Genomic DNA, 230686 nt, shown 5'->3' on the forward strand with positions numbered 1-230686 from the left:
TAATCATTATGTTAATTCACCTTTCAACACAATCTGCCAGCCCAGTCTGGGGCGAAAATGCGTTGCTGAGTTTTTCCAATGACGAAGGCACGGTTCATATCAAACAAAACGCCCCAAATTCTGACCGCACTTTAATTCAGAAAGCCGCGCGCAAATTACGTAATCAAGGCATTAAAGAGGTAGAATTAGTCGGTGAAGATTGGGATCTAGAAAACTGTTGGGCATTTTATCAAGGTTTTTATTCCGCAAAGCAAGATTACGCCATTGAATTTCCTCATTTAGATGACGAACCGCAAGCAGAACTATTTGCCCGTATTCAGTGCGGTGATTTTGTTAGAGAAATCATTAACTTACCCTCTGATGTGATCACCCCAAAAAAATTGGCTGAGCGATCTGCACAATTTATTGCCGAACTTGCTGCGGGATACGCCAGTGAAAGTGCGGTAAGTTTTGAGATTATTTCTGCGGAAGCCTTATTAGAGAAAAATTATCAAGGCATTTGGAATGTAGGTAAAGCGTCTAGCCATAAGCCTGCGATGCTACAACTGGATTTTAATCCAAGCCAAGATCCGAATGCCCCCGTTTTAGCCTGTTTAGTGGGGAAAGGCATCACATTTGACAGTGGCGGATATAGCTTAAAACCGAGTGATTCAATGTCCACAATGCGTACGGATATGGGCGGTGCAGCGTTAGTGACGGGCGCATTAGGTATGGCGATTGCAGGAGGGTTAAACCAACGGGTGAAACTCTATCTCTGCTGTGCCGAAAATATGGTAAGTGCCGAAGCGATGAAATTAGGGGATATTATCACTTATCGTAATGGCATCACTGCCGAAGTGCTGAATACCGATGCTGAAGGGCGTTTAGTACTAGCCGATGGTTTAATCGATGCCGATAAACAAAATCCGCAATTTATTATTGATTGTGCCACCTTAACGGGAGCGGCAAAAATCGCCGTAGGAAATGATTACCACTCGGTGCTTTCAATGGATAACGAACTTGTTGCTGACCTCTTTAATGCGGCACAAATCAGCAATGAGCCATTCTGGCGTTTGCCTTTTGAAGAATTCCACCGTCATCAAATTTCATCATCATTTGCGCAAATTGCCAATATCGGTACCGTGCCAGTGGGCGCAGGTGCAAGCACGGCAACGGCGTTTTTATCCTATTTCGTGAAGAATTATCAACAACATTGGTTGCATATTGATTGCTCTGCCACTTATCGTAAATCAGCCAGTGATTTATGGGCTGCGGGTGCAACAGGCATTGGTGTGCAAACACTCGCTCATTTACTCTTAAACAAAGCAAATTCATAGGAGGAAAGATGGAACGTACATTATCTATCATTAAACCGGATGCGGTAGAACGTAACTTAATTGGTAAAATTCTTAACCGTTTAGAAAGTGAAGGTTTCCGCATCATTGCAATGAAAATGGTACATTTAACCCAAACACAAGCAGAAGGGTTTTACGCAGAACATCAAGGCAAACCATTTTTTACTGATTTAGTCGATTATATGACTTCCGCCCCTGTGGTGGTTTCCGTACTAGAAAAAGAAAATGCGATTAAAAATTACCGCACTTTAATGGGGGCAACAGATCCAGAAAAAGCAGAAGAAGGGACAATACGTAAGCAATTTGCACTTAGCCAACAACAAAACTGCGTACACGGTTCTGATAGCCCTGAAAGCGCTGCCCGTGAAATTGCCTATTTCTTTGTCGAGGGGGAAATTTGCTCGAGAGCAGAATAATTTTGTTATTTCAAAACGCAAAAGAGCCAATAAAAATTGGCTCTTTTTATATGGATAAAATTGAGGAAATTAATCCAAACGTGCCGCCATTTTCAACCAGTCCGCTTTAAATTCACGGCGCATATTATTGATCGCATCAATAATATCGTGATGCACAAGCTGCTCATTTTGAATACCTACGCAGTAACCGCCTTTACCTTGTAATAACAGATCTACCGCATAAACACCCATACGAGAAGCTAAAATACGGTCAAACGCACAAGGTGTACCACCACGTTGAATATGACCTAATACTGTTGCACGCGTTTCGTGTTTAACGCGTGCTTCAATTTCTTTGGCAAGTTCATTCACATCACAGATTAATTCTGTAATTGCAATAATCGCGTGACGTTTTCCTTTGATGATACTGCGTTCAATTTGTTGAATAAGCTCTTCACGGTTAAATTCCACCTCAGAAGCCACAATATATTCACAACCACCAGCAATCCCTGCCGAAATAGTCAGATCACTACAATGTCTACCCATAATTTCTACGATTGAAATACGTTGGTGAGAGCTTGAAGTATCACGCAAGCGGTCAATCGCTGTTACCGCCGTTTCTAATGCGGTTTGATAACCGATGGTGTAGTCTGTTCCTGCCACATCATTATCAATCGTCCCCGGGATACCTACACAAGGGAAACCGTGTTCTTCGGTGAGCAATTTTGCTCCCATATAGGAACCATCTCCCCCAATCACGACTAAGGCATCAATACCGTGTGAGCGTAAAATTTCCGCACATTTTGCCCGTACTTCAGGTTTCTTAAATTCAGGGAAACGTGCTGATCCCAAGAAAGTTCCCCCGCGGTTAATCACATCGGATACGCTATAACGCGTTAATTGCTTAATTTTATTGTTATACAACCCGTGGTAACCATCATAGATACCATACACTTCTAAACCTTCTCCTAAGGCTGAACGAACGACGCCACGGATCGCAGCATTCATTCCCGGTGCATCACCACCACTGGTTAATACGGCAATTTTTTTAATCATAATAGTCAATACCTTTATTCAACGTTAATAATATAAAAACTGTGCGTAGCTTACACTATTCACCAAATCCGCTCTAGAAAAATTTCGTGAATTCTATCACATTTTGATTTAGGTCTAATTATTTTGCTGTAAGCTATCAGCTTGCGCCTGTTCTATTTGTACCACACTGGTCGGTTCGTGATGAATCACAATATCCACCTGTGGGAAACACTGGCGTAAACGTTGTTCAAGATGATCGGTAATTTGATGCGCTTCCACAAAAGAAAGATGATCATCTAATTCTAAATGGAATTGAATAAAACGAATCGCCCCTGAGCGACGAGTACGCAAATCGTGAAAGCCTAAAATATTCGGTTGTGATCGGATAACCTGTTCAATTTGCTCAATTTCTGCTGGGGGTAAAGCTTGATCGAGCAACAACTGAATGGCATTGTAAAACATTTTTGCTGCATTCAATAAAATATATAACGCAATAAAAATAGCAAACACTGCATCCGCCCACAGTACGCCCCATAAGCTCAAGCCTAAAGAACATAAAATCGCCATATTCATTAGTAAATCTGTTTGATAGTGCAAACGATCCGCCTTAATCGCGGGGCTATCCGTTTGTTTTATAATATGGCTTTGATAAAGTACCAGTAACAATGTTGCCACAATGGAAAACAGCGTTACCATAATGCCGAGAGCGGTTTGATTTAACGGCTGTGCTGAGGTTAAACGGTAAATACCTTGTAATAAAAGGAAAATCGCACTGCCTGAAATAAACGCACTTTGAATAAGTGAGGCGAGAGATTCTGCTTTGCCGTGTCCAAAAGAATGATTATGATCTGCTGGCATTAAAGCAAAACGCAAGATCAGCATATTCATAAAAGAGGCTAATAAATCTAGTGTCGAATCTGTAATAGAAGCCAGCATACTGACAGAATCCGTTTTCCACCACGCGAAGCCTTTCACTAAAATTAATAGCAACGCGGTGAAAATCGCACAGTTTGCTGCCCGCTTCACCTGTTTGGAATAGACTTCTTGCATTAACTATTACAGCTCCAAGCGAAAGGGGTACGGTTTAATTTTTGCATTTCTTTATCAACAATATATTTTTTCAAATAACGAATTACTCTGCGATGCGCCATATTCATCAATTTGCGATCCTTGGCAATTTTCACAGAATATTGATATTGTACAAACCCACAAAATGGAATGTTTTTACCCCGCGCCACATTTACCTGCCAATCTGGATTTTGTGCGCTAGGATCATAAATCACAAAAGCAAAAAGTTCATTTTTTCTTGTGTAAATATCAAAATGTTGCACGCCAGTATTACGATAAACACGTTTACGCAAGGCAATGCGATCGGCTAAAGAAAGCTTATCCTTATTGCGGTCTTGCAACAGCTCAATGGCACTGTGCCATTGCTCAGCAGTTTCACCTTTTGGGACATAAACATAGCGTGCAATCGTACCGAGATCCTGCTGCGAAGCAAGATAATAAGTTTGCCCTCCGTGATTAATCGCTTCTGACACAGCAAGCTGCGGGGAAATGCTGCACGCCGTAATACTCAGCGCGGTGAAAAAAATACCCATTTTTTTTACCGCACTTCTCTTTTCCTTAATCCATTGAATTAGCGCTTTCATTTTATTCACTCAAATCGCGTTTAAACACGAATTCCTTTTCTGTTGATGAAGTGGCATCAAACCAGTAACCTGCGAGATCGAACGCTTTTAATTGTTCTACTTGGGTGAGCCGATTTTGAATGAGGTAGCGACACATCAAACCGCGCGCTTTTTTCGCATAAAAGCTGATGACTTTATATTTCCCATTTTTATTGTCTAAAAAAACTGGTTTCACAATATGTGCATTCAATTCACTTTCGTTGACGGATTTATAGTACTCATCCGAAGCAAGATTAATCAACACATTATCCCCTTGTTGATCTAACGCGTGTTGTAGCGTCGTCGTGATAATATTACCCCAAAAATGATATAAATCTTTGCCTTTCGGGTTGGCTAATTTCGTTCCCATTTCTAAACGGTAAGGCTGCATTAAATCTAAAGGGCGTAACAAACCATATAAGCCTGACAACATTCTCAAATGCTGTTGCGCGAATAAAATATCCTCACGAGATAAATGTTCTGCATCTAACCCCGTGTACACATCGCCTTTGAAAGCAAGAATCGCCGGGCGTGAGTTTTGTTCGTGGTGAACCTTATCCCATTGGGCAAAACGAGCCACATTCAATGCGGCTAATTTATCGCTAATTGACATTAAAGACGCCACCTCATTTGGTGCAAGCTGGCGACAAATATCAATAAGCTGTTCGCTATATTGCGTTAAATCAGGCTGAGAAACGTCAAATTTTTCTACCGCACTTTCAAAATCAAGGGTTTTAGCGGGAGAGATAATTGCTAACATAATGAAATCCTTATAAATATGCTAAACCATTAAGGGGAGCTGCCATTCAATTGGCGATAATTGATGTTGTTGTAAATAGGCATTCGCTTGAGAAAAATGCTTACAGCCAAAAAAACCACGATGTGCCGATAAAGGTGAGGGATGGGGTGCTGTGAGAACACAGTGTTTTTGTCGATCAATAAACTGCCCCTTTTTCTGTGCGTGACTGCCCCATAAGAGAAACACAAGATTTTCTCGCTGTTCATTCAAGGCTGAAATAACACGATCAGTAAAGGTTTCCCAACCAAAGTTTGAATGGGAATGGGCTTTGCCTTGTTCCACCGTTAAAACCGTGTTCAATAATAGCACGCCTTGTTCCGCCCAGCTAACTAAATAGCCGTGCTGAGGAATTTGAAAGCCCACATCATTGGCTAATTCTTTATAAATATTCACTAACGAAGGGGGAGGCGCAACACCGGGCTTCACCGAAAAAGATAGCCCGTGCGCTTGATTTGGACCGTGGTAAGGGTCTTGCCCTAAAATCACCACTTTCACTTGATCAAATTCGGTTAATTTGAAAGCATTGAAAATCTCATTCGTTGGCGGATACACAATTTTACCCACCGCTTTTTCACGCTGGATTTGCTGTAAAATTTGCTGAAAATAAGGCTGGCTTTTCTCGCCACCAATCACATCTTTCCACGTTTTCATTTTGTTTTCCTCAGCGTTAAACTTAGAATGAGATTATAAATAACCTCCCCCCAAATTAACAGCCTCTATTTTGATTTAATTATTTAACCATTCTTTAAATAAATGTTAATTAAATGTTAAATTTAAAATCATGATTTCATTTTATTTTTGATGTATATCAATTTCACTATTTTTGTTTGGCAAATTCAATCTGATCCATATCAAAATAATTGAATTGGTCAAATTTTTTGATAAAATCCCTACCAACTTATGATTAATTAACAAACAAATTTAGGAGTTCTTATGATTAAAGGTATTCAAATCACTCAAGCTGCCAATGACAATCTTTTAAACTCATTTTGGCTATTAGACAGTGAAAAAGGTGAAGCACGTTGTTTATGTGCAAAAGGTGATTTCACAGAAGATCAAATCGTAGCAGTCAGCGAATTAGGTCAAATCGAATATCGTGAATTACCTGTTGATGTTGCTCCAACTGTAAAAGTAGAAGGCGGTCAGCATTTAAACGTAAACGTTTTACGTCGTGAAACATTAGAAGATGCGGTTAAAAACCCTGAAAAATACCCACAATTAACAATCCGTGTTTCTGGTTATGCAGTACGTTTTAATTCATTAACACCAGAACAACAACGTGATGTAATTACTCGTACTTTCACTGAAAGTTTATAATTTATCTGATTGTAGTTTAGACGCAAAAAATCGCCCTATACTTTAGGGCGATTTTTTTCTAACTGTATTACTTTCAAATAATTTTCAAAAAACTCAAGGGAATAAAAAATCTTTTTATCCCTTTCCCCAAAAAACTTTGTTGAGATAAAATTATTTATCTCCACAAAATTTTTATTCAAAAGTAAAACAGATACGGGAGATTTTAAAATGTTCTTCTAGTGAGAAATGTTATGCATTGGCGATATTTCCACGCTAAGAACGCTCCACTTCTAATCTTTCAAATACTAGCACTTTGTTTTCTAACTTGCGTAATAATAATGTCGCAATGCCTGTGATGGCAAGGTAGATAACACCTGCAATTCCATAAATAGTGAGTGCATCATATTCTGTGCCGTAAAGTTGTCTTGCGTAACCCATAATATCCAAAATGGTAATGGTTGACGCAAGAGACGTGCCTTTAAACACCAAAATGATTTCATTGCTGTAAGAGGGCAAAGCACGTTTTAAGGCATAAGGAATTAAAATTTTGAGAGTTTGCCAACGAGTTAATCCAAGTGCCGCACAACTTTCCCACTGCCCTTTGGAAATCGCTTTGACTGCGCCATAAAATAACTGTGTAGAATAAGCCGCACTGTTTAAAGCAAGTGTGAGCATTGCACAAAACCACGCATTAGACAATAGCGCCCAAGCTGGGCTTTCTACGATCCATTGGAATTGTCCGGGGCCGTAATAAATTAAGAAAAATTGCACTAATAGCGGTGTGCCGGTGAATAAAGTGAGGAAAATATTTACCGCACTTTTTAATAGTTTATTTTCCATAGCAAGAATAAAGGTCAATGCAATGGCTAAAATAAACGCCAAAAAGAGGGCCGAAATGGTAAGCAATAAGCTTGTTGGAATGCCTTGTGCGATGGTGATGAAATAATCGTGAATCATTATTCCACTCCTCTTTCAAAACGGGTGAAGCGCCATTCAAGCTTGCGGATTAGCACTTGGCTGATTAGCGTAATCACTAAATACATCAATGCGGCAAAGCCATACCAAGTGAACGGTTCGTGTGTTCTTGTGTTGATCAATTCAGCTTGACGCATTAAATCGTGTACCCCAATTAATGAAACTAAGGCAGTATCTTTCAATAGCACTAACCATTGATTACTCAACCCCGGTAAGGCGTGTCGCCAAACTTGTGGCATAATGATATGCAAAAAGGTGTAACCACGGCTTAAACCAAGGGCAGCGCCCGATTCCCATTGTCCTAATGGAATTGCTTTAATTGCCCCACGCAGAGACTGTGAAGCATAAGCAGCAAAAATGATAGAAAGTGCAAGCACGCCACAAAAGAACGGGCTAAGTTCTAAATATTTTCCTGTGATTAATTCCAAAACTTCGGGAATACCAAAATAAATTAAGAACACCACGAGAATTTCAGGTAAGCCGCGCAATAACGTGATCACAATAGCACTCGGTTTACGCACAGATTGCCATTTGCTCATTTCTAAGCTAACAAAAATGAGTGATAAAATCAGCCCGAAGAATAAAGAACACACCGCTAACCCTAAGGTCATTAGGGTTGCGGTGTACATTAAAGGAAGATAATCCACAAACATAGCGATTATTTAGTCATCCATTTGTCGTAAATTTTTTGGTATTCACCGTTTGCTTTAATGGCTTCGATACCTTTGTTTAAACTTTCCACTAAAGCTGTGTTAGATTTATTTACGGCGATACCTAAACCATTGTTAAAGTAACGCTTATCCGTAACACGCTCGCCCACAAAAGTTAACTCTGGATTTTTCTCGAACATATCACGCAATACATCGGTATCACCGAAGATCAAATCAATACGTCCATTTTTTAAGTCTAAAACCGCATCTTGCAAGCTTGCGTAAGATTTTGTTGTGTATTGTTTTGCCTCAGCATTGGCATATTGTTGATAAGTTGTCCCATTTTGCACGCCAACGGTTTTCGCTGTGGCTAAATCTGCTTTCCCTTTCACCGCGATAAAGCTTGCAGAGCTTTCATAGTAAGGCTGGCTAAATGCCACTTGCTTAGCGCGTGCTTCCGTAATATCAATGGCGGAAATTGCTGCATCAAACCCACGTCCTTTAATTAGACTTGGAATTAACGCATCAAAAGCTTGGCTTTTAAAATGGCAAGTGGCTTCAATTTCTTTACAAATTGCGTTAGCAATATCGACATCAAAGCCCACAATTTCGCCTTTTTCATTAGTTAATTCAAAGGGTGGATAGCTCGGTTCCATTGCAAAGGTAATATCTTGTGCTTGCACCATTGCGGCTGAACTTGCTAAAAGTGTAGCTAAAAGTAATTTTTTCATTGTGTAATTCCTTAATGTGAATGAGATAAGTATTGTTTAAATTGTTCCGTTTTCGGTTGGGTGAAACAGCTTGCATCGCCCATTTCAATGATATGACCTTTTTCCATATACACCACTTTGGTTGCAACTTTCTGTGCCACAGAAACTTCGTGCGTTACGATCACTTGAGTAATGCCTGTTTGTTGCAGTTCCTGAATAATTGACACCACTTGCGCGGTGATTTCAGGATCTAGCGCTGCCGTAGGTTCATCAAATAATAAAACCTGTGGTTTCATCATTAATGCACGTGCAATCGCCACACGCTGTTGTTGCCCGCCAGAAAGGTGTAATGGAAAGCGCTCAGCAAATTCTTCCAAGCGTAAACGGGCAAGCAATTCAAGCGCTTGTTTTTTCGCGGTTTCTTTATCCAAACCTAGCACTTTTACGGGGGCTTCAATCAAATTTTCAATCACGCTTAAATGTGGCCATAAATTGTACTGCTGAAATACCATCCCCACATCTTGGCGTAATTGACGCATTTGTTTTGGGTTTGCCCTTGCCGCAGAAAGATCAAATTTATTATTGGCAATAACGAGTTCGCCTGATTTTGGCACTTCTAGTAGGTTTAAAGTACGAATCAGTGTACTTTTTCCTGCACCACTTGGCCCTAATAAAACCACGGTATCACCATCTTCCGCCGTTAAATTAATGTCAAACAGGGCTTGTGATGAACCGTAGAAAAAATTGAGATTTTTTACACTAATGGTCATTTTTGTTGTTAGCTCTACATTCAAAGTTGAAATAATATTAATATTTTTTGCATAAGTATGCAAATAAAAAGTTAAAAATTTTCACCGCACTTTTGTTTTAAGGGGAAAATTCGCTTAACTTTGTCCCGCACTTTCATCAGAAGGCCAAGAATGCACCACTGCTTTGACTAAAGTAGCAAGGGGGATCGCAAAAAACACGCCCCAGAAGCCCCATAATCCACCAAAAATAAGTACGGCAACAATGATAGTCAGTGGATTGAGGTTTACCGCTTCAGAAAATAAAAATGGCACAAGCAGGTTTCCATCTAAAATTTGACTTACCACATAAGCAGCGATTAATGACCAAAAAGTCGGCGTAATACCAAATTGCGACATCGCCACTAAAGCTACCGGAATACTCACTAACACCGCCCCCACATAAGGCACAAGGACAGAAAGCCCCACGGTAACAGCAAGCAATAAGGCATAACGCAGATCAAAAAAGAGGAAGATTGCATAAGTAATCACACCAACGACAAGAATTTCAATAATTTTGCCACGAATATAATTGGCAATTTGTTTTTGCATTTCTTGCCATACTTCATCAGCCAGTTTGCGATTGCGAGGTAAAAATCCGCTGATATAAGTGAGTAATTCTTGTTTATCCTTTAATAAGAAAAATACCATTAATGGTACAAGGAAAGCATAGATGCCCAAGCTAACAAGGCTGATAATAGAAGAAATTGAAAGTTTGAGCGCCGATTCGCCAAAGCCTAAAATTTTGCTTTTCACACTGGTGAAAAAGCTGTCGATCATTTGATAATCCACCACTTCAGGATAATGTTCCGGCAAAGAAAGTAGCCAATCGTTAAGGGAATTAAACATATGTGGTAATTCACTGAACAAATTAATCGTTTGATTCACTAAGGTGGGAATGAGTACCAGCGCAATAATCAGCACAATGCTAATAAAGCCACCAAGCACAAGAAGGGTTGCCAGTAAGCGAGGGAATTTGAGTTTTTCATTTAACACGCGAATAGGCATTTCCAACAAATAAGCCAATACGATCGCCACCAACAACGGCGCAAGTAAATCACTAAAAAAATAAATGGCGATAAAACCAAACAGCAAAATGGCAAGTAATGCCATCGCCTGCGGATCACTAAATCGGCGTTTGTACCAATTTTTCAACATTTCTAACATAAAGCCTCCTTTCAGTGAGAATTTGTGCCGATTATAAGGTAAAATCAGGGGGATTTATATTAGGGGCTGTTGATAATTTATTGTACATTTGAGTTATCGTTTAAAATTAGCACAATTGCAGTGGCGTTCAAAATCAAGAATGCTTTCCTTGATAAGAGCGACAGCAAAAAGTGTGCTAATCTAATACAGCCCCAAATGAATTCTCAACAGCCCCTAATAAAAGGAATTTTCTATGACCGTCAAAATTTATCACAACCCACGTTGTTCAAAAAGTCGCGAAACCCTTGCATTATTACAACAGCAGGGCATTGAGCCGGAAATTGAGCTTTATTTAGAAAAGCAATATTCCGTTGATTTCTTGCAGCAATTAGCACAAAAGTTACAGCTAAACAGTGTGCGAGAAATGATGAGAACGAAAGATGAGTTATACCGCACATTGCATTTGGATTCACACACCGTTACGGAAACGCAGTTACTTGAAGCAATCGCACAGCATTCCGCCTTGCTTGAACGTCCGATTGTAGTCAATGGAGAAAAAGCAAAGATTGGTCGCCCACCAGAAAGTGTTTTAGCAATTTTATAATTTCTTCGCTATAATAACGCCCGCTCCGCCATAATCATTGAGCGGGCATTATTTTTACCCATTTTATTTATTAAGAGGCAATGATGAAAAAGAAAAAATCTTTTGCGCCCGTTGCTGAGGTGCAAGGTTGCACCACCTATCAGCATAACAAAGGGACAATTCGAGATAACGCCATTCAGGCATTATTATCCGATAAATTATTTCGCCAACGCATTGAAAAGAAACGAAAAGGCAAAGGCAGCTATCAGCGTAAGGCAAAACATCAAGGGAAATATATTGAAAAGCCCGATTATCAAGTTTTTGGCAACAGAGATTTTATAATCGGGTTTTTCTTAACAAAAATAGCAAATAGAGGAAGTCATTATGTCAATCAGAACAGAATGTTTATTTAGCAACGAATGGAACGTACGCATTAGCGATCCCGGTGAAGAAGGCGCCCACAGTCATTTTTTTGAGAAAATTTATATCACCCTTGATGCCCATATTGAAGGCGAACATATCACCTATGAATTTACACGCAAAGTAGAAGATCAAGTAAACATTAATCGCACTTTCACCGAATTAAGCGAATTATTCAAATTTTTAGGCGAATACCTTGATCCCGTAGCGCTAGGATTTTTAGGGGTAAAAATAGGCAATCTTGGAATTACATCTTAAATCGCCTAAATAGAAATCATCACCAGTACCAATACTCAAATTTATTTAATTCCATCTAGAACATTGTTTTATTGTTATCCCGCAATAAAACAATGCTCCTTTCAATAATTATGTATTCAATACAGACGAGATGGCCAAAATTTTCAGATACCGCTTTATTGTACCTGCATTATTATAGTGATGTTCAAGCTGTCATTACTTATCAAAGTGCGGTGCTTTTTCATTCATTATTTATTCGCCAAAATCACCGCTCTTTTTGGGGCAGGATAGCCTTCAATCGTTTTGCTGTGATCTTGTGGATCAAGGAAATCAATCAGGCTTTCGTTTTCTAGCCATTCGGTTTTACGTTGTTCTTCAAGGCGGGTTACAGCCACATCAACACAACGCACATTGTGAAATCCACTCTTTTCTAGCCATAAAATCAAAGCATTGACAGAAGGAATAAAATAGACGTTTTTCATTTTTGCGTAACGATCTTGCGGTACAAGTACGGTTTTTTCATCACCATCAATGACTAACGTTTCAAGTACTAATTCCCCACCTGCCCTTAGCTGATTTTTCAATTGAGCGAAATGCTCAAAAGGGGATTTGCGATGATACAACACCCCCATTGAAAACACGGTATCAAATACCCCTAAAGGTTGCATTTGTTCAATACCAAGGGGAATTAAATTGGCTCGGCGATCATTATTTAACAATTTACGCACGGCCTCAAATTGGCATAAAAAGAGTTCTGTTGGATCAATGCCTACCACCATTTTGGCACCTTCACCTAGCATTCGCCACATATGATAGCCGCTGCCACAGCCCACATCTAAAATTAAGCGATCTTTTAATGGTGCAAGGTGAGGTAGCACGCGATCCCATTTGAAATCAGAACGCCATTCGCAATCAATATGAATACCAAAAAGGTGATAAGGCCCTTTGCGCCAAGGCATTAATTGCTTAAGATGATACACAATGCGCTGACGCTCGCCTGCGCTAAGTTCAAAATCGCCCTCAGATTGCACCGCACTTTTTAAATTAATTTGGTTGGCGTGTAAATCAGGTAGAAAATCCACAATTTTTGCCCACTTGGTATAATCGCCGTGGGTTTGTTTTTCCCATTGTTTAAGTTGAGCGGGGAGCGTTTCAAGCCAAGCTGAAAGTGGGCTTGTGGCAATTTGTTGGTAAAAAGGACGAAAATCGATCATAATTTATAAACGGAACATTCCAAAAGAAAAGGTTAAAATTTGAGAAAGGTCATATTTTACCTGATTTGGTACTGTTATTCTATTTCCCTTTTCGTTAGACTAGCCAACAGAAAAACAAGCAAACAAGATTAATATGGAAACCGTAGAATTATTAGTTAATGTAACGCCGAGTGAAACGCGTATTGCCCTTGTAGATACAGGAATCTTGAAAGAAGTACATATAGAACGGCAAGCTAAACGTGGCATTGTTGGCAATATTTATAAAGGTCGTGTAACCCGAGTATTGCCGGGAATGCAATCCGCTTTTGTGGATATTGGTTTGGAGAAGGCAGCCTTTTTGCACGCCTCTGACATTGTTTCACACACAGAATGTGTGGATGAAAACGAGAAAAAACAGTTTATCGTGAAAGATATTGCAGAGCTAGTGCGTGAAGGGCAAGATATTGTGGTGCAGGTGGTGAAAGATCCCCTTGGCACAAAAGGAGCAAGACTGACTACGGATATTACTCTGCCCTCTCGCTACCTCGTGTTTATGCCAGAAAACAGCCACGTTGGGGTGTCGCAACGTATTGAAAGTGAAGAGGAACGTGCGCGATTAAAAGATCTGGTATTGCCTTTTTGTGATGAATTAGGTGGTTTTATTATCCGTACCGCGGCGGAAGGCGCAAAGGAAGAAGAACTTTTACAAGATGCAGAATTTTTAAAACGCTTATGGCGTAAAGTAATGGAACGCCGTGCAAAATATCCAACACGTTCAATGCTTTATGGCGAACTTGCGCTTCCGCAACGTATTTTGCGCGACTTTATCGGTGTTGATTTAGAAAAAATCCGCATTGATTCTAATCTTTGTTTTAATGAAGTGAAAGAATTTACCGAAGAATTTATCCCGAGTTTAACAGAAAAATTAGTACTTCATTCTGGTAATCAACCACTATTTGATGTGTATGGGGTAGAAAATGCCATTCATACCGCATTAGATAAGCGCGTTAATTTGAAATCGGGCGGTTATCTTATCATTGAGCAAACGGAAGCAATGACCACCATTGATATTAATACGGGGGCATTCGTAGGGCATCGTAACCTTGAAGAAACGATTTTTAATACCAATATTGAAGCAACTAAAGCGATCGCCCAACAGCTTCAACTGCGCAATCTGGGGGGCATTATCATCATTGATTTTATTGATATGCAGTCAGAAGAGCATCAAATTCGTGTATTAGAATCGTTGCAAGAAGCCTTAGCGAAAGATCGTGTCAAAACCAGTGTAAATGGCTTTACCCAGCTCGGTTTAGTGGAAATGACACGCAAACGAACTCGTGAGAGCTTAGAACACGTTTTATGTGATGAATGTCCCGAATGTAGCGGACGTGGACGAGTGAAAACCGTAGAAACTATTTGCTACGAAATTATGCGTGAAATTATCCGCGTGCATCATCTTTTTGATAGCGAAAAATTTGTCGTATATGCCTCAAGAGCAGTTGCAGACTATTTAATTAATGAAGAAAGCCACGGATTAATTGCAGAATTAGAAGTCTTTTTGGGTAAACAAATTCAAATTAAGACCGAGGTTTTTTACCATCAGGAACAATTTGATGTTGTGGTAATGTAAAACTTCACTAAAAAGCACCGCACTTTGCTTGCAAGGTAGATTAAGGCAGAGTAAAGTGCGGTCTTTTTTTACGAATTTTTTCGCTATAAGTCCAGCGGAATCTGCATTCCCTTCTTGCACGATTTACGAAACTCGCGTAAATTATCAACGTATCATTTGATGATACATTGAATGTTTTGTGAAAGTGAGTAAAGCAATGAACATCAAAGTTGAAATCAAACACTGGGGAAATAGTAAAGCCATTCGTTTGCCAAAGGATTTTGTCGCTGCAATGAATTTAAACGCAGGAGATATGTTGGAATTTGCACAAGTTGATGAAAAAACCATCAAGGTTGTTGTATTACCCAATCCAAGCAAGATAAAGAAAAAAAGATTAAGCCTTGTGGAACGTATCGCAATGACTTCTCATAAAACGCTGCCAGTTTGCGATGAATGGGATTCAATTGAACCGGTGGGAGGTGAAGTTTAATATGGTAAAATCGCCCTTTGATCGTGGTGATATTATCTCGGTATGTTTAAATCCTACTGTTGGCAAAGAAATTCAAGGAGAACGCAGACCTGCATTAGTGCTGAGTAGTCGTGCTTTTCATCAATTGGGTTTTATGAAAATTGCGCCGATTACACAAGGGAATGCAGAGATTGCGAGAGAAAATGGCTTTGCCGTTACCTTAAGTGGTACAGGCTGTAAAACACAAGGGATTATTCTGGCTTATCAAACAAGAACGATTGATTTTAGAAATCGAGATGCGAAGAAATTAGAATCTGTGCCAGATTATATTGTGTCAGAAGTTCAAGATATTGTGGAATCCATACTCAGAGATTAATGTGATAATCTAGGGCTGTTAACTTGACTAACAGCTTTTTTATTTTTAATGATTTTATTTAAAACGAGAAAACAATGCTAAACAAAGTAACCCAATCCCTACTTACACCAAGCCAGTTGGCGACGCAAGATTTAATAAATGTCTTTAACCTTATGGATCACCGCAATATTGATTATGCCGATTTATATTTCCAACTTAGCCAAGATGAAAGCTGGGTGTTAGAAGACGGTATTATTAAAGAAGGCGGTTTTCATATTGATCGCGGGGTAGGCGTGCGCGCAGTGAGTGGCGAGAAAACAGGTTTTGCCTATGCCGATCAAATTAACTTAGCAAGTTTACAACAATGTGCCAACGCAGTGAAAGGCATCGCTCAGCCTATGCAGCAAAGTTTTATTTTGCCACAGCCGTTTACGCCAGTTTCTGCGGTGCAGCGCTATGCAGCGATTAATCCACTGGAAAGCCTAAGCAAAGAAAAGAAAATTGAATTATTGCATCTGGTGGATCGTACTGCGCGTTCGGCTGATCCGCGCGTCACCAAAGTTTCCGCTAGTTTAAGTGCCATTTATGAAGAAGTACTTATTGCCGCAACAGATGGCACATTCGCCGCGGATATTCGCCCTTTAGTGCGTTTGTCTATTTCTGTATTAGTTGAAGAAAATGGCAAGCGTGAACGTGGTAGTGCAGGTTGTGGGGGGCGTTTTGGGTTAGATTGGTTTTTTGAGATAGATAACGGTGAAATGCGCGCAGTAGCGTTTGCAAAAGAGGCAGTCCGTCAAGCCTTAGTCAATCTTAACGCCATTCCAGCCCCCGCTGGATTGATGCCCGTTGTGCTTGGCGCTGGTTGGCCCGGTGTGCTATTGCACGAAGCGGTCGGACACGGTTTAGAAGGCGATTTCAATCGAAAAGAAAGCTCTTTGTTTACTGGAAAAATTGGTGAATTAGTCACTTCCCCACTTTGCACTATTGTTGATGATGGTACACTGCCAAATCGCCGAGGTTCGCTCACCATTGATGATGAGGGGGTGCCGAGCCAATGTAACGTATTGATTAAAGAGGGGATTTTACAAGGCTATATGCAAGATAAAATGAATGCGCGTTTAATGGGCGTTGCCCCTACGGGCAATGGTCGCCGTGAAAGTTATGCCCATTTACCTATGCCAAGAATGACCAACACTTATATGCTAGCTGGTAAAAGTAAATTTGATGATCTTATAGCTTCCGTAGATCGTGGGATTTTTGCACCGCACTTTGGTGGAGGGCAAGTGGATATCACTTCAGGAAAATTTGTGTTCTCAACTTCGGAAGCTTATTTGATCGAAAATGGCAAAATTACGAAACCCGTAAAAGGGGCAACGCTAATTGGTAGTGGTATTGATGTGATGCAAAATATTTCAATGGTCGCCGACAGCGTAGAAATCGACCACGGCATTGGCGTATGTGGAAAAGAGGGGCAAAGCGTCCCTGTTGGGGTTGGTCAGCCCGCATTAAAAATCGAACAAATTACGGTGGGCGGAACGAACTAACGCCTTTGTGGTAAAAAACCTAGCGATTATGCTAGGTTTTTTATTGACTATTTATTAACGTTAAATGCTTCTAAGGCTCTTAATGAATAAGTATAAGCTGCACCCGCGTTAAGGGCGATGGCGGTGGCTAATGCTGCAGCAACTTCTTCTTCCGTCGCACCTGCTTTGACTGCTTCATCTGCGTGTACTGCAATGCAACTTTCGCAACGTGTGGTAACAGCAACAGCAAGGGCGATGAGTTCACGTGTTTTAGCATCTAGTGCTGAGGCTTCCATTGCACTTGATAATGCACCGTATGCCTGTAACATTTTCGGATATTTTTTACCAAGTTCACCGAAAGATTGCTTAACGTGGGTCTTTTCTTGTTTCCAGTCTTTAAACATTGTTTACTCCTATTTAATCAAATCATCTCTGTTTAGTTTGTATTATTATGAGATGATTTATTCGGGCTATCTTGTAAAATCATCTCAATTTGTGGTTAAAAAGTCTAACAAAATACTTTATGATGATTGCTTAATAATCGTGAGGTAAAAATATTGGATATTTTAGATCATTTAATTGAGTTGGCGCAGATTAAAGGGGAAATTCATACCCATTGTTTATTTCAAGGTGAGTGGCAATCAGTTCAGCCAAGTGCGGCACAAAATATGGGCGTTTTCCATATTATCGTGCTGGGGGAATGTGAAGTGATTGTAAATAAAGAAAAAATTTTCCTAAAAGCCGGGGATATTTTCTTTTTACCGGAGGGAGATTTGCACTATATTCAAAGCCGACAATTTGCAGAAAAGACACCAGCGTCAATTGAAAAGCGTGAAAATGGCTTATTTCAACGGGCAAGTAATGGCTTAGATAAAAGTGATTTTGAAATGTTCTGTGGGGCGTTTTATTATGATAAACAGTCTATTTTATTCAAAATTCTGCCGCATATTTTGCATTTTTCGATATATCAAACACCAATTGAACAACTTATGGCATTATTCCGTTTTGAGGCAGAAGGGGATACACAATTTGCTGGCAGATCGATTATTAATGCCCTTTCATCTGTGCTGTTTTCTTACATTTTACGCGATTATATTGAAAAACACGAAAGCAAAATGGGGCTACTTGCTGTATTGCAAGATAAACGTTTATCCGTCGCGGTGCGTACAATTTTGCAGCAGCCTGAGCAGAATTGGAATATGGGAAATCTTGCGAAAATTGCGAATATGTCGCGCGCCAATTTTATTCGCGTTTTTCAAAAGAAAATGGCGATTACGCCGGGAAAATTTCTGGCTCAAGTTCGTATGCAACAGGCATCAATGTTACTCAAAACGACGCAGAAAAACATTCTGACTATTGCTTTAGAGATAGGCTATCAGTCAGAGGCTTATTTTAGTCGCGTTTTCAAGCAATATTATGGCATTTCGCCAAATCAATATCGTAAACAAGGAGAAACGAATGGCTGATCCACATATTCAATCACCGATGGATTGGTGTGATTATTTTACGGTCATCATTTATCGTTGCGGTTTTGTCTTAGCGGCAATAATGACGGCACTGTTACCTTATTTTCCAGAAATTGCCTATTTAGGCTTACTCTGTGCGGCGTTATGTTGTGCCTCATCATTGCATATCTATCTGAAAAATATCCGTTTTCTATTGCAATTTGCCACTTGGACAGCATTGTTATGCCATTTAGTTGGAATGCCACAATTAGCAATAGGCGGCGCGTTGCTGACACTGGGTGGGTTATCATTTAAAGAGTATTTTTGTTTTCGTATTTTTGGATTAAATTTGCAACCTCTCTTTCTCGCTTTATTGTGGCTTGCGGAAGTCTTAAATTATTCCTTACTTCTCAATGGGTTATCAGTGATTTCTGCATTACTTTTTGCACTGCTTGCCATTCAAAAATGGCGAATGCCATTACATTTTGATATTGGGGATAAGACTAAATATCAAATTTAATCGTCGGCAACATCAAAGCAGCGAGAAATTTTATTTGCCAAGAGATGATTGTCTTGTCTGATTTCGCATTATAGAATTGAGAAACCTCATTCTTGCTTTTATAAAAGCAGGATTTTATTGATATTTTTATGAATAGGATAAAACCGTGATTTCACCTGAAAGCCAAGTGCTAGAACGCCATCTTTCTTTATTTGAAAATCGAAATGTATTATTTACTGGGGCGTTGAATGATGATTTTCCACAACAATTATGTAGCAGCGCAAAATCGGTGCATTGTTGGACGTGGTATTTTGATTATGCAAAAAACAAAAGTGCGGTGGATTTTTCCGTCGATTTTGTGCCGACCGCGGATATTATTGTTTATTACTGGACAAAAAACAAACAAGAAAATCAGTTGCAATTAATGCAGCTTTTATCACAATGCTCACCTGAGCAAGAAGTATTGATTATTGGCGAAAACCGTAGCGGTGTGCGTTCAGCGGAAAAAATACTTTCTCCGTTTGGTGAAATTGGCAAGATTGATAGTGCAAGACGTTGTGGGCTTTATCATTTTTGTCTGAAAAAATCACCGCACTTTGATTTAGCTAAATATTGGAAATCCTATCAGCACGCTCAATTGGGTGATCTAACCATTTTCAGTTTACCCGGGGTGTTTAGTGCAACGGAGTTAGATGTGGGAACGGCATTATTGATTTCTACATTAGATCACCCAATTAAAGGTCGTGTGCTAGATATGGGCTGTGGAGCAGGGGTAATCGGGAGCTATATTAAGCAACATAATCCAACGGTTGCACTGACAATGACGGACATTCACGCTTTAGCGGTTGCCTCAGCCCAGCGGACTTTCTTAGAAAATAATTTGCAGGCAGAGATTTTTGCAAGTGATGTCTTTTCTCAAATTGAAGGAAAATTTGATTTGATCATTTCTAATCCGCCTTTCCACGATGGGGTGGATACCGCATTTCGTGCCGTGTCAGAACTTATTTCACAAGCTAAATGGCATTTAAACGAAGGGGGAGAGCTGCGCATTGTGGCAAATGCTTTCTTACCTTATGCGGATTTATTGGATCAGCATTTTGGTTCGCACCAAGTGTTAGCCAAAACGAATAAATTTAAAGTTTATTCTGTTTATTATTAAGATAAAGTGCGGTAGAAAAATTTCAAATTTTCCACCGCACTTTGGTTTTGCGAGTGATTCCTTGCGCTACATTTCTTTTTTCAGTAAGAACACGCCATAGTCAGCAAAATGCACATAGGCTTGGCTGATGGTGGGATCAAAACTATCTGGCTGGCAATTAATGAGTAACGGCTTCTCGCCCCATAGTGCGACAATTTCCCAGTGATTGCCCATATACACCGCACTTTGAATTTCACAGCGTTGTGTTGCCTCTCCTTGTTGCGAAAGACGTACCGCTTCAGGGCGAATACCGACTAAGCATTCCCCGTCTGCTAAACCGAAAGATTGCACATTGGGTAAGGAAAATGCATATTGATTGACGGTGATTGTGCCGTTTTCAAGTTTTCCGTCAAAAATGCTACTTTCCCCCATAAAATTCGCTAAAAATAATGAGTTAGGGTGTTGATAAAGTTCTTTCGCGGACGCTTTTTGCATAATTTTCCCCTTGTGCATTACGATCACTTCATCAGACACCGCAAAAGCTTCGCTTTGATCGTGAGTCACATAAAGGGAGGTAATGCCAAGGCGTTGTTGCAGTTCGCGGATTTTTTCACGCATACTACGGCGTAAATTCGCATCAAGATTGCTCAGTGGTTCATCAAATAATAGCACTTTCGGCTTTAATACGAGGGCGCGAGCTAAGGCAACGCGTTGCTGCTGACCGCCCGAGATTTGATCCACATAACGATCTTCAAAGCCGGCTAAATCGACCAATTCCAACGCTTCTTTAACACGTTGTTTGCGCTCAGCCGATCCGACGCCTTGCATACGTAACCCGTATCCCACATTATCGCCAATAGACATATGTGGGAACAGCGCGTAGGATTGAAACACGATACAAATATCACGGTTTTGAATGGAAGATTTGGTTACATCTTCGCCATCAATAAAAATCTGCCCTGAAGTTGGGCTTTCCAACCCCGCTACAAGGCGCAGCACGGTGGTTTTGCCGCAGCCAGAAGGCCCAAGTAAGGTAACCATTGAGCCTTGTTTTATGGAAAGATTGAGATCATCGATTACCACCGCGTTACCAAAGGATTTGGTGACATTTTTTAATACTAAAAAATCATTATTCTTCATTTTGACAACCTAATTAATTCATTTTTTTCGCTTTAGAACGTGCAATGCGTGTATCGCCCACTAACCAATCAAATAACAAGATAATCGCCATCATTACTACGATTAAAATTGAGCCATAAGCAATGGCAACACCGTATTCACCATCTTCTACACGGTTCAAAATATAAGAGGTCGCCACTCTTGTATCTGCGGTCACTAAGAATACGATCGCACTAACTGTGGTCATTGCTCGTACGAAACTTGTTACTAATGCAGATAATAAGGCGGGTTTAAGTAATGGAAAGACAATATACCAAATGGTTTTTAATGAGCTTCCTTTTAAGGAAAGTGATGCTTCATCAAGGGATTTATCAAGCTGTCCTAAACCTGCCACTGCGGCGCGCATCCCCACAGGCATATTACGCATAACCATTGATAGTACAATGATAATGCTCGTTCCTGTAAGGTAAATTGGGGCATTGTTAAAGGCAAGAATATAGGAAACCCCTGCCACGGTTCCGGGAACGGCAAAACAAAGTAAGGTTAAAAACTCAAGGGTTTTCTTTCCTTTAAAATCACGGCGTACCGTAATGTAGGCAATCAGCAAACCAAAAATTGCGGTGATAGGGGCGGCGGTGGCGGCAAAAATCACTGTATGAATAAGTGATGGCCAAGCACCGTCACTAAAGCCTTGCCCAAACAAGGTGAGATAGTGTTTAAAGGTGAAGGTGTAATCCACTCCCCAGTTCATTGTGAAACTGCCGTAGAAAATACTGCCATATAACACCGCATTAAACAGTACCCAGAAAGCAAGGGTAAAAATAATGAAAAATTTCATCGCACTTGGTAAATCTTGCACATCGCCACGATAAGATTTACCCGAAACCGTAACGTATGAACGATTACCTATCCACAAATATTGGATAATAAAAATACCTAAGGAAAAAATTAATAAGAGACTTCCTAAAGTACTCGCTGAAGCATAATCTAACTGTGAACCTGCAATATAGAAATAAATTTGTGAAGAAATCACATCAAAACTACCGCCTAATACAAGTGGGGTACTAAAATCGGCCAAAGATTGGATTGCGACCACTAAAAACGCATTGGCGAGTGCAGGTTTGAGTAGGGGAAAAATAATATTAAAAAAGGCTTGGTAGCGATTCGAGCGTAGCGTGTAAGCTGCCTCTTCAATAGAGGGATGAATAGATTTTAGCGCACCTTCTAAAATCATAAATGCCATAGGTGTCAGCGCGAGAGTATGAGCAATGATAATCCCGGTAAACCCATATAACCAGTTGCTACTAAAGCCAAAATATTCTACCAAAAATTCAGTTACATAACCTGAACGCCCAAGCATTAAGGTTACGCCTAACCCTACCACGAAAGGCGGGGTAACAATGGGCAAAATGGAGAAAATTTTTCCGATGACTGCGGTGCGTTTCGCAATACGTGTCGTATAAAGGGCGAAAATTAAACCAAATAATGTCGCTAAAATCCCCACAGTGATTGCCACACTGAGCGAGTTACCGATAATCCGAATAATATAAGGTTTTTCGATAATGCTGATCACTTGACTTGGCACAAAGTCCCCATTGTCATAAAACATTGAGACAAAAATTGCCAAAGTGGGATAAACAATAAAAAAGAAAATCAGCAAGACAATGCTAATTAGTGAGGCGATGATAAATTTATCCCCTTGCATCACCTTCATTTTTGCTAAACTTTGAGTTGCAAGAGCAATTAGGCTTAACATTAGAATAAAAATAGCATAGCCGAGATTGAATTTTTCTATGGTAGCAGAAATAAATACGAACAGGAAAATCACTAAAACTGCTATAAATTCGGCAATGCCCTGTTGCCGTTCGCCTTTTCCTTTGAAAATAGCTGAAAAGATGGGTACGAATGCTAATGACGCAAACCAAAACCAACTTAAATTAAAGCTTGCCCAGCCCATTGCTTCATAAATTTCATCCGCAGTAGATTCTGCTAAGCCATAATACAATGCCATCGAAGGCAAGCAGATAAAACCCAACAGCGCTAGCAAAATCCAAAATAGGCTACAATTAAACATCTGTGACAGCTTTTTCATAACATCTCCGTGAAACACCTATTATTTCGCCAATTTTACTTCATTTACCCATCTGTCAATGAGATGACGACGTGTTTCGTTTGAACCAAATTTATCAAAATTATAATCGATCAAATTCAAATCAGCAGGTTTAAGTGCATAAGGTGAAGGTTCAGCATTAATGTTTGTCGCAACGTGATGAGATTGGGCTTCTTTCCAAGATAATTCTTGCGCCTCTTTTGACATTACCCAATCAGCAAATCGTTGTGCATTTTTTAGGTTACGTGCATTTTTGATAATACTTACACCCCCTAACTCATAGCCCGTTCCTTCGCAAGGTACGATCAGTTCAATTGGCGCACCTTGTTGTTTTTCAAAAGAATAATTTTGTAAAAAACCAATACCAATCGCGGTTTCACCTCTTGCTGTGTTGCGTGAAGGGGCTGTCCCTGCTTTTGGATATTGTGAAATATTTTGATGGATTTGTTTGAGGTAATCAAAGGCTTTATCTTCTCCCCAAAGCTGTGTAAAAGTCGCTATTGCCGTATAAGCCGTGCCAGAGCTTTGTGGATCAGCAATTTGCACTTCATTTTTTAGGCGAGGATCTAATAGGTCTTTCCAACACTTTGGTATTTCTGTGATGCCTAGTTTTTTCAAACGTTCTGTATTAACGCCAAAACCTAAAACCCCCATATAAATAATAGAACTTTTTCCATTCCCAAGTTTTTGGAATTGTGTCATTACTTCATTGCGTTTTGGAAAATCATAAGGCGCAATTAAGCCCAACTCTCCCGCTTGGAGGTGTGTATCAAAAGGGCCTCCAACCCAAACATCGGCTTGAGGATTATTTTTTTCAGCCTCCATTTTAGCAAGCGTGCTGCCAGAGCTATTGCGAATAAAAGAGGTTTTTACCTTGTATTTCTGCGAAAATCCTTGCACCGCTTTTTCGCATACAATATTTTGTGCGCTACAATAAACCACTAAGCGCCCCTCAGCAAAAGCCCGATTAGAAAGACTTAATCCTGCTAGTAATAGACTAGATAAAATTAGATTGGACGTTACTTTTTTCATTACCCACCTCACTATACTAAGGCTAAATTACTGTGCTAATTTCACTTCATTCACCCATTTGTTAATTAGGCGTTTGCGTTCTTCTGAGGCACCGTATTTTTCAAAATCATAATTGATTAAATTAAGTTTAGTTGGATCAAACGCCGTAGGGGATTGTTCTGCGGTGATATTCGTGAGGGTTTGGAAAGCACGTCCTTTTTTCCAGGCTAATTCTTGACCTTCTTTCGACAAGGCCCAATCCACAAATAATTTGGCGTTATCCAAGTTGCGCGCACCTTTTAAGATACTCACACCGCCTAGTTCGTAACCTGTTCCTTCGCAAGGGACAACTAATTCAATTGGCGCACCTTGTTGTTTTTCAAGGGCATAGTCGTGTAAGAATCCTATCCCTACGGTGGTTTCGCCTCTTGCCGTATTGCGTGAAGGTGTGATGCCCGATTTGGTATATTGGGAGATGTTCGGATGAAGTTGTTTAAAGAAATTGAAAGTTTGATCTTCTCCCCATAATTGTACAAAGGTCGCAATTGCTGTGTAAGCTGTACCTGAGCTTTGTGGGTCAGCCACTTGAATTTCACCTTTTAAGCGAGGATCGGTCAAGTCTTTCCAGCATTTAGGGACATCTTTGATGCCTAATTTTTTCAAGCGTTCAGTATTCACACCAAAACCTAAAATACCCATATAAATCGCAGAGGTATAATTGCCTTTGACTTTCGCGGGATCTTGGAATTTTGGCATAATTTGCTCGACATTCGGTGAACGATAGGCTTCTAATAAACCAAGTTCTCCTGCTTGAGATTGCGGATCAAGCGTACCACCGTACCATACGTCCGCTTGAGGATTTTTCTTCTCGGCTTCAATTTTGGCAAAGGTGCTGCCTGAACCATTACGGATAAAAGAGGTTTTAACATCATATTTTTGACCAAAAGCTTGGGTTTCAGCCTCACACATTTCATTCGTTGCACTACAATATACCACTAAGCGTCCTTTGGCTTGTGCTTGCACACTGAATATTAAGGCTGACGTGGCAAGTGCGGTGGAAATTGCGAGAGAAATTGCGTTACCTTTCATTGTCGTACTCCTTATGGTTTGTCGAGAAAATCGGCTATCTTATTGATTAATCTTAATTAAATGCGGTTAATCCTATCTGAATGGGATAAAAAATGCTGTGAGCAACATCACAAAATAGAAGATTTCTTTCGTTTTATTTCATTAAAAGGGGGAAACTATTATCAAAAAGTGAATTTTTTCTTTATAATTCGCAAATTACTCATTCGCTTAATTGAATCCTATTATGTCAGATCAAGATTGCATTATTATTGCTATTGCAGGAGCTTCCGCATCAGGAAAAAGCCTTATTGCTTCGACCATTCATAAAGAACTTCGTGATGAACTCAGTTGTGAAGACATCGGCATCATTTCCGAAGATAGCTACTACAAAGATCAAAGCCACCTTGCTTTTGAAGAGCGTATTAAAACCAATTACGACCACCCAAATTCAATGGATCGTGATTTATTATTACAACATTTGCGCGCATTAAAAGCAGGCAAGGCGGTAGATATTCCCGTTTATAGCTATGTGGAACACACGCGTACTGGTGAGACTACCCATTTCAAACCAAAGAAAGTGATTATTTTAGAAGGGATTTTGTTGCTCACAGATGAACGCATTCGCCAAGAGGCGAGCATTTCTGTGTTTGTTGATGCACCATTAGATATTTGTTTTATCCGTCGTTTAAAACGCGATATGGAAGAACGTGGTCGTTCTTTACAATCGGTCGTGGATCAATACCGAGCAACGGTTCGTCCAATGTTCTTGCAATTTATCGAACCGTCGAAACAATATGCGGATATTGTTGTTCCTCGTGGTGGGAAAAACCGTATTGCAATCAATATGTTAAAAGCACAGATTTTGCATCTACTGAAAGGCAAATAGGGGATAACAATGAGATTATGTGATACTGACATTGAACGTTATTTAGATCAAGGTATTATCAGCTTAACGCCACGCCCAGATAATGACAAAATCAATGGTGCAACCGTTGATGTACGCTTAGGCAATTCTTTCCGTGTATTTCGTGAGCATACAGCGCCTTATATTGATTTAAGTGGCAAAAAAGAAGAGGTTTCCGCCCAGCTTGAAGCGGTGATGAGTGATGAAATTCTCATTGATGACGGTGAGGCATTCTTTCTTCACCCGGGGGAACTTGCCCTTGCGACCACTTTTGAAGCCGTATCTTTGCCCGCAAATATTATCGGTTGGCTAGATGGACGCTCTTCCCTTGCTCGTCTAGGATTGATGGTTCACGTTACAGCACATCGCATTGATCCGGGTTGGAATGGGCGAATCGTGTTGGAATTTTATAATTCAGGTAAATTGCCTTTAGCACTGCGTCCAAAAATGGTGATTGGCGCATTAAGTTTTGAAGTGCTAAGTGGTGAGGCTGCCCGTCCTTATAATCGTCGTCAAGATGCGAAATATAAAGATCAGCAAAATGCGGTAGCCAGCCGTATTGATAAGGATAAATAAGCAATGAAAAAGAAAATAATATGGCTAATCGCACTGTTGTGCGTTGGGCTATGTTTTCTTTTTTGGCAGAAATCACGTTTAACCGCACAACTTTCTGCACAGCTTGCGCAACATCATATCCAAGTGGCGAAAGTAGAAAGTCAGCTTTTCCCTACTCAATTATCCTTACATCAAGTTAAGTTTCAACAAAAAGCGCGGTGGTTTTTTTTCGAAAAAATTGTGCTTGAATTCAATCCTATCACCTTGCTTAGTGGTCAGCTTACGCTGAATGAGCTTCAGTTGCATAATGGCAAAATGGCAGGTTCTCAATGGCAAGGGCTAAATGTTAGTCTAACGCCTAGCGCACTTGCTTGGCAGGATATTTCCCATTTATTCAATGCGTTATCACAAAATGCCTCATTGAATTTAACCTCTCCTTTGCAAATGGCGTTTAGCGCACGGGCAACACGAAATGAAAGTCAACTCCATTTACAAGGAAACTTACAACTTTCCAATAATGGCTTAACTTTTCAGCAAATTGCCGGGCTGTGGCAGTTTGAACAGCCGCTTTATGGCGATGTGAATACAGTGGTATTGCAATTAGCACAAGGGAATTTACACAGTGAAACCCAAAACCAAACTCAGCATTACCAACTTGATTTTACGGATCTTAGCATTAATCAAATACCGTTTTCGCAAGGAAAAATTTTGCTTAAATTTCAACCGCACTTTATAAATGGCAATCTCGCCTTGTTATCACAAGGGAATATGAACTTCCAATTTAATCAAGAATCACAACGCTTGCAGTTTTCCGCGCAGAATATCGCCATAGAACAATGGCTAGCATTATTGAAATTACCCGTATTGGCAACAGGGCAGGCTCAATTAAAAGGGGAAATGGAACTGGTTGCACAGAAAATCAAAAAAGGGCAGGCGAGTTTACAGATTACCAATGGCAAAGCGAAAAATGTCAATCTGTTAGCCATTGTGGCACAACGTTTGCCGATCAATTATGATACAGAACGCTTGCAAAATATGGATTCGCCTTTTGAACTGTTGAGTACCCAATTAATCTGGGATCAGCAAACAATGCAATGGCAAAATTTACAATTACACGATGCTTATTTTCAACTGGCAGGCGAAGGAACAGTGGATCAAGTCAGCCAGCAATGCGATTTTCGCGTTAATCTCAATTTGCGTGAGAAAAAATATCAACAGATCCAACTGCCGTTACATTTCTTTGGTGATTGCTATTCGCCACAATATCACATTGAGTCCACGCAAGGATTAAAAAAACAACTTAAAGCGCTATTGAAACAACATTTTTCCCATTGAGAAAAACCCAAACTTCTATGATAAAATAGCCCCCTTTTTTGCTAACCCCAATTAACAATGTTATCTCCCAAAATTGTTCGCCGTGTAAAATTATGGCGCGTTATTTGTATGGCGTTTTCCGCGTTTATTTTCAACACCACCGAGTTTATCCCAGTGGCACTATTATCGGATATCGCGAAAAGTTTCCAAATGCCCGTCAGCCAAACTGGGCTGATGATCACCATTTATGCGTGGATTGTTTCCCTGCTTTCCTTGCCCTTTATGCTGCTTACCGCCAAGCTAGAACGGCGTAGCTTGCTGATTAAACTATTTATTCTGTTTATCTTGAGCCACATACTGTCCTGCGTGGCGTGGAATTTTCACGTATTGCTGATTTCTCGCATTGGCATTGCGATCTCTCATTCCGTGTTCTGGGCAATTACCGCCTCGCTTACAGTACGCCTTGCACCGAAAGATAAAAAAGCACAAGCGCTCGGTTTGTTAGCAATGGGCAGTGCATTAGCAATGGTGTTAGGTTTACCTTTAGGGCGTATTATTGGACAATGGCTGGGTTGGCGAACCACCTTTGGCGTGATTGGTGTGGTGGCATTTATCGTATTGATTTTTCTCTATAAATTATTACCGCACTTAGTGAGTAAAAATGCCGGTTCATTGAAAAGTGTTCCGATTTTATTTAAACGTCCATTGTTAGTCGGATTATTTGTTCTTACCGCCATTGTGATTTCAGCTCATTTCACCGCATATAGCTATGTTGAACCTTTTATGATCCAAGAAGTGACTATTGCGCCAACAGAAACGACCCTAATTTTATTGCTGTTTGGTTGTGCTGGAATGATCGCAAGTTTTTTATTTGGTCGCTTTCATCGCTTTGGGCCCGCAAAATTTTTACTTATTGCAATGGTAAGTCTAAGCCTTTCCTTGTTTTCATTGCTATTATTAAAACAGCATTCTGCCTTTACCTATCCATTAATTTTATTATGGGGAATAGGTATTGCAGGGATTGGATTAAGTTTACAGATCCGTATTTTACAACTTGCTCCCGATGCAACAGATGTCGCAATGGCAATATTTTCAGGAATTTATAATATCGGCATTGGTGGCGGCGCATTATTAGGGAACCAAGTGATGCAACATTTGGGATTATCTTATATCGGCGTGGTTGGTGGAATACTGGCATTATTTAGTATGCTGTTATTTTTATTTATTCATTTACGTTATCGTTATTTGCCTGTTAATCTAAAATCAGCATAAAGTTGAAAGATTTAGGGCAAATCTACCTCAGCCCCAACTTTTTCTTCAATGATAAAAGATGTATTGGAACTGTAAAGTGTTCGTCTAATGACAAATCGTATTACGGTTAGATATATAATGAGTTGCGAATAAACTCACGTTAAACAAATTGAGTTCGGTAATAATACCGAACTCAATATTTAACTTGCTAAATGTCTAGGACTTGAGGGGAAATCAAAGTGCGGTGTTTTTTCTCTTAGTTTTCATACCATTGCCATTGCCCATTGACTGCACTGCCTAGCACTTTAAAATCATTATTGAACAATGTCAGGTTAGCAATTTTCCCTTCGGCAATATCCCCTAGATGATCATCCACACCAATGGCTTTTGCTGGGTAGTAATTGCACATTCTTAGGGTTTCATCGAGTGGAATCCCCACGTGTTTTACCGCATTTTCTACCGATTCAATCATTGTGATCGCAGAGCCGCCGAGCGTACCATTTTCATCATAGCATTTACCATTACGCACATACACGGTTTTCCCCACAAAATCGAAAGATGTGATATTCGCACCAGCGGCAGCAGTGGCGTCTGTCACGATACACAATTTATCGCCTTTGACTTTTTTATCAATTTTGATATTGCCGAATTCAACGTGCAAACCATCCACGATAATACCTGTGTAAATATCGCTATCTAACACCGCACCGACAACCCCCATTTCCCGCCCTGAACTAATCGGTGACATTGCATTATGCAAGTGTGTAGCGAAAGTTGCACCATTGACAATCGCCTGTTTTGCCACATCATAAGTGGCGTTGGAATGCCCGATGGAAACCACAATGCCACTTTGTACAAAATCACCAATGTATTTCGCTGTTGGGTTTTCAGGCGCCAGTGTAATCTTGCTAATCACCGAGGAATTTTGGCATAGAAAATCTTTCATTTCAGAACTAATCGCACGAATATATTCCACCTGATGCACGCCTTTCTTTTCTACGCTTAAGTAAGGGCCTTCCAAATGCAAACCAAGTGCTTGGTTTTTATGCTTTTTAAGGTACTCGCCCATCACTGAAACAGCCTGCTTAATGCCTTCATCATCTGCCGTGATAAACGTGGGCAAATAACTTGTCGTGCCTGAACGCAAATTGGTTTGCTGCATAATTTCAAGGGTTTTCACTGAAGTATCGCCATTAAACATAACGCCACCGCAGCCATTTAATTGCAGATCAATAAACCCTGCTGTTAGATTATTCCCTTTTAAATCAATTTGTTGCAATCCTTCAGGCAGATTTTCTTGTGGCATAATCGCCACAATTCTCTCCCCATCGACGATCACTGCTTGCCCATACTGCACGCTTTGCGAGGTATAAACGACCCCGTTTACTAATGCATAACTCATTTTTTACCTTCTCTATAAGACACTATGAATTGCTTTAGCTTCTAACTCAGTAAAATATTTGACAGTTTTTACTTTTAGCTCTTGTGTAGCAGGTTCATCACAAACAAAAATTGCGTGGCGGTGTAGTTGTAACGCACTGATCGTCCAAAAATGATTTACGCTCCCCTCCACGCCTGCTTGCAACGCAAGGGCTTTGTTATGTCCCGTAACTAAAAGCATCACTTCTGCCGCATCTAATAAGGTTGCAACCCCAATCGTTAGGGCGTATTTCGGTACTTTATTAACATCATTATCAAAAAAGCGCGAGTTTGCAATTAAGGTATCTTCTGTCAATGTTTTAATTCGAGTACGAGACGCTAAAGATGAGGCAGGTTCATTAAACGCAATATGTCCATCCACGCCTACTCCGCCCATAAATAAATTCACTTTGCCATAAGATTTCATTTTTTCTTCGTAACGGCGACATTCTTCATCCAGATCAGGGGCATTGCCATCTAGTAAATTAATATTTTTTTCTTGAATATCAACGTGATCGAAGAAGTTTTTATACATAAAAGTGCGGTAACTTTCAGGATGATCTTTAGGCAATCCTACATATTCATCCATATTAAAGGTAACCACATTTTTAAAGCTCACTTCCCCTGCCTGATACAGTTTAATTAATTCTTTATAAGTTGCTAAGGGAGTACCACCTGTTGGCAATCCAAGCACAAAAGGCCGCGCTTCTGTTGGATTAAATTCATTAATACGATCAACAATATGACGAGCTGCCCATTTGCTGACTTGTTCGGAAGTTTGTAAAGGAATTAAACGCATAGCTCTCTCCTATTTGCTATTTTGAAGTATCATTTCATAATTTTGATTATAAAATAAAATTAACTTCAAAGGAAAATAGAATTTTATTGAAAAGAAAAAATCGTGATCTACATCACAAAGAAAAATTCGCAAAAATAATACCGCTCTATTAAAAAGCGGTATTATTCTGGAATTAGGAATAAATGTTAGAAAATTAAGCCTTGCCCCAAACTTCCTCAACAATTTCACGGATAAAATCCAGTTTATTCCATTGCTGCTCTTCCGTCAGAATATTGCCTTCCTCCGTTGAAGCAAACCCACATTGTGGGCTTAAACAGAGTTGGTTGATATCCACATATTGTGCGGCTTCTTGAATGCGTTTAATGATTTCATTCTTATCTTCAAGGTTACCATCTTTTGACGTAATTAAGCCAAGTACCACTTGCTGATCTTTAATAAAGCGCAATGGTTTGAAATCGCCCGAGCGATCACTATCGTACTCAAGGAAGAAACCATCTACATTGCAATTGCCAAATAAGATTTCAGCTACAGGCTCATAGCCCCCTGATGAGAACCACGTTGAACGGAAATTGCCACGACAAATGTGCATCGTTATTGTCATATCTTCAGGTTTAACAGCAATAATACGATTGACCATATACACATAATCTTTCGCCAGCTGTTCGAGATCAAAGCCACGCGCTTGATAAGCTTGGCGTTTTTCTTCAGAACATAGTTCGCCCCAGCTTGTGTCATCTAATTGCAAGTTGCGACAGCCCAACGCATAGAATTTTTGCATTGCACGAATATAAGCCTCAGCAATATCATCAAGTAGCTGTTGATTATTGTTTTTATAACGCTCAATGGGTTGATACGCCGTTTCACGCACCGTACAAATTAAATGTAGCATTGACGGTGATGGAATGGTGAATTTCACAGGATAATCCCCTGCAATTTGCTGTAAAGAACGGTAATGTTCAAGGAATGGATGATGATCGGAAAAACCAATTTTATCGACAATTTTCAACGTTTTAGGACGAACATTATGGTGTTTAAATTGAACAGAAAATTTTTCTGCTTCAACTTCTTCCACGCCTTCTAAAGCACTTAAAAAATCCAAATGCCAAAAAGTACGGCGAAATTCGCCATCAGTTACCGCAGGCAAGCCTACTGCTTTTTGTTTAGCCACCAAATTGGCAATTTCTTTGTCTTCCACTTCGCTCAGATCTGCACAAGAAATATCACCACAGCTACATTGTTGGCGTGCTTGTTTTAAGCTTTCAGGACGTAAAAAACTCCCCACAATATCAAAACGATAAGGGGCATTATCTCTAAGTTGTGCATTAGGAAATAGTTTGCTCATAATCACTCTCTTTTAGTTATAGTTAGATAGGAAGCAACGATTTTAACAAAAAATTCACACATATCCTAAAAAATGCGAAAAAAACCACCGCACTTATAAAACGAAAAAATTCTTACGATCGGGATCTCAAAACTGCGGTTAATTTTCCACGATGGCAGAAAAGTCGCTTAATATCCGAACAAGTTTTTATATGGGAGAAAAATGATGTCTTATATTATGCGTAGTTTGTTCACCTTATTCACACTCTGTTCACTTTTTGCTTATGCCGAGCCACCTGATTTAATGTTGCTTGGTACTTACCATAATCAAAACGTGCAAGGTTGGGTGATGAGCGAAAAATTAGACGGCATCAGAGGATATTGGGATGGTAAGCAGCTTTTTACAAGGCAGAATAAAATCCTCACACCGCCTGCTTATTTTATTAAAGATTTTCCTCCTTTTGCCATTGATGGTGAACTGTTTAGTCAGCGTAATGAATTTGAGCAAATTTCCTCCATTGTGCGTTCACAAAAAGACAAAGGCTGGGAAAAATTAAAGCTCTATGTATTTGATGTCCCCAATGCCAAGGGCAATCTATTTGAACGTTTAGCAGTGTTAGAAAATTATCTAGCACAGCATCCTAGCCAACATATTGAAATTATTAAACAAATTCCCATTAAGGATTATTCTCAAGTACAAGATTTTCTGCACCAAGTAGAACAAAATCAAGGGGAAGGTTTAGTGTTGCGTAATCCTAATGCCCCTTATGAAAAGAAACGTAGCAACCAAATATTGAAATTAAAGACCGCACTTGATGAAGAATGTGAAGTGATTGCACATCATAAAGGCAATGGGCAATTTGTCGATAAGCTCGGTGCCATTACCTGTAAAAATCAGCGTGGCGAATTCCGTATCGGGTCAGGTTTTAAATTGACAGATAGAGAAAATCCGCCACCAATTGGGTCAATCATTACCTATAAATATCGTGGTTTAACGCAAAAAGGGTTGCCGAGATTTGCCACTTATTGGCGGAAGAAAGAATAAAAAAATCCCCTTAAAATCAAGGGGATTAATAAAGTGCGGTGGAAATTAAGCCAAAATTTTATCTAATTCTGCGCTCACCTCTTCCACTTTTTGGGTACCGTCTAAGCGGAAATATTTCGTATTCCCCGCTTTAGCTTCTGCTTGGTAGTAATCCACCAGTGGCTTGGTGGTATTGTGATACACTTTCAAGCGATCTAATACCGTTTCAGGCTTATCATCAGCACGAATAATTAACGCTTCACCTGTCACATCGTCTTTTCCTTCCACTTTTGGTGGGTTATACACAATGTGGTAAGTACGCCCTGACGCTTGGTGAACACGGCGACCGCTCATACGTTCTACGATGACCTCATCTGGCACATCAAATTCCAGCACATAATCAATGCTAATACCCGCACTTTTTAAGGCATCAGCTTGTGGAATGGTGCGTGGGAAGCCGTCTAATAAAAAGCCTTTTGCACAATCATCTTGCGCAACACGCTCTTTTACTAAAGAAATAATTAAATCATCTGGCACAAGTTGCCCTGCATCCATTAAGGTTTTCGCTTGTTTACCTAATTCCGTCCCCGCTTTAATCGCCGCACGCAACATATCACCGGTTGAAATTTGCGGAATACCAAATTTGTTCATAATGAATTGTGCTTGCGTCCCCTTACCAGCACCGGGCGCACCTAAAAGAATAATTTTCATAGTAACCTCATTTTTAGAAAAATTTGCCTTACCATACCGTTAATAACGTTAAAACTCAATACTCAACAAATGATGAACATTAAATTTGTACTATTTAATGAAAAATTAAGCAAAAAATGACCGCACTTTCACTTTAGTTCACTTCATCAATGTTGATTTGTTTAATTTGTTCTAAATGTTGTGGTGATTTACGGTATTTATCTAGCCATAATAAAAAATTAGCATAGACAGTCCCTGCCACAGAATGCCACACACAAGCAACAGCACAAACCACCGCAGATTCTGGAATGGTTGGGAAGAATTTCATACTTAAGCCCGTGGCTAAACCTGCATTTTGCACGCCAACTTCCAAGGAAATGGTTTTCTTTTTGGCTAAGCTCATACCAAATAATTTCCCTGCGGAATAACCTAGCGCATAGCCAATCACATTATGTAGCACAATACAAAGTAAGATCATTAAACCTGACTGTAAAAAATAATTGCCATAAACGGCCACAACGCCTCCCACAATAAAGGCAAAATTTATCACCGCAACGCCGGGCATTAAGGCTTTAATATCTTGGAACCATTGTTTACGATGTAAAGTAATATTTAAAATTGACCCCACTGCCACAGGTAATACCGTAACCAAAAGCATAAATTTGAACATTGCCCAAGCATTCATTTCTACGCTTTGCCCAACAAGGTAGTTAAGTAACAAGGGTGTCATTACTGGGGCAAGCAAGGTTGAAACCGTGGTCATTCCCACTGAAAATGCCACGTCGCCTTTACATAAAAAAGTCATAATGTTAGATGCCACGCCACCGGGGCAAGATCCCACAAGCACTAAACCAAGCGTCAAGGCAGGCGAAAGATCAAAACTTTTTGCAATGGCAATGGCGACAAAAGGCATAACGGTATATTGCACAAGGGTGCCAATTAAAATATCCAAAGGGCGTTGCGCAAGCACCTGATAATCTTGCTTACCTAAGGTCATTCCCATTGAAAGCATAATAATACTGATGATGAAAACTTGTGTATCGCCTTTAACCCAAGTAAATAAACTTGGTTGATAAAAGGTAATCAGTGATAGCACAATAATAAAAAGTGCGGTGAATTTTGCTAATAAAAAACTGAGCTTCTTCAAAAATTGCATTACTTTCTCCTACATTTCTCTATCAATAAACGCGCTAGCTCCCCTCATTCCAAGGGGCAACTTTGACTAAGCATAACATACCGGGGATTGCCAGCCAGAAACAAAGCCAGAAATAATCATAGTAGCCTAGCCAATCGATCAATGCCCCCGCTTGGGTATTGAGCGTAGCCCTTGGTAATGCGGCAAGGCTGGTGAATAAGGCAAGCTGAGTGGCGGTGTAAAGTGGGTTGGTTTCCCTTGCCATAAAGGCAACAAAGGCAGCGGTACCTAAGCCGATGCCGATATATTCCGCCGCCACAACAAGGGAAAGCGACCACAAGGCACGGCTATCTACAAGCTCAAAAGGCCCTTGTTTAGCTAGCCACGCAAAGCCAAGAATGGTGATAATTTGCACTAAACCAAATGACCATAAGGCACGGTTAATACCAACTTTCAGCATTAAAATCCCGCCTAAAATGCTCGCGATGACCATTGGCCACAAAGAAGCGTTTTTCACGACCAAGCCAATCTGCGTTTTGCTAAATCCCATATCTAAATAAAAAGGCGAAATTAACGCCGTTGCCATACTGTCGCCCAATTTATACAGAAAAATAAACGCTAAGATCCCTAAGGCAGACCAGACGCCTTTGCGTTGAAAAAATTCACTAAAAGGGTCAATCACACTTTCTTTTAAAGTGCGGTGCTTTTTGAGTGTGATTTTAGGTTCTGTACTTAAAAATAGACACATTAAAATCCCCGGCAACATAAACATCGCGGTGATAATAAATACCGTTTGCCACGGAAAATGATCAGCCAAAATTAGTGAAAGCGAACCGGGAACAAGCCCAGCTATACGGTAAGCATTAACATGGATAGAATTACCTAAACCTAATTCCTTATCGGTTAAAATTTCTCGTCGATACGCATCTAGCACAATGTCTTGCGTAGCAGAAAAAAACGCACAAAGCACGCCCAAGGCTGCAATCAAACTCAACCCAGCCTGCTTGCTTGGATCTAAAAAGCCAAATAATGCAAGACTGATTAATAATAAAATTTGTGAAATAAACATCCAGCCACGACGACGTCCTAAGAAAGGCGGCACAAAACGATCGAGCAACGGCGCCCAAACAAATTTCCACGAGAACGGAAGCATCATCAGGGTGAAATAGCCTAAGGTTTTAAGATCCACATTTTCTGCACGCAACCAAATAGGTAATAAAGACACAAGAACATAAAGAGGCAAGCCTGAGCTAAATCCGGTAAATAGACAGATCAGCATATTACGGCTGAAAATTTGTGAAAATAAGTGAGTTTGTGTAGTCATAGCCATCGAGTGCGGGGTATTTTTCAAACAAATTGTGCTGTAAGTTTCCTTACAGCACAATGATATTAAGGATTAATCACGGTACCCTTGAGGGTTCTTTTTCTGCCAATTCCACGTATCCTGCATCATTTCCGTTAAGCCACGTTCTGCTTTCCAGCCTAATTCTTTTGCGGCAAGCGATGGATCGGAATAACAAGTCGCAATATCCCCCGGACGACGCGCCACTAACTGATAAGGAATGTGAATATTATTGGCTTGTTCAAAGGCATTCACCATATCTAACACAGAATAACCTGTGCCTATGCCAAGGTTATAGATGTGTAATCCTGCATCGTTTTGGTGACGATCTAAGGCTTTCAAATGCCCAATGGCAAGATCCACAACGTGAATATAATCGCGTACCCCTGTGCCATCGTGCGTGTCGTAATCGCTACCAAATACAGAAAGTTGCGGTAATTTACCAATTGCCACTTGGCTAATATAAGGCAATAAATTATTTGGAATACCTGTTGGATCTTCACCAATTAGCCCGCTGTGGTGCGCCCCTACTGGGTTGAAATAACGCAAAATAGTAAAACTAAATTTGTCTTCTGCTTTAGCAGCATCCGTTAAAATTTGTTCCACCATTAATTTGGACGTGCCGTAAGGATTGGTTGTGCCGCCTACTTTGCACTGTTCGGTGATTGGCACAATTTCAGGATCGCCATAGACGGTTGCCGATGAGCTAAAGACCAAATTCCACACACCTGCCTTACGCATTTCATCGACTAAGACTAACGAGCCAGTGACATTATTCATATAATATTCAATCGGTTTACGAACGCTTTCGCCCACTGCTTTCAAACCAGCAAAATGAATCACGGCGTCAATGTGATTCTCCGAAAAGATTTGCTGCAACATTGCCCGATCTAACACATCGCCTTGATAGAATTTCACCGCTTTGCCTGTGATTTCCTCAACACGCTGTAAGGATTTCGCCGAAGAATTGGATAAATTATCCAGTACCACCACGTCTTTTCCCACATTTAATAATTCTACAACAGTATGAGAGCCAATGTAGCCCGCACCGCCAGTGACTAAAATCGCCATTTTTTTCCTCACTTAGGTTATTTGTATTATTTGCCGGCATTATAAACCATTTGTAAAACAAGCCCAAAAACTTCCGCAAAAATCACCGCACTTTCTATCAAGCCAAACGTTTACTATTCTTTTCTTTTCTGTAAAATAGCGCCATTTTTATTTCAACAAGGCTTTTTATTTTAACTTCATTAACGAAAGGAAATTTATGTTCGCAGAAAAATTTTTTGAGATCACCAAACGTGGCTCAACGGTACGCCAAGAAATTATTGCGGGTCTCACCACCTTCTTGGCAATGGTGTATTCCGTGATTGTGGTACCAAATATGTTGAGTGCCGCCGGCTTCCCGCCAGAAAGCGTATTTATCGCCACTTGCTTGGTATCAGGCTTAGGCTCTATTCTTATTGGCTTATGGGCAAACGCACCAATGGCAATTGGTTGCGCCATTTCATTAACCGCCTTTACGGCATTCAGCCTTGTACTAGGGCAAGGCGTGAGCGTTCCTGTTGCACTGGGTGCAGTATTTTTTATGGGGCTTGTTTTTACCTTAATCTCTGCAACAGGCATTCGTGCGTGGATTTTACGCAACTTGCCTGCAAGCATTGCGCAAGGTGCGGGAATTGGGATTGGTTTATTTTTATTATTAATCGCAGCCAATGGCGTGGGGATTGTGGTTGGCAACCAAGCTGGTTTGCCGGTAAAACTCGGTGATTTCACCACATTCCCTGTGCTAATCTCTCTTGCGGGGTTAGCGGCAATCATCGGCTTAGAAAAAATGCAAATCAAAGGTGGCATTTTGTGGGTAATTATTGCCATCACGCTTATCGGTTTAGTGATTGATCCAAATGTAAAATTTAGTGGTGAATTATTCAAAATCCCCACTTTTGGTGAACAATCCTTATTCCTTGAGCTGGATTTAATGGGCGCATTACAACCTGCGATCTTGCCTGTTGTTTTTGCCTTAGTGATGACCGCCGTTTTTGATGCCACTGGCACAATCCGTGCCGTAGCAGGGCAAGCAAACTTGTTAGATAAAGATGGGCAAATCATCAATGGCGGCAAAGCCCTCACTTCAGATTCAGTGAGTAGCTTATTTTCAGGTTTATTTGGAACAGCGCCAGCAGCGGTATATATTGAATCCGCCGCTGGTACCGCAGCGGGCGGTAAAACAGGGATCAGCGCGATTGTTGTGGGTCTCTTATTCCTTTTAATGCTCTTTTTCCAACCCCTTGCCAGCCTTGTGCCTAGCTACGCCACGGCACCTGCGTTAATGTATGTCGGCTTGCTAATGTTAAGCAACGTAAACAAATTAGATTTTTCTGATTTTATTGGTGCGATGAGCGGCTTAGTTTGTGCGGTATTTATTGTACTAACTGCAAATATCGTAACAGGCATTATGCTAGGTTTTGCCACACTGGTGATCGGACGAATTATCAGCGGTGAAGTGAAAAAACTGAATATCGGTACGGTATTAATCGCCGTGGCATTATTAGCCTTCTATTTAGGCGGCTGGAATATTTAATTTCTTACTAAAAAGAAGTGCGGTGGAAATTTTTTGATTTTTTCACCGCACTTAAATTTGCACATCTTACCCGTTTAATTGACTTCCACCGGCTTTACAATCTCACTTGGATAGCAGCCAAGTATTTTAAGATAATTACTATATTCTCTTAACTCCTCTAGCGCTTGTTGTACGGCAGGATTATGGATATTCGCATCAATTTCCAAATAAAACATTTCATCCCAAGGCTGGCCATAAATCGGACGAGATTCTAACTTCGTCATATTAATATTGTGCTTTTTAAATACCAATAACGCGTCCACCAATGACCCCGCTTGTCGTTTATTGGTTGTCATCAGCAATAAGGTTTTTGCCTGAATTTGAGACGATACCGCAACAGGTGCTTTCGCTAATACAATAAACCTTGTAATGTTATTTTCTTGGTTGGCAATGTTATTTTTGAGTACACGCAAGCCGTACAGATGACCGCCATCTTCATTACCTAACGCAGCAATATTTGGCTTGTTCAGGCTCGCTACAAGCTGCATTGCGTGAGAGCTACTTTCGCAATATTCAATATGCACACGGTCAAGGCGACGAATAAATTGACTACATTGTTGGATAACTTGCGGGTGGCTGTATAACGTGTCAATTTGGCTTAATTCCCCCTGCTCTGTGGCTAATACACAATGTTTTATCGGATACGCTAATTCTCCGATTAAAGAAAGATCCGTATGTTGCAATAAATCGTAAACTTCATTAATTGAGCCTGATGTGGTGTTCTCTAGCGGTAAAATACCGTAATCCGCCTCGCCATTTTGCACTTTTTCAAAGACTTGCTCAAAAGAACTACAACTTAGTTCAATAAATGGTTTTTGATAGCGTGTTGCGTAACTACGCGCCGCAAGGTGAGAATAAGAACCGCGTTTACCTAAGAATGCAATATGGCTATTTTGCTCACGCTGTTCATTGAGTTTCTTTTGTAGATAAGCTTGTTGAGTGAGTACAGAATCTTCAATAATTTTTTGGAAAATTTGCGTAATATATTGCGGATCAAGCTGATAATTTTGTGTTTCTGCAAACTGAATCAGCTCTTGTAATAATTGCTGTTCACGTTCTACATCACGCAACGCTTTTTGTGTGATTTCCTTACTACGCACAACATCATAAGCTAAACGATGACGTTCCGAAAGCAGTTTTAATAAACTGCGGTCAATTTGAGTGATCTGTTGTCTGATTTCTGCTAAATCCAATGCCATTTTATTCTCTCAGTTGTGGGGAATGGAGCTAGGATAAACAAGATTGTCAAGGAGATCAAATGAATATCGTATTGCGCACAATAAAATTGCCAGTATCCAGTATAATGCTTTTACGATGATGGCTTTTCCCACATTTCTTATGAGAGATATTCCCGATACTTTTTTAACGTATTCACCTACCTATTCAGCACTAAAAATTATTTAATCCAGAACCCTAGAGGTTACGCATTTTTCACCGCACTTTTTCTTATCAGGAAAAAGATCATTTCTAAAATGCCGATTGTTTGGGAGGAGGGGGAAATTTATAATTGGCGAAAATTTCCCCTAATGTATTGAGGTTATAATAATGAACATTTCGCTGATTATTGGCAGTTTAAGCAAACAATCTATTAATCGAAGTATTGCAAATTACATCGTTGCTCAGTTTCCTGCTGAGGTAAAGGTGCAGGAAGTACGCATTGATGATTTGCCTCTTTACACACAAGATCGCGATAAGGAAAGCGTGGCAGAATATGATCGCGTGCGTGAGCAAATTAAAATGGCTGATGCAGTACTCATTGTTAGCCCTGAACATAATCGCGCAATACCTGCAGCCACGAAAAATATCATTGATATTGCTTCTCGACCTTATGGACAAAATTTATGGCAAGGTAAGAAAGTGGCTATTGTTACTGCCTCACCGGGCGCTTATGGCGGGATTAATGCGGGTCTGCAAATTCGTCAAAGTTTACAAAGCATTGGTGCGAATGTGCTGATTTCTCCAGAAATTTTTCTTAGCCGTGCGACGCAAGCACTTAATGAACAAGGGGAAGTAGCAGATGAACGCACCGCGGGTTTTTTAAGTAAGTTTGCACAAACTTTTATTCAATGGGCGAAAGCATAAGGCAATAAACTAAAGCATAAGGAACGAAAATGAGCGTAGATAAATTAAATGCAATAACCAAAGATGTCGGTGGCATTCCTGTAGCGCGTTTGTTACCACAAGCGGGTAAGCGTACCATTGGGGCGTGGTGTTTTCTTGATCACGCGGGGCCATCAGAATTTACCGATGATAATGCGGGCTTGCAAGTCGGTGCGCATCCACATACCAATTTACAGACGTTTACGTGGATGCTTGAAGGGGAAGTTTGGCATCAAGATAGCCTTGGTTATCGTCAATTAATTAAGCCCAAACAAGTGAATTTAATGACTGCTGGCACTGGTAGCCAGCGTGGCATTAGCCATACGGAACAAACCCCTGAAGGCGTGCATCAACTTCACGCGGTACAGCTTTGGATTGCGCTCCCAATGGATCAAGAGATTGAGCCAAATTTTCAACATTATCCTCAATTGCCTGAATGGCAGGAAAATGGCGTAAATTATATTTTAACCACCGGTAGCTATCAAGGCAGAACCGCACCAACACAGCAATATAGCCCGTTAGTTGGCGTAGATATTCAATTTCAACAGTCCCAAACACTGCGTATAGAACAGCAACCAAACTTTGAATATGGCGTACTGGTACTGAAAGGCAACGTAGAGATTGAGGGGCATATTTACCAACAAGATCAACTGGTTAGTTTAACGGATTGCCAAGCCCACGAATTTAACATCAAAGGGGAAGCGGGCAGCCATATTATGCTGCTCGGGGGAGAACCGCTCACACATAAAACCTTAGTGTGGTGGAATTTTGTCGCAGATAGTCAAGCGGCTTTGCGTCAAGCTGTGGAGGATTGGAATAATGGGCATTCGCGTTTTGGACATATTGATCTGGAAGGTACGCGCTTACGTCGCTTAATTGCGCCTGAAATGCCTGCCAAATTAGTGGAATAAACGAACGTTACGCTTAAGCCCTTTGTAAAAAGGGCTTTCTTTTAGAATAAAAAGTTGTGAAAAAAACACCGCACTTTTCTATTTTAGTTTCTAGCACAATTAGGCTTCCACAAAAGCTAAAGCCTGTTCCACGACATTAATACCAGCCCCCGTTTTATGGGCGTTTTCGCTGAGATGTCTGCGCCATTGACGGGCGCCTTTACAATGTTGGAATGCGCCAAGCATATGGCGGGTGATGTGATTAAGATGAACGCCTTGTGCAAGCTGTTGTTCGATATAGGGGAACATTTTTTCCACTGCCTCTTTGGGATGAATAATGGGGCATTGTGGATCAAACAAGGCGTGGTCAATATAGCCTAATAAACTCGGGTTTTGATAAGCTTCACGCCCAACCATCACGCCATCCACATAACGCAGATGTTGTTGCATTTCTTCAATGGTTTTAATCCCGCCATTAATGCTGATTAAAAGTTGTGGAAAATCCCGTTTTAGCTGATAAACACGCTCATAATCAAGGGGGGGAATTTCACGATTTTCCTTCGGGCTTAATCCACTGAGCCACGCTTTGCGTGCGTGGACGATCAATTCTTGACAGCCTGCTTGTGTCACTTTCTGCACGAAATCACAGAGAAATTCATAGCTATCAAGATCATCAATGCCAATACGGGTTTTTACCGTGACAGGAATATCCACCACAGACTGCATACGCTGTACACAATCTGCAACTAAATCCGCTTTCGCCATCAGGCAAGCACCAAACATTCCGTTTTGCACGCGATCAGACGGGCAGCCCACGTTTAAATTAATTTCTTGATAACCACGCTCGGCGGCAAGTTTTGCACAATGCTGTAATTGTTCGGGATCACTCCCGCCAAGTTGAAGTGCCACAGGGTTTTCTGCCAGATCAAATTCCAAATGATCGTACTTGGCGTGAATAATTGCACCTGTGGTGATCATTTCCGTATAAAGCAATGCGTGCTGACTGAATTGGCGATGGAAATAACGGCAATGGCGCGTTGTCCAATCAAGCATTGGAGCAACAGAAAATCGCCCACGATAAAAGTGCGGTGTGTTTTTTATTAATTTTTGTTGGGTCATTATTTGCTTTCTTCTTGTACGGCTTTTGGCTGTTCTTGCTGCTTTAACTCAGCTTGTTTTGCCTGCTCTTGAATACGCTGGCGGAAACGCCCTGCGGCAAAATGATAGAACGGTTTCGCATTAAACTGGCGTGAAATGATAGAAGCGATAAGACTACAAATCAAGAGCCAAAATAGTACAGGTTCACTGGATGTCATTTCCATTACTACCACGCTTGCTGTTACAGGGGATTGTGTTGCCCCGGCTAAGAACGCCGCCATACATAATAAAACCAGTAAACGTTGATCTACAATGCCCCCTGTAAGCGACCAGATTTGTACACCAATGCCCGCTCCCGTGGTTAATGATGGGGTGAAAATCCCCCCAGCCGTGCCTGTCCAATAAGTTGCAACGGTGGCGAATAGTTTACTTATGCCTACTTCACTCCCTATTTCGACACCACTCAATGCTTGAGTAACCACTTCATAGCCTGTGCCATAAGTTTGTCCGTGGGTGAATGTGCCAAGCCCCGCAAGGATTAAGCCTAAAATAAAGGCGGTATAAATAGGGTGACGGCGAATCCACCCGCGAATTTTAGCCGGTGCAGTGCCAGCCACCCCTTTAGCTAATAAGCGAGCAAAAATACCGCCTAAAATGCCACTTACTATGCCACATAATGCAACCCATAAGAACATATAAGGCACGGAAGTTTCCCCTTGATAATTGGGAAAATAGGGGTTATTGCCCTCAATGGCGACCAAAATAAACCCTGCGGTGAGTACCCCGAGTAGCACACGGCGTTCCCAACGGAGCAAAATGCCACGCCCTAATTCTTCAATCGCAAAAATCACCCCAGCCAGAGGGGCATTAAATGCTGCTGCCAGTCCACCTGCCGCACCCGTTGCCATTAATTCATTGGCATTTAAGCCTTTAAATGCCAAACCGTGGCGACGACACACGTTGCCCCACGCATACATTACCGCCGCGCCCACTTGTACAGAAGGCCCTTCGCGCCCCACTGATGCACCAAATAACATCGCTAAAAAGGTGAGTGGGATTTTCCACAGCGTTTGTCCAAAGGCAATGAGCTTACTTTTATTGGCGCTATACGGCATATCAATTGAAGCGATCACTTGTGGAATGCCACTGCCCGAAACATAAGGGGTGTATTTAGCGGTAAACCACGCCAAAAAAGCCAGTCCTAAAGGCAGTACAATCCATACGGCATAAGGATATTTGGCACTCCAGTGGGCATTCCAATGTAAGGCTAAATCGGCAAATTTGGCAAAACCAAGGGAGAATAAGGATACCAACGCTGCACCGATTAACAGACAGGAAAATTCAATGGTTTTACGCGAAATGCGATAGCTTTGGCGTAATTTTCGATGAATAAAATGACGAATTTTTTGGGTAAATCGCATTAACATTTTAGCTAGCAGAGATGAAAATGAATTGAGGGAAATTATAGCAATATTTTCTTATGCAAAATATGCCAAGGATCAATAAGATGAAAAATTGCTAAAAAAACACCGCACTTAGTTTCCCGTACGGTGTGATTTCATTAGGGATTAAGCCTGATCACCAAGCAATACACTTTCTAACGCAATTTCAATCATTTCATTGAAAGTCAGTTGGCGTTCTTCCGCGCTCGTTTGCTCGTGGGTACGGATATGGTCTGATACCGTACAAATGGTTAAGGCTTTTGCGCCAAATTCTGCCGCAACACCGTAGATGCCCGCTGCTTCCATTTCTACGCCTAAAATGCCGTATTTTTCCATCACATCAAACATTTCAACATCAGGGGTATAGAAAAGATCAGCCGAATAAAGGTTACCCACACGCACGTTGATGCCTTTATTTTTTGCTGCTTGTACGGCAGCTTGGGTCATTTCAAAGTCGGCAATGGCAGCAAAGTCATTATCTTTAAAACGAATACGATTGACTTTTGAATCGGTACAAGCACCTAATCCAATAATCACATCGCGTAGTTTCACATCAGCACGTACTGCACCACACGACCCGACGCGGATAATTTTTTTCACACCATAATCGGTAATTAATTCTTTGGCGTAAATGGAACAAGAGGGAATTCCCATTCCGTGTCCCATTACCGAAATTTTTCGCCCTTTGTAAGTGCCTGTGTAGCCTAACATATTACGCACATTGGTAACTTCTTTGGCATCTTCCAGGAAGGTTTCCGCAATGTATTTGGCACGCAATGGATCGCCGGGCATTAATACTACATCAGCAAAAGCACCTGCTGGGGCGTTGATATGTGGAGTCATAATAAAGTCCTCTTATATTGATTAATCTTGGTCGTTAAAATTAAGGATTGATTTACCGTAATCCATTGGTGATAAGCCAAAATAGTCGGCAATAGTTTGCCCTACATCAGCAAAGGTTTCACGTTTGCCTAAAAAGGCTTTTGGTACTTGTGAGCCATAAAGCAATACGGGAATATGCTCACGAGTATGATCCGTGCCGTGCCAAGTTGGATCGCAACCGTGGTCGGCAGTGAAAATAAGCAAATCACCTTCATTCATTAAGGCTAATAGTTCTGGGATACGGCTGTCGAAATATTCTAATGCAGCGGCATAACCTGCGACATCACGGCGGTGGCCGAAATCAGAGTCAAAGTTTACAAAGTTAGTGAAAACGATGGCATTTTCGCCCGCTCTTTTGACTTCTATAAGGGTTTTATCGAATAATTCTGCCAAGCCTGTGGCTTTGACTTTTTCGGTAATGCCCGTATGGGCGTAAATATCAGCAATTTTGCCGATAGAAATCACATCCCCTTGTTTTTCTTCGACTAATTTCTGTAATACGGTTTTCGCGGGTGGCTCAATGGCATAGTCTTTACGGTTACCGGTACGAGAAAATTCGCCAGCTTTATTGCCAATAAACGGGCGAGCAATGACACGCCCAATGTTGTAATCGGCTAATTCTTCACGCACAATTTCGCATAATTCGTACAGCTTGTCTAAGCCGTAGGTTTCTTCGTGGCAGGCAATTTGGAAGACGGAATCTGCCGAGGTGTAGAAAATAGGTTTACCTGTTTTCATATGTTCTTCGCCCAGTTGATCTAAAATCACGGTACCAGATGAATGGCAGTTGCCAAGGTAACCTTCTAAGCCCGCACGTTCGACAATACGATCTAATAAAACCTGTGGAAAGCTGTTTTCGTGATCGGGGAAATAGCCCCAATCGAATAATACTGGCACACCTGCGATTTCCCAATGCCCTGACGGGGTGTCTTTACCTGATGAAATTTCTTTCGCATAAGCATACCCACCAATCAATGCGGGGCTTGGATTAAAACCGGCTGGCAATTCGCTGCAAGATTCTTTGGCGGCTAAGCCTAAGCCCAGTTTTTCAAAATTAGGCAAATGAAGTGAACCTTTGCGCCCGTTTTTGTCTTCCAGCCCTTCGGCGCAGCGTTGTGCAATATGACCTAAGGTATTTGCGCCTTTATCGCCAAATTTTTCCGCATCTTCACTTGAACCGATACCGAAAGAGTCTAACATCATTATAAATACGCGTTTCATTTTAAGCTCCTTAATTATTGAACTCTGTGTTTGGGCGACAGAATGTTTGCTTTATTTGGAAGCGGAAAATGCTCATTGCTTCCTTATTGGAGAAATCCTAATCTCCTTGTAACATAATGGTAGCAAACGTTTTCTTTGCCTTAATATGACAACACCACGAACAATGTCGTGGCGTTATCGAAAAAATGTGATGAAATTTTACCGCACTTTACAGCGCCGCACCACTTAAACCGATAAATAAACCGGCTATGGTTGCACTCATCAGATTAGCTAATGAACCTGCAATTACCGCTTTAATACCAAGACGTGCAATATCACCACGGCGACTTGGTGCCATTCCACCTAAGCCTCCAATTAAGATCGCGATAGAACTGAAATTTGCAAAACCACAAAGGGCGAAGGTAATAATTGCTTTTGTTTTATCGCTTAATTGTACCGCTGCATCCGCTGCAAGGTAAGGGGCAAATTCTAAGTAGCCAACAAATTCGTTCACCGCTAATTTAATCCCGATCATTTGACCTGCAATGCCCGCTTCGTTCCAAGGTACACCGATTACCCAAGCTAATGGGCGGAAAATCCAACCTAAAATTAAGCCAAGAGAAAGTTCTGGCATACCGAACCATTCGCCAATGCCACCTAATAAGCCATTCACTAAGGCAATTAATGCGACGAATGCAATTAACATCGCGCCCACATTCATTGCTAATTGCATACCAGATGACGCCCCTGCTGCGGCAGCATCAAGGATATTTGATGGCTGTTCTAAATCAACTTTTTCAATGTCATCGTTGAATTTTTCTGTTTGAGGCACGATTAATTTTGCAAACAATAAGCCAGCTGGTGCAGCCATAAAGGATGCTGCGATTAAGTATGGCAATGGCACGCCTAAGCCGGCATAACCAGCTAATACTGAACCTGCGATAGACGCCAATCCACCACACATCACGGCAAATAATTCTGACTCAGTCATTTTACTGATATAAGGTTTGACAACGAGAGGCGCTTCCGTTTGTCCAACAAAGATGTTTGCGGCAGCAGACATTGATTCCGCTTTGGAAGTGCCTAATGCTTTTTGTAAGCCACCACCAATAATTTTAATAATCCACTGCATTACGCCAATGTAATAAAGTAAGGAAATCAACGCAGAGAAGAACACAATAATCGGTAACACACGAATAGCAAAAATAAATCCGTCATTACCAAAAGCTTTAAATGATGCATCAGTTGCTAAACCACCGAAGACAAATTTAACCCCTTCATTTCCGTAATTTATCACTTTGCTTACGCCATTGGATAAGGCAAGCAAAATATCACGTCCAACTGGCACATAAAGAATAAATGCACCAATCAGAATTTGAATTAACAACGCCCCACCGACTGTGCGCAAACTAATTGCACGGCGATTACTTGATAACAGAACGGCAATAGCAAGAAGTACAACAATGCCCAGCACACTTATTAAGCTACTCATATTAGAATTTCCTTAAATGTAAAATTGAGATAAAAACGCAAACGCATTTTACTGTTTTTTGTAACGAAATGCTTGCAAAAATGTACAAAAATGTGAAGGCAAGCGATTGCTTTGCGGTAAAAATGCGCAATTTCTTAAACATTTTAGCTATATGTTATAGAGATTAAGCAGTTGGGATTTAGGTAAATTTCCTTTATCATCATATCTCAAAGTGCGGTGCAAATTTACGATCAATTTATCTATGAAAAATCAATTTAACGTGCTTCCTCAAACGCCTTGGACAGCAAAAAAACATTGGTCAATTGAGTATCATTCCCTAGTAATGTTGATTATTTCTTTAACCATTTTAGGTATGGGGGAAGGCTTACTTTTACTGGCAAATTTAGGTTCAGCCCCTTGGACTGTGCTTTCGCAAGGTGTGGCATTACAAGCGGGCTTTAATGTTGGTTGGGCATCACTTATTATCAGTGCCATTGTTATGCTGATGTGGTTTCCACTTAAACTTCGCGCAGGTTTAGGAACGGTGTTAAATACCTTATTGGTTGCCTTGTCTTTAGGTATCACGGTGGACTTTATTTCCGTTCCTCACTCTATGCTACTTCGCTTTACTTATGCCTTACTAGGTATTCTCTTATTTGGCATAGCTTCCGCATTTTATCTCACTTGTCATCAAGGGGCAGGCCCTCGTGATGGGCTAATGGTTGGCTTATGTCAGCGATGGCATTGCAAAGTAGGCATAGTCAGAACCCTAATAGAGATTACTGTTTGTGCTATTGGCTTTTGTCTTGGGGGGACGGTAGGAATTGGAACATTACTCTTTGCATTTAGTATTGGCTGGGTTGTGCAATTAACATTAAATACCATTGGTTATTGTCTTAGGTTAAAAAAATAGTGCGGTACTTTTTTGAATACTTTTTCTTTTGTGAGAAGATCTATTACACTTAGCAAAAAAGTAATTGAATAAGGATGAAATTATGCCAACAATCAGCGTTGCAATGATTATAAAAAATGAACAGCAAGATCTTGCACAATGTTTAGAAAGCGTGAAAGATTGGGTGGATGAGATTGTCATTTTAGACTCAGGTAGTACCGATAAGAGCAAAGAAATCGCGCTACAATATGGGGCTAAATTCTATGAGAATCGCGATTGGCAAGGCTTCGGCAAACAACGCCAACTGGCACAGCAATACGTAACCTCTGATTATGTGTTATGGTTAGATGCTGATGAGCGTGTTACAGATGAGCTGAAACAACAAATTCAGCAAGCTGTGGAGAAAAATTTGCCTAATGTGGTGTACGATATTCCACGTATCAGCGAAGTTTTCGGGCGTTTAATTCGTCATTCAAGCTGGTATCCCGATTATGTTGTGCGATTGTATCAAACCCAATATGCAGGCTATAACGATGCCTTGGTTCACGAAAAAGTGATCTACCCAGAAAATACGACAGTGCAAAAACTAACGGGAAATTTGCTTCATTATCCTTATAAAAATTTACATCATTATCTGGTTAAATCAGCCAATTATGCCAGCGCGTGGGCAGAACAACGGGCAAAACAAGGAAAAAAAGCCACATTATTTCAAGGCATTACCCACGCAATCGGGTGTTTTGTCAAAATGTATCTCGTAAAAGCCGGTTTTTTAGACGGCAAACAGGGATTTTTATTGGCAGTGCTTTCTGCATTTTCTGTTTTTTCCAAATATGCTCAACTATGGTCAAAAAATATCTCTTCCCTAAATAATGATTAAAGGTGATTATATGAATAATGTTAAACCGGCGATTTTATTTATTAATATGGCAAAAGGCTTTGGCGGCGGGGAATTCCAAACCGAGCAATTAATGTTAATGTTACCTGACTATCAAGTTTACTTTTTTGGAAAAAAGAAGGGTAAATTTATCCAGAAATTAAAAGCATACAAAAATATTACTATTTTGAATTTTTTTCAGCTTATTAAACTTGTACTTAGTAAAAAAGCACTGATTATTCATGCTCAAGATGGTAGAGGTGCGCACATTGCAGGTTTCCTTAAATTGATTTCAGGTAAGCCTGTTGTAATAACAAGACATGTTGCATTTCCATTTAAACATAAGTCATCCACAAGATCTTATAAAAATGCTGATGTTTTAGTCGGTGTTAGCGAACAAGTCAGCCATAACTTAAAGGCGTTGAACAGTAATGTTAAAACAATTTATGGCTGTATAAAGCCTTTATTAGAGAATAATGAATTTGAGCAAACGTTTTTTTCAGAGAAAAAAGGGAAATTATCTATCGCTCATATTGGTAATTTACAAAAAGTGAAAAATTTTGAATTAACGATTGAGCTAGCAAAAAGCTTGCCTGAAATATTATTTTATATCGTTGGTTCAGGTGAATTAGAACAAGCCTTAAAAGAACAAGCAAAAGATTCAAATAACATTATTTTTATCCCTTTTACACCTTATATTGGTTCTGTATTTAAGCATATCAATTTGCAAATTATTCCTTCTCATTCTGAAGGTTTGGGGGCAGTAATATTAGAAGGGTACCAATATGGCGTTCCTGCACTAGCAAATTCTGTTGGTGGCATACCTGATATCATTGCAAATAACAAGACAGGCTATTTAATCAAACATAATACAATAGAATCTTATCAGTACGTTTTAACAGAATTACTTAATGCTCCAGAAAAACTTATTGAGCTAAAAGAGAATATCAAGATGTATATGCAACATAATGATTTTTCAGCACAAAATATGGCAAGACAGTATGTTGAAATTTATCGCGTTCTCTTAAAAGAGAAATCCTAGTCATTGTCGGCTATACAACAGCGAATATTTGTTGCCTTTTTAGCGAGAAAGAGTATAATCCACAGGCTTTTTGTCTATATATACAGAGAAAAAAGTAAGCATTCCCACTCCTTCGATGTGGGTTTTCTTTTTGTTTATTAAATTAGAGGAAGGTTATGGTAACCATTCGTTTATCTCGTGGCGGAGCTAAAAAACGCCCATTTTATCAAATTGTTGTCGCTGACAGCCGTTGCCCTCGTGATGGTCGTTTTATTGAGCGTGTTGGCTTTTTTAACCCATTAGCAGCAGGTAAAGCTGAACGTTTACGCATTAATTTAGAGCGCGTAAATGCTTGGGTTGAAAAAGGGGCGACATTATCTGATCGCGTTAGCTCTTTAGTAAAAGAAGCGCAAAAAGCTGCTTAATTGCAGATTTTTCAGATTAATAGGTGAATAAAATGACACAACAGAGAATTGAAGTAGTTGGGAAATTAGGTTCAACATACGGAATTCGTGGTTGGTTACGTATTTATTCATCAACAGAACAAGCTGAAAGCATTTTTGATTATCAGCCTTGGTTTTTAAAAATTAAAGGTCAATGGCAAGCAACAGAATTAGAGAGCTGGAAACATCATAATCACGAGCTTATTGTTAAATTAAAAGGTATCAATGATCGTGAAATGGCGCAAACCCTCGCAAATATTGAAATCGGTGTTGATTTAAGTGTATTCCCTCAGTTAGAAGAAGGGGATTATTATTGGCACGATTTAATTGGCTGTGATGTTGTGAATTTACAAGGTTACAAAATGGGTAAAGTGGCAGAAATGATGGAAACTGGTTCAAATGATGTCTTAGTTGTGCGAGCAAATAGCAAAGATGCTTTTGGTAAACAAGAACGGTTAATTCCGTTTTTGTATGGACAAGTAGTTAAAAGAGTAGATCTCACTACCAAGACTATTGACGTGGAGTGGGACGCTGGTTTCTAAACTCAGGCATACAGTGAGCTTTAGGTTGTAGCATTTCGAGCCTACAAATTAGGAAAATAACAATGTGGATTGGTCTTGTATCATTGTTCCCCGAAATGTTTAAAGCGATTACTGAGTATGGGGTAACGGGGCGAGCCGTAAAACAAAATCTCTTGCAAGTACAGTGTTGGAATCCACGGGATTTTACCACGGATAAACATCAAACCGTTGATGACCGCCCTTATGGCGGTGGGCCCGGAATGTTGATGATGGTGCAACCATTACGAGATGCAATCCACGCCGCTAAAACGGCCGCAGGAGAAGGGGTAAAGGTAATTTATCTTTCACCACAAGGTCGCAAGCTCGATCAAAATGGTGTAACAGAATTGGCAAAAAATCGAAAATTGATTTTAGTCTGTGGTCGTTACGAAGGCATTGATGAACGAGTGATTGAAACGGAGATTGACGAAGAATGGTCAATCGGTGATTACGTTTTAACGGGTGGTGAATTACCCGCAATGACATTAATTGATGCCGTTGCACGCTTTATTCCCGGTGTATTAGGCAAACAAGCTTCCGCACAAGAAGATTCTTTTGCGGAAGGATTGCTTGACTGTCCCCACTATACTCGCCCAGAGGTACTCGATGGAATGTCAGTACCTGCGGTGTTGATGTCAGGTAACCACGCAGAAATTCGCAAATGGCGATTAAAACAATCGTTATTACGAACGTGGTTAAGACGCCCTGAGCTATTGGAAAGCCTAGCTCTGACTGACGAACAACGGAAATTGCTGGCGCAAGTAAAACTTGAACAGCAAGCAAATAAAGTTGATTAGTTGATCGCGAAATGGCTTTGTCCAGTTTCGTGAAATCATCAGTTAATACTAGGATCTTAGAAGGATTACACAATGAGTAACATCATTAAACAAATTGAACAAGAACAATTAAAACAAAACGTACCTAGCTTCCGTCCGGGTGATACTTTAGAAGTTAAAGTATGGGTTGTTGAAGGGAGCAAACGTCGTCTGCAAGCATTCGAAGGCGTGGTTATTGCAATTCGTAACCGTGGCTTGCACAGCGCATTCACTTTACGTAAAGTATCTAACGGTGTAGGCGTTGAGCGTGTATTCCAAACTCACTCACCTGTTGTAGAAAGCATCGCCGTTAAACGTAAAGGTGCGGTTCGTAAAGCGAAACTTTACTACTTACGTGAGCGTTCAGGTAAATCTGCACGTATTAAAGAGCGTCTTGGCGATTAATTTTCCAAGCAGAAATAAGAAAGGCTTGAGAGGCATTCTCAAGCCTTTTTTGTTTATTATTTGTTTGGTGTAATAGACAAAAATACCGGATTTTTATCTATTTGGACTTCAAATGAATAAAAGTGTGAGGTTTAATTATTTCAATATTATAGTCACTTAAAATAAGAACAAGACAACAGTGTATTATTGCATTGAGCAGAATCAGGTAATACAGCAGACTTATATAGCAAAACCCAATTAAATACGCTACAAGAGATCGCATACTCTCAAGATTACCGACAAATGATCCTAGCCAAATTTGGAGGTATCAATCTTTACGACTTACCTATAATTACCTTACCAATAATGCTTTTGCAGATTTATTGACAATACTAATGATTCAGATAGAATAAGCGCAATTTTAACGCGCGACCAAAATATGAACAAAATCCAAGAACAAGGCATAGCAAGCAAGCAAGCAAGCAAGCAAGCAAGCAAGCAAGCAAGCAAGCAAGCAAGCAAGCAAGCAAGCAAGCAAGCAAGCAAGCAAGCAAGCAAGCAAGCAAGCAAGCAAGCAAGCAAGCAAGCAAGCAAGCAAGCAAGCAGACATCAATATTTAGTTGATGTCAAGGCTTATTTTGCCTATTTTTCTGTCTCTTTTTCTCTCTCTTTTTTCCTTTTCTTTGTTCTCAAGTTAGCCCCTTTATTTCACGTTTTCTGGTGGGATTTCCCAACCTGTTGCGTGCGTTTTTTCTTACAAGAACAAGGCGTTTTCAATAAACATGATGACCTTAATCCCGTGCGAGCATTACGCACACGCCTATTTTTTGCACAATCAAAAACCTTAACACCCATTTTAAATCGTGAGACGGGGGATAACGTTCCCCCATCTCTGCCCCCTTGCCATCGCGTTCATTCTATTTATAGCAATCAACGCGGGCATTTTCCTTTTGGCCCTACGCAACCTCTGACTCTCTCGCGCAAGGTCTTTTTTATTCACACACTTATTCAAACAAACACCGCGCTATACAAAGTGCGGTGCTGGATGAATACATTTTTAAACCACAACCTTAAGAGGATATTCTTATGAAAAATACAGTCATTATCAATGTCTTATCGAAAGATACCATTGTATTGCCTTTCAGTTACTCAAGCGTAAAACAAACGCAACGCCAAGGGGATAACCTTGTCATCACCTTAGACAATGGCAACACCATTGAACTCGACGGCTTTTTTAAATCGCCACACAATCTGTTATTAAAAGCAGAAAATGGTGTCGGCTTTGACCAACTTATCATCAATGAAAATGGCTTTGTAACTCAAGCCGCTCACCTCTCCAATGCTGAAGCCGATGCCTTATTAGGGTCTGATGCCTTATCTGCCTTAGCAAAACAATCTACCGATGCCGTATTATTAAATGCCGTTGCCCCAGCAGCCGAAGCAGGTGGCGCTATTACTGATGCCACGCCATTATATGTCGGGGCGGCAAGCTTAGGGATTTTAGGGGGAATGTTCGCCCTTGCAGACAAAAACGGTTCTTCAGGTAGTTCTGCTGCCGCACCTATCACGGAAACCAACACTCATCCTGATGGTTCAACCACCACAAGAGAAAGAAAAGATACCGATGGTGATGGGAAATTCGATACCACAATCACCACCGAAAAAGATAGTAAGGGTAACACCACAAAAGAAACCACTACGGTTGATATGAATGAAGATGGTAAGCCGGAAGAAACCACAGAGGTAATCAATCACCCAGATGGTTCTACCACCACGACCATAACCAAAGATAAGGATGGGGATGGCAATGCAGATGCCCGAACCTCGGAAACCAAAGATAAATACGACAACACTACGGGTAGCAGCGAAACCACCATCAAACGTAATGAAGACGGCTCAATAACAGAAGACACCGTAAACAAAGATGCATACGGTAACACCACCGGTAGCACAGAAACCACCACAAAACAAAATGCGGATGGTTCAACTACCGAAACAGCCGTAAACAAAGATGCACACGGTAACACCACCGGTAGCACAGAAACCACCACAAAACAAAATGCAGATGGTTCAACTACCGAAACAGCCGTAAACAAAGATGCGCACGGTAACACCACCGGTAGCACAGAAACCACCACAAAACAAAATGAAGATGGTTCAACTACCGAAACAGCCGTAAACAAAGATGCAAGCGGTAAAACCACGGGTAGTACAGAAACCACCACAAAACAAAATGAGGATGGTTCAACCACGGAAACGACCGAAAACAAAGACGCAAGCGGTCACACCACGGGTAGTACGGAAACCACCACTAAGCCAACTGAAGAGGGTAATGTTGTAAAAACTATCATCAAAGACGAAAATGGCAATAAAATCGGTAGCACCGAAGCCACAACCAAACAAAATGAGGACGGTTCAAGCACAACTACAACCATTGCCAAAGACAAAGATGACAATGTAACCGGCAGCACCGAAGCCACAACTAAACAAAATGAGGACGGTTCAACCACGACTACAACCATTGCCAAAGACAAAGACGATCATGTCACCGGTAGCACCGAGGCGACAACGGTCAAAAATGAAAATGGCTCAACAACCACGGTGAAAGAAAAAGACAGCAACGGTCAAACTGTTTCAACCACCAAAGAAACCACAACCACAGAAGATGATGGTTCAACCACCACGGTAACAGAAAAAAATAAAGATGCCGATGAACACGTAGATGAAAAAACGACCGTGAACACAAAAGCAGACGGTTCAACCACAACTACTGTGGAAACCTCTAGCAAGGATAATGGCGTGATGGATTCAACGGAAACCACAGAAAGAAACCCAGCTGGGGAAGCCACTTCCACCACCAAACAATCCACCACCACTGGAGACAACGGCGCTACCACCACCGTAACGGAAAACGATAAAGATGCCGACGGTCATGTAGATGAAAAAACGACCGTGAACACAAAAGCAGACGGTTCAAGCACAACTACCGTGGAAACTTCTAGCAAGGATAATGGTGTGATGGATTCAACGGAAACCACAGAAAGAAATCCAGAAGGAAAAGCCACTTCCACCACCAAAGAAAGCACCACCGCTGGAGACAACGGCGCTACCACCACCGTAACGGAAAACGATAAAGATGCCGACGGTCATGTAGATGAAAAAACGACCGTGAACACAAAAGCAGACGGTTCAACCACAACCACTGTGGAAACCTCTAGCAAGGATGATGGCGTGATGGATTCAACGGTCACCACAGAAAAAACGGCAGACAATAAAGTCACACATGAAACCGCCACAACCACACAAGATGGCACCACAACCACCGTGGACACAAAAGATGCGAATACCAACGGTCATATGGAAGAAAAAACCACCACTACCCTCAACGCAAATGGCTCAAAAACCGTGAGAACGGAGCTTGACACCAACGATGATGGCAAAGTGGACCAAATCACCGAAGCCACTTATGACAAGGCTACTGACGAACACCCATCTTTAGTGGAACACATTGATGTGGATACGGGGAAAGTTATTCAACGTGATATTGACGCCGACAAAAATGGCTTTATTGACCGTAAAGAATACGACGCTAATGGCGATGGTCACGATGAAAAAGTCGAAACCTTTGACAACAAAGGCAACAATCCATCCAACATCACTAAAGTGGAAATTGATGCGGACAGCAACGGGCGTGTGGAAACCATTAAATACAATGGAAATGGTAACGCGTTCTTTGAGAAGATTGAACACTTCGACAATAATGACTCAGCCAATACTACACCAATCAAAACAGAGTATGACGAAACCCCTGAAGATGGTAACCCTGACCTCATTATCACAGATGGGAATGAACGTCTCACCAAAAAGATTGAATATCAAAACGGTAAACCACATACTATCAGCTATGACAACAATGGTAGCGGTGATGTTGAACGCAAAGACACCCTTGGTAACAGCGGTAACGAAACCGACGTGGTAGAACGCGTGCTGGATATTAACGACGACGGCAATGCAGATGCCAAAATCACCTACGAGGGCAATAAAGCCTTTACCGTCACCAATGAAAACGGCGAAACTGAAATCGTTTACAAACCAACCAAAGCCAGCTTCAATGACAACTACAACAACGGTGCAGACAACACCATTGACCATATTGAAACCTATCAATATGACAACAAAGGCAATGTCACCGAAACCAAGTTCTTCAACGATGGAAATGATGCCAACAATAACGGCAAAGCAGACCGTATTGAAACCAACATCTACAATGCAGAAGGTCAGCTCACCACTAAATACATCAATGCTGATGGTGAAACCTCTACAGGCAAAGATAAAGTGGTTGACGGTAAATCAGTGAAAGGAGTAGATATCATTGAAACCTATGAGTACAACCCTGAAGGGCTAGTCAGCAAAAAATCCATTGATGGGGACGCGGATGGCAACGATGACCGTACTGAAAGCTATGACTATAACGACAAGGGGCAAGTAGAACGTATCACTTATAATGACAATAATGATGACACGCCAGACCGCATTGAAGTAAACAAATACGATGGCAACGGCAACCTTATCCAAACCAGCTTCTTCAACGATGGGAATGAAACCAACAACAAGGGCAAAGCGGACAAAGTTGAAACATACCGTTACAACGAATTTGGTCAAATGAAAGGCAAAGACATTGATGCGAATGGGGATGGTATGATTGATAGTGTTGAAGACTATCAGTTAGATAACGCAGGCCACATCATCAAAACCACACACTCTGAACCTATCGGTGCAGACAAAACTGGTCGATATACAGGTAAAACAACGCTGAGTGAAGATTACTTTGTATTAGACAGTAATGGTAATGTTGTTAAGAAATACACCAATGCGGATGCTAAAGAGGGTACAGGTCGTGCCGTTGAGGTAACAGGCTTTGGTAATGTGAGTGGTATTGACAGTATTGAAAAATACACCAACAATGCTAAGGGCCAAACGATTAAAACAGAATATAACTTGAATGCGGATAACAAGGTCGATAAGACGGTATATTTTGAGCGTGATGCGAACGGTAATATCACTAAGAAATATACTGACTTCGATAACAGCACCAGCACAGGTAAACAATCCGCGGTAGCAGATCAAGGCAATATCCAAGGGATTGATCTTATCGAAACCTATACACTCAATGCGAAAGGCAAAACCCTAAAAGCAGAATACGATTTTAATGCGGATACCAAAGCCGATAAAATCGACTATTGGGAAGTAAATGCTACTGGTCTTGCCACGAACAAATACACCAATAATGATCCCAATGCAACCGTGCAAACAGGTCATTCCTTAACCATTAACAATGAAAAAGTTAATGGCATTGATGCATCTGAAACCCGTTATTTCGATGAAAATAACCGCACTTACAAAGTGGAATACAGCAATGACTCAGGCTCGAACCATAAAGTGGAATACTTGATTTATGACGATAATGGTAATGTGGTAGACAAACTGATAAATACAGATGGTTCAAATAACACGGGTGAAACCAAAACCATTTTGATCAATGGTGTTCCTACCCAAGTGGCTGGCATTGATAAGACAGAGCATTACACCAATAATGCGAAAGGTGCCTCATTAGTTGTGGAATACAATAAGGATGCTGATGGTGCCACAACAAGCGATGGCAGTGACGGCGTGAAAGATGCCATCACTTATATTGTTCGTGATGCAAATGGTAACCAAATTGCTCGCTACTTCAATAAAGATGGTAAAGATAGCGGTGAAGCAATTACCGTGGAAATTGACGGCAAACTCACCACCTTAAAAGGTATTGATAGCTTTGAGCGTTACACCTTAGATGCCTATGGTAACACTATCCAAACAGATAAAAACTTTGATGCCAAAGGCAATTTTGAAGAAATTACCTACATCGCGCGTGATGTAACAGGTCGCATCATTGGGCTATACACGGATATTGACAACAATAAAACCACAGGTACTGGCAATGACAATGTTGAAAAAATCACCCTTGCTGACGGCCGTGTATTAGCCGGTGTGGATAAATATGAAACTTACACCCTCAACGCAAACGGTCAAACTATCCAAACGAATTACAACGATGATGCCAAAGGGCTAAGCGAAAGAATTCAATATATAGATATTGACTCTGCCACAGGAGAAAGCAAAGGGGTTTACGATAACCTTGATGCAGACCAAAAAGACGGCGTTGCCCTAAAAACCCCAACAGGTGAAACCATTACATTAAGTGATGGACGTCACGTCGTGGGCGTGGATAAATATGTTACCTATGAGCGTGATAGCAATAATTTTGTTATTCAAGAAAATTATAATCTTGATGGCAAAGGAGACGTCGATCGTGTGATTTACTTCACTCGTGATGCGAATGGTTATACAACAGGACGCTATGATAACCTTGATAATGACACCACCTTAGTGAATGGGGCAAAGACCGTTACCGGGCAAACAATCGAATTAGCAGATGGACGTACAGTCAATGGCATTGAACGTTTTTATCTTTATGAAAGAGATGCAAATGGCAGCTTAATCAAAGAAGAGCGAAACTTAGATGGCAAAGATAATGCAGAAATCCAGATCTATAACGTTGTTAATGAACAAGGGCAAATCGTGGCTATTTACCAAAACACGGATAACAACACAAATACAGGTCATCAGTACACCATTAACGGACAAGTGGTAGCGGGAATCGATCGCATTACTCGCATTACGCGTAATGCTAACGGTGCAGTAGAAAAAAATGAAATCAATCAAACGGGAGAACCGGGAGACTCAGCCTTTACAATCACTGAGACTAATAAACTTGACGACTATAACCGTGTTATAGAGTATAAAAAAATAGTAACGACAGAAAATGGGCCAGAACAACAAATCCATCATGCATACAAGTATGACCCGTATGGCAATGAAACGACCCGTTTAATTGATAATAAACCAAATGAAGGAGATAGTAACGGTTTTGATCGAGTGGAAACGTACCATAGAGATGCTTACGGTAATGTCATTCGTGTAGATCGCAACAATCATAATACTGATACAGATATTATTGATGAATATACAACATACAAAAATGACTTATACAACAAAGCAAAAGAGACTAATACCTATGATGCGGAGAACCATCTCACTCGATATATTAAAAAAGAGTTCAATCAATATGGTTATGAATCTAAGTCAGAGGATAATAATCAAATTATAACCATAGCCCAACAAGATGCCTATGGCCGTTCACTTCGTATTGAATATGATAAGAATAAGAGCGGAGAATTAGACAAAGGAGATGTCATCTATGAATATACTTATGACAATGCAACAGGTCTCTTCAAATCAAATAAAGTATCTTTCTATAAATCTAACACTGAAGTAGATGTTACCAATTATAAATACAGTTACGATGGATTGAATAGGAGAATAGCAAGCCATCAAGATACAAATGATGATGGACTTGTCAATAACGGTGAAAGAGTTGATAAAAGCTATTACTATGATAATACATCAAAACTAGATTATATCGAGATTTACTCAGGCGATCAGTTAGTATCTAAAGATAAATTCTTTTATCTCAACGGAGGATCGGCCTTTTTAGGTAGAGTACAACAACTCAAAGGTGATGCACCGAATACCTACAGCAGAATTTACTACGATGGATATGGTTCTCAAAAAAATTCTGTTGAAGATTATACAGATGAGCAACATCAAAGTTGGATCGAGCAAATTGGGGGAAATATTAATCGTATTACATTAACATCTAAATCAAGTTCCACAGAGATTACGTTGGATAGCCAAACGATAGCCAAACTCAGTGAAAATGCTACGGGGAATACTCTCAAAATTGAGGGCGATAGTACCGATAGTATCAACTTAAAAGACGCTTCGGACTTTGCTAAAGGTGAAGATGTTAATCAATCCAATAATACTTATCATTCATTTACCACAACGGTAGAAGGTAAGCAATATACATTATTGGTTGATACAGATATCAATCTATTAGATGCAGATGGTCACTCAGTGATTGGTGGTTAATTCTCATATAAAATCTAACCCATACCCGATACCTTTGGTGTCGGGTATTTTCCTCGGGTTTTCATTATTTCTCTCAAAGGATTTCCTATGCAATTTGATGATAACGCACGCAACGCCTTACGAGGCTTTCGATTTAATACCCTTTTCGCCCTGTTAAGCACCACGCTATTAGTAGGTTGCCAACACCCAGCCACACACCCTATTCAACACAATAGCGACAAACACCCAATACAAGCCCAAATAGAGCAAGTGAAAATGGGCAACCTGCTGGCTTCCGCTTCAACGGTGGCAAATCCTCATAACGAAGCCCACACCACTCAACCCGCTCAATACAATAGTGACAATCACCCAACACAAGCCTCAATAGAACAAGTGAAGCTGGGTAAGGTGATAACCGCATCAACTGCCACTTCTGCGAAAACGGCTACCGCTACGGCTTCTACCTCGCCATCAACACCACCTCAGCCCGAGCCACAACGCTATTCCTTAGCCCCACTTCAGCTCACCAACCCCGTGCCAACCACACAGAGCAATGCTACTGCCCCTGTTGCGGTGCAACCCCTTGTGATGCAAATCATTGCCTCTTCCCGGGAAGGCAAACCCGTCCAAGCCATTTTGCAATCGGCACTCACCTATTTCGATAATCACGCCTCTGCCGATGCTTTAATCGCCCAACGCCAAGCCGAAACCACTGCCACCGAACGCCAAGCCTATCCCGATATTCGCCCCGTGGCAGGCGTAGGCAAAAACCACACTGCCCAATTCGGCTTGGAAGTCAATTACACCCTCTTTGACTTTGGGCAAAACGACACCCAAGTCACCCAACGCCAATTAACCACTGAGAGTGCCATCATCAACAAACACCTCGAGCAAACCAAACGCCTCAGTGAAACCTTAATCAAACTCGGCGAAGTGGCGGAACGCCAAGCCCGCATTGCCCTCACCCAAAACACCTTAGCCAATATCAATCAACTGTTACAATTAGCCCAAAGTCGTCAGGCTTCCGGTGTAGATAACGGTTCCGATGAAATGCTATTAAGCATTAAATCCGCTGAACTCACCACCGAAATCCAAACCCTTAAAAAACAGCTGGATTTATCCCTTTCCCTGTTATCGCGTCAGCTCATTCGCCCGATTTCACTTAACGACGTTCCTACACTGACTCAATTATTGGCGGTGATTAATACCCCTGTTGCAGACTTAAACCAAGCGCCTCAGCTACAACAAGCGGAAAAATTCATTGAACGCGCCAAAGCCGCCGTAGAAGCCGAGAAAAAAAGCCTTTACCCTAAAGTGGTAGTGACGGCAGGTGGATATAAAAATGTCAAAGGACAAAGCGACACCCAATTGAATGTCAGCCTACAAGCCCCTACGGGAATTTTTGCCGGCTCAGCCCGTGTAAACGCCCAAGAGGCAGCCCTTTTGGCGGCACAACGCGACTATGAACGATTAGCCGATGATATTCGCACCGAACGCTCGCGTCTTGATTTAGAGACAGACCGTTTACAACAAAACCTACAAACCTTTGATGCTTTCATCGCCCAAACACAGCGTTCTATCGACTTATTTAACCGCCAATTTGAAATCTCCCAAGCCTCTATCGCCGATGGCATCAGCCCATACAGCACCTTACTCCGCACCAAAATTGAGCGTAACAATGCCTTACTCGAGCTTATCCGCATCAAAGCCAACCGCTTACCCTTGGTGTTACCCAGCACATTAGCGGAAAAATAAGAAGAAACGGGAAAAATGAGATGAGATAAAAAAAGGATAATAAAAATAAAAATAGAAATAGAAATAAATAAAGAAAAAATAAAGAAAAAAGAATAAAAACCACCGCACTTAATAATGCATTGAGATACCCAAACCACAAAAGGAAAAGGATAACTAAATATAAAATTACCACTAAAAGATGAAAAGAAAGTATATAAATAACCGAACAGAAATCAGTAAATGAACAAAATCAATAAATGGAAGAATAAAAAATCCGTATTACCACGCAACCAGAACGGGAGAGAAACAATAGCCTTGTAACGACAAATAAAATCATAAAAAATACCGCACTTATAATAAGTCGAAATACCTAAACCACAAAAAGGGAAAAAAATAATTGAATATAGCAACCACTACCAAAAGAAGAAAAAAATATGCAAGAGAAAATAAAAATGAATAAACAAAGCTCAACTAAGACAAAAAGAAAAAATAGTAAATAGAAGAAAAAATATACAAATGAACGAACAAAAAATTAATAAACGAACAAAATCAATAAATGGAAAAATAGAAAAAAGCCGTCTTGTCTGCCAAACAGAATGAGACAAAAAAAGCAAGGCTCTTATAACGAAAATAAAAACACCGCACTTATAATAAGTCGGAATATCTAAACCACAAAAAGAGAAAGGGATAACTAAATATGAAATTACCACTAAAAGATGAAAAGAAAATATGTAAACAACCGAACAGAAAATCAATAAATGGAAAAAATAAAAGATAAACAAAGAAAACAATAAAAAAACAGCCAACCCACCAAACAGGATGGAAAAATAAAAAAGGCAACCCCCTTAATAACAGCAAATAAAAACCATAAAAAAAAACCACCGCACTTATAATAAGTCGGAATACCTAAACCACAAAAAGGGAAAGAATAATTGAATATAGAAACTGCTACAAAGGAAGAAAAGAAAATATGCAAGAGAAAATAAAAATAAATAAACAAAACTCAACTAAGACCAAAATAAAAAAATAATAAATAGAAGAAAAAATATACAAATGGACGAACAAAAAAATTAGTAAATGAACAAAATCAATAAATGGAAAAAAAATAAAAGATAAGCAAAGAAAACGATAAAAAAAACGCCACACTACCCGCCCAACAGGACAGGGAAATAAAAAAAGGCAATCCCCTTAATAACAGCAAATAAAAATTATAAAAAAACCACCGCACTTAATGCGTTGGAATACCTAAACAACAAAAAAGAAGGACTAATTACGTATGATAATTTCCACTGAACGCCTGAACACCTTAGCTGAACGTTGCTTGCTTCCCTTTGACGAAGCCCTTGCACAACAAGCTTATGCCATCGGTTTACCCCTTTCTAATGCCGATATTGACTTCGCATTAAATACGATGACATCGCCAAATCAGAAAGGGCAAGGCAACCCTGTTGCGATGTCAGTCGCCACAGCCGAACACCTCGCTGGCACAGGAAAAATGTCATCCTCTACCCCGACGACACCAAGCTCGCCTACTGCACCCACTCCGTCTTTACACCAACGTCGCGCTGCCGCATTACAAGCCTTATTGCTGGATGAACAACTTGACCTCACCCATCATCCCTTGGCTTCCGAAGAAAAAAAACAATGGGCATCACTGTCTGCCCCTTGTGTGGTGACGGTCAATGCTGAACAAGCCCTTGTGGTATTAGCGAAAAACCCAAACACCTCGCACGCTCGCCAACCTATCGCAAGGGTGAAAACCACCCGTTCAGGGAAAAAAGGCAGTGAGCAAACCCTTTTACTTTATGCCCGTCATTCAGACCCCATTGAACTCACCATCGCAGAATGGCACGCCTTGTTGCACACGCTCACCCAAGCACCACAGAAAAAGGCTAACACTCACGCAAATGCCAATGTGCCCCCTCACTTGAATACAACTGGGCAAGCTCTCGCGAACGACAATGGGCAAACAAAGGCACAGGCACACCTCAGCCATAACGCCAAAGAAAACCGCAATGCCGATGCGAACGCTGATGTGACCCCTCACTTAAATACAACTGGGCAAGCTCTCGCGAACGACAATGGACAAACAAACGCACAAGCACACGTTAGCCATAACGCGAAAGAAAACCGCAATGCCGATGACACGCGCCCCCATTACTATCAACTGCGTAAAACCCTTTCCCGTATTCAACAAGAAAATGCCGTTGAACAGGAAAATGGGCATTGGTTTTGGCGGCTCTTTCGTGCAGAAAAAGGCATCTTCTACCGTGTCCTCATTGCCTCGCTCTTTGCTAACCTCTTGTCGGCGATTTCCTCTTTCTTTTCGCTGCAAGTCTATGACCGTGTTATCCCCAATAAATCCGAAGAAACCCTCTGGGCATTGTTAATGGGGGTGTCCATTGCCTTTTTACTCGAGGGGCTGTTGCGTATTTTCCGCTCTCATTTGTTAGATTACAGCGGGAAACGCATTGATGTGCAGGCAACGGCACTGTTATTACGTCGTTTAATGGGCTTACGTTTGTCTCACCAAACCCCTTCCCCTAATCGCCTTAATCAACAAATGCGGGAATTTAATTCTGTCCGTGAGTTCTTCACGGAAGCCGCTGTGGGTTCGTTTGTTGATATTCCCTTTGCGGTGATATTTTTAGCCGTTATTTACCTGCTCGGTGGACCGGTCGTGTTTGTCCCGCTCTTTGCCTTGCTGTTAATGGTGCTTCCCGCACTGCTTTATCGCAAAAAAATGTTGCGTATTGTGAAGTCTTATCTCGGCTCACACGCCGCGGCAAACCGTTTATATAATGAAGTCAGTTATCATTTAGAAACCGTGAAAAATGCCAATGCTGGACGTTTTTTTGAACAACAATGGAATGACATTAGTTATTTAGTGGCGACTGTTTCGATGCAACAACGCCACCTCGTCACGTTTCTCACCCAATGGGCGGCGTCTATCCAACAATTTGCCTATGCGATGACCATTACCGTAGCAGCCTATCAGGTCTTTGAAGGGCATTTTACGATGGGGGCAATGATTGCCTTGAGTATTTTAACCTCTCGCGCCCTTGCCCCTTTTGCCCGTTTAAGTTCGTTGTTAATCCGTTGGCAACAAATCAAATCCTCTTTGGCGGATTTAGATACCATTGCAAATGGCGAACAAGATGACCCCATTGAACAACGTAAATTACGCCGCACCCAATTAAGCGGGCATATTCACTTAAAACACTTGCAATTTAGCTATGAAGCGAAAGCGCGCCCTGCCCTCAATATTCAACAACTTGTTATTCGTCCGGGTGAGAAAATTGGCATTTTAGGCCCCAATGGCTCGGGCAAATCCACCTTATTAAAACTGTTAGCCGGGCTTTATTTACCGCAACAAGGCGAACTGAAATTTGATGGCATTGATGGCAGACAGATTGCGGCAAAAGATTTACGCCGTGCCATTGCCTATAACACCCAAGAAGCCCAGCTGTTTAATGGCACACTACGTGATAATCTGACCTTTGGTGACAGACGTATCCGTGATGAACAATTACTGGCTGTCTTACAGCAGACTGGTTTAGCGGAATTAATTCAATCTCACCCTTATGGCTTGGATTTACCCATTCGTGATGGCGGTGCAGGGTTATCGGTTGGGCAAAAACACAGTGTGCAATTAGCCCGTGTCTTTTTAAGTCAAGCCAATGTGGTGCTATTAGATGAACCGACGGCAAGTTTTGACCCACAAGTGGAACAGCACGTTATCCATCATATTCAACGTTTTACTCGTGATAAAACCTTTATTGTGGTGACCCACCGCACCCCGATTTTATCTATGGTGGACAGAATTATTGTGATGGCACAAGGACAGATTATTGCTGACGGTCCAAGAGATGTGATTTTACAGAAAATTGAGCAAGCACAAGCCGCACAATCCGCTTAGGCTTAGGCTTAGGCTTAGGCTTAGGCTTAGGCTTAGGCTTAGGCTTAGGCAAAATAGCCTAACCCAAACCAAACAACATAACACAAGAAAAGAGAACCATCTTATGCGTGATTTAACCCAAGAAATGACTCAACCAACACAGACAAAACGCTATCTGACCTTAATTAGCTTGCTGCTTACCGCCCTGCTGATTTGGTCGTATATTACCCCCTTTAGCCGTGTGGTGCGTGCCAATGGCGAACTGGTTTCCGCCGCGCGTACCCAAGTGGTCCAAAACCTTGAAGGCGGTATCATTCAAGCAATTAATGTGGAAGAAGGACAAATCGTCAAAAAAGGACAAGTTCTGCTCCATTTTGATACCACCCGTTTTCAAAGTGCGGTGGAAGAATTAGACAAAAAACTGGCCTCGCTCACCTTTAAACGTCAGCGCCTACAACAAGAGCTTAAACTGCCCCTTACCCCTGAGACGCAAATTATCCCGTTGATATTTCCAGAAAAACTGGCTCAACTCTACCCAACAATGGCGGAAGCTGAGCAGGCACTCTATCAAACTCGCTTGCAAGAGTTTATGAGTAAAGCCAAACACTTTCAGCGCTTAATTGCGCTTAAAGAACAGCAACTGAATAACATCAAGCCCTTTATTAAAAGTGGCGCAGTCTCAAAACAGGAATTACTCACCACCGAACAACAACTTGCTGCCCTTTATTCTGAACGCGATGCGTTTTTTTCGGATGTGCGTAAACGTCAATCAACCGAGCTGTCGGAGACCATCAGCGAACAATCCTTACTGGAAGAAAAACGGAAAGCCAACTTAGACCAACTGGAACGTACCACCGTCAAATCCCCCGCTGATGGCACCGTCAATCAACTGTTTTTCTCTACCGTTGGCGCGGTGGTCAGCCCCGGGCAACCCATTTTAGATATTGTTCCCAAAGACGATAGCCTTGTTGCCGAAGTGCGTGTGTTACCAAAAGACATCGGCTATGTTGTGCCCAATATGAACGCCAATTTAAAACTCACCGCTTATGATTACAGTATTTACGGCACCTTACAGGGTAAAGTAACGAAAATCGGCGCCGATACCGTCCCTGATAAACACAGACGCGATGCCCCGCCAAGTTATGTGGTCACCATCACCTTAACCCCCGAATCCCTTCAAAAATGGCAACAACGCCACTTAGACATTCGTAATGGGATGGTGGTTGATGCGGAGCTTGAAGCCAATAAAATGCGAATCATTGACTACCTCCTCCGCCCAATTCTTAAAACACGTGATGCGTTAAAGACGATTTAGACAAGACAACACCTTGGCAGGCGGTATCGACATTAAACGCCAGCCCGCGAGTATCTTCGTTATGACAACGAAAAACAAAGACAATTAAAAGGAAATGGATTGAGGCGGATACACTATCCTACGCAATCCGTTTTTAAATCCGTCTCCTTTTGGGGTTAGCGCATTTCGTGGAAAGCTTTTTATTAAAATTTAGAAAAAAAAGCACCGCACTTTAGTTTGGTAATTCTGGGAATAGCATTTTAATCACGTCCAAGGTGAGGCGACGAGATTTTCCTGAATAAGGGAAAATGTGCATCATCATCATTGGGTTAAAGTTCGCTTCGATCACGCCCCAAGATTGCAAACTTGCTTCCGCGGGTTTGTGCAGATCAGGAATGATGAGATCCACGCCACAGACTACTGCCCCCATTGCTTTGGTTATACCAACAGCAAGTGCTTTATAGCTTCTTTATCTTCACGAAAGGCGATTTCAATGGCTTTCGCAAAATCTTCACGGTTATTTTATTATATGAACGCTAAAATTCGCTGCTCTAACGCCTCTCTTTCCTGTTGCGACAATGCCTTCCCTTCGCGATTGGTTAAAATAAAGAAATCCTCCGCTTTTTCACCAATTGTAGTAATTTTAGCGTTTTGGATATTTAACTGAAGTGCGGTGAAAATTTGGCTGATTTCTGCTAACAACCCTGCTTTATCAAGGGCAAACAGTTCCATTTCTGTGTGTGTGCTTTTCGCTAAATGCAAGAAGCGTACTTCGGTTTTTACACGAAATGGCTTAAGCTGATGGTTTTTCATTGTGCTGATTTTCGCGATTTTGTTCGCACTCAGTGTCTTTTGCAAGGCTTGCTCTAGCTCGCGGCGGCGATCAAATTTCGCGAGTGTTCCATCTAATTCAGTAACAATAAAACTGTCAAACACCTTGCCGTCTTCAGCGGTGAGAATTTGTGCATCGTGGATACTAAAACATTTTGCACCGATGGTGCTGACAACTTTATGGAATAAATTGTCTTGATCTTCACAATGAATAAAGATTTCCGTCCCCCCTGCAGAAAAGCGGTTACTGATTTTTACCACATTTTGCACCGCACTTTGTTTTCGACTTTCCGCAATGAGTGCGCTATGCCAGCAAATTTGCTTTGGATTATTGCGTAAGAAATAATCTTGTGGGAACGTTTGCCACAAGCACTGAATAGCTTCTTGCAGAAGATCGGGCTTCTCTTGTTGTAATAATGCCAGTGCCTGATTTTTATGCTGTGCGATTTTGTTCTGATTATCCAACAGGTTTGCCATTCCTAGGCTAAATTGCTCGGTAGTAGATTGATAAAGCTTTGTTAATAAAGAACGTTTCCAACTATTCCAAAGGGTTTCATTAGTCGCACAAATATCTGCCACCGTTAAGCAAGTGAGCAAATCAAGGCGTTGTTGAGTCGTAACTTCCTCAGCAAATGCAAGGACGATATTGGGATCATCAATATCTCGCCGTTGTGCCGTTACCGACATCAATAAATGCTGAGCGACTAACCATTGCATTAATTCACTGTCTTGAGCAGAAAAACCGTGTAACGCGGCAAAATCTGCAATGTCTTTTGCACCAAGCTCGGCGTGCTCACCTCCCCGCCCCTTGGCGATATCGTGAAATAGCCCTGCAAGATAAAGCAAAGCACGCTGTGATAATTGAGCAAAAATGCCATAGCAGATGGGGTGTGCAGATTGGCTTTCGGGCTGGGTAAAACGTTCTAATTTTAGCATCACGCGCAAGGTATGCTCATCAACGGTATAGCTATGGAATAAATCAAATTGCATTAATCCTTCAATGGCTTGCCATTGTGGTAAATAGATGCGTAACACGCCATATTGATGCATTGGCAAAAATGCTCGTTGCACGCAATTTGGTTGTTGAAATAAGCGGAGAAATTTTTCTCTCGCTTGTGAATTTTCACTTAAATAGCCTTGAAATGTTTCAATCGTGCGGATTAATTGGCGTAGCGTGCTGGAATGAATTTCTGCTGTTGGGTATTGAGTGAGATAGAAAAACAAATCTAAAATACTGTCTGGCTGTTGTTGAAAACAGTCTTTTTGCGTTAAGCAAATGGCATTATTCGAAACGTGAAAATGGCGATCTAACGGAAAACAGGTTTGCTGACTTGGCTTGTCTATAAAATGTTCACGATAATGTTTCGTTAAGCTATGCGTCAGGGTCGCAATCGTTTGTAAAGATTGAAAAAATGCTTTCATCATTTTTTCTACGGCTTCATTACCTTCCCCTTGATAGCCAAGCAATTGACTCACTTTTACTTGGCGATCAAATAATAGTCGGTTATCGTAACGTTTTAAAATGAGGTGCAAAGCAAAGCGCATTTTAAACAAAAAATGTTGCTTTTCTTGCAATAACGCATACTCTTCGGGGTAAATAAAGCCCGTTTGTAAAATATCCTGCAAGTTTTTTGCCCCGGTATGCCGTAGGGCGAGCCAATAGAGCAAATGTAAATCACGCAAACCGCCCGGGCTGTATTTGATATCCGGTTCAAGGTTATAGCTGGTGTTGTTATAACGTTGATAACGCACATTTTTTTCTTCCATCTTGGCCTGATAAAAATCCGCCAAGCGCCAGAAATCGGACTGTTTTAAAAGTGCGGTGAGTTTTTCAAATAATTTTTCATTTCCGCATAAGTAGCGACTTTCGAGCAAATTAGTGGCAATAGAAATATCTTCTCGGCCAGCTTGTTCACATTCCTCCAAAGTACGAACAGAATGCCCCACTTCAAACCCACAGTCCCATAAAAACTGAACAAATTGACGGAGTTGCAACTGAATTTCTTCACTAGGTTGCGATTGTGCCAAAATCAAAAAATCTAAATCAGATAGAGGGAACATTTCCCCTCGTCCATAGCCACCTACTGCAATTAGGCTCAGATCTGGTTGTTGATCAAGCTGAAAATGTTGCCAAAGGTGTTGCAATATATCGTCATAAAATGTTGTGCGATTTTCTAGTAATTGATAGATAGAAGCTTGTTGAAATTCAGCGAGTTCAAGGTTTTTGAGTTGATCTTTTTGCGCTTTGACAGATTGTATTGTGAACGGCGTTGCGCGACTGTAAGTAAACATTTTGGATCAGATTCCTTTTCGGCTATCAGCTTCAGGCAGACACATAGGTCTGCCCCTACATTAATTATAATAGAGAACAAACATTGCCATTTTTAATCTATTATTCCAACCTATGCTAGGAAAAACGATGTATTCGTCCGTATTTCATATCATTTTTCTGTAGGGATGGCCTATGTGTCCGTCCGTATAATCATTAATTTTTCAGGTAAACACATAGGTCTGCCCGTACATTACATTGGTGATTTAATAAATCGTAGCAACTGTATTCCGCTAAAAAGCCAAAATACAAATTCGTTAATTAAAGTGCGTAAGCATCCCACTGTGAACCATCGCGGACAATCGCATTTAAAATGATTCGTAAAAAGTTGATATGCTGATGCCGTAGATTTTTAGAAAATCTACGATTCGCTCTGCTTTTTTGGCTTTTTCTATGATTTTTTTACGGAGATGTACAGGATAGGTCATATTGCACTCTATTTTGTTTTTTTTGGAATTTTACTATAAAACAAGGGGCTGTCCTAGATAACGACTAAAAACTCTGTTTAGGTTAAAATGACCAAATGAGAAAAAATCGCTTAAGTCAGCATAAAAAAATAAACTCATTGAGCTGTTTGTCGCAGGTGTTACTGCAAGAACAGCAGTCGAGTGAGTAAATGTAAACAAAACGACAGCAGTGTATTACTTTCATCGCTTACGATTACTTATTTATCAAAACAGCTCCCATTTGGAAATGTTCGATGGCGAAATTGAAGCTGATGAAAGCGATTTCGGTGGCATTCGCAAAGACAAACGAGGGCTAGGTGAAGCAGGTAAAACGGCTGTATTTGGGCTTTTAAAACGCAATGGTAAGGTTTACACCATCGTGCTGCCAAATACTCAATCTGCGACATTGTTGCCAATCATTCGCGAGCAAGTAAAGCCTGATAGTATTGTTTACATTGATTTCTACCGAAGTTATGATGTACTTGACGTGAGTGAATTTAACCATTTTCGCATCAATCACAGTACACACTTTGCAGAAAAACAAAATCACATTAACGGAATTGAGAACTTTTGGAATCAAGTGAAACGCCATTTACGCAAGTTTAACGGTATTCCTAAAGCGCATTTTGAGCTTTATTTGAAGGAATGCGAATGGCGTTTTAATAACAGTAACTTAAAATCTCAAATTTCTATTTTAAAACAATTAGTTAAAGGAAATTTAGCCTAGTTATCTAGGACAGCCCCTAAAACAATATAAACCAATACTGTTTTGGTTGAGTTAATTCGTTAACTCAAGTAAAATGCCACTCTTTTTTGAATTTTAAACAAAACTACCCGTTTACAATTTCTTAGGGGCTGCAGTAGATCAGTCCCTATTTTAAAATAACTGTTTCATTTAATGCTAAGGAGCAATTAAAGATGAATAAAATTTATAAAGTGATTTTTAATCGAGTACTTAACAGGCTGACCGTGGTTTCAGAAATTACGCGAGGAAACAAACAAACAAACAAACAAACAAACAAACAAACAAACAAACAAACAAACAAACAAACAAAATAATAAAATACAAAACGTCCTTTCACCACATTTTTTAAATGCTATTGTACTCACCACAATGCTAAGTGCTACGGGAAATGTGCTTGCTACAAATCCCGACAGCGGTAAAGATGTACTCTGTGGCGCTGACGGAGAACACACAGAATCAACCAATGGGATGGGTGAAGTTGCTTGTGGTTTAAATGCAAATGCCGCAGGCGCAGCCAGCATTGCTATTGGTACCAGCAGTAAAGCGAGCGGGAAAAATGCAATTGCACAAGGTAATAACGCGCAAGGCTTGGCTGAAGGCTCGATTGCTTTAGGAAGAAATGCGTCTGTTTCTGGCGATGTCGGCTGGTATGTAGGGCAAGAGGGTACTTTTAAAGCTGACGGCTCTACAAACAGTATTGCTATCGGAACAAATGCCTCAATTGCAGAAGGTGGTCCAAATTCAGTAGCGATTGGCTCTGGCGCTAAAATTAATTACACCCGCGATTTAAATGCTTATTATCACGATAGTGCAGGCAGTGTGGCAATTGGTTATAATGCTGAAATACTTGCTAATGATGCAAGCCAAGGGGCAGTTGCCTATACTGATAAACTTCCGGGGGATAATTGGGGTAGTTATGGAGGTGCAACAGCTGTTGGGCATAATGCGAAAACGTCCGTGGGGGCTGCAACGGCATTAGGAGCTGCACGTGCGAATGCGATTCGTAGTATTGCTATTGGGGCGTGGGGGAACACATCTTTGGGCAAGCTCTATGCAGAAACGCGTTCTGAAGGTTCTTTTGCCATTGGCGATCAAGCACTAGTAGATGAGAACTCGCGTGGAGCTCAAGCAGTGGGGCGAGGTGCGATGATTATCCCAAATAGTCTTGGCGCAATTGCTTTCGGGCAGGGAACAATCGCTCAGGGTAATGGGGCAGTCGCAATTGGCGGCAGTACTGATGTATCAGACACTGAGCTGAATGCTAACTTGAAAGTGCCACGCGATAATGCCGCTGTAGCAGGGGCAGAATATGCCGTAGCGTTGGCTGCAAAAGCGAAAGTATATAAAGACTCTACCGCAGGGATTGCCATTGGTAAAGATGCGGAAGTCGGTGCAGGTGCGGTGGAGGCAGATAGCACCACTCTTGTTCCCAATAAGGTTACAGGCACGATAATTGCCGAAAATGGTATAGCGATTGGTATGAATGCAAAAGCGCTTGCCAATAATGCCATTTCCATTGGTACAGGCAATATCGTACGGGGACAAAACTCGGGAGCGTTGGGTGATCCGAGCTATATTAGTGGTTCTGGCACTTATACCATTGGTAATAATAATGGTACAAAAGACAGTCCGATTGCAGGCGACAATGCTGGTGCTTTTGGTAACAATAATACCCTGACAGGCAATAACAGCCGTATTGTGGGTAACCAAAATAATGTTAATGTTGAAAATACCTTTGTAATGGGTAATGGCGTTACTGCTAGCCAAGCCAATAGTGTCATTTTGGGTAATGAATCTGATGACCGCGAAGCAACCACCGAAAATACCGCCTTGGTTGGTCACCTTACTTACAGCGGTTTTGCAGGTCAGGGATCTGCGGACAAAGGCGTACTAAGTGTAGGTGCTTCGGACAAAGAGCGCCAAATTATCAATGTCGCTGCAGGTAAAATTTCTTCCGATTCAACTGATGCCATTAATGGTTCACAACTTTATGCTGTGGCAAAAGAGTTTGATAATATTCCTGTGGTTTATACCACCACCGATGGCACAAAAGTTTATAAAGTGGGAGACAAATTCTACACTACCCCAACGCCAAATTTAGATCCTAATAACGGCAAAGTTACTGATGCCTTAAATGCCAAAGATGTAGTGGCATCTGTTCAGAATATTGATGGGGATGCCAATAAGCCAACTGTATTAAGAAATGTAAGTAGTGGCTTAAATACGATTACAACAGATGGTAATACTAAGGGCTTATTAGATCTGACTAAACCAGCCACAGGCGGTGTGGCAGATACCACCGTTGCCACCGTAGGCGATTTACGCAATATGGGCTTTGTAGTGAGCAGTGATAAAACAACGGGTGATTTAAGCACCGCCTTTAGCTCACAAGTGAAAAATGCCGGTGAAGTCAAGTTTGTGGGAACCGGCGGCGCTACCGTTTCCGGCAAAACAGAAAATGGCGTAAACACCATTACCGTTGCCGTTGATGTCCAAAGTGTGGCAGAAAATGCCCAACTTCCAGTGGTTTACACGAAAAATGATGGCACGAAGGTGTATAAACTTGCTAATGGCACATTCAACACTCAAGCTGATGGAAAGGGTGAAAGTGTAAACGCAGAAAATGTTGTGGCTTCGATGCAAAATGCCGATGGCTCAACAAACAAGCCAACCACGCTGGCTAATATCGCAAGTGGTATCGGTGGCAATGTAGGGAATGGTGCAGGCTCAGCTAACACGCTTAATCAAACTGCTGGCACAAATAGCTTTATTGATAACCTAACTAACGCAAAAGGTAACACGCTGAACAAAGCTAGTACAGTGGGCGATTTAAAAAATCTCGCCGATACGCCAATGTTCTTTAGTGGTGATAACGCGAATAAGACGTTTGCACGCAAACTCAGCCAAGAAGTGAAAATTCAAGGGGGGCAAACGGACGAAAGCAAGCTAACCGATAATAATATTGGTGTGGTCTCTAATGGCACCGATACATTAACGGTTAAATTAGCTAAGAATATTGATTTGGGTCAGGATGGTAGCGTTACAACGGGGGCAACAGTAGTAAATAAGGATGGCGTTAAAATTACTGCAACAGATCCGAACAACACAGTATCCTTAACCAATCAAGGACTAAGCAATGGCGGTAATCAAATCACGAATGTTGCCAGTGGCTTATCGGGAGGCGATTTAGCCAGTGCAACAGGCGCTACGCTAACCAATGCTGCCAATATCGGTGATTTAAAAAATGTGGTTAGCAATATTACCAATGCCAAGGATGGTGGCGGTTTTGGACTGAAAGACAGTGCGGGTAATGAAGCTAAGCAAAACTTAGGTAAAACCATTACCATCAAAGGTGAGTTAGCCAATAACGCAGCTGCCTCAGCGAAAAATATTCGTGTGGATGTTGCAAACAATGAAGTTATCGTGAAATTGGCTGAAGATTTAACCGATCTCAATAGTGTAACCATTGGTAAGGGCAATAACACAACGAAACTCACTAGCACAGCAAATGGCTTGGATGTTGGTGGTGATAAGATTACCAATGTGGCAAGTGGTTTTGGTAGCAGAACACCTGATGAGATCAAACAAGCGATCGCGAACGGGGATATTTCACCTGCTGAAAAAACCAATGCCGCCAATATTGGTGATTTATTAGCCTTACAAAATGCAGTACAAAATAATGTAACGAATGTAACCAATAACTATCAAAATACCCTTGGCAACATTTATGTTGATAACACAGGTAAATTGACAGAGAAGGGGAAAGAGGTATTAGTGACTTATGAAATATCTGGTCAAAAAGAAAGAGAAAATACCTCAGTAATTGATGCGTTAGTCCAAGTGAAAGAGCAAGGAACGAAATATTTCCACGTCAATGGCGGACAACGTGTTGAAGGGACTAAAACCAACAGTGAAGATGCGAGTGCTTCTGGTGCCAAATCAACCGCAATCGGCTATAGAGCAGATGCGCAAGGTGAGAATGCCATCGCTATGGGCAATGGTGCCAAAGCAACGGGTAAAAATAGTATTGCTATTGGTACCGGTAATACCGTATCAGGGGAAGGATCTGGGGCATTTGGTGACCCAACTATTATTAATGGTGATAGCAGTTATTCTGTGGGGAATAACAATAATATTCAAACAAATAGCACTTATGCGTTTGGTAGTAATATTACTCAAACCATTGAAAACTCTGTATTCTTAGGCGATCGTTCATCTTCCAACGGAATACATACTACGGCAAATGGTGGAAATTATACCTATGCAGGTGCGAATGACGCGAATGTTGCCGGTGTAGATAATGTGAAAGGCGTGGTTTCTGTGGGTAATGCCAATGAAACGCGTCAAATTCAGCACGTTGCCGCCGGGGTGGTTTCAGCAAATAGCACTGATGCCATCAATGGTAGCCAGCTTTATGATACACATCGGGTGATTAATCACCTCAACCAAAATGTCCATAAGATGGATAAAGATCTACGTGCAGGTATTGCTGGCGCAGCAGCATTGGGTATGCAACCTCAACCAACCCGTCCGGGCAAATCAATGGTTTCCGTAGGTGGTACTTCATATCGCAACCAAAGTGCGGTTGCGTTAGGGGTATCCCGTGTTTCTGATAATGAAAAATGGGTCATTAAAGTGGGTGCCTCAGCGGATACCCGTAAAAATTATATTGTCGGTGGTGCAGTAGGTTATCAATTCTAACGCAACGGGACTAATATAAGCTAAAAATAAATAAGCCTACGTTTTCTGCGTAGGCTTATTTTTATATCATCGTTTAAAATAAAAATAAGACAAGCTGACTGCCGTGTACAAGTAGCCCATAAGGGAGCTGACAACACCGTATTATCTACACTGTTTGCAAATGAAACCTCGCCTTATTTAATCTATTGAGGATTTCAACTTCTCTTAAATCACAGGAACAGAAAACAGCCTTGCTAAGCAATCACCTAAAATGTAAAAAAATCTCTCAAAAAACCACCGCACTTGATTTTAATCACAAAACGTCACTAGAAGCGAGGAAAGAAACAACGTACAATCATCACGCTTTTAGTGAACATCAAAAGGAGAAAAAATGGATAGACGACATTTCTTACGCGTAGGGGCATTAAGTTTATTTGCGGTAAATACAGTCAAATTCCTAAAAAACCGAAACAATTGTTAAAATCCAAAAAAATAAAGCATCAACACAATCAAGCCGCCATTGTTTTCTCAGACTTTTAACCCAAGCCCATGTTTTTTGAATTGGATTTAAGTCAGGGCTATAAGGCGGCAGTCATAAAATCTTATGTTCTGTCTGGTCAACGGCTTCGATAATATCTTGTCGTTTATGGAATGCGGCATTATCCATCACGATAACTGTCGGCTTCTCAAGCTCTGGTAACAATGCTTCGGTCAGCCAAACATAAAAAATATCACTGTCAATCGGACAGTCAAATAATCTGAGTGCAAATAAATTCCCCTCTCGAATAGCGCCGATTGCATTGGTTCGAGTAGCCATTTTCTGCCAGTTGTGTGTAGCTGGGCATTTCTCTCCAACAGGCGCATAGCCGTGAGTGCGAAAAGTCTGCTTCTCAAATCCACTTTCGTCTAAATAAACAACGTCATATCCCGCTTCAGAATAAGCTGTCAGCGCTTCTTTAAAGTTCTGTCTTTTCTGTTCGTCCGCCTGAGGGTGGTGCAGTGTTTTTTTTTACGGCTGATTTTCAGACGGCGCAACGCTTTGCAGATAGCACTCTGCGTTGTGCCTATGCGTGCAGCTCTTTCAGCCTGAGTGGCATCGGGGAAGCGTTTAACATCGTTTAGCAATGCTTTATTATTGATGGTTCTTGGCTTTTTTTGGTGTCCCTTTTTCGATTGGATTTCTTTCTTCCATTCGTAAAAAGTGGATGTACTGATGCCGTAGATTTTTAGAAAATCTACAATTCGCTCTGCTTTTTTGCTTGTTCTATGATTTTTTACGGAAATGTACGGGATAAGTCATGTTGTGCTCTGTTTTGGCTTTTGGGGAATTTTACTATAAGTTAACACTGAAATCGCGTAAATACTCAATGGTATGCGCAATCCCTTTCGGGTTGTTGGTTTCAGTCTTTGTTCGTTTTTGGTTAGAAAGCCCAATTACGAAATGACGTTTAGCAATATCAATACCACAATAAGTTTGTTTATTCATCATTAACCTGCCTTGCATTCGGGGTTAAGTCTGGCAACTGTTCGGTTTTTTGGTGAAATGTTATCTGCTCTCATTACTACAACTCGGTTTGTTGCTTGGGGCGAACTCGAGATGCAGATAACGGGGTTTTGTTGCTATTTTATATTAATCTTAATATACAAGGGGCGAACCGATGTGTTCGCCCGTAGATTATACATTCACCATAAACCGCTGAATGCGTCCTGCTTTTTCTTCTTCCTCGCGAATTGTCATTACTTCACAACCCTTTGCGGTAACCACAATTTGATGCTCAAATTGCGCAGAATGGCTGCGATCTTTAGTTTTTACCGTCCATCCATCGCCCATTAAACGCACTTCACGCTTGCCTGCGTTGATCATCGGCTCAATGGTGAAAACCATTCCCTCTTTCAAGATCACACCGCCATCATCTCCGTCATAATGTAACACTTGGGGATCATTATGAAATTCGGTACCAATGCCGTGTCCACAATATTCACGCACAACGCTAAAGCCTTGCGACTCTGCATATTTTTGGATCGCTTTGCCAATTTCTCTTAAACGAATCCCCGGTTTTACCGTACGCAAGCCGATATATAATGCTTCTTGTGTTACGTCCACCAATTTTTTGCTACGGATATTTGTCTCGCCAACGATAAACATTTTAGAATTATCGCCATAGTAGCCATCTTTAATCACCGTGACATCAATGTTCACAATATCACCATTTTTTAGCTGTTTTCCTTCACTGGGAATACCGTGACACACCACTTCGTTAATGGAAATACAGGTTGCTTTAGGAAAACCGTGATAACCTAAGCAAGCGGGGATCACCTTTTGTTGTTCCACCATATACTCGTGGCACAGGCGATCTAACTCGCCAGTGGTAACACCCGCTTTTACATAAGGTTCGATCATCACTAACACATCAGAGGCTAATTTACAGGCCTCACGCAGTTTTTCAATTTCTTGTTCTGTTCTAATTGGAATTGCCATAACTTCTCCTTGACAAAAATTTGTGCGGCATTTTACCACCTTTCCGTTGAAAAATCCTTGATAAATTCTTGAATGGTTTACTTGGTTATTAGATAATAGCCAACTTAAAATTGACAAGGATACAAGCGAGATAAATTATGACAGAGATGGCAATTCCTTTAACCTTTACCGATGCGGCTGCCAATAAAGTAAAAGCCTTGATCACAGAAGAAGAAAATAGCGAGCTTAAATTACGCGTTTATATCACAGGCGGCGGTTGTAGCGGTTTCCAATATGGCTTTACTTTTGATGAAAAAGTAAACGAGGGTGATCTCACCATTGAAAATTCTGGCGTGCAGTTAGTGATTGATCCAATGAGTTTGCAATATTTAATTGGCGGCACGGTGGATTACACGGAAGGACTAGAAGGCTCTCGTTTCGTGGTAAATAACCCTAATGCGACAACGACTTGTGGTTGCGGTTCATCGTTCAGTATCTAACCTAATCACTCAAAATGGATTATCAATTTTTTGCCCAAGGCGGACAAATTTCAGCCAAATGTTCAATGGGACACGAGGCTTTAGCCAATTGGTTAAATACCGAAGTGCGGTCAAATTCTCAGCTAATTTCCACCGCACTTTCTCTTATCAATCAAGCTCGCCAAGCGCCAACACAGGATTTCAAATTACTTGGCGCTGAATATAGCCTATTTGTCAGTGCTGATGAAGTGATGATTCGTGCGAATAATCTTGCTATTGATGAACAACAAGAACTTGAGCCAGATTTTCATTACTATGATGAAGAAAGCCTCGCTTTCTGTGGCTTGGAAGATTTTGAACAGTTTTTACAATCTTATTTATCCTTTAAGCGCTAAAATTCGTGCCAGATCACTAGGTATAATGTGTAATGTCAGAAAGCAATCCTACACCAGAAACAAAAGAAACAGCCTCCCCTTCGCGAAAAAAGCGTTTTCGTCATTTTTTGCTTAAAATCGCGTTTGTGCTGGCTTGTTACGTTACTTTTTACGGAATTTATTTAGATGGGCAAATCCGCGCCAAAATGGATGGGCAAATCTGGCAGTTACCCGCGGAAGTTTATAGCAAAATAGATACCATTAAATTATCTGATGAACTAAGCCTCAATGAGGTCAAACAACGTTTATTAGAAAACGATTATCGTCAAACCACAATGGTTGCCGCCCCAGGTGATTTCAAAATTGAAGACAATACCCTCGTTTTGTTGCGTGGCGCCTTTCCATTCCCTGTTCACCCTGAAGCCCAGCGGGTTTTCCGTTTACGCTTTAAAGACAACAAATTAGCGGTAATAGAAGATTTAGTTAATGTAAAAGCCATTGATGAATTTTCTCTCGCCCCCAAATTAATTGCAATGTTGCAATCAGAAAATGAAGAACGCTTAACCCTTTCTTTACAAAATTATCCTAGATTATTGATTGATACCTTGCTTTTAACTGAAGATCGCCGATTTTATGAACACGACGGGATAAGCCCTTTAGGTATTGCAAGAGCCATTGTGGCAAACCTACAAGCAGGCCATCGCGTGCAAGGGGGAAGTACCTTAACGCAGCAATTGGTTAAAAATCTTTTCCTTTCTAACGAACGTACATTCACAAGAAAAATCAATGAAGCGCTAATGGCACTCATTTTAGATTGGCGTTACGACAAAAACCGTATTTTGGAAACCTATCTTAATGAAATTTATCTTGGACAAAACGGCAATACGCAAATCCACGGTTTTGAATTAGCAAGCCATTTTTATTTTGGCCGTTCAATTCGTGAGATCAATTTAGATCAAATTGCCTTATTAGTAGGAATGGTAAAAGGCCCTTCGCTATATAATCCTTGGCGCAATCCTGAAAATGCGCTTGAGCGCCGTAATGTGGTGTTACGTTTATTACTTGAACACAAAGTAATTGGGCAAGAGCTGTATGAGATGTTGAGCAAACGTCCGCTTGGCGTGCAAAAACGGGGACAAATTAACCGTAAATATCCTGCTTTTATTCAAACCTTGCAAGCCGAACTTCGCCAGCAATTAGGCGAAAATCGTGCAAGTAGTTTATCTGGCACACGCATTTTCTCTACGTTAGATATTAAACAGCAACATTATGCTGAACAAGCAGTGATTAATGCCGCTTCTGAATTACAGTTGAAATATAAAAATCCTTATTTAGAGTCTGCAATGATCGTGGCAGATTATCATTCAGGTGAAATCAAAGCCATTGTGGGTGGTTTGCAAACCAACTATGCGGGTTTTAACCGTGCATTAAATGCGAGACGTCAAATTGGCTCACTGGTAAAACCTTCTATTTATTTAACCGCACTTACTGAACCTAGCGAATTTCGTTTAAATACGCCAATTAAAAATCAGCCGATTACCATTCATACTAAAGGTAGTCCGCCTTGGCAACCGCGAAATTATGATCGTCGTTATAGTGGCTCTGTAATGTTAATGGATGCACTTGCACGATCGTTAAATATTCCTACGGTAAATATTGGAATGAAAGTAGGACTAAGCAAAGTGATTGAAACCCAAAAAGCGATGGGCTGGGATAAAGTAAAAATTCCTAAAGTCCCGGCAATGTTATTGGGATCTTACTCAATTTCCCCCTATGAAGTGACGAAATTATTCCAAACAATTGCCAATCAAGGAGCAACCATTCCCCTTGCAACAGTAAATAGCATTACAAATCAAAAAGGGGAATTAATTTATCAGCGAAATACGCAACCAAACCAAGTTGTTCCGGCACAAGCGGCTTATGAAACGCTTTTTGCTATGCAACAAACAGTTGAACGCGGCACTGCACGCAGTTTGCAAAACCAATTCGCCCATTTACATTTAGCAGGAAAAACGGGAACCACAAACTCTGCGCGCGATACTTGGTTTGTGGGGATTGACGGCGAAAATGTCGCCACGGTTTGGCTTGGACGTGATGACAATGGCGAAACAAGATTAACAGGAGCAACGGGGGCATTGCAGGTATATAAAAACTATCTACAACGCACACAGGCGAAAACCTTGCATCCATCCACGCCAGAAGGCATTAAATGGGTTGGTATTAATAGTTATGGAGGTTGGGATTGTGGCAATGCACGGCAAATTCCTGTATGGACAGATGGTAACCAATCTTTCTGTTCATCCCCTCGCGAAGTTGCACCAGAACCGAAACAGCCGAGCTTGTGGGATGTATTAAAACCCTCCGCTTTAGGCTCTCAGCCAGCCCCCGTGGAAGAAGCTGCACCTGCCAATTAATTTTTATCGAGGGATAAGATGAAATTGATTTTTATTGATTATGAAAATATCCAACCGACAACATTAGAGCATTTATCTCCAAATGATCATTTTATTGTGCTTTGTATTGGTGAAAATCAAAAATCCCTGCCTGTTACATTGGTAACCTCTTTGATAAGATTCGAAAAAAATTGCCGTATTATTGAATGTCCGAAATCAGGAAAAAATGCATTAGATTTTATTATTGTTGATGAGATGGCGCGTATCACAACAGAATATCAATTTAATTCCCTTTATATTATTTCTAAAGATAAAGGGTTCGATTCGATCATTCATTATTACCTCATAAAAGATCGGATCAAACAGGCTAAGCGATTAGACAGCATAAATGACATTCTAAGTAATCCGAATCCAAGAGATAATAGCCAAACTAAAAATATGGTTGAATTTGCCTCAACAATACAAAAGCACATTGATAAAATAAATGCGATTTCTCCCAGAAGCTTACCGAAAAAACCGCAAAGTCAATATAATTGTATCAATGCGTTATTAAAATCAGAAAATCTTGCTGAAAAAGAGATTAAAGCCCTGATCAAAATGGTAGATTTTTCCCCTGCCCAATCAACAGAATTAAAAATCTATATTGCTCGTGCTAAAGCAAAATTAAATAGCCTAGAAAAAAGGCATCACCCGAATAAACTCGAAACGCAAACGAACTGGCTCAAGAGCTTTTTTAACGGTGATGGTTTAAATGCCTCGCAAATTAGCAAAATTAGGGAAATGATTTTTACAACGTGATTTCACTTTCCTCTGATGTTAATACTCCCGCTTTAAATCCTTGCTATAAATCACATTGGTTGGATTTTGCCGATCAATACCTTGCAAATTAGGGCTAAGATAAATGGGAGTGGTATACTGAAACACGGGTAAAACCACATTATCTTGTTGTAATAATTGAGTTACTTGCTGATAAAGTGCGGTGCGTTTTTGCGTAGAAATAGGCTGTAAACTCTGTTCTAGTAATGCGTCCACTTTTTCATTGTGATACGCGGATTTATTGTCTGGATTTTTGGAATAAAAATTCATTAAAAATGCCGAAGGATCATTGTAATCCGCACACCAGCCCGAACGAATAATTTGGAAATCACCTTTAGCACGTCTTTCCAATAAGGTTTGCCAAGGCACAGGATCGGCTTGGATATGAATGAGATCAGATTGCGACCACATTTGCACTAAACGCTGCCCAATGGTGTGATTAATCCCTTCTTGGTCAAAGGTTAAACGCAACACGAGGGGCGATTTTTCGGTAATCCCGTTTTGCTGTAAAAGCTGTTCCACTAACACGGGCGACCACGCATTCTCTGGCTCACCTTGCATTGAAATGGGAAGAAAATGATTACTCGCCAGACGAGCCTGCGGTTCACCCCGCACTAAGTTACGGGCTGAAGCTAAAAAAACAAGAGATTTTCGTACCGCACTTTTAGCCAGCCTTGGATCATTAAAATTAAATTCATAATAATAAGTGCAAAGTTTCGGAAAATACGTCACTTGTACATTGCGATGCGTTGGATTAACAACAATATCAATCCCCGTCAGTTCTTGATTTGGCGCGAGTTTTTTATAATCAACCAAAGAGAATGCCACATTCTCACCTTGCCAATAATAAGGATTTTGTGCCAGATGAATTTCATCCCCTTGCTGATTTTTCACATAATAAGCCCCATTGCTCACAAAGCCTTGCTGTTCGGCAAAAGACTGCGGTAATAGCACAGGGTGCGCCAACATTGCGGGTAAATAGGGGATCGCTTTTTCTAAAGTGATTTGTAATTGCTGTGGAGACAGGGCTTGTACGCCTAATTGAGCAGCATCCGCTTCCCCTTGTATCACAGAGGTCGCGTGCTGAATATTGATAAAAGCTAAGTATTTTTTCAGTGGATTATTTGAAGTCGCTAATTTTCGCCAGCTTTGTACAAAATCTTCGGCGGTAACAGGTAAGCCATTTGACCATTTTGCCGCTTCGCGCAAAGTAAATATCCAAGTTTTATTATCTTTGGTTTGCCAGCTTTCAGCAACGGCAGGAATCACATTGCCGTGCGGATCGTAAATTACCAAGCCTTCTAGAATATCACGCAAAAAAGTGGCTTGTTCATCATTTTGTAGTTTGTCTGGCGAAATCACTAAATCACCATAAACGCCACGCACTAAGCGAGGAATACGCACTTCAGGCTCAGTTGGTGTTGTCGTGGTTTGTGCAGGATGAGGCGTGGTAACCTGCTGTGGCTTATCGCAACCGGTTAATCCGAAAATAACGCAAAAAAACACCGCACTTGGTAAAATTGTTGAAATGTTCAATGATGGCATTGGCTTAAAAACTCAGGTAAAAGTAGGGGCATTATACAAAAATGCCCCTTTATTACCAATCATTCTTTCTTTAATAACGGGTTATTCTTTCAGCGTTTTAATCCAAAAGAAAAACACCCAATAGTGAATGATCAAACCGAGTAAAATGGCGATTTTACCAAAAATGGTAGGGGTAAAATAAAACCCAATTGCCAGCATTGTGGTGGATAAAATAAGAATCCGAATTTTAGTTTTTAACGTTAATGCACGCTGTTCACTGAAAGACTGCAAATGCTTTTTATAAAGTTCCGTGTGAATGATCCAATTATGTAAACGTTCAGAACCTTGCGCAAAGCAAAATACCGTGAGTAATAAAAAAGGTGTCGTCGGTAGTAAGGGCAAAAATGCGCCAATAATGCCGAGTGCTAACGAAATAAATCCTAAAATGATGTAAATAGCTTTCATTTTTCTTTCCAAATAAAAATAATTCTCAATTATCCATATTTTTTTAGATTTCTCAACCTTGATATTATAAAATCGCCCCTTATTTGTTATGCAATGAAAAACACTATAAAAAGCAAGGAGCTGTTATGCCAAATCCGCTATTAAGCGAAACGACCTTACCGCAATTTTCGCACATCAAACCTGAACATATTCAACCTGCAATTAGCCAATTAATTCAAGAAAATCGAGATACCGTCGCGCAAGTTTTAAAACAACCGCACTTAACGTGGCAGAATTTTATTGAACCACTCACTGAAAATGGTGATCGCCTAAGTAAAGCGTGGTCACCAGTCAGCCACTTAAATGCGGTAAAAAATAGCCCTGAATTGCGTGAAGCCTATCAAGCCTGCTTGCCATTGCTTTCCGAATATAGCACTTGGTTAGGGCAACACGAAGGTTTATATCAAGCCTATTTACAACTCAAAAACAGCCCAGAATATGCAACTTATACCGTGGCACAGAAAAAAGCCATTGATAATGCCTTACGTGATTTCAAACTCTCGGGCATTTCCCTTCCAACAGAAAAACAAAAACGCTATGGGGAAATCGTGGCGCGTTTATCTGAATTAAGCTCGCAATTTAGCAATAATGTGCTAGATGCCACAATGGGCTGGGATAAAGTAATCACAGATAAAAATGAATTAGCTGGTTTGCCAGAAAGTGCTTTACAAGCCGCAAAACAATCCGCAGAAAGCAAAGGGCGAGAAGGTTATCGCTTTACCCTTGAGTTTCCAAGCTATTTGCCAGTGATGACGTATTGTGAAAATCGCCAATTGCGTGAAGAAATGTACCGCGCGTTCGTTACGCGCGCTTCAGAGCAAGGCCCAAATGCCGGCAAATGGGATAACTCTGCCATTATGCAAGAGATCTTAACCTTGCGTGTGGAATTAGCAAAATTGCTTGATTTTGAGCATTACACCGAACTTTCCCTTGCCACCAAAATGGCTGAAAATCCGCAACAAGTATTGGATTTCCTTGAGAATTTAGCAAGCCGTTCAAAAGCGCAAGGACAGCAAGAATTAGCCGAATTAGACGCATTTTGTAAAACGCACTTTAATATCACCGCACTTGAACCTTGGGATATTGCGTTTTATAGCGAAAAACAAAAACAACATTTATATGCGATTAATGATGAAGCACTTCGCCCTTATTTTCCTGAAGATCGTGTACTGACGGGCTTATTTGAGCTGATTAAACGTTTATTTAATATTCGTGCCGTTGAGCGTTTTGATGTGGAAACTTGGCATAATGATGTACGTTTCTTTGATCTGATTGATAGCCAAGATCAACTGCGTGGTAGCTTTTATTTAGATCTCTACGCTCGTGAAAATAAACGTGGCGGGGCGTGGATGGATGATTGCGTCGGTCGTCGCCGTAAATCAGACGGCACTATTCAGCATCCTGTGGCTTATCTTACTTGTAACTTTAATGCGCCTGTGGGTGATAAACCTGCTCTCTTTACCCACGATGAAGTGACCACATTATTCCACGAATTTGGACACGGTATTCATCATATGCTAACACAAATTGATGTAGCCGATGTGGCAGGGATCAATGGTGTACCTTGGGATGCCGTGGAATTACCAAGTCAATTCTTAGAAAACTGGTGCTGGGAAGAAGATGCCCTTGCCTTTATTTCAGGACATTATGAAACCGGTGAGCCTCTACCAAAAGAAAAATTGCAACAGCTACTCAAAGCGAAAAACTTCCAAGCAGCAATGTTTGTATTACGACAACTTGAATTTGGCTTATTTGATTTCCGTTTACATCATTATTTTGATGCGAACCAAGAGAATCAAATTTTAGAGATATTACAGCAAGTGAAAAAAGAAGTTGCGGTGCTGAAAGGTGTTGAGTGGGCAAGAAACCCACATAGCTTTAGCCATATTTTTGCTGGAGGCTATGCCGCTGGTTATTACAGTTATTTATGGGCCGAAGTGCTATCAGCCGATGCATTTTCTCGTTTTGAAGAAGAAGGCATCTTTAACCCACAAACAGGGCAATCTTTCTTAGATGAAATTCTTACCCGTGGTGGTTCGGAAGAGCCAATGGCATTATTTAAACGCTTTAGAGGGCGTGAGCCTAAACTCGATGCTTTATTAAGGCATAAAGGGATTGCAACCTCATAATATTCATTTCCCTTTTTGGTGCATAGCTCTTTCGCTATGCACCTTACTCAACTATCCATAGATTGCATAATGTAATCTTAAAAGCGTATACCATTACCTTACCCATCATACCTTTTTATTTCTGAAGTTTAGTAATTGCTCCCTATATGTACACACAAAATTTAGCGTTGAGTAGTTCTTGGAACATTAACTCAAGATGGTATGCCGGCATTTCCGTTGATATAGGTAAAAAATATGCTACCGCTTATCCACAAGATCGGTATATAAAATATCGGGCGAATCTCAATATAGGCTATCAAAACGAAAATATTGGTACCCGTTTACGCCTTACTCGTGAACAAAAATACTACAAAGCACCATTTTATTGGGGGTTAAGTGGTAATGCCAAACGGCAAGATCGAGAAACACAATTCTCAACATCCATCTGGTCACCCCGTATTCAATTCATGGGAATAGTGCCAACATTAAGCTATAACTATCAACGGGTGAACAGCAATAGCTTAAATATTCCTTATCACAAACATAGCATCACATTGGAAATACAAAAAATATTTTAATATAAGTTCTCCTTTAGTACCTATCATTCTTAGCTTGACTGGCTAAGATGCTAAAAATAAAAAAGGAGAGCGTTCGATCTATAATTAATTAAAATAAAACCACTCATTAGTGCAACCATAAAATTTCCTATCTCAGGCAACACTTTTCTTAGCCTATGTTTTTTCAATTGGATTTAAGTCAGGGCTATAAGGCGGCAGCCATAAAATCTTATGTTCTGTCTGATCAATGGCTTCGATAATATCTCGTCGTTTATGGAACACGGCATTATCCATCACGATAATCCTCGGCTTCTCAAGCTCTGGTAACAATGCTTCGATCAGCCAAACATAAAAAATATCGCTGTCAATCGGACAGTCAAATAATCCGAGTGCAAATAAATTCCCTTCTCGAATGGCGCCGATTGCATTGGTTCTCACTGATGCTTCTCTGCTTTCATTTCCTAAAAAACAAAAAACGCCACTGAGTTCCCTCAATGGCGTTCTTCTTTCATTCAAAATCTGGCGGTGCCCTACTCTCACATGGGAAGCTCCCACACTACCATCGGCGTTACAGCGTTTCACTTCTAAGTTCGGCATGGATTTAGGTGGGTCCACTGCACTAACGCCGCCAAGATAATTCTTTCGCTTATCTAAAGCTTATCTCTTTTCTTTACAGACTTCAAAGCATTCCGCTCTAAAATCCCTACTCTTTCAATCAAAAACAAGCCAAAACCCTTGAGTGTTGTATAGTTAAGCCTCTCGGGCAATTAGTACTGGTTAGCTCAACGACTCACATCGCTTACACACCCAGCCTATCTACGTCTTAGTCTCAAACAACCCTTACCAACTTAAAGTCGGGGAGAACTCATCTTAAGGCAAGTTTCGTGCTTAGATGCTTTCAGCACTTATCTCTTCCGCATTTAGCTACCCAGCAATGCCTCTGGCGAGACAACTGGTACACCAGTGATGCGTCCACTCCGGTCCTCTCGTACTAGGAGCAGCCCCTCTCAATTCTCCAACGCCCACGGCAGATAGGGACCGAACTGTCTCACGACGTTCTAAACCCAGCTCGCGTACCACTTTAAATGGCGAACAGCCATACCCTTGGGACCTACTTCAGCCCCAGGATGTGATGAGCCGACATCGAGGTGCCAAACACCGCCGTCGATATGAACTCTTGGGCGGTATCAGCCTGTTATCCCCGGAGTACCTTTTATCCGTTGAGCGATGGCCCTTCCATTCAGAACCACCGGATCACTATGACCTGCTTTCGCACCTGCTCGACTTGTCTGTCTCGCAGTTAAGCTTGCTTATACCATTGCACTAACCTGACGATGTCCGACCGTCATTAGCAAACCTTCGTGCTCCTCCGTTACGCTTTGGGAGGAGACCGCCCCAGTCAAACTACCCACCAGACACTGTCCGAACACCCGTTTCAGGCGCTTCGTTAGAACATCAAACGTTAAAGGGTGGTATTTCAACAACGACTCCACGATAACTGGCGTTACCGCTTCATAGTCTCCCACCTATCCTACACATCAAAATTCAAGGTTCAGTGTCAAGCTATAGTAAAGGTTCACGGGGTCTTTCCGTCTAGCCGCGGGTACACCGCATCTTCACGGCGATTTCAATTTCACTGAGTCTCGGGTGGAGACAGCCTGGCCATCATTATGCCATTCGTGCAGGTCGGAACTTACCCGACAAGGAATTTCGCTACCTTAGGACCGTTATAGTTACGGCCGCCGTTTACTGGGGCTTCGATCAGGCGCTTCTCTTTCGATTACACCATCAATTAACCTTCCAGCACCGGGCAGGCATCACACCCTATACGTCCACTTTCGTGTTTGCAGAGTGCTGTGTTTTTAATAAACAGTTGCAGCCAGCTGGTATCTTCGACTGGTTCATGCTCCATTCGCAAAGAACTTCACACTACGCCAGCGCACCTTCTCCCGAAGTTACGGTGCTATTTTGCCTAGTTCCTTCACCCGAGTTCTCTCAAGCGCCTGAGTATTCTCTACCTGACCACCTGTGTCGGTTTTCAGTACGGTTTAGTAAAGCCTGAAGCTTAGTGGCTTTTCCTGGAAGTGTGGTATCAGTTACTTCAGCTCCTTAGAGCCTCGTCATCATCTCTCTGTGTTCACAGTAGACCGGATTTGCCTAGTCTACCCACCTACCAACTTAAACGTACATCTCCAACAGTACGCTAACCTAACCTTCTCCGTCCCCACATCGCAGCTTTACCAAGTACGGGAATATTAACCCGTTTCCCATCGACTACGCTTTTCAGCCTCGCCTTAGGGGCCGACTCACCCTGCCCCGATTAACGTTGGACAGGAACCCTTGGTCTTCCGGCGAACGGGTTTTTCACCCGTTTTATCGTTACTTATGTCAGCATTCGCACTTGCGATACGTCCAGCAAACCTCTCAATTCACCTTCTTCCGCTTACACAACGCTCCCCTACCCAACAGGCGTATCACTAATCCTCTCTACTTCTCCTTCACTCAACGTGTTGGACGCTTAACCGACTTGCTTCGCAAGTCGTTAATCGTAAAGGCGTATTAGTGATACGCCTGATGCCGCAGCTTCGGTACTATATTTTAGCCCCGTTACATCTTCCGCGCAGGCCGACTCGACTAGTGAGCTATTACGCTTTCTTTAAATGGTGGCTGCTTCTAAGCCAACATCCTAGCTGTCTAAGCCTTCCCACTTCGTTTCCCACTTAATATAGATTTTGGGACCTTAGCTGGCGGTCTGGGTTGTTTCCCTCTCCACGACGGACGTTAGCACCCGCCGTGTGTCTCCTGTGCATTACTCTTTGGTATTCGGAGTTTGCATCGGTTTGGTAACCCGGGATGGGCCCCTAGCCGAAACAGTGCTCTACCCCCAAAGGTATTCACACAAGGCTCTACCTAAATAGATTTCGGGGAGAACCAGCTATCTCCCGGTTTGATTGGCCTTTCACCCCCAGCCACAGGTCATCCGCTAATTTTTCAACATTAGTCGGTTCGGTCCTCCAGTTAGTGTTACCCAACCTTCAACCTGCCCATGGCTAGATCACCGGGTTTCGGGTCTATACCTTGCAACTAGCCGCCCAGTTAAGACTCGGTTTCCCTTCGGCTCCCTTATTCAGTTAACCTCGCTACAAAATATAAGTCGCTGACCCATTATACAAAAGGTACGCAGTCACCCCAAAGGGCTCCCACTGCTTGTACGTACAGGGTTTCAGGTTCTATTTCACTCCCCTCACCGGGGTTCTTTTCGCCTTTCCTTCACAGTACTGGTTCACTATCGGTCAATCAGGAGTATTTAGCCTTGGAGGATGGTCCCCCCATCTTCAAACAGGATTCCTCGTGTCCCGCCCTACTTCTCGTAAGCTTAGTACCACACGCGATTTTTTAGATACGGGGCTATCACCCTGTTTCGCTTGACTTCCCAGTCAATTCTCCTAAATCACTTGCTATCACTTACTGGCTACTCCGCTTTCGCTCGCCGCTACTCACAGAATCTCGGTTGATTTCTTTTCCTCGGGGTACTTAGATGTTTCAGTTCTCCCGGTTCGCCTTGTTTACCTAGTTTATTCAGTAAACAATGATAGGTTCTTCACCTATCGGGTTTCCCCATTCGGACATCGTGGGTTAAACGCTTCTTATCAACTCACCCACGCTTTTCGCAGATTAGCACGTCCTTCTTCGCCTCTGATTGCCAAGGCATCCGCCCTGTACACTTTCTCACTTAACTATACAACCTCAAGGATTTTTTTCCTTAAAGCTATCATCGTCATTCGTTGAGAATCGCTTACTTGCTTTTGTTCAAGTAAGTCTTCTTCTACTCAGACTTCTTCAATTCAATGATAAACTTTATCCTTTATCACTGGCTTGAAAGTCTCTTCAGTTTTCAGCTTGTTTTTTAATTGTTAAAGAGCAATTCGCTATGAGATTAGCTTTATATGGCGTCCCCTAGGGGATTCGAACCCCTGTTACCGCCGTGAAAGGGCGATGTCCTAGGCCTCTAGACGAAGGGGACTACATATAAAGGTAATCTCTACTACATCCTTTGCTTCTCATTGTCTAACATCAATCAACCAATCTGTGTGAACATTCGTCTTCTCTTCGGTAAGGAGGTGATCCAACCGCAGGTTCCCCTACGGTTACCTTGTTACGACTTCACCCCAGTCATGAATCATACCGTGGTAAACGCCCCCTCTCGGTTAAGCTATCTACTTCTGGTACAACCCACTCCCATGGTGTGACGGGCGGTGTGTACAAGGCCCGGGAACGTATTCACCGCGACATTCTGATTCGCGATTACTAGCGATTCCGACTTCATGGAGTCGAGTTGCAGACTCCAATCCGGACTTAGATGCACTTTCTGAGATTCGCTCACCCTCGCAGGCTCGCTTCCCTCTGTATGCACCATTGTAGCACGTGTGTAGCCCTACTCGTAAGGGCCATGATGACTTGACGTCATCCCCACCTTCCTCCAGTTTATCACTGGCAGTCTCCTTTGAGTTCCCACCCATAGTGCTGGCAACAAAGGATAAGGGTTGCGCTCGTTGCGGGACTTAACCCAACATTTCACAACACGAGCTGACGACAGCCATGCAGCACCTGTCTCAAAGCTCCCGAAGGCACAGTCTTATCTCTAAGACCTTCTTTGGATGTCAAGAGTAGGTAAGGTTCTTCGCGTTGCATCGAATTAAACCACATGCTCCACCGCTTGTGCGGGCCCCCGTCAATTCATTTGAGTTTTAACCTTGCGGCCGTACTCCCCAGGCGGTCGATTTATCACGTTAGCTACGGGCGCCAAGTCAAAGCCCAACCCCCAAATCGACAGCGTTTACAGCGTGGACTACCAGGGTATCTAATCCTGTTTGCTCCCCACGCTTTCGCACATGAGCGTCAGTATCTCCCCAAGGGGCTGCCTTCGCCTTCGGTATTCCTCCACATCTCTACGCATTTCACCGCTACACGTGGAATTCTACCCCTCCCTAGAGTACTCTAGTAAACCAGTCTGAAATGCAATTCCCAAGTTAAGCTCGGGGATTTCACATCTCACTTAATTTACCGCCTGCGTGCCCTTTACGCCCAGTTATTCCGATTAACGCTCGCACCCTCCGTATTACCGCGGCTGCTGGCACGGAGTTAGCCGGTGCTTCTTCTGTGACTAACGTCAAATCAACGCGCTATTAACACGTCCACCTTCCTCATCACCGAAAGAACTTTACAACCCGAAGGCCTTCTTCATTCACGCGGCATGGCTGCGTCAGGGTTCCCCCATTGCGCAATATTCCCCACTGCTGCCTCCCGTAGGAGTCTGGGCCGTGTCTCAGTCCCAGTGTGGCTGGTCATCCTCTCAGACCAGCTAGAGATCGCAGGCTTGGTAGGCCTTTACCCCACCAACTACCTAATCCCACTTGGGCTCACCTTATGGCTAGTGGCCTTGCGGTCCCACTACTTTAATCCTCAGATATTACGCGGTGTTAGCCATCGTTTCCAATGGTTATCCCCCTCCATAAAACAGATTCCCAAGCATTACTCACCCGTCCGCCACTCGTCAGCATCGAAAGCAAGCTTTCAACCCGTTACCGTTCGACTTGCATGTGTTAAGCCTGCCGCCAGCGTTCAATCTGAGCCATGATCAAACTCTTCAGTTTAATCTCGCTCAATGAATACATAACGTTATATTCTTTTTGAATTTTAAGTTAAGCATCATTGATTTCTAAATTTTAAATCTTTTTGAAAATCAACGAATGCCCACACAGATTGTCTGATTGATTGTTAAAGAGCAAAAAAGAACGACGCGATTTGTATCATCTTTATTTCTACAACGTCGCGTCGTTGTGTGCGGCGTATTATAGACATCTCGAAAATCTTTGCAAGTGTTTTTTTGCAAAAAATAATAAAAAAACACAAAAATGATGACGACCGATTATTTTAAAATCACACTGATGATTTCTTCTGCAAAGTGCGGTGAAAATTTAGTGAATTTTTATACCGCACTTAATTATTGGCTATTTATCTAATAATAAGCGTGCGTAAGCTTGAAAAGCCAAATTGTTTAAATACCTTTAATAAAGAAGGCTGTTCTTTACTTTCTTTTGTACAATACACCAAATTCTGTTTGACTGTTTTTTGCGTTGGTTCCCCAAGCAAATCCTTGACTCGTTTAGCAATTGCTTTACTTGGATCTAAAAAATATTTCACTTGTGGCAAACAGGCTTTTAGTTCTGCTTTTAGGAATGGGAAATGGGTACAACCTAAGATCACCGTATCTAATGATAAATTCCGTTGCCATTCTTTGACTTCAAATAAAAGTTTTATGGGATCAATGGGATTCCCTTGTAATTTTTCTTCTGCCATTTTCACCAATTCCGTGCTTCCTAGCTTTTCAACAGTACAATGCATTGCGTAATCTTGAATCAGCTTATCTACATAAGGTCGTTTTACTGTACCTTTAGTGGCAAGTAATCCGATAATCCCTGTTTCTGTTTGCTGTGCAGCAGGTTTTACAGCCGGTACGGTACCAACAACTGAGCAAGAAAAATTTTCTCGTAATGCTGGCAAAACGACTGTGCTTGCGGTATTACAAGCTATCACAATTAAATCAATCGGATGTTGTTGCGAAATTTTCTGACAAATCGAGACACAACGTTCAATAATCGCCTGCTCTTCTTTTTCAGAATAAGGAAAAAATGCGTTGTCTAAACAATAAAGGTAGTGGCAATAAGGCAAAAGTGTTTTAACTTCACGATATACACTCAAGCCCCCAATGCCAGAATCAAAAAATAAAATGGTAGGCGGATCAGATAAGGTTGTCATTTATTATTAAAAAGCAATTCAAGTTGAGATGATCTTATACCTTAGTATAGGATATCTCAAGGTAAAGTTTACGCATTGGAATAAATGGTTTTCTCGTCAAGCCAACGCTGAATCAAGGCGTCCGAAAGTTGTGGATATTTGTGAATTATTTCTCTGGCATACTGCTGAACCATTGGGATCATTTTGCGATCGCGCATTAAATTTGCCACTTTAAATTCGGCTACCCCTGTTTGTTTTGTTCCCAATACTTCCCCCGGCCCACGGATTTCAAGATCTTTTTCTGAAATATAAAAACCGTCTTGACTTTCACGTAACACTTGCAGACGTTTTTTTGATACCTTTCCTAATGGTGGTTTATACATTAGTACACAAAACGAGGCCGTACTTCCCCGCCCTACACGTCCACGCAGTTGGTGGAGTTGAGATAAGCCAAGCCGTTCAGCATTTTCGATAATCATCAAACTTGCATTAGGTACATCAACCCCCACCTCAATTACCGTTGTGGCCACAAGAACATCTAGCTCTGCCGCTTTAAAACTTGCCATAATATCTTGCTTTTCTGTCGGCTTCATTCGTCCATGAACTAAACCAATACGTAAATTAGGTAAAGCGCTTGTCAGATCTTGCCAAATTGCTTCTGCGGCTTGCGCCTCTAAGACTTCACTTTCATCAATAAGCGTACAAACCCAATATGCTTGACGTTTTTCATTCACACAAGCCTGATACACGCGCGCAACAATTTCAGCACGGCGTTCTTCTGAAATCGCAACCGTTGTAATGGGCGTTCTTCCCGGTGGCAATTCATCAATAATAGAGATATCCAAATCAGCATAAACTGTCATCGCTAAGGTGCGCGGAATCGGGGTTGCTGTCATTATCAGTTGATGTGGATAATTTCCTGATTTTTCACCTTTTTCCCGTAACATTAAACGCTGATGTACGCCAAATCGGTGCTGTTCATCAATAATCACTAAAGCGAGATCATTAAATTCTACATCCTGCTGAAATAAGGCGTGCGTACCAACAATCATCTGCACTTCACCTGATTTCATCTGTTCTAATACGGTTTGGCGTGCCTTACCTTTCACTTTTCCGGCAAGCCAACCGACCTTGATACCGAAAGGCTCAAGCCAATGTTGAAAATTGACAAAATGCTGTTCAGCCAAAATTTCCGTCGGTGCCATTAATGCCACTTGCCTTTGGTTATCAATTGCGACGAGTGCGGATAACGCTGCAACCAAGGTTTTCCCTGATCCCACATCACCTTGCACCAATCGCATCATTGGATAAGGCTTTTGTAAATCTCGCTCAATATCCTGCACAACACGATGTTGTGCATTAGTTGGGGTAAATGGCAAACGCTGTAAAAATTGCTGTTTTAGATCCGTTTGATAGTGCAAGGGCAAAGCAAAAAATTGCTGAATATTTGACCGCACTTTTTGCATTGCCAAATTATGAGCTAATAATTCTTCAAAAATTAACCGCACTTGTGCTGGGTGCTGTCCCTTTTCGAGCATTTCTAGCGAAACATCGGGCGGTGGACGATGCAAAAATCGGATCGCCTCTTTCAAACTGTATGGATAAGGATTAAATTCATCAGGTAGAATTTCTGGCAACTGGATTTTATCTAATAACGCCAGCGCTTGATCGGTGAGTTTTCGTAAAGCGTTTTGCTTTAAACCTTCAGTGGTAGAATAAATGGGGGTAAGCGTTTCTGCCATAACTAAAGGAGCATCATCACGAATAATTTGATATTCAGGATGATGAATTTCCGCCATAAAACGACCACGCTTAATTTCACCGAAGGCTTTTACCCGTGTTCCCACCTGAAAACTGTTACGCATTGCCGCGTTAAAATTGAAAAAACGTAAAGTTAATTTTGATGTGCTATCAGACACCACGACGATTAGAATTGGGCGACGTCCAAACTGCACTTCACAGAGCTGAACTGTCGCACTGATCGTCGCATATTGCTCAGGACGAAGATCAATAATAGGCGTAATGCGTGTACGATCTTCATAACGACTCGGTAAATGAAAGAGAAGATCTTGTAGATTATTAATACCAATTCGGCTTAATTTCGCCGAAACTGCCACTCCCACGCCTGATAGTGTAGTAAGCGGTACAGCCCCAAGAATATCTGTTGTCATTAGCGATTAATATTACGTTCAATACTGACAAAACCCGGCGTTGTCTTGATTTTTCGCATAATTTGGCTTAAATGATGGGTATCTTTTGCGGTAAGCAATACGACAATTTGATATAAACGGCCGTCTTGCTCTTCCGTCCAAATGCTGTGAATATTACTGTCCATTGCGGAAATATTCGATGTCAAATTAGGCAACGCCCCTTGCTGATTAATCATTTCAATGCGTAATTCTGTTTCGAAATCGACTTTATTCTCACTATTTTCCCAAGTGACGGGCGTATAATGCTCTTTATTTTCTTCATGATTACGCAAATTTGCACAAGCTTCATGATGTACAACAAGTCCTTTGCCGGGACTCGCATAAGCCATAATTGGATCGCCCGGAATAGGATGGCAACATTGTGCGAATGTTGTTAATAAATTTTCTGAACCATTAATGGCAAAAATGCTTTTATTATTACTTAGATCGCCATCGGTATCAATTTCAATGCTTTCTCCAAGTAAACGATAGGCAATGACCGCACTCATCTGATTGCCTAAGCCAATTTCAGCTAACAAATCCTCAAAACGATTAAGTTTAAGTTCATTTAGCAACGTATTAATACGTTGTGGTGAAATCTGTTCTAATTTATGTGGCAATAAGGCATTCGTGAGCTGACGTTTACCTAATAGAATAGCGGTATCTGAACGCATATTTTTCAAGGCATGACGAATATTAGAACGTGCTTTTGCGGTAACCACAAAATTAAGCCAAGCCACATCAGGACGCGCATTTAACGCGGTGATAATTTCTATTGTTTGTCCTGATTGTAACGGTTGAGAGAGTGGGTAAGGTTTACGATCAACATTTACTGCGACACACGCATTACCAATATCAGAATGAACCGCATAGGCAAAATCAACGGGGGTTGCTCCTACAGGCAATTCAACAATGCGCCCTTTCGGGGTAAAGACATAAATTTCTTTCGGGAAAAATTCTGATTTTACGCTTTCAATAAATTCAAAAGAATTCCCCGCACTTTGTTGCAATTCGATCAGGCTTTGTAACCAACGTTGTGCGCGAATTTGTGCCGTGGTGCTATCATTCTTACCGCCTTGTTTATATGCCCAATGCGCTGCCACCCCCATTTCTGCCATTTGATCCATTTCTTCTGTACGAATCTGCACTTCCACCGGCACGCCGTGTGGACCAATCATAGAAGTATGTAAGGATTGATAGCCATTTGCTTTCGGCACAGCAATATAATCTTTTACTCGACCGGGACGTGGCTTATATAAGCTGTGCATTTGTCCTAGCACACGGTAGCAAGTATCAACATCTTTCACTACCGCACGGAAAGCATAAATATCCATAATGGAATGAAATTGCTGATCTTTGAGGCGCATTTTTTGGTAAATGGCATAAAGGTGTTTTTCTCGCCCAAAGACGCGTGCATCAATACCCACATCCCCCAGACGTCCTTTAATTTCATCGGAAATCCGCTCAATCATATCTTTGCGGTTACCACGCGCAATTTTTATTACTTTTTGTAATACCGCATAACGCTGCGGGTGCATCGCTTCAAAACCGAGATCTTCTAGCTCATTTTTAATATGTTCTATCCCTAAACGATGAGCAAGGGGGGCATAAATTTCAAGGGTTTCTTTCGCAATCCTACGCCGTTTATCTGGGCGTAATGCGCCAAGTGTGCGCATATTATGGGTGCGGTCAGCCAATTTAATAAGCACAACACGAATATCTCGTGTCATTGCCAAGATCATTTTACGGAAGTTCTCTACTTGCGCCTCTTGGCGGGTGCGAAATTTGAGTTTATCTAATTTAGAAACACCTTCTACAATTTCAGCAACACTCGTACCAAATTCGGCTTCAAGCTGAGCCTCAGTATAAGGTGTGTCTTCAATCACATCATGCAACAAGGCTGCCATCACCGCTTCGTGATCTAAACGCATTTCCGCAATAATGGAGGCCACTGCAACAGGGTGTGTAATGTACGGCTCACCGCTAGAGCGAGACTGTCCTTCGTGCGCATCTCTTGCGATAATATATGCACGTCTTACTAATTCAATCTGTTCCGCAGGCAAGTAGCCGCGAATAATATGCTCTAAACGTTCAAATAAGTACAAAGGACACCTAACTTTTTATTCAAATTTTATTGCGAAGGATAAAAATAAAACAAAAAACTACCGCACTTTTAGCGCTTATGAAGATAATAAAGATACTGCGTGATGTTCCGTTGCCTCTTGCTCTAAGGCATCTTGACGCTCGTGCGCATTCATAATTTCATTATTGATCAAGCCTTTCTCAATCTCACGCAATGCAATGACTGTTGGCTTGTCATTGTCTTCTGGCACCAAAGGTTGGCGAATATGCAATTGTAATTCTCTTGCACGGCGTGCTGCGGTTAAAATTAAATCAAAACGGTTACCAATTTGTTCTACCGCATCTTGCACTGTTACACGAGCCATAAATTTACTCCAATCAGTTAAACTTCTTCAATAAATAAAAGGGATCTAATGATACTAAAATGTCAATTATTTTGCCAGTAATTGATGAATTAAAGCGATATTTTGCGTTTGTTGATAGCTTTTGGTTAAACATTCGGCGCGTAAAATATGCTGTAAATCTGCCACAGCTTGTTCAAAATTATCATTAATAATCACATAATCATATTCATCATAATGAGATATTTCACTGGTGGCTTTTGCCATTCGATCGGCAATCACTTCTGCGCTATCCTGTCCACGTCCAATTAAACGGCGCTCTAATTCACTCACAGAAGGAGGCAAAATAAAAATACTTTTTACACTCGGTAATTTGGCACGAATTTGTTGCGCCCCTTGCCAATCAATATCTAAAAAAACATCAATGCCTTGCGCCAAACTTTTTTCAATCGTTGGTAAGGAGGTGCCATAATAATTTCCGCCAAATACGTTGGCATATTCTAAGAATAAATCTTGTTCAATTAAATGCTCAAATTCCGCTTTACTCACAAAATGATAATGCACGCCATCTACTTCGCCCGGGCGTGGTGAGCGGGTGGTATGGGAAACAGAAACCATCATTTTACGCCCTGTTTCTTTTGCTAATAATGCGGCGATTAAAGATGATTTTCCCGCACCACTTGGGGCAGAAATAATATAAAGGTTACCTTGGCTCATTGTTTATCCTCAATTTTCATCAAATTATGCTCATTATGCCGATAAATCAGAAAAAAATCATTAGGGGCAGGGGATATTTTTCGTGATAACTGCGTTGAATGTGGTTCATTTAGCATAACTCAACTTCGCCACTTTCGCCTTGCTCTCACAAAAATAGCCCCCCGCTCAACGGCGAAATAAATTATCAACAATCCCTAAAAGTGCGGTGTTTTTTTACTTAATATTGACAAAATAAAAACAAGCTAACTGGCTGATCCGCAAAGTTTTGATGTAGATCACAAATGTTTTACGGTTTTCTTGCGAGTTAGTTTCACCCTATCTAAAAAGCGTGCTATAATCCGCAGCGAACGGAAAATAGAAATTCTTTCTATGCACCGTAACCCTTTTGTTTAACTTAAATTATAGGTGAAAAACTTATGGCAATTAAAATTGGTATCAATGGTTTTGGCCGTATCGGTCGTATCGTATTCCGTGCAGCACAACAACGTGATGACATCGAAGTAGTCGGTATCAACGATTTAATCGACGTTGAATATATGGCATATATGCTAAAATATGATTCAACTCACGGTCGTTTTGATGGCACTGTTGAAGTAAAAGACGGCCATTTAGTGGTAAACGGTAAAACTATCCGTGTTACCTCTGAGCGCGATCCTGCAAACTTAAAATGGAACGAAATTGGTGTTGATATTGCTGTTGAAGCAACAGGTATCTTCTTAACTGATGAAACTGCTCGTAAACACATTGAAGCGGGTGCGAAAAAAGTTGTATTAACCGGTCCATCTAAAGATGCGACACCAATGTTTGTAAACGGCGTAAACTTTGATACTTATGCAGGTCAAGATATCGTTTCAAACGCCTCTTGTACAACAAACTGTTTAGCACCATTAGCGAAAGTAATCAACGACAAATGGGGTATCAAAGACGGTTTAATGACCACTGTTCACGCAACCACAGCAACCCAAAAAACAGTTGATGGTCCTTCAGCGAAAGACTGGCGTGGTGGTCGTGGTGCGGCTCAAAACATCATTCCATCTTCAACAGGTGCAGCGAAAGCAGTAGGTAAAGTTATTCCTGAGTTAAACGGTAAATTAACAGGTATGGCATTCCGTGTTCCAACACCAAATGTTTCTGTTGTGGATTTAACTGTAAACCTTGAAAAACCAGCAACTTACGCTGAAATCTGTGCAGAAATCAAACGTGCTTCTGAAAACGAATTAAAAGGCGTTTTAGGCTATACTGAAGATGCAGTAGTATCAACAGACTTCAACGGTTGTGCATTAACTTCTGTATTTGATGCAGAAGCAGGTATCGCATTAACTGATACTTTCGTTAAATTAGTATCTTGGTACGATAACGAAACAGGTTATTCAAACAAAGTATTAGACTTAGTAGCTCATATTCACAACTACAAAGGCTAATTAAAAATCATTTAAAATTAAGCCGCACTTTTAAAGTGCGGTTTTTTTTCACCAAATTTTTCTCGCTGATTTATTCTTGCTTCTCTCTATTTGCCTTTCTCTGGAAAAACATTTCTTTTCTTCATCGCATAAAAATGAACAACTGTTCGCTCGTTAAAACTGTTACATCGCTCACAAAATCACTGATTATCCGCATTTTTCAGCGGATTTTTCTCGCTTTTTATTGGATTAACGATTATATTTAGCCTACAACTGTACGCTAAAAAATAATCATTAGGTAAATAGGATAAAGAAGAATGACAAATACCCTTGATTTTCATTTTGTGAGCCGTTTTCAACAGCAAGCAAAAACATTAAAAAATAACACCGCACTTCGTTATTTTGAAAATCAACAATGGCACGATATTTCTTGGGCTAGCTTTCAACAACAAGTAAACGAACTTTCTCTTGCGCTACTCGCCCATCATATTGATGTACAAGATAAAATTGGCATTTTTTCCCATAATATGCCACGCTGGACAATTGCCGATATCGCGGCATTACAACTTCGTGCCATTACCGTCCCAATCTACGCAACCAATACCGCACAGCAGGCCGCGTTTATTATTAATGATGCCGATATAAAAATTCTCTTCGTCGGCGATCAAGAACAGTATGAACAAGCATTACACATTGCTGCGGATTGTCCACAGTTACAGCATATTGTGGCGATGAAAGACAGCATTCAACTGCACAATCATCCACTGGCTTGCAGTTGGGCGAACTTTATTGCAACAGGATCTCAAACCAATCCCACAGCATTACAACAACGTCTCGATAATAAACAACTGAATGATTTATTTACCCTTATTTATACTTCTGGCACAACAGGTGAACCAAAAGGCGTGATGTTAGATTATGCTAACCTTGCCCATCAACTTAAAGCGCACGATCAAGCACTAAAGCCCATTACAGAACAGGATATTTCCCTTTCTTTTCTGCCTTTCTCACACATTTTTGAACGTGCTTGGGTCGCCTATGTGCTACATCGTGGTGCAGTGAATTGCTATATAGAAAACACCGATCAAGTACGCCCTGCGTTAAGTGCTATCCGCCCAACATTAATGTGTGCGGTGCCACGTTTTTACGAAAAAATTTACACCGCTATTCACGATAAAGTGCAGCAAGCACCCAAACTTCGCCGTACGCTATTTAACTGGGCGATGAATGTGGGGCATCGTTATTTTGATCGCAAAAGCCAAAAACTGCCTATTCCATTTGGGCTTAAACAGCAATTTTTCTTAGCGGATAAATTAGTGTTGAGCAAATTACGCCACTTGCTCGGTGGACGTATTCGTATGATGCCCTGTGGCGGTGCAAAATTAGATCCCACTATTGGGCTATTTTTCCACAGCATTGGCATTAACATTAAGCTGGGCTATGGTATGACAGAAACCACCGCTACCGTTTCTTGCTGGGAAGATGATCATTTTGAGCCAAATTCTATCGGCAAGTTAATGCCCGGCGCCGAGGTTAAAATTGGCGAAAACGATGAAATCCTAGTGCGTGGCGAGATGGTTATGCGTGGTTATTACAAAAAACCAGCGGAAACTGCTGCCGCCTTTACCGCTGACGGTTTTTTGAAAACTGGTGATGCTGGTAAATTAGATGAGCAAGGACATCTCTACATCACGGATCGCATTAAAGAGCTGATGAAAACCTCAAACGGTAAATATATTGCCCCTCAACATATTGAAGGAAAAATTGGAAAAGATAAATTTATTGAACAAATTGCCGTGATTGCTGATGCGAAAAAATATGTTTCTGCCTTGATCGTGCCTTGTTTTGCCTCTTTAGAAGAATATGCGAAAAAACTCAATATTAAATATCAAGATCGAATGGAGTTGCTCAAACATTCTGAAATTATTCAGCTTTTTGAAAAACGTTTAAATGAATTGCAAAAAGAGTTAGCAAGCTTTGAACAAATAAAAAAATTCACCTTGCTACCAGAAGCCTTTACTACCGCAATGAATGAAATTACCCCCACATTGAAACTACGTCGAAAAGTGATTTTGGAACGTTACAAAGCGCAAATTGAAGCTATGTATCAATAAAAAACCAAGTGCGGTGATTTTTCACCGCATTTTCTATTTTTCGTTTCTCTTCACAACAGCAAAAACTCGCAAATTTTCCACCGCACTTTATTTTTATAAACTTTGATCTACATCAATAAAATTGACAATTTATTGAGAATAATTCTCATAAACAAAGATGCAAATTGCCTAGTAAAATCAACTTCCCCACGTCATTTCGCTCAAAAAACAAGCTAAAAAACCTTATTTTTTATCAGTTGAATTTGGCAAAAATCTATATATAGTGCTTTTCAAAACATAAAAACACAATATATAGGGGTTATACAATGAGTTCGTTTTTTGTCATCAAACGCGATGGTTCACGCGTGCAATTTGATATTCAACGCATCATCAATGCAATTCGTAAAGCAGCCTTAGCCATTGGCATTCATAATGAGGATTATTGCCACACAATGGGACAACAGATTGCCAATGACATTTTTGTGCGATATCAGCAAGACATTGATATTAACGAAATCCAGCAATTGGTTGAAAATCAATTAATGACAAGTGCTTATCCGCAAGTCGCACGGGCTTATATTGAATATCGCCACGATCGAGATTTAGCGCGCGAAAAACGTAGTCAGCTCACCCAAGATATTGAAGGGCTGATCGAACAAAGTAATGTGGAATTACTCAATGAAAACGCGAACAAAGATGCTAAAGTCATTCCTACGCAACGAGATTTACTTGCCGGTATTGTGGCGAAGCATTATGCAAAGCGTTATATTCTACCTCGTGATGTCGTAGAAGCGCACGAAAAAGGCGAAATTCACTACCACGATTTAGATTATGCCCCATTCTTTCCAATGTTTAATTGTATGTTGGTAGATCTCAAAGGAATGCTCACGCACGGTTTTAAAATGGGCAATGCGGAGATTGAACCGCCTAAATCAATTGGCACCGCCACCGCAGTAACCGCCCAAATTATTGCACAAGTGGCGAGCCATATTTATGGTGGAACCACCATTAATCGTATTGATGAAGTACTTTCACCTTATGTTCAGCTGAGCTATGAAAAGCATTTAAAAACCGCCCAACAATGGAATGTCCCTGAACCAGAAAATTATGCGAACGCCTTGATTGAAAAAGAATGTTTTGATGCCTTTCAATCATTGGAATATGAAGTCAATACCCTACATACCTCCAATGGACAGACCCCCTTTGTTACCTTTGGTTTCGGTTTAGGAACAAGTTGGCAAGCCCGTTTAATTCAACAAGCCATTTTGCGTAATCGTATTCGTGGCTTAGGAAAAAATCACAAAACCCCGGTCTTTCCTAAATTGGTTTTCACGATTAAAAAAGGAATAAATCAGCAACACTGCGATCCCAATTATGATATTAAACAACTGGCTTTAGAATGTGCTTCCAAACGGATGTATCCTGATATTCTTAACTATGATCAAGTGGTTAAGGTAACGGGATCATTTAAAGCGCCAATGGGCTGTCGCAGTTTCTTAGGCGCTTATGAGGAAAATGGTGAGCTTATTCACGATGGGCGTAATAATCTCGGTGTGGTTAGTCTGAATTTACCGCGTATTGCACTCGAGGCTCAAGGTGATGAACAACGTTTTTACGCATTACTTGATGAACGCCTTGCTATTGCGAAAAAAGCCTTGATGACACGTATTGCACGTCTCGAAAACACCAAAGCACGGGTTGCCCCTATTCTCTATATGGAAGGAGCTTGTGGGGTTCGCTTAAATGCGGATGATAATGTCGCCACTATCTTTAAGCAAGGACGCGCTTCCATTTCCCTAGGTTATATTGGTATCCACGAAACCATTAACGCCCTTCATCAAAAAAGTCATATTTATGATGATGAATATCTACGTCAAAAAGGCATCGCTATTGTAGAATATTTAAGCAATGCAGCAAAACAATGGCAACAAGACACAGGCTATGCCTTTAGCCTTTATTCCACACCAAGTGAAAATTTATGCGATCGCTTCTGCCGCCTAGATACCAAGCAATTTGGCATCATTCAAGGAGTAACGGATAAGGGATACTACACCAACAGCTATCATCTTGACGTAGAAAAAAAGGTCAATCCCTACGATAAACTCGACTTTGAAATGCCTTATCCCCCATTAGCAAGTGGAGGCTTTATTTGTTATGGCGAATACCCAAATATTCAACACAATCTCAAAGCCTTAGAAGATGTTTGGGATTATAGCTACGACCGCGTGCCTTATTACGGGACAAACACGCCCATCGATGAATGCTATGAATGCGGTTTCACGGGCGAATTCCATTGCACCAGCAAAGGTTTTACTTGCCCTAAATGTGGTAATCACGACAGTGAAAAAGTCTCTGTTACTCGCCGTGTTTGTGGTTATCTCGGTAGCCCCGATGCACGCCCGTTTAATGCAGGTAAACAAGAAGAGGTGAAAAGAAGAGTAAAACATTTATAATTGGAGAATGGAGTGAGAATTTTGTTTAAGGTTAAATTGCTTTTTTCTTTATGATTGATAACGGATTTTGCCGTTGGCAACTTCCTTTCTTTTGCTTACCCAAAAGAAAGGAAGCTAAGAAAAGGAACCCCGATCAAACCGCTTTTTCCTCATTCCAATAAAATTTTCTTAACGAAAAATTTTATCTCCATTCGGGCGGTTTGGACGGGGAATGCGGTTAAGATGAACTTTAAAGTGCGATAGAAATTTTTAGATTTTTTAAAATTCTGTGGAAAATGCCCGCACTTTATTACTTGCTTTTTTCTTTGGGATTGATAACGGATTTCGCCGTTGGCAACTTCCTTTCTTTTGCTTACCCAAAAGAAAGGAAGCTAAGAAAAGAGACTCCGATCAAACCGCATTTTCCTCATCCTGATAAAGTTTTTTAACGAAAAGTAAGCTCATACTCGCTACGCTGCGTTCAGGCGTTACTTTTCTAAAAATTTTATCTCCATTCGGGCGGTTTGGACGGGGAATGCGGTTAGGGCGAATTTTAAAGTGCGATAGAAATTTTTGGATTTTTTAAAATTCTGTGGAAAATGCCCGCACTTTATTACTTGCTTTTTTCTTTGGGATTGATAACGGATTTCGCCGTTGGGCGACCTACTTTCTTTTGCTTGCTCAAAAGAAAGTAGGCAAAGAAAAAAGCCCCCGACTAAATTGCTGTTCTTGATTTTTAGCAAATTTTCTTAACGAAAAGTAAGCCCATACTCGCTACGCTGCGTTCAGGCATTACTTTTCTAAAAATTTGTTAAAAATGAAGGCAATTTACACGGGAGATTAATTCATTATCTTCTCCAGATCATAGAGAAGGATTTTGAAGCCCTTCTGAAATAAACGGGGAGATACTGTATTCAACCTCAGATTTTATAAAGCGGGAACGTTCAAGCTCCTCTTTAGTAAAGAGGGGTGGGGAGATTTGTTCAGGAAGCTACTTCACCACCTACGAGCCGTAGGCGGTTAGGTAACACAGTCGCTCTGTGATTGAGATCGAGAATTTTCTTTACTCTTTGTAAAACTCAAAGATTCTCACCGCACTTTAAAATTCGCCCTAACTGAATTTCCCCGTCCAAACAGCCCGAATGAAGATAAAATTTTTAGAAAAATCACGCCGAGCGAGAGCGAAGCGAACATCAGGCTGATTTTTCGTTAAGAAAATTTTATTAGAATGAGGAAAAAGCGGTTTGATCGGGGTTCCTTTTTCTTTGCTTCCTTTCTTTTGGGTAAGCAAAAGAAAGGAAGTCGCCAACGGCGAAATCCGTTATTAATCACAAAGAAAAAATTAATTATTCAAGATAAACAATAAAATAAAATGAACTATCTCCAATATTACCCCGTTGATATCGTAAACGGTGAAGGCACACGTTGCACACTCTTTGTCAGTGGTTGCGAACACGCTTGCAAAGGTTGCTATAACCAAAAAAGCTGGTCATTTAGTGCTGGTGTTCGATTTGATAAAGCAATGGAAGATCAAATTATCCGTGATCTTCAAGATCAACGTATTAAACGGCAAGGACTCAGTTTATCAGGCGGAGATCCCCTCCACCCACGCAACGTACCAACTTTACTCGCCTTAGTCAAACGCATCAAAACAGAATGCCCAGACAAAGACATCTGGCTTTGGACAGGCTATCAACTTGCGGAACTCAATGAATTACAACGCGAAATGTTACCTTATATTGACGTACTGATTGATGGTAAATTTATTCAAGAACAAGCCGATCCCTCTTTAATATGGCGAGGATCGGCTAATCAGGTCATTTATCGCTTGAAAATTGACTAATTTTACATCACTAATATGGCACTATTTCTCAGCAAATAACGCACAACTAGTTTGCCAAATTTGCTCGGCAATGGCTTCGGGACGTTCTGATCTTAATTCGCATAATACCTTGAAGGTTTCTCGGATACGCATTGGGCGATTGGGCTGACCTTGAAAACCAAATACGGGCATATCCGGGCTGTCGGTTTCGAGCAATAAGCTATCTAAAGTCAGACGTTTAATGGTTTCACGAGTTTTGTTCGCACGCGCATAGGTAATCACACCGCCTACGCCAATTTTATAGCCTAAATCGACAAAGCGTTTGGCTTGTTCATAACTGCCTGAGAAACCGTGTACCACGCCCGTAATGCTAAGTTGGGCGTTTTTTAAAAAACGATAAAGATCCTCGTGAGATTTGCGTGAATGTAAATTCACTGGTAATTGATTGTCTTTCGCTAAATGAAGTTGAGCTTCTAAAAATTCGCATTGTTTTTGCCATAATGCAGGCGTTAATAGCTCAGGCACGCCTTTTTCTAAGCCAATTTCAGCTACCGCAGTCAGATTGTTAGAACGCTGAGCAAGCCGCTGTGCCAATAGGTCTAAATCTGCTAAGCGATGCCGAGCAATATATAATGGATGTAAACCCAAGCCATAATAAAGCTGTTTAGGATAAAGTGCGGTGAGTTTTTCAATATTATTAAAATCTTCTGCTTGCACTGCCACCACTAACATTTTTTCAACGCCAGCTTGTTGGCTTTCTTCAATCAGTTCCGCCAAAGGCTGTTGAGTGCCAGCCAATAAATAATCAAGATGAGTGTGAGTATCAAAAAATGGCACGAGAATTCCTAAAGTAAGTCTATAAGTTAAAAAGGAGGCAAGCCTCCTTTTATTTCGTCAATCTTATTCCACTGTAACAGACTGAATGACAATATCGTCCACAGGAACATCTTGGTGGAAGCCTTTATTGCCGGTTTTTACACCTTTGATTTTATCTACGACATCCATACCGTCCACGACTTCACCAAATACGGCATAGCCCCAATCTTGTACCACTTCTTTACCAAACATTTGTTTAGAACGGTAATCCAAGAACGTATTATCTGCTACATTAATAAAAAACTGTGCTGTTGCAGAATGAGGATCAGAGGTGCGAGCCATTGCGATAGTCCCACGTTTATTGCTTAAACCGTTATTGGCTTCGTTTTTGATGGGCGCATTGGTATTTTTTCCTTCATTCCCGCTTCCATTCCACCACCTTGGATCATAAAGCCGTTAATAACACGGTGGAAAATTGTGTTATCATAAAACCCATTTTTACAATAGGTTAAAAAATTTTCGCTGGTAAGTGGCGCTTTTTCGCTATTTAAAGTAAGTTTGATATCACCCAAATTGGTGTGTAAAGTAACCATTGTCATCGTTATATTCCTCTAACTGATAAAGGCGGTTATTATTTCATAAAAGTGCGGTATAATTCCAGCTCATTTATTTTGTCTAATTCATCATTTCAAGAGAAACAAACAAATGCTAAAAATTTTCAATACATTAAGCCGAGAGAAAGAAATTTTTACTCCCATTGAAGCTAATAAAGTGGGAATGTATGTGTGCGGTGTTACCGTTTATGATTTATGCCATATCGGACACGGACGCACTTTTGTTTGTTTTGATGTGATTGCACGTTATTTACGCTATTTGGGTTACGATCTCACTTATGTACGCAACATTACCGATGTGGATGATAAAATCATTAAACGCGCATTAGAAAATAAAGAAACCTGTGAGCAATTAGTGGATCGAATGGTCGCTGAAATGTATCGTGATTTTGATGCGCTCAACATTTTACGCCCCAATATTGAACCAAGAGCCACCCATCATATTCCTGAAATTATTGATATTGTTGAAAAATTAATTCAACGTGGCCACGCTTATGTGGCAGAAAATGGCGATGTGATGTTCGATATAGAAAGTTTCCCACAGTATGGCAAACTTTCTCGCCAAGATCTCACTCAATTACAAGCCGGGGCAAGAATTGAAATTTCTGAAATCAAGAAAAACCCAATGGATTTTGTGTTATGGAAAATGTCTAAACCCAATGAACCAAGTTGGGATTCTCCGTGGGGAAAAGGTCGCCCAGGTTGGCATATTGAATGCTCAGCAATGAATAGTAAACAACTTGGAGAGCATTTTGATATTCACGGTGGTGGCTCAGATTTAATGTTCCCACACCACGAAAATGAAATTGCGCAATCTTGCTGTGCGCACGATGGCGAATACGTCAATTACTGGATTCACTCAGGAATGATTATGGTGGATAAGGAAAAGATGTCGAAATCCCTCGGCAACTTCTTCACCATTCGCGATGTATTAAATCATTATCACGGCGAAGTGGTACGTTATTTCTTACTCACTGCCCATTACCGTAGCCAGCTCAATTACAGTGAAGAAAATCTTAACCTTGCACAAGGCGCATTAGAGCGTTTATACACGGCATTACGTGATACCGATCCGAATGTTGCCCCGCAAGGTGGCGAAGGATTTGTCGCACAATTTAAAGAAGCGATGGATGATGATTTCAACACACCAAATGCCCTCTCTGTACTCTTTGAAATGGCGCGTGAAATCAATAAATTGAAAAAGGAAGATAAAATCAAAGCCTCTCAACTTGCCGCCCGTTTGCGTGAGTTAGGCGATATTTTAGGCTTATTACAGCAAGACCCTGAACGTTTCTTACAAGCTGGCGCTGACGGTGATGAAGTCGCCAAAATCGAAGCCTTAATTAAACAACGCAACGAAGCCCGAGCAACTAAAAACTGGGCTGCCGCTGATGAAGCCCGCGATCAACTCAATGCAATGGGCATTGTATTAGAAGACGGTGCAAATGGCACAACGTGGCGTAAGCAATAAAACCAAAATGGCACAATAAAAATATTGTGCCATTTCTCTCTGCCAGTTATTCTCTTATCTCCAATATTTTTCTATTTCAGTATGAATTGCCTGTGCGGTCTGCTTGCCTTTTTCCCCCACTAATGCTCTGCCAGCAATAAAGGCTTTTGCATTTTTGATCCCTTTAAACAAATGAATATCCTCTGGCACAATTCCTCCTGTAATAGAAAGTTGTAATCCCAGTGCTTCAAGAGATTTCATTTTTTCAATGTCTTCATCTGTCCAACCTTTGCCAGCTAACTCTGCATCACGAGAACGGTGATAAATCGCTTGAGTCACACCAAGCTCAACCCATTGTTTGGCATCTTCAAGTGTCCAGTTACCATAAATTTCAATTTGAATTTCTTTTTTCACTTTAAGATCTGGATGAGCCTGATTAAATTCATCCGCCACTTTTTTACACGCGGCTTTGGTTGCGGGATGAGCGGCTGCCGAAACCGTTAGCCAATCAGCTCCTGCTTCAAAAGACATTTTTGCTAAAATAGCTCCGCCGTCCGTTGTTTTAAGATCACAAACAAGAATGTGATTAGGATGTAAGGCTCGTAATGTACTAACGGCTTTCATTCCCTCAGCACACGCGAGAATGGTACCAATTTCAATAATATCCACTAGAGCTTCAGCTTGTTTAGCATCCGCAACAGCTTTTTCTAATGAAAGAGAATCTAATGCGATTTGTAGTAAGGGTTTTGACATAATTTCTTCCTTCTTATAACAGTTAATTTGATAATGCTTGATCAATAACAAGATAGACGTCTTCGGCACTCTGGCATTGAAGTATTTTTTCTAGATCAACACCCGTTTCACTATTTGGATCATCATCTTCTAACACCTGGGTAATTTCCATAATCCCTTGCATATGCTGATTAGAATCACTGCCTGCTAACGTAATTAATACTTTAATAGGTTCTTCTTCTCCTTCAAATTGCACGGGGGTATCTAAAGTGACTAACGCAAAGGCGGTGCGATTTACGCCATCTTCGGGTCTTGCGTGTGGCATAGCTAGCCCCGGTGATAGAATAATATAAGGTCCCATTTGTTTGATCATATTGATAATAGAATCATAGTAACGAGGCGTTATTGCACCTGATGCAACAAGCATATCTGTCCCAAGTTTAATCGCCTCTTCCCAATTTTCTACTTTTTGATGTAACTTGATTGAATTATTTTCAATTAATGATTGTTTTAGCATATAAAAAACCTCGCGAAATTCTTACCGCACTTATTATAGCGTGCGGTAAAAGGACTATTACTGATATTTCTTAATTAACGCTTTTAACTCTTCACCGAAGGAATTTGGATTTAACATATTTTGTACCCCAAGCACTGAAACTCGCTCACCACCCTGAATTTCATCGGCAAGGTGCTTAGAACACACAATGATATCTACACCATCTAATTTTCCTTTGTAATCGGTTACCGCGCAAGAATCCATAATATTGGCGATCCCGTGTTTATCTAAATAGCCTTTAATTTTCATTTTCATCATCATTGATGAACCTTGGCCTGAACCACATACCGCCAAAATACGTACTGGATTTTCGCCCATAGGGCTTTCTGCTTGTACTTCTGCAACCAAATCTTGTGCTACGCTGTCATCATTACCATAGCCGTCCATTTGTTCTAATGTTTTCCCTGCCGCAGCCGCTGCCGCTTCATCAGCACGTAATTTACGGGAAGCAAAGAACATATAGACCATTGCAAGTGCTAAAATAATGAAGAAGAACCCCGGTACACTGACAATCCCTTGTAAAATTGGTGGGAAAAATAATGCCCAGTCAGCCATTCCCATCCAACCATTAAATTCGGCGCCTTGTGTTGCCAGAAGCTGAATCACCCACGCCGATCCCATTACTTCAATGATCCCCATTGCAAAACAAATTTTCATCACAGCTTTCCAGCCACCAAATTGGTTTGCAAAAACGCCGATTGTGGCATTAGAGAAAAACATTGGAATAAAGCCCGGAATGATTAAGATTGGCGAATTGAACCCAAGTAATAACCCAACGGCGACAAATTGCCCAATTGCCCCCCATATAAAACCGAATACCATCGCATTTGGAGAAAAGGCATAAATTGCCGCACAGTCAATGGCAAGCACGGAATTAGGAATTAGCCGCTCTGAAATACCTTTGAATGCTTCAGAAAGCTCTGCAACAAACATTCTTACGCCAGTAACAATAATTTGAATGGCAACCGCAAATTTTAATCCCATTTCTAGAATATACATAAACCAATGGGTTTTTCCTGCCATCGCTTGCAAATTATCTAATCCAAAAGAAAGCAAGATAATGCCGAAAAATACGGTCATTACTAATGCAGTTGCAGAAATACTATCGTGGAAAATATGCAACCATTTTGGTAATTTCATATTATCAACACTGTCATTTTTATCGCCTAATTTGGGCGCTAACTTTGTTGCAACCCAAGAAGCAATTTGTTGTTGATGTCCAATAGAAAAGCCCGCGCCACCTGTCACCGCTTGCGTCGGTTTATACATAATATTAGAAGAAATTCCCCAATATAATGCCATTAGCACGGAGGTATAAATCACCGTTTCCCACATTGAAGCACCAATAATCATATAAAAATACGGCAACTAACCCCGCCTGCTGAAACATAATATGCCCTGTAAGCATAATTGTCCGAATACCCGTAAAGCGCCTAAACACCACTAATAAAATGTTTAAAAATAATGCGCCAATAACAGCGTAGCCAACCCAACCATAATTGTCTGCCATTGTTTGAATGGTGGCTTGCATACTGGTATAGGGATCAATCACCGCGCCTGTCAAATGGTGAAATTTGGATAATCCTGCAATCACAGGCTTAAAGTTTGTGACTAAGAAACCTGATCCCGCTTGAACGATCATAAATCCAACAATCGTTTTAATTGTTCCTTTAATAATCGTTGTCGTGTCTTTTTTCAGTAAGATATAGCCTAAACAGGCGACAATCCCAAGTAAAAAGGGAGCTTTAGATAAAACCTGCGTATTAAAGATCCCAAAATAGTGCATAATTGTTTCCATAATATTTACTACCTCAGATTGAATTTATCATTGATAATAATGTTCACTTTCAAACAGCAAAAGTAAAATCATCACTATAATACGCAAAAACAATCAAATAAAAAGATTATTTTTGATTATTTGTGAGTAAGATCACAAATTAAAATTCTTTCCAAATAATCAAACCTCTATTTACATTTAGTAATGAGCCTAGCTAAAATCCCTTTAAGTCAAAGTAAAATATGATATAGATCACAAAACAGACAAAATATCCTTTCATTTATAAAAATGATTTATTACGATTAAAAAAGATTTATTTTGACTACTAATTACAAAAAAGTAAGGAGCAAACAATGCCAAATGTAAATGAAATAACACGAGAAAGTTGGATCCTTTCTACCTTCCCTGAGTGGGGAACTTGGTTAAATGAAGAAATAGAACAGGAAGTTGTACCCGAAGGAAATTTTGCAATGTGGTGGCTAGGTTGCGTTGGCGTATGGATAAAAACCCCGGTGGTGCAAATTTATGTATGGATCTTTGGTGTAGCCGTGGAAAATCCACCAAAAAAGTGAAAGATATGGTACGTGGACACCAAATGGCTAATATGGCAGGTGTTCGTAAATTACAACCTAATTTACGTGCAGCACCAATGGTCATTGATCCGTTTGCAATCAATGAAGTCGATTTTATTTTAGCCTCTCACTACCATAGCGACCATATCGACGTGAATGTTGCCGCTGCCATTGTCAATAATCCTAAACTTGATCACGTAAAATTTGTTGGTCCTTGGCACTGTACCGAATTATGGAAAAAATGGGGAGTTCCTGAAGATCGCCTCATTACCGTAAAACCGGGTGATGTCGTTAAAATCAAAGACGTAGAAATCCACGCATTAGATTCTTTTGATCGAACCTGTTTAGTTACCCTACCAGTGGAAGGTGCAGAAGAGCAAGGTGGAGAACTCAAAGGGCTATGCCCAAGCGATGAAGAAATGGGACGTAAAGCGGTCAATTATGTGTTCAAAACCCCCGGCGGAACTATCTATCACGGCGCAGATTCCCACTTTTCAATTCAATTTGCAAAACACGGAAAAGAATTTGATATTGATGTTGCATTGAATAATTATGGTGAAAACCCTGTTGGTATCGCGGATAAAATGACCTCCATTGATCTTCTTAGAATGGCGGAAAGTTTACGTTGTAAAGTCATTATTCCTGTTCATCACGATATTTGGACAAATTTTATGGCAAGTACTGATGAAATTATTGCCTTATGGAAAATGCGTAAAGAACGGCTTCAATATAAGTTTCACCCATTCATCTGGGAAGTGGGGGTAAATATATTTATCCACGTGATAAAGATCTTATTGAATATCATCATCCACGTGGTTTCGATGATTGCTTTGAACAAGAACCTAATATTCCATTCAAGGCAATGCTTTAATTAATCTCAAGGCGAAAGAGAAAATCCCTCTTTTGCCTTGATTTCCCTATGGGCATATTCATCATTCTAAAAAATGTTATTGCCGGTAAATTATTTCGGCTTGCTCCCTTGCTGTAATTAAATGATAACAAAGAAATTAAAGAAAAATTCGCTCACACAAAATGATTACATCTGATTTAAGATGATTTAAAATCATTTAGGAATGCGCGTATAATAATTTAATTTACAATGTTGTACTTTTTTAGGGGGAAAAATGAACGAAACTTATCGCCATAAGTTATTGTTGGAACGACTAGCCGAAAATCATCTGCTTTCTACCGCAGAAATTATTGATTTATTAAATATTTCACCGGCAACTGCACGCAGAGATATTAATAAATTACATCAACAAGGAAAATTACGAAAAATTAGAAATGGTGCGGAAGCCTTAACCACCTTTCACTTAACCAGTGAAAAAAGCAGTATCAATCATTTTGACGAGAAACAACGTATTGCTCAAGCAGCCGCAAGATTATGCAAAGACAATGAAAGCGTCATTATTACTTGTGGCTCAACAATGCAAATGCTAGGACGCTATTTGTGTGGCAGAAAAGTACAGATTATTACCAACTATATCCCTTTAGTTAATGATCTTATTAAGCAAAATCATTCAGATCTTGTCATTATGGGAGGACAATATAATCAAGAAAAAGCCATCACGCTATCACTTAATCAACAAAATGAAACAAATTATTCCGCAAATATTATGTTTACAAGTGGGCGAGGATTTACCGTTGATGGGCTTTTTAAAACAGATATGATTATCGCACATTCGGAGCAGCAACTTTCTTCTAAAGCAGAAAAATATGTTGTGTTATTAGACAGTTCAAAATTAGGTAAACAAGTAGGAATGCTATTTACCCAATTAGAAAATATTGATCTCCTTATTACAGGGAAAGAAGCCGATCCCCAAGTCATTGAGCAACTTACCGCAAGAGGGCTTGAAGTACGTCTAGTATAAGTGCGGTAAAAATTACGTAACTTTTTTAGGACGAAACAATGAGAAAACACAAACTCGGCATTTATGAAAAGGCCCTACCCAAAAATATCAGCTGGCAAGATAGACTTTCCATCGCCAAAGCCTGTGGCTTTGATTTTGTCGAAATCTCCATTGATGAAACAGATGAACGATTGAGCCGATTAGATTGGAGCAAGGCACAACGCCTTGAGTTGGTGCAAGCCATTATCAATACAGGTATCACCATTCCCTCAATGTGCCTTTCTGCCCATCGCCGCTTTCCTTTTGGCAGTCACGACGAAACGCTTCGCCAAAAAGCCTATGAGATTATGGAAAAAGCCATTCAGTTGGCGGTAGATGCGGGTATCCGCACCATTCAATTGGCGGGTTATGATGTGTATTACGAAGAACAAGACGAAAGCACGTTAGCACGCTTTCAACAAGGAATGGAATGGGCGGTTGAGTTAGCGGCAAGCAATCAAGTCACACTTGCAATGGAAATTATGGATACCCCATTTATGAGTTCCATTACCCGCTGGAAAAAATGGGATAACCTCATTCGCTCCCCTTGGTTTACTGTCTATCCTGACCTCGGCAATCTTTCTGCGTGGAATGATAATGTGGTCGAAGAATTACAATTAGGCATCGATAAAATTTCCGCGATTCATTTGAAAGACACCTATAAAGTTACCGAAACCTGCAAAGGGCAATTCCGCGATGTCCCCTTTGGCAAAGGCTGCGTAGATTTTGTTACCTGCTTTAAAACCCTTGCCGAGCTAAATTATCGCGGGGCGTTTCTCATTGAAATGTGGACAGAAAAAGCCGATGAACCGATTGAAGAAATCATTAACGCACGCCGTTTTATTGAGCAACAAATGCAACAAGGAGGATTCCAATGCTAGCCGAATTACGCGAAAAAGTGTTACACGCCAATCTTGCCCTACCAAAACATCATTTGGTCACCTTTACGTGGGGAAATGTCAGCGAAATAGACCGCACTTCAGGGCTGCTCGCCATTAAGCCATCAGGGGTGGACTATGACAAGATGACGGCAGAGGATATTGTGATTGTCGATGTGCATACAGGGGAACGCGTGTGGGGAAATAAAAAACCGTCTTCAGATACCCCAACTCATCTAGCCCTGTATCGTCAATTTCCTGACATTGGCGGGATTGTACATACCCACTCACGGCACGCCACCATTTGGGCGCAAGCTGGGTTAGATTTAATTGCCGCCGGCACAACCCACGCGGATTATTTTTATGGCAGCATTCCTTGTACGCGAAAAATGACTGACGAAGAAATTAACGGGAATTACGAGCTTGAAACCGGCAATGTGATTGTGGAAACCTTCCGCCAGCGCAAGATTAATGCGAAAGACGTGCCTGCCGTATTAGTCCATTCACACGGGCCTTTTGCGTGGGGAAGCAATGCAGAAAATGCGGTGCATAACGCGGTTGTGTTAGAAGAAATTGGCTATATGAATTTATTCAGCCATCAGTTAAATGCAAATTTAACCTCAATGCAACCCGTGTTATTGGATAAACATTATTTGCGTAAACACGGCAAAAATGCGTATTATGGACAGTAGTTATTTATATGTCTAAAGGATAAAAAAATGGATTATAAACTCGTCGCCTTCGATCTCGATGGCACATTATTAAATTCTCAAGGTCAAATTTTAGCGCAAAATAAAGACGCGATAAAAAAACTTCAGCAGCAAGGCATTAAAATATTACTGGTAACAGGGCGGCATCATACGGCAGTCATTCCATATTATGTAGAACTGGGTTTAACCACGCCAATTATTTGTTGCAATGGTACCTATGTTTATGATGTGCAAAATGATGAGGTGTTAGCGGCCAACCCGCTTTCACAACAGCAAGCACAACAAATTTATGATACGGCTACTAAACATCATTGTCATTTATTAATGTATTCACGCAATGCAATGAATTATGCCGAGCTAAATCCCCATATGGAAAAATTTCTTAAATGGGTCGCAAGTTGTCCTGAGAGTGTACGTCCTTTGGTACGAAAAGTAGAAAGCATTCAAACCATAATCGATCACGATAAACCAATCTGGAAATGCGTGATTAGCACACAAAATAAAGAAATTATGAACCAAGTCGTGGCAGAGTTGCCTATTGAACAATTTAGTTGTGAATGGTCGTGGGTCGATCGTGTAGATATTGCCAACGCTGGTAATACTAAAGGAGCGAGATTATTAGAGGTCTTAAAGCAGTGGAACATTGCACCACAGCAGGTGATTGCTTTCGGCGATAACCACAATGACACCAGTATGCTCACCGCAGTAGGACTGGGAGTGGCAATGGGGAATGCGGAAGAAGAAGTAAAACGTCAAGCCAAACTGACGACCACAAGTAATGATGAACCGGGCATTGCACAAGTATTAGCCGAACATTTCAAACACTAAAACAAAACCGCTGATCCTCTAGGCTCACTTTGGGGATCAGATCAGTTTTTAGCCCCTCCTGCAAAAACCTATATTTCATATTCCCTTCAAAAGAGATATGAAAAAGCTGATAACGAGATAATAACGCCATAGCTTTCCCCTTAAAGAAGTACGCATATTCTATGCTTCCATCAATTATCCGTAGAAATCCCTAAATCTAGGCAAAACAAATTATCATTAATATAACAAATATTATGATGTTTTGACTAACGTTGATCACTGTTAATAATTAAAATATATCTTTAAAATTCAAGTAATTAATGTATCTTTAGTGTTTTTACTTATATAAGCTCAAAATAGCTATTATTTCAAATGATAAAATTTGTGATTTTGCTCACAAATATTATAAATTTATTGATTTTTTATCAAAAATGAGATCTAAATCACGTCTTTTATATTTTAAATATGGTTAAATCTAGATGATTCAAAAGTTTATATACTGTTCATTTGAACATTTATTAAGGAGGATTTATATGAAGAAACCTGTAGTTGCTTTGCTTCTAGGGGATCCTGCTGGCATTGGTCCAGAACTGACCGCCAAACTGCTTAGTAAGCAGGATATGAGAGATAAAGCAAATATATTAATTATTGGAGATGAGCTGGAATTATTAAATGGAATGAAATGTGCAGAGCTGACATTCCCTTATGAGAAAATTACTCATAACAATATTTTCAATTATACATTCAGTGATGGCATACCTGTGTTACTTGAACATAGAGGCTCTCACTCTCTTCCTTTAGAGTATGGTAGGGCTGCAGAGCAAAATGGTGTTTATATTTTAGAGACCTTAAAAATTGCAGTTAATTTAGCTAAAGCAGGATATGTACAATCAATCTGTTTTGCTCCTTTAAATAAGCAAGCAATGCATAAAGGAGGCTTAAAATATCGTGATGAATTACATTGGTTTGCAGAACAAACAGAGTTTAAGGATTTTGTATGTGAATTAAATGTAGTTGATGACATTTGGGCTGCTCGGGTAACCTCTCATATTCCTTTTAAAGATATCGTTCCCAACTTATCTATTAAAGGTGTTTTAGATGGAATTTTACTGTTAAACAAAACATTGCTACAAGCGGACATTAAATCACCTAAAATCGCCATTCAAGCGCTAAACCCTCACGGTGGAGAAAATGGGGTGTTTGGCGATGAGGAAATTACAATCATTAAACCAGCTATACAACAAGCAAAAGAAATGGGGATTGATGTTTATGGACCATTTCCTGGGGATACCACAATGCGAGAAGTCCAGCGTTTTAATATTAACGGTGTTTTATCTATGTACCATGATCAATTCTCTACAGCACTTAAATTACTGGGATTTGAGCGAGGGGTGACAGTACAAGGAGGTATTCCAATTCCTATTACAACAGCAAACCATGGAACCGCATACGATTTATATGGAAAGAATATTGCAATTCCAACAGCATTTGAAGCTGCGTTTAATATTGCTGTCCGAATGGGAAATGGGCGTTTAAAAGGGAAATAATCATCTAAAAGGAGAAAGAAAAATGAATAAAAAACCTAAAAAATTATTAAATAATCCTAATGATGCCACACAAGAGCAATTAGAGGGGCTAATTTCTGCTTGTGGTGGAAAGTTAATAAAAGTAAACCAGGTAAGCGGAGTTATTCGCCATGATATTGTTGCCAATCGCCCAGTCATTGTAACTGGTGGAGGCAGTGGACATGAACCAATGTTTGCTGGTTATGTTGGTCGGGGATTAGCTGATGCCGCTGCCTTAGGTGAATTTTTCGCATCGCCATCCCCAGATATTATCATTGAGACAGCTAAAGCCGCCCATAAAAATCAAGGTGTACTCTTTATATATGGAAATTATGCTGGTGATAATATGAATTTTGATATTGCAGCTGAGCTTTTAGAAGAGGAAGGAATAATAACTAAAACAGTTCGAGTTACCGATGATATTTCTTCAGCATCACTCTCAAAAATGTCAAATAGACGCGGAGTGGCAGGAGATATGTATGTTTTAAAAATTGCAGGAGCGGCGGTGGAATCTGGTTATGATCTAGAGCAAGTCTATGAAGTAACTAAAAAAGCTAATTTTAATACGAGATCAATTGGTGTTGCATTAGGCGCTTGTTCCATTCCTCAAACGGGTAAATTTAACTTTGAATTAGCCGATGATGAATTAGAACTTGGTATGGGAATTCATGGTGAACCGGGTGTTCGCAGGCAAAAAATGACAACCGCAAATGAAATTAGCCAAGAAATGATTGATCGTTTATGTGCCGATACTGAATTAAATAATGGCGATAAAGTTTGTGTAACTATAAATAATTTAGGTGCATCTACTTATACTGAATTATTAATTGCTTATCGCCAAGTACATCAAGAATTAGTCAAACGAGGGATTCAAATTCATGATGTATTAATTGGTTCTTACTGTACATCTCAAGAAATGGCAGGTTATTCAATCACAATATTCCGCTTAGATGACGAATTACAAAAATTATACGATATGCCTTGTGACAGCTTTGCTTGGAGAAAATAATATGAATCTAACAGAAACAAGAGAAATGCTTCTATATACAGCTCAGAAAATGATAGAAAGTGAGCCAGTATTAACTGAATTAGACCTTAAAATAGGAGATGGGGACCATGGAATAGGTATGCAACGTGGTTTTATAGCCGTTCGTGATTTGCTTACCAATGATACTTTTTCCCCTAACGATATAGGTGAATTATTTTCCACCATAGGAACAAAAATGATGTCAAGTATGGGAGGCGCTTCTGGCGCAATATTTGGTACTTTATTTAGAGCTGGTGGTAAAGCACTCTTAGAGAAACAAGAATTCAATAGTGAAGCACTTTCACAATTCTTAGTAGCGGGATCTTCAGCGATTTTTTCTAGAGGAGGAGCAAGACCGGGAGATAAGACGATGGTTGATTCATTAGTCGCTGCCGAAAAACAAGCTGAGCAAGTAATCGGGAAAGATCTGAAGAGTGCCTTATCAACTGTTGCAAAGGCCGCAGAAGAAGGTGCAGAAAGGACTCGTAATCAAATTGCAGTTTTCGGTCGTGCCAAAACCTTAGGTGAACGTTCCTTAGGTCACGTTGATCCCGGTTCTGTATCTATGTCATTAATTCTTAAATTTATGTCCGAGTTTTTGGAGAAGTAATGTTATGAATTGATTCTAATTTATTAGATATCTTGTATAAAAGGTATAAAGGAGAAAGTTATATGAGTACACATAAAGAATCATATGTCCGTTGGACCATCTTTGGCATCATATTCTTACTGGTTGTAGTAAATTTGATTGACAGGATTTCACTATCTATCGCTATTCCAACAATTGCAAAAGAATTTAATTTATCACCGACCATGCAAGGTATTATTTTAAGTAGTTTCTTTTGGGCTTACGCTTTACTGCAAATACCGGGAGGTTGGTTAATTGATAAATATGGTCCACGTAAAATAATCACAGCTTCTACTGCATTATGGGGGATATTTCAGACATTAGCAGCATTTTCTACTGGTGGAATTTCACTGTTATTATCTCGATTTATGCTAGGAGTAGGAGAAGCTCCACTATTTCCTGCTGGAGGGAAATTGAACTCAATCTGGTTATCCCCTAAAGAACGCGGGAGAGGGGCAGTTATAATGGATTGTGGGGGACCTTTAGGGGCAGCAATAGGTGGGATTATTATATCTTATATGATTGCTATTTTGGGTTCTTGGAGATTGGTGTTTGGTATTATTGGTGTGATTACCGTTTTACTTGGAATTGTTACTTGGAAATATCTACGCGATACGCCACAAGAACATCCTCGTGTAAATAAAAAAGAGTTAAACATTATATTTAATCGGAATGATACTGAACAACTAAATGTAATAACTCCAGAAAATATTGAAGCTAGATCAGAGATACCAATACGATCCCTTGTAGCTATATTATTTGGTAGAGCTGCTTGGGCAATGATGTTTTTTGGTTTACTAACTTGGGGACCTAGTTATTTAGCTCACTCTAGAGGATTTGATATTAAAGGTATAGGGAATGCAACATTTATTATTTTTCTTTGTGGAACATTAGGTTCTCTTTGTGGTGGTTTCTTTTCTGATTTTCTTATAAAACATGGCATATCTCAACGTTTATCTATAAAGAGCATATTAGTTGTTTCAGGTCTTAGTACTTTAATATCTTTTTCCTATTTACCAAATATAAATGACCCTATAATCGCCATTATTGCATTATCAATTGCTTCATTTTTCTTGATGTGGGGAAGTCTATACTGGAGTTTTCCTGCATTATTAGCTCCAAAGAATAAAGTAGGTCTTATAGGTGGAATTATGAATATGGCTGGGAGTGTTAGTGGAATTACTGTTCCTATATTAGTAGGCTATATATTGCAAGTATCCAACGATTATAATAATGTCTTACTTTTTTTTGCTAGTTGTTCTGCTATTTACATTCTGGGAACACTAAGTATTCGGTTAAGTAAAGATAATAAATAAAAGGAGATAATAAAATGAAAACTGAACTCTACAATGGTCCAATGATAGACGCTCATCAACATTTTTGGCAACCCCATATTAACCCTCATCCTTGGTTAAAGCCGGATGTACTAATTCCGTTTAGATATGGTGATTATACAGCAATTAAAAAGGAATATTTGCCTCCAGATTATTTAAAAGATGCTACACCTGAACATAATATAGTAGCAACAGTATATGTAGATGCTGAATGGGACCCAAATGATCCAATTGGTGAAACTAAATATATCCATACTATTGCAGATAAATTTAAAATGCCTAATGCTGTTGTGGCTCAAGCTTGGCTTCACCATGATGATATATCTGATGTGCTAGAAAAACAGGCTTCTTTTCCACTAGTCAGAAGCATACGACATAAGCCTGCAGGCCCCTCTTCTCCTGAAGAAGCTAAAAGTGGTGGATATACCCTAATGAGCGATGATCAATGGCGTAGGGGGTACGAATTATTATCAAAGTTTAATTTGAATTTCGATTTGCAAACGCCCTGGTGGAATTTACATGAAGCTGAACAACTAGCTAAAGACTTCCCTGAAACATTGATCATTTTAAATCATACAGGATTGCCATCAGATCGTTCTAAAAAAGGGCTTCATAGTTGGCATAAAGCAATGTCTCAATTATCCGAAGTATCAAATGTTGTTGTAAAAATTTCAGGGATAGGATTACCTCATAAATCATGGAATATTGATGATAATAGGTGGATTATTCAGGAAACAATCAAAATATTTGGTATTGAACGCTGTATGTTTGCAAGTAATTTTCCTGTAGATAGTTTATGTGGAAATCTTAATACTATTTTAACTGGTTTTAAAGAATCAGTAAAAATGTATAGTTACGAAGAACAATATAAATTGTTTTTTGATAACGCAAAGAAAATTTATCAAATCCACATATAGATAAAATGGCGAGAAAAATATGAATAATAATTTTAGATTAGCTGTAAACACCTCAATTTACGATGGGTATAATATAGAAGATATATTTTCTTCCATTAGAAAATGTGGTTTTAAATACTTTGAACTAGCATATAATCAAGGTTATATGAGTAACATTAACCAAGAATTATTTAACATAGATAATGCGAATAAAATTAATATGCTAAAAAATAAATATGATTTAGATACATTTTCTTTAGGATGTACTATGGATCTATCAACAGATAATTTATATGAAATATTCTATCCTCGCCTAAAATTTGCTCATTCAATTGGTGTAAAATATATTAATGCCTGTACAACCACCTCTAAAAACAAACAGAAACTAATTTATAATTTAAAGTCATTAAAACCTTTACTAGAGGATAACAATTGTATTCTATGTTTAGAAAATGCTGGAGATTATAATTTTAATGCCTTTGTAGAATTAAGTGATGCCTTTGAAATTTTAAATGAATTAGATGATAAATATTACTCTATAAATTTTGACCCGGGGAATATGTTCACATATGATAGAAAGCTAAATGTAATAGAACAGTCTTTAAAAGCTATAAAACACAGCTGTCATTTTCATATAAAAGATGTTTATATAGAAAGAGATGTATTTAAATTTTCAGCCATAGGAGAAGGAATGATTGCTTATCAAGAAATCATTAAAAAATTAAGTAAAAACAATATCTTATCCAGCTTAGAAATCCCACTAAGAATGTATAGAAAACTAGATTCCACACCTAAAAAAACACTAGAAAAAATTGATCTTAATTTAATTGAATTAACTTTAATAAAATCAAAAAATTATATAGAAAAAATTATTTAAAAATAACAAGGGAATATAATGAATTATAAAGAAATAGATTTACTAACAGAAATTGCAATTGCTTATTATGAACAAGAATTAACACAGGAAGAAATTGCTAAAAAATTTAACATCTCTAGAATCAAAGTTGGGCGTTTATTAAAAAAAGCAAGACAAGAGGGCGTAGTTGAAATTAATGTAAAATATCATCCTATTTTTACTTCTCAATTAGAAAAACGATTAATTGAAAAATTTGGTATCCAACGAGCTTTAATTGCAATTGACGAATATAACGAAGATGAACAACGTAAACAAGTTGCCGCATTAGTAAGTAGTTATTTATCTAACAGCCTAAAAGATGGAATGACCATTGCTGTAGGCCAAGGAAGGAATATCGCTGCTGTTGGAGAACATATAGGAATATTCCCTGATAAAAATTGTAAGTTTATTTGTGGGATTGGTGGGGTTCAACGCATAGGAGATCCTGTTGATGCTGATCATATTTGCCGTAATTTAGCTAGGAAATTTAACGGTATAAATGAAACATTATATGCTCCTGCTTACCTAGAAAATAAAGAGTTTCGTAATATTTTTATGCAAAATGGGTTAATTAAAGAAACACTAGATAGAGCAAGAAAAGCCGATGTTGCTTTAGTTGGGATTGGAGATATGAATGAAAATAGTTATATGGTGCAGTTAGGATGGTTTACGCCAAAGGAAATGACAGATGCTCGAATTAACCAAGGTGTCATAGGCGAAATTGCAGGTTATGGTTTTTTTAATTTGAAAGGTGAACCCGTTGATACGGTAATGAATAATCGCGTTATTGGATTAAGTTTAGAAGATTTAAAGGCAATTCCTTGTGTTATAGGAATTGCATCTGAAAATGCAAAATCAATGGCTATATTAGGAGCATTGCGTACAGGTATTATTGATGTTATTGCGACAAGTGCGAGTAATATTAACACGGTTCTTAATTTAGCTAATACGTAATTTATTATCAATAAAAGGAGAAAGTATGAAAATTGCTATTGGTTGTGATGATGCTGCTTATAACTTAAAAGTGGAACTAATGAAGTACTTAGAGACTTTAGGAATTCAATATAAAGATTTTGGTGCTGGGGAAGGAGATACTACATTATACCCAGATGTTGCGGAAAAAGTTGCTCTTGCCGTTGCTAAGGGAGAATTTGAACGTGGCATCTTAACCTGTGGAACAGGTATAGGTATGTCTATTACTGCAAATAAAGTCCCGGGAGTTAGAGCGGCAGTATGCCATGACGTTTTTTCTGCAGAAAGAGCGAGAAAAAGTAATAATGCTCAAATTATTTGTTTTGGGGAACGCGTTATTGGTGTAGAGCTAGCCAAATCTTTACTTAAAGTTTGGCTTGATTCTGATTTTGCTGGTGGAGGTTCTACTCCTAAACTAGAAAGAATTAAAGATATTGATTTTAAATATAGTAAACAACAATTCTAACGATATTTGGAGGAAAATTATGAAAAAGTTAAATATTATCTCAGCTGGCTTAGTTTTTGGTTTATTATCTATCAATGCATTTTCTGCAGGCAATCATACCTTCGCATTAAGTCACTATGGTTCTCCCAATGATACCGTTACAAAAGCAACTGAATTTATGGCAAAACGGGCTTATGAATTATCAAATGGTCGTATTACTATTAAACTTCATCCGAATAGTGAGTTAGGAAATTCAACAACTCAAATTGATGGAACCCGTATGGGAACAATTGATATTGTAGTAGTTGGTAATCCATATTATACAACATTTAATCAAGAATTAAATTTATTGGATTTACCTTTTTTATTTTCTGATGAAAAGCATGTAAATAAGGTATTAAATGGAGATATTGGAACATATTTATTAAACTCTCTAGAAAAATTTGGCTTAAGAGGATTAGCTTTTTATGAAATAGGATTTAGAGATATCACAAATAATAAAAGGCAAATTCATAGTTCATCAGATCTCTCTCATTTAAAACTCAGAACAACACCTAATTCTGCACATATATCGGCTTTTAAAGCTTGGAATGCAAATCCAACCCCAATGCCGTTTAATGAAGTATATTTTTCTCTTAAAACGGGTGTAATAGATGGTCAAGAAAATCCAGTTCATCATATTTACAATAATAATTTACAAGAAGTTCAAAAATATCTTTCTATGACTCACCACGCATATACCGCAGCTCCTATGTCTATGAATCTTGACCGATTTAATTCATTGGATATAGAAGATCAAGAAATATTATTAAAAGCAGCTAAGGAAGGTGCAGAACTAGAAAAACAACTTAATATTGAAGAAAATAAGCACTATTTAGATAAATTAAAACAGCAAGGTATGCAAATTGAACTTTCTCCTGATATATCATCATTTCAAGAGGGTGCAAAAAAAGCTTGGGAAGATTATTCTAAAAAATATGGAAATGAAACAATTAATAAAATACTAAGTGAAAAAATATAAACATTATAAACTCTATATATAGATAACTTTAACAACAAGGGATAAATTATGATTGAAAAATATGAGAGATTTATAAATAAGTTATTTCTTTTTTTAGGTTCATCTGTATTTATATTAATTATTTTAATGACTTTTGTACAGGTCATTACTAGGTACTTAATTAACATCTCATTTCCTTGGGCTGAAGAATTTTTAAGGTTTTGCTATACCTATATGATTTTATTTGGAATATTAACAACCTTTCAAATTCAAGTTCCATTACTGAGAATAATTATCTTTGAAAGGTTTAGATATGGCTGGTTACTTTCATCAATATTATACCTAATAATGATCTTCTGCTTACTAGTACTTATTAAAGGAGGAATTAAACTATATTTAATGAATTTAAATAGTTACTATTCTGCATTTAAAGTTTCTATATCATTAGTTTATATTCCTTTTATATTATGCCTTTCATTAGAAATCATAAGAATCATTATTGCATTTATTTCTTTAACTAAAACTAAAAAAGTGAGGGAATTATAATGTCATTTATTTTATTACTTGGGATTATGTTTGCACTTACTGTATTAGGATTACCTCTATTTTACAGTATTATATTTTCTTCTATTATTACACTATTTATTTATCTTCCCTATGTTCCTGTAAACATAGTTGCTCAACAAGTAATGCAAGGACTAGATACAAATGCATTACAAGCCTTAGCATTCTTTTTCTTAGCGGGTGAATTAATGAGTGTAGGAGGAATAACCAGTCGAATTATTCGATTTGTAACCTCTTTATTAGGACGTTGGAAAGGTTCACTAGCATATATTAATATTTTTTCCAGTTTATTTTTTGGTTCTATTAGTGGTTCTGCTGTTGCATCTACAGCTGCAATTGGAAGTTCTTTGATCCCAGAAATGAAAAAACAAGGTTATCCAGCCCCTTTCTCTGCGGCATTAACCCAATCAGCATCAATTATTGGGCCAATAATTCCACCAAGTGTACCTATGATAGTTTTTGCTGCTTTAGCAGGAGCAGGTGTATCTGTCGGAAAAATGTTTTTATCAGGGATCATTCCAGGAATAATGATAGCCTTAACACTAATTTTAGTAACGTTCATTCTTAGTAAATTATATCAATATGGAAGCCAACCAATATCTTTTAGCTGGAAAGAAGTTAAAAATAGTGCTAAAGATGCAATTTGGGCTCTGTTTTGCCCAATTATTATCCTATTTGGTATTATTTCAGGCGTATTTACTGCAACAGAAGCTGGAGCTGTATCCGTCATATATGCTTATTTAATAGGGACATTTATATATAAAGAGCTAAGCTTTGAGTTATTAAAAAAAGCATTAACTTCTGCCTTGAAGGGAACTATTACAGTGATGCTTATTGTAGGAGCATCATCTATTTTTGCATGGATGATTGCAAGATTACAAATAAGCCATCAAGTTGCTATGTGGGTTAGTTCTGTCTGCGATAATCCTATACAGGCATTATTGCTAATTAACCTTATTGTATTCTTTATTGGAATGATTATGGATCCTACAGCGGCTCTAACTATCCTTGTCCCTGTTTTTATACCTATTATTAATCAGTTTGGCATTTCACCTATTCACTTTGGTTTAGTGATTATTTTAAATTTAATGATTGGCTTAATTACACCTCCTGTGGGTTATCTCATTTATTTATCTGCTAATATCGCAGAGTGTGAGCCTATTAAAGTTTTAAAAGAGAGCATTCCATTTTTATTATCTTTATTAGGATTATTAATATTATTGATATTAGTTCCTGAATTTAGCACATTTTTACCTAACTTATTATTTCAATAAGGAGAAATTAGAATGAATAAATGGATTGATTTATCTATGCCTATTTCCACTGATCATATACGTTGGAAATCTTTAATTCATAAAATGGGAAATTTTGATGATGGAGATTTATTTGAAGCAACAAAGATAGAGGTATCCTGTCATGCTTTTACACATATGGATGCATTAAGCCATATAAAAAAAGGGGCATATAATATACTAGATATCTCACCTGATATATATATTGGGGAATTTTTTGTCTTAGATTTATCCCTGCTTATCAAAGATAATTTTAAGATATCCAAAGATGTACTTGCTAATGTTTGGCCAAATATTAAAGTAAAAAAGCTATTATTTAAAACAAACTGGGATACACATTATAGTTACAATTCAAAAGAATTTTGGGATAAGTCACCTTATATAACGGAGGATGCTGCTATTTTTTTAGCAAATCAAGAAATTGAGATTATTGCTTTTGATTTCCCACAAGATTATCCAATTAGAGGTTGGTTAAAAGGAGAAATAGAAAAACCTTTAATTAAACATGTAACGCACTATTATTTATTATCTAAAGGTATTACCTTGGTTGAATATCTTTGCAATACATCAAAAATAAAAAGCACTCTTGTAGATGCGTTAATGATTCCTATTGCAATAGAAAATGCTGATGGTTCACCTTGTCGAGTACTAGTAAAAAATAAATAAGGAAAAAAAATTAATGAAAAAGATATATTTTGGCACCAACTTAAAAATGTATAAAAACAACCAAGAAGTTAAAAACTACCTTATAAAAATTTCAAATAATCTTTCAAAAATAAACACTAAGCATAAAATTGAATTTTTTATTATACCTTCTTATACTTCTTTAGAAAGTGCAATGAATATAATCCATTACCAAAAATCCTCTCCTCCTATTATTATTGGTGCGCAAAATATGAATGCCAATGAAAAAGGTCAATTTACAGGAGAGATTTCTCCTTTGATGTTACAAGAATTAGGGGTACAACTTGTAATGATTGGACATTCTGAACGTAGACATTTAATGGGAGAGACTGATCAGGAAGAAAATCAAAAAGTTTTATCATCATTAAAGCATAATTTCATTACCTTATTATGTATAGGAGAAACGTTAGAACAAAAAAATTATCATATTTCAGATGAAATATTAAGAATGCAATTAAAAATAGGTTTAAATGGTGTATCTATAGAACAATTGCCAAATTTACGAATTGCTTATGAGCCAGTATGGGCTATCGGCACCTCAGGTATTCCTGCTAGTGCAGAATATGCAAATAATAAACATCAGATTATAAAAGAATGCTTAATCGAAATTTTTGGTAAGCCCGGTAACGATATACCGATACTATATGGTGGAAGTGTTAATCAGGAAAATGCAAGTAATTTAATTATACAACCTTATATTGACGGATTATTTGTTGGTCGTAGTGCTTGGGATGCTGATCAATTCCATAGTTTGATCCAAGAATCAATAACAGCATATGAAAATAATGAGAATGGTTATTCAGAAACAGCTTTGTTACTCATTAAATATTTAGGTGGAAAAGATAATATAGGTGCTTTAACACATTGTGCAACACGAATTAGAGTTATATTAAAAAATGAAACTAAAATAGATAAAATAGGAATAGAAAAAATTAATATTGTTAAAGGAATATTTTCAGTCGCAAATCAATTCCAGATTATTTTTGGAAAACATATTGTAGATGAAGTTTATTTAACATTAAAGAATTTACTTAATTAACTTTTATAAGGAGTCATTATGACAACACAATTAGACGCATTACGCGAAATGACCGTAGTTGTGGCAGATACAGGAGATATCGAAGCCATTAAAACCTACCAACCACGAGATGCCACCACGAACCCATCACTCATTTTAAGTGCCTCCGCATTGCCTCAATATGCGCCATTAATTGACGAAGCCATAGCCTATGCCAAAAGCAAAAGTGCTGATAAAGCACAGCAACTTATTGATGCAGAAGATAAATTAGCGGTAAATATCGGTTTAGAAATTCTTAAAATCGTACCCGGACGCATTTCTACCGAAGTGGATGCACGTCTTTCTTACAATACCCAAGCCACTGTTGAAAAAGCACGTAAATTAATCGCACTTTATAATGAAGCTGGGGTTTCCAATGATCGTATTTTAATTAAAATTGCCTCCACTTGGCAGGGTATCCGTGCAGCAGAAATTCTTGAAAAAGAAGGCATTAACTGTAACTTAACCCTCTTATTCTCAGAAGCCCAAGCTCGTGCTTGTGCTGAAGCGGGGGTATACTTAATTTCACCATTCGTCGGTCGTATTCTTGACTGGTATAAAGCCAACAGCGATAAAAAAGAATATGCACCAGCAGAAGATCCCGGTGTGATTTCAGTAACTAAAATTTACAACTATTACAAACAACACGGCTACCAAACCGTAGTAATGGGGGCAAGTTTCCGTAATGTAGGCGAAATTACTGAACTTGCCGGTTGCGATCGCTTAACCATTGCTCCTGCTTTATTAAAAGAATTACAAGAAAATAACACCGCACTTGCTCGCAAACTAGAATATAAAGGTGAAGTGAAAGCTAAGCCACAACCACTTACAGAAAGCGAGTTCTACTGGCAACATAACAGCGATCCAATGGCCGTCGAAAAACTGGCTGAAGGTATCCGTAAATTTGCCATTGACCAAGAAAAATTAGAAGCGATGTTGCTGTCTAAGTTTTAGAGAATTCTAACTAGGAGAACAACAATGTCGAATCGAAAAGAATTAGCCAATGCCATTCGTTTTTTAAGTATGGATGCCGTACAAAAAGCCAAATCAGGGCATCCGGGGGCGCCAATGGGAATGGCGGATATTGCAGAAGTATTATGGCGTGATTTTTTAGTACATAACCCAACCAATCCTAAATGGTCAAACCGCGATAGATTTGTGTTATCAAATGGTCACGGCTCAATGCTTATTTATAGCTTATTACACCTTACTGGCTATGATTTATCTATTTCCGACCTTCAACAATTCCGTCAATTACATTCCAAAACTCCGGGACACCCTGAATATGGCTATGCACCGGGTGTAGAGACCACCACCGGGCCATTAGGTCAAGGCATTACCAATGCGGTAGGTATGGCGATTGCAGAGAAAACCCTTGCAGCCCAATTTAACCGCCCAGACCACGAAATTATCAACCACTACACTTACGCCTTTTTGGGTGATGGCTGTTTAATGGAAGGGATTTCACACGAGGCGTGTTCATTAGCGGGAACCTTAGGCTTAGGCAAACTAATCGCTTTCTATGATGACAACAATATTTCCATTGATGGTGAAGTAGACGGTTGGTTCACCGATAACACAAAACAACGTTTTGAAGCCTATAATTGGCAAGTTATTGGTCAAATTGACGGGCATAATCCCGAAGCCATTGCTGAAGCAATTAAACAAGCACAAGCAGAGAAACATCGCCCAACCTTGATTATCTGTAAAACAACCATTGGTTATGGCTCACCAAACAAAGCCGGTTCACACGACAGTCACGGTGTGCCATTAGGTGAGGAAGAAATCGCCTTAACCCGTAAAAATTTAGGATGGAACTACGCACCGTTTGACATTCCAGCAGAAATTTATGCCCAATGGGATGCGAAAGAAAAAGGTCAGCAAGCAGAACAGGCGTGGAATGAAAAATGGACAGCCTATCGCCAAGCTTATCCTGAATTAAGTGCTGAGCTTGAACGTCGCTTAAGCGGGGAATTACCGGCGAATTGGGCAACCGAAAGCCAAGCATTCATTGAAAAATTACAAGCAAATCCTGCCAGCATTGCGAGCCGTAAAGCTTCACAGAACGCCATTGAAGCTTATGCGCCATTATTGCCAGAATTGTTAGGCGGTTCAGCGGATTTAGCCGGGTCTAACTTAACCTTATGGTCAGGTTCACGCCCAATTCGTGCAACAGCAAACCAAGATGGTAATTACCTCAACTACGGTGTGCGTGAGTTCGGTATGTCTGCCATTATGAATGGAATTGCCTTACACGGTGGCTTCATTCCTTATGGTGCAACGTTCTTAATGTTTATGGAATATGCGCATAATGCCGTAAGAATGGCAGCATTAATGAAACAACGTGCGTTATTTGTTTATACTCACGACTCCATTGGTTTAGGTGAAGATGGCCCAACTCACCAGCCAGTAGAACAAACCGCGACATTACGTTTAATCCCAAATTTAGAAACGTGGCGTCCGTGCGACCAAGTGGAATCAGCAGTCGCGTGGAAATCCGCCATTGAGCGTAAAGATGGCCCGAGCGCGATGATTTTCAGCCGTCAAAATTTAACTCAAATGGACAGAACCCCAGCACAATTAGCCAATGTCGCACGTGGTGGTTATATTTTAACAGATAGCGAAGGTACGCCAGATTTAATCTTCATTGCAACTGGTTCAGAAGTTGAATTAGCCGTAAAAGCCGCGGAGCAACTTCGTCAAGAAGGTAAAAACGTGCGTGTGGTTTCAATGCCTTCAACTAACGTGTTTGACAAACAAGATGACGCATACCGTGAAAGCGTGTTGCCAAGTAACGTGACCAAACGTGTTGCAATTGAAGCTGGCATTAGCGAATTTTGGTATAAATACGTTGGTTTTGGTGGACGAATCGTGGGAATGAACACCTTTGGCGAATCAGCACCAGCGGGTGAATTATTCAAACTGTTCGGCTTTACCGTAGAAAATGTCATCGCAAAAGCGAAAGAAATTCTCTAATTTTTGACCGCACTTTAAATTAACCAAAACCTCAGGAAAACCTGAGGTTTTTATTTCAAAACAATTTATAGTCGTTTAAAAGGGAAATAAGACAAGGCAACCGTGGTGTACAAGTAGTACATAAGATAAGTGGTAACACCGTATTATTTTTATCGGGAATGCCGATACTTTGCTCAACATCTCTATCTTGAAAATTTCATTCTTTATCTAGAGATGCCCCAAAAGTTGATGTAGTTTATCTGCATCTATTTTATATAGGATTTTATTGTCTTGCCTACGAAAAAGTTCGTATCAATTGCCAGAATACTGTAGATTTTCTCAAAAGCGAGATAATTATGTGCTTTCATTATGCGACTTGCTTTCGCACAAATGTCTAAATTAAGTTTAACCGCAAGATTTTAATTTCCGCGTTGGCTGGTATCAAAAGGCAATCATTTCCTTACTTTTCACTTAGCAGGGAAATGACCAACGCATATTACAATGATGCCAATAAAATGAAGAAATACATCACAAACTTACTTAATGGTGATTGCTTTTCACTTTACAGATGTAATCGCTGAAAATAAATTTCAGCACTTACATCTTACTTACCAGCCTTTCCCGTAATTCGGCACCATTCTTCGCGGATTGCCACTGGCTCTAGGATAAATTGATGTTCGTAAGCTTGACAAACTGATTGGGCTTGCGTTTCTAAAATGCCCGATAAACCAAGTAAACCTTGCGGTTTGACTAATTGAGTGATAGTCGGCGCAAGTTCTTTTAATGGGCCTGCCAAAATGTTAGCGACGACAACATCAGCTTGCAAATCCGCTGGCGCATCTTTAGCCAAAAAGAGTTGTAGGCGGTCGCTCACGCCATTTTGTTCTGCATTATTGCGACTGGCTAAAATCGCTTGTGGGTCAATATCAATACCAATCGCATTTTTCGCCCCTAATTTTAGGGCTGCAATGGCTAAAATCCCGGAACCGCAACCAAAATCAATGACGGTTTTATTGTTTAAATCTAAGCTATCTAGCCATTCTAAGCAAAGCGCCGTTGTTGGGTGAGTGCCTGTTCCAAAGGCTAATCCCGGATCAAGCATAACATTTACCGCATTTTGATCGGGAACGTCTCGCCAGCTTGGGCAAATCCATAAACGTTTACCAAACTGCATTGGGTGGAAATTGTCCATCCATTCACGTTCCCAATCTTTATCTTCAATTTGTTCGATTTTATAGGCAGTTTCTTTACTTAAATGCCCCGCACTTTTGAGTAAGGCAACAATCTGTTGCATATCAGTTTCGGCATCAAATAAGGCGATCACATCGGTGTTCCCCCACAAACGCGTTTCACCGGGAAGTGGTTCAAAAATCGGGGTATCTTGGCTATCCATAAAGGTTACTGAAACTGAGCCAATTTCTTCTAAATAATCACTAATTGTTTCCGCTTGTTGATTGGTGCTATTAATGCGAATTTGAACCCAAGCCATAATTTTTCCTTACTAAAATAAAAAGGTTAATAAATAAGAGCCGTTTAAATTGGAAATAAAATAAGATAGCTCGCGACGTACTATTCAGTGCGTATGCGGCGAGCCTATCCGGTATTATTGTCAATTCAAATGACGATATTATTGAGATTTTTCACCCAACTTGTTACCGATCAGAAAAGCGATTAAGCCAAATAATAAAGACGGGACAATGGCGTGAAAATCAAATAGTTTAATACTTGCGGCGGTTAAGCCTACATAACTGGTTAAGCCCACTACCATTGAGCAAATTGCACCAACGGCATTGGCTTTCTGCCAATATAATCCCAACACGATCACCCATAAAAAAGCGGCTTCCAAACCACCAAAGGCGAAAAGGTTTAACCAAATAATCATTTTTGGTGGATTTAACGCCGCCAAGATCAAAAGTGCGGTTAAAATTAACGTAATAATTGAAGAAAACCAGCTAATCTTTTTTTGATTTTGTACCATTTCAGGCTTGGTGCTGAGATATAAATCCTTAACAAAAATAGATGAGGATTGAATGAGCTGCGCATCAATCGTAGACATAATGGCAGACATTGGTGCAGCAAGGAAAATACCCGCGACAATTGGCGGAAGCACTTGTAACATTAACGTTGGAATCACCTGATCCGGTACGTCTAACGCGGGTAAAATTGCGCGCCCTAAGGCACCAGAAAGGTGCATACCCAACATCACTAACGCTAAAACAATCGTGCCAATTAACATTCCATTATGCAAAGCTTTACTGTCTTTAAACGCCATACAACGCACCGCCGTATGAGGCAAACCGACTACGCCAAAACATACCAAAACCCAGAAAGAGGCCATAAATTGAAAGCCTAACATCTCATTTGGCCCATAAGGACTGGTTAAGTGCGGGTCAATTTCATTGAGTTTTTGCACCGCACTTTCAACTCCCCCAGCGGCATAGATCGTTGCCCCAAGTAAAATAATCGTGCCGAGAATCATTACCGTTCCTTGAATAGTATCCGTCAGTACCACCGCACGAAACCCACCAATAAAGGTATAAAGCCCCACTGTAACGGCAAAAATCAGTAACGCATTGGTATAACTAATGCCAATAGTGGTTTCCAGCAAGCGCGCACCGCCAATAAATTGCACGGTCATTGCGGCAAAGAAAGCAATTAATAATGCAATACAAGAAATCCAGACTAAATATTTATTTTTATAACGATAAAGTAATAAGTCATTGATTGTTAAGGCTTTACTTTCACGAGAAAGTAAGGCGAACTTTTTCCCCAACGCACCAAGTGCCAGCCATACTGCGGGTACTTGAATCATTGCCAGCAATACCCAACCTAGACCAAATTTATACGCCGCGCCCGGCCCTCCGACAAAAGAGCTAGCACTGGCATAGGTGGATGCGGTGGTCATCGCAAGTACAAAGCCTGTCATTGAGCGGTTGCCAACATAATATTCAGTTAAGAAATCGCCTTTAGAACGTTTCGTATAAGCATAAATTGCTGCCCCAAACACAAAAGCAAGGTAAATACCTAAAGGGAAAATAATACCGAGATTCATTATTCAACATCCTTGTTTTCGAGTTTAATATTTTCTAAATCAATCTCTTGATACACAATTTTTATCACCCAATAAGCCACCACGATAAATAGCACCGGCAAATAAATACAAGCTAATTCAAACCAGAGTGGAAAACCGAGCGGTCCTTGAGAATCTTTGGGTAAATAAGCACATAAACACCAACCCACGACATAAAGCAAGGTCAGCCCAAACGCCCAACGCGCTTCTTTTGTGGCTTGCTGATAACGAGAATGTTGTTTCATCGCTTTTGTTGTTCTCCTAATTTGTTATGTTTATCGCTAAATTTTCATACGGCAACACACGAGCAAAATTTCAGACTAATTGAGTTATTTGCTCAGTGCCTAATCTTAGCAAAATATATTGACAAAAATCACGTTAAATAGCGTGAAAATTGTCGATTCAATGATTGAAATCAGGCAAGGCAACGTTGTTTTATTTCAAATCAGGCAACGAAAATTTGTAAATTTTGCTCCGCACTTTTTTATGCGTAATCATAAAGAAAGTGATTAACCCCCAAAAATTCTGTAATAAAAAAGGCGTTATTTAAAACGCCTTGTGGATTGAATAATGGACTTAATCGTGCATTCCTAATTTCTTCTCTAGATAGTGGATATTTGTACCACCTTTTTGGAAGTTCTCATCCGCTAAAATCAGATCGTGGAGTGGAATATTGGTTTTAATGCCATTAATGATTGTTTCACCTAAGGCATTTTGCATACGACGGATAGCCACTTCTCGGTTATCGCCATAAGTGATCAATTTTGCGATCATTGAATCATAATGTGGCGGAACGGTATAGCCCGTATAAATATGCGAATCCCAACGTACCCCTAAACCACCGGGAGCGTGTAAATGGCTAATTTTCCCCGGAGAAGGTAAGAAGCTTTTTGGATCTTCGGCATTGATACGGCATTCAATGGCGTGGCCACGTACTTTAATCTCTTCTTGTTTGATAGAAAGTGGTAAGCCCGAGGCAATTAATAATTGCTCTTTCACCAAATCCACGCCCGTAATCATTTCTGTAACGGGGTGTTCAACTTGAATACGAGTGTTCATTTCGATGAAATAGAATTCGCCATTTTCATATAAGAATTCAAACGTCCCCGCACCACGGTAGCCAATTTCTACACAGGCTTTTGCACAACGTGAACCAATATCACGGCGCATTTCTTCAGTAATCCCCGGCGCTGGCGCTTCTTCCACTACTTTTTGGTGGCGACGTTGCATTGAGCAATCACGTTCTGCTAAATAAACCGCATTGCCGTGCGTATCTGCCAGCACTTGAATTTCAATATGGCGTGGATTTTCTAAATATTTCTCCATATATACCATATCGTTGTTGAAGGCGGCTTTTGCTTCGGCTTTAGTCATTGCAATAGATTCTTCCAAAGAATGTTCATCACGCACCACACGCATACCACGACCACCACCGCCACCAGAGGCTTTAATAATCACAGGATAACCAATGCGTTTGGCAATTTCTTTGTTTTTCTTCATATCACTGCCAACAGGGCCATCAGAACCCGGTACGCAAGGCACGCCAGCTTTTTTCATTGCGTTAATGGCAGAAACTTTATCCCCCATTAGACGAATGACATCCGCAGTTGGGCCAATAAAGGTGAACCCCGAACGCTCTACTTGTTCAGCAAAATCAGCATTTTCAGATAAAAAACCATATCCCGGGTGAATAGCATCCGCCCCCGTAACTTCTGCAGCCGCAATCAGCGCAGGGATATTTAAATAACTTTTGGTTGAAGGCGCAGGCCCGATGCAGACGGTTTCATCTGCTAATAAGACGTGTTTTAATTCACGATCTGCGGTGGAGTGAACCGCAACGGTGCGGATACCTAGCTCTTTACAAGCACGTAAAATGCGTAGGGCAATTTCTCCACGGTTGGCTATTACAACTTTTTCTAACATAAGAATGATCTCTTAGAATTGTTAGGCAGAATGTTGTTCCGCCTAAATAGAAATGATTTATTCGATAACAATTAATGGTTCATCAAATTCAACCGGTTCACCGTCATTAATCAGGATCGCTTTTACCACACCGGCTTTATCTGCTTCAATACGGTTCATCATTTTCATTGCTTCAACAATACACAAGGCATCACCGACTTTCACGCTTTGTCCCACTTCTACAAACGGTTTCGCATCAGGGCTTGGGCTACGGTAAAAGGTTCCAACCATTGGTGAACGAACTTGATGACCTGAAACCTCGGTGCTTGCCTGAGGCTCAACGGTAGCTGTTGGCGCTGCGACAGGCGCAGGTGCCGGTGCAACTTGAGGCGCTGTAGCAGGAAGCGTATATTGCACTGCGGTTGAGGAAGGAGAGCCACGATTAATACGAACAGACTCTTCACCTTCTGAAATCTCAAGCTCCATAATGCCTGATTCTTCAACTAATTCGATAAGTTTTTTAATTTTACGAATATCCATAATTTTTTCCTAAAATGTTAATATTTTTCACCGCATTTTAATGACGTTATGAAAAACAAAGTGCGGTGTTTTTTTAACTTAAATTGCCGCCACAAAGATTACCTTAAAATAATCTTTTTGGCGATAAAATTCTGTTAATTTCGTTAAAATTTCCGTAATTTATGCCTTATTTTGCAAATATTGCAACGCATAATGGAAGGCAAATTCATAGCCTTTTGCCCCTAAACCACAAATCACCCCTTCAGCCACATCGCTAAAATAAGAATGATGGCGGAATGGTTCACGTTTATGAATATTCGATAAATGGACTTCAACAAACGGAATGGCGACGGCTAATAAGGCATCGCGTAGTGCGACACTGGTGTGGGTATAAGCAGCAGGATTAATAATAATAAAATCAATTTGTTGAAAACTTTGATGAATTTTATCTATCAGTTTTTCTTCGCTATTTGCTTGAAAGCAGGTTAATGTTAAGCCGTGCTGTTGTGCAAGCTGTTGCATTTGTTGCTCAATAGCAGATAAAGAAAGCGTGCCATAATGTTTAGGTTCTCGCTTGCCTAACATATTTAGATTTGGGCCATTCAGTAACAAAATTCGTGCAGATGCTGACATAATTAATCCTTTTTCCCTTAACTTGTTGCATTATAATGATTTTTATAAAAATCGCAGTAGCCTTCTCGGTGGTCTAACCAATAAGGGCTTATTGTATCGTTATTGGCGTGATCTGTTCACTATTGAGATCTAAGACCGGTAAGGTTGAACCTTGCCATTGGCGAATTAATTGGTATTGCATTAGATCTAATGTATCTAAGCCCGGTGTTGTATTGGGCGTATAACGCTGTGCGATACGGGCTAATTGGGTTAAACCAAAACTACTTTCTAATGCGGAACTGATTACCGCCATAATGCCTTGTTGATGGGCTTGTTGAATTAACCTAATACAGCGCTCTAAATTGCCAACAAGGGTTGGTTTGATAATAATGGCAGCTAAGTGCGGTTCTTTTTCTACCACAAAATTGGCTTCTCGTACACTTTCATCCCACGCAATCGCAATGCCTGTTTGTTGGGCAAATTGACGACTTTCTTCACGAGAGCGACAAGGTTCTTCTACAAACTGAATACGGGAGCGGTGTGCTGGCTTAATATATTTGGCGAAAAGTTGTGCTTTAGCGGGTGTCCACGCGCGGTTTGCATCTAAACGTAATTGCAATTCAGGAATGGCTTCTAAAAACATATCGGCAATTAATCCATCACGATTCGCTTCATATAAGCCCACTTTGATTTTTGCGACTTTTTCCCCTTCAAGTTGCATTAATTCAGCATAAAGTTCATCGGGATCACCATAACAAAGCGGGGCAGTGCGATAATTTCCCTCTATCGGTAATTCCCCTTTCATTTCGGCTAAGGCACAACTTAGCCCAAATGCCACGGAAGGAAATAATCCTTCTAAGGACAATTTCTGATTTTGACTCCGTGCCTTATCCCAGTCTTTCAACCATTGAATCGCTTGCGCTTCCGCCTGTGCTAAGGTTTCTTGGCTAAATTCGGGTAAAGGTGCGATTTCTCCCCACCCTTCGTGTTCACCACAGCGAATTTTTACAAGCAACCCTTCGCGTAATTTTAAAAAACGGTTGCGTAATACCACTTGGGAATCCATAGGAATTTGATAACGATAGAGTTGATAGGAACGCATATTTTCTCCTTTTATTGATTGAGCTGTTTTTTGGGCTTAGCCAGAAAAAAGCAAATGACACAGAGGATAGCAAGAATGACAGACAGAAATAACCCTGTGAGTAAGGTGGCAAGGAAACTATGTAAAAATAATGGTAAGGAACTGCCAAATAACACTTCCAATAACGCTAATGCGAGAAAGCCACACCAAAATTCAATGGAAACGTGTAATAAAACAGCAATTTGCAAGCCCCCTCTGATCAAAGCACTTCTTCGTAATGCTTTATGCCAACGTAATTTTTGCTTAATCAGTAAGTGGTAATCGACAAAGGTATAAAAAGCAATAAAGCAGAGAACACCGATACACATTCCTAGTATAGACATCGGGTGGGAAGAGATCAGCAAGCCAAAGAAAAAACACACAGCGGTGTTAAATAACACAACGGCTGTCCAAAAGAAAAGCAGTTTTTTAAGTGAAATTGAGGTCATCATTCTGTATTCGGGATAAAATAAAAGTGCGGTAAAAAATGATGAAAATTTTTACCGCACTAGTCAATTATGGGTTACGCTTAAATTTACTGAAATCAGGCGCGCGTTTCTCATTGAATGCGTTACGCCCCTCTTGCCCTTCTTCAGTCATATAAAATAACATCGTTGCGTTCCCCGCCAATTCTTGTAAACCCGCTTGACCATCACAATCTGCGTTTAATGCGGCTTTTAGACAACGTAATGCAATTGGGCTATTGCGAAGCATTTCACGACACCAGCGCACGGTTTCTTTTTCTAAATCAGCGTACGGCACAACGGTATTGACTAAGCCCATTTCTAAGGCTTCTTGCGCATTGTATTGACGGCATAAGAACCAAATTTCACGGGCTTTTTTCTGTCCGACAATTCGTGCCATATAACTTGCACCCCAGCCACCATCAAAGGATCCGACTTTCGGGCCTGTTTGACCAAAAATTGCGTTTTCGGCAGCGATGGTAAGATCGCAAAGCATATGTAACACGTGTCCACCACCAATCGCATAGCCTGCCACCATTGCTACGACGGGTTTCGGACAGCTGCGAATATCACGTTGAAAATCCAGAACATTAAGATGATGCACGCCTGCGTCGTCTTTATAACCACCGTAATCACCACGGACTTTTTGATCTCCGCCAGAGCAAAAGGCTTTTTCTCCTTGTCCTGTTAGCACGATCACCCCAATATTTTCATCAAAGCGTGCATCAGAAAAAGCGTGGATCATTTCTTTTACCGTTTGAGGACGAAAGGCATTGCGAACCTCGGGGCGATTAATCGTAATTTTGGCGATCCCGTCAGTGGATTTATGATACAAAATATCACTATACCCTTCGCTGTGGTCTGCCCATTCTACGGGGGCGTAAAGTACATCATCTTTTGGATTTTGCATAATTAATTCCTTTGCTAAATAAATCGGTGAGCATTATAGCTTAATCTAGAAATGACGAAAAGCCAGCGAATGATCAAAAAAGCCCCGCATTTGCGAGGCTTGGTTTACCGCAAAAGTGCGGTGTTTTTTTAGCAACAATTAGGATTGGGTTGCAATCACGTTACCATCGACATAATCAATCGTAACGGTTTTTCCCGGTAAAAGCTCACCAGAAAGAATTTGTTGGGCAAGCGGATTTTCCACTTCTTGCTGGATCGCACGTTTCAGTGGTCTTGCACCATAAATTGGGTCATAACCAATTTCCCCAATGAAATCTAATGCCGCATCGGTAAAACTTAGATGATAACCATGTAATTCCATCCGTTTTTCTAAACGTTGTAATTGAATTTTCGCAATCGTGCGAATATTGGCTTTATCCAATGGGTGGAAGACCACCGTTTCGTCAATCCGATTGATAAATTCTGGACGGAAGTGTTGGCTTACCACCGACATCACGACCTCTTTCATACCTGCATAATCAAGATCTTGGTTACCTTGAATCAGATCAGAACCGAGGTTTGAGGTCATAATCACAACGGTGTTACGGAAATCAACCGTGCGACCTTGTCCATCAGTTAAGCGTCCATCATCAAGCACTTGTAATAAGATATTGAAAACATCAGGGTGCGCTTTTTCTACTTCATCTAATAACACTACAGAATAAGGGCGACGGCGTACCGCTTCGGTTAAATAGCCCCCTTCTTCATAGCCCACATATCCCGGTGGGGCGCCGACTAAACGCGAGACACTGTGTTTTTCCATAAATTCTGACATATCAATACGAACCATCGCATTTTCATCATCAAATAAGAAACTTGCCAATGTTTTGCACAATTCCGTTTTACCCACACCTGTTGGCCCTAAGAATAAGAATGAACCAATCGGGCGATTTGGATCGGATAATCCGGCACGGCTACGGCGAATCGCATTGGCAACTGCCACAACGGCTTCATTTTGTCCAACAACGCGTTTATGAAGTACATTTTCCATACGTAATAATTTTTCTTTTTCCCCTTCCATCATTTTGGATACTGGGATACCCGTGGCACGGGAAAGCACTTCGGCAATTTCTTCATCGGTTACACGATAGCGTAATAAGTGCATTTCTTTACCCTCTGCACTTTCAGCTTGGGCAAGTTGGCGCTCTAATTCAGGGATACGTCCATATTGTAATTCAGACATTTTACTCAAATCACCAACACGGCGCGCTTGTTCCATTTGCGTACGGGCATTTTCTAATTCGGCTTTAATATGTTGCGTGCCAGATAGGGCTGCTTTTTCGCTTTTCCAAACGTCTTCTAATTCCGCATATTCACGTTCTTTTTCTGCCAGTTCTTTTTCAAGCATTTCTAAACGTTTACGGCTTGCGCTATCGTCTTCTTTTTGTAACGCTTGTTGTTCTAACTTGAGCTGGATAATACGGCGTTCCAAGCGATCAAGTTGTTCCGGTTTAGAATCAATTTCCATACGAATACTAGAGGCAGCTTCATCAATTAAATCGATCGCTTTATCAGGTAATTGGCGATCGGAGATATAACGATGTGAAAGTGTTGCCGCCGCGACAATCGCTGGGTCTGTAATTTGAACGTGATGATGAATCTCATAACGTTCTTTCAAACCACGTAAAATGGCAATGGTATCTTCAACCGTTGGCTCATCGACAAAAACTTTTTGGAAACGACGCTCAAGTGCGGCATCTTTTTCAATATATTGACGATATTCATCTAAGGTTGTTGCACCGACACAGTGCAATTCACCACGAGCAAGAGACGGTTTTAATAAATTTCCTGCATCCATTGCCCCATCAGTTTTACCTGCACCAACCATAGTGTGAATTTCATCAATAAATAAAATCACACGGCCTTCTTCTTTTGCAATTTCATTCAGTACAGCTTTTAAACGTTCTTCAAATTCACCACGGTATTTTGCGCCCGCAATTAATGCGCCCATATCAAGGGAAAGAACGCGTTTATTTTTTAATCCTTCTGGCACTTCACCATTAACGATACGTTGTGCCAATCCTTCCACAATGGCGGTTTTTCCCACACCCGGTTCACCAATCAGGACAGGGTTATTCTTAGTTCGGCGTTGTAACACTTGGATTGTGCGACGAATTTCTTCATCTCGCCCAATGACGGGATCTAACTTACCGCTTTCCGCACGTGCGGTTAAATCAATCGTATATTTTTCTAAGGCCTGACGGCTTTCTTCTGCATTTTGGTCATTCACGGATTGACCTCCTCTAATTTGTTCTATTGCTTGTTGTAAACGATCTTTTTTTGCACCGCACTTATGTAATAACTCACTTAGGCTACTTTTTTCTTCTAATGCGGCTAACAGAAAAAGTTCTGATGAAATATATTTATCTTGTTTTTGTTGTGCGAGCTTATCGCATAGATTTAATAAATTAACCAAGTTACGTGAAATTTGCACATCACCGCCATTCCCTGAAACCTGTGGTAAGCGATTCAGTTCCGCATTTAATTCATTACGTAACATTGCAACATTCACCCCACTTGCGGTTAAAATTGGGGCAACAGATCCGCCTTCTTGGTTTAACAAGGCTGTCATTAAATGTACGGGTTCAATAAATTGGTTATCTTTTCCTAAGGCTAAAGATTGGGCTTCAGCCAAGGCTTGTTGAAATTTAGTGGTAAATTTTTCTATATTCATTCTCTCTTCTTCCTATCTTTTGTTGCTTAAGTTTGAAAAGCAAGGCAATGCCATCGTATTTCAAAATCAAGCAATGATCATTATGCTATCTCGCATTTTGGCGAGTTTCTCTTGTTCAAGTAAGTAAGGACTAATTTGTAAATTTCAAGCATAAAATAAAAAAAATTTAAGCAAAATCTATTAATACCGTTAGAACAATAGGTTGCATAAATGAGTAGTTTACTCAATTGTTCTTCACCTTTATAATTGCGCTTAATTAATGATTTTCAATAAGGATGGAAAAATGCAATTTTCCAAAATGCACGGATTAGGCAATGATTTTGTTGTGGTTGATGCGGTAACGCAAAATGCTTATTTTCCCACTGAAATGATAAAAAAACTGGCCGATCGCCATACAGGCATTGGCTTTGATCAACTCCTTGTCGTTGAACCACCTTATGATCCCGAGCTAGATTTTCACTATCGTATCTTTAATGCAGATGGCAGTGAAGTGGCTCAATGTGGCAATGGCGCACGTTGTTTTGCCCGTTTTGTTACAATGAAAGGGCTAACCAATAAAAAAGACATTGCGGTCAGTACGGCAAAAGGCAAAATGATCTTAAGCGTACAAGATGATGGAATGATCCGTGTGAATATGGGTGAACCGATTTGGGAACCAAGCAAAATTCCATTTATCGCCAATAAATTTGAGAAAAATTACATTCTACGTACGGAAATTCAAACGGTATTATGTGGTGCAGTGTCAATGGGAAATCCTCATTGCGTTGTACAAGTGGAAGATATTGCCAGCGCCAATGTTGCCCAACTAGGCCCTTTACTTGAAAGCCACGAACGCTTTCCTGAACGAGTAAACGCAGGGTTTATGCAAATCATTAACCGTAATCATATTAAATTACGTGTTTACGAACGAGGCGCAGGAGAAACCCAAGCCTGTGGAAGTGGTGCCTGTGCCGCAGCAGCAGTAGGCATAATGCAAGGTTTACTTGATAATAAAGTGCAAGTTGATCTGCCCGGAGGTAGCCTCACCATTGAATGGCAAGGCGAAGGCCACCCACTTTATATGACAGGCGATGCAACGCATATTTATGATGGGGTGATTAGGTTGTAGTGATGGGCAGATCACAGAAGATCTGCCATTTTTATCGCTATACTTAATAATTGTTAGATTCTGCTTTATCGACTACAACAGGATCAACATAAAATGTTTCAGGAATTGGTTGTTGCTTAATTTGTTTTAATGCGCTTTCTATTGCAATAGCGACTTGTTTTTTAGGTAGCTGATCAATTGTATTTTGTAGCTTCCCTTGTTTTACATATTCAATCGCCAATGGAATGCCATCATAACCAGTGATAAGAACTTTTCCTGCTAATCCAGCATTTTCTACGGCTGTAACGGCGCCAATTGCCATATTATCATTAGCCGCAAAGATACCCGTAATATCAGGATGAGCGGTTAAAATATTACTCACTACATTTAAAGCTTGCTCAGTTTCCCAGTTGGCAGACTGTTGCGCCACAATCTGTATATTTGGTGATTCCTGAAATGCTTTTATTGCCCCCGCTTTTCTTTGTTCACCATTATCTACACCGGGAATACCTTCCAAAATAGCAACTTTCCCTTTTTCTCCTAAAGCTTGCGTTAGGTTTTTAGCAGCAAGATACCCACCAAGAAAATTATCAACACCCACATAATTAAATTGTAATCCTGCCTTTTTTGCTGCTTCAGCATCTAGTCTAACATCTAAATCAATAATAGGAATTCCTGCTTTTTTTGCTTTTTGAAATGCTGGGATGAATGCTATAGAATCATTTGGTGTTACAATGATTGCATCAACTTTTTTAGCTATCATATTTTCTACTAATCCCACTAACTGCTCTGTGGAATCTTCTTTTTCAGCCACTTGAATAGTTAGATCTATATTCAGATTTTTTGCGGCTTCTTCTGCACCTTTCTGCATAGAAATAAAATATTCATTACTTAATGTTTTCATTAATAATGCGATTTGTGGTTTCTCTGATGCGTATAATGAACTGGATAGGGCAATAGTGAATAGTCCCGCTTTTATGCTATTAAAAAATATTCTTTTCATTATAAAGTCTCCCAATGTTCTTTGATCTTTCTTATACCTCTCATTTCTGAACATTATTTTGTTCATTGTTGGTAGTGTAACGGTTTTTTAGATAATTTCTGTGATTTTAGTCACAAAATGATTTTTGTATTAATAAATAAAGCTCTATATTTATAAATTTGTGATTTTGATCACATTAAGCTAAATAAGAATGTTCTATCATTAATTTTAATTAAAGTAGAATAACTCACCTGATAGGAGCAATTTATGTTTAAAAACAAAAATCTCATATTAGAATTACAAAACATTGAAAAAAGTTTTTTTGGTGTAGATATTTTAAAAAATATTAATTTGAAGATTTATTCCGGTGAAGTACATTGTTTAGTAGGAGAAAATGGTGCTGGGAAATCAACATTATGTAAAATTATTGCTGGTATTTATCCTAGAGACAGAGGGCATATTCTTTTTAAAAATACTTATTATCTGCCTAAAACAGTTCGAGATGCACAGGAATTAGGAATTGGATTTATACACCAAGAATTAATGTTAATACCCCATCTAACAGTTTTAGAAAATATTTTTTTAGGAAATGAGAAAAGCTCATTCGGTAGCCGAATGGATTGGCATTCTATGAGAGTAAAGACACAGAAAATTATTGATGAGCTTGAATTAGATATAAAACCGGATGATCTTATTATTAACTTATCCATAGCACAACAACAGATGGTTGAAATAGCTAAAGCGATATTTGGTAATTATAAAGTGATTATTTTTGATGAACCTACTGCCTCAATTTCTAGAAAAAATACAGAAACATTATTTAGGATAATTAAACAACTGAAAGAGAAAAATGTTGCGATGATATATATTTCTCATCGCTTAGAAGAGTTTAAACATATTGCAGATAAAGTTACTGTATTAAGAGATGGTGAAATTACCGGAACGATGAACTATAAAGATATAACTCCAAAAGAAATAGTTAAGTTAATGGTTGGTAGAAATATTGATTTTTCTCATTATTATAGAGAATTTTACGAGTCTGAAGAAGTTCTGAGAGTAGAGAACTTAAATAATAACTATATAAAAGATATCTCTTTTTCTTTAAAGAAAGGTGAAATTCTAGGATTTGCTGGATTAGTTGGTGCTGGAAGAACAGAAGTGCTTAGAGCTATATATGGAGCTGATAATAAAAAAGGAAACATATATATAAATAACCATAAGGTATATATTACATCTCCAGAATTAGCTGTTAATTATAAGATAGGTTTAATTACTGAGGATAGAAAAACACAGGGACTTATTCTAGGAGCAAGTATAAAAGAAAATATGACGTTAAATATATTATCTCGTTTTTGGAAGAAATTTTACATAGATAGATCTGCAGAAAATAAAGTAGTAAAAGATAACATAAAAAAATTAAGAATAGTTTCTAGAGATTCTGAACAAACTACAAAAACACTCTCTGGAGGAAACCAACAAAAGGTAATTATTGGGCGATGGTTAGAAAGTGGCGTTAATATCCTATTATTTGATGAGCCTACTAGAGGAATTGACATAGGTGCTAAATCAGAAATTTATGATTTGATGAGAAAATTTGTTGATAAAGGTGGAAGTATTATCATGGTTTCATCAGATTTACCAGAGTTAATTACAATGTCTGATCGCGTTATTGTTATGAGAGGGGGAGAAAAAATAAAGGAAATTAGTAATAAAGCGGAGATTACTGAAGAAAATCTAATGCACTTAATGATTGGTATTTAATTAATGGAGGTTTTATGCTAGAGCTAAAAAAATTAATTTCTAAATTAGGAATTGGAATTATATTATTATTGATGATAATTGGAATGTCTATCAGTTCAGATGTATTTTTATCAACACATAACATTCTAAATATTTTATTACAAGTATCAGTAATATGTATTATTTCCGTTGGAATGACATATGTAATTTTGACCGGTGGAATTGATTTGTCTGTTGGATCTATAGTTGCATTATCAGCAGTATGTCTAGGCTCCTTCATACATTGGGGATTATCATTTTTAGGTAATAATCCATCTTCATTCTCAGTAATATGCGTTGTCTTATTATCAATTGTAGGTGCAATAGGTGTAGGGGCTTTATGTGGATATATTAATGGATTAATCATTGTTTATGGAAAAGTGACTTCCTTTATAACTACCTTAGGAATGATGGGGATTGCGAGAGGATTAGCGCTAACAATATCAAATGGTAAAACAATTTATAATTTTCCTGAGGAATTACGTTTTTTAGGAAATGGCCAACTTCATTTAGATGAAATAAGCATTCCTGTTCCAGTTATTATTGCATTAATTGTCATTTTGATTAGTTACTATTATTTAACTCAAACTATTTTTGGAAGACATATTTATGCGTTAGGTGGAAATAGAGAAGCTGTTCGTTTATCTGGTATTAATATTGCTAAACTAGAAATTAAAGCTTATGTCATTAATGGTATTTTGGCAGCGATTGGAGCAATTATTCTCGTAGGAAGACTAAATGCCGCCCAGCCTATTGCTGGTACTGGATATGAGTTGGATGCAATTGCAGCTACCGTTATCGGAGGAACAAGTTTAATTGGTGGGGTTGGATCTGTGATAGGAACGTCAATTGGTGCTTTAATTATGGGTGTATTACAAAATGGACTAACTTTACTTAACGTTACTTCATACTTACAACGTTTAATTATTGGATTAGTGATCATTTTGGCTGTTTTTCTAGATCAGGTCAGAAGAGGAGAAGTTTCAGCTATTGGTATCAGAAAAATCTTCTTTAGAGAATAAAGTAATGTATGGAGGGTCATATGAAATATTTTTTAGGGCTTGACTGTGGTGGAACATTTATCAAAGCAATATTAATTGATACAGAAGGAAAAATTGTTGGTATTGAGAAGAATAATATATCAACTATTAGCAATAATGCAGGGTATGCTGAAAGAAATATGAATGAATTTTGGGATGCTTGTTCTAATCTTATCAAAAATATTATTAATAATTTTAATATAGATACTAGGCTTATCCTAGGAATAGGAATTTCAGCACAAGGTAAAGGCACTTATTTATTAGATAAGGATTTTAATCCCTTAGGAAATGCGATTTTATCTTCAGATCAAAGAGCTAATAATATTGTAAATAAATGGAAAAAGAAAGGGCTTGATAAACTAGTTTATCCTTTTACAAAACAAAATATATGGAGCGGACATCCTGTATCTATTTTGAAATGGATAAAAGATAATGATAGAGATAGATATGATAAAATTGAATATATTTTAATGACTCATGATTATTTAAGGTTTTGCCTGACTGGTAGCCTATTTTGTGAAGTAACGAATATATCTGAATCGAATTTATATAATATCAATACTAATGAATATGATAAGTATTTATCTGAATTATTTGATATTCCAGAGATATTTTCAAAGCTCTCTCCTATTATAAAGTCAAATGAAGTATCAGGGTATATTACTGAATATGCTTCAGAAAAGACCGGATTGGCTGTTGGAATACCTGTAATTGCAGGGCTTTTTGATATCGTTTCCGCAGCATTTTGTTGTCATTTAGAAAATGAAAAGGTATTAAGTGGCATTTTAGGCACTTGGAATATTATTAGTGGGGTTTCTGAGTCAATAAAACATAGTAATAGCGGTCTTTCACAAGGTGCTTATATTGAGAATAAGGTTATTATTCATGATGATAGCCCTACTTCAATGGCTAATTTAGAATGGTTTAGAAAAATGTATGGAGATATTGATTATGAAGAAATAAATAAAATGATTGAGTCTTTACCAATATGTTCTTCTAACATTATATTTATCCCTTTTTTATATGGTTCTAACTATAAAAATAATATTCAAGGAGGAATATATGGCATTCAATTTAATCATAGTAAAGAGCATTTATTTCAAGCTATCTATGAAGGTGTTTTCTTTAGCTTTAAATACCATTTGGAAAGAATGAAAGAGATTTTCAAGAATGTGAATACATTACGCATTAGTGGAGGTGTAACTTATTCTAAAGTAGGTTTGAAAATGTTAGCAGACATAACTGGAATGAAAATAGAAGTTTTAAATATTGATGAGATAGGGTGTTATGGTATTGCTATTTTTACGATGAAATCTTTAGGTTTTGATATAAACAATATCATCAAAAATATAGAAAATAAAAAAGTGACTATTCATCCAAACTATAATAACAATAAGATATATAAAAATAAATATAAAAGTTATTTAAGGACGCTAGAACAATTAAGCTATATTTAATTTTAAATAGTCATTAGAAAAATTAAATAAGTGGGTATTTATACCATAAAGCGAAAATAAGAAAATGCTATAAGGAAATTTAAAAAATAATATACCTATTCAAAAGGAGCTATTATTTAAAAATAGTTATAGTGATACTTTTTTATATTATTAATATGATGGATACATAGTTTATGTATGATAAAAAGGTTAAAAATCGTATTCAGCAATTAGAATCTTTCTTACAACAAGTTGAACGTCTGCACTTAAGAGATGCTTCGGAGATCTTGAATGTTTCAGAAATGACGATTCGTAGAGATATTAGTAATCAAACTTCAATTTTATTATTAGGTGGTTATTTATTTAAAGCAGGGACAAATAAAAATAATTATTTTATTTCTGATCAAAAAGACAAGAATCTTGCTGAAAAAATGCAGATTGGAAAAATAGCAGCATCACTAGTTAATGATGGAGATGTTGTTTTTTTCGATTGTGGCACTACAATGCCTTTTATTGCATCGCAAATTTCAAATAAAATTCATTTTACAGCAATATGTTGTTCAATAAATACATTTATGGTTTTACAAGAAAAACGGCATTGTGAGATTATTTTATGTGGAGGAATATACTCTAGAGATAATGCATTATTAACATCAATACAGACCCAAAGTATTCTAGATGATGTTTGTACTACTAAAGCATTTATTGCAACATCAGGTATTGATCTCTATAAAGGACTTACTTGTTTTCGCTTTAGTGAGGCACAAATTAAGAAAAAAGCAATGCTTAAGACTAAACAGAAAATATTACTTTTTGATCATTCTAAAATAAATTCTGTCTATCCAGCTTATATTGGTGAATTAAATGATTTTGACATAGTTATCTGTGATCAACAAATACCTACAGATTTTAAACTAGATAGAGATAATTTCTTAACAGTTTGAATGCAAAAAAAAAAAAAAAAAAAAAAAAAAAAAAAAAAAAAAAAAAATAATAACTACGCCATACCATTATAGCTTGGTAAAGGAAAATTTCAGAAAATAATATTTCTAATATCTTATTTTTTACCTTTAAACTCTAATAGAGTAAAAAATATAACAGAAATACTTCATTAAGCCTTTGTATTACTATTATATTATGCCGAAATTTTCCCTAAAAAAAACACCGCACTTTTTATTTTCATATCATAACCACGTTGTAAAATTTAATCCGCTTTTTTCACTAATTTCGCGTAATAAAAGCCATCGCCACCATTTTCTTGCGGAAAAAATTGATGACCAGCTTGTGTTTGCTCAGGGAATGGCAGTGGCATTAATTCCGCCTCAGGATGCTGTTGTAAAAAGTCAGTAATTTGCGCGCTGTTTTCCTCTGGCAATAATGAACAAGTGGCATAAAGCAACACGCCATTCGGTTTCAAGCGTTGCCATAAGGCAGTTAAAATGGCTTTTTGTAAGGCGACCAAAGGGGCGATATCACTTTCTTTACGTAACCATTTTATATCAGGGTGGCGGCGAATAACCCCTGTTGCAGAGCAAGGGGCATCAAGCAAAATCCGGTCAAATTGCACCGCACTTTCTCCGAATTGCTGTTGAATCTGACTGAGCCACTGTTCTGGCTGGCTTGCATCACCGCAAATCACTAACGCTTTTTGTCCCATTCGCGCTAAATTTTCTTCCACTCGTTGTAAACGATGTCGTTCTACATCTAATGCGATCACATTGGCTTGCGGGGCAAGTTCTAAAATGTGGGTGGTTTTTCCTCCCGGTGCGGCGCACGCATCTAAAATCACTTCCTCATTTTGTGGGGCAAGTAATCGCGCTGACCATTGAGCGTGCAAATCTTGCACGGTGAGCCAACCTTCCATAAAGTGTGGTAACTGCGCCACATTTTTTGCCTGTATTAAACGAATGGACTGCGGATACTCTCCCGCCACTGCGTCAATGTCTGCTTTTTGTAATAAAGCGAGATAATCATCAACATTACTATGTTGCACATTCACTCTTAACCACATTGGCGGTTTTTGATTATTCGCTTCGATAATTTCTCGCCAATTTGGATAAGCTTTTTTCAGCTTATTCACCAACCATTCTGGGTGCAAGGTTTGCCAATGTTTGTCGACTTTCGCTAGAATATTCGCCTGTTCGCGTAAGAAACGGCGTAGCACGCCATTCACCAAGCCTTTGAAACTGTCTAATTTCAGGCTTTGCGTCGCCTTTACCATTTCATCGACTACCGCGTGATCAGGAGTGCGTAAATATAAAAGTTGATACAAGCCCACTAGCAATAAACAATGCACAAGGCGAGTTTTGCCTTTCAACGGCTTATCCACTAATTGCTGAATAATTTGCGTTAGACGGGGCAACACACGGCATACACCAAAGCAAATTTCTTGTAATAAAGGAAGATCCTGTTCTTTCAGCGTAGGATTTTTTTCCGCAAGTAAGGTAGAAAGCGATTGTCCTTTATCTAACACTTGCAAAAGATATTGTGCCGACACGGCACGCACAGAAAGGGATTTCGCAGCAAGTGCGGTACTTTTTTTAGGCATTTTAGCTTGAGGTTTTGTTTGCTTCATTATGCTAATACCTTACCTACCGGGAACCAATCTGCTCTGCCATTAAGTAAATCTTGTGCCGACACTGGCTTTTTACCCGCTGGTTGCAGCTGAGTAAGATTTAACACGCCATCGACTGTGGCAATTTGAATGCCATTTTTATCTGCCTGTAAAATCGTACCAGCAGGTTGATTCTGATGAGGTAACACCGTTGCTTGATAGACCTTTAAGGTCTGTTCATTGCCATCACTATCGGTCGTAACAAAATAACTGATCGGCCAAGGATTAAAGGCACGAATACAACGCTCAAGCTGTACTGCGGAACATTGCCAATCTAATTTAGCCTCTTGTTTAGACAGTTTATCGGCGTAGTTAGCCAAGGCATCATCTTGCACTTCTGGCTGAAATTGTCCTGCTTCTAAACCATTTAATACCTCAAGCAACGCATTTGGGGCAATTTTTTCCAGCTTATGATAAAGGCTCAAAGAGGTTTCTTCAGCGCTGATATCGCAATACACTTTATGCAGCATATCTCCCGTATCCAAGCCTTCGTTCATCTGCATAATGGTGATCCCCGTCTGAGCATCGCCTGCCCAAATGGCGCGTTGAATGGGTGCAGCGCCACGCCAACGAGGTAAAATGGAACCGTGTACATTCAAACAACCTAATCTTGGTGCGTCCAAAACCGCTTTTGGCAAAATTAACCCATACGCCACCACGACCATCACATCGGCATTTAACGCAGCGAGCGCGTGTTGCGCCTCTTCTTTGCGTAAGGATTTAGGTTGATAAACAGGAATCTGATGTTGCTCCGCTAACTGTTTCACCGCACTGGCTTGTAGTTTCTTACCACGTCCTGCGGGCTTATCTGGCTGGGTGTAAACCGCAATTACATTATGTTCTGAATTCAACAAGGCCGCCAAATGTTGTGCCGCAAATTCTGGCGTACCTGCAAAAATGATATTCAAGGGCGTTGTCATAATATTTTCTCAATACAATCTAATCCTTCGGCTAAGTATAATGTATTTTTTCCGCAGGTGAAAATGATGTTAAAGGAAGAATAGAATTTGACACTACTCGGTATTAAAAAGTGCGATAAAAAAATACCGCACTTTCTACTCGCTAGCCTTAATGCAATTTCAACGTAGGCTTGAGAATGCTACTCAAGCCTTTCTTATCTGTATATTAAATTACTATTTAATTGCTGTTTATTCGTTCAAATAAACAAAAAAGAGAAAATTTTTATTGATTATTAAAATAAAAACAGTATTATAAGCCCCCGTTACGCAATGATACCTATTCGGGTCGTTAGCTCAGTCGGTAGAGCAGCGGACTTTTAATCCGTTGGTCGAAGGTTCGAATCCTTCACGACCCACCAATCAAACGTAACTGCCTAAATATATTTAGGGTCGTTAGCTCAGTCGGTAGAGCAGCGGACTTTTAATCCGTTGGTCGAAGGTTCGAATCCTTCACGACCCACCAATCAAATATAACTGTCTAAATATACTTAGGGTCGTTAGCTCAGTCGGTAGAGCAGCGGACTTTTAATCCGTTGGTCGAAGGTTCGAATCCTTCACGACCCACCAATCGTCAATTTCCCTATTAAATTAAAAAATCATTTTTTTCCTTGTTATTTTTTATTGATTAGACCGTTTATCCTTCATTTTATTTTCTCATTATTTTTGCGATCTTGATTCCAAAAATTTGCTCATTCCCTATTAAAAAAGCACCGTGTTTGTTAGGCTCTGCCTAGTGCATTAAAAGCAATGTAACGAAAACAATTCTTACAAAGAAATATTGTTGAAAAAATATAAGATAAACAAAGTGCGGTTGAAAAAATCAGCGTTTTTATTATGGATAAAATGAAAGGTTTCACCTTATTAGAATCGCTTATCGTGTTATTGATTTCTAGTTTGTTATTGCTTATGGCGTTACCTGTATGGCAACAGCACCAGGAGCAATGGCTGCTAGGCAAAGAACAACAACGCTTATATTTATTTTTGCGTACGATTCAACGGCGAGTAGAAAATTCTAATCAAGTATGGTTTTTAGTGGCAAATCGAGAGTTAGTAAGCCAGAAATGGTGCATTGTTGCACAAGTTAAAAGTAAAAAAATATGCAATTGTTTACAGCCGCACTTATGTGCAGAAGAGCTAATGGCGAATATTTATCAACCATTGTTTCCAACAAAAACAATGATTAGCAGTAAACATTATTTTCCACAAGAGATGGCAAGAATCAGCGGTATCCGTAATACGATTCAATCTGATTGTTTTTTATTGCAAGCTGGGCAGGTAAAAACCTTATTTTCTTTTTTTAATGTGGGTAGTCTAAAACTCAAACCTGCAAATTCACTCAGTGCTTGTGGAGAACCTTAGATGAAAGGCTATTTAAAAGGACAAAGTTTGTTCGGTCTAATGTCAGCGTTGGGAATATCCAGCTTATTATTGATTGGCATAGTGAAATTTTATCAACATAGCCAATGGCAAATTCAGCAAATGAATGCGCGTCTGTTTTTACAAGCAGAGATAGAAAGAACGTTGCAGTTAATTAGCAAAGATTTACGCCGAACCGGATTTCGTGCCGCAGTTGAAAAACGTAAAGTGGACAATTTCGCCTTGTTTGAGCAAGATGAACGAGGCACAAGCTTAGTACTTAGCCAATCTGCAGGGGAAAAACCGAATAGCTGTGTGTTATTTTTCTATGATTTGGATAATTCAGGCTGTATTGGTTCCACTTATACCAAGGGGCTATGTCGTGAAAATGGCAAAAATCGGACAAAAGAAATTGAGCGTGAGTTATTCGGTTATCGTTTAAAACATAAAATGCTGGAAACACGTTTGACTTATAAAAATACCGTTAAGCAAAAATGTGCAAAAAAAGAGTGCCAAGGCTACCTGCAACAGCTCGCTTGTGAGAGAGGCGGTTGGGTAGATTTATTTGATGACCATAAAATAGCAATAACGGATTTTTCTTTGCAATGGCTAAAAGACCCCGTATTGCTTACGGCATATTTAAAAGGGCAATTGACGCAACAACCGCATATTGAATATGAAAGCCAAGTAGTGATTCCCTTGCTTAATCAAGGCGGTACAGAATGAACGCGCGAAAAGGTATGGTTACCCTGACGTTATTATTACTGCTTAGCTCATTCTTGATGATTACAATGTGGTTTAACCAAGAGGAACTGCATTTTTATCGCGCAATGAACGCACAGCAAAAATTTTATGTACAAAATGATGCCGTACTGTTGCCAATCAGCAGACAAAATTTGAATCAAGAATGTGAAAAATTACCTTTAGATTATCGCCATTCTGTTTATCGTCTTGAATTTAAAAATACGCTAAAAAATCACCGCACTTCTGATTCTTCTTCCCATTTTGCTTGGTGTGAGCGAGTGAGCCTATTTCAAAGAATGCCAAGTCGCGGCATCAATGCGGGGGAATTTTCACATTATTTTGATCCTGCGATCACGCCGCTGTTTGCAAGGTTTTTATCGCAAGGGAATATTGGCAACTATCCACTCTACTGGTTTTCCGAGCAAGAAAAGCATTGGGAGATCAATGGCAATATTTATGCCGTCGTTGTCGCCGAAGGTGATTTAATCTTATCAGGTAAAGGGGAACTGCGCGGTGCGGTGATTACGCAAGGACAGGTATATCAAGGGGAGAATGTGAAATTGGTTTACAACAAGCAAACGCTGCAAGACGTGGTTCAGGCATATCGCTTTTGGCGCTTAGCAAAAAGGAGCTGGTATGATTTTGAGTCTTTATAGGCCGTTAAAATATCAAGGAATGAATTTGCTTGCTTTGCTGATGACTTTAACGCTATTTAGTGGTATTTTTCTGTCCATTAATCAATGGCTCGCTTATCAACGGCAAAGTGCGGTGAAAATTTATCAAGATTTACAAGCCATTTCTATTGCACATAATCAGCAACAACGTCTGTTTATGGGGCTGAGCTGTCAAACTCACATTGAGCAAAATCAGCTTATTTTTCATCTTAATTGTCACGAAAATAAGGTAACTGTGCGTTATCCCACAGGGGAAACCAATTTATAAAAGGAAATTCTGTGCTAACCGTTTATTATTCCAATTTGCTTGAAACACAAAAAGATATTCTGTTGCATTTAATCAAGACAATGCCATTGAATGATCCGCTACAATCGGAAATTATTTTAGTGCAAAGCCCGGGAATGGCGCAGTGGTTACAATGGCAAATTGCCGAAAAGCAAGGGATTTCAGCGAACTTGCAATTTCCTATGCCAGCCACCTTTATTTGGCAACTTTATCGCGATAATTTGTTTAATATTACACAGCAAAATCAATTTGCTAAAGAGCAGATTGTATGGCGTTTGATGCGATTGATCCCACAATATTTATCCCAACCTGCCTTTGCACCATTACGTGATTATCTGAATACGGCACCTCAATCGGCACAACAAAAGTTATATCAATTAGCGGAAAAAATCGCAGATTTATTTGATCAATATTTGGTGTATCGTCCAGATTGGATCAGTGCGTGGGAAAAAAAGGAAGATCGCACGATCGCTCAACAAATTGCTACGCAGAAAAGTACAGATAAACCCCAGTTGGTGACTCAAATTGCACAGCATATCGAATGGCAAGGCATTTTATGGCGTGCTTTAGTGGCGGAAATTCAACAGCAAAATGGCAATGAAGACGTTTGGCACCGAGCGCATTTACACCAACAATTTCTCCAGCTATTGCAACAGAAAATGCCTGTGAAACTGCCTAAACGCATTTTTGTTTTTGGGATCTCAGCGTTGCCAAAAGTGTACCTAGAAATTCTTAACGGCATTAGTGCATTTTGTGATGTGCATTTATTCTTCACTAATCCTTGTCGTGAGTATTGGGGAGATATTGTAGATAGCCAATATTGGCGAAAATTACAACAGCGATCCCGCATTGATCACCAAAGCCAACAGGCTAGCCCATTATTTTCTCATCAGCAAATTGCCCAGCTAGAACAAAAACAGCACGAATACACCGCCGAACAAGAATTGTTGCAAGTGGGAAACCCGTTACTTTCTTCTTGGGGAAAACAAGGGCGAGATTTTCTTTATTTGCTCACAGATTTGCAAAGTAACGAAATTAATGCTTATGTAGAATTGTCGAAAGAGGGATTGTTACACCAAATTCAGCAACGCATTTTAACGCTTACCCCGACAGGTATTGCGCCACTGCATTTTGAACCGCAAGATCTTTCTTTTTCAATTCACGCTTGTTATAGCGCAATGCGCGAGGTCGAGGCATTGCAAGATTATTTATTGCACTTATTTAATCAAGATACAACGCTTACACCAAAAGATGTGGTCATAATGGTGGCGGATATTGATAAATATACGCCTTACATTCGTGCCGTTTTTGAGCAAGGGAAACCTTATCTTCCCTTTTCGATTTCAGATAATAAATTGTCGGAAAATGATGTCATTGTCTCCGCGTTTATCAAATTGCTAAACTTGAAAGAGAGCCTTTTTACTGCACAAGAAGTGTTGGATTTTCTCGATATTCCAAGTATTCGCGCACGTTTCCATATTGAATTGGAAGACTTGCCTTATATCCATCACTGGGTGGTGCATTCTGGTATTCGTTTTGGTTTGGAGAAATATCGGGATGGCGTACAAGAAAATTATAATGCGTGGAAAGCTGGGCTTGAACGAATGCTGTTGGGCTACGCAATGCGAGAAGAAAACAGCATTTGGCAAGACAGCCTTGGTTTTGATAATAGCTATGGTCTAAAAGGGCAATTGGCCGCCTATTTGGCAGAATTTATCGAGCAACTTCACCAATGGTACCGTACACTTTGTGGCGAGCATTCCGTTGAGCAATGGCAGCAAGCCTTATTCCAGCTTGTTGAAACGTTTTTCCAATTTGACGAAACGAGCCAAGAAACCCAATGGTATCTCAAAGATTGTATTGAAACTTTTGTGGAACCCTTAATCAATGTGCAATTTAATCAATCACTTGGTGCAGAAGTTGTCGCTGAGGTGATGAGCCACTATTTGCAAGAAAATCCACATAATTTACGTTTTTTAGCTGGAAAAATGAATTTCTGCACCTTATTGCCAATGCGCTCCATTCCATTTCGTGTAGTGTGTTTGCTTGGAATGAATGAAGGGGAATATCCACGGCAAACTACGCCAAATAGCTTTGATCTAATGCAATATCATCAACAAAAGGGGGATCGTTTCAAGCGAGATGATGATCGTTATCTTTTCCTTGAAGCATTGGTTTCCGCACAGGATTATTTCTATCTTAGCTATGTCGGGCATTCAATGATTGATGATGCGCCAAAAGAACCTTCCGTGCTTGTTAATCAATTACTCGATTATGTGGCAGAAAACTTGCCTTTACCTGAGGAGGATGCGTGTGCAGACCCAAATGAATATTGGCGTAAAAAATTGGTGATTCACCATCCAATGACTGCTTTTAGCGAGAAAAATTTCACTAAAAAGCACCGCACTTTTGCGCATAAATGGTTGCCATTAGTGAACGAGATCACACCACAAGAGCAAAGTTTTATTCAGCCATTGAATAATGGACATCTTGTGCAGAATGTCGAATTAAGCCAACTTATTGCTTTTGTTCAGCACCCGATAAAATTTTTCTTGGAACAGATTTTAGGTATTTATTTGAAAAATGAAGAAAACGCATTAAAGGATACAGAAAATTTTGATTTCGATAATTTGGAACGCTACACCATTAATCAGCAATTACTGTATCTGAACGATGATGAGTTTAGCCAGTTTTTCCACAAGTTACAAATTAAAGGGGTAATGCCAAGAGGCGGTTTTGCCCAAGTGGAAGCACAACAACTTAGCCAAGCGATTCTTGGTCTGAAAAAAGATGTCGCGGCATATTTAAAGCAAGAAAGCCAAAGTGTGGTGGCAGAATTGGATTTCGCCTTGCCAACTCAAACCCTACGTTTAACGGGGGTAATAAATCAGCTTTATCCCCTTGCTAACGGCACAATGGAACGCGTTACTTGGCGGGTAGGAGGGAAAATCCGTGATAAGGATCTGATTGAAAATTGGATCTATTATTTACTGCAATGTGCTACGCAAGAAAATGTAGCGCCCTCTCATAGCTATGCTAAAAATGCGCAAGTGCGGTTTAAAATTTTGCCAAAAAGCACCGCACTTACCCAATTACAATGCTACCTTGAGGCTTATGTTCAAGCTCAGCAATCCCCTTGCCTAGTGCTAACGGAAAATCTGGAGAAATATTTTAACGCGCTAAATAATGAAAAAGGCAAAAATGATGCCGAAACAATTCAACAAAAGTGTTTTGCCATATTGCGTGAAAGTATTTATGGCAGTGATTATCACAATGCGAAAGAAGATAAATACTGTCAACGGGTGCTAAGTGAGCAAGAATTAACAAAACTGGATTTGACTGCAATGAGTCATACAATGCAAGATTGGTTTGAGTTAATGCTAGCAAGCTTTGAATAAAAGGAAACCGCTGAGGATGCTACACTTTGGCATTGCCAATTCAAGCACTATTAGTGAATAGTTAAAGCCTTTTTATATAAAAGGCTTTAACCACTTTTTTAGCAACCATTTTGTCTACTATACCGATGACAATTCAAACTAAAAGGAAGAGCGCCAATGCCCTCGAAAAAAAACCGATGATTTCTCATCGGTTTCGTTTTTTTATCACGCTTTATTGTTGTCATTCTGCCTTTAAACGATGTAAAAAGGCTTTAGTGCGTTCGTGTTTTGGATTGGCAAATAATGCTTGTGGCGAACCTTGTTCAACAATGACGCCACCGTCCATTACCACAACTACGTCCGCCACATCTAGGGCAAATTTGATTTCGTGTGTTACCACGACCATTGTCCAACCTTCGTTAGCGAGTGCTTTCATTGTGTTTAGCACATCTTGTACTAATTCCGGATCGAGTGCGGAAGTGGGTTCATCAAAGAGCATTAATTCAGGTTGAATCGCCAGTGCGCGAGCAATCCCAACACGTTGTTGCTGACCGCCTGAAAGTTGGTAAGGATAAAGCTCTTTTTTGTCTAGTAATCCCACTTTTTCCAATAAGGTTTCAGCTTCTTGACGAACGATTTTGGGATCGCGTTTTTGCACTTGCACAGGGCCTTCCATAATGTTTTCCAAGGCGGTTTTGTGCGGGAATAGGTTATATTGTTGGAACACCATTCCTGATTTACGGCGCAAAGGTAAAATCTGCTTATTGATATTGTTACTTGCAAAATCGACGGTGAGTGGATTTTCTTGGGTAAATTCTATCGTGCCTTGTTCTGGTAATTCTAAGGCATTCAAACAACGTAAGAAAGTCGTTTTGCCTGAACCTGAAGGCCCAAGAATGACTACCACTTCGCCTTTGTGAATATCAAGATCAATCCCTTTTAGTACAGGATTATGACCAAAGGTTTTATGAATATTGCGTACTTTAATCATCGCCTTCCCCTATCTTGCCACATAGCGATCTAAACGTTTTTCTACCCGCGCTTGAATGATAAACAGCACAAAACAGAAACACCAATATACCAACCCAGCCTCAATATACACCGGTAAGAAATCGTAAGAGGAATTAGCGATTTGCTGAGCTACACGGAACATTTCTGTTACAGTAACAACCGAAGCAAGCGACGTATCTTTAAACAAGCCAATAAAACTGTTACTCAACGGCGGAACGGCAACACGAAACGCTTGTGGTGCAATAATTCGACGGAAAGTCTGCATATAGGTCATACCAATAGTATAGCCTGCTTCCCATTGTCCTTTCGGCACGGATTGAATTGCTGCACGCACAGTTTCTGAACCATAAGCGCCCACATTAAGGGAAAACCCAATAATTGCCGCAGGAATCGGATCGATAAACACCCCCAATGCAGGTAAGCCATAAAATACGACTGAAATTTGCACCAACATTGGCGTACCGCGAATAATTGAAATATACACTTTGGCAATGGTAAGTAGAATACGATGTAAACACCCATTAACCGGTGTTACTCGTAGCAATGCCACGCCAATTGCAATGATCATTCCCAAAAAGAAAGAAACGACAGCAAGCGGTATTGAAACCAATACCGCTGCTTTAACCATTGGGAGAAACCCATTTATCACCAGCTCAGCACGCGCATCGGTCATAAAGGGTAAGGAAGCTAAGAAATTATTTAACACTGATATCCTTTCCAAAGAATTGTTCACCTAATTTTTTCAATGTGCCGTCATTGCGTAACTCAACAATTGCGGCATTGATTTTATCTAGGGCATCATTATTGCCTTTATTAGCCACAAACCCAGCACCCACTTTATCTTCTGATTCCCAGAATGGTTTTAAACCTGAATTTGGATTTTTCTTTAAATAATCCAACAGGGCTAAGGAATCATTAAAGGTAACATCGGCGCGTTTTTGCTGAATTAATAATAGTCCTTGTGCCATACCATCAATAGGTACAATTTGCGCACCATATTTCACCGCTAGCTCACCATAGTTTGAGCTAAGTGTTTGTGCCGCTTTTAAGCCTTTTACATCTTCAACTTTTTGAAGACGATTTTCATCCTGACGCGCTAATAGCATCGCCCCAGACCAGCTATAAGGTTCTGATTTATCAAAGGTTGCCTGACGTTCTGGTGTGGTTAATGCCACTTGGTTTGCAACTAAATCAAAGCGTCCACCTTTTAGGCCTGCAAGCATTGCGTCCCATTGGGTTTCTTTAAATTCTACGGTTACCCCCAATTTTTCTGCCACGGCACGGGTAACTTCCACATCATAGCCGGTTAATTTTCCGCTCGCATCGTGATAAGTGAAAGGGGCGTAAGTGCCTTCTGTACCAACTGTAATTGTCCCTTTATTGTTGATACGTTCAATCAAACTTTCTGCTGCAACAGCTTGAGTTGCAGTTGTGATAGCGAAAAGTGCGGTAGAAAAAAAGGCTAATTTTTTCAACATAATAGTCTCCTTTGAGTAGATTTCGTTAAGTGCTAGGCATTGTAAAAGAAACAGCGTAATTTACAAATAACTTAAAGGAATATGTTATAAAAAAGTTAAATATACTGAATTTCTTTAACTCGCTTCGTACTTCTAAGCTCACAGTTTACCCGCTCAATGCAATCGCTTTGAGCGGATCATTGAGATTAAATAATTCGTGAGAACTGCTGACGTCTGGCTTGTTGTCGTGAATAGGTATCAAAACATAAGCAAATATTGCGGATGAGCAAATGTCCCACTGGTGAAACCTGTAAGCCTTGATGGCCTATTTCAATGAGTCCATCTTCCGCCAGAGGGGCAAGCAATTCCAGATCTTCTGCAAAATGAGTTTTGAAATCAATGCCATATTGCTGTTCAAAAGGGGCATAATCCAGTTTGAAATTACAAATCAGTTGTTTGATCACATCACGGCGTAAGCAATCTTCTTGGCTCATAACAAAGCCTTTGTGAAGTGCGGTGCTTTTTTGTTCAATATCTGCGTAATAATGTTTTAGTTCTTTTTGGTTTTGTGCATAAGTATCACCCAGCAGGCTAATTGCAGAAACGCCAAGCCCAAGCAAATCACATTCTTCTTGTGTGGTGTAACCTTGGAAATTTCGGTGTAGCACGCCATTTTGTTGGGCAATCGCTAGCTCATCATCCGGTTTGGCAAAATGATCCATTCCAATAAAGCGGTAACCCGCCTGACCTAAGGTTTCAATGGTCTTTTGCAAAATAGTGAGTTTGGTCTCTGGTGCAGGTAGTTGATCCTCTTTGATTTTTGCCTGCCCTGCAAAGCGACTTGGTAAGTGCGCATAGTTAAACACGCTCAAACGATCGGGGTTGAGTTCGATCACTTTTTGCAAGGTAAACATAAAACTTTCAACGTTTTGCAATGGCAGGCCATAAATCAAATCTAGATTGGTGGACTGAAAGCCTAAAGTGCGTGCGCGTTCTAACAAAGCGTGAATAAAGTCTTCATCTTGCTCACGGTTTACCGCTTTTTGCACTGCTTTATTGAAATCCTGTACACCCATACTAATTCGGTTAAAACCGATTTTGCGTAAATGATCAAGGGTTTCCAATTCAATTTTGCGTGGATCCATTTCGATACTAATTTCTGCGTTATCACAAATCTCGAAATGTTCTCGCAACATTGCCATTAAACGGCTGGATTGTTGCTCAGTGAGATACGTAGGGGTACCGCCACCCCAATGGACTTGGGTAACCTTGCGGTTGCGAAAAAGTGCGGCACGATTTTTAATTTCTTTTTCTAAATAATCGAGATAAATATCCGCTTTGTGCTGATGACGTGTAATGATTTTGTTACAAGCACAGAAATAGCATAATTTATGGCAAAACGGGATATGCACATAAAGGGAAAGCGGACGATCTGGGTAACGCCCTGCTGCCGCTTGAAAATCCTGTTCATTATAATTTTCATTAAATTCTAGCGCCGTTGGGTAAGAGGTGTAACGCGGCCCAGAATAGTTATATTTTTGAATTAACGCGGAATCCCACATAGTTCCAGACATTAATTTCCCCCTAAACATTTTCAATATCAAGCAATAATTGATTTAATTCCAACAAAATTTTTGGCTCTAACTTTGCCTCAGCACTTTCACGTGTTAGATCTAAACGCATACGCTCATTCTTTTTTAACGCTTTCCGTGCTTGATGCGTTGGCATTTCCTTCACTACCTCATAAAGTTCTGCCATAGCAGGGTAAGTGGTGATTTTTAGCCCCAAAGGATCGAGTAACATTTTTAACCGAATCGCCCCTTCAGACAAATTGCAATCATCATTTTGCATTGCCCGAGCGATAATCTCAATACTCTCTTTGAGGCGTTTTACACGAGCCAAACGTGCATTCTCTAACTGCTGTTTTTGTCGCTTTAAGGCACGCAACAATTTCACCGCATAAGCGGTTAATCCCACAATAATCAAAAGCCCGAGGGCAACTAAAAGGTAAATCCACATAAATTATTTAAACTGATTAATATCAATGGTTTCAAAAGTGCGGTATAAATTTTCCGCATTTTCTTCATCGTCTCGGATGCCAAGTTGATCCATAAGCTGTGCAATGCGATTTAAACATTCATCCACAAAGGCCTGATCTTGACGGCTTAAGGTTTTACCTGCTTCAAGCTCATCTAATAAGTCATTCAAGCATTCATTATTTTCAAGCTGTTCAAGTTCCACCATTGGATCAAGGGCTTTCTGTTTTTCTACCGCAACGGGTGGAATGGTCATCCCTTTTTCAGGTTTATTGACGAACTCTACCACGAGTGGAATTTTCTTGCGGCTGCCTACACGAGGATCTAACTTCGCTTGTTGTTGCAAGGCGTTATTTTCTTCTTGGCGACTATGGCGAGAACCCGCGGCTAAGCCTTTATGTTTTTTCTTTCTTTTTTCCTCACGCGCTTTGGCATCTAATTCATAACGTGTTAGTTTGCGTCCACGTCCAGTTGGGACGTTTTGCGTTGGTTTATCCGCCTTGCGTGTTGGCATAATATCCGTAATACGGCGTGTTTTCTTTTGACGGGACATAATTTATCTCAAATAAAAATGAATAAGGGAGAATTGTAGCATTAAATCACCAATTCTCCGCATTATTTCTGTGATTGGTCATAATCAATTAAAATGGCACTTCTGCGGTAAAATTCATTATTTCGCCCGTTAAAGGATGGCGAATCTGTAAAGATTGCGCGTGCAAGCATAAACGTGGCGACATTGCTTTCGCTTGTGGATGCGCATAAAACTTATCGCCTAAAATGGGATGACCAAGAGCGAGCATATGTAATCTTAATTGGTGCGAACGCCCTGTAATGGGGGTAAGTTGCACCCTTGTGCTATTATTGGGTAAGCGTGCTAAAACCTCAAAATTTGTTACCGCACTTTTGCCTAGCTCAAAACAAATTTTCTGTCTTGGACGATTTTCCCAATCGCAAATCAGTGGCAAATTCACCGTGCCACTTTCCTGCTGTAAATGTCCCCATACTAAGGCTTGGTAAGATTTCTTCGGCTCACGCTCACGAAACTGGCGTTTGAGTTCTTTGTCCGCAAGTTTACTCATCGCAAACAACAAAATCCCACTGGTTGCCATATCAAGACGATGCGCTGGCTCGCAAAAACCATATTTTTCTTTCACTCGCGACATTGCACTGTCGTAATATTGCGGTTGATTTCCCGGTACAGAAAGTAAACCGCTCGGCTTATTGAGCAATAAAATATGGTTATCGTGATAAATCACCTCTAACCAAGGTTCACGCGGGGGGCGGTAGTCAATTAATGCCATTATTTACTCTTATTACTGATAATCACACGCAGGCTATCCAAGCGCCAAGTTGCTTTTTGCAAATGCTGCAAAATTTGCTCTCGCTCTGCGCTGAGTGCGTCAATTTCATCTTGGCGAATCGTTTTATTCACTTGTTTTAACGCGTGCAAACGGGTTAATTCGCTATCCAAACGTTGTGTGGCTTTCTGTTCAGCTTGCTGAATAAATCCCTCAGCTTGTTCCGCAATTTGCCGATCACCTGCTTTCAATAATTGTTCAATATTAGCGCGCAACATTTTGATCACCTTGCTCGCCATTTGTTTTGCCATAGGTTTAAGTTGTTTTTGTAACAACTCAAAGCCCACTTTTTCCGCGAGATTATTTCCTTTACCATCAATTAATAAGCGTACTGGCGTTGGTGGCAAGAAACGTGTGAGCTGTAATCCTCTTGGTGCTTGTGCTTCCACAATATAGATAAGTTCCAACCACATCGATCCCACTGGCAATTCATTATTGATGAACAATGATACGGCAGTTTTACCAATCTCGCCATCAGTAATCAAATCTATGCCATTGCGAATCATCGGGTGATCCCACGTGAGAAATTCAACTTCTTCGCGTGCTACTGCTAAATGACGATCAAAGGTAACGGTTACTCCCTCTTCTTTTAAGCCCGGAAAATCTGGTACGAGCATTGTGCCTGTTGGATGAATGACAATACTTTTTTCACCTAAATCTTCCTGTTCCACGCCAATAATATCGAACAAATTCAAGGTGAAATTAATTAATTCGCTTGATCCATCTTGCGCGCCAATGGCATCTGCCAAGGCTTGGGCTTGTTCGCCCCCATTAGAGTTGATTTCCAATAGGCGATCGCGTCCTTGATCAAGCTGGGCTTTCAGTGCATCACGTTCAAGGCGAGTTTGTGCAATAAATTCATCAAAGTCCGCATTTTGTTCATTATGCTGTAAAAATGCTTGTAATTTTACACCGCACTTTTCAAATAACGTTGCCCCCATTGGGCAGGTTTCTTCAAACGCATTTAACCCTTGATGATACCATTTCGCCAGTAGAACCTGCGGGCTATCGGCAAAACAAGGCGTATAAATCTCAATGTCTTGAGTTTGTCCGATACGATCTAAGCGTCCAATGCACTGTTCCAACAAATCAGGATTATCCGGCAAATTAAATAGCACGAGATGATGGGCAAACTGGAAATTTCGCCCTTCTGAGCCAATGCTGGAAGTCAGCAACACTTGCGCGCCTTCTTCCTGTTGAGCAAAATAGGCGGCAGCTTTATCCCGTTCCACAATCGACATATTTTGATGGAATACCGCACTGCGAATAGCCTCTTTTTCGCGTAATGCTTTTTCTAACTGAATGGCTGTATTGGCTTGATGACAAATCACCAACACTTTTTCTTCACGATAAGATTGTAAAAAATCAATCAACCATTCCACACGAGGATCAAAATCCCACCACGCTGCATCTGGATTCATTTTTTGGAAGATCTGCTCGGGATAAAATAAATCACTGGTTTTTACCTCACCTAGCATTTTCAACACGCCAATCGCATTACGATATTGTTTTGGCATTGGCAAGGTGATTTCGTGATAATGACGCAATGGGAAGCCTTTCACCCCTTGACGCGTATTACGAAATAACACACGGCTTGTACCGTGGCGATCGAGTAAATTTTCTATCAGCGTTTGGCGTGCTTGTCCTTTTTTCTCGCAATGTTGAAGATCAGCCAATAATGGCGCTATATCCTGATCGGAAAGCAAGTCGGCTAAATGTTTTTCTTCTTGCCTGCTTAATGGCTGTTCACTTAGTAATCCTTTCACCGCTTCAGCCACCGGTTGATAACGCTGTTGTTCTTGCACAAAGGCGTCATAATCATAAAAGCGATCAGAATCGAGCAGTTTTAAGCGTGCAAAATGACTTGCTTGCCCTAGCTGTTCAGGCGTTGCGGTCAGCAATAACACGGCTGGAATATGGCTTGCTAGCTGTTCCACCATTTGATATGCCAAACTAGGTGCGTGTTCCGACCATTCAAGATGATGGGCTTCATCCACAATGAGTAAATCAAATTCTGCCTTCACAAGCTGCTCAGCACGTTTGGGCTTTTGAATGAGCCAATCTAATGCACAAATAATCAAGGATTCTGTTTTAAACGGATTGGTTGCCACACCACCGTCAAGCCCATCAAAATCCGCACAACGTTCTTCATCAAAAAGTGAAAAATGTAAGTTAAAACGGCGTAGCATTTCTACTAGCCATTGATGCTGTAAGCTTTCTGGCACAATGATAAGTACTCTTTCTGCTCTTTCCGCAAAAAGTTGCTGTTGTAAAATCATTCCTGCTTCAATGGTTTTCCCTAACCCCACTTCATCAGCAAGTAATACGCGTGGTGCAATACGTTGCCCGACTTCTTGCGCAATATGAAGTTGATGTGGAATTAATCCACCACGAATCCCTCGCAAACCACGCAATGGCGATTGATATTGTGCTTGACGTTGTTGCAAGGCACGATAACGCAACACAAAATGCGAAACACGATCAATCTGCCCAGCAAATAAACGTTCTTGAGGCTTGCTAAAGGTAATTTGCGCACTGAGATCGGCTTCTTGCAATAGCGTTTCTTGCCCGTCTTCTTTTTGTACCAAATAAAATGCCAGTCCATTATGATCTAACACTTCAAGCACTTTTCCCTGCCAACCCTCTTTATGGCGAATTTCATCGCCTACGCTAAAAACCACTCGTACTAATGGGGCATTATCTAAGGCATAAATGCGAATTTCTTCGGCGGCAGGAAAATTGACCGTTACGGTACGATGATTAACTTCTGCAACCACCCCCAAGCCCAGATCATTTTCACTTTCACTAATCCAACGCTGACCAACTACAAAGGACATAAAATTTTCTCTTATTATTACTCTTACTCAATTGCTAACGCTTTATAGGTAAAGCATTTCGCGAATATTCAACCATCAAAAAGGGCGGCTATTTTAACGATCTTGCCACAAAAAAGAAATGAAAATATATACAACAAAAATGTGATTAAAATCACGTAAAGCAAATAAAAATGTAGCTTATCCTTGACTTTAAAAAAGTGCGGTGTAAAAATCGCAAGGTTTTTATTTCACTTATTGAGGATAATACAATGCGCTTATCTCAAACGCTCAAAAATGAATTTTTTGGTGGCTGGAAACCCTTTGAAGTTGTCTGGCTTTTCTTGTTTATTGCGGCACAGGTTTATGCCTATGTGCAATCCCCTGTTTCGTGGTTAGAAGCGCTCGCGGGTATTTCAGGGATTTTATGCGTGGTCTTTGTCGGGAAAGGGAAAATCAGTAACTATTTCTTCGGCTTGATTTTTGCTTATAGCTATTTCTATGTGTCTTTAGACAATAAGTTTTATGGCGAAATGACCACCACGCTTTATGTTTATATCCCTGCGCAATTTATCGGTTATTTCTTATGGAAAGAAAATATGCGTAATAACGCAGAACAAAGTGAAACGGTAATTGCTAAATTTCTCACCTTAAAAGGCTGGACAACCCTCATCACCCTTGTGGTACTAGGTTCTGCTACCTTTATTAGTATTTTAAAAACCACTGATGGTAATTCAGTGGGCTTAGATGGTGTTACCACGGTACTTGTTATTGCCGCACAATTATTGATGATTTTGCGTTATAGCGAACAGTGGATTTTATGGATTATTATCAACATTCTCTCTGTCATACTATGGGCAGAAACCCCCGCTATGTATCTAATGTATGGTGCTTACTTGCTTAATTCATTATATGGCTATTACAACTGGTCGAAACTTGCAAAAAATGCCTAAAAAAGACCGCACTTAAAATCAAGATACATTGGCTATGGTCTTCTTTGAAACCAAGTGGAGTATCACTTTAGGAAGTAGATAAAATTCAACCGCACTTATTCTTTTGTATAAAAATAAAGTGCGGTTGAAAATCATTGAATTTTTTGTTGTACTACAGAAAATTCTATTTCTAAATATCCACTATATACTTAGTCTTCCGTCCAGCGCCTAAAAATGAGCGATGTATTTACCCCACCAAAGGCGAAGTTGTTATTCATTACATAGTCTGTGTGAATTTCTCTTGGAGCTTGACGAATGTAATCAAGCTTGCCACAACGTGGATCGATATTATCTAGGTTGAGCGTTGGTGCAAACCAATTATCGCGCATCATTTCAATGGAAAACCAAGATTCTAATGCACCGCACGCGCCGAGTGTGTGTCCGAGATAGCTTTTTTGTGAACTGAGGGGAACATTGCCAAATAATGCGGCGGTGGCAAGGGTTTCAGCTATATCACCTTGTTCTGTGGCTGTGCCGTGTCCATTCACATAACCAATTTGCTCAGGGCGTAATCCCGCGTCTTGTAAAGCTAATTCCATACAGCGTTGCATTGTTTCTTTTTGTGGACGTGTAATATGACTGCCATCGCTATTTGCGCCATACCCAACTACTTCCGCTAAAATCGTTGCGTTGCGTGCTTTGGCGTGTTCAAGTTCCTCTAATACTAAGATCCCTGCACCTTCGCCGATGACTAAGCCATCACGCTCTTGATCATAAGGACGTGGTGTTTGTTGTGGTTGGTTATTCCGGTGACTTGCGGCATAAAGAGAGTCAAACACATAGACTTGTGAAGGGCAAAACTCTTCACCGCCACCAGCTAACATCATTGGGATAATTCCATATTTGATCGCCTCATACGCATAACCAATGCCTTGACTGCCTGATGAACAGGCGCTTGATGTCGGGATAATACGTCCACTTAAGCCAAAGAAAATACCGATATTTGCCGCGGTAGTATGAGGCATCATTCGTACATAAGTATTGGCATTACTGGTGTTGGGATAACCTGCCATCATTAAACCGAGATCTTGTATGTCTTTGGTGCTGCCTGATGATGAGCCACTTGCCACGCCCATATTGCCATTGAGGACGCAAGGATTAAGCTCACCATTTTGCAATAACCCCGCATTTGTTAGCGCCATTTCAGCAGCATCAACACAAAGCTGCGCCACTCTGCCCATACTGCGTAATTGTTTACGATTCCAATGCTCCGGTGGGGTATAGTGGTTAATAGGCGCACCAAGACGAGATTCTATTTCTCCATCTAGCTTGCCCCAATCCATTGTTTGCACTGCATTTTTTTGTTTCGCAAAAGCCTGTTTAATGCTTGCCCAATCACGTCCAAATGCGGTAATACCGCCGATACCTGTTACCACAACGCGTTTCATTATTTTTTCCTTAGCATAATCCGCCATTCACGGCGATAACTTGACGAGTAATATAGCCTGCTTTTTCGTTCATTAAGAAATCAACGGCGTGTGCCACCTCTTCTGGTTCCCCCATTCTTGCTGCGGGAATCGCTTTGAGAATCTCTTCAACAGGCACATTTTCATCTAAAATTTCTGTATTGATTAATCCGGGAGCCACACAATTTACCGTGATTTTACGTTTTGCTAATTCCACCGCAAGCGCTTTTGCCGCACCAATAATACCTGCTTTTGAGGCACTATAATTGACTTGCCCACGATTTCCTATTAAACCAGAAACAGACGTGATACATACAATTCGCCCAGCTTTTCGACGGCGAATCATTGGCATCATAATAGGGTGAAGAACATTGTAAAAGCCATCTAAATTGGTGCGTAATACCGTATCCCAATCTTCATCCGTTAAAGCAGGAAAAGCATTATCTCGGGTTAATCCCGCATTCAGTACCACCCCGTAGTAAGCACCAAATTGTTCTACATCTGCCAGTAATTTTCGTGCGGTATTATCACGATCACTCACATCAAATTGCAAAATACGGGCATTGCGTCCCATCGCACGAATTTGTTCGGCAACGGTTTCCGCTTCCGTAAGTCGGCTACGGCAATGCAACACAATATCAAACCCCGATTGCGCCAGTTGTAATGCAATGGCTTTGCCAATACCACGACTAGAACCTGTAATTAATACGCTATCTGTCATACTTTTCTCTCTTTTGGTGGACGCAATACATTCAGCGTTCCTTCAATAATCAGTTCATTTGTATTTTTATTTCGTAGTTGGCAGTCAAACACGCCAAAACCGGTATCATCTTCAAGGGAGCGATGAACACGAATTTCTAATGTACTACCAATAGGAATAGCCTGTTGATAAATATGCAATTTTCTTGTTCCAAGCCAATAACCTAAGCCAATAGGTTGCCCTGCTCGAACGCATTTACACCCCGCCCAAGCAGCAATGCCCTGCGCCATAATTTCCGCCCCAACAAAACTGGCTAACTTGCCGTTTTTTAGCAAAATATGATCCGCACTCACTTGTGCTTGTGCAACCAGAAAATCTTCCCCAACTTCATCAAGTTGTTGTAATAGCACCATTTCGCCACTATGTGGTAACAGTGGCGCAATATTGGTAATTGGGCAGGTTAAATCAAACATCGCATTCTCCTAAAATGAGTACAGTATTATTACCGCCAAAAGCAAACGAACTACTTGCCCCAATCCGTTTTGCCTGTTGCCAACGACTATTTGTGTCGGTAATTGCAACCTTAGGTAAAGTAGGATCTGGCTCACCGTCCCATAATTGGGGTGGCAATTTCCCTTCTGGATTGAAATCAGGATGAACCATTCCCCATAAAATGGCAGCCTCCACAGCACCTGCTGCGCCTAATGTATGTCCTGTATATGGTTTTGTTGTAGTGCAAGGGGTATGTTCACCAAACACATTATGCACAGCGAGAATTTCCATTTGATCATTATGAATAGTGCCTGTACCGTGCAAATTGATCCAACCGATTTCATCTGCCGCAAGCTGACTATTTGCTAAAGCCGCACGAAATGCGGCAATTGCGCCTTCGCCTTCTGGATGTGGTGAAGACATATGATAAGCATCACTGCTTGCCCCATAGCCAAGTAATTCTACTGATTGTCCGAAAGGCTGTTTAGATAGCACAAACATTGCCGCTCCTTCACCAATATTAATGCCTTTACGGTTTGCAGAAAGTGGATTCGTCTGGCTATCGGATAATACCGATAAGGATTGAAAGCCTTTGATCGTTAAAGGGGATAACGTATCCACGCCGCCACAAATCACCGCATCACACAGATTATTTTTCAATAATCGTGCCGCACTCATCAAGGCTCTCGCGCCAGAAGTACAAGCAGTAGAAATGCCATAACATAATCCACTCAAACCATATTGCCACGCCACAAAATCTGCAGGTGCAGAGAAATATTGTTGTTGCTGTTTGAAAGGAACTTTCGACCAATCTTGATGTTCCGCCGCTTGCTTAAACAGCTCAATATTTTCATCTACTCCTGTAGTAGAGGTACCAACCACGACTGCAATACGATGTTTACCAAAGGTCTCAATGGCTTGCTCAATCTGCGTTTCCAACTGTGCCAAACAATGCCACAACAATTGATTATTACGGCTACGATGCGCTGCTGGAACAGTCTTTGGGAACGGGCGAAGTGGCACATTCACTGCGCCATACATTCGTGCATTATCTAGCAATCCATTTTCACTAAATGGCGTATCACACAAACTTAATGTAGAAGGTGCAGCAGATAATAACGTTGAAATATGGGCAGCCAGCCCTTCACCTAAACTACTGACCACCGCAGGTTGCGATAAATACAATTTACTCACATTATTCCTTAATTTAGTAAAGTTACACGCCAATGGCTATTGTCGGTTAAATCAATTTTCCACACGGGAGATTGCCCTTCAATCGACCAAACAGGCTTATGATTAATAAAATAAACTTGTCGCTTACCTTGCATTTCCACCTTGCTAAATGGAAAAAGCGGGAAATCTGGATATAACGCCGTTGCTATCGCAGAAAACAACCATTTTGCCTGCGGGTTTGGCATAACAAAGCCATCATTTTGCCAACCTTGTGGCGTTAAAACCACCCTTGCCAAAGGCGCACCAAGGGGATCGGTTTGCACCCAACGCCATTGTCTAGGTTGATATTGTAAGGCAAGTAAACTTTGTTGCTGAGAGCGATGTTGCTCGTCTTGCCGTTCAATCTTAAATAATTGGCTACTTGGCGTATTGGTTGGAAAATTTTGCGCTTGTGGTAAACTTTGGCAGCCCATCACGCCACAGAATACAACAGCAATAAACCAAGCTCGCCATTGACTTATTCTTTTTATCATCATATTAAGTGCGGTTGTTTTTTTACTTTTTTCGATTGTAGCATTTCTTTTTAGATCAATGAACAGGGATAAAATTCTCAAAAATCGCACCGCACTTTACTTCCTCTTTTTTATTTATCTTGGCTTGCTGTGCCACAAAACTCAGCCAACGCGGCAAGACGTTGTGTAGATTTTGCCACAAATGGATTCGCACTATCCCACGCATACCCAGCTAAAATGGAAGAAATCATACGACGAATTTCGGGCTGTGGATCTTTCGCATACACCACATCTTGAAATGAGCCGTCATACCAACCATTCACATAAGTGCGAAATGCATCTACACCAAGCATTAGCGGATCGGCAAATTCTTTTTGCCAGTCCACAATATCACCGTTGAGTTGTCGCACGATCAAAGGAACAGCAAGATGTGCGGAATGCAATGCGATTGTCACCCCCGATGAAAAAACAGGATCTAAAAATTCCGCCGCATTCCCTAATAAAGCAAAGCGTTCTCCGTGCAAGGTTTTTACATTCGCAGAATAACCTTGAATATGACGATAAGGGAAATCATTGTCCCACACGGCATTTTTTAATATGCGTTTTAGCATTGGGCATTCTAATGCAAATTTTTTTAACACCTGTTCGTCATCGCCTTCAAGGGTCTCAGGCAAACCAACCACACCAATAGAACAACGATTATCGGCAAAAGGAATAAGCCATAACCATACATCTCGGTGTTCTGGATGAGTCGTAATAAGAATTTTGTTTCGATCAAACTCAGGATCATCAATATTGTCATCAATATGGGTGAAACGCGCCACACGCGCTGGCAAGTGTGAAGGTAACTCCAAATCTAATAAGCGTGGTAATACGCGCCCGTAACCACTTGCATCAAGAACAAATTTCGCGTTCAAATTGTAGCTTTCGCCTTTATCGTTACGCACCTGTAATTGCACGCCATCATTTTGTGTTTCAAAAGCTAATACTTCATTGCCAAAACGGACATCAACGCCACGTTTTGCCACTTCATCAATTAAAATTTTATCGAAAATCCCCCGTCTGACTTGGAAAGTTGTCCCAGCCCCAGCGGTAAATTTATCGGTAAAATCAAAATAAGTATAACGATTGCCCCAAGTGAAAGCAGCACCGTTTTTAAATTGGAAACTCGGTTCGCGATTTACTGCCTCAAGCAATTCAGCTTCACGCAAAATTTCCATACAATAAGGTAGTAAGCTTTCACCAATGACAAAACGGGGAAAATATTGCTTCTCTAATACACATACCGATACCCCTTGTTTCGCTAATAATGCAGCCGCCACGGAACCTGAAGGGCCTGCACCAATAATCGCGACATCATATTGACTCATTTTTTGCTCCCTAAAAAGTCATTGTTATTATTTACGATACATCATAAATGCGATACTCACCGCACAGATCACACCAATACTCACGCTCAACCCAAACAATGCCACAGCGGGTGTATGGCTTAGGGTGAGCAAGCCAAAAGAAATTAGCGTCGTACTTGCAGCAAGGACAATCGCAAATTGCTTATGGGCATTTAACCCAGAAACACTTTGCAAATATGCAACATAATCCACAGCAATAGCAGAAACCAACAACATTCCAAACATTGCAAACAAGCTGATGGGTAAACCAAGCCAACCGAAAATCCCCAAGGTGGTAAGCACCGCAAAAACGGGGACAAATAACATTTTTCCACTCGCTTTGGCACCGAAATAACGCAACAACAATAAACCTGCTAAGACAAAAGAAAGTAATTTTAGCCACACGGCTTGATTACGAGTTTGCTGGAAAGCTTGGTTTAAGTGGCTACGCTTGTCTTGCCAGAAAATATCGTGATGATTGGCAAGTTGTGATAAGGCTTGGTGGTCGCCTTTATTAACAGGGATAATCGCGGCTTTTTGTCCAGCTATCTGCCCTAAATACAAACTTTGCCACCCCTGTCCTAATGGCGTATTCAATGCCGCTTGCAAAGAAAGTGCTGGCTGATGAACTAATCCTTTCAGTTGTTGTTGCACAATTTCAGCAGGAATACCCATTGCACTGAGTGGTGCATAATCCTGCGATGATAAGTGTTGCAATTGTTGTGCGAAAATACGTTGTTGTTTTTCACTCATTAGCCATTGGCTTAAAGATTGATAACTTTCTAGCTGCTGTTGCTGCTTGGCTTGTTCTAATTGACGATCAAGTGCGGTGATTTTTTCGAGTAATTTTTCGTCATTTTCCGCTAAAACTAAAAAATATTGCCCACTTAATTGCATTCTTGTTAATTCACCAATTTTTTGTGCTTGGCTAACTAAATTCGGTGATAATGCCACCCACTGACGAATATCATCTTGCCACTTAGATTGGACAATTCCTCCTGCAACAAAGAGGGTGAATATGCCTATCAAGGCTTTTCGGTAAGGCAAAAACATTTGAAAAAAGCGCCGCACTTGATAAAAAGCGTATAACAACTTTGTTGGGCGTTTATTCTGATAATGGCGAAAAAAATCGGGTAATAAAAGTTGCGTAAACAACACGGCTGCCAGTAACGCTGCCGCTGAAAATAAGGCAGTTTGCTGTAATATGGGCAATGAAGTAAAACCAAGCAACGCATAACCTAGCAACGTGACCAATAAACTCACACTAAAAGTGAGGTGTAGTTTTTGCATTGCTTGCTTTGCTTGCCAACGGTGAGAAAGCAATGAGCCAGAAAGCCAATGCAATGGAAAGTCAATCAATACGCCAATTAAACTTGTGCCAATGACGAGGGTTAAAATATGCACTTGCCCAAACCAAGCAAGGGTTGCGACCACTCCCACTAACACACCTGCCACAATAGGTAAAAATAACCATAACACTTGTAGCGAGCGAAATACCACCAGCAACAGCGTTAAGGTTAATCCCACTCCAAAGCCACTCATTAATTGGCTTTCCCGCTCTGCACTTTGCTTGGCTTGCAAGGCAAATAGGCTTGCACCTGTGATATTCATTTCTGCCCCTTGTGAGTGCGCAAGTTGCTGATTTTGTTCAATCAGCTGTAGCAATGCTAAAGGGGGAGTAAGCCAGTTTTGAGGGGTTAATTCCCCTTGTAATAATATCCAGCTTTTTCCTTGTCCATTCACGCTAAGCACACCACTTTCTGCTTGCCATTGTACATTACTCTGTGGCTGTGCTTGTGCAAGCGTAAATCGTCCAAAACCGAGCCAATCTTGATCCAACGGCAATATATTTTGTGCTGTAAAAGGATTGCTCATTTGCTGCGCATATTGCTGGAAATATTGATGAGGTTGCTGAATTAATTGAGTACGAATATGGGCGGGTAACGTGGCAAAAGCGAGGGTTTTCACTGCTTGGCGAAGTGTATTAAGATCAGGCTGGAACTCACTGTTCACCTGACGAAATAAACCACTCTGACGCCAACGTTGAGCAATTTCCCGTGAAAGTTGAATCCCATTATCAAGCGAGCTTGCACCAATCAGTGCAATGATTTTCCCATTTAACCGCTGTTCTTGCTGTTTATCAACTTGCTGTTGTATGGTTTGCCATTGCTGATCTTCTGGCAATAATGCTTGTAAATCAGTTTGCAACCAATTACCACGCAAAATAAACATCACCAGTGTAATTGTGCAAAACACCAAGCTCATTACATACGCAATACGCATTGCCATAGAAAAAAGTGCGGTGGAAAATTTTGATGTTTTGACTGGCTGCGACATTTTTAGGTACTCATTTTTCTATTCTAGTGCTTGTTTCACCGCGGATGATAATGGCTGATTAAGCTGAATATGCTGAAAGTAAATTTTTGTGCTATCACCTTGTACTTCATTCAGTTGCATTGCCGTTACGCTCTGATTTCCCTGTACAATAATTGAAGTAAAGATTTGTTTCATTAAGAGCGAATTTGGCGTAAGTTGCAATGTCCATTGTTTGGCATTACCACTTAATGCAAAATCAAAATGGCTTTTTAGCCCCGACAAATCCCCCGATAACAAGCCTAAAAACAGACGAATTTGTTGCGATTGCGCCATATTTCCGTTAGCAACCCAACCTTGCCCATTCCATTGCGCAATACCCTGTGGGGTAATCCGTAATTCTGTGCGAAAAGGCTGCGTCATTTGCCACAACAAGCCTTTTTCTGCTACTAATGTAAAGTTTCCTTTAGTTTCAATAGGTTGTGGCAATGCTTTAAGAAAACGCTGCTGTACAAAATCTCCTTGTACGGTATGACTTTGTTGAAGTTGAGCGATAAGATCTTGCTCAGAAAACGCCCAAAGAGGTAAACTGACTATCCATAATAATAACGCAAAATATTTTTTCATCTTTCCTATTCCAATTAAGCGAGAGGTTGAAAACCTTTATATGCCTCAAACGCCTTTCGCCAATTTTCCGTTGCTTCTAATTGCATCTCGCCCGTTTTAGCGTCCACCACCACTTGTGTCGTACTGGCTACGGTGAGTTTTTTGCCTGTTTGTAAATCGCTAATTACATAGTCGATGCGTAGGCAAGTATCGTATTCCAATACCGAAAGGGTAACACGAATTTTTTGGCGAAAAAGCGCAGGACGAACGTATTTCACATTCAGTTGCACAATGGGCCAACCATAGCCGTCAGCACGGATATGATCGTAAGTGTAACCAATCTCTTCTAACAATGCACAACGTGCCATTTCAAAATATTTGATGTAATGCCCGTGCCACATAATATGTGCGGAATCCACATCAAAAAATGGGATCTCGTAATCAGATTGATGTTGGCAATAAATATGTTTTTTTGTTTTCATTTTTGTTCGTCATTCCAAAAATCGTAAAAATTGAACCATTGCAATGGCTGTTCTCGGCACGCTTGCGCCAAAACATCAGCATATTGTTGCATTGCCTGCTGAATGTGTTGCTGACGGGCAATGCCTCGTCCTGAAATGGCTGAGCTGAATCGGCGAAGTTTTAATTGATAACGCCCTTGCGACTTCACACAAAACACCGTATTAAGTGGTGCTTTGAGCAATGCCGAAAGCAACCAAGCCCCTTGCGGAAAATCGGCTGACTTACCAAGAAAATTGACTTTTTCGGTTTTATCACCACGCACCGGAATCCGATCAGCGGCAATGGCAATCCATTCACCTCGCTCTAACCGTTGGTGCAATTCAAACATTTTTTGTGCATCTAAATCCATTACCTGAATAACGGGAAGGGCTTTAGCACCGGCTTTTTCTAAAGCGTCATTGAATGCCTCAGCGTGGTGACTATGCACTAATACATTCAGCACAAAATTAGGGTGATGTCCACTATCTACTAACGCGCGACAAATTTCAATATTACCAAAATGGGAACACAATAAAATTTGCCCGCGGTTTTGATGATCAATATCGTGATAAAGATTGTCCGCATCATCAATGTGTAAATCACGATAATGAATTTTATTTTGCCACACCGCAAAGCGATCGGTAATCGCGACACCAAAGGTTAAAAACTGGCGAAAAACCGCCCAATGAGGTAACCTCGTGTCAGGAAAAGTTTGGCACAAACGTTGCTGATATTCCGCAATATATTGGCGGGCTTTCTTTGATGTAACAAAAAAATAGCTCACCACGACAAAGGTAGCAATGCGGATCGCCCACAAAGGCAGATATGCCACAATCAAGCGTGTTAAGTTGAGAAAGAAACGCGTTCCACGCTCCTGCTGTTTTGCCCAATGTTTATCTGGTTGGCTCATAACGGCTTGCCTTGTATCATTCGCCATACCATCTGCCAAAAAAGTTTGGTGTGCATTTTGCTGATTTTCCAATTATCCGCAAAAGCCCGAAAATGAGATGTGCCATTCTTATCATAACGAACGGGGGTATCCACCCATACCATTGGGATTTGATACCAGTGCGCTTTGACAATAATTTCAATATCAAAATCCATACGATCGCCAATTTTTTCCTGCTTCAATAAATTGATCATTGCTTCCACAGGATAGAGCCGAAAACCACACATTCCATCTAAAATATCGCGTGAATGGGTGTGGATAGCATTCCAAAAATCGGTAATTTTTCTACCATATAAACGAGCCTTAGGTGCATCCTCACCATAGATTGGACGCCCACAAATAAGTGCGGTGGGATTTTCAGCACTTTTTTGCAAAAAGATTGCCACATCAGAAAGCTGATGCTGTCCGTCTGCATCGACTTGTACGGCATAGGCAAAACCCTGTTCCCACGCTAATTGAAATCCCACTTTCATTGCCGCCCCTTTTCCCCCATTTTGTGGGCAAAAATGGACTTGAATACCCTCTTGCTGAGCAAGCGTATGCAGTACGGCTTTATGAGAAGCTGTTGAGCCATCGTCAATAATCAACACGGGCAAATCAAGTTGGCGTAGCTGATTTGCAACAGCGCTAACCGTGGTTGAATGATTGTAATGAGGGATAAGCGCAATTACCTGTTTATTCATTAGCGAATTCCTCTTGCTGGCTAAGAAAAGCTTGCTCGAAATCAGCGTTTAAAATTTTTGATTGACTATTGCGTGGCAATTTGTCGGTAAAACGCCAAAAACGGGGTAAGCCTGCCGCTTCTTGATTTTGGCTCAGGTGTTGGCGCAGTGAATGAATCACCGCGTTACGCCCTTGAGTGCGGTAAACTTTCAATCCTTCTTCCGTTAACGCGACCCAAGCCGCAGGACGAGCCTGATTTGGGTGCTTTGCCACAAAGCAATCAATGACCCAAGAATGCTGCTGCAAGGCTTGTTCTATATTGACCAGAGAAATACGTTTGTCGCCCAGTTTCACAATGCGGTCCGCGCGTCCTAACAGTAAAAAGCGCTCGCCGTGCATTTGTACCATATCTGCCATAATTTCTGGTTCATCAAGCCAAGGTGAATTAACCCAAAGCGTTTCATTTTCTGTTAATCCCACCTCTGTTACCACTGTCGGTGTCCATAACGTCTCTTGTTCTCGAAACGCGATTGCACCAGTTTCAGTACTACCGTAACCTTCGATCATTCGGCAACCTAGCATATCGTGGATATGTTGTGCAGTCTCTGAAGGCAAAGGAGAACCTGCTGAAATGACAGCACGAATACCGCAACGAGCCAGTTTGGTGTCTTTTAAATTAAGGTGAGTAAGCAATGCAGGGCTACTCACCCATAATACATTCTCTGCTTGTAAACTTTCGCTCATCAAATATTCGGGATAATGGTATTGCAAGCGAGCGATAGACCAACCAAGATAGAGCGGTAAGAAAATACGGTAGGATAAACCATAATGATGTTGCGCGGAAACACTTGATACCACATAAAGTGGCCTATCCGCTGAAAACTTGATAGTGTCAGCAATAGCTTGTGCTTCCTGCCACATTTTTTTCGCTGTTTTGATCAAAACTTTTGGTTCGCCACTACTACCGGAGGTTTTAAGCCAAATTTCGCTTTGACAATCAGGATCAATTAACGGTTGCGTGAGGGTTTCTGCTTCTACCTGTTGTTCTAAACCGAAGGTCGCAACACGCTCATTATCCATCAGCATTGCATTTTCTCGTGCAAGCCATTGTTGGTTTTCTGCTAATAAATTAGGTGGCAATAACACGCGCACTTTTGCCTGAAAACACGCCAACAACACGCACGCCATCTGTGCGGCATCATCAAGCCATAAGCCTAAGCTACGCACCTGTTGCTGTTGTAATTGCTGACTAATTTGCCAAGCTCGTAAGGTAAAATCTTGCTTTGACCAAGGTGGATTTAAGGTAATATCCTTGATTGCTGAAAAATTAATTTGCATGATATTTTTTTACTCGTTGTCGAATGATCCATTCAATGCCCATAATCAAGCCAATGAACACATAGGAAATCACCCCTGAATATAATGCCCAATAATCATAATATTGTCCCAATATGAGTGCAGTCGTCACCCCAATATTAATAATAAAAACAATGCACCACACTTGAGTTACGGTTCGGGTGTAACGCACACCTTTATCGGTTAAATTTGGCTCTTGTAAGCGCGCTAAACGTTCTACAAAAGTCTGTGATTGCCATAAACTGCTTGCAAACAATAGCAACATTAATCCATTAATAATCACTGGATACCAAAACATTCCCACTAAAGCACGCGTGCCGGCAATCACCGCTAAAATTAACGCTAAGCAAAAGGAAAAATAACGCTGCGTTGATGGGGGTTGTTGCCATCCTTTCACCGCCCATAAGAGTGCCATTACCCACGGTAGATAATATAAAATGGGGCTATCTGCCCCTTGCCACCAAAAAAAAATGGGAAAAGCCACCGCACTTATTGCAAGGAATAAGGTGATAAGAACGGAAGTGAAAGCTTTCATTATATTATTCCGTTAAAATTGCTACACCACTACAGCAAGTTTCTTCTGCTACCTTGAGTTGGAAAGCCATTCGTCGCTTTTCAGGTTGCCAAGTAAGCGAAAGTTCAAACTCATCATTTGGACGTAAAAAATGCTGGAACTTCAAACGATCAATGCTCGAAAACGTTGGGGAATACCCTAAAAAACCCTGCATTTTTTCGCTGATCCATTGTAATTCGATCACGCCCGGCACTAAGGGAAATTCAGCAAAATGATCTTTTAAGAAACGCAATTCCAACGGCACTTTGCCTTTTATCACATATTGATTCTGATCACACGCTGGCGCTGACCAAATGGGATCAAGCACAGTTTCCACACAAACCTGATTAAACGCTAATTTATTAATTTTCGATTGACTATTGCGGGGTAATTTGTCAGTAAAACGCCAAAAACGTGGAATAGCTGACTTATCTTGATTTGCTGCTACGGCTTGTTTCAATTGTGCAATGACTGCACGACGACCTTGTTCACGAAAGGCGTTAATACCCACTTCCGTCAATCCTACCCAAGCGGCTAAACGATTTTGTTCTGGATGACGTGCAATATAACAATCCTCTACAAAAGGATGCTGCAATAATTGACGTTCAATACTCACTAAAGATGTGCGTTTATCGCCGATTTTTACAATGCGATCACAGCGTCCGAGTAAACGAAAACCCGAGCCTTCAAATTCTACGACATCTGCCGTTTGCTCACGCCCAGAAATCCAATCGGCTTCAATCCACAAGGCATCTTGTTCATCTTGTCCGAGCTGGCTCTTTGGCAACCGTTGCCAAAGATGAATATCATCACGGATAGCAATAGGCCCTGTTTCCGTACTACCATAAATTTCCACCACAGGGGCGTGAATTGCCGTACGAATTTGCGTTGATACGTCATCAGCCAATGCACCGCCTGAAGAAACCACACCTTGCAAACTTTCTGGCATAGCCATTTTATCCCAAGCAATACTTGATAACATCGCAGGACTGCTCACTAACACCGCATTTTCTGATTGGTTAAGTGCCGACTTAATACATTCAGGATAAAACAGTTGCTTACGCCCTATTTGCCACCCCAACACTAAAGCCATCATAATATGCACGGTTAACCCATAAACGTGCTGAATGCTTACGGTGCTAATTGCACGCCACTGCTTATCTGCAGGAAACGGTAAAGCATCGGCTAACACTTGCGCACTTCGCCACATTTGTTGAGCCGTTTTGACAATGGTCTTTGCTTCTCCTGTACTGCCAGAGGTTTTCAGCCAAATTTCCGTTTGCGCATTATGATCAAAGTGCGGTGCAAATTTTTCTTCTTTTAGAATAACCCTATCCTGACCAAACGCATCAAAGGATACTTTTGAAGGCAGTGTTGCCTCGTTATCACATAACCAAAACTGCGCGTGCTGAGCAACCCATTCAAGGCTTTCTTCAGTTAAATTAGGCGGAAAAAGTACGCGTACATCAGCCTGCCACGCGGCAAGTAAGGTACAGGCAAGATTGGCACCGTCTTCTAGCCAAACAGCGATAGATTTCACGTTTTGCTGTTTGAAAGCTTCTGCCATTTGTAACGCTTTATAAGCAAAGTCGCCATAACGCCAATCAGGTTGTGTAGCGATAAGGCTGTGTTCCGTATAATTAGGCATTCTGTGAATCGTCAGTGGCTTGTTGGGTTTGTTGGCTCATTTTTAACACGGCTTGCACCACATCATTTACGGTACGCACATTGCGAAAATCTTCAGGTTTCACTTTGTATCCCGTGTTACGTTTGATGTAATCAATTAAATCAATGGCATCAATACTATCAATTTCCAGATCTTCATAAAGATGGGTTTCTGGTGTGATCTTATTTGGATCAATTTCAAAGAGAGAAACCAAAGCCTCAGAGAGTAAGCCCTGAATTTGTTGTTCTGTCATCATCGTTATTAACCTTGTTGTGAACGAATAAAGGCGGCTAAAGTATTAACATTCGTGAAGTGATCGCGTAACGCGTGCTGTTCACTATCTAATTGTAAATTAAAGGCTTTTTGTACAGCTAAACCGAGTTCAAGTGCATCAACGGAATCTAAACCTAAGCCCTCATCACTGAAAAGCAATGTTTCATTTTCAATATCTTCTGGGCTGATGTCTTCTAATGCTAAACTTTCGATAATGATATTTTTAAGTTGTTGCTCTAATTCCATTTTATTTATCCTTTTATTGAGTTTGAGAATTAAAATAATCGTTTAAATATTGTGTTAGGCGACGTGCCGCCAAAGGTAAAGGCTTTTCAGCAAGCCAAATTTGTGGATCGATATCATCGCCCACAGAAAGCGTATAAGTAATGCGCGTTTTAGGAAGTTGATACCAAGGTTGCCCTTTCTTGAAATTCAGTGGACGCATTTTTATCACCACCGGCGTAATAATTTTCGCACTGCGTAAACCAATCGATACCGCACCACGGTTCAACTTTACCACGCCATCCCAACCGGTTCTTGTTCCTTCAGGGAAAAGCAAAATTGCTTGTTCTTTCAGCACGTTATCACATTGTTCTAACAGCTCAAGAGATTCCGTATTAGGCAAAAATCCACAAGCCAGAATTTGATTTCGCATTGTGGGGTTGTGTAATAAATCTTGTTTTACAATGCAATTTAACTCCGGCGTTTTCGCTAAAGTAAGCACGACATCAAGTAAAGAAGGATGATTAGCAATCACTAATTGTCCCGCGCGTCCTAATTTTTCAAACCCCTGATAGGTTACTTCTAGCACACCACTCCAAACGCAAAAGCGAATAAAATAATACCAAATTTTCCCAACAAAACGACGCACTTTTAATTGTGTGGCTAAATTTTGTGAACGACGTGCATAAGGGTATAGAATCAACTGCAATAATGTTCCTGCTATGCCCCAAAACGCGAAACCTATGGCGGTAGCAAGAAAACGGCGTAACCAATCTACTTTTTCTGCCATAACCAAACCTCTCCACGGGAGCTTAACGTTTGCCACTGAGATTGGTCTAAATATTGTTGCTGCACCCAAAATAACGTATTGTCACCACACTTTTGTGCGGGTTCAACGCGCTCCTCAGCACGATGTAAGCTAAGTTGGTATTGATCACCTTTTTCTACGACTAAGGCTAACGCATAACCAAAAGGCTGACGAACCACAGGTTGTGCATTATATTGTTCCGCCAATGGCGATTCTGCCACGACGACAAGCACACGTTGTTGTCCTTCTTGCAACAATAAGTAAGCTTCAAGTAATGCGACTTCTAAATTATCTTGTTGTGCCATAATTGCCGTGGTTTCTGATTTTACTTGGCGCATTTCTGACCATTGTCCAACCAACGCATTATGCACAGATAAATTAAAGGATGTGGGTGAAATATCACCTTCGCTTAAAAGACTATGCCACAGGGCAAAATTGCGATTAATTTCACTATTCGCAGAAGCATAAACCACGGGGATATTAGGCTGTTCTTCCATAAGATCCCACGCTGCTTCAAAAAATAAGCGCGCCAATTCACTTAAACGTCGCCGTTTTAATGGGGGTAAAAAGGCTAACTTAGGAGCAAAAGGTTGCCATAAGTGGCTGCTTTGCCTCCAATGTTGTTCGCCTAATTGCCAATCTTGGGGGGAAAGCTCACGGTTAGTCACCACTTTCCATCCTCTTAGCGAAAAATTAAACTGACAAATTGCGGTGTTCATTGATTATTATTGAAATAATTCGTTAATCATTAAATCGGTTTGACCTTGTAAGCCCACTTCTTTTACACGCTCCGCTTCATCACCACCTCTTCTATAAGTAACAAAGCCAAGCACTTGCTTATCTTGTTGAACTTTTAAACTCCCACGGGCAATAATGGCACGGTTACCACGAACATTCGCTTTTAAAATAGATTCGCAACTTGCTAACTCATTGAATTTAACAAAGTGTGCTTTAATACCACGTTTTTTTAAGCTCGCTAAAATTGCGTCAGAAAAATCTTCAGGTGCTTTTCGCAAATCTGCGGTAACGCATAATGGCTGCTTAAGACTCGCTAATTGCACAGGTTGCAAATCCTTAACCCCTGCGGCACACCCAACTAAAGTGACGGCACAGAAACAAATTGAGAATAATTTTTTCATTACAGAAACCTAATTATTGATTGATAAAAAATGTTGTGGAAGTTTACCTTAATTTACGCTAAATTACCAAGCACAAAAGCAACCATTTATATAAGATCGAATTAAGGTATTTAATCTATCTAAGAAAAACAAGGAAAAATTATGAAATATTCAGTAAAATTTGCCATTGCGTTCACCACACTCTTACTTGCTGCTTGCGCACCAAGAGATACCACCCATTATTACTCCATTCAGGAAGCGTTGAATTCCCCTGAAGCGAAAGAGGTATTAGATCCAAAAATTAAACTCTATTTCGGCAAACCCGCACCGGGTTCGACCGTAAAAGCAGGTATGGTAAGTAATCGTAAAACAAATGCAGCAAATAAAAGTGATGAGAAATCTTGCCAATGGGCGTTCCTCACAGTCGTGAAACAATTCCAAGATACGGCGAAAAAACATCGTGCCACGAAAGTGGGCAATATCATCAGCTTCTATAAGAAAAACCCTTATCGCAGCACAACGCAATATGAATGTCACGCAGGAAATCTAATGAGCGGTGTTGCCTTGAAAGGCGATATTGTTCGCTAATTCATTTCATTAAGTGCGGTCAAAAATTGGGAAATTTTACACCGCACTTGATATTTTATCTGGCTTGACAAGCACATTATCAAATTTATAATTTTGCGCCGAATTTTATCGGTGTACGCTTTGTAGTACTTAACTTTATGGTCACGCATTCAGCTAAACATATTCTTGTCGTTTCTTATTCGCAAACAGGGCAACTTTCTCACTTAGTGGAAAGTTTTCTACAACCACTACGCACTCAACAAGACATTTCAATTGAAGAATATCAGGTGAAACCGCAACAGGATTATATTTTTCCGTGGAAATTTATCCCATTTTTTAATACCTTTCCTGAAAGTGTTCACTTACAACCTGCGCCCATTGAAACACCAACACTGCAACGTAGGCAATATGATTTAGTCATTATTGCATATAGTGTTTGGTTTCTTTCTCCATCTCAACCGATTACCGCGTTCTTACAAAGTGAACAAGCTAAACACATATTGTATAACACACCTGTCGTTACCTTAATCGGCTGCCGTAATATGTGGTTAATGGCGCAAGAAAAAGTCAAAGCATTATTAAATCAAGCGGGCGCAATACTGGTTGGTAATATCGTTAAAACGGATCAATCTAACGCGTGGGCAAGTTTTATCACCACGCCATTATGGTTGTTTACAGGTAAAAAGCGTCCTTATAAATGGTTACCTAGCGCGGGCATTAGTGAAGAAAATATTGCCGATATGCAGCGATTTGGTGGCGAACTTGCAGAAAAATTAGCGGAAAATACCTCGCTCAATCAACCCCTGTTTCAGAATATGGGCGCAGTGCAAATTGATGAGAAACTGATGATGAGTGAAAAAGTCGGACACCGTAGCTTTTATTTATGGGGTAAGCTATTACTTAAGTGCGGTCAAATTTCACCACGTTTGCGCCAAGCTGTGTTATATGTTTATATTGCTTTTTTAGTCTTATTAATTATTACCGTCGTGCCAATTTCCGCTCTCATTAAGCGTTTATTAAAACCATTATTAAAAGAAAAACTTGAGCGCCAAAAACGCTATTTTGCTGCCCCATCTGGAGAATAATGATGTCGCAACTTTCTGAGGTTTATATTAATTCAGTGGCAAGTTTTTTGCCAAATGATCCTGTTACCAATGATCAAATGGAAGCCGTATTGGGAATGGTCGGTGATGTTCCTTCCCGTGTTCGCAATATGATTTTACGCTCAAATGCGATTCGCACGCGTTATTACGCCATTGACCCACAAACACGGCAAGCCACGCACAGCAGCACAGAACTTGCAGTCTGTGCTATTAAAAAATTAGTGGCGCAAGGCGTGGATATAAATCAGCTTGACTGTTTAGCCTGTGGCACCTCTTATCCTGATCAAATTATGCCGGGACAAGGGGTAATGGTTCACGGCCTAATTCCCAATGCACCAGCTTGCGAAGTGCTAACTACCGCAGGCGTTTGCGTGGCGGGAATGGCAGCGATGAAACACGCCTATAATGGGATTCGCACAGGGGAACATCAAAATGCGATTGCTGTGGCATCTGAAGCCGCCTCAGCAGTAATGCGTAGCGAAAATTTTCGTCCTGAGATTAATCAAAAACAACTTGATAATGCGAGACCTGAAATTGGCTTTGAAAAAGATTTTTTACGCTGGATGCTTTCAGACGGCGCAGGAGCAGCACAACTAAGCCATCGCCCAAATCCAACAGGCATTAGTTTTAAAATTCATTGGATTGATCTCGTCTCTTACGCCAATGAAATGCCTGTGTGTATGTACGCAGGTGCAGAAATCGACAATGGCAAGTTTGTTAGCTGGAAGACGGTAGATAGCCAATATCGCGACAAACACAGCCTAATGGCAATTAAACAAGATGTAAAATTGCTCAACGAAAATATTGTGAAATATACCGTCGAAAAAGCCTTAATTCGCTTAATCGACAAATATCAACTCCGTGCTGAAAATATTGATTATTTCTTACCGCACTATTCTTCTGGCTTTTTTCGTAACAAATTATCGGAAGGTTTACAACGTATTCAGTTTGATATTCCACAAGAAAAATGGTTTACCAACCTTGCCGAAAAAGGAAACACGGGATCAGCGTCTATTTACATTATTTTAGAAGAATTTATGCGCACTTTCCCACTCAAAAATGGTCAGAAAGTGTTATGTTATATCCCCGAGAGCGGTCGTTTTTCCTCTTGTTTTATGTTGCTTGAGGTGGTGAATGGAGCTGAATGACATTCCACAAGATGATAGCCGCATTTTCCGTGGACAGAAAAAGATCATCTACGCCACCCAAAATGGGCATTACCAAGCTAGCACAAGTACAGGCTGGCAAACGGAAGAATTTGCCACTCAGCAAGCCGTGGAAGCCCTTAAGCAACAAACAGAACAAGCCTTACAGGCGGTTAAAAACGGGCAAAAATCAGTGTTGTACTATTTAATGTATAAATATCGTTTTGATGAACAATCCCTCGCCCAAGCCACCGGCTTCTGGCAATGGCAAATAAAGCGACATTTTAGGCCTGAGGTTTGGGAAACACTTTCTCAGAAGAAGCTAGAGAAATATGCAGATGTGTTTGGTGTTGAGATGGAATATTTCAAAAATTTTGTATCACATTCTTCTTTAGCGTAATCTTTGGCTTATTTAACTATTTGATTGGTATAGATTTTAACTAGAATTACGAAATAACGATAGCAAAGCGTAGATTGATATTCATTAAGAGTACCGCTAAATATGAAAGAAAACAGTATTATCATCTATACGACCGAAGACGGTTTATCTCAGTTCACCTTACGCGAATTAGGTTCTCAACTTTGGTTAAATCAGTTGGAAATTGCAGAGCTTTATCAAACGACAAAGCAGAATATCAGTAAACATATTAAAGCTATTTTTGATGAAAGTGAATTTGATGAAAATTCAACCGTCAACTTTCAGTTGACAGTTCAAAATGAAGGCAGAAGAGAGATTAAACGCCAAATCGCTTACTATCCTTTACCTTTAATTATTGCCATAGGTTATCGTGTCCGGTCAACGCGTGGTACTCAATTTCGCCAATGGGCAACTCGCACGTTGGGCGAATATATAGAAAAAGGGTTTGTGTTAGATGAAGTACGATTAAAAAATCCACCTATTGGTGCTAATCAAGCCAATGACTATTTTGATCTGCTCTTAGAAAAAATCCGAGATATTCGGGCAAGTGAACGCCGAATGTATTTACGAGTGCGTGAAATTTTCACTTTAGCAGCAGATTATCAACCCTCTTTTAAAGAAACAACGCAATTTTTCCAAAAAATTCAAAACAAACTTCATTTTGCTTGTACTAATAAAACAGCAGCAGAAATCATTTTTCAACGAGCAAATGCAGAATTACCTAATATGGGATTGACAAATTTTAGTGGTATCGGTGTAGTAAAAAAAGATATTACAGTAGCTAAAAATTATCTTAATGAACAAGAAATTACAGCATTAAATCGGATTGTTTCAATGTGGCTAGATTTTGCAGAAGATCAAGCAAGCCGAAAAAAACAGTTTTTCTTAAAAGATTGGGAAGAACAATTAGATCGTTTTCTTGAATTTAACGATAGAAATGTATTGAGAGATCAAGGTTCAATCAGTAAAAAACAAGCAGAGGAAAAAGCACTTCTTGAATATGACAAATATGCACAAAAACGCTGTTTAGAAAAAGAAAAATTAGGTGAAATTTATATCAAAGAACTTTTAAATATTAAAAAATGAACAATAACTTTTCCCACCAACACACTGCCCATTGCGAAAGTGGCGTGATGTCCACCTTACTCAAATCGCAAGAGGTTGATTTCAATGAAGCGATGGTATTTGGCTTGGCATCGGCATTGACCTTTGTTTATATTCCACTCATCAAAATTAGCGGAATGCCGTTAATTTCTTATCGAATGCCACCGGGGGTAATGCTTAAAAAAGTGTCAAAAGTATTAAAAGGAAAACTTGCGTTAAAACGATTTCGTTCACCACAACAAGGGCAACAAGCCTTGGATAAGGCTTTAGCGCAAGGAAAACTGGTGGGACTGCAAACTTCAGTGTTTTGGCTGCCTTATTTTCCGCCCGAAATGCGTTTTCATTTTAATGCACATAATTTGTTAGTTTATGGCAAACAAGAGAACGAATATTTAATTAGCGATCCTGTCTTTGAGCAAGTACAGCGCTGTGCGGCACAAGATTTACAACGCGCACGTTTCGCAAAAGGCGCATTAGCGGCAAAAGGGTTAATGTATTATTGGAAAACTTCGCCAAATTTGACCGCACTTGATTTGCCCGCCATATTGAGAAAAGCGATTCGCAAAAATGCCAAACAAATGCTCGCACCGCTTTGGTTTGTTGGTGTGCGCGGAATGTTTTCTCTTGCAAAACAAATCGAAAAATTTGCTCACAGCAAACAAAGTGAAAAATACAAAAAACTCTTCCTTGGTCACATCGTGCGAATGCAAGAAGAAATTGGCACAGGTGGCGCGGGCTTTCGCTATATTTATGCCTATTTCCTAGAGCAAGCGGCAGAAATCTGCCAAGAGCCAAAATTCAAACAAGCCTCACAACAAATGACAGAAATTGGTGACCAATGGCGACAATTTGCCAGCCTTTGCGTGAAGCAATGCCGGCAGCCGAGTGTTGAAGGTTATCAAGAAATTGCCAAGTTTTTGAACGCTGTTGCCGAAAAAGAAGCCACGTTATGGCGTATGTTAAAAAATCAATAGCAGGAACAAGATGCTAAATTGGATTGATATTGAAGAGATGCTTACCTCTGGTAATTTATATACTGAGCGAGAATGGCTGGAATATAAAGAGGCTAAAAATGATATTCCCAAAACAATGTGGGAAACCTATTCAGCTTTTGCAAACCAATCTGGTGGTTTTATCATACTCGGTGTATCAGAAAAAGAGGGACTGCATATCTCAGGTGTTACAAATGCTGAAAAAATCCAAGACCTTATTTTTACGCAATCTCGTAGTAAAGAAAAAGTCAGCACGGCTTTATTATCTAATGAGAATGTGCGTTGCTTTACGATTAAAGGTAAACAAGTCATCGTAATTTATGTACCAAAAGCAGAAGAAGCGGATCGCCCAGTTCATTTGAATCAAGATCTTCGTCGTTCTTATATTCGTCTAAAAGCAGGCGATCATAAATTAAATGATAAACAATTACGTTCAATGATTGCAAATTCTACTAGTAAGAATCGTGACGGAAAAATTATTCCTCATAGTAACTTAGATTATCTAAACATAAATACCTTAAATAAATATCGTAATTTACTTAAAGCACAAAAAGATTCTGAACCACTACTCTTACGATCTGATGAGGAGCTATTCAAACGCATTGGTGCAATAGCAATAGATCCTGAAACAGGGCAAAGCGGCGTTACTTTTGCCGGTTTACTGTTGTTTGGTAAAGGGCATATTATCAAAAATTACCTTAAACACTTTTTCTTTGAATATTACGAAACCAGTGAGCAAAATAGCCGCTATGATTTACGCATTACGGATTTCGATATAGAAGAAGGAAATCTACTTGAATTCTATTGGAAGATTGCCCCTCTTTTGACCTCTTTAGGCAAAGATACCCATTTTAAACTTGATAACCTTACTCGAACTGAAGAAAATGAAATTACTAAATCATTACGCGAAGCCTTGGTCAATGCTATTGCTCATGCAGATTATTTTAATGACAGCCGACATTTAAAGATTGTAAAAACACAAAATCAAATTAGTTTTGAAAATGCAGGAACTATGCTAGTTGATATTCAACACGCTATTGTGGGCAATCGTTCAGAATGTAGGAATGGCACAATTCATAATATCTTACGTCGTGTGGGTTTATGTGAGCGCCAAGGACAGGGAGTGAAAGATATCTTTCAAAATTGGCAAAATTACTATTTCACCACCCCTAAATTAGAAAGCCAAATTGATTACACAAGATTAACCTTAACATTTCAAGATGGTGAAATTATAAAATGGGAAGAAACGTTAGCAGATCACTTTGGCGCTCGCTTTACACAATTAAAGCAAAAAGTGAAAGACTGTTTGTTATATATTGCTATCAATGGACAGCAAGCAAATCATAAACAAATTGTTGAAGCCATTCCTCAATATACAGGACGTGAAATTACCCTTGCTTTATCTCAGCTTAAAAATAAAGGGTTCTTGGTTGTTGAGGGTGTAAAACGTAATGAGTTAATTTATCGACTTGTTAATTTTAATGAAGTCAAAACTCAATCAAAATCTGATTACACGATGATTTCAACTAAGCAAGAAAATCTTGGATCCTTATTAAACAAGGCTTCAGAAGATATAAAAGTAGCACAGCCAAGCATAAATCATAAAGAAAGTGATAAAGAAAGTGATAAAGAAAGTGATAAAGAAAGTGATAAAGAAAGTGATAAAGAAAGTGATAAAGAAAGTGATAAAGTAAAACAATTACTCGCTGTACTAGGGAACGAATATCAAAGTGCAAAACAATTGATGGAAATACTTGGTATCTCCCACAGAGTGAATTTTGGCAAACGCTATTTAAACCCAGCACTATATCTTGGTTTAATCGAAATGAAATACCCTGATAACCCTAAACATCGTAATCAAAAATACCGAAAAAGAAAGTAAGAAAAGTATGATTGATATTGATAAACTCAGCCATCAATACGCTGATGGCTCAAGTTTCGCTTTAAATAACATAAATCTTCACATTACACACGGCTCAGCAGTGGGTTTGCTTGGTCCTAACGGCGCGGGGAAGACAACACTGATGTCTTTACTTTGTGGATTACAGGCTGTGCAGCAAGGGCAGATTTATTTTGAGGGTGTGCCATTTCACAAATTGAGCAAACAGCAGCGCCATCAACTTTCTTTAGTGCCACAGGATTTTGCATTTTATCCTTTATTAACGGTATGGGAAAATTTAAAATTTTTCGCCGCACTTTATCATATCAATGATAAAAACTGGCTCATTGAATTATTAGAAAAAGTCGGGCTAATCTCTTATAAATCTAAATTAGCAAAACATTTATCAGGCGGATTAAAACGCCGCTTAAATTTTGCTATTGGTCTAATTAATCGTCCAAAGGTGATTTTTTTAGATGAAATCACCGTAGGTATTGATCCTCAATCCCGCCAATTTATTTTAAATTCCGTAGCAGAATTAACTCAGCAAGGCATCACGGTAATTTATACTTCGCATTATCTGCAAGAAATTGAACAACTATGCGATCAATTAGTTTTACTCAATGAAGGTAAACTCATTTATCAAGGAGAAATAAAGGGAATGCTTGCTGAAGGGCAAAGTCTTGAGCATTTTTATTTGGATTTTTTACAACAAGCGGGGAACAAATGCTAATTGCTGCAATGTTCAAAGAATTACGCCTATTAAGCCGCGATCTGCACGGTGTGGCAGTGTTATTTATTATGCCGATTTTATTTATGTTGATTATGTCAGCCGCACTCAGCAGTGAAAATGAACTAGGTAATCGTGGCGAAATTTTGCTGCTTGGTACGCCAAATGATCCCCTAAATGACGGATTTTTTACCGCACTACAACAAGAGGAATTGCTCGTAAAACAAGGAAATATCGCTCAATTAGAGGTATATCAACAAGATTTACTACAAGAAAAATTTGCGTTGATTGTAGTAAATCCCAATCAAGATAAAAATGCGCTAAAAGAAGAACAGCCTTTACAACTTTGGCTTAATCCCAGTGTGGATCGGGCGTGGTTGCTTGGCGTTAAAGGCATCTTGCAAAAGCATTACAGCCAGCAACGACTTGAGCGTTATTCCAAAGATAATCACATTGTATTGAAACACAATCAACGCAATCCAGTAAAACGCATTCAGCAAGAAGTCAATCAAGCATTAGATAAAAAATTCGATGAAATTAATACTTATTTAGCACAAGAGCGCTGGCAGGAAATTTATCTTAATCGCCAAGGGAAAACGGTCAATCAGCCCAATGCTGTGCAGCATAGCGTGCCTGCGTGGTTAATTTTTGGGATGTTTTTTATTATGATCCCCCTTTCCAACGTAATGGCGATGGAGCGACAGACCAACACGCTCACGCGTTTACGTTTAGCAAGAGCCTCAAGCCTGAGGCTGATTTTAGCAAAATTAGTGCCGTATTTTTTGATCAATCAATGCCAATTTATTGGAATGATCGCCTTAGGCTATTGGGTGCTACCAATGCTTGCTATGCCTGCGTTTAGCTTAAATGGTGAATGGTGGTATTATGCGGTGCTGTCGGCTGCGGTAAGCCTTTCTGCGCTAGGCTATGGTTTATTAATTAGTGTGATTGCGCGCACAACTGAACAGGCTGTGGTGCTAGGAGGCGGTGGCATTATCATTATGGCTGCCATTGGTGGCATTATGGTGCCAACTTATGTAATGCCTGATATGATGCAAGAAATCGCCCAATTTTCACCAATGGGTTGGGCATTAACGGCATTTCAGCAACTATTATTAAATCAGGCTACGTTAATGCAAATTCAGCCTGAACTTTGGCTTTTAACGGGTTTTGGTGCTGTGATGCTCTTCATCGCCGTGCTGATTTACGCCCATCAACTCAAAACACAAGCGAGATTTTAATGAGCTATATTTTTACTCTCAGCCAACCTGAACTAGAACAACAACTGAAAAACTTGATCGTGCAAGAAAGCGATAAAATGGACATCGATCCCTGCGCGATCAGCGATGATGAGCCATTATTTGGTGAACAAAGCCGTATCCAGTTAGATTCTCTAGATGCACTACAAATTGCGGTGGCACTACAAGCTCACTTTAAAGTGAGGTTAAATGGCGACCGAATGGTGCGTAAACATATGATGAATATTCGTGATTTAGCCCAATTTATCCGTCACCAGCATTCTTAACAATGCCGAAAGTCTATCTCACCGCAGCGAGCCAACAAAATGCACAAGCTGCTAAGCTTAATCCTTGGCAGCAATCTTCAATGCTTGGGCAAAACCAGCATTTGCCTTATTTTCGTGCTTTTGAGCAACCTTTGCTGAATTTCAATCAACTCTGCACTTATTTAGAACAGCATATTGACAAGGTATTAACGCAACGCGGTTGGCAAGCCGATGCACTGCAAAATACTCCCATTCTTTTAGGCTCAACGGCGTATTTAATGAGTGATTGCGAATTTCGTTGGCATAATAATCAGCCTTTACCGCAAGAATACAGCCTAGCACTTATCGCAGAACGTTTAAAAACACGCTATCAAACGTCTGTTTTCAGCGTTGCGACCTCTTGCACTTCCTCTGCACAAGCAATCGGCTGTGCTTATCAAATGATTGAGCAAGGGCAATGTCAGCGTGCTTTGGTCATTGGTTTTGAAATGTTTAACCGCTTAACCTTTGAACATTTCAATGCAATGCACTTATTGGCAGACGATTTGCCCTATCAACCTTTTGAACAGCATAACGGTATTATTTTAGGGGAAGGAATCGCTTGCGTGGCATTGGAAAATCAACCAAATCCAGAGAAAAAGCTAGAAATTTCTGCCATCACTACGATTACGGATCACCATAATCTAACCAATAGCTCCGCAGAGGCATTGACTCAACTGATTGAAAATTGTTTGCATAAAGCAGGATTACAATCTCATCAACTAGCAGGCATTAAAGTTCACGCAGTGGGCGGAAACAGCGATGAAATGGAAATCGCGTTTTTGCAACAACAGTTTCCGAGCATTCCTTGCTTATTAGCCAAACCGTACCTTGGACATAGTTTAGGTGCAAGTGGTGCAATGGAAACTGCGTGGCTTTGGCAACAATTACAGCAAGATAAAACAAATTACCTAACCATCACCTCACAAGGGGCAATAGAAAAGCAAACACAACCGCTTTCTACCGGCTATTATTTGAACTACTTTTTAGGCTTTGGTGGCAGTAATATTGCTTGGATTCTTCACTGGCAAGGAAAAGAGTAAGTAAAATGAAATCAAATCGTTATTTAAAACAACAAAGCCAGTTTATTACACAAGGGCAAAGTGAGGCAGAACTCCGCCAGCAGCTCAAAGCCTTTGGCGTAGATGCGCGTCGTTTAAGCAAATTTACCCAACTTTGTTTACTCGGGGCATTACCTCTGAAGCCTTATATCACGCCAAATACCGCAATTTATTTGGCTTCGCCTTTTAATTCACCAAGCAAATTTAACAAATTATTCCACCAGCTTATGGAACAAGACTTGCCTAGTCCACTGGATTTTATGGCAAATCTCAATAACGCGACGGTTTTTCAGCTTTCACAACATTTTCAAACAACAGGCAATAGCCTTTTCTTAATTACCTCGCAAGAGGATGTGGATCATCCATTACAGCTTGCGCAATTAGCATTAAGAAGCGATTCCGTCGATCAGGTGTTAGTCGGTTGGGCGATTGAATCACCAACTATGGAATGGGAAGGAAGCTGTTGGTGGTTACTCAGTAATATCGCAGGGGAAAATGCCTTATCATCAAGTGCGGTGCAAAATTCGCCAAATTTTTCTACCACGCGTCACTCTCTACCAGAAAATCATTATTTGCATTTTGCCTTGAATGGGCAGAATTTCGATCTAGACACATAAAAGCACAATATCAAAAAGTGCGGTGGAAAATTCACAAAAATCCTACCGCACTTTTATTTTGCTCTCTCAAGCCTTAACATCAGCAAATGGTGATCTCGTATTAACATTATTTTTTTCTTATCTGCAAATTCTCCCCATCTTGTTTTCTTAAGCCAGAAAGAATGAGTACGAGAATGAAACCAAATAAACTGGACGTTAAGAAAGTGAAGCTAAAGGCTTGTTGCAACTGTTCAGCACTTTCACCCAGTACATTGCGATACACATTTAACATCACCGAAGAAACGGCAATGCCAATGCCAATCCCGACTTGCTGAATCACACTAAGCATTGTTGAACCTGCACTGGCATTACTGTCCGATAAGTCGCCAATGGTTAAGGTATTAATCGCAGTAAAACTGACCGACATACATCCCCCGTATGCCAATAAAATCAACACCATTTGCCAAATTGGGGTATGCCGTTGTAATAAGCTCATTACGGCAATCACCAAAGTCATCACAATGGCGGTGCTGATTAGGGTTTTCTTATAACCAAAACGAGAAAGAATACCGCGAATAAGCGGTTTAAACGCCATTGAGCTAACTGCAATAGGCACCATTAACCAGCCAGCGGCTTCCGCACTATAATGGAATACCACTTGTAGCATAAGAGGTAATAAAAACGGCACGCCCGAACCACAAAGGCGGATAAATAAATTCGCAATAAAACCTAAGCGGAAGGTGCGAATATGGAATAAGGAAAGCGGCATTAATGGGTTGTGAACTCGTTTGGCATAAAGATAATAACTGGCGAGAAATAATATCCCCACAATCAATACCAAAAAAGCAATCCAAGTTGCGGTGAAATGCTCTGCCACTAAATCTAGCCCTAAGGTCAAGCCTACAAGTCCACCGGCAAACAGCATAAATCCCGCTTTATCTAAACGCCCCACTTGCCCTTTCATATTTGGCATATAACTGCCTGCAAGGAAAATCCCAGCTAGCCCGATAGGAATATTAATTAAGAAAATCCAATGCCACGTCATATAGGTAACGATTAAACCACCTAACACGGGACCAAGAATTGGTCCAATTAGCCCTGCCATCGCCATAATATTCCACGCATTTAATAGCTGGTTTTTCGGTACAGAACGGATGATCGCCAAGCGAGCAACAGGCATCATTAACGCGCCACCCGCCCCTTGTAAAATACGGGCAAAAATCAATTGTGGCAGAGAGTGCGATAAGGCACACACCACCGATCCCAATACAAAAATACCAATGGCAGAACGAAAAACCTTCCGCGTACCAAATTTATCCGCCGCCCAACCACTTAATGGAATAAACAAGGCGACAGTTAAGGCATAACTAATGATTGCCAACTGCATATTCAGTGGCGATTCATTTAGACTGCGAGAAATCGTCGGTAACGCTGTATTCAAAATCGTCGCATCAAGGGTTTGCATAAAAAAGGCGACAGCGGCAATCCACGCCAAGCCCGTATAATTTTTCGTTTCTGTCATAAAAATTCTGCGATTTTGCACCGCACTTTATTTTATTTGTTGTTGATACCAATGAAAAATAAATGCGGCAATGTGATCAATCTGATTAATATCCAAACGTGGCACAGCACAGCTTAAAGGGTAATCCGTTGCAAGCGCAATGACTTTCTCATCAATCTCTGGTAAGGCTTTCTCCATGGCTTGACGATGCAATAAAATCTTTGCAATCGGTTCGTGCTTAAAGCCTTCCACCAAAATGAGATCTGTCAATTGCGGATCAAATTGCCCTGCCAAATAAGCTAAATTCACTGGCTGTGGTGTTTCCGTCATCAACGCCCAGCGCCTATCACAAGCCATTATCACTTGGCTTGCGCCCGCCTCTTTCATTCGCCAGCTATCCTTGCCTTCCTTGTCCACTTGTGCATTATGATGACTGTGCTTAATCACTGCCACGCGCAGCCCAAGATCGGCAAGCCGAGGCAAAAGTTTTTCCAATAAAGTGGTTTTTCCACTACCGCTGTATCCGGTTATGCCAAGCATTGAACGCATTTTGTCCTCTATTTGAGAGTTAATTCAACAATTAAATTTAATAATGAACTTTTTGTGAAGAATATCACAGATTAATTTATTCAAATACTTAATAATACGCTCAATTTCACAAAATTGGAGGATCTTATGTTTGGATTTTTAAAAGCCTCACCCCCTACTACGCGTATCACGGATAAAGCTATCATTGATCAGGATTATCGTCGATTACGTTGGCAAGTCTTCTTTGGTGTATTCATCGGTTATGCGGCTTATTACTTAATTCGCAAGAATTTCTCTCTTGCCATTCCGCACTTAATTGAAGAATATGGTTATACTAAAGCTCAGCTGGGTACAGTTTCTTTTGCACTTGCTGTGGCTTATGGTTTTAGTAAATTTATTATGGGTAATGTGTCAGATCGCAGTAACCCAAAATATTTTATTACTATTGGTTTAGTTGCTTCTGCGATGGTGAGTATGATCTTCGGTTTAGTGCCGGGGGTACTTTCTTCACTTTCTGCGATGATTGTACTTAGTGCTTTAAATGGTTGGTTTCAAGGTATGGGTTATCCACCCGGTGCAAAAACAATGACCAACTGGTTTTCTACCTCAGAACGCGGAAGTTGGTGGAGTTGGTGGAATGTTTCTCATAATATTGGTGGTGGCTTAATTGGTCCACTGGCGATTTTAGGTTTATACCTTTTTGGTGCGTGGCAAGCGCTCTTTTATCTTCCTGCAACCATTGCGATCTTGCTTAGTGTTGTAATGTTTTTCTTAATGCGTGATACGCCTGAATCACAAGGATTACCACCCATTGAAGAATACAAAGGGGGAAAAGCGCAACAAGTTGAATCAGCCCATACTTTAACTGGTAAGGAAATTTTCTTTAAATATATCATTAATAACAAATTCTTATGGGCAATTACGATTGCTAATGTATTTGTTTATTTTATTCGTTACGGGATTATTGACTGGGCGCCAACGTACTTGAAAGAAGTCAAACACTTCACGTTTGATAAACAAAGCTGGGCATACTTCCTTTATGAATATGCGGGTATTCCCGGAATGTTAGTAAGTGGTTATTTAAGTGATAAAGTCTTTAAAGGACACCGCGCTCCGCCGATGTTAATGTTTTTAGCTGGGGTATTAATTGCGATTTTTGTCTATTGGAAAAATCCAGCAGGCAACCCAATGATAGATAATATCTGTTTAATCGCGATTGGCTTCCTCATTTATGGTCCTGTTATGATGATTGGCTTACAAGCGGCTGATTTAGTTCCTCGTGTGGCAACAGGTACAGCGACAGGGCTTACTGGATTATTTGGTTATCTACTTGGTTCTGCCAGTGCTGGAACAGTATTAGGTGCCGTAGTGGATAACTTTGGCTGGGACGGCGGGTTCTATATACTTATCGCCTCAAGTATTCTTGCCTTTATTTTTATCTCGTTCACTTTATTTAGAAAAGTAGAAAGTTAAGCGGTCTTCTGTAAAAACGCCTTATATCGCAAAATATAAGGCGTTTTATTTGTCTTAATGAAATAAAGTGCGGTTAAAAATATTGATCTTTTTATCGCATAACGCGGCTTGCTAATTCTATTTCCTTACAAAAATACTACTTAATTACACGCAAAAAGATCGGGCGGTAGCTGGTTTTTTTTTGCCAAGATTTTGACACAAGATGAACAATAATAAAGGCAAGTGCGGTGCAAAAAATAATAAAAATGCCTTGTGACAGTTCGGTTTGCCAAAGGGTGTCTGCAATCAAGGCGGAAAGCACTAAGATGATGAGTGGAAAAAAATAGACAAGCAAGCTTGAGTGTATTAAGGAACGTTCACTTAACCCAATTTCTATAATTTGTCCGATATTGAGGGGGGTGATGGTTTCTACTTCAAAAATATGCGCTGTACCTACGCCATTTAACTCTGCGAGCGCCGCTGAGCCACAGGCTGATTTAGCCGCACAACTTCCACAAGCGCTTTGAGATTGGCATTTCACTTGTGCAATACCAGATTGGTAAGAAATCACCACCGCACGTTCTGTTAGCATTTATTTCACCTTAATATCTTGTACGATACGTTTTGCGGTAGAAATTGGTAGCTGTCCAACTAAGGTAAATTCATTATCACCAAAGGTTTCGCTATAAAACGTTCTTGTGCCATTCCACCAGCCATTTTTTTCTTCATTTGGCAAAATAGAGGCTGAACGGTAAAGGGTAAAGGAAAACAATCCATCGCTATAAAGCTGTGCTTCAATGCGTTCTTCACCATTCATTTCCACACTGCGATTAATCAGCTTAAACCCATTTGGCAACCAACTTGGCTGCCAGTTAAATGCGTCGTTGCTTGGTTGGAAAGTGGTTTTGTCATTAAGCAGTGCAGGAAAGCCCATATGATTGATTACATTGAGCAAATCATCAAATTGTTCGCTTTGATACAAATTCACTACGCGGAATTGCTCTAACAGGTTATTTTCTCGGTCTAGCACATCACTGCGTAACAACAGATGGCTTTGTTCGTCAATAAACACCACATATTGATAACGAAAATCATCTTTTGGCACGATACGAATCGTTTTTACCACGCGATCTGCCACGCGGTTACGTCCAATATAGATGAAATCATAATGTTGCTTCAACGCATCAAGATTACTCCACAGAATCGCAGGTAAACTGTCCACAATATGATTCGCGTTAATTGAGAACGGCGAATAATTTGGTTGGAAATAGCTCACCACATTATCACGTTGCACAATTTGCTGAGGCATTCCATCTAAGGTAAGTAATTGAGCATAAGTTTTGCCATTATAATGAATATGGCTATAACGCAAGGAGGCCATATTCGGTGTGGTTTGCACAAAGGCCATTTCATAACTCAGGCGACTGCCTGCCTGTTGCATTTCGTCTAACAATTGGCTGGGCTGTACCGTATCGGTTTCAGAAGCTGATACGAGATTTGCAGAAAATAGCACTAAGGAAAGTGCGGTAAGTTTTTTGATCGTTTTTAACATCGTTATTCACACATAGGATACAAACAAATTCACCACCAAAAATGGTGGTGAACAACCTAAACCTCATTCATTATTATTTCTGATTTTGCAAATTTAATCTATCTGCATAAATGCGTTTTTGCAATTCATAACTTTGTAGCATTGAATCAATGCGTTTATTTTTTTGTTCAATTTGTTCTGGTGTAATCACCGATTGAGCTGGGGCATTATAACTCACTTCTTGCACCGAATTATTAAATGGTAAGGTTTGTAATACTGGTGTATCTTGACCTTCTTTCGCATTGTTTGCCATAAAACTCTGCACACCCATTACTGCCACCAAACATACCCCAGCTGCCACGGCGAATTGCGTCATCGGCATAAACCACGCTTTTAGTCTTTGGCTAAATGGAGATTGCTTAATTTCTTCTGGCATTGGTTGTGAAATTTTAGGTTCTACCACAATCATTTCTTCTTGCTCGATTAGTTCGGCCATTTTGTTGGTAAAATCTTGCCCGAGCAATACATCGCTTTCTTGGCGTATGACGGAACGAATCAGATGAAAATTGCCCCAAGATTTTTGTAAATCTTGATCTTGACAAAGTGCCTCGGTGAATTCCGCGCTTAATTGTTCTCCGTCAATATAGGCTGAAAGTTGTTCTTTTTGCATCATAAACTCCAAGATTAATTAATTTACTTTAGTTAGTGCTGAAGTAAAGGTTGAATTTTATTTTCGATAATTTCCCTTGCTCGAAAAATTCGTGAGCGTACCGTTCCTACTGGGCAATTCATAATATCGGCAATTTCTTCATAACTTAATCCTTCTAACTCACGCAACGTGATGGCGGTTTTTAAGTCTTCCTGCATACTATGAATGGTATCAAAAATAATCTTCTTCAATTCACCAGATAACATCTGATTTTCAGGGGTATCTACGTCCCGTAAATTCGTTCCCACATCATAGGATTCTGCTTCATCTGCCAAAATATCTTCATTTGGCGGGCGACGGCCTTGTGCGGTTAAATAATTTTTTGCCGTATTTACGGCGATACGATATAGCCAAGTGTAGAAAGCACTATCACCACGGAATAATTCAATTGAGCGGTATGCTTTAATGAATGATTCTTGTACAACATCAGGAATATCATTCGGCGATACATAACGGGTTAATAACCCTGCTACCTTATTCTGATAACGCGATACCAACAAATTGAATGCTTTCTTATCTCCCTGCTGTACCCTTTCTACCAAAGCCTGATCTGTTAGCTGTTCAGCCATATAACCTCTTATATACCTCTAACAAGCCTTGATATACAAGACAGCAAGCTCGTGTTCTCTTAGAGGCGTAAAAATTGTAAAAGTTCAAAATATTTATAAATTAATGTGATAATTTTTCTTGTATATAGGAAACCATTTGCTGTAATTCAAGATCTGGTGCAGGTTTTCGATTAAAAAACCACGAAAAAAGTTGCAAATCTGTTGCTGAAAGTAAACGAACAAAGGTGGCTTTTTGTTGCTCATCAAGGTCATCAAAATGCTGTTGGAAAAACGGCATTATGACCTTATCTAATTCAAGCATTCCACGCCGACAATCCCATTCAAGGCGAAATTTATTATATTTTTCCATATTTGTTTCCTTCTTGAATCGAATAATGGGGGGATTATAGCGGAATTTGATTAGCGATGTGGGAATAATTTTGTTTTTTCTTAAGTGTGTTACTCTGTTTTGCAATAAGCTGACATCGGCTTGATTTACTGTATTCTTCGTATTCTTGCCTCAAATGACTTTGTTTTATTTAATGCTTAAATAGCGATAAAAAAACCCGACATTTACGTCGGGTTTTGCTGATTAACAAAGTGCGGTTATTTTTCCGCAAGTTTTGGTTTAATCACCGAATAGATGACCCCTGTTACAATAGCGCCAATTGCAATAGCAGCAAGATACATTAATGGTTGCGTAACAAATGGGATCACAAATAATCCACCGTGCGGTGCTTGTAAGCCAATGGATAAACCTAAAGACATCGCGCCTGCCACAGCACCCCCAATAATACTTGATACAATCACACGTACAGGATCGGCAGCAACGAATGGCAATGCCCCTTCAGAGATAAAACAAAGCCCTAACACAAAAGAGGCTTTACCAGCATCACGTTGATTAGCGGTGAATTTTTTGCGTGCGAGTAACGTGGCAATCGCCATTCCAATTGGGGGTACCATACCCGCTGCCATCACTGCTGCCATCGGAGTGTAAACGCCAGAAGCGATTAAACCTGTACCGAAGGTATAAGCTGCTTTGTTCACTGGGCCGCCCATATCCACGCACATCATCGCACCAAGTACCGCACCTAAAAGCAACGCATTGCTTTGTCCCATTGTGTTGAGCCATTCTACCAAGGCATCCATTAAGCCTTTAACCGGTGGGTTGATAAGATAAATCATCACTAAGCCCACAATGGCAGAGCCAAGCAATGGTAAAATTAAAATCGGTTTTAATGAACTTAAACTGGCTGGTAATTGAATCGCAGAATTTAAGCCTTTCACCACATAACCTGCGAGCAAGCCGGCAATGATTCCGCCTAAAATCCCAGCGCCTGCTGTGGTGGCGAGCATACCGCCAATTAAGCCGACAGCTAACCCCGGACGATCCGCAATAGAAAATGCCACATAACCAGCAAATACGGCAATCATCAAATGGAATGCAGCGCCACCGCCAATATCCATTAAGGCTTTTGGTAAGCCTCCTGCAATATTTGGATCTTTAAATGCCTCAATCCCAAACATAAAGGAAATAGCGATCAGCAAACCACCGGCCACCACTAATGGCAACATATGGGAAACCCCAGTCATCAAGTGTTTATACAACCCTTTGCGTTCGCCACGGCTTTCTTCGCTGCTTTGTACTTTCGCTGTACTTGCACCAGTATAAATTTTTGCCTCTTTAAACGCTTTTTCAAATTCTTGTGCGGTTTTCTTTAATGCAAGTCCAGTGGAAGTCCGGTACATCGGCTTGCCTTCAAATTTGCTTAAATCCACATCAATATCGGCTGCGATAAAGACTAAATCGGCATTTTCCACATCTTCAGGGGAAATAATATTACTTGAACCCACCTGCCCACGGGTTTCTACCTTCACATTCCAGCCTTGCTTTTTAGCATATTCAGCAATCGCTTCCGCAGACATAAAGGTATGCGCCACACCTGTTGGGCAAGCGGTTACCGCCACAATATTTTTGGTTTTATTGGAAAAATCTGGCGAAATTTGCACCGCACTTTGTGTTTCGTGTGGGGTATAGTCTACTGCCTCAGCCATCGCTTGAGTTAAGATGGTTTCAGGGGCATTAAAGGCATTTTCTGCGTCTGCCACAAAAACCTTTTTACCTTGTAAGCGATTGTCATTCGGCATTCCACCTAACGCAATCACTAAATCTGCTTGATTGGCATCTGCCACCACTTCATTGCTTTGTTGTTTTGCTGCTACGGCAAGCACCTGTTTAATCAAAAAGGCTTTGGCATTGCCTAATTGTGTTGAGGTAGTTAAAAATATCTTCATCGTTTTATCCTTTAATCACTGAAATTTGTACTTTTTCTAAGATTGGTGTTAATAATGCAGGATCGCTCACGCCAACATTGCTTTGCGATACTGCAAAAGCTGACACGGCACTAGCAAAGGCGAGGGTGTCTTGCTGTGAAAGGGATTTAGTCAAGCCATAAATCAATCCCGCTACCATTGAATCGCCTGCCCCTACGGTGCTAACCACCTGTTCGCATTTCGGTGGTTTCGCTTGGATTACACCTTGTTCACTCAGCCACAGCGCGCCTTCTGCGCCCATTGAAATAATCACATTGGCAATGCCTTGTGCGCGCAATTTTTCTGCTGCACTGATAATTTCTTCAAGATTTGACAAAGAATGCCCCACCCAGGCTTCAAGCTCACGATGATTTGGTTTGACCAGCCAAGGATTGGCAGATAAGCCTGCAGTGAGTGCCGCATTACTGCTGTCTAAGACCACTTTTATGCCCGCTTGTTGTAGCTGTTTGAGCCACTGGGCAAAATCCGTTGGACTGACACCACGCGGCAAACTGCCACACACGGCAACAATGTCAAAATCTTTGCATAACAATAAGGATTGTTGGACAAAATCTTGCCAATCTTGTGGTGAAATTTCATAACCGAGGAAATTCAGATCGGTAACATCGGCTTCGGTTTCGGTGATTTTCACGTTAATACGGGTTTTGCCTGCTACACGCTGAAAGCGATCTTCTAAGCCGAGTTCTGCAAACATTGTGTTGAAATCGCCTTGATTATCACGACCAAGGAAACCACTTACCGCCACGTCAATGCCTAAATCTTTCAGCACTTTGGCGACATTGATGCCTTTACCAGCTGGAAATAAGCCTAAGGTTTCCACTGTATTGACTTCGCCAAGCTCAATACGTTTTAACCTTCCCACTAAATCATAAGCGGTATTTAATGTAATTGTTGCCACTTTTGCCATTACGAATACCTCTACTCACCTAAACCCGCTTCAATTGCCGCGCCAATGCCGGCAAGGGCTTGTTGTGCTTCTTCACCCGTCGCCACAAAACGTAAACGATGCCCTTTCACCACGCCAAGTGCCACCACTTTCATTAAGCTTTTGGCACTCACTAATTGGCTATCACGATCGACATTTTGCACCGCCACCGACGCGTTATATTTTTTCACTTCATTGACTAACACCGCAGCAGGACGTGCGTGCAAACCGTGTTCGTTGCGTACCACAAAAACCGCTTCAATACTTTCACTCGGATCGTGATTTTCAAGTGCGGTGCTTTTTTCTGGCATTTTTTCGTTATTCGTGGTGCTTTCACCTACCACTTCAATCTGATCAGGCTCTTTTGGGGATAAAGAAGACACTTCTTCGCCTAATCCCTCTGCGATCGCTTTTCCAATGGATTCAATGGCGTGTTTAGCATCTTCGCCCACCGCACGGAAACGCAAACGATGCCCAAAGGTTGCGCCCAGTGCAACAATTTTCATCAAACTTTTTGCACTGATGGCCTCACCGCCTCGGGTAAGATTTTCTACTGTAATTTTTGAGGCGAATTTTTTCACTTCATTCACTAATACCGCCGAAGGGCGTGCGTGCAAGCCGTGTTCATTACGCACAGTAAATGTACCAATCACTGTACCCGCATTTTCGCTATTTGTATTAGTAGGGGCTGGGCTTGCAACGCTGACTTCGTCGCCATTAAGTGCGGTCAAAATTTGGTTAGCATTTCCGTTTAATAACGTTTGTTGTACGGAATTTTCTAGCAAGCGTGCAAGTAGCTCATCAATTTGTTCATTCACACAAGCCACGGTTAGCACCCCTTTCACCTCTTTATGATTATGCTGAAAGGCTTGCTTTGCACGGCTGAACGTCAGGGCGTTTTTCTCGTTACCTTGCACGGAGTCGGTGAGCCATAAACCGCCCCCTAATGGCAATGCTGGGGAAGCGATGACTTCTGCCACAAACTGATTATTCACCGCCCCTTGCTGTTGCAATTTACCTGCGTTCATCGCAATTAAGGTAAGCAAGCTTTCTGTCTCCACCTCAAGGCTGATATCTTCACTTTTCACTTGCAAAGTTTCTTCACCCATTAAAATGGCACGGAATTTTTCCACTTCTTGCAATGTAGCTAATTTTGCCGCTTTTTCTTCATCACCTAACACTTGGGTAATCTGGCGGAGTAGCGTTAAATGTTCATCGGAACGTGCAGCAATCCCGATCACAACATACGCCTTGTTACCCTCGCCCCATTCAATCCCTTGTGGAAATTGGAACACTTGCACGCCTGTTTGTTTCACCATTGGGCGCGTTTCTAGCGTGCCGTGCGGAATGGCAATACCATTGCCCAAAAAAGTGGACGTTTGTGTTTCACGCGCTAGCATTCCCGCTAAATATCCCGCTTCCACATTGCCCGCTTGCTCTAACGCTTGCGCGACTAATTCAATGGCTTGCTGTTTATTTTCGGCTTGTGCCGATAAATGAATATTGTTTTCTGATAAGTTAAGCATTTTCCCTCCAGAATATGAGATTTAAAGACCAAATGGGGGGTGTAATACGGCTGACTTCTTCACACCCCAATTTGGCAATCATTTTTTTATTAATAACTTGCTGAACGCTTGCTAAATATGTTGCTGAATATTCAGCAAAAACCTTTCAGCTTACATCAAAAAAGAAAAGGTTACTGATGAATTATCAGTAACCTTACAGATTATTTCCCGGTACAAATTTTCAACACTTGATCGCTCCCTTCCGCGATATAGCCTTCATCTAAGGAACGTGTTTGCCCTTTTTGTAAATCCAGCATCGCATCATAAATACCTTGCGTTGCACTTGGTTTATTAATATGCGCCCAACAGTCTTTACTTAAACGATTAAAATTATTCTGTAATTCAGAGGCAAACACCACGCCGCTATAATAAGCATAAATTTGGCTCTCCACGCCACCGCTTTGATATAATTTTGCTTTGATTTGCTCAATCGGAATTAAAATACGGTTTAAATACCAATCGTTCGCACCACTCGCGAAGGAATTCACATCATAATCTTTATTTACGCGCCCTGAATAGGTTTGTACCGTTGCCGCATAAGCCGCTGCATAGGATTTTTGATCGATTTTCTCTTTATCTAAATCAATCACCTTTTTCTCGTTATCCATAAAAGGGACATAAGAGGAAATTGAAGAACACGCCACTAAAAACGCACTTAACAGTGAAATTGAAATAATTTTGAACATAACTTATCCGTTTTTGTTAATCAGATTTTGCTTATTATACTGATTATAATGTGAATAAAAAGCCAAATTTCGGTGATTTTTCACCGCGTTTCCCTTTCTAAATCAGCCAAGGTATTAAAGTTTTGGAATGCCGCTTTTTGTTCACTGAAATCGACAGCAATCGCCCCATTTTGTCGCATAAACTGCAACATTCGTCGTTCACCTTTTTGCAAATAGTCCGCAAGTTTTTCAGCAAGTGTTGTCGAAACCAAGCAAAAGGTAGGGTGTTCTCGTTCACCGTCAGTGGCATAAGTGAGCAAAACGGGGGAATTTTCTCCCGCACTTCGAGAATGGGGTAATGAGCGCAAAATAGGTTGCTGTAATTTTTCTAGTAAATTCAAGGGTAAAAACGGACAATCGCAAGGCACAAACAGCACAAAATCTGAATGGGATAACCTTAAGCTGGTTAAAATGCCACTCAAAGGTCCTTGAAAATCTGCCAATTCGTCAGCAAACACAGGCAAACCACTTTGACGATACAGGGCTTGATTACGGTTTGCGTTAATCGCAATGTCATTCAGTTGGGGCTTTAAACGTTGATAGCAATGCCAAAATAGGGGCTGACCTTGTAGCAACTGCAAGCCTTTATCCGCCCCTCCCATACGCCTTGCCTTACCGCCTGCAAGAATCACCGCGCTGATTTTCATTTCCCCTCACTTTTGTTTTCTACCTTATCAAACGCCCTCATTCTACTTGATAACCCCGCAAATAAAAAAGTGCGGTGGAAAAAAGTGTGAATTTTTCTACCGCACTTGTAGGATCGGCTTTTTTACGCCAACTTATTCCTTTCTCCCGATAATTACAGTATTATTTAGCCCTTTCTAACTCAAGGTGAGGAACTGTTATGAAATGTCATCGTCTAAATGAAGTATTGGAATTATTGCAACCTTATTGGTCGCAAGATCCTGATTTGAGCTTAACCCAAATTTTGCAAAAAATCGCGGATGAAGCGGGGTTTGATAAACCTGTGGCAGAATTAACGGACGAAGTGATTATCTATCATTTAAAAATGTATGGCACAGATAAACACGAGCCAATCCCGGGGATTAAAAAAGATTACGAAGAAGATTTTAAAACCGCATTATTAAAAGCACGCGGGATAATTAAATAAGGAAAGTTGTAATGAAAAAATTTCTTATTGCGTTAGCATCACTGTTTTTTGTGGCAAATGTCCAAGCTGTTAATTTAACAGAAGGAAAACAATATATTGCGTTAAATACAGAACGCGCGGTTCAGCCTGAAGTGATTGAATTTTTCTCTTTTTATTGCCCTCATTGTTATGCCTTTGAAATGGATTACCACATTCCTGAAAAAGTCAAAGCTGCACTCCCTGAAGGCACTAAATTTAAACAATATCACGTGAATTTTTTAGGGCTTCAATCAGAAAATCTCACTCGCGCGTGGGCTTTAGCAATGGCACTCGGCGTAGAAGATAAAGTGAAAGCCCCATTATTTGAAGCCGCACAAGCTGCAGTAAAAAGTCGAGATCAAAGCGCACCAAGTTTAAATGCGATCCGCCAAATTTTTATTAATAATGGCGTAACAGCCGAACAATTTGATGGTGGCATTAACAGCTTTGCCGTCACCGGATTATACAATCAGCAAGTGCAAGCTGCTGAGCGTTTTGATGTACACGGTGTACCAGATTTTTATGTAAACGGCAAATATCGCGTGAACCCTGAAGGGCTATCGCATAGTCAAGAAGGTTTCATTCAAGACTATGTCGAAACGGTTAAAGCCTTACTACAAAAGTAACAAATCCATTGCAAAAATAACCAAAAATTGGTTTAATGCGTGCCGATTTTGAATTCGCAATATTGAGGATATTATGGCAGAAAGTTTTAGCGTAACGCGTCGTTTTTTTGACGATAAAAACTATCCCCGCGGTTTTGCTCGCCACGGTGATTATACAATCAAAGAATCTCAAGCTTTAGAGCAATATGGTCAAGCCTTTAAAGCCTTAGATACTGGTGAACGTGCGCCAATCACAGAAGAAGAAAAAGCCTTTGTGGCATTTTGTCAAGGTGAGCGTCAAGCAGAAACTTTTTTTGAAAAAACGTGGAATAAATACCGCACATTAACCAGCACCACAAAACGTGTTTATACCTTATCTGGCGTAGTCGCCGATAACTTAGAAGATATGAGCAACGCGGATTAATCTGCCTAGTAAGATCATAAGGCTTGAGCAATCAAGCCTTTTCTTTTTGCTCGCAATAAATAATGAGAAGGATCAATGCAAGTTTTACCTATCGAAAAATATGATGAATTATTGGCAGAAAAACGCCAAAAATTAACCGCACTTTTCGCCCCGTTTAATGCACCAGAATTAGCTGTGTTTGACTCGCCAAAGCAACATTATCGTATGCGAGCCGAATTTCGCCTGTGGCATCAACAGGACGATTTTTATCATATTATGTTCGACAAGCAAACGCGTAAACCTTATCGCATTGACTGCTTTCCAATTGCCAGCCAACTTATCAATGAAATGATGCAAGCCTTGCTGCCCCTGCTCAAACAGCAAGCCATTCTCAACCATCGTTTATTTCAAATTGATTATCTCAGCACCCTGAGCAATAAGATCATCGTGAGCCTGCTTTATCACAAAGTCTTAGATGAACAATGGCAGCAGGCAGCACTCACATTACGCCAAACCTTGCAACAGCAAGGTTTTGACGTGCAGATCATCGGACGTGCGTCTAAACAAAAAATTTGTTTAGATCAGGATTATGTGGATGAAATTCTGTCCGTAAACGGCAAAGATTATATTTATCGCCAAGTGGAAAACAGTTTCACGCAACCCAATGCGGTGGTAAATAGCAAAATGTTGCAATGGGCAATTGATTGCACCAAAAACAGCCAAGGCGATTTACTTGAACTATATTGTGGAAACGGCAATTTTTCTATCGCACTGGCACAAAATTTCCGTAAGGTTCTCGCCACAGAAATCGCCAAACCCTCTGTGGCAGCGGCACAATTTAACATCGCCGCAAACCGAATTGAGAATGTGCAAATCATCAGAATGTCGGCAGAAGAATTTACCCAAGCGATGAACGGCGTGCGTGCTTTTAACCGCTTGAAAGGCATTGATTTGCAAGCTTATGATTGCAACACAATTTTTGTTGATCCGCCAAGGGCTGGGCTAGATCCTGAGACAGTGAAATTGGTGCAACACTATGATCGCATTTTATATATTTCCTGCAACCCGCACACGCTGTGCGATAACCTGCAAACACTGTGTCAAACGCACCGCATTGAGCGTGCCGCCTTATTTGATCAGTTCCCTTATACTGAACATATGGAATCCGGCGTATGGTTGATCCGAAAATAGCCGTGCAACTCATTTGCGAAACCAAAAATTCGCAAAATTTCACCGCACTTTGTGAACAACAAGGATTAATCCACCACCCCAACAGCTCACTTGCCTTGGTGCAAACGGAACAAAATGGCGTTGCGCGCTTGGAATTACGCAAATTAGACGAACCCAAATTAGGTGCGGTATATGTGGATTTTGTCAGTGGCACAATGGCACATCGCCGCAAATTTGGCGGCGGTCGAGGTGAAGCCATTGCCAAAGCGGTGGGAATTAAAAAAGATTATCTGCCAACCCTCATTGATGCAACAGCAGGCTTGGGAAGAGATGCCTTTGTACTCGCCGCCATTGGTTGCCAAGTGCGTTTAGTCGAACGCCACCCTGTGGTCTATTTATTATTACAAGACGGCTTACAACGTGCTTATCAAGATGCAGAAATCGGCGCAATGATGCAACAAAATATGCAATTATTACCCGTAAAACAGATTGGCGATCTGGCTCAACAAGGTATTCAAGCCGATGTGGTTTATCTCGACCCGATGTATCCCCACAAAACGAAAAGTGCATTGGTGAAAAAAGAAATGCGCGTTTTTCAGCATTTAGTCGGTGCGGATGAAGACGCCGATGCCCTACTCGCCCCCGCCTTACAAATTGCACAAAAGCGCGTTGTAGTAAAACGCCCTGACTACGCCGAATTCCTCGCCCAAAAAACACCGCACTTTAGCCGCGAAACCAAAAATCATCGCTTTGATATTTATACGGTGGTTTAGCACAAAGACACATAATAAAAGCATATAAAAAACATTCTTTGGTGTGAACAATGTAATATGAAAGCATCGTTTACTTGCTACTTTTACAGAATAAAAAATCACATTGACGGTATTGAAAATTAGGATAAATCAACTTCAACTCATTGATTTTCATCTTTGCAACTTACCTATAATTACCTTACCAATAATGCTTTTGCAGATTTATTGACAATACTAATGATTCAGATAGAATAAGCGCAATTTTAACGCGCGACCAAAATATGAACAAAATCCAAGAACAAGGCATAGCAAGCAAGCAAGCAAGCAAGCAAGCAAGCAAGCAAGCAAGCAAGCAAGCAAGCAAGCAAGCAAGCAAGCAAGCAAGCAAGCAAGCAAGCAAGCAGACATCAATATTTAGTTGATGTCAAGGCTTATTTTGCCTATTTTTCTGTCTCTTTTTCTCTCTCTTTTTTCCCTTTTCTTTGTTCTCAAGTTAGCCCCTTTATTTCACGTTTTCTGGTGGGATTTCCCAACCTGTTGCGTGCGTTTTTTCTTACAAGAACAAGGCGTTTTCAATAAACATGATGACCTTAATCCCGTGCGAGCATTACGCACACGCCTATTTTTTGCACAATCAAAAACCTTAACACCCATTTTAAATCGTGAGACGGGGGATAACGTTCCCCCATCTCTGCCCCTTGCCATCGCGTTCATTCTATTTATAGCAATCAACGCGGGCATTTTCCTTTTGGCCCTACGCAACCTCTGACTCTCTCGCGCAAGGTCTTTTTTATTCACACACTTATTCAAACAAACACCGCGCTATACAAAGTGCGGTGCTGGATGAATACATTTTTAAACCACAACCTTAAGAGGATATTCTTATGAAAAATACAGTCATTATCAATGTCTTATCGAAAGATACCATTGTATTGCCTTTCAGTTACTCAAGCGTAAAACAAACGCAACGCCAAGGGGATAACCTTGTCATCACCTTAGACAATGGCAACACCATTGAACTCGACGGCTTTTTTAAATCGCCACACAATCTGTTATTAAAAGCAGAAAATGGTGTCGGCTTTGACCAACTTATCATCAATGAAAATGGCTTTGTAACTCAAGCCGCTCACCTCTCCAATGCTGAAGCCGATGCCTTATTAGGGTCTGATGCCTTATCTGCCTTAGCAAAACAATCTACCGATGCCGTATTATTAAATGCCGTTGCCCCAGCAGCCGAAGCAGGTGGCGCTATTACTGATGCCACGCCATTATATGTCGGGGCGGCAAGCTTAGGGATTTTAGGGGGAATGTTCGCCCTTGCAGACAAAAACGGTTCTTCAGGTAGTTCTGCTGCCGCACCTATCACGGAAACCAACACTCATCCTGATGGTTCAACCACCACAAGAGAAAGAAAAGATACCGATGGTGATGGGAAATTCGATACCACAATCACCACCGAAAAAGATAGTAAGGGTAACACCACAAAAGAAACCACTACGGTTGATATGAATGAAGATGGTAAGCCGGAAGAAACCACAGAGGTAATCAATCACCCAGATGGTTCTACCACCACGACCATAACCAAAGATAAGGATGGGGATGGCAATGCAGATGCCCGAACCTCGGAAACCAAAGATAAATACGATAACACTACGGGTAGCAGTGAGACCACTATCAAACATAATAAAGACGGCTCAATAACAGAAGACACCGTAAACAAAGATGCATACGGTAACACCACCGGTAGCACAGAAACCACCACAAAACAAAATGCGGATGGTTCAACTACCGAAACAGCCGTAAACAAAGATGCTCACGGTAACACCACCGGTACGACAGAAACCACCACAAAACAAAATGCAGATGGTTCGACTACTGAAACAGCCGTAAACAAAGATGCAAGCGGTAAAACCACGGGTAGTACAGAAACCACCACAAAACAAAATGAAGATGGTTCGACTACTGAAACAGCCGTAAACAAAGATGCAAGCGGTAACACCACGGGTAGCACAGAAACCACCACAAAACAAAATGAGGATGGTTCAACCACGGAAACGACCGAAAACAAAGATGCAAGCGGTAACACTACGGGTAGCACAGAAACCACCACAAAACAAAATGAGGATGGTTCAACCACGACTACAACCATTGCTAAAGACAAAGACGATAATGTCACCGGTAGCACCGAGGCAACCACCAAACAAAATGCAGATGGTTCAACCACTACGACGACAACCACAACCGATGGTAATAATCATAAAACTGCTGAAAGCTCAGAGACTAAAAAGACTGATGGCACCTCAACCACCGTTGAAAAAATGGATACAGATGGTAACGGTTCATTAGACACCAGCAAAACCACTGAAAAAGACGCAAGTGGCAATGTGGCTAAAGAAACCGTTTCTGTAGATAAAGACGGTAACAACAAACCAGAATCTGAAACCGTGACAACCAAAAATGAGAATGGCACCTCAACCACCGTTGAAAAAACGGATACAGATGGTAATGGTTCATTAGACACCAGCAAAACCACTGAAAAAGACGCAAGTGGCAATGTGGCTAAAGAAACCACAACGGTGGATCAAGACGGTAACAACAAACCAGAATCTGAAACCGTGACAACCAAAAATGAGAATGGCACCTCAACCACCGTTGAAAAAACGGATACAGATGGTAATGGTTCATTAGACACCACCAAAACCACTGAAAAAGATGCAAGTGGCAATGTGGCTAAAGAAACCGTTTCGGTAGATAAAGACGGCAACAACAAACCAGAATCTGAAACCGTAACAACGAAAAATGATAATGGCACCTCAACCACCGTTGAAAAAACGGATACAGATGGTAATGGTTCATTAGACACCAGCAAAACCACTGAAAAAGATGCAAGTGGCAATGTGGTTAAAGAAACCGTTTCGGTAGATAAAGACGGTAACAACAAACCAGAATCTGAAACCGTGACAACCAAAAATGATAATGGCACCTCAACCACTGTTGAAAAAACGGATACAACCAACGATGGCAAGTTAGATACGACACATACCGTGAAGACAGATAAAAATGGTGCAGTAATAAGTGATGTCACTGAAGTAGATCGCAATACAGATGGCCATCCGGAATCGGTTGCAAGCAAAGTCACCACCCCAGATGGCACAACCACCACAACAAAAATTGATGGAAATAGCGACGGTATCACTGATAAATATACCATCGAAACGGATGCGGATAGTGATGGTATCCCAGAAATCACCCATCATTTAGGCACGGACGGTAATCCAACGAACATCACCAAAAGCGAATTCGACCCTGACGATAATCGTATCGCTGATTCAACGATTGAATACGCAGATAACAAACAATACGACACGAACGGTGATGGTAGAATAACCAATGATGATGAATACCGCCCAGCCGTCGCGCGTTATGACGACAACGGTGATAGTCATATTGATCGCACAGAAAAATATACCTATAACCCAGATGGCACCGTGAAATCAACCGACTTCTATAATGGTGATGATCGCACAGTTGGCAACAAACCTTATCGTAGCGAATCTTATACTTATGATCGCAACGGCAACTTAACCGAAAAAGCGATAAACGTAGATGGTAAAGATAACACAGGTGAAGCTTACAAGGGTAAAGCCGGTATCGACGAGGTAGAAAGCTACGAATATGACGATAATGGTCGTATAAGCAAAAAATCGATCGATGGCAATGCGGATAACAAAGCCGACAGCATTGAAACCTATGTTTACGAAGGTGAAAATACCAAACCATCTGAAACCCATTACGATACCGATGCCAACGGCACGCCAAATATCATCGTAAAACACACCTATGATGATAATGGCAACAAATCGGAAGATAAATATTTCAACGATGCCAATACGAGAAATAATAGTGGAAAACCAGATGTCGTTGATACATTCACTTACGACCCTAAAGGCAATATGAGCGGTAAACAAACCGACTTAGACGGTGATGGCGAACCAGATAAAACGGAGAAATACACCATTGATCCTGAAACAGGTTATGTCACAGCGACTGAATTCGACAATAATGCAGATGGTACGCCAGACGCAAAAGAGACTTACGACTTGGATCCACATGGTCACATCACGAAAAAATTCATTGATACCAATGCGAGCGGTGAACCTAACCAAATTGAGACCTACACCTTAAATGCCAAAGGTGAAGTGATTAAAGTAGAAAAAGATCTCAATGCCGATGGTACGCCAGAGCTGAAGGAATACTACACCTTAGATGGTAATGGCAACATTACTCACAAATTCATTGATGCCGATGCAAAAGAGACAACACAAGGAACAGCAACCCTTAAATGGACTGATGCAACAGGCACAGTGCAGACCCTTAAAGGTATCGACAAAACAGAAACCAACACCTTAGATAAAGGTCAAGTATCATCAACGGTTTTTGATAACAACGCAGATGGCAAAGCTGACAAAGAAATCACTTACACATACAATCCAAATGGTGTGCTAAAGCAATCTGAAACGGACGTCACTGCAGACGGCACGCCAGATAACCGCGTAGAAAACATCTTAAATGACAAAGGTCAAGTGATTGGTAGCAAAACTTACCTACTCAAAGACGGTGAAGCAACGCTGACCAAAACGGAGCTTTACGCCCTTGATAATAACGGCAACCATGAAGCCATGGTGCGTTATATGGGCAACCAAACCACCTCACCAAGTGTCGTTGAAGTTTACAAACTGAATGAACTAGGTCAAATTGTGAAAACACACATTGATACCTACGGTGATGGCAATATGGTTACCATCAATAAAGATGGCACGGTTGATGTTAATTACGACAGAAATGGAGAAGTAAGAGGCAATGCTGACCGGGTAGAAACCTATACATTAGATGACTATGGGCGTATAGAGAAAATCGAATATGACACTAATGAAGATGGTATCCCTGAAGGGAATATCACTTATAAACGAGATGACCTCGGTAGAATAACAAAAAGAATTGATGATAGCGATAATAATGAAAATACCCCAAATCAAACGGATACTTATACACAATATGATAACTATGGTAATGTTCTAGTAGTTGAATCTGATACTAACGGAGATGGTATTACCAACAGAATTTATACTTACACTAAAGATCAATATGGAAGAAATGCAAGTTTACTACATGATCGTACTGGTGATGGTTTAACTTCTGATGATTCTTATTCAACATTTACTTATAACTCACAAGGAGAACAAGCTACACGGACTAATATGGATGCGGTTACACGGACTATTAAAGACGTGCAGACGTATACTTATGACAATCTAAATCAGGTAGTTTCAGAAAAAACTGAAATTGATAGAGATGGAAATAAAATAACTGATAGTATTAAAACATATGAATATGATTCAAATGGCTTCAGTACTAAAATGACTCTTAACGAAATTACTTTAGGAGCAAACACTATATATCATATTGAACGCAACGAAATAGGTACGGTACTTCGTACTTATACGGACAGTAACGCCGATGGTTCAATTCAGACACTTCAATTTGGTATCTATGGAGGCAATTATACAGAAAATCACACCGAGGATTTAACTACATGGAAAACTGAGAAATTGAATTTTATTCAAGGATTAGACACTATTACCCTTAGTAATAGTAACTACAAAACCAATATTACGTTAGATGCTGAAACAGTCGCTAAAATTTCACCAGATGGTACTTACAATAATACCAATGATACCTTGACTATCACTGGTGACGCCACTGACACGGTAAACCTTGGTGGCTTCAATAAAGTTGAAAGCGATCGTTCAGGCTATGATGAATATAATGCAACAGTTGATGGTACAAAATACACCGTTTATATTGATGCAGATATTCATACTATCTTAGGGTAATGTCTAACTGCTAACCTACCTTATACCCGACACCAAGGTGTCGGGTATTTTCCTCGGGTTTTCATTATTTCTCTCAAAGGATTTCCTATGCAATTTGATTATAACGCACGCAACGCCCTACGAGGCTTTCGATTTAATACCCTTTTCGCCCTGTTAAGCACCACGCTATTAGTGGGTTGCCAACACCCAGCCACACAATCCATTCAACACAACAACAAACACCCAACACAAGCCCCAATAGAACAGGTGAAAATGGGCGATGTAATGGCTTCCGCTTCAACAGTGGCAAATACCTATAACAAAGCCCACACCACTCAACCCGCTCAATACAATAGCGACAACCACCCAACACCAGCATCAATAGAACAGGTGAAAATGGGCGATGTAATGGCTTCCGCTTCAACGGTGGCAAATCCTCATAACGAAGCCCACACCACTCAACCCGCTCACTACAATAGCGACAAACACCCAACACCAGCATCAATAGAACAGGTGAAAATGGGCGATGTAATGGCTTCCGCTTCAACGGTGGCAAATCCTCATAACAAAGCCCACACCACTCAACCCGCTCAATACAATAGTGACAATCACCCAACACAAGCCTCAATAGAACAAGTGAAGCTGGGTAAGGTGATAACCGCATCAACTGCCACCTCTACGAAAACGGCTACTGCTACGTCTATAGCTTCTACCTCGCCATCAACACCACCTCAGCCCGAGCCACAACGCTATTCCTTAGCCCCACTTCAGCTCACCAACCCCGTACCAACCACACAGGGCAATGCTACTGCCCCTGTTGCGGTGCAACCCCTTGTGATGCAAATCATTGCCTCTTCCCGTGAAGGCAAACCCGTCCAAGCCATTTTGCAATCGGCACTCACCTATTTCGATAATCACGCCTCTGCCGATGCCTTAATTGCCCAACACCAAGCCGAAACCACTGCCACCGAACGCCAAGCCTATCCCGATATTCGCCCCGTGGCAGGCGTAGGCAAAAACCACACTGCCCAATTCGGCTTGGAAGTCAATTACACCCTCTTTGACTTTGGGCAAAACGACACCCAAGTCACCCAACGCCAATTAACCACTGAGAGTGCCATCATCAACAAACACCTCGAGCAAACCAAACGCCTCAGTGAAACCTTAATCAAACTCGGCGAAGTGGCGGAACGCCAAGCCCGCATTGCCCTCACCCAAAACACCTTAGCCAATATCAATCAACTGTTACAATTAGCCCAAAGTCGTCAGGCTTCCGGTGTAGATAACGGTTCCGATGAAATGCTATTAAGCATTAAATCCGCTGAACTCACCACCGAAATCCAAACCCTTAAAAAACAGCTGGATTTATCCCTTTCCCTGTTATCGCGTCAGCTCATTCGCCCGATTTCACTTAACGACGTTCCTACACTGACTCAATTATTGGCGGTGATTAATACCCCTGTTGCAGACTTAAACCAAGCGCCTCAGCTACAACAAGCGGAAAAATTCATTGAACGCGCCAAAGCCGCCGTAGAAGCCGAGAAAAAAGCCTTTACCCTAAAGTGGTAGTGACGGCAGGTGGATATAAAAATGTCAAAGGACAAAGCGACACCCAATTGAATGTCAGCCTACAAGCCCCTACGGGAATTTTTGCCGGCTCAGCCCGTGTAAACGCCCAAGAGGCAGCCCTTTTGGCGGCACAACGCGACTATGAACGATTAGCCGATGATATTCGCACCGAACGCTCGCGTCTTGATTTAGAGACAGACCGTTTACAACAAAACCTACAAACCTTTGACGCTTTCATCGCCCAAACACAAAGCTCAATCGACTTATTTAACCGCCAATTTGAAATCTCCCAAGCCTCTATCGCCGATGGCATCAGCCCATACAGCACCTTACTCCGCACCAAAATCGAGCGTAACAATGCCTTACTCGAGCTTATCCGCATCAAAGCCAACCGCTTACCCTTGGTGCTACCCAGCACATTAGCGGAAAAATAAGAAAAAACGGGAAAAATGAGATGAGATAAAAAAAGGATAATAAAAATAGAAATAGAAAGAAATAAAGGAAATACGGAATAGAAAAAAACGAATAAATAAAGCATAACCCCGACAAAAAGAAAAAAACAATAAATGGAAGAATAAAAATGACTAAAAAGAAGCAAAAGAAACAAAAAACAACCCTACACCCGCCCAACAAGGCGGTACAAATAAAAACCATAAAAAAACCACTGCACTTATAATAAGTCGGAATACCTAAATCACAAAAATGAAAGGAGTAACTAAATATGAAAATCACTACTAAAAGATGAAAAGAAAATATATAAATAACCGAACAGAAAATCAGTAAATAAACAAAATCAATAAATAAAAAAAATAGAAAAAAGTAGCATTGCCGAGCAAGCAGAACGAAAAAAAGCAACAACCTTGTAACGGCAAATGAAAATCATAAAAAACCACCGCACTTATAATAAGTCGGAATATCTAAACCGCAAAAGGGAAAGAATAATTGAATATAGCAACCACTACCAAAGAAAGAAAAAACATGTAAAAGAAAAATACATAAACAAAGCACAACCTCAACTAAAAGAAAACTAGAAAATAGAGGGAAAGAAAATCAGCAAACGGAATGAAACAAATAAGTAAAAAAAGAATAGGAAACACATAAAAAGAAGAAATCAACAAATGAAAGAATAAAATATGAGCAAATAGGAAAAGAAAATGAATAAATACCCCTAGACCAAAAGAAAAACAACAAATGGAAGAATATAAAACACACAAAAAGACGAACAAAAAATGAGTAATAAGAAGCAAAAGAAATAAAAAAAACAGCCAACCCACCAAACAGGATGGAGAAATAAAAAAGGCAACCCCTTAATAACAGCAAATAAAAACCATAAAAAACCACCGCACTTATAATAAGTCGGAATACCTAAATTACAAAAAGGGAAAAATAATTGAATATAGAAACTGCTACAAAGGAAGAAAAGAAAATATGCAAGAGAAAATAAAAATAAATAAACAAAGCTCAACTAAGACAAAAATAAAAAAATAATAAATAGAAGAAAAAAATATACAAATGGACGAACAAAAAAAATTAGTAAATGAACAAAATCAATAAATGAAAAAAAAATAAAAGATAAGCAAAGAAAACGATAAAAAAACGCCACACTACCCGCCCAACAGGACAGGGAAATAAAAAAAGGCAATCCCCTTAATAACAGCAAATAAAAATTATAAAAAAACCACCGCACTTAATGCGTTGGAATACCTAAACAACAAAAAAGAAGGACTAATTACGTATGATAATTTCCACTGAACGCCTGAACACCTTAGCTGAACGTTGCTTGCTTCCCTTTGACGAAGCCCTTGCACAACAAGCTTATGCTATCGGTTTACCCCTTTCTAATGCTGATATTGACTTCGCATTAAATACGATGACATCGCCAAATCAGAAAGGGCAAGGCAACCCTGTTGCGATGTCAGTTGCCACAGCCGAACACCTCGCTGGCACAGGAAAAATGTCATCCTCTACCCCGACAACACCAAGCTCGCCAACTTCACCCACTCCGTCTTTACACCAACGTCGCGCTGCCGCATTACAAGCCTTATTGCTGGATGAACAACTTGACCTCACCCATCATCCCTTGGCTTCCGAAGAAAAAAAACAATGGGCATCACTGTCTGCCCCTTGTGTGGTGACGGTCAATGCTGAACAAGCCCTTGTGGTATTAGCGAAAAACCCAAACACCTCGCACGCTCGCCAACCTATCGCAAGGGTGAAAACCACCCGTTCGGGTAAAAAAGGCAGTGAGCAAACCCTTTTACTTTACGCCCGTCATTCAGACCCCATTGAACTCACCATCGCAGAATGGCACGCCTTGTTGCACGCGCTCACCCAAGCACCACAGAAAAAGGCTAACACTCACGCAAATGCCAATGTGAACCCTCACTTGAATACAACTGAGCAACCCCACGAGAACGTCACTGGGCAAGCAAACGCACAAGCACACGTTAGCCATAACGCGAAAGAAAACCGCCACGCCGATGACACGCGCCCCCATTACTATCAACTGCGTAAAACCCTTTCCCGTATTCAACAAGAAAATGCCGTTGAACAGGAAAATGGGCATTGGTTTTGGCGGCTCTTTCGTGCAGAAAAAGGCATCTTCTACCGTGTCCTCATTGCCTCGCTCTTTGCTAACCTCTTGTCGGCGATTTCCTCTTTCTTTTCGCTGCAAGTCTATGACCGTGTTATCCCCAATAAATCCGAAGAAACCCTCTGGGCATTGTTAATGGGGGTGTCCATTGCCTTTTTACTCGAGGGGCTGTTGCGTATTTTCCGCTCTCATTTGTTAGATTACAGCGGGAAACGCATTGATGTGCAGGCAACGGCACTGTTATTACGTCGTTTAATGGGCTTACGTTTATCTCACCAAACCCCTTCCCCTAATCGCCTTAACCAACAAATGCGGGAATTTAATTCTGTCCGTGAGTTCTTCACGGAAGCCGCTGTGGGTTCGTTTGTTGATATTCCCTTTGCGGTGATATTTTTAGCCGTTATTTACCTGCTCGGTGGACCGGTCGTGTTTGTCCCGCTCTTTGCCTTGCTGTTAATGGTGCTTCCCGCACTGCTTTATCGCAAAAAAATGTTGCGTATTGTGAAGTCTTATCTCGGCTCACACGCCGCGGCAAACCGTTTATATAATGAAGTCAGTTATCATTTAGAAACCGTGAAAAATGCCAATGCTGGACGTTTTTTTGAACAACAATGGAATGACATTAGTTATTTAGTGGCGACTGTTTCGATGCAACAACGCCACCTCGTCACGTTTCTCACCCAATGGGCGGCGTCTATCCAACAATTTGCCTATGCGATGACCATTACCGTAGCAGCCTATCAGGTCTTTGAAGGGCATTTTACGATGGGGGCAATGATTGCCTTGAGTATTTTAACCTCTCGCGCCCTTGCCCCTTTTGCCCGTTTAAGTTCGTTGTTAATCCGTTGGCAACAAATCAAATCCTCTTTGGCGGATTTAGATACCATTGCAAATGGCGAACAAGATGACCCCATTGAACAACGTAAATTACGCCACACCCAATTAAGCGGGCATATTCACTTAAAACACTTGCAATTTAGCTATGAAGCGAAAGCGCGCCCTGCCCTCAATATTCAACAACTTGTTATTCGTCCGGGTGAGAAAATTGGCATTTTAGGCCCCAATGGCTCGGGCAAATCCACCTTATTAAAACTGTTAGCCGGGCTTTATTTACCGCAACAAGGCGAACTGAAATTTGATGGCATTGATGGCAGACAGATTGCGGCAAAAGATTTACGCCGTGCCATTGCCTATAACACCCAAGAAGCCCAGCTGTTTAATGGCACACTACGTGATAATCTGACCTTTGGTGACAGACGTATCCGTGATGAACAATTACTGGCTGTCTTACAGCAGACTGGTTTAGCGGAATTAATTCAATCTCACCCTTATGGCTTGGATTTACCCATTCGTGATGGCGGTGCAGGGTTATCGGTTGGGCAAAAACACAGTGTGCAATTAGCCCGTGTCTTTTTAAGTCAAGCCAATGTGGTGCTATTAGATGAACCGACGGCAAGTTTTGACCCACAAGTGGAACAGCACGTTATCCATCATATTCAACGTTTTACTCGTGATAAAACCTTTATTGTGGTGACCCACCGCACCCCGATTTTATCTATGGTGGACAGAATTATTGTGATGGCACAAGGACAGATTATTGCTGACGGCCCACGAGATGTGATTTTACAGAAAATTGAGCAAGCACAAGCCGCACAATCCGCTTAGGCTTAGGCTTAGGCTTAGGCTTAGGCTTAGGCTTAGGCTTAGGCTTAGGCTTAGGCAAAATAGCCTAACCCAAACCAAACAACATAACACAAGAAAAGAGAACCATCTTATGCGTGATTTAACCCAAGAAATGACTCAACCAACACAGACAAAACGCTATCTGACCTTAATTAGCTTGCTGCTTACCGCCCTGCTGATTTGGTCGTATATTACCCCCTTTAGCCGTGTGGTGCGTGCCAATGGCGAACTGGTTTCCGCCGCGCGTACCCAAGTGGTCCAAAACCTTGAAGGCGGTATCATTCAAGCAATTAATGTGGAAGAAGGACAAATCGTCAAAAAAGGACAAGTTCTGCTCCATTTTGATACCACCCGTTTTCAAAGTGCGGTGGAAGAATTAGACAAAAAACTGGCCTCGCTCACCTTTAAACGTCAGCGCCTACAACAAGAGCTTAAACTGCCCCTTACCCCTGAGACGCAAATTATCCCGTTGATATTTCCAGAAAAACTGGCTCAACTCTACCCAACAATGGCGGAAGCTGAGCAGGCACTCTATCAAACTCGCTTGCAAGAGTTTATGAGTAAAGCCAAACACTTTCAGCGCTTAATTGCGCTTAAAGAACAGCAACTGAATAACATCAAGCCCTTTATTAAAAGTGGCGCAGTCTCAAAACAGGAATTACTCACCACCGAACAACAACTTGCTGCCCTTTATTCTGAACGCGATGCGTTTTTTTCGGATGTGCGTAAACGTCAATCAACCGAGCTGTCGGAGACCATCAGCGAACAATCCTTACTGGAAGAAAAACGGAAAGCCAACTTAGACCAACTGGAACGTACCACCGTCAAATCCCCCGCTGATGGCACCGTCAATCAACTGTTTTTCTCTACCGTTGGCGCGGTGGTCAGCCCCGGGCAACCCATTTTAGATATTGTTCCCAAAGACGATAGCCTTGTTGCCGAAGTGCGTGTGTTACCAAAAGACATCGGCTATGTTGTGCCCAATATGAACGCCAATTTAAAACTCACCGCTTATGATTACAGTATTTACGGCACCTTACAGGGTAAAGTAACGAAAATCGGCGCCGATACCGTCCCTGATAAACACAGACGCGATGCCCCGCCAAGTTATGTGGTCACCATCACCTTAACCCCCGAATCCCTTCAAAAATGGCAACAACGCCACTTAGACATTCGTAATGGGATGGTGGTTGATGCGGAGCTTGAAGCCAATAAAATGCGAATCATTGACTACCTCCTCCGCCCAATTCTTAAAACACGTGATGCGTTAAAGACGATTTAGAAAGGCGAGGATAACAGCACATTATGCTGATTTTTTCTTGTTACTATATTCCCTAAGAGGCCATTTTTTTAAATTATTAGAAAACCACCTCTATTTTTATAGGATTAATGAACAAGGCCGTTGCTAACCATTATTTTTTAGGGGATGTATTAGATTAGCAGTTATGTTAGTCTATAAAAATGAAGATAACTCATTGTAAACTCAAGAAATCTATACAGAAAAAACTGCTAGAATTTTTTGTGCTTGAAGTGACAGCTCGTTCAGCAGCAAATTTACTGGAAATTAACCCTAATTCAGCCGCCCTCTTTTATCGCAAAATTAGGGAGGTGATTAGCGACCATTTCGCCCAAGATGCCAATGAAATTTTTGCTAGTGAAATTGAGCTTGATGAAAGCGATTTTGGTGGAAAAAGAAAAGGAAAAAGGGGCGAGGTGCTAAGGGTAAAACAGCGGTTTTTGGTATGCTGAAACGAGAAGGAAAAGTCTATACGGTTATTGTTGACAATACTAAGACTAAGACCTTACTCCCTGTAATTAAAAGGAGAATTATGCCTGATAGCGTTGTTTATACCGATTACTATCACAGCTACGATGTGCTAGATATAAGCGAATTTAAGCATGTCAGAATTAATCATTCAACTCATTTCGCAGAAACAAAAAATCACATTAATGGGATTGAAAATTTCTGGAATCAGGCTAAACGAGTACTAAGAAAATATAACGGAATTGACAAGAAGTCTTTTCCGTTATTCTTGAAAGAATACGAATTTCGGTTTAACTTTGGGGCACCAAAAGAACAGCTAAAAACACTGCGACTTTGGTGTGGAATTTAGAGCTAATCTAATACAGCCCCTAAAAATTTGACAGAAAAGTAGCACTATATTAATAATCTACTTCTAATATTATATTGCTCGGTTGAATTTTATCTGTTTTAGTAAAGTTTCAGGCAAATAAATCAGAGAATTCAGTGTAAAATTACTTGGTACATAATACGCTAGAATACACCTAACTACTCAGATTTTAAAATCTCTAATTACTAAATTTATAAAGGAAAATATTTATGAGCCCACAATCTAGACATATACCTCCTATTGATAATAATACGCTATTTTCGAGATCTGCGGGTCGTTGTAATATTTGTAAAGAAGATGTTCCTCATATAGCTCAAAGAGCTCATATTATAGCTCATAGTACTGATGGACCTCGGGGTGATATCCAATTTATTGGAAATATTAACTCATATGATAATCTTATTTTATTATGTCCAAGTTGTCATGCTGAAGTCGATAAAAGTCCGAAGAATTATCCTGTGGATAAGTTACGTAATATCAAACTTCAACATGAGCAATATGTATCATCACAATTAGATAGTTGTTCACAAATCAGGCAAAATGACATTTGGTGCATAAAACAGTTAGTCGATCATGGCAATCTATGCCATGTATCTGAATTTATAAATTCTTTACCAACCT

The 230686-nt window shown here is 40.3% G+C and carries 194 protein-coding genes, 4 tRNA genes, 3 rRNA genes and 12 pseudogenes (1 of these 213 cut by a window edge); 109 read left to right on the forward strand and 104 right to left on the reverse strand.

Annotated features, from left to right (window positions below):
- Nucleotides 1–8 precede the first annotated feature (8 nt).
- Together pepB and ndk are read left to right on the forward strand one after the other, a co-directional pair.
- The gene (pepB, locus tag L5B83_RS01405; RefSeq protein WP_265777316.1) at nucleotides 9–1316 is read left to right on the forward strand and encodes an aminopeptidase PepB; all 1308 of its coding nucleotides are present in this window, start codon (nucleotides 9–11) and stop codon (nucleotides 1314–1316) included.
- A gap of 8 nt (nucleotides 1317–1324) precedes the next feature.
- Complete coding sequence (ndk, locus tag L5B83_RS01410; RefSeq protein ID WP_265777317.1) at nucleotides 1325–1750, forward strand: nucleoside-diphosphate kinase; 426 nt, start codon at nucleotides 1325–1327, stop codon at nucleotides 1748–1750.
- Between the two features lie 69 nt (nucleotides 1751–1819).
- Here ndk and pfkA read toward each other — a convergent pair whose 3' ends face one another.
- The 5 genes from pfkA to ung all read right to left on the reverse strand — a co-directional run bounded on the left by pfkA (nucleotide 1820) and on the right by ung (nucleotide 5884).
- Nucleotides 1820–2785, reverse strand: coding sequence for a 6-phosphofructokinase (gene pfkA / locus L5B83_RS01415; protein WP_250349536.1), 966 nt, complete (start codon nucleotides 2783–2785; stop codon nucleotides 1820–1822).
- 114 nt (nucleotides 2786–2899) lie between these two features.
- Nucleotides 2900–3814: a cation diffusion facilitator family transporter gene (locus L5B83_RS01420; protein WP_265777318.1), complete on the reverse strand. Its 915-nt coding sequence runs from the start codon at nucleotides 3812–3814 to the stop codon at nucleotides 2900–2902.
- Nucleotides 3814–4365, reverse strand: a complete 552-nt coding sequence (locus L5B83_RS01425; protein ID WP_395897875.1) for a hypothetical protein — start codon at nucleotides 4363–4365, stop codon at nucleotides 3814–3816. The genes L5B83_RS01420 and L5B83_RS01425 overlap by 1 nt, the downstream gene beginning before the upstream one ends.
- Before the next feature lie 52 nt (nucleotides 4366–4417).
- The gene (yaaA, locus tag L5B83_RS01430) at nucleotides 4418–5194 is read right to left on the reverse strand and encodes a peroxide stress protein YaaA (protein ID WP_265777319.1); all 777 of its coding nucleotides are present in this window, start codon (nucleotides 5192–5194) and stop codon (nucleotides 4418–4420) included.
- A gap of 21 nt (nucleotides 5195–5215) precedes the next feature.
- Nucleotides 5216–5884, reverse strand: coding sequence for a uracil-DNA glycosylase (gene ung, locus L5B83_RS01435; RefSeq protein ID WP_265777320.1), 669 nt, complete (start codon nucleotides 5882–5884; stop codon nucleotides 5216–5218).
- 282 nt (nucleotides 5885–6166) lie between these two features.
- On the opposite strand from ung, the gene grcA reads away from it, so the two are divergent.
- Entirely contained in the window at nucleotides 6167–6550 is a 384-nt protein-coding gene (gene grcA, locus L5B83_RS01440) for an autonomous glycyl radical cofactor GrcA (RefSeq protein ID WP_103853427.1), read from the forward strand.
- Nucleotides 6551–6802: 252 nt separating this feature from the next.
- Here grcA and artM read toward each other — a convergent pair whose 3' ends face one another.
- From artM to L5B83_RS01465, 5 genes are all read right to left on the reverse strand, one after another.
- On the reverse strand, nucleotides 6803–7486 hold the full coding sequence (artM, locus tag L5B83_RS01445) for an arginine ABC transporter permease ArtM (RefSeq protein WP_265777322.1): 684 nt from the start codon (nucleotides 7484–7486) through the stop codon (nucleotides 6803–6805).
- Nucleotides 7486–8157: an arginine ABC transporter permease ArtQ gene (artQ, locus tag L5B83_RS01450; RefSeq protein ID WP_265777323.1), complete on the reverse strand. Its 672-nt coding sequence runs from the start codon at nucleotides 8155–8157 to the stop codon at nucleotides 7486–7488. Before artQ ends, artM begins: the two co-directional genes overlap by 1 nt.
- A 5-nt stretch (nucleotides 8158–8162) precedes the next feature.
- The gene (locus L5B83_RS01455) at nucleotides 8163–8885 is read right to left on the reverse strand and encodes a lysine/arginine/ornithine ABC transporter substrate-binding protein (protein WP_265777324.1); all 723 of its coding nucleotides are present in this window, start codon (nucleotides 8883–8885) and stop codon (nucleotides 8163–8165) included.
- Nucleotides 8886–8896: 11 nt separating this feature from the next.
- A complete protein-coding gene (gene artP / locus L5B83_RS01460; RefSeq protein ID WP_265777325.1) occupies nucleotides 8897–9634 on the reverse strand; it encodes an arginine ABC transporter ATP-binding protein ArtP in 738 nt (245 codons plus the stop codon).
- Nucleotides 9635–9748: 114 nt separating this feature from the next.
- The gene (locus L5B83_RS01465; protein ID WP_250363551.1) at nucleotides 9749–10816 is read right to left on the reverse strand and encodes an AI-2E family transporter; all 1068 of its coding nucleotides are present in this window, start codon (nucleotides 10814–10816) and stop codon (nucleotides 9749–9751) included.
- 232 nt (nucleotides 10817–11048) lie between these two features.
- On the opposite strand from L5B83_RS01465, the gene arsC reads away from it, so the two are divergent.
- The 3 genes from arsC (at nucleotide 11049) to L5B83_RS01480 (ending at nucleotide 12056) form a co-directional block, all read left to right on the forward strand.
- Entirely contained in the window at nucleotides 11049–11399 is a 351-nt protein-coding gene (gene arsC / locus L5B83_RS01470; RefSeq protein WP_265777326.1) for an arsenate reductase (glutaredoxin), read from the forward strand.
- A gap of 80 nt (nucleotides 11400–11479) precedes the next feature.
- Nucleotides 11480–11791: an alternative ribosome-rescue factor A gene (locus tag L5B83_RS01475; RefSeq protein WP_250349525.1), complete on the forward strand. Its 312-nt coding sequence runs from the start codon at nucleotides 11480–11482 to the stop codon at nucleotides 11789–11791.
- The gene (locus L5B83_RS01480; RefSeq protein ID WP_265777327.1) at nucleotides 11763–12056 is read left to right on the forward strand and encodes a DUF5377 family protein; all 294 of its coding nucleotides are present in this window, start codon (nucleotides 11763–11765) and stop codon (nucleotides 12054–12056) included. The genes L5B83_RS01475 and L5B83_RS01480 overlap by 29 nt, the downstream gene beginning before the upstream one ends.
- A gap of 227 nt (nucleotides 12057–12283) precedes the next feature.
- On the opposite strand, the gene cmoB is transcribed toward L5B83_RS01480, so the two are convergent.
- On the reverse strand, nucleotides 12284–13249 hold the full coding sequence (gene cmoB, locus L5B83_RS01485) for a tRNA 5-methoxyuridine(34)/uridine 5-oxyacetic acid(34) synthase CmoB (protein ID WP_265777328.1): 966 nt from the start codon (nucleotides 13247–13249) through the stop codon (nucleotides 12284–12286).
- Between the two features lie 133 nt (nucleotides 13250–13382).
- Here cmoB and rng point away from each other — a divergent pair, with 133 nt between their 5' ends.
- From rng to tldD, 4 genes are all read left to right on the forward strand, one after another.
- Entirely contained in the window at nucleotides 13383–14858 is a 1476-nt protein-coding gene (gene rng / locus L5B83_RS01490) for a ribonuclease G (protein ID WP_265777329.1), read from the forward strand.
- 196 nt (nucleotides 14859–15054) lie between these two features.
- Entirely contained in the window at nucleotides 15055–15327 is a 273-nt protein-coding gene (locus L5B83_RS01495; RefSeq protein WP_265777331.1) for an AbrB/MazE/SpoVT family DNA-binding domain-containing protein, read from the forward strand.
- A gap of 1 nt (nucleotide 15328) precedes the next feature.
- Nucleotides 15329–15682, forward strand: coding sequence for a type II toxin-antitoxin system PemK/MazF family toxin (locus L5B83_RS01500; protein WP_265777332.1), 354 nt, complete (start codon nucleotides 15329–15331; stop codon nucleotides 15680–15682).
- A 74-nt stretch (nucleotides 15683–15756) separates the two neighbouring features.
- Nucleotides 15757–17205: a metalloprotease TldD gene (tldD, locus tag L5B83_RS01505; protein WP_265777333.1), complete on the forward strand. Its 1449-nt coding sequence runs from the start codon at nucleotides 15757–15759 to the stop codon at nucleotides 17203–17205.
- A gap of 47 nt (nucleotides 17206–17252) precedes the next feature.
- Here tldD and L5B83_RS01510 read toward each other — a convergent pair whose 3' ends face one another.
- Nucleotides 17253–17588: a carboxymuconolactone decarboxylase family protein gene (locus tag L5B83_RS01510; RefSeq protein WP_250349506.1), complete on the reverse strand. Its 336-nt coding sequence runs from the start codon at nucleotides 17586–17588 to the stop codon at nucleotides 17253–17255.
- Nucleotides 17589–17741: 153 nt separating this feature from the next.
- Between L5B83_RS01510 and L5B83_RS01515 the strand changes: the two genes are divergently transcribed.
- From L5B83_RS01515 to rsmC, 3 genes are all read left to right on the forward strand, one after another.
- Nucleotides 17742–18650, forward strand: a complete 909-nt coding sequence (locus L5B83_RS01515; protein ID WP_265777334.1) for an AraC family transcriptional regulator — start codon at nucleotides 17742–17744, stop codon at nucleotides 18648–18650.
- Nucleotides 18643–19149, forward strand: a complete 507-nt coding sequence (locus L5B83_RS01520; protein ID WP_250363566.1) for a DUF2301 domain-containing membrane protein — start codon at nucleotides 18643–18645, stop codon at nucleotides 19147–19149. Before L5B83_RS01515 ends, L5B83_RS01520 begins: the two co-directional genes overlap by 8 nt.
- Nucleotides 19150–19294: 145 nt before the next feature.
- Nucleotides 19295–20287 (forward strand): 16S rRNA (guanine(1207)-N(2))-methyltransferase RsmC, encoded by a 993-nt coding sequence (gene rsmC / locus L5B83_RS01525; RefSeq protein ID WP_265777335.1) that lies wholly within the window; start codon nucleotides 19295–19297, stop codon nucleotides 20285–20287.
- Nucleotides 20288–20353: 66 nt separating this feature from the next.
- On the opposite strand, the gene fbpC is transcribed toward rsmC, so the two are convergent.
- Genes fbpC through L5B83_RS01545 form a run of 4 tightly spaced genes read right to left on the reverse strand, consistent with a single transcriptional unit; the run spans nucleotide 20354 to nucleotide 25595 of the window.
- A complete protein-coding gene (gene fbpC, locus L5B83_RS01530; protein ID WP_265777336.1) occupies nucleotides 20354–21406 on the reverse strand; it encodes a ferric ABC transporter ATP-binding protein in 1053 nt (350 codons plus the stop codon).
- A 13-nt stretch (nucleotides 21407–21419) separates the two neighbouring features.
- Nucleotides 21420–23477 carry an ABC transporter permease gene (locus L5B83_RS01535; protein WP_265777337.1) on the reverse strand — a complete coding sequence of 686 codons (2058 nt, stop codon included), beginning with the start codon at nucleotides 23475–23477 and terminating at the stop codon, nucleotides 21420–21422.
- Nucleotides 23478–23498: 21 nt separating this feature from the next.
- Nucleotides 23499–24527: an ABC transporter substrate-binding protein gene (locus L5B83_RS01540; protein WP_265777338.1), complete on the reverse strand. Its 1029-nt coding sequence runs from the start codon at nucleotides 24525–24527 to the stop codon at nucleotides 23499–23501.
- A gap of 27 nt (nucleotides 24528–24554) precedes the next feature.
- Complete coding sequence (locus tag L5B83_RS01545) at nucleotides 24555–25595, reverse strand: ABC transporter substrate-binding protein (protein ID WP_265777339.1); 1041 nt, start codon at nucleotides 25593–25595, stop codon at nucleotides 24555–24557.
- A gap of 223 nt (nucleotides 25596–25818) precedes the next feature.
- Here L5B83_RS01545 and udk point away from each other — a divergent pair, with 223 nt between their 5' ends.
- Genes udk through L5B83_RS01565 form a run of 4 tightly spaced genes read left to right on the forward strand, consistent with a single transcriptional unit; the run spans nucleotide 25819 to nucleotide 29619 of the window.
- On the forward strand, nucleotides 25819–26460 hold the full coding sequence (gene udk / locus L5B83_RS01550; protein ID WP_265777340.1) for a uridine kinase: 642 nt from the start codon (nucleotides 25819–25821) through the stop codon (nucleotides 26458–26460).
- A gap of 9 nt (nucleotides 26461–26469) precedes the next feature.
- Nucleotides 26470–27054: a dCTP deaminase gene (dcd, locus tag L5B83_RS01555; protein WP_265762575.1), complete on the forward strand. Its 585-nt coding sequence runs from the start codon at nucleotides 26470–26472 to the stop codon at nucleotides 27052–27054.
- Nucleotides 27055–27057: 3 nt separating this feature from the next.
- Nucleotides 27058–28368, forward strand: coding sequence for a hypothetical protein (locus L5B83_RS01560; protein ID WP_265777341.1), 1311 nt, complete (start codon nucleotides 27058–27060; stop codon nucleotides 28366–28368).
- Nucleotides 28369–28425: 57 nt separating this feature from the next.
- Nucleotides 28426–29619 carry a sugar transporter gene (locus tag L5B83_RS01565; RefSeq protein WP_265777342.1) on the forward strand — a complete coding sequence of 398 codons (1194 nt, stop codon included), beginning with the start codon at nucleotides 28426–28428 and terminating at the stop codon, nucleotides 29617–29619.
- Between the two features lie 235 nt (nucleotides 29620–29854).
- On the opposite strand, the gene nagA is transcribed toward L5B83_RS01565, so the two are convergent.
- The 3 genes from nagA to L5B83_RS01580 form a co-directional block, all read right to left on the reverse strand.
- Nucleotides 29855–31000: an N-acetylglucosamine-6-phosphate deacetylase gene (gene nagA / locus L5B83_RS01570; RefSeq protein ID WP_265777343.1), complete on the reverse strand. Its 1146-nt coding sequence runs from the start codon at nucleotides 30998–31000 to the stop codon at nucleotides 29855–29857.
- 12 nt (nucleotides 31001–31012) lie between these two features.
- Nucleotides 31013–31816 carry a glucosamine-6-phosphate deaminase gene (nagB, locus tag L5B83_RS01575; protein WP_250349654.1) on the reverse strand — a complete coding sequence of 268 codons (804 nt, stop codon included), beginning with the start codon at nucleotides 31814–31816 and terminating at the stop codon, nucleotides 31013–31015.
- Between the two features lie 193 nt (nucleotides 31817–32009).
- Complete coding sequence (locus L5B83_RS01580) at nucleotides 32010–33158, reverse strand: 5-methyltetrahydropteroyltriglutamate--homocysteine S-methyltransferase (protein ID WP_250363463.1); 1149 nt, start codon at nucleotides 33156–33158, stop codon at nucleotides 32010–32012.
- Between the two features lie 216 nt (nucleotides 33159–33374).
- Here L5B83_RS01580 and L5B83_RS01585 point away from each other — a divergent pair, with 216 nt between their 5' ends.
- Nucleotides 33375–34181, forward strand: coding sequence for a DNA ligase (locus tag L5B83_RS01585; RefSeq protein WP_265778357.1), 807 nt, complete (start codon nucleotides 33375–33377; stop codon nucleotides 34179–34181).
- A 45-nt stretch (nucleotides 34182–34226) separates the two neighbouring features.
- Here the strand turns inward: L5B83_RS01585 and adk are convergent, their stop codons facing one another.
- From adk to galE, 4 genes are all read right to left on the reverse strand, one after another.
- Nucleotides 34227–34871, reverse strand: a complete 645-nt coding sequence (gene adk, locus L5B83_RS01590) for an adenylate kinase (protein ID WP_250349652.1) — start codon at nucleotides 34869–34871, stop codon at nucleotides 34227–34229.
- A 133-nt stretch (nucleotides 34872–35004) separates the two neighbouring features.
- Nucleotides 35005–36006, reverse strand: coding sequence for a bile acid:sodium symporter family protein (locus L5B83_RS01595; RefSeq protein WP_265777344.1), 1002 nt, complete (start codon nucleotides 36004–36006; stop codon nucleotides 35005–35007).
- A 34-nt stretch (nucleotides 36007–36040) separates the two neighbouring features.
- On the reverse strand, nucleotides 36041–37309 hold the full coding sequence (locus L5B83_RS01600; protein ID WP_265777345.1) for an AmpG family muropeptide MFS transporter: 1269 nt from the start codon (nucleotides 37307–37309) through the stop codon (nucleotides 36041–36043).
- Nucleotides 37310–37381: 72 nt separating this feature from the next.
- Nucleotides 37382–38398 carry a UDP-glucose 4-epimerase GalE gene (gene galE, locus L5B83_RS01605; protein ID WP_265777346.1) on the reverse strand — a complete coding sequence of 339 codons (1017 nt, stop codon included), beginning with the start codon at nucleotides 38396–38398 and terminating at the stop codon, nucleotides 37382–37384.
- A 196-nt stretch (nucleotides 38399–38594) separates the two neighbouring features.
- Between galE and L5B83_RS01610 the strand changes: the two genes are divergently transcribed.
- Nucleotides 38595–39908, forward strand: a complete 1314-nt coding sequence (locus L5B83_RS01610; protein WP_265777347.1) for an NCS2 family permease — start codon at nucleotides 38595–38597, stop codon at nucleotides 39906–39908.
- A gap of 74 nt (nucleotides 39909–39982) precedes the next feature.
- Here L5B83_RS01610 and pheA read toward each other — a convergent pair whose 3' ends face one another.
- Nucleotides 39983–41146, reverse strand: coding sequence for a prephenate dehydratase (pheA, locus tag L5B83_RS01615; protein WP_250363468.1), 1164 nt, complete (start codon nucleotides 41144–41146; stop codon nucleotides 39983–39985).
- Between the two features lie 346 nt (nucleotides 41147–41492).
- On the opposite strand from pheA, the gene L5B83_RS01620 reads away from it, so the two are divergent.
- Both L5B83_RS01620 and L5B83_RS01625 read left to right on the forward strand, forming a co-directional pair.
- Nucleotides 41493–42029 carry an NADPH-dependent FMN reductase gene (locus L5B83_RS01620; protein WP_265777348.1) on the forward strand — a complete coding sequence of 179 codons (537 nt, stop codon included), beginning with the start codon at nucleotides 41493–41495 and terminating at the stop codon, nucleotides 42027–42029.
- A 29-nt stretch (nucleotides 42030–42058) separates the two neighbouring features.
- Nucleotides 42059–42958, forward strand: coding sequence for a pirin family protein (locus L5B83_RS01625; protein ID WP_265777349.1), 900 nt, complete (start codon nucleotides 42059–42061; stop codon nucleotides 42956–42958).
- 99 nt (nucleotides 42959–43057) lie between these two features.
- Here the strand turns inward: L5B83_RS01625 and dusA are convergent, their stop codons facing one another.
- The 5 genes from dusA to L5B83_RS01650 all read right to left on the reverse strand — a co-directional run bounded on the left by dusA (nucleotide 43058) and on the right by L5B83_RS01650 (nucleotide 49051).
- Nucleotides 43058–44056 (reverse strand): tRNA dihydrouridine(20/20a) synthase DusA, encoded by a 999-nt coding sequence (gene dusA / locus L5B83_RS01630; RefSeq protein ID WP_265777350.1) that lies wholly within the window; start codon nucleotides 44054–44056, stop codon nucleotides 43058–43060.
- Complete coding sequence (locus tag L5B83_RS01635) at nucleotides 44056–45462, reverse strand: chloride channel protein (RefSeq protein ID WP_442780618.1); 1407 nt, start codon at nucleotides 45460–45462, stop codon at nucleotides 44056–44058. The genes dusA and L5B83_RS01635 overlap by 1 nt, the downstream gene beginning before the upstream one ends.
- Before the next feature lie 141 nt (nucleotides 45463–45603).
- Entirely contained in the window at nucleotides 45604–46320 is a 717-nt protein-coding gene (gene deoD, locus L5B83_RS01640) for a purine-nucleoside phosphorylase (RefSeq protein WP_250351019.1), read from the reverse strand.
- Between the two features lie 21 nt (nucleotides 46321–46341).
- On the reverse strand, nucleotides 46342–47580 hold the full coding sequence (deoB, locus tag L5B83_RS01645; RefSeq protein WP_265777352.1) for a phosphopentomutase: 1239 nt from the start codon (nucleotides 47578–47580) through the stop codon (nucleotides 46342–46344).
- Nucleotides 47581–47788: 208 nt separating this feature from the next.
- Nucleotides 47789–49051: a NupC/NupG family nucleoside CNT transporter gene (locus tag L5B83_RS01650; protein ID WP_250364006.1), complete on the reverse strand. Its 1263-nt coding sequence runs from the start codon at nucleotides 49049–49051 to the stop codon at nucleotides 47789–47791.
- 241 nt (nucleotides 49052–49292) lie between these two features.
- Here L5B83_RS01650 and yczE point away from each other — a divergent pair, with 241 nt between their 5' ends.
- The 13 genes and pseudogenes from yczE (at nucleotide 49293) to L5B83_RS01710 (ending at nucleotide 68979) form a co-directional block, all read left to right on the forward strand.
- Nucleotides 49293–49943: a membrane protein YczE gene (yczE, locus tag L5B83_RS01655; RefSeq protein WP_265777353.1), complete on the forward strand. Its 651-nt coding sequence runs from the start codon at nucleotides 49293–49295 to the stop codon at nucleotides 49941–49943.
- A gap of 82 nt (nucleotides 49944–50025) precedes the next feature.
- Nucleotides 50026–50799, forward strand: coding sequence for a glycosyltransferase family 2 protein (locus tag L5B83_RS01660; RefSeq protein ID WP_265777354.1), 774 nt, complete (start codon nucleotides 50026–50028; stop codon nucleotides 50797–50799).
- A 10-nt stretch (nucleotides 50800–50809) separates the two neighbouring features.
- The gene (locus L5B83_RS01665; protein ID WP_250351014.1) at nucleotides 50810–51838 is read left to right on the forward strand and encodes a glycosyltransferase family 4 protein; all 1029 of its coding nucleotides are present in this window, start codon (nucleotides 50810–50812) and stop codon (nucleotides 51836–51838) included.
- 155 nt (nucleotides 51839–51993) lie between these two features.
- The gene (rpsP, locus tag L5B83_RS01670; protein ID WP_250351013.1) at nucleotides 51994–52242 is read left to right on the forward strand and encodes a 30S ribosomal protein S16; all 249 of its coding nucleotides are present in this window, start codon (nucleotides 51994–51996) and stop codon (nucleotides 52240–52242) included.
- 32 nt (nucleotides 52243–52274) lie between these two features.
- On the forward strand, nucleotides 52275–52802 hold the full coding sequence (gene rimM / locus L5B83_RS01675) for a ribosome maturation factor RimM (RefSeq protein ID WP_250351012.1): 528 nt from the start codon (nucleotides 52275–52277) through the stop codon (nucleotides 52800–52802).
- A 62-nt stretch (nucleotides 52803–52864) separates the two neighbouring features.
- Nucleotides 52865–53617, forward strand: coding sequence for a tRNA (guanosine(37)-N1)-methyltransferase TrmD (gene trmD, locus L5B83_RS01680; RefSeq protein WP_265777355.1), 753 nt, complete (start codon nucleotides 52865–52867; stop codon nucleotides 53615–53617).
- 72 nt (nucleotides 53618–53689) lie between these two features.
- The gene (gene rplS / locus L5B83_RS01685) at nucleotides 53690–54040 is read left to right on the forward strand and encodes a 50S ribosomal protein L19 (protein WP_250351010.1); all 351 of its coding nucleotides are present in this window, start codon (nucleotides 53690–53692) and stop codon (nucleotides 54038–54040) included.
- A gap of 418 nt (nucleotides 54041–54458) precedes the next feature.
- Nucleotides 54459–55109 (forward strand): hypothetical protein, encoded by a 651-nt coding sequence (locus L5B83_RS01690; protein ID WP_265777356.1) that lies wholly within the window; start codon nucleotides 54459–54461, stop codon nucleotides 55107–55109.
- Nucleotides 55106–62053 (forward strand): hypothetical protein, encoded by a 6948-nt coding sequence (locus L5B83_RS01695; protein WP_265777357.1) that lies wholly within the window; start codon nucleotides 55106–55108, stop codon nucleotides 62051–62053. Before L5B83_RS01690 ends, L5B83_RS01695 begins: the two co-directional genes overlap by 4 nt.
- Before the next feature lie 87 nt (nucleotides 62054–62140).
- Nucleotides 62141–63787: a TolC family protein gene (locus L5B83_RS01700; protein WP_265777358.1), complete on the forward strand. Its 1647-nt coding sequence runs from the start codon at nucleotides 62141–62143 to the stop codon at nucleotides 63785–63787.
- 1474 nt (nucleotides 63788–65261) lie between these two features.
- Nucleotides 65262–66806: pseudogene (locus L5B83_RS12375) on the forward strand (ABC transporter transmembrane domain-containing protein); the annotation flags it as partial.
- Between the two features lie 240 nt (nucleotides 66807–67046).
- Nucleotides 67047–67685, forward strand: a pseudogene (locus L5B83_RS12380) (ATP-binding cassette domain-containing protein); the annotation flags it as partial.
- Nucleotides 67686–67788: 103 nt separating this feature from the next.
- Nucleotides 67789–68979: an HlyD family efflux transporter periplasmic adaptor subunit gene (locus L5B83_RS01710; protein ID WP_265777360.1), complete on the forward strand. Its 1191-nt coding sequence runs from the start codon at nucleotides 67789–67791 to the stop codon at nucleotides 68977–68979.
- Nucleotides 68980–69190: 211 nt separating this feature from the next.
- On the opposite strand, the pseudogene L5B83_RS01715 reads toward L5B83_RS01710, so the two are convergent.
- A pseudogene (locus L5B83_RS01715) lies at nucleotides 69191–69424 on the reverse strand (bifunctional glutamate--cysteine ligase/glutathione synthetase); the annotation flags it as partial.
- A gap of 59 nt (nucleotides 69425–69483) precedes the next feature.
- Nucleotides 69484–72081: a bifunctional uridylyltransferase/uridylyl-removing protein GlnD gene (glnD, locus tag L5B83_RS01720; protein WP_265777361.1), complete on the reverse strand. Its 2598-nt coding sequence runs from the start codon at nucleotides 72079–72081 to the stop codon at nucleotides 69484–69486.
- A gap of 560 nt (nucleotides 72082–72641) precedes the next feature.
- On the opposite strand from glnD, the pseudogene L5B83_RS01725 reads away from it, so the two are divergent.
- The 3 genes and pseudogenes from L5B83_RS01725 to L5B83_RS01730 all read left to right on the forward strand — a co-directional run bounded on the left by L5B83_RS01725 (nucleotide 72642) and on the right by L5B83_RS01730 (nucleotide 78010).
- Nucleotides 72642–73291 (forward strand): annotated as a pseudogene (locus L5B83_RS01725) (IS1595 family transposase).
- A 191-nt stretch (nucleotides 73292–73482) separates the two neighbouring features.
- The gene (locus L5B83_RS12385; protein ID WP_442780619.1) at nucleotides 73483–73623 is read left to right on the forward strand and encodes an ESPR domain-containing protein; all 141 of its coding nucleotides are present in this window, start codon (nucleotides 73483–73485) and stop codon (nucleotides 73621–73623) included.
- A gap of 55 nt (nucleotides 73624–73678) precedes the next feature.
- Nucleotides 73679–78010: a YadA-like family protein gene (locus L5B83_RS01730; RefSeq protein WP_265777362.1), complete on the forward strand. Its 4332-nt coding sequence runs from the start codon at nucleotides 73679–73681 to the stop codon at nucleotides 78008–78010.
- 436 nt (nucleotides 78011–78446) lie between these two features.
- Here L5B83_RS01730 and L5B83_RS01735 read toward each other — a convergent pair.
- The 4 genes and pseudogenes from L5B83_RS01735 to map all read right to left on the reverse strand — a co-directional run bounded on the left by L5B83_RS01735 (nucleotide 78447) and on the right by map (nucleotide 80468).
- Nucleotides 78447–78989, reverse strand: a pseudogene (locus tag L5B83_RS01735) (IS630 family transposase).
- Nucleotides 78935–79282: an IS630 transposase-related protein gene (locus L5B83_RS12390; RefSeq protein ID WP_442780635.1), complete on the reverse strand. Its 348-nt coding sequence runs from the start codon at nucleotides 79280–79282 to the stop codon at nucleotides 78935–78937. Before L5B83_RS12390 ends, L5B83_RS01735 begins: the two are co-directional and overlap by 55 nt.
- A gap of 43 nt (nucleotides 79283–79325) precedes the next feature.
- Nucleotides 79326–79478: pseudogene (locus L5B83_RS01740) on the reverse strand (IS110 family transposase); the annotation flags it as partial.
- Between the two features lie 186 nt (nucleotides 79479–79664).
- Nucleotides 79665–80468 carry a type I methionyl aminopeptidase gene (map, locus tag L5B83_RS01745; RefSeq protein WP_250349667.1) on the reverse strand — a complete coding sequence of 268 codons (804 nt, stop codon included), beginning with the start codon at nucleotides 80466–80468 and terminating at the stop codon, nucleotides 79665–79667.
- A 137-nt stretch (nucleotides 80469–80605) separates the two neighbouring features.
- Here map and erpA point away from each other — a divergent pair, with 137 nt between their 5' ends.
- From erpA to L5B83_RS01765, 4 genes are read left to right on the forward strand one after another with little or no spacing between them, the layout of a single operon-like run.
- Nucleotides 80606–80947, forward strand: coding sequence for an iron-sulfur cluster insertion protein ErpA (erpA, locus tag L5B83_RS01750; RefSeq protein WP_268738983.1), 342 nt, complete (start codon nucleotides 80606–80608; stop codon nucleotides 80945–80947).
- Between the two features lie 14 nt (nucleotides 80948–80961).
- Nucleotides 80962–81321, forward strand: a complete 360-nt coding sequence (locus L5B83_RS01755; RefSeq protein WP_250349666.1) for a YacL family protein — start codon at nucleotides 80962–80964, stop codon at nucleotides 81319–81321.
- Nucleotides 81322–81353: 32 nt separating this feature from the next.
- On the forward strand, nucleotides 81354–83714 hold the full coding sequence (gene mrcB / locus L5B83_RS01760) for a penicillin-binding protein 1B (protein WP_265777363.1): 2361 nt from the start codon (nucleotides 81354–81356) through the stop codon (nucleotides 83712–83714).
- Nucleotides 83715–83732: 18 nt separating this feature from the next.
- A complete protein-coding gene (locus L5B83_RS01765) occupies nucleotides 83733–84491 on the forward strand; it encodes a PIN domain-containing protein (RefSeq protein WP_265777364.1) in 759 nt (252 codons plus the stop codon).
- 18 nt (nucleotides 84492–84509) lie between these two features.
- Here the strand turns inward: L5B83_RS01765 and L5B83_RS01770 are convergent, their stop codons facing one another.
- Together L5B83_RS01770 and L5B83_RS01775 are read right to left on the reverse strand one after the other, a co-directional pair.
- Nucleotides 84510–86054 (reverse strand): peptide ABC transporter substrate-binding protein, encoded by a 1545-nt coding sequence (locus L5B83_RS01770; RefSeq protein ID WP_265777365.1) that lies wholly within the window; start codon nucleotides 86052–86054, stop codon nucleotides 84510–84512.
- An 81-nt stretch (nucleotides 86055–86135) separates the two neighbouring features.
- Nucleotides 86136–86498: a YbaN family protein gene (locus L5B83_RS01775; protein ID WP_250363455.1), complete on the reverse strand. Its 363-nt coding sequence runs from the start codon at nucleotides 86496–86498 to the stop codon at nucleotides 86136–86138.
- A gap of 125 nt (nucleotides 86499–86623) precedes the next feature.
- Here L5B83_RS01775 and prlC point away from each other — a divergent pair, with 125 nt between their 5' ends.
- On the forward strand, nucleotides 86624–88666 hold the full coding sequence (gene prlC, locus L5B83_RS01780) for an oligopeptidase A (protein ID WP_265777366.1): 2043 nt from the start codon (nucleotides 86624–86626) through the stop codon (nucleotides 88664–88666).
- Nucleotides 88667–88812: 146 nt separating this feature from the next.
- Nucleotides 88813–89223 (forward strand): surface lipoprotein assembly modifier, encoded by a 411-nt coding sequence (locus tag L5B83_RS01785; protein ID WP_265777367.1) that lies wholly within the window; start codon nucleotides 88813–88815, stop codon nucleotides 89221–89223.
- Between the two features lie 153 nt (nucleotides 89224–89376).
- Here the strand turns inward: L5B83_RS01785 and L5B83_RS01790 are convergent, their stop codons facing one another.
- The 10 genes from L5B83_RS01790 to gmk form a co-directional block, all read right to left on the reverse strand.
- Nucleotides 89377–89718: a transposase gene (locus tag L5B83_RS01790; RefSeq protein ID WP_326938357.1), complete on the reverse strand. Its 342-nt coding sequence runs from the start codon at nucleotides 89716–89718 to the stop codon at nucleotides 89377–89379.
- 1 nt (nucleotide 89719) lies between these two features.
- Nucleotides 89720–89835, reverse strand: a 5S ribosomal RNA gene (gene rrf, locus L5B83_RS01795).
- Nucleotides 89836–89948: 113 nt separating this feature from the next.
- Nucleotides 89949–92941 (reverse strand): 23S ribosomal RNA (locus L5B83_RS01800).
- 209 nt (nucleotides 92942–93150) lie between these two features.
- Nucleotides 93151–93226 (reverse strand) — tRNA-Glu (locus tag L5B83_RS01805).
- A gap of 90 nt (nucleotides 93227–93316) precedes the next feature.
- A 16S ribosomal RNA gene (locus tag L5B83_RS01810) occupies nucleotides 93317–94856 on the reverse strand.
- The 16S, 23S and 5S rRNA genes sit together here with 1 tRNA gene alongside, the layout of an rRNA operon.
- 361 nt (nucleotides 94857–95217) lie before the next feature.
- Nucleotides 95218–96021 carry a glutamate racemase gene (murI, locus tag L5B83_RS01815; RefSeq protein ID WP_265777369.1) on the reverse strand — a complete coding sequence of 268 codons (804 nt, stop codon included), beginning with the start codon at nucleotides 96019–96021 and terminating at the stop codon, nucleotides 95218–95220.
- A 68-nt stretch (nucleotides 96022–96089) separates the two neighbouring features.
- Nucleotides 96090–98171, reverse strand: coding sequence for an ATP-dependent DNA helicase RecG (gene recG, locus L5B83_RS01820; protein WP_265777370.1), 2082 nt, complete (start codon nucleotides 98169–98171; stop codon nucleotides 96090–96092).
- Nucleotides 98171–100294, reverse strand: coding sequence for a bifunctional GTP diphosphokinase/guanosine-3',5'-bis pyrophosphate 3'-pyrophosphohydrolase (gene spoT / locus L5B83_RS01825; RefSeq protein WP_250363572.1), 2124 nt, complete (start codon nucleotides 100292–100294; stop codon nucleotides 98171–98173). Before spoT ends, recG begins: the two co-directional genes overlap by 1 nt.
- Nucleotides 100295–100369: 75 nt before the next feature.
- Nucleotides 100370–100636, reverse strand: coding sequence for a DNA-directed RNA polymerase subunit omega (rpoZ, locus tag L5B83_RS01830; protein ID WP_250349499.1), 267 nt, complete (start codon nucleotides 100634–100636; stop codon nucleotides 100370–100372).
- A 66-nt stretch (nucleotides 100637–100702) separates the two neighbouring features.
- The gene (gene gmk, locus L5B83_RS01835) at nucleotides 100703–101329 is read right to left on the reverse strand and encodes a guanylate kinase (RefSeq protein ID WP_250349498.1); all 627 of its coding nucleotides are present in this window, start codon (nucleotides 101327–101329) and stop codon (nucleotides 100703–100705) included.
- Nucleotides 101330–101745: 416 nt separating this feature from the next.
- Here gmk and gapA point away from each other — a divergent pair, with 416 nt between their 5' ends.
- The 4 genes from gapA to nrdG all read left to right on the forward strand — a co-directional run bounded on the left by gapA (nucleotide 101746) and on the right by nrdG (nucleotide 109097).
- Complete coding sequence (gapA, locus tag L5B83_RS01840; protein ID WP_250349497.1) at nucleotides 101746–102750, forward strand: glyceraldehyde-3-phosphate dehydrogenase; 1005 nt, start codon at nucleotides 101746–101748, stop codon at nucleotides 102748–102750.
- A 296-nt stretch (nucleotides 102751–103046) separates the two neighbouring features.
- Nucleotides 103047–104843, forward strand: a complete 1797-nt coding sequence (locus L5B83_RS01845) for an AMP-dependent synthetase/ligase (RefSeq protein ID WP_265777371.1) — start codon at nucleotides 103047–103049, stop codon at nucleotides 104841–104843.
- A 305-nt stretch (nucleotides 104844–105148) separates the two neighbouring features.
- The gene (gene nrdD / locus L5B83_RS01850; protein ID WP_265777372.1) at nucleotides 105149–107275 is read left to right on the forward strand and encodes an anaerobic ribonucleoside-triphosphate reductase; all 2127 of its coding nucleotides are present in this window, start codon (nucleotides 105149–105151) and stop codon (nucleotides 107273–107275) included.
- A 1351-nt stretch (nucleotides 107276–108626) separates the two neighbouring features.
- A complete protein-coding gene (gene nrdG / locus L5B83_RS01855) occupies nucleotides 108627–109097 on the forward strand; it encodes an anaerobic ribonucleoside-triphosphate reductase-activating protein (protein ID WP_265777373.1) in 471 nt (156 codons plus the stop codon).
- A gap of 21 nt (nucleotides 109098–109118) precedes the next feature.
- Here nrdG and L5B83_RS01860 read toward each other — a convergent pair whose 3' ends face one another.
- Entirely contained in the window at nucleotides 109119–109913 is a 795-nt protein-coding gene (locus L5B83_RS01860; RefSeq protein WP_265777374.1) for a TatD family hydrolase, read from the reverse strand.
- A 63-nt stretch (nucleotides 109914–109976) separates the two neighbouring features.
- Nucleotides 109977–110485 (reverse strand): annotated as a pseudogene (locus L5B83_RS01865) (peptidylprolyl isomerase).
- 112 nt (nucleotides 110486–110597) lie between these two features.
- Between L5B83_RS01865 and cysS the strand changes: the two are divergent.
- On the forward strand, nucleotides 110598–111977 hold the full coding sequence (gene cysS / locus L5B83_RS01870; RefSeq protein ID WP_265777375.1) for a cysteine--tRNA ligase: 1380 nt from the start codon (nucleotides 110598–110600) through the stop codon (nucleotides 111975–111977).
- Nucleotides 111978–112031: 54 nt separating this feature from the next.
- Here the strand turns inward: cysS and L5B83_RS01875 are convergent, their stop codons facing one another.
- The 3 genes and pseudogenes from L5B83_RS01875 to L5B83_RS01885 all read right to left on the reverse strand — a co-directional run bounded on the left by L5B83_RS01875 (nucleotide 112032) and on the right by L5B83_RS01885 (nucleotide 115042).
- Entirely contained in the window at nucleotides 112032–112709 is a 678-nt protein-coding gene (locus tag L5B83_RS01875; protein ID WP_265777376.1) for a 3-keto-L-gulonate-6-phosphate decarboxylase UlaD, read from the reverse strand.
- A gap of 22 nt (nucleotides 112710–112731) precedes the next feature.
- A complete protein-coding gene (locus tag L5B83_RS01880; RefSeq protein ID WP_250364137.1) occupies nucleotides 112732–113205 on the reverse strand; it encodes a PTS sugar transporter subunit IIA in 474 nt (157 codons plus the stop codon).
- Nucleotides 113206–113262: 57 nt separating this feature from the next.
- Nucleotides 113263–115042 (reverse strand): annotated as a pseudogene (locus L5B83_RS01885) (PTS ascorbate-specific subunit IIBC).
- A 332-nt stretch (nucleotides 115043–115374) separates the two neighbouring features.
- Here L5B83_RS01885 and ulaG point away from each other — a divergent pair.
- The 20 genes and pseudogenes from ulaG to tkt all read left to right on the forward strand — a co-directional run bounded on the left by ulaG (nucleotide 115375) and on the right by tkt (nucleotide 135212).
- Nucleotides 115375–116464 (forward strand): annotated as a pseudogene (gene ulaG / locus L5B83_RS01890) (L-ascorbate 6-phosphate lactonase).
- Nucleotides 116465–116717: 253 nt separating this feature from the next.
- Nucleotides 116718–117464 (forward strand): HTH-type transcriptional regulator UlaR, encoded by a 747-nt coding sequence (gene ulaR / locus L5B83_RS01895; protein WP_250350876.1) that lies wholly within the window; start codon nucleotides 116718–116720, stop codon nucleotides 117462–117464.
- 38 nt (nucleotides 117465–117502) lie between these two features.
- Entirely contained in the window at nucleotides 117503–118363 is an 861-nt protein-coding gene (locus L5B83_RS01900) for an L-ribulose-5-phosphate 3-epimerase (RefSeq protein ID WP_265777377.1), read from the forward strand.
- The gene (araD, locus tag L5B83_RS01905; RefSeq protein WP_265777378.1) at nucleotides 118357–119052 is read left to right on the forward strand and encodes an L-ribulose-5-phosphate 4-epimerase; all 696 of its coding nucleotides are present in this window, start codon (nucleotides 118357–118359) and stop codon (nucleotides 119050–119052) included. The genes L5B83_RS01900 and araD overlap by 7 nt, the downstream gene beginning before the upstream one ends.
- A 27-nt stretch (nucleotides 119053–119079) precedes the next feature.
- Nucleotides 119080–119898, forward strand: coding sequence for a pyridoxal phosphatase (locus tag L5B83_RS01910; protein ID WP_265777379.1), 819 nt, complete (start codon nucleotides 119080–119082; stop codon nucleotides 119896–119898).
- 512 nt (nucleotides 119899–120410) lie between these two features.
- Entirely contained in the window at nucleotides 120411–121424 is a 1014-nt protein-coding gene (locus L5B83_RS01915; protein WP_265777380.1) for a 4-hydroxythreonine-4-phosphate dehydrogenase PdxA, read from the forward strand.
- 22 nt (nucleotides 121425–121446) lie between these two features.
- Complete coding sequence (locus tag L5B83_RS01920; protein WP_265777381.1) at nucleotides 121447–122451, forward strand: dihydroxyacetone kinase subunit DhaK; 1005 nt, start codon at nucleotides 121447–121449, stop codon at nucleotides 122449–122451.
- Between the two features lies 1 nt (nucleotide 122452).
- Nucleotides 122453–123079, forward strand: coding sequence for a dihydroxyacetone kinase subunit DhaL (gene dhaL, locus L5B83_RS01925; RefSeq protein ID WP_265777382.1), 627 nt, complete (start codon nucleotides 122453–122455; stop codon nucleotides 123077–123079).
- A 62-nt stretch (nucleotides 123080–123141) separates the two neighbouring features.
- Nucleotides 123142–124413: an MFS transporter gene (locus L5B83_RS01930; RefSeq protein WP_265777383.1), complete on the forward strand. Its 1272-nt coding sequence runs from the start codon at nucleotides 123142–123144 to the stop codon at nucleotides 124411–124413.
- A 14-nt stretch (nucleotides 124414–124427) separates the two neighbouring features.
- On the forward strand, nucleotides 124428–125348 hold the full coding sequence (locus L5B83_RS01935; RefSeq protein ID WP_265777384.1) for an amidohydrolase family protein: 921 nt from the start codon (nucleotides 124428–124430) through the stop codon (nucleotides 125346–125348).
- Between the two features lie 19 nt (nucleotides 125349–125367).
- On the forward strand, nucleotides 125368–126204 hold the full coding sequence (locus tag L5B83_RS01940; RefSeq protein WP_265777385.1) for a sugar phosphate isomerase/epimerase family protein: 837 nt from the start codon (nucleotides 125368–125370) through the stop codon (nucleotides 126202–126204).
- 18 nt (nucleotides 126205–126222) lie between these two features.
- A complete protein-coding gene (locus tag L5B83_RS01945) occupies nucleotides 126223–127176 on the forward strand; it encodes a sugar-binding transcriptional regulator (protein ID WP_265777386.1) in 954 nt (317 codons plus the stop codon).
- A 25-nt stretch (nucleotides 127177–127201) separates the two neighbouring features.
- On the forward strand, nucleotides 127202–127660 hold the full coding sequence (rpiB, locus tag L5B83_RS01950) for a ribose 5-phosphate isomerase B (RefSeq protein WP_265777387.1): 459 nt from the start codon (nucleotides 127202–127204) through the stop codon (nucleotides 127658–127660).
- Between the two features lie 19 nt (nucleotides 127661–127679).
- A complete protein-coding gene (locus tag L5B83_RS01955; protein ID WP_265777388.1) occupies nucleotides 127680–128660 on the forward strand; it encodes a TRAP transporter substrate-binding protein in 981 nt (326 codons plus the stop codon).
- A gap of 48 nt (nucleotides 128661–128708) precedes the next feature.
- Nucleotides 128709–129185 carry a TRAP transporter small permease gene (locus tag L5B83_RS01960; protein WP_265777389.1) on the forward strand — a complete coding sequence of 159 codons (477 nt, stop codon included), beginning with the start codon at nucleotides 128709–128711 and terminating at the stop codon, nucleotides 129183–129185.
- Nucleotides 129185–130477, forward strand: coding sequence for a TRAP transporter large permease (locus tag L5B83_RS01965; RefSeq protein WP_265777390.1), 1293 nt, complete (start codon nucleotides 129185–129187; stop codon nucleotides 130475–130477). Before L5B83_RS01960 ends, L5B83_RS01965 begins: the two co-directional genes overlap by 1 nt.
- A 12-nt stretch (nucleotides 130478–130489) precedes the next feature.
- Entirely contained in the window at nucleotides 130490–131161 is a 672-nt protein-coding gene (locus tag L5B83_RS01970) for a cyclase family protein (protein ID WP_265777391.1), read from the forward strand.
- Between the two features lie 13 nt (nucleotides 131162–131174).
- The gene (gene tpiA / locus L5B83_RS01975; RefSeq protein WP_265777392.1) at nucleotides 131175–132218 is read left to right on the forward strand and encodes a triose-phosphate isomerase; all 1044 of its coding nucleotides are present in this window, start codon (nucleotides 131175–131177) and stop codon (nucleotides 132216–132218) included.
- Between the two features lie 18 nt (nucleotides 132219–132236).
- On the forward strand, nucleotides 132237–133190 hold the full coding sequence (tal, locus tag L5B83_RS01980) for a transaldolase (RefSeq protein WP_265777393.1): 954 nt from the start codon (nucleotides 132237–132239) through the stop codon (nucleotides 133188–133190).
- 24 nt (nucleotides 133191–133214) lie between these two features.
- Nucleotides 133215–135212 carry a transketolase gene (gene tkt, locus L5B83_RS01985; RefSeq protein WP_265777394.1) on the forward strand — a complete coding sequence of 666 codons (1998 nt, stop codon included), beginning with the start codon at nucleotides 133215–133217 and terminating at the stop codon, nucleotides 135210–135212.
- A 583-nt stretch (nucleotides 135213–135795) separates the two neighbouring features.
- On the opposite strand, the gene prmA is transcribed toward tkt, so the two are convergent.
- From prmA to clpB, 10 genes are all read right to left on the reverse strand, one after another.
- Nucleotides 135796–136680 carry a 50S ribosomal protein L11 methyltransferase gene (gene prmA, locus L5B83_RS01990; protein WP_265777395.1) on the reverse strand — a complete coding sequence of 295 codons (885 nt, stop codon included), beginning with the start codon at nucleotides 136678–136680 and terminating at the stop codon, nucleotides 135796–135798.
- A 138-nt stretch (nucleotides 136681–136818) separates the two neighbouring features.
- Nucleotides 136819–138243: a sodium/pantothenate symporter gene (panF, locus tag L5B83_RS01995; protein WP_250363620.1), complete on the reverse strand. Its 1425-nt coding sequence runs from the start codon at nucleotides 138241–138243 to the stop codon at nucleotides 136819–136821.
- Nucleotides 138243–138506, reverse strand: a complete 264-nt coding sequence (locus L5B83_RS02000; protein ID WP_250350979.1) for a YhdT family protein — start codon at nucleotides 138504–138506, stop codon at nucleotides 138243–138245. The genes panF and L5B83_RS02000 overlap by 1 nt, the downstream gene beginning before the upstream one ends.
- Nucleotides 138507–138837: 331 nt before the next feature.
- Nucleotides 138838–140184: an acetyl-CoA carboxylase biotin carboxylase subunit gene (gene accC, locus L5B83_RS02005; protein WP_250363619.1), complete on the reverse strand. Its 1347-nt coding sequence runs from the start codon at nucleotides 140182–140184 to the stop codon at nucleotides 138838–138840.
- Nucleotides 140185–140241: 57 nt separating this feature from the next.
- Nucleotides 140242–140703 (reverse strand): acetyl-CoA carboxylase biotin carboxyl carrier protein, encoded by a 462-nt coding sequence (gene accB, locus L5B83_RS02010; RefSeq protein WP_250350981.1) that lies wholly within the window; start codon nucleotides 140701–140703, stop codon nucleotides 140242–140244.
- A gap of 159 nt (nucleotides 140704–140862) precedes the next feature.
- Nucleotides 140863–141315, reverse strand: coding sequence for a type II 3-dehydroquinate dehydratase (gene aroQ / locus L5B83_RS02015; RefSeq protein WP_265777396.1), 453 nt, complete (start codon nucleotides 141313–141315; stop codon nucleotides 140863–140865).
- A gap of 88 nt (nucleotides 141316–141403) precedes the next feature.
- Complete coding sequence (gene menC, locus L5B83_RS02020) at nucleotides 141404–142396, reverse strand: o-succinylbenzoate synthase (protein ID WP_265777397.1); 993 nt, start codon at nucleotides 142394–142396, stop codon at nucleotides 141404–141406.
- Between the two features lie 11 nt (nucleotides 142397–142407).
- On the reverse strand, nucleotides 142408–142866 hold the full coding sequence (locus tag L5B83_RS02025; protein ID WP_265777398.1) for a hypothetical protein: 459 nt from the start codon (nucleotides 142864–142866) through the stop codon (nucleotides 142408–142410).
- A 64-nt stretch (nucleotides 142867–142930) separates the two neighbouring features.
- Nucleotides 142931–143788, reverse strand: coding sequence for a 1,4-dihydroxy-2-naphthoyl-CoA synthase (gene menB, locus L5B83_RS02030; RefSeq protein WP_265762855.1), 858 nt, complete (start codon nucleotides 143786–143788; stop codon nucleotides 142931–142933).
- A gap of 138 nt (nucleotides 143789–143926) precedes the next feature.
- Nucleotides 143927–146500: an ATP-dependent chaperone ClpB gene (gene clpB, locus L5B83_RS02035; RefSeq protein ID WP_265762854.1), complete on the reverse strand. Its 2574-nt coding sequence runs from the start codon at nucleotides 146498–146500 to the stop codon at nucleotides 143927–143929.
- A gap of 283 nt (nucleotides 146501–146783) precedes the next feature.
- Between clpB and dapF the strand changes: the two genes are divergently transcribed.
- Nucleotides 146784–147608 (forward strand): diaminopimelate epimerase, encoded by an 825-nt coding sequence (gene dapF / locus L5B83_RS02040; RefSeq protein ID WP_250350987.1) that lies wholly within the window; start codon nucleotides 146784–146786, stop codon nucleotides 147606–147608.
- A 43-nt stretch (nucleotides 147609–147651) separates the two neighbouring features.
- Here the strand turns inward: dapF and L5B83_RS02045 are convergent, their stop codons facing one another.
- The gene (locus tag L5B83_RS02045; protein WP_265777399.1) at nucleotides 147652–148590 is read right to left on the reverse strand and encodes a sugar ABC transporter substrate-binding protein; all 939 of its coding nucleotides are present in this window, start codon (nucleotides 148588–148590) and stop codon (nucleotides 147652–147654) included.
- 246 nt (nucleotides 148591–148836) lie between these two features.
- On the opposite strand from L5B83_RS02045, the gene L5B83_RS02050 reads away from it, so the two are divergent.
- The 4 genes from L5B83_RS02050 (at nucleotide 148837) to deoR (ending at nucleotide 153768) form a co-directional block, all read left to right on the forward strand.
- On the forward strand, nucleotides 148837–150330 hold the full coding sequence (locus L5B83_RS02050; protein WP_265777400.1) for a sugar ABC transporter ATP-binding protein: 1494 nt from the start codon (nucleotides 148837–148839) through the stop codon (nucleotides 150328–150330).
- Nucleotides 150331–150344: 14 nt separating this feature from the next.
- Nucleotides 150345–151370, forward strand: coding sequence for an ABC transporter permease (locus L5B83_RS02055; protein ID WP_265777401.1), 1026 nt, complete (start codon nucleotides 150345–150347; stop codon nucleotides 151368–151370).
- 20 nt (nucleotides 151371–151390) lie between these two features.
- The gene (locus tag L5B83_RS02060) at nucleotides 151391–152845 is read left to right on the forward strand and encodes an FGGY-family carbohydrate kinase (RefSeq protein ID WP_265777402.1); all 1455 of its coding nucleotides are present in this window, start codon (nucleotides 151391–151393) and stop codon (nucleotides 152843–152845) included.
- Between the two features lie 173 nt (nucleotides 152846–153018).
- A complete protein-coding gene (gene deoR / locus L5B83_RS02065; protein ID WP_265777403.1) occupies nucleotides 153019–153768 on the forward strand; it encodes a DNA-binding transcriptional repressor DeoR in 750 nt (249 codons plus the stop codon).
- 260 nt (nucleotides 153769–154028) lie between these two features.
- On the opposite strand, the gene rsmB is transcribed toward deoR, so the two are convergent.
- Nucleotides 154029–155372, reverse strand: a complete 1344-nt coding sequence (gene rsmB, locus L5B83_RS02070) for a 16S rRNA (cytosine(967)-C(5))-methyltransferase RsmB (protein ID WP_265778359.1) — start codon at nucleotides 155370–155372, stop codon at nucleotides 154029–154031.
- Between the two features lie 26 nt (nucleotides 155373–155398).
- Nucleotides 155399–156358, reverse strand: coding sequence for a methionyl-tRNA formyltransferase (fmt, locus tag L5B83_RS02075; protein ID WP_265777404.1), 960 nt, complete (start codon nucleotides 156356–156358; stop codon nucleotides 155399–155401).
- 322 nt (nucleotides 156359–156680) lie between these two features.
- Between fmt and L5B83_RS02080 the strand changes: the two genes are divergently transcribed.
- The 8 genes from L5B83_RS02080 to recC all read left to right on the forward strand — a co-directional run bounded on the left by L5B83_RS02080 (nucleotide 156681) and on the right by recC (nucleotide 162855).
- A tRNA-Lys gene (locus L5B83_RS02080) sits at nucleotides 156681–156756 on the forward strand.
- Nucleotides 156757–156784: 28 nt separating this feature from the next.
- A tRNA-Lys gene (locus tag L5B83_RS02085) sits at nucleotides 156785–156860 on the forward strand.
- 28 nt (nucleotides 156861–156888) lie between these two features.
- Nucleotides 156889–156964 (forward strand) — tRNA-Lys (locus tag L5B83_RS02090).
- A gap of 267 nt (nucleotides 156965–157231) precedes the next feature.
- The gene (locus tag L5B83_RS02095; RefSeq protein WP_250350884.1) at nucleotides 157232–157756 is read left to right on the forward strand and encodes a prepilin-type N-terminal cleavage/methylation domain-containing protein; all 525 of its coding nucleotides are present in this window, start codon (nucleotides 157232–157234) and stop codon (nucleotides 157754–157756) included.
- Entirely contained in the window at nucleotides 157757–158479 is a 723-nt protein-coding gene (locus tag L5B83_RS02100) for a PulJ/GspJ family protein (RefSeq protein ID WP_265777405.1), read from the forward strand. It begins immediately after the preceding gene.
- Nucleotides 158476–159153, forward strand: a complete 678-nt coding sequence (locus L5B83_RS02105) for a DUF2572 family protein (protein ID WP_265777406.1) — start codon at nucleotides 158476–158478, stop codon at nucleotides 159151–159153. Before L5B83_RS02100 ends, L5B83_RS02105 begins: the two co-directional genes overlap by 4 nt.
- On the forward strand, nucleotides 159134–159439 hold the full coding sequence (locus tag L5B83_RS02110; RefSeq protein WP_250350881.1) for a DUF5374 domain-containing protein: 306 nt from the start codon (nucleotides 159134–159136) through the stop codon (nucleotides 159437–159439). Before L5B83_RS02105 ends, L5B83_RS02110 begins: the two co-directional genes overlap by 20 nt.
- Before the next feature lie 11 nt (nucleotides 159440–159450).
- The gene (recC, locus tag L5B83_RS02115; RefSeq protein ID WP_265777407.1) at nucleotides 159451–162855 is read left to right on the forward strand and encodes an exodeoxyribonuclease V subunit gamma; all 3405 of its coding nucleotides are present in this window, start codon (nucleotides 159451–159453) and stop codon (nucleotides 162853–162855) included.
- Between the two features lie 220 nt (nucleotides 162856–163075).
- Here recC and L5B83_RS02120 read toward each other — a convergent pair whose 3' ends face one another.
- The 8 genes from L5B83_RS02120 to rapA form a co-directional block, all read right to left on the reverse strand.
- Entirely contained in the window at nucleotides 163076–163825 is a 750-nt protein-coding gene (locus L5B83_RS02120) for an amino acid ABC transporter ATP-binding protein (protein ID WP_265777408.1), read from the reverse strand.
- A gap of 9 nt (nucleotides 163826–163834) precedes the next feature.
- Complete coding sequence (locus L5B83_RS02125; RefSeq protein ID WP_268739399.1) at nucleotides 163835–164518, reverse strand: amino acid ABC transporter permease; 684 nt, start codon at nucleotides 164516–164518, stop codon at nucleotides 163835–163837.
- Nucleotides 164519–164540: 22 nt separating this feature from the next.
- Nucleotides 164541–165323, reverse strand: coding sequence for an amino acid ABC transporter substrate-binding protein (locus L5B83_RS02130; protein WP_250351004.1), 783 nt, complete (start codon nucleotides 165321–165323; stop codon nucleotides 164541–164543).
- A gap of 185 nt (nucleotides 165324–165508) precedes the next feature.
- A complete protein-coding gene (gene hemN / locus L5B83_RS02135) occupies nucleotides 165509–166876 on the reverse strand; it encodes an oxygen-independent coproporphyrinogen III oxidase (protein WP_265777410.1) in 1368 nt (455 codons plus the stop codon).
- A 10-nt stretch (nucleotides 166877–166886) separates the two neighbouring features.
- Nucleotides 166887–167321, reverse strand: coding sequence for a DUF2489 domain-containing protein (locus L5B83_RS02140; protein WP_265777411.1), 435 nt, complete (start codon nucleotides 167319–167321; stop codon nucleotides 166887–166889).
- A 3-nt stretch (nucleotides 167322–167324) separates the two neighbouring features.
- Complete coding sequence (gene yihI / locus L5B83_RS02145; protein ID WP_265777412.1) at nucleotides 167325–167891, reverse strand: Der GTPase-activating protein YihI; 567 nt, start codon at nucleotides 167889–167891, stop codon at nucleotides 167325–167327.
- Between the two features lie 88 nt (nucleotides 167892–167979).
- Nucleotides 167980–168639, reverse strand: coding sequence for a bifunctional tRNA pseudouridine(32) synthase/23S rRNA pseudouridine(746) synthase RluA (gene rluA, locus L5B83_RS02150; RefSeq protein WP_250351000.1), 660 nt, complete (start codon nucleotides 168637–168639; stop codon nucleotides 167980–167982).
- Nucleotides 168639–171533 carry an RNA polymerase-associated protein RapA gene (rapA, locus tag L5B83_RS02155; protein ID WP_265777413.1) on the reverse strand — a complete coding sequence of 965 codons (2895 nt, stop codon included), beginning with the start codon at nucleotides 171531–171533 and terminating at the stop codon, nucleotides 168639–168641. Before rapA ends, rluA begins: the two co-directional genes overlap by 1 nt.
- A gap of 248 nt (nucleotides 171534–171781) precedes the next feature.
- Here rapA and pnuC point away from each other — a divergent pair, with 248 nt between their 5' ends.
- A complete protein-coding gene (gene pnuC / locus L5B83_RS02160; protein WP_250350998.1) occupies nucleotides 171782–172462 on the forward strand; it encodes a nicotinamide riboside transporter PnuC in 681 nt (226 codons plus the stop codon).
- Nucleotides 172463–172650: 188 nt separating this feature from the next.
- Here the strand turns inward: pnuC and L5B83_RS02165 are convergent, their stop codons facing one another.
- The 19 genes from L5B83_RS02165 to L5B83_RS02255 all read right to left on the reverse strand — a co-directional run bounded on the left by L5B83_RS02165 (nucleotide 172651) and on the right by L5B83_RS02255 (nucleotide 189221).
- A complete protein-coding gene (locus L5B83_RS02165; protein WP_265777414.1) occupies nucleotides 172651–173889 on the reverse strand; it encodes a beta-ketoacyl-ACP synthase in 1239 nt (412 codons plus the stop codon).
- A gap of 10 nt (nucleotides 173890–173899) precedes the next feature.
- Nucleotides 173900–174628, reverse strand: coding sequence for a 3-oxoacyl-ACP reductase FabG (gene fabG, locus L5B83_RS02170; RefSeq protein ID WP_250351030.1), 729 nt, complete (start codon nucleotides 174626–174628; stop codon nucleotides 173900–173902).
- Nucleotides 174625–175080, reverse strand: coding sequence for an ApeP family dehydratase (locus L5B83_RS02175; protein WP_265777415.1), 456 nt, complete (start codon nucleotides 175078–175080; stop codon nucleotides 174625–174627). Before L5B83_RS02175 ends, fabG begins: the two co-directional genes overlap by 4 nt.
- Nucleotides 175073–176293: a beta-ketoacyl-ACP synthase gene (locus tag L5B83_RS02180; protein ID WP_265777416.1), complete on the reverse strand. Its 1221-nt coding sequence runs from the start codon at nucleotides 176291–176293 to the stop codon at nucleotides 175073–175075. Before L5B83_RS02180 ends, L5B83_RS02175 begins: the two co-directional genes overlap by 8 nt.
- Nucleotides 176294–176301: 8 nt before the next feature.
- Complete coding sequence (locus L5B83_RS02185; protein ID WP_265777417.1) at nucleotides 176302–176808, reverse strand: DUF3261 domain-containing protein; 507 nt, start codon at nucleotides 176806–176808, stop codon at nucleotides 176302–176304.
- 107 nt (nucleotides 176809–176915) lie between these two features.
- A complete protein-coding gene (locus L5B83_RS02190) occupies nucleotides 176916–178154 on the reverse strand; it encodes an NAD(P)/FAD-dependent oxidoreductase (RefSeq protein ID WP_265777418.1) in 1239 nt (412 codons plus the stop codon).
- 27 nt (nucleotides 178155–178181) lie between these two features.
- On the reverse strand, nucleotides 178182–180509 hold the full coding sequence (locus tag L5B83_RS02195; protein WP_265777419.1) for an MMPL family transporter: 2328 nt from the start codon (nucleotides 180507–180509) through the stop codon (nucleotides 178182–178184).
- An 18-nt stretch (nucleotides 180510–180527) separates the two neighbouring features.
- Nucleotides 180528–181112, reverse strand: coding sequence for an outer membrane lipoprotein carrier protein LolA (locus L5B83_RS02200; RefSeq protein WP_265777420.1), 585 nt, complete (start codon nucleotides 181110–181112; stop codon nucleotides 180528–180530).
- A 14-nt stretch (nucleotides 181113–181126) separates the two neighbouring features.
- Nucleotides 181127–181573, reverse strand: a complete 447-nt coding sequence (locus L5B83_RS02205) for an acyl-CoA thioesterase (protein ID WP_250351037.1) — start codon at nucleotides 181571–181573, stop codon at nucleotides 181127–181129.
- Nucleotides 181570–182502: an LpxL/LpxP family acyltransferase gene (locus L5B83_RS02210; RefSeq protein WP_265777421.1), complete on the reverse strand. Its 933-nt coding sequence runs from the start codon at nucleotides 182500–182502 to the stop codon at nucleotides 181570–181572. The genes L5B83_RS02205 and L5B83_RS02210 overlap by 4 nt, the downstream gene beginning before the upstream one ends.
- Nucleotides 182499–183224, reverse strand: coding sequence for a glycosyltransferase family 2 protein (locus tag L5B83_RS02215; RefSeq protein ID WP_265777422.1), 726 nt, complete (start codon nucleotides 183222–183224; stop codon nucleotides 182499–182501). The genes L5B83_RS02210 and L5B83_RS02215 overlap by 4 nt, the downstream gene beginning before the upstream one ends.
- A complete protein-coding gene (locus L5B83_RS02220; protein ID WP_265777423.1) occupies nucleotides 183217–184542 on the reverse strand; it encodes an AMP-binding protein in 1326 nt (441 codons plus the stop codon). Before L5B83_RS02220 ends, L5B83_RS02215 begins: the two co-directional genes overlap by 8 nt.
- On the reverse strand, nucleotides 184532–185095 hold the full coding sequence (locus L5B83_RS02225) for a hypothetical protein (protein WP_265762361.1): 564 nt from the start codon (nucleotides 185093–185095) through the stop codon (nucleotides 184532–184534). Before L5B83_RS02225 ends, L5B83_RS02220 begins: the two co-directional genes overlap by 11 nt.
- Nucleotides 185096–185099: 4 nt before the next feature.
- Nucleotides 185100–186761, reverse strand: coding sequence for an AMP-binding protein (locus L5B83_RS02230; protein WP_265777424.1), 1662 nt, complete (start codon nucleotides 186759–186761; stop codon nucleotides 185100–185102).
- On the reverse strand, nucleotides 186754–187032 hold the full coding sequence (locus tag L5B83_RS02235) for an acyl carrier protein (protein ID WP_250351608.1): 279 nt from the start codon (nucleotides 187030–187032) through the stop codon (nucleotides 186754–186756). Before L5B83_RS02235 ends, L5B83_RS02230 begins: the two co-directional genes overlap by 8 nt.
- A gap of 8 nt (nucleotides 187033–187040) precedes the next feature.
- Nucleotides 187041–187298 (reverse strand): phosphopantetheine-binding protein, encoded by a 258-nt coding sequence (locus L5B83_RS02240; RefSeq protein WP_250351043.1) that lies wholly within the window; start codon nucleotides 187296–187298, stop codon nucleotides 187041–187043.
- Between the two features lie 13 nt (nucleotides 187299–187311).
- Nucleotides 187312–188064 carry a lysophospholipid acyltransferase family protein gene (locus L5B83_RS02245; RefSeq protein WP_265777425.1) on the reverse strand — a complete coding sequence of 251 codons (753 nt, stop codon included), beginning with the start codon at nucleotides 188062–188064 and terminating at the stop codon, nucleotides 187312–187314.
- Nucleotides 188049–188801, reverse strand: coding sequence for a beta-ketoacyl synthase chain length factor (locus tag L5B83_RS02250; RefSeq protein ID WP_265777426.1), 753 nt, complete (start codon nucleotides 188799–188801; stop codon nucleotides 188049–188051). The genes L5B83_RS02245 and L5B83_RS02250 overlap by 16 nt, the downstream gene beginning before the upstream one ends.
- A gap of 6 nt (nucleotides 188802–188807) precedes the next feature.
- Nucleotides 188808–189221, reverse strand: coding sequence for a hypothetical protein (locus L5B83_RS02255; protein ID WP_265777427.1), 414 nt, complete (start codon nucleotides 189219–189221; stop codon nucleotides 188808–188810).
- A 141-nt stretch (nucleotides 189222–189362) separates the two neighbouring features.
- Here L5B83_RS02255 and L5B83_RS02260 point away from each other — a divergent pair, with 141 nt between their 5' ends.
- From L5B83_RS02260 to L5B83_RS02315, 12 genes are all read left to right on the forward strand, one after another.
- Nucleotides 189363–189788 carry an excinuclease ABC subunit A gene (locus L5B83_RS02260; RefSeq protein WP_265777428.1) on the forward strand — a complete coding sequence of 142 codons (426 nt, stop codon included), beginning with the start codon at nucleotides 189363–189365 and terminating at the stop codon, nucleotides 189786–189788.
- Between the two features lie 137 nt (nucleotides 189789–189925).
- Nucleotides 189926–190852, forward strand: a complete 927-nt coding sequence (locus L5B83_RS02265; protein ID WP_265777429.1) for a dialkylrecorsinol condensing enzyme — start codon at nucleotides 189926–189928, stop codon at nucleotides 190850–190852.
- A gap of 2 nt (nucleotides 190853–190854) precedes the next feature.
- Nucleotides 190855–192018, forward strand: a complete 1164-nt coding sequence (locus L5B83_RS02270; RefSeq protein WP_265778360.1) for a beta-ketoacyl-ACP synthase III — start codon at nucleotides 190855–190857, stop codon at nucleotides 192016–192018.
- Entirely contained in the window at nucleotides 192005–192415 is a 411-nt protein-coding gene (locus L5B83_RS02275; protein WP_250351049.1) for a hypothetical protein, read from the forward strand. Before L5B83_RS02270 ends, L5B83_RS02275 begins: the two co-directional genes overlap by 14 nt.
- Before the next feature lie 102 nt (nucleotides 192416–192517).
- Nucleotides 192518–193519, forward strand: coding sequence for a virulence RhuM family protein (locus L5B83_RS02280; protein ID WP_265777430.1), 1002 nt, complete (start codon nucleotides 192518–192520; stop codon nucleotides 193517–193519).
- Nucleotides 193516–194511, forward strand: coding sequence for a BtrH N-terminal domain-containing protein (locus tag L5B83_RS02285; RefSeq protein ID WP_265777431.1), 996 nt, complete (start codon nucleotides 193516–193518; stop codon nucleotides 194509–194511). The genes L5B83_RS02280 and L5B83_RS02285 overlap by 4 nt, the downstream gene beginning before the upstream one ends.
- Nucleotides 194512–194548: 37 nt before the next feature.
- Nucleotides 194549–196411 (forward strand): Fic family protein, encoded by a 1863-nt coding sequence (locus L5B83_RS02290; RefSeq protein WP_265778361.1) that lies wholly within the window; start codon nucleotides 194549–194551, stop codon nucleotides 196409–196411.
- Between the two features lie 7 nt (nucleotides 196412–196418).
- On the forward strand, nucleotides 196419–197141 hold the full coding sequence (locus L5B83_RS02295) for an ABC transporter ATP-binding protein (protein ID WP_265777432.1): 723 nt from the start codon (nucleotides 196419–196421) through the stop codon (nucleotides 197139–197141).
- Nucleotides 197135–198379, forward strand: a complete 1245-nt coding sequence (locus L5B83_RS02300) for an ABC transporter permease (RefSeq protein ID WP_265777433.1) — start codon at nucleotides 197135–197137, stop codon at nucleotides 198377–198379. Before L5B83_RS02295 ends, L5B83_RS02300 begins: the two co-directional genes overlap by 7 nt.
- Nucleotides 198379–198663 carry an acyl carrier protein gene (locus L5B83_RS02305; protein WP_265777434.1) on the forward strand — a complete coding sequence of 95 codons (285 nt, stop codon included), beginning with the start codon at nucleotides 198379–198381 and terminating at the stop codon, nucleotides 198661–198663. Before L5B83_RS02300 ends, L5B83_RS02305 begins: the two co-directional genes overlap by 1 nt.
- 2 nt (nucleotides 198664–198665) lie before the next feature.
- A complete protein-coding gene (locus L5B83_RS02310) occupies nucleotides 198666–199724 on the forward strand; it encodes a beta-ketoacyl synthase N-terminal-like domain-containing protein (RefSeq protein ID WP_265777435.1) in 1059 nt (352 codons plus the stop codon).
- Nucleotides 199725–199729: 5 nt separating this feature from the next.
- Complete coding sequence (locus L5B83_RS02315; protein ID WP_265777436.1) at nucleotides 199730–200359, forward strand: hypothetical protein; 630 nt, start codon at nucleotides 199730–199732, stop codon at nucleotides 200357–200359.
- A 106-nt stretch (nucleotides 200360–200465) separates the two neighbouring features.
- Here L5B83_RS02315 and L5B83_RS02320 read toward each other — a convergent pair whose 3' ends face one another.
- Both L5B83_RS02320 and mobB read right to left on the reverse strand, forming a co-directional pair.
- On the reverse strand, nucleotides 200466–201860 hold the full coding sequence (locus L5B83_RS02320) for a DHA2 family efflux MFS transporter permease subunit (RefSeq protein WP_250351058.1): 1395 nt from the start codon (nucleotides 201858–201860) through the stop codon (nucleotides 200466–200468).
- Between the two features lie 27 nt (nucleotides 201861–201887).
- On the reverse strand, nucleotides 201888–202388 hold the full coding sequence (mobB, locus tag L5B83_RS02325; protein WP_265777437.1) for a molybdopterin-guanine dinucleotide biosynthesis protein MobB: 501 nt from the start codon (nucleotides 202386–202388) through the stop codon (nucleotides 201888–201890).
- 126 nt (nucleotides 202389–202514) lie between these two features.
- Here mobB and pgtP point away from each other — a divergent pair, with 126 nt between their 5' ends.
- Entirely contained in the window at nucleotides 202515–203840 is a 1326-nt protein-coding gene (gene pgtP, locus L5B83_RS02330) for a phosphoglycerate transporter protein PgtP (RefSeq protein WP_265777438.1), read from the forward strand.
- 136 nt (nucleotides 203841–203976) lie between these two features.
- Here the strand turns inward: pgtP and L5B83_RS02335 are convergent, their stop codons facing one another.
- The 10 genes from L5B83_RS02335 to mobA form a co-directional block, all read right to left on the reverse strand.
- On the reverse strand, nucleotides 203977–204411 hold the full coding sequence (locus L5B83_RS02335; protein WP_265777439.1) for a SoxR reducing system RseC family protein: 435 nt from the start codon (nucleotides 204409–204411) through the stop codon (nucleotides 203977–203979).
- The gene (rseB, locus tag L5B83_RS02340; protein WP_250351062.1) at nucleotides 204412–205371 is read right to left on the reverse strand and encodes a sigma-E factor regulatory protein RseB; all 960 of its coding nucleotides are present in this window, start codon (nucleotides 205369–205371) and stop codon (nucleotides 204412–204414) included.
- A gap of 73 nt (nucleotides 205372–205444) precedes the next feature.
- The gene (locus L5B83_RS02345) at nucleotides 205445–206020 is read right to left on the reverse strand and encodes a sigma-E factor negative regulatory protein (protein WP_265778362.1); all 576 of its coding nucleotides are present in this window, start codon (nucleotides 206018–206020) and stop codon (nucleotides 205445–205447) included.
- Between the two features lie 32 nt (nucleotides 206021–206052).
- Entirely contained in the window at nucleotides 206053–206628 is a 576-nt protein-coding gene (rpoE, locus tag L5B83_RS02350; RefSeq protein WP_250351063.1) for an RNA polymerase sigma factor RpoE, read from the reverse strand.
- Between the two features lie 100 nt (nucleotides 206629–206728).
- On the reverse strand, nucleotides 206729–206977 hold the full coding sequence (locus tag L5B83_RS02355) for an FAD assembly factor SdhE (RefSeq protein ID WP_250351064.1): 249 nt from the start codon (nucleotides 206975–206977) through the stop codon (nucleotides 206729–206731).
- A 236-nt stretch (nucleotides 206978–207213) separates the two neighbouring features.
- Nucleotides 207214–208902: a fructose-specific PTS transporter subunit EIIC gene (locus L5B83_RS02360; RefSeq protein WP_265777440.1), complete on the reverse strand. Its 1689-nt coding sequence runs from the start codon at nucleotides 208900–208902 to the stop codon at nucleotides 207214–207216.
- 4 nt (nucleotides 208903–208906) lie between these two features.
- The gene (gene fruK, locus L5B83_RS02365) at nucleotides 208907–209848 is read right to left on the reverse strand and encodes a 1-phosphofructokinase (RefSeq protein ID WP_265777441.1); all 942 of its coding nucleotides are present in this window, start codon (nucleotides 209846–209848) and stop codon (nucleotides 208907–208909) included.
- 11 nt (nucleotides 209849–209859) lie between these two features.
- Entirely contained in the window at nucleotides 209860–211392 is a 1533-nt protein-coding gene (gene fruB / locus L5B83_RS02370) for a fused PTS fructose transporter subunit IIA/HPr protein (RefSeq protein WP_265777442.1), read from the reverse strand.
- A 200-nt stretch (nucleotides 211393–211592) separates the two neighbouring features.
- Nucleotides 211593–212117: a hypothetical protein gene (locus tag L5B83_RS02375; protein WP_265777443.1), complete on the reverse strand. Its 525-nt coding sequence runs from the start codon at nucleotides 212115–212117 to the stop codon at nucleotides 211593–211595.
- An 80-nt stretch (nucleotides 212118–212197) separates the two neighbouring features.
- Nucleotides 212198–212803, reverse strand: coding sequence for a molybdenum cofactor guanylyltransferase MobA (gene mobA, locus L5B83_RS02380; protein WP_265777444.1), 606 nt, complete (start codon nucleotides 212801–212803; stop codon nucleotides 212198–212200).
- A 197-nt stretch (nucleotides 212804–213000) separates the two neighbouring features.
- Between mobA and L5B83_RS02385 the strand changes: the two genes are divergently transcribed.
- The 14 genes and pseudogenes from L5B83_RS02385 to L5B83_RS02445 all read left to right on the forward strand — a co-directional run.
- A complete protein-coding gene (locus tag L5B83_RS02385; protein ID WP_250351070.1) occupies nucleotides 213001–213267 on the forward strand; it encodes a YihD family protein in 267 nt (88 codons plus the stop codon).
- A gap of 11 nt (nucleotides 213268–213278) precedes the next feature.
- Nucleotides 213279–213911 carry a thiol:disulfide interchange protein DsbA gene (gene dsbA, locus L5B83_RS02390; protein WP_265777445.1) on the forward strand — a complete coding sequence of 211 codons (633 nt, stop codon included), beginning with the start codon at nucleotides 213279–213281 and terminating at the stop codon, nucleotides 213909–213911.
- Nucleotides 213912–213984: 73 nt separating this feature from the next.
- On the forward strand, nucleotides 213985–214314 hold the full coding sequence (locus L5B83_RS02395; protein ID WP_250351072.1) for a DUF413 domain-containing protein: 330 nt from the start codon (nucleotides 213985–213987) through the stop codon (nucleotides 214312–214314).
- A 75-nt stretch (nucleotides 214315–214389) separates the two neighbouring features.
- Nucleotides 214390–215484: a tRNA (uridine(54)-C5)-methyltransferase TrmA gene (gene trmA / locus L5B83_RS02400; protein ID WP_265777446.1), complete on the forward strand. Its 1095-nt coding sequence runs from the start codon at nucleotides 214390–214392 to the stop codon at nucleotides 215482–215484.
- Nucleotides 215466–216236, forward strand: a complete 771-nt coding sequence (locus L5B83_RS02405) for a class I SAM-dependent methyltransferase (RefSeq protein WP_265777447.1) — start codon at nucleotides 215466–215468, stop codon at nucleotides 216234–216236. The genes trmA and L5B83_RS02405 overlap by 19 nt, the downstream gene beginning before the upstream one ends.
- Before the next feature lie 260 nt (nucleotides 216237–216496).
- Nucleotides 216497–216637: a hypothetical protein gene (locus L5B83_RS02410; protein WP_265777448.1), complete on the forward strand. Its 141-nt coding sequence runs from the start codon at nucleotides 216497–216499 to the stop codon at nucleotides 216635–216637.
- Between the two features lie 462 nt (nucleotides 216638–217099).
- On the forward strand, nucleotides 217100–222109 hold the full coding sequence (locus tag L5B83_RS02415; RefSeq protein ID WP_265777449.1) for a hypothetical protein: 5010 nt from the start codon (nucleotides 217100–217102) through the stop codon (nucleotides 222107–222109).
- A gap of 87 nt (nucleotides 222110–222196) precedes the next feature.
- A complete protein-coding gene (locus tag L5B83_RS02420; protein ID WP_265777450.1) occupies nucleotides 222197–223657 on the forward strand; it encodes a TolC family protein in 1461 nt (486 codons plus the stop codon).
- Nucleotides 223651–224091, forward strand: a complete 441-nt coding sequence (locus L5B83_RS02425; protein WP_265777451.1) for a TolC family protein — start codon at nucleotides 223651–223653, stop codon at nucleotides 224089–224091. The genes L5B83_RS02420 and L5B83_RS02425 overlap by 7 nt, the downstream gene beginning before the upstream one ends.
- Nucleotides 224092–225611: 1520 nt before the next feature.
- Nucleotides 225612–227036, forward strand: a pseudogene (locus L5B83_RS12395) (ABC transporter transmembrane domain-containing protein); the annotation flags it as partial.
- Nucleotides 227037–227276: 240 nt separating this feature from the next.
- Nucleotides 227277–227915 (forward strand): annotated as a pseudogene (locus L5B83_RS12400) (ATP-binding cassette domain-containing protein); the annotation flags it as partial.
- Nucleotides 227916–228024: 109 nt separating this feature from the next.
- Nucleotides 228025–229215: an HlyD family efflux transporter periplasmic adaptor subunit gene (locus L5B83_RS02435; RefSeq protein WP_265777360.1), complete on the forward strand. Its 1191-nt coding sequence runs from the start codon at nucleotides 228025–228027 to the stop codon at nucleotides 229213–229215.
- A 179-nt stretch (nucleotides 229216–229394) separates the two neighbouring features.
- Nucleotides 229395–230047: pseudogene (locus tag L5B83_RS02440) on the forward strand (IS1595 family transposase).
- A 227-nt stretch (nucleotides 230048–230274) separates the two neighbouring features.
- A protein-coding gene (locus tag L5B83_RS02445; RefSeq protein WP_265777453.1) for an HNH endonuclease crosses the window boundary here: on the forward strand, nucleotides 230275–230686 show its 5' portion. The gene runs 347 nt beyond the window's last position; only the first 412 of its 759 coding nucleotides appear in the window; it begins with the start codon at nucleotides 230275–230277; its stop codon lies beyond the right edge, outside the window.

The organism is Avibacterium sp. 21-599 (assembly GCF_026226765.1).
Taxonomy (GTDB): domain Bacteria; phylum Pseudomonadota; class Gammaproteobacteria; order Enterobacterales; family Pasteurellaceae; genus Avibacterium.

Coding starts and splice junctions, on each gene's coding strand:
- L5B83_RS02230 (WP_265777424.1), bottom strand. CDS start 186,761: ATGCCTAATTATACGGAACACAGCCTTATCGCTACACAACCTGATTGG.
- rng (WP_265777329.1), top strand. CDS start 13,383: ATGGAAACCGTAGAATTATTAGTTAATGTAACGCCGAGTGAAACGCGT.
- pfkA (WP_250349536.1), bottom strand. CDS start 2,785: ATGATTAAAAAAATTGCCGTATTAACCAGTGGTGGTGATGCACCGGGA.
- L5B83_RS02415 (WP_265777449.1), top strand. CDS start 217,100: ATGAAAAATACAGTCATTATCAATGTCTTATCGAAAGATACCATTGTA.
- L5B83_RS01600 (WP_265777345.1), bottom strand. CDS start 37,309: ATGACTACACAAACTCACTTATTTTCACAAATTTTCAGCCGTAATATG.
- fruK (WP_265777441.1), bottom strand. CDS start 209,848: ATGGCAAAAGTGGCAACAATTACATTAAATACCGCTTATGATTTAGTG.
- accB (WP_250350981.1), bottom strand. CDS start 140,703: ATGGATATTCGTAAAATTAAAAAACTTATCGAATTAGTTGAAGAATCA.
- recG (WP_265777370.1), bottom strand. CDS start 98,171: ATGACAACAGATATTCTTGGGGCTGTACCGCTTACTACACTATCAGGC.
- L5B83_RS02410 (WP_265777448.1), top strand. CDS start 216,497: ATGAACAAAATCCAAGAACAAGGCATAGCAAGCAAGCAAGCAAGCAAG.
- L5B83_RS01475 (WP_250349525.1), top strand. CDS start 11,480: ATGATGAAAAAGAAAAAATCTTTTGCGCCCGTTGCTGAGGTGCAAGGT.
- L5B83_RS02050 (WP_265777400.1), top strand. CDS start 148,837: ATGTTTAAAAACAAAAATCTCATATTAGAATTACAAAACATTGAAAAA.
- L5B83_RS02285 (WP_265777431.1), top strand. CDS start 193,516: ATGAACAATAACTTTTCCCACCAACACACTGCCCATTGCGAAAGTGGC.
- trmD (WP_265777355.1), top strand. CDS start 52,865: ATGTGGATTGGTCTTGTATCATTGTTCCCCGAAATGTTTAAAGCGATT.
- L5B83_RS02245 (WP_265777425.1), bottom strand. CDS start 188,064: ATGGCAGAAAAAGTAGATTGGTTACGCCGTTTTCTTGCTACCGCCATA.
- L5B83_RS01940 (WP_265777385.1), top strand. CDS start 125,368: ATGAATAATAATTTTAGATTAGCTGTAAACACCTCAATTTACGATGGG.
- L5B83_RS02435 (WP_265777360.1), top strand. CDS start 228,025: ATGCGTGATTTAACCCAAGAAATGACTCAACCAACACAGACAAAACGC.
- menC (WP_265777397.1), bottom strand. CDS start 142,396: ATGCGTTCCTATCAACTCTATCGTTATCAAATTCCTATGGATTCCCAA.
- L5B83_RS02360 (WP_265777440.1), bottom strand. CDS start 208,902: ATGAAGATATTTTTAACTACCTCAACACAATTAGGCAATGCCAAAGCC.
- L5B83_RS01625 (WP_265777349.1), top strand. CDS start 42,059: ATGAGCGTAGATAAATTAAATGCAATAACCAAAGATGTCGGTGGCATT.
- L5B83_RS02315 (WP_265777436.1), top strand. CDS start 199,730: ATGAAATCAAATCGTTATTTAAAACAACAAAGCCAGTTTATTACACAA.
- L5B83_RS02185 (WP_265777417.1), bottom strand. CDS start 176,808: ATGATGATAAAAAGAATAAGTCAATGGCGAGCTTGGTTTATTGCTGTT.
- deoD (WP_250351019.1), bottom strand. CDS start 46,320: ATGACTCCACATATCAACGCCCCAGCAGGTGCTTTTGCTGATGTAGTA.
- artQ (WP_265777323.1), bottom strand. CDS start 8,157: ATGTTTGTGGATTATCTTCCTTTAATGTACACCGCAACCCTAATGACC.
- panF (WP_250363620.1), bottom strand. CDS start 138,243: ATGAATCTCGGTATTATTTTCCCTTTAGGTATTTACCTTGCTTTTGTG.
- erpA (WP_268738983.1), top strand. CDS start 80,606: ATGACAGAGATGGCAATTCCTTTAACCTTTACCGATGCGGCTGCCAAT.
- L5B83_RS01955 (WP_265777388.1), top strand. CDS start 127,680: ATGAAAAAGTTAAATATTATCTCAGCTGGCTTAGTTTTTGGTTTATTA.
- pnuC (WP_250350998.1), top strand. CDS start 171,782: ATGCGCTTATCTCAAACGCTCAAAAATGAATTTTTTGGTGGCTGGAAA.
- L5B83_RS02165 (WP_265777414.1), bottom strand. CDS start 173,889: ATGAAACGCGTTGTGGTAACAGGTATCGGCGGTATTACCGCATTTGGA.
- mobB (WP_265777437.1), bottom strand. CDS start 202,388: ATGCGTTCAATGCTTGGCATAACCGGATACAGCGGTAGTGGAAAAACC.
- L5B83_RS02190 (WP_265777418.1), bottom strand. CDS start 178,154: ATGAGTCAATATGATGTCGCGATTATTGGTGCAGGCCCTTCAGGTTCC.
- dusA (WP_265777350.1), bottom strand. CDS start 44,056: ATGACCCAACAAAAATTAATAAAAAACACACCGCACTTTTATCGTGGG.
- L5B83_RS01770 (WP_265777365.1), bottom strand. CDS start 86,054: ATGCCATCATTGAACATTTCAACAATTTTACCAAGTGCGGTGTTTTTT.
- L5B83_RS02335 (WP_265777439.1), bottom strand. CDS start 204,411: ATGCTAACAGAACGTGCGGTGGTGATTTCTTACCAATCTGGTATTGCA.
- arsC (WP_265777326.1), top strand. CDS start 11,049: ATGACCGTCAAAATTTATCACAACCCACGTTGTTCAAAAAGTCGCGAA.
- prlC (WP_265777366.1), top strand. CDS start 86,624: ATGCCAAATCCGCTATTAAGCGAAACGACCTTACCGCAATTTTCGCAC.
- L5B83_RS02225 (WP_265762361.1), bottom strand. CDS start 185,095: ATGAAAGCTTTCACTTCCGTTCTTATCACCTTATTCCTTGCAATAAGT.
- L5B83_RS02320 (WP_250351058.1), bottom strand. CDS start 201,860: ATGACAGAAACGAAAAATTATACGGGCTTGGCGTGGATTGCCGCTGTC.
- cysS (WP_265777375.1), top strand. CDS start 110,598: ATGCTAAAAATTTTCAATACATTAAGCCGAGAGAAAGAAATTTTTACT.
- L5B83_RS02290 (WP_265778361.1), top strand. CDS start 194,549: ATGCTTACCTCTGGTAATTTATATACTGAGCGAGAATGGCTGGAATAT.
- clpB (WP_265762854.1), bottom strand. CDS start 146,500: ATGAATATAGAAAAATTTACCACTAAATTTCAACAAGCCTTGGCTGAA.
- trmA (WP_265777446.1), top strand. CDS start 214,390: ATGCAAGTTTTACCTATCGAAAAATATGATGAATTATTGGCAGAAAAA.
- L5B83_RS02195 (WP_265777419.1), bottom strand. CDS start 180,509: ATGTCGCAGCCAGTCAAAACATCAAAATTTTCCACCGCACTTTTTTCT.
- L5B83_RS02275 (WP_250351049.1), top strand. CDS start 192,005: ATGGAGCTGAATGACATTCCACAAGATGATAGCCGCATTTTCCGTGGA.
- L5B83_RS01775 (WP_250363455.1), bottom strand. CDS start 86,498: ATGAAAGCTATTTACATCATTTTAGGATTTATTTCGTTAGCACTCGGC.
- L5B83_RS01495 (WP_265777331.1), top strand. CDS start 15,055: ATGAACATCAAAGTTGAAATCAAACACTGGGGAAATAGTAAAGCCATT.
- L5B83_RS02280 (WP_265777430.1), top strand. CDS start 192,518: ATGAAAGAAAACAGTATTATCATCTATACGACCGAAGACGGTTTATCT.
- L5B83_RS02215 (WP_265777422.1), bottom strand. CDS start 183,224: ATGAATAAACAGGTAATTGCGCTTATCCCTCATTACAATCATTCAACC.
- ung (WP_265777320.1), bottom strand. CDS start 5,884: ATGAAAACGTGGAAAGATGTGATTGGTGGCGAGAAAAGCCAGCCTTAT.
- fabG (WP_250351030.1), bottom strand. CDS start 174,628: ATGACAGATAGCGTATTAATTACAGGTTCTAGTCGTGGTATTGGCAAA.
- rpoE (WP_250351063.1), bottom strand. CDS start 206,628: ATGGCTGAACAGCTAACAGATCAGGCTTTGGTAGAAAGGGTACAGCAG.
- rpsP (WP_250351013.1), top strand. CDS start 51,994: ATGGTAACCATTCGTTTATCTCGTGGCGGAGCTAAAAAACGCCCATTT.
- rimM (WP_250351012.1), top strand. CDS start 52,275: ATGACACAACAGAGAATTGAAGTAGTTGGGAAATTAGGTTCAACATAC.
- artM (WP_265777322.1), bottom strand. CDS start 7,486: ATGATTCACGATTATTTCATCACCATCGCACAAGGCATTCCAACAAGC.
- L5B83_RS02095 (WP_250350884.1), top strand. CDS start 157,232: ATGGATAAAATGAAAGGTTTCACCTTATTAGAATCGCTTATCGTGTTA.
- L5B83_RS01635 (WP_442780618.1), bottom strand. CDS start 45,462: ATGTTAATGCGATTTACCCAAAAAATTCGTCATTTTATTCATCGAAAA.
- L5B83_RS01970 (WP_265777391.1), top strand. CDS start 130,490: ATGAATAAATGGATTGATTTATCTATGCCTATTTCCACTGATCATATA.
- L5B83_RS02220 (WP_265777423.1), bottom strand. CDS start 184,542: ATGCAAATTAATTTTTCAGCAATCAAGGATATTACCTTAAATCCACCT.
- L5B83_RS02405 (WP_265777447.1), top strand. CDS start 215,466: ATGGTTGATCCGAAAATAGCCGTGCAACTCATTTGCGAAACCAAAAAT.
- pheA (WP_250363468.1), bottom strand. CDS start 41,146: ATGGCATTGGATTTAGCAGAAATCAGACAACAGATCACTCAAATTGAC.
- L5B83_RS01900 (WP_265777377.1), top strand. CDS start 117,503: ATGAGAAAACACAAACTCGGCATTTATGAAAAGGCCCTACCCAAAAAT.
- L5B83_RS12385 (WP_442780619.1), top strand. CDS start 73,483: ATGAATAAAATTTATAAAGTGATTTTTAATCGAGTACTTAACAGGCTG.
- L5B83_RS01875 (WP_265777376.1), bottom strand. CDS start 112,709: ATGTCAAAACCCTTACTACAAATCGCATTAGATTCTCTTTCATTAGAA.
- rpiB (WP_265777387.1), top strand. CDS start 127,202: ATGAAAATTGCTATTGGTTGTGATGATGCTGCTTATAACTTAAAAGTG.
- L5B83_RS02295 (WP_265777432.1), top strand. CDS start 196,419: ATGATTGATATTGATAAACTCAGCCATCAATACGCTGATGGCTCAAGT.
- L5B83_RS02250 (WP_265777426.1), bottom strand. CDS start 188,801: ATGAACACCGCAATTTGTCAGTTTAATTTTTCGCTAAGAGGATGGAAA.
- gapA (WP_250349497.1), top strand. CDS start 101,746: ATGGCAATTAAAATTGGTATCAATGGTTTTGGCCGTATCGGTCGTATC.
- L5B83_RS01930 (WP_265777383.1), top strand. CDS start 123,142: ATGAGTACACATAAAGAATCATATGTCCGTTGGACCATCTTTGGCATC.
- L5B83_RS02260 (WP_265777428.1), top strand. CDS start 189,363: ATGAAATATTCAGTAAAATTTGCCATTGCGTTCACCACACTCTTACTT.
- L5B83_RS01845 (WP_265777371.1), top strand. CDS start 103,047: ATGACAAATACCCTTGATTTTCATTTTGTGAGCCGTTTTCAACAGCAA.
- rseB (WP_250351062.1), bottom strand. CDS start 205,371: ATGTTAAAAACGATCAAAAAACTTACCGCACTTTCCTTAGTGCTATTT.
- L5B83_RS01660 (WP_265777354.1), top strand. CDS start 50,026: ATGCCAACAATCAGCGTTGCAATGATTATAAAAAATGAACAGCAAGAT.
- dcd (WP_265762575.1), top strand. CDS start 26,470: ATGAGATTATGTGATACTGACATTGAACGTTATTTAGATCAAGGTATT.
- L5B83_RS02060 (WP_265777402.1), top strand. CDS start 151,391: ATGAAATATTTTTTAGGGCTTGACTGTGGTGGAACATTTATCAAAGCA.
- L5B83_RS01785 (WP_265777367.1), top strand. CDS start 88,813: ATGTACACACAAAATTTAGCGTTGAGTAGTTCTTGGAACATTAACTCA.
- map (WP_250349667.1), bottom strand. CDS start 80,468: ATGGCAATTCCAATTAGAACAGAACAAGAAATTGAAAAACTGCGTGAG.
- yihI (WP_265777412.1), bottom strand. CDS start 167,891: ATGTCCCGTCAAAAGAAAACACGCCGTATTACGGATATTATGCCAACA.
- L5B83_RS02240 (WP_250351043.1), bottom strand. CDS start 187,298: ATGGAATTAGAGCAACAACTTAAAAATATCATTATCGAAAGTTTAGCA.
- ndk (WP_265777317.1), top strand. CDS start 1,325: ATGGAACGTACATTATCTATCATTAAACCGGATGCGGTAGAACGTAAC.
- L5B83_RS02130 (WP_250351004.1), bottom strand. CDS start 165,323: ATGTTGAAAAAATTAGCCTTTTTTTCTACCGCACTTTTCGCTATCACA.
- gmk (WP_250349498.1), bottom strand. CDS start 101,329: ATGAGCCAAGGTAACCTTTATATTATTTCTGCCCCAAGTGGTGCGGGA.
- adk (WP_250349652.1), bottom strand. CDS start 34,871: ATGAAAATTATTCTTTTAGGTGCGCCCGGTGCTGGTAAGGGGACGCAA.
- L5B83_RS01730 (WP_265777362.1), top strand. CDS start 73,679: ATGCTAAGTGCTACGGGAAATGTGCTTGCTACAAATCCCGACAGCGGT.
- L5B83_RS01540 (WP_265777338.1), bottom strand. CDS start 24,527: ATGAAAAAAGTAACGTCCAATCTAATTTTATCTAGTCTATTACTAGCA.
- L5B83_RS01455 (WP_265777324.1), bottom strand. CDS start 8,885: ATGAAAAAATTACTTTTAGCTACACTTTTAGCAAGTTCAGCCGCAATG.
- menB (WP_265762855.1), bottom strand. CDS start 143,788: ATGCAAAATCCAAAAGATGATGTACTTTACGCCCCCGTAGAATGGGCA.
- L5B83_RS02100 (WP_265777405.1), top strand. CDS start 157,757: ATGAAAGGCTATTTAAAAGGACAAAGTTTGTTCGGTCTAATGTCAGCG.
- L5B83_RS02345 (WP_265778362.1), bottom strand. CDS start 206,020: ATGCAAAAAGAACAACTTTCAGCCTATATTGACGGAGAACAATTAAGC.
- araD (WP_265777378.1), top strand. CDS start 118,357: ATGCTAGCCGAATTACGCGAAAAAGTGTTACACGCCAATCTTGCCCTA.
- L5B83_RS02140 (WP_265777411.1), bottom strand. CDS start 167,321: ATGTGGATTTACCTTTTAGTTGCCCTCGGGCTTTTGATTATTGTGGGA.
- accC (WP_250363619.1), bottom strand. CDS start 140,184: ATGTTAGAAAAAGTTGTAATAGCCAACCGTGGAGAAATTGCCCTACGC.
- mobA (WP_265777444.1), bottom strand. CDS start 212,803: ATGAAAATCAGCGCGGTGATTCTTGCAGGCGGTAAGGCAAGGCGTATG.
- L5B83_RS01610 (WP_265777347.1), top strand. CDS start 38,595: ATGTTCGCAGAAAAATTTTTTGAGATCACCAAACGTGGCTCAACGGTA.
- L5B83_RS02210 (WP_265777421.1), bottom strand. CDS start 182,502: ATGAGCCAACCAGATAAACATTGGGCAAAACAGCAGGAGCGTGGAACG.
- rsmB (WP_265778359.1), bottom strand. CDS start 155,372: ATGCCTAAAAAAAGTACCGCACTTGCTGCGAAATCCCTTTCTGTGCGT.
- cmoB (WP_265777328.1), bottom strand. CDS start 13,249: ATGATCGATTTTCGTCCTTTTTACCAACAAATTGCCACAAGCCCACTT.
- L5B83_RS02175 (WP_265777415.1), bottom strand. CDS start 175,080: ATGTTTGATTTAACCTGCCCAATTACCAATATTGCGCCACTGTTACCA.
- artP (WP_265777325.1), bottom strand. CDS start 9,634: ATGACCATTAGTGTAAAAAATCTCAATTTTTTCTACGGTTCATCACAA.
- L5B83_RS02110 (WP_250350881.1), top strand. CDS start 159,134: ATGATTTTGAGTCTTTATAGGCCGTTAAAATATCAAGGAATGAATTTG.
- L5B83_RS01880 (WP_250364137.1), bottom strand. CDS start 113,205: ATGCTAAAACAATCATTAATTGAAAATAATTCAATCAAGTTACATCAA.
- L5B83_RS02255 (WP_265777427.1), bottom strand. CDS start 189,221: ATGAAAAAATTATTCTCAATTTGTTTCTGTGCCGTCACTTTAGTTGGG.
- L5B83_RS01965 (WP_265777390.1), top strand. CDS start 129,185: ATGTCATTTATTTTATTACTTGGGATTATGTTTGCACTTACTGTATTA.
- L5B83_RS02310 (WP_265777435.1), top strand. CDS start 198,666: ATGCCGAAAGTCTATCTCACCGCAGCGAGCCAACAAAATGCACAAGCT.
- L5B83_RS02105 (WP_265777406.1), top strand. CDS start 158,476: ATGAACGCGCGAAAAGGTATGGTTACCCTGACGTTATTATTACTGCTT.
- L5B83_RS01585 (WP_265778357.1), top strand. CDS start 33,375: ATGCGTAGTTTGTTCACCTTATTCACACTCTGTTCACTTTTTGCTTAT.
- L5B83_RS01500 (WP_265777332.1), top strand. CDS start 15,329: ATGGTAAAATCGCCCTTTGATCGTGGTGATATTATCTCGGTATGTTTA.
- L5B83_RS01420 (WP_265777318.1), bottom strand. CDS start 3,814: ATGCAAGAAGTCTATTCCAAACAGGTGAAGCGGGCAGCAAACTGTGCG.
- L5B83_RS01960 (WP_265777389.1), top strand. CDS start 128,709: ATGATTGAAAAATATGAGAGATTTATAAATAAGTTATTTCTTTTTTTA.
- tldD (WP_265777333.1), top strand. CDS start 15,757: ATGCTAAACAAAGTAACCCAATCCCTACTTACACCAAGCCAGTTGGCG.
- L5B83_RS01580 (WP_250363463.1), bottom strand. CDS start 33,158: ATGAGCAAACTATTTCCTAATGCACAACTTAGAGATAATGCCCCTTAT.
- L5B83_RS01665 (WP_250351014.1), top strand. CDS start 50,810: ATGAATAATGTTAAACCGGCGATTTTATTTATTAATATGGCAAAAGGC.
- fruB (WP_265777442.1), bottom strand. CDS start 211,392: ATGCTTAACTTATCAGAAAACAATATTCATTTATCGGCACAAGCCGAA.
- rapA (WP_265777413.1), bottom strand. CDS start 171,533: ATGTCCTTTGTAGTTGGTCAGCGTTGGATTAGTGAAAGTGAAAATGAT.
- L5B83_RS01510 (WP_250349506.1), bottom strand. CDS start 17,588: ATGTTTAAAGACTGGAAACAAGAAAAGACCCACGTTAAGCAATCTTTC.
- deoB (WP_265777352.1), bottom strand. CDS start 47,580: ATGAAACGCGTATTTATAATGATGTTAGACTCTTTCGGTATCGGTTCA.
- L5B83_RS02265 (WP_265777429.1), top strand. CDS start 189,926: ATGGTCACGCATTCAGCTAAACATATTCTTGTCGTTTCTTATTCGCAA.
- ulaR (WP_250350876.1), top strand. CDS start 116,718: ATGAACGAAACTTATCGCCATAAGTTATTGTTGGAACGACTAGCCGAA.
- L5B83_RS02125 (WP_268739399.1), bottom strand. CDS start 164,518: ATGACCGATGCGCGTGCTGAGCTGGTGATAAATGGGTTTCTCCCAATG.
- pgtP (WP_265777438.1), top strand. CDS start 202,515: ATGTTTGGATTTTTAAAAGCCTCACCCCCTACTACGCGTATCACGGAT.
- L5B83_RS01480 (WP_265777327.1), top strand. CDS start 11,763: ATGTCAATCAGAACAGAATGTTTATTTAGCAACGAATGGAACGTACGC.
- L5B83_RS02235 (WP_250351608.1), bottom strand. CDS start 187,032: ATGACAGAACAACAAATTCAGGGCTTACTCTCTGAGGCTTTGGTTTCT.
- grcA (WP_103853427.1), top strand. CDS start 6,167: ATGATTAAAGGTATTCAAATCACTCAAGCTGCCAATGACAATCTTTTA.
- yczE (WP_265777353.1), top strand. CDS start 49,293: ATGAAAAATCAATTTAACGTGCTTCCTCAAACGCCTTGGACAGCAAAA.
- L5B83_RS02120 (WP_265777408.1), bottom strand. CDS start 163,825: ATGATTAAAGTACGCAATATTCATAAAACCTTTGGTCATAATCCTGTA.
- L5B83_RS02300 (WP_265777433.1), top strand. CDS start 197,135: ATGCTAATTGCTGCAATGTTCAAAGAATTACGCCTATTAAGCCGCGAT.
- L5B83_RS01765 (WP_265777364.1), top strand. CDS start 83,733: ATGAAATTGATTTTTATTGATTATGAAAATATCCAACCGACAACATTA.
- glnD (WP_265777361.1), bottom strand. CDS start 72,081: ATGTTTACTTACAGTCGCGCAACGCCGTTCACAATACAATCTGTCAAA.
- L5B83_RS02395 (WP_250351072.1), top strand. CDS start 213,985: ATGGCAGAAAGTTTTAGCGTAACGCGTCGTTTTTTTGACGATAAAAAC.
- nagB (WP_250349654.1), bottom strand. CDS start 31,816: ATGCGTTTAATTCCTTTACAAACTTCCGAACAAGTCAGCAAATGGGCA.
- fmt (WP_265777404.1), bottom strand. CDS start 156,358: ATGACAACGCCCTTGAATATCATTTTTGCAGGTACGCCAGAATTTGCG.
- L5B83_RS01620 (WP_265777348.1), top strand. CDS start 41,493: ATGAACATTTCGCTGATTATTGGCAGTTTAAGCAAACAATCTATTAAT.
- rplS (WP_250351010.1), top strand. CDS start 53,690: ATGAGTAACATCATTAAACAAATTGAACAAGAACAATTAAAACAAAAC.
- L5B83_RS01595 (WP_265777344.1), bottom strand. CDS start 36,006: ATGCAATTTTTGAAGAAGCTCAGTTTTTTATTAGCAAAATTCACCGCA.
- tal (WP_265777393.1), top strand. CDS start 132,237: ATGACAACACAATTAGACGCATTACGCGAAATGACCGTAGTTGTGGCA.
- L5B83_RS02055 (WP_265777401.1), top strand. CDS start 150,345: ATGCTAGAGCTAAAAAAATTAATTTCTAAATTAGGAATTGGAATTATA.
- rpoZ (WP_250349499.1), bottom strand. CDS start 100,636: ATGGCTCGTGTAACAGTGCAAGATGCGGTAGAACAAATTGGTAACCGT.
- L5B83_RS02375 (WP_265777443.1), bottom strand. CDS start 212,117: ATGTTCAAAATTATTTCAATTTCACTGTTAAGTGCGTTTTTAGTGGCG.
- aroQ (WP_265777396.1), bottom strand. CDS start 141,315: ATGTCAGCATCTGCACGAATTTTGTTACTGAATGGCCCAAATCTAAAT.
- L5B83_RS01945 (WP_265777386.1), top strand. CDS start 126,223: ATGAATTATAAAGAAATAGATTTACTAACAGAAATTGCAATTGCTTAT.
- dapF (WP_250350987.1), top strand. CDS start 146,784: ATGCAATTTTCCAAAATGCACGGATTAGGCAATGATTTTGTTGTGGTT.
- L5B83_RS02200 (WP_265777420.1), bottom strand. CDS start 181,112: ATGAAAAAATATTTTGCGTTATTATTATGGATAGTCAGTTTACCTCTT.
- L5B83_RS01710 (WP_265777360.1), top strand. CDS start 67,789: ATGCGTGATTTAACCCAAGAAATGACTCAACCAACACAGACAAAACGC.
- L5B83_RS02025 (WP_265777398.1), bottom strand. CDS start 142,866: ATGATGACCTCAATTTCACTTAAAAAACTGCTTTTCTTTTGGACAGCC.
- dsbA (WP_265777445.1), top strand. CDS start 213,279: ATGAAAAAATTTCTTATTGCGTTAGCATCACTGTTTTTTGTGGCAAAT.
- L5B83_RS02385 (WP_250351070.1), top strand. CDS start 213,001: ATGAAATGTCATCGTCTAAATGAAGTATTGGAATTATTGCAACCTTAT.
- yaaA (WP_265777319.1), bottom strand. CDS start 5,194: ATGTTAGCAATTATCTCTCCCGCTAAAACCCTTGATTTTGAAAGTGCG.
- L5B83_RS01520 (WP_250363566.1), top strand. CDS start 18,643: ATGGCTGATCCACATATTCAATCACCGATGGATTGGTGTGATTATTTT.
- rluA (WP_250351000.1), bottom strand. CDS start 168,639: ATGGCATTAATTGACTACCGCCCCCCGCGTGAACCTTGGTTAGAGGTG.
- L5B83_RS01545 (WP_265777339.1), bottom strand. CDS start 25,595: ATGAAAGGTAACGCAATTTCTCTCGCAATTTCCACCGCACTTGCCACG.
- L5B83_RS01535 (WP_265777337.1), bottom strand. CDS start 23,477: ATGAAAAAGCTGTCACAGATGTTTAATTGTAGCCTATTTTGGATTTTG.
- L5B83_RS01565 (WP_265777342.1), top strand. CDS start 28,426: ATGTTATCTCCCAAAATTGTTCGCCGTGTAAAATTATGGCGCGTTATT.
- L5B83_RS02205 (WP_250351037.1), bottom strand. CDS start 181,573: ATGAAAACAAAAAAACATATTTATTGCCAACATCAATCTGATTACGAG.
- mrcB (WP_265777363.1), top strand. CDS start 81,354: ATGTCAGAAAGCAATCCTACACCAGAAACAAAAGAAACAGCCTCCCCT.
- hemN (WP_265777410.1), bottom strand. CDS start 166,876: ATGTCTGGAACTATGTGGGATTCCGCGTTAATTCAAAAATATAACTAT.
- tkt (WP_265777394.1), top strand. CDS start 133,215: ATGTCGAATCGAAAAGAATTAGCCAATGCCATTCGTTTTTTAAGTATG.
- deoR (WP_265777403.1), top strand. CDS start 153,019: ATGTATGATAAAAAGGTTAAAAATCGTATTCAGCAATTAGAATCTTTC.
- nrdD (WP_265777372.1), top strand. CDS start 105,149: ATGAGTTCGTTTTTTGTCATCAAACGCGATGGTTCACGCGTGCAATTT.
- L5B83_RS01910 (WP_265777379.1), top strand. CDS start 119,080: ATGGATTATAAACTCGTCGCCTTCGATCTCGATGGCACATTATTAAAT.
- L5B83_RS01935 (WP_265777384.1), top strand. CDS start 124,428: ATGAAAACTGAACTCTACAATGGTCCAATGATAGACGCTCATCAACAT.
- L5B83_RS02355 (WP_250351064.1), bottom strand. CDS start 206,977: ATGGAAAAATATAATAAATTTCGCCTTGAATGGGATTGTCGGCGTGGA.
- L5B83_RS02000 (WP_250350979.1), bottom strand. CDS start 138,506: ATGAAACAACATTCTCGTTATCAGCAAGCCACAAAAGAAGCGCGTTGG.
- L5B83_RS01690 (WP_265777356.1), top strand. CDS start 54,459: ATGAACAAAATCCAAGAACAAGGCATAGCAAGCAAGCAAGCAAGCAAG.
- L5B83_RS01915 (WP_265777380.1), top strand. CDS start 120,411: ATGAAGAAACCTGTAGTTGCTTTGCTTCTAGGGGATCCTGCTGGCATT.
- murI (WP_265777369.1), bottom strand. CDS start 96,021: ATGACAACCTTATCTGATCCGCCTACCATTTTATTTTTTGATTCTGGC.
- L5B83_RS01920 (WP_265777381.1), top strand. CDS start 121,447: ATGAATAAAAAACCTAAAAAATTATTAAATAATCCTAATGATGCCACA.
- L5B83_RS02045 (WP_265777399.1), bottom strand. CDS start 148,590: ATGAAAAGAATATTTTTTAATAGCATAAAAGCGGGACTATTCACTATT.
- L5B83_RS02305 (WP_265777434.1), top strand. CDS start 198,379: ATGAGCTATATTTTTACTCTCAGCCAACCTGAACTAGAACAACAACTG.
- L5B83_RS02270 (WP_265778360.1), top strand. CDS start 190,855: ATGTCGCAACTTTCTGAGGTTTATATTAATTCAGTGGCAAGTTTTTTG.
- fbpC (WP_265777336.1), bottom strand. CDS start 21,406: ATGAAGAATAATGATTTTTTAGTATTAAAAAATGTCACCAAATCCTTT.
- L5B83_RS01755 (WP_250349666.1), top strand. CDS start 80,962: ATGGATTATCAATTTTTTGCCCAAGGCGGACAAATTTCAGCCAAATGT.
- dhaL (WP_265777382.1), top strand. CDS start 122,453: ATGAATCTAACAGAAACAAGAGAAATGCTTCTATATACAGCTCAGAAA.
- nrdG (WP_265777373.1), top strand. CDS start 108,627: ATGAACTATCTCCAATATTACCCCGTTGATATCGTAAACGGTGAAGGC.
- tpiA (WP_265777392.1), top strand. CDS start 131,175: ATGAAAAAGATATATTTTGGCACCAACTTAAAAATGTATAAAAACAAC.
- galE (WP_265777346.1), bottom strand. CDS start 38,398: ATGGCGATTTTAGTCACTGGCGGTGCGGGCTACATTGGCTCTCATACT.
- L5B83_RS01560 (WP_265777341.1), top strand. CDS start 27,058: ATGAAAAAGAAAATAATATGGCTAATCGCACTGTTGTGCGTTGGGCTA.
- L5B83_RS01465 (WP_250363551.1), bottom strand. CDS start 10,816: ATGTTAGAAATGTTGAAAAATTGGTACAAACGCCGATTTAGTGATCCG.
- prmA (WP_265777395.1), bottom strand. CDS start 136,680: ATGGCTTGGGTTCAAATTCGCATTAATAGCACCAATCAACAAGCGGAA.
- pepB (WP_265777316.1), top strand. CDS start 9: ATGTTAATTCACCTTTCAACACAATCTGCCAGCCCAGTCTGGGGCGAA.
- L5B83_RS01425 (WP_395897875.1), bottom strand. CDS start 4,365: ATGGGTATTTTTTTCACCGCGCTGAGTATTACGGCGTGCAGCATTTCC.
- L5B83_RS01695 (WP_265777357.1), top strand. CDS start 55,106: ATGAAAAATACAGTCATTATCAATGTCTTATCGAAAGATACCATTGTA.
- L5B83_RS01650 (WP_250364006.1), bottom strand. CDS start 49,051: ATGAGTAGCTTAATAAGTGTGCTGGGCATTGTTGTACTTCTTGCTATT.
- L5B83_RS01700 (WP_265777358.1), top strand. CDS start 62,141: ATGCAATTTGATGATAACGCACGCAACGCCTTACGAGGCTTTCGATTT.
- L5B83_RS02420 (WP_265777450.1), top strand. CDS start 222,197: ATGCAATTTGATTATAACGCACGCAACGCCCTACGAGGCTTTCGATTT.
- udk (WP_265777340.1), top strand. CDS start 25,819: ATGTCAGATCAAGATTGCATTATTATTGCTATTGCAGGAGCTTCCGCA.
- nagA (WP_265777343.1), bottom strand. CDS start 31,000: ATGAGTTATGCATTAGTAAACGGGGTCGTTTATACCTCGCAAAGCGTG.